This window comes from Rhodococcus sp. BP-316 (assembly GCF_019836105.1).
GTDB lineage: Bacteria > Actinomycetota > Actinomycetes > Mycobacteriales > Mycobacteriaceae > Rhodococcoides.
On record NZ_JABUEE010000003.1, the window covers coordinates 169,826 to 398,039 of the forward strand.

Annotated in this window: 215 protein-coding genes, 3 tRNA genes and 1 riboswitch (1 of these 219 only partly in view); of the genes, 107 read left to right on the forward strand and 111 right to left on the reverse strand. The window is 69.2% G+C overall.

What is annotated here, in order from left to right; translation table 11 throughout:
• Together HQ312_RS07030 and HQ312_RS07035 are read right to left on the reverse strand one after the other, a co-directional pair.
• On the reverse strand, positions 1-285 hold the beginning of the coding sequence (locus tag HQ312_RS07030) for an acyl-ACP desaturase (protein WP_222638194.1). 582 nt of this gene lie to the left of the window's left edge; only the first 285 of its 867 coding nucleotides appear in the window; its start codon is at positions 283-285; its stop codon lies off the left edge, out of view.
• A gap of 146 nt (positions 286-431) precedes the next feature.
• Entirely contained in the window at positions 432-1,748 is a 1,317-nt protein-coding gene (locus tag HQ312_RS07035; protein ID WP_027503928.1) for a PhoH family protein, read from the reverse strand.
• Between the two features lie 304 nt (positions 1,749-2,052).
• Between HQ312_RS07035 and HQ312_RS07040 the strand changes: the two genes are divergently transcribed.
• A complete protein-coding gene (locus tag HQ312_RS07040; RefSeq protein ID WP_027503929.1) occupies positions 2,053-2,877 on the forward strand; it encodes an alpha/beta hydrolase in 825 nt (274 codons plus the stop codon).
• Here the strand turns inward: HQ312_RS07040 and HQ312_RS07045 are convergent.
• Genes HQ312_RS07045 through HQ312_RS07055 form a run of 3 tightly spaced genes read right to left on the reverse strand, consistent with a single transcriptional unit; the run spans position 2,864 to position 6,195 of the window.
• Entirely contained in the window at positions 2,864-3,667 is an 804-nt protein-coding gene (locus tag HQ312_RS07045; protein WP_056447370.1) for a carbon-nitrogen hydrolase family protein, read from the reverse strand. The two genes, HQ312_RS07040 and HQ312_RS07045, sit on opposite strands and share 14 nt — an antisense overlap.
• Positions 3,668-3,673: 6 nt before the next feature.
• Positions 3,674-4,978 (reverse strand): serine hydroxymethyltransferase, encoded by a 1,305-nt coding sequence (gene glyA, locus HQ312_RS07050; protein ID WP_027503931.1) that lies wholly within the window; start codon positions 4,976-4,978, stop codon positions 3,674-3,676.
• Positions 4,979-5,001: 23 nt separating this feature from the next.
• Positions 5,002-6,195, reverse strand: a complete 1,194-nt coding sequence (locus HQ312_RS07055; RefSeq protein ID WP_222638195.1) for a DUF885 domain-containing protein — start codon at positions 6,193-6,195, stop codon at positions 5,002-5,004.
• A gap of 78 nt (positions 6,196-6,273) precedes the next feature.
• On the opposite strand from HQ312_RS07055, the gene coaA reads away from it, so the two are divergent.
• Positions 6,274-7,206, forward strand: coding sequence for a type I pantothenate kinase (gene coaA, locus HQ312_RS07060; RefSeq protein ID WP_027503933.1), 933 nt, complete (start codon positions 6,274-6,276; stop codon positions 7,204-7,206).
• 30 nt (positions 7,207-7,236) lie between these two features.
• On the opposite strand, the gene HQ312_RS07065 is transcribed toward coaA, so the two are convergent.
• Positions 7,237-8,004 carry an isoprenyl transferase gene (locus tag HQ312_RS07065; protein ID WP_027503934.1) on the reverse strand — a complete coding sequence of 256 codons (768 nt, stop codon included), beginning with the start codon at positions 8,002-8,004 and terminating at the stop codon, positions 7,237-7,239.
• 156 nt (positions 8,005-8,160) lie between these two features.
• Between HQ312_RS07065 and HQ312_RS07070 the strand changes: the two genes are divergently transcribed.
• Genes HQ312_RS07070 through HQ312_RS07080 form a run of 3 tightly spaced genes read left to right on the forward strand, consistent with a single transcriptional unit; the run spans position 8,161 to position 10,910 of the window.
• The gene (locus HQ312_RS07070; protein ID WP_222638196.1) at positions 8,161-8,601 is read left to right on the forward strand and encodes an SRPBCC family protein; all 441 of its coding nucleotides are present in this window, start codon (positions 8,161-8,163) and stop codon (positions 8,599-8,601) included.
• A complete protein-coding gene (locus HQ312_RS07075) occupies positions 8,598-10,199 on the forward strand; it encodes an NAD(P)/FAD-dependent oxidoreductase (RefSeq protein WP_222638197.1) in 1,602 nt (533 codons plus the stop codon). Before HQ312_RS07070 ends, HQ312_RS07075 begins: the two co-directional genes overlap by 4 nt.
• A 42-nt stretch (positions 10,200-10,241) precedes the next feature.
• Complete coding sequence (locus HQ312_RS07080) at positions 10,242-10,910, forward strand: hemolysin III family protein (RefSeq protein WP_056447363.1); 669 nt, start codon at positions 10,242-10,244, stop codon at positions 10,908-10,910.
• A gap of 7 nt (positions 10,911-10,917) precedes the next feature.
• Here the strand turns inward: HQ312_RS07080 and HQ312_RS07085 are convergent, their stop codons facing one another.
• Genes HQ312_RS07085 through mca form a run of 3 tightly spaced genes read right to left on the reverse strand, consistent with a single transcriptional unit; the run spans position 10,918 to position 14,071 of the window.
• The gene (locus tag HQ312_RS07085; RefSeq protein WP_222638198.1) at positions 10,918-12,927 is read right to left on the reverse strand and encodes a thioredoxin domain-containing protein; all 2,010 of its coding nucleotides are present in this window, start codon (positions 12,925-12,927) and stop codon (positions 10,918-10,920) included.
• A 55-nt stretch (positions 12,928-12,982) separates the two neighbouring features.
• The gene (locus HQ312_RS07090) at positions 12,983-13,222 is read right to left on the reverse strand and encodes a hypothetical protein (protein WP_027503939.1); all 240 of its coding nucleotides are present in this window, start codon (positions 13,220-13,222) and stop codon (positions 12,983-12,985) included.
• Complete coding sequence (mca, locus tag HQ312_RS07095; RefSeq protein ID WP_037184227.1) at positions 13,223-14,071, reverse strand: mycothiol conjugate amidase Mca; 849 nt, start codon at positions 14,069-14,071, stop codon at positions 13,223-13,225. It abuts the gene before it with no gap.
• 136 nt (positions 14,072-14,207) lie between these two features.
• Here mca and HQ312_RS07100 point away from each other — a divergent pair, with 136 nt between their 5' ends.
• From HQ312_RS07100 to HQ312_RS07110, 3 genes are all read left to right on the forward strand, one after another.
• The gene (locus tag HQ312_RS07100) at positions 14,208-14,639 is read left to right on the forward strand and encodes a DUF4307 domain-containing protein (RefSeq protein WP_222627459.1); all 432 of its coding nucleotides are present in this window, start codon (positions 14,208-14,210) and stop codon (positions 14,637-14,639) included.
• Positions 14,640-14,927: 288 nt separating this feature from the next.
• A complete protein-coding gene (gene greA, locus HQ312_RS07105) occupies positions 14,928-15,422 on the forward strand; it encodes a transcription elongation factor GreA (RefSeq protein WP_027503942.1) in 495 nt (164 codons plus the stop codon).
• A 144-nt stretch (positions 15,423-15,566) separates the two neighbouring features.
• On the forward strand, positions 15,567-16,289 hold the full coding sequence (locus HQ312_RS07110; protein ID WP_222638199.1) for an FAD:protein FMN transferase: 723 nt from the start codon (positions 15,567-15,569) through the stop codon (positions 16,287-16,289).
• 19 nt (positions 16,290-16,308) lie between these two features.
• Here HQ312_RS07110 and ilvA read toward each other — a convergent pair whose 3' ends face one another.
• From ilvA to HQ312_RS07125, 3 genes are all read right to left on the reverse strand, one after another.
• Positions 16,309-17,526: a threonine ammonia-lyase gene (gene ilvA, locus HQ312_RS07115; RefSeq protein ID WP_027503943.1), complete on the reverse strand. Its 1,218-nt coding sequence runs from the start codon at positions 17,524-17,526 to the stop codon at positions 16,309-16,311.
• A 26-nt stretch (positions 17,527-17,552) separates the two neighbouring features.
• Positions 17,553-18,725, reverse strand: coding sequence for a cystathionine gamma-synthase (locus HQ312_RS07120; RefSeq protein ID WP_056447615.1), 1,173 nt, complete (start codon positions 18,723-18,725; stop codon positions 17,553-17,555).
• Positions 18,726-18,788: 63 nt separating this feature from the next.
• Complete coding sequence (locus HQ312_RS07125) at positions 18,789-20,174, reverse strand: cystathionine beta-synthase (RefSeq protein WP_027503945.1); 1,386 nt, start codon at positions 20,172-20,174, stop codon at positions 18,789-18,791.
• A gap of 118 nt (positions 20,175-20,292) precedes the next feature.
• On the opposite strand from HQ312_RS07125, the gene HQ312_RS07130 reads away from it, so the two are divergent.
• Together HQ312_RS07130 and HQ312_RS07135 are read left to right on the forward strand one after the other, a co-directional pair.
• Positions 20,293-21,267, forward strand: a complete 975-nt coding sequence (locus HQ312_RS07130; protein WP_051613045.1) for an SGNH/GDSL hydrolase family protein — start codon at positions 20,293-20,295, stop codon at positions 21,265-21,267.
• 64 nt (positions 21,268-21,331) lie between these two features.
• The gene (locus HQ312_RS07135) at positions 21,332-22,549 is read left to right on the forward strand and encodes an acetyl-CoA C-acetyltransferase (RefSeq protein WP_222638200.1); all 1,218 of its coding nucleotides are present in this window, start codon (positions 21,332-21,334) and stop codon (positions 22,547-22,549) included.
• A 78-nt stretch (positions 22,550-22,627) separates the two neighbouring features.
• Here HQ312_RS07135 and HQ312_RS07140 read toward each other — a convergent pair whose 3' ends face one another.
• The gene (locus HQ312_RS07140; protein WP_027503947.1) at positions 22,628-23,476 is read right to left on the reverse strand and encodes a Bax inhibitor-1/YccA family protein; all 849 of its coding nucleotides are present in this window, start codon (positions 23,474-23,476) and stop codon (positions 22,628-22,630) included.
• A gap of 200 nt (positions 23,477-23,676) precedes the next feature.
• Here HQ312_RS07140 and HQ312_RS07145 point away from each other — a divergent pair, with 200 nt between their 5' ends.
• Positions 23,677-24,132 carry a hypothetical protein gene (locus HQ312_RS07145; protein ID WP_222638201.1) on the forward strand — a complete coding sequence of 152 codons (456 nt, stop codon included), beginning with the start codon at positions 23,677-23,679 and terminating at the stop codon, positions 24,130-24,132.
• A 39-nt stretch (positions 24,133-24,171) separates the two neighbouring features.
• Here HQ312_RS07145 and HQ312_RS07150 read toward each other — a convergent pair whose 3' ends face one another.
• A complete protein-coding gene (locus HQ312_RS07150; RefSeq protein WP_222638202.1) occupies positions 24,172-25,293 on the reverse strand; it encodes a class I SAM-dependent methyltransferase in 1,122 nt (373 codons plus the stop codon).
• A gap of 65 nt (positions 25,294-25,358) precedes the next feature.
• Here HQ312_RS07150 and HQ312_RS07155 point away from each other — a divergent pair, with 65 nt between their 5' ends.
• From HQ312_RS07155 to HQ312_RS07185, 7 genes are all read left to right on the forward strand, one after another.
• Positions 25,359-26,342, forward strand: a complete 984-nt coding sequence (locus HQ312_RS07155; RefSeq protein WP_222638203.1) for an NAD-dependent epimerase/dehydratase family protein — start codon at positions 25,359-25,361, stop codon at positions 26,340-26,342.
• Positions 26,343-26,448: 106 nt separating this feature from the next.
• Entirely contained in the window at positions 26,449-27,036 is a 588-nt protein-coding gene (locus HQ312_RS07160; RefSeq protein ID WP_222638204.1) for a biotin transporter BioY, read from the forward strand.
• A 1-nt stretch (position 27,037) separates the two neighbouring features.
• A complete protein-coding gene (locus HQ312_RS07165) occupies positions 27,038-28,168 on the forward strand; it encodes a thiolase family protein (protein ID WP_222638205.1) in 1,131 nt (376 codons plus the stop codon).
• Positions 28,165-28,845 (forward strand): energy-coupling factor ABC transporter ATP-binding protein, encoded by a 681-nt coding sequence (locus HQ312_RS07170; RefSeq protein ID WP_027503952.1) that lies wholly within the window; start codon positions 28,165-28,167, stop codon positions 28,843-28,845. Before HQ312_RS07165 ends, HQ312_RS07170 begins: the two co-directional genes overlap by 4 nt.
• On the forward strand, positions 28,842-29,459 hold the full coding sequence (locus HQ312_RS07175) for an energy-coupling factor transporter transmembrane protein EcfT (protein WP_222638206.1): 618 nt from the start codon (positions 28,842-28,844) through the stop codon (positions 29,457-29,459). Before HQ312_RS07170 ends, HQ312_RS07175 begins: the two co-directional genes overlap by 4 nt.
• Positions 29,456-30,865: an AMP-binding protein gene (locus tag HQ312_RS07180; RefSeq protein WP_308119384.1), complete on the forward strand. Its 1,410-nt coding sequence runs from the start codon at positions 29,456-29,458 to the stop codon at positions 30,863-30,865. The genes HQ312_RS07175 and HQ312_RS07180 overlap by 4 nt, the downstream gene beginning before the upstream one ends.
• A gap of 170 nt (positions 30,866-31,035) precedes the next feature.
• A complete protein-coding gene (locus HQ312_RS07185; protein WP_027503955.1) occupies positions 31,036-32,043 on the forward strand; it encodes a substrate-binding domain-containing protein in 1,008 nt (335 codons plus the stop codon).
• Positions 32,044-32,118: 75 nt separating this feature from the next.
• Here HQ312_RS07185 and HQ312_RS07190 read toward each other — a convergent pair whose 3' ends face one another.
• Positions 32,119-33,471 (reverse strand): MFS transporter, encoded by a 1,353-nt coding sequence (locus tag HQ312_RS07190; protein ID WP_222638207.1) that lies wholly within the window; start codon positions 33,469-33,471, stop codon positions 32,119-32,121.
• A 138-nt stretch (positions 33,472-33,609) separates the two neighbouring features.
• Between HQ312_RS07190 and HQ312_RS07195 the strand changes: the two genes are divergently transcribed.
• Positions 33,610-34,995 carry an FAD-binding oxidoreductase gene (locus HQ312_RS07195; protein WP_222638208.1) on the forward strand — a complete coding sequence of 462 codons (1,386 nt, stop codon included), beginning with the start codon at positions 33,610-33,612 and terminating at the stop codon, positions 34,993-34,995.
• A gap of 23 nt (positions 34,996-35,018) precedes the next feature.
• Entirely contained in the window at positions 35,019-35,663 is a 645-nt protein-coding gene (locus HQ312_RS07200) for a class I SAM-dependent methyltransferase (RefSeq protein ID WP_222628841.1), read from the forward strand.
• Here HQ312_RS07200 and HQ312_RS07205 read toward each other — a convergent pair.
• The 3 genes from HQ312_RS07205 to HQ312_RS07215 are packed head-to-tail and all read right to left on the reverse strand — an operon-like array spanning position 35,639 to position 38,716.
• Entirely contained in the window at positions 35,639-36,736 is a 1,098-nt protein-coding gene (locus tag HQ312_RS07205; protein ID WP_308123836.1) for a prenyltransferase, read from the reverse strand. The two genes, HQ312_RS07200 and HQ312_RS07205, sit on opposite strands and share 25 nt — an antisense overlap.
• Entirely contained in the window at positions 36,723-37,475 is a 753-nt protein-coding gene (locus tag HQ312_RS07210) for a class I SAM-dependent methyltransferase (RefSeq protein ID WP_027503960.1), read from the reverse strand. Before HQ312_RS07210 ends, HQ312_RS07205 begins: the two co-directional genes overlap by 14 nt.
• The gene (locus HQ312_RS07215) at positions 37,469-38,716 is read right to left on the reverse strand and encodes a glycosyltransferase family 4 protein (RefSeq protein WP_056447340.1); all 1,248 of its coding nucleotides are present in this window, start codon (positions 38,714-38,716) and stop codon (positions 37,469-37,471) included. The genes HQ312_RS07210 and HQ312_RS07215 overlap by 7 nt, the downstream gene beginning before the upstream one ends.
• 173 nt (positions 38,717-38,889) lie before the next feature.
• Here HQ312_RS07215 and HQ312_RS07220 point away from each other — a divergent pair, with 173 nt between their 5' ends.
• Positions 38,890-39,369 carry an SRPBCC family protein gene (locus HQ312_RS07220; protein WP_027503962.1) on the forward strand — a complete coding sequence of 160 codons (480 nt, stop codon included), beginning with the start codon at positions 38,890-38,892 and terminating at the stop codon, positions 39,367-39,369.
• Between the two features lie 8 nt (positions 39,370-39,377).
• Here the strand turns inward: HQ312_RS07220 and HQ312_RS07225 are convergent, their stop codons facing one another.
• The 5 genes from HQ312_RS07225 to HQ312_RS07245 are packed head-to-tail and all read right to left on the reverse strand — an operon-like array spanning position 39,378 to position 45,044.
• On the reverse strand, positions 39,378-41,471 hold the full coding sequence (locus HQ312_RS07225) for a xanthine dehydrogenase family protein molybdopterin-binding subunit (RefSeq protein ID WP_222638209.1): 2,094 nt from the start codon (positions 41,469-41,471) through the stop codon (positions 39,378-39,380).
• Positions 41,468-42,487 carry a xanthine dehydrogenase family protein subunit M gene (locus HQ312_RS07230; RefSeq protein WP_222638210.1) on the reverse strand — a complete coding sequence of 340 codons (1,020 nt, stop codon included), beginning with the start codon at positions 42,485-42,487 and terminating at the stop codon, positions 41,468-41,470. Before HQ312_RS07230 ends, HQ312_RS07225 begins: the two co-directional genes overlap by 4 nt.
• On the reverse strand, positions 42,484-43,041 hold the full coding sequence (locus HQ312_RS07235) for a 2Fe-2S iron-sulfur cluster-binding protein (protein ID WP_222638211.1): 558 nt from the start codon (positions 43,039-43,041) through the stop codon (positions 42,484-42,486). The genes HQ312_RS07230 and HQ312_RS07235 overlap by 4 nt, the downstream gene beginning before the upstream one ends.
• Positions 43,042-43,091: 50 nt before the next feature.
• Positions 43,092-43,889 (reverse strand): PIG-L family deacetylase, encoded by a 798-nt coding sequence (locus HQ312_RS07240; protein WP_222638212.1) that lies wholly within the window; start codon positions 43,887-43,889, stop codon positions 43,092-43,094.
• A gap of 57 nt (positions 43,890-43,946) precedes the next feature.
• On the reverse strand, positions 43,947-45,044 hold the full coding sequence (locus tag HQ312_RS07245) for a hypothetical protein (RefSeq protein ID WP_222638213.1): 1,098 nt from the start codon (positions 45,042-45,044) through the stop codon (positions 43,947-43,949).
• A 119-nt stretch (positions 45,045-45,163) separates the two neighbouring features.
• On the opposite strand from HQ312_RS07245, the gene HQ312_RS07250 reads away from it, so the two are divergent.
• The 3 genes from HQ312_RS07250 to HQ312_RS07260 all read left to right on the forward strand — a co-directional run bounded on the left by HQ312_RS07250 (position 45,164) and on the right by HQ312_RS07260 (position 47,892).
• Positions 45,164-45,499: a DUF3140 domain-containing protein gene (locus tag HQ312_RS07250; RefSeq protein WP_222627801.1), complete on the forward strand. Its 336-nt coding sequence runs from the start codon at positions 45,164-45,166 to the stop codon at positions 45,497-45,499.
• Positions 45,500-45,583: 84 nt separating this feature from the next.
• Complete coding sequence (locus HQ312_RS07255) at positions 45,584-46,546, forward strand: glycosyltransferase (RefSeq protein ID WP_222638214.1); 963 nt, start codon at positions 45,584-45,586, stop codon at positions 46,544-46,546.
• A 107-nt stretch (positions 46,547-46,653) separates the two neighbouring features.
• A complete protein-coding gene (locus tag HQ312_RS07260; RefSeq protein ID WP_222638215.1) occupies positions 46,654-47,892 on the forward strand; it encodes a glycosyltransferase in 1,239 nt (412 codons plus the stop codon).
• A 37-nt stretch (positions 47,893-47,929) separates the two neighbouring features.
• Here the strand turns inward: HQ312_RS07260 and HQ312_RS07265 are convergent, their stop codons facing one another.
• Complete coding sequence (locus tag HQ312_RS07265; protein WP_222638216.1) at positions 47,930-48,832, reverse strand: glycosyltransferase family 2 protein; 903 nt, start codon at positions 48,830-48,832, stop codon at positions 47,930-47,932.
• Positions 48,829-49,779, reverse strand: coding sequence for a glycosyltransferase family 2 protein (locus HQ312_RS07270; protein ID WP_222638217.1), 951 nt, complete (start codon positions 49,777-49,779; stop codon positions 48,829-48,831). The genes HQ312_RS07265 and HQ312_RS07270 overlap by 4 nt, the downstream gene beginning before the upstream one ends.
• Before the next feature lie 71 nt (positions 49,780-49,850).
• Here HQ312_RS07270 and HQ312_RS07275 point away from each other — a divergent pair, with 71 nt between their 5' ends.
• Genes HQ312_RS07275 through HQ312_RS07310 form a run of 8 tightly spaced genes read left to right on the forward strand, consistent with a single transcriptional unit; the run spans position 49,851 to position 58,786 of the window.
• On the forward strand, positions 49,851-50,882 hold the full coding sequence (locus tag HQ312_RS07275) for a GDP-mannose 4,6-dehydratase (protein WP_222638218.1): 1,032 nt from the start codon (positions 49,851-49,853) through the stop codon (positions 50,880-50,882).
• A 54-nt stretch (positions 50,883-50,936) separates the two neighbouring features.
• Positions 50,937-52,583 carry a carbamoyltransferase C-terminal domain-containing protein gene (locus HQ312_RS07280; RefSeq protein ID WP_222638219.1) on the forward strand — a complete coding sequence of 549 codons (1,647 nt, stop codon included), beginning with the start codon at positions 50,937-50,939 and terminating at the stop codon, positions 52,581-52,583.
• The gene (locus HQ312_RS07285) at positions 52,580-54,109 is read left to right on the forward strand and encodes an HAD-IIIA family hydrolase (RefSeq protein ID WP_222638220.1); all 1,530 of its coding nucleotides are present in this window, start codon (positions 52,580-52,582) and stop codon (positions 54,107-54,109) included. The genes HQ312_RS07280 and HQ312_RS07285 overlap by 4 nt, the downstream gene beginning before the upstream one ends.
• 32 nt (positions 54,110-54,141) lie before the next feature.
• On the forward strand, positions 54,142-55,182 hold the full coding sequence (locus tag HQ312_RS07290; protein ID WP_308123838.1) for a glycosyltransferase family 9 protein: 1,041 nt from the start codon (positions 54,142-54,144) through the stop codon (positions 55,180-55,182).
• Entirely contained in the window at positions 55,179-55,742 is a 564-nt protein-coding gene (locus tag HQ312_RS07295; protein WP_222638221.1) for an SIS domain-containing protein, read from the forward strand. Before HQ312_RS07290 ends, HQ312_RS07295 begins: the two co-directional genes overlap by 4 nt.
• Positions 55,739-57,133 carry a PfkB family carbohydrate kinase gene (locus tag HQ312_RS07300; protein WP_308123839.1) on the forward strand — a complete coding sequence of 465 codons (1,395 nt, stop codon included), beginning with the start codon at positions 55,739-55,741 and terminating at the stop codon, positions 57,131-57,133. The genes HQ312_RS07295 and HQ312_RS07300 overlap by 4 nt, the downstream gene beginning before the upstream one ends.
• Positions 57,134-57,167: 34 nt before the next feature.
• Positions 57,168-57,857, forward strand: coding sequence for an SDR family oxidoreductase (locus HQ312_RS07305; protein WP_222638222.1), 690 nt, complete (start codon positions 57,168-57,170; stop codon positions 57,855-57,857).
• Between the two features lie 56 nt (positions 57,858-57,913).
• Positions 57,914-58,786 (forward strand): glycosyltransferase family 9 protein, encoded by an 873-nt coding sequence (locus HQ312_RS07310; protein ID WP_308123840.1) that lies wholly within the window; start codon positions 57,914-57,916, stop codon positions 58,784-58,786.
• A gap of 12 nt (positions 58,787-58,798) precedes the next feature.
• Here the strand turns inward: HQ312_RS07310 and HQ312_RS07315 are convergent, their stop codons facing one another.
• Positions 58,799-59,617 carry an SDR family oxidoreductase gene (locus HQ312_RS07315; protein ID WP_222638223.1) on the reverse strand — a complete coding sequence of 273 codons (819 nt, stop codon included), beginning with the start codon at positions 59,615-59,617 and terminating at the stop codon, positions 58,799-58,801.
• Positions 59,618-59,645: 28 nt separating this feature from the next.
• Complete coding sequence (locus HQ312_RS07320; RefSeq protein WP_222638224.1) at positions 59,646-60,611, reverse strand: polysaccharide pyruvyl transferase family protein; 966 nt, start codon at positions 60,609-60,611, stop codon at positions 59,646-59,648.
• A gap of 127 nt (positions 60,612-60,738) precedes the next feature.
• On the opposite strand from HQ312_RS07320, the gene HQ312_RS07325 reads away from it, so the two are divergent.
• From HQ312_RS07325 to HQ312_RS07335, 3 genes are all read left to right on the forward strand, one after another.
• Positions 60,739-61,131, forward strand: coding sequence for an STAS domain-containing protein (locus tag HQ312_RS07325; RefSeq protein WP_222638225.1), 393 nt, complete (start codon positions 60,739-60,741; stop codon positions 61,129-61,131).
• Complete coding sequence (locus HQ312_RS07330) at positions 61,128-61,637, forward strand: ATP-binding protein (RefSeq protein ID WP_222638226.1); 510 nt, start codon at positions 61,128-61,130, stop codon at positions 61,635-61,637. Before HQ312_RS07325 ends, HQ312_RS07330 begins: the two co-directional genes overlap by 4 nt.
• 89 nt (positions 61,638-61,726) lie before the next feature.
• Entirely contained in the window at positions 61,727-63,076 is a 1,350-nt protein-coding gene (locus tag HQ312_RS07335; RefSeq protein WP_307109085.1) for a PP2C family protein-serine/threonine phosphatase, read from the forward strand.
• Here HQ312_RS07335 and HQ312_RS07340 read toward each other — a convergent pair.
• Entirely contained in the window at positions 63,056-63,607 is a 552-nt protein-coding gene (locus HQ312_RS07340; RefSeq protein WP_222638227.1) for a CinA family protein, read from the reverse strand. The two genes, HQ312_RS07335 and HQ312_RS07340, sit on opposite strands and share 21 nt — an antisense overlap.
• Positions 63,608-63,715: 108 nt before the next feature.
• Between HQ312_RS07340 and nadE the strand changes: the two genes are divergently transcribed.
• Positions 63,716-64,540, forward strand: a complete 825-nt coding sequence (nadE, locus tag HQ312_RS07345; protein WP_027503969.1) for an ammonia-dependent NAD(+) synthetase — start codon at positions 63,716-63,718, stop codon at positions 64,538-64,540.
• 342 nt (positions 64,541-64,882) lie between these two features.
• On the opposite strand, the gene HQ312_RS07350 is transcribed toward nadE, so the two are convergent.
• Entirely contained in the window at positions 64,883-65,857 is a 975-nt protein-coding gene (locus tag HQ312_RS07350) for a hypothetical protein (protein ID WP_027503970.1), read from the reverse strand.
• Between the two features lie 154 nt (positions 65,858-66,011).
• Between HQ312_RS07350 and HQ312_RS07355 the strand changes: the two genes are divergently transcribed.
• Complete coding sequence (locus tag HQ312_RS07355) at positions 66,012-66,266, forward strand: hypothetical protein (protein ID WP_027503971.1); 255 nt, start codon at positions 66,012-66,014, stop codon at positions 66,264-66,266.
• A 130-nt stretch (positions 66,267-66,396) separates the two neighbouring features.
• Here HQ312_RS07355 and HQ312_RS07360 read toward each other — a convergent pair whose 3' ends face one another.
• On the reverse strand, positions 66,397-66,864 hold the full coding sequence (locus HQ312_RS07360) for an NUDIX domain-containing protein (protein ID WP_222627489.1): 468 nt from the start codon (positions 66,862-66,864) through the stop codon (positions 66,397-66,399).
• 98 nt (positions 66,865-66,962) lie between these two features.
• Here HQ312_RS07360 and HQ312_RS07365 point away from each other — a divergent pair, with 98 nt between their 5' ends.
• Positions 66,963-68,621 (forward strand): catalase, encoded by a 1,659-nt coding sequence (locus HQ312_RS07365; protein WP_222638228.1) that lies wholly within the window; start codon positions 66,963-66,965, stop codon positions 68,619-68,621.
• A gap of 253 nt (positions 68,622-68,874) precedes the next feature.
• On the opposite strand, the gene HQ312_RS07370 is transcribed toward HQ312_RS07365, so the two are convergent.
• A complete protein-coding gene (locus HQ312_RS07370; protein WP_222627491.1) occupies positions 68,875-69,786 on the reverse strand; it encodes a manganese catalase family protein in 912 nt (303 codons plus the stop codon).
• A 131-nt stretch (positions 69,787-69,917) separates the two neighbouring features.
• Here HQ312_RS07370 and HQ312_RS07375 point away from each other — a divergent pair, with 131 nt between their 5' ends.
• The 10 genes from HQ312_RS07375 to HQ312_RS07420 all read left to right on the forward strand — a co-directional run bounded on the left by HQ312_RS07375 (position 69,918) and on the right by HQ312_RS07420 (position 80,325).
• Positions 69,918-71,264 carry an APC family permease gene (locus tag HQ312_RS07375; RefSeq protein ID WP_222638229.1) on the forward strand — a complete coding sequence of 449 codons (1,347 nt, stop codon included), beginning with the start codon at positions 69,918-69,920 and terminating at the stop codon, positions 71,262-71,264.
• An 84-nt stretch (positions 71,265-71,348) separates the two neighbouring features.
• The gene (locus HQ312_RS07380; RefSeq protein ID WP_027503975.1) at positions 71,349-71,606 is read left to right on the forward strand and encodes a hypothetical protein; all 258 of its coding nucleotides are present in this window, start codon (positions 71,349-71,351) and stop codon (positions 71,604-71,606) included.
• The gene (locus tag HQ312_RS07385; protein ID WP_222638230.1) at positions 71,603-72,862 is read left to right on the forward strand and encodes a cupin domain-containing protein; all 1,260 of its coding nucleotides are present in this window, start codon (positions 71,603-71,605) and stop codon (positions 72,860-72,862) included. The genes HQ312_RS07380 and HQ312_RS07385 overlap by 4 nt, the downstream gene beginning before the upstream one ends.
• A gap of 8 nt (positions 72,863-72,870) precedes the next feature.
• Positions 72,871-73,773: a sucrase ferredoxin gene (locus HQ312_RS07390; RefSeq protein WP_222638231.1), complete on the forward strand. Its 903-nt coding sequence runs from the start codon at positions 72,871-72,873 to the stop codon at positions 73,771-73,773.
• Between the two features lie 51 nt (positions 73,774-73,824).
• Positions 73,825-74,406, forward strand: a complete 582-nt coding sequence (gene idi, locus HQ312_RS07395) for an isopentenyl-diphosphate Delta-isomerase (protein ID WP_027503978.1) — start codon at positions 73,825-73,827, stop codon at positions 74,404-74,406.
• A 59-nt stretch (positions 74,407-74,465) separates the two neighbouring features.
• The gene (locus HQ312_RS07400) at positions 74,466-76,124 is read left to right on the forward strand and encodes a phospholipase D family protein (RefSeq protein WP_222638232.1); all 1,659 of its coding nucleotides are present in this window, start codon (positions 74,466-74,468) and stop codon (positions 76,122-76,124) included.
• Positions 76,125-76,175: 51 nt separating this feature from the next.
• The gene (locus HQ312_RS22170) at positions 76,176-77,867 is read left to right on the forward strand and encodes a RecQ family ATP-dependent DNA helicase (protein ID WP_222638233.1); all 1,692 of its coding nucleotides are present in this window, start codon (positions 76,176-76,178) and stop codon (positions 77,865-77,867) included.
• A gap of 221 nt (positions 77,868-78,088) precedes the next feature.
• On the forward strand, positions 78,089-78,949 hold the full coding sequence (locus tag HQ312_RS07410) for a cyclopropane mycolic acid synthase family methyltransferase (RefSeq protein WP_027503980.1): 861 nt from the start codon (positions 78,089-78,091) through the stop codon (positions 78,947-78,949).
• A gap of 42 nt (positions 78,950-78,991) precedes the next feature.
• Positions 78,992-79,819, forward strand: a complete 828-nt coding sequence (locus HQ312_RS07415; RefSeq protein WP_222638234.1) for an MBL fold metallo-hydrolase — start codon at positions 78,992-78,994, stop codon at positions 79,817-79,819.
• 86 nt (positions 79,820-79,905) lie between these two features.
• Positions 79,906-80,325 carry a ChaB family protein gene (locus HQ312_RS07420; protein WP_222638235.1) on the forward strand — a complete coding sequence of 140 codons (420 nt, stop codon included), beginning with the start codon at positions 79,906-79,908 and terminating at the stop codon, positions 80,323-80,325.
• 4 nt (positions 80,326-80,329) lie between these two features.
• On the opposite strand, the gene HQ312_RS07425 is transcribed toward HQ312_RS07420, so the two are convergent.
• From HQ312_RS07425 to HQ312_RS07435, 3 genes are all read right to left on the reverse strand, one after another.
• Positions 80,330-81,523 (reverse strand): acyl-CoA dehydrogenase family protein, encoded by a 1,194-nt coding sequence (locus tag HQ312_RS07425; RefSeq protein ID WP_027503983.1) that lies wholly within the window; start codon positions 81,521-81,523, stop codon positions 80,330-80,332.
• A gap of 10 nt (positions 81,524-81,533) precedes the next feature.
• On the reverse strand, positions 81,534-83,648 hold the full coding sequence (locus HQ312_RS07430) for a cation-translocating P-type ATPase (RefSeq protein WP_222638341.1): 2,115 nt from the start codon (positions 83,646-83,648) through the stop codon (positions 81,534-81,536).
• Between the two features lie 101 nt (positions 83,649-83,749).
• A complete protein-coding gene (locus tag HQ312_RS07435; protein ID WP_056447595.1) occupies positions 83,750-84,031 on the reverse strand; it encodes a DUF1490 family protein in 282 nt (93 codons plus the stop codon).
• A gap of 210 nt (positions 84,032-84,241) precedes the next feature.
• Here HQ312_RS07435 and HQ312_RS07440 point away from each other — a divergent pair, with 210 nt between their 5' ends.
• The 5 genes from HQ312_RS07440 to HQ312_RS07460 are packed head-to-tail and all read left to right on the forward strand — an operon-like array spanning position 84,242 to position 90,417.
• On the forward strand, positions 84,242-85,027 hold the full coding sequence (locus HQ312_RS07440) for an ABC transporter ATP-binding protein (protein ID WP_222638236.1): 786 nt from the start codon (positions 84,242-84,244) through the stop codon (positions 85,025-85,027).
• Positions 85,024-85,800, forward strand: a complete 777-nt coding sequence (locus tag HQ312_RS07445) for an ABC transporter ATP-binding protein (RefSeq protein ID WP_307095153.1) — start codon at positions 85,024-85,026, stop codon at positions 85,798-85,800. The genes HQ312_RS07440 and HQ312_RS07445 overlap by 4 nt, the downstream gene beginning before the upstream one ends.
• Positions 85,801-85,835: 35 nt before the next feature.
• Positions 85,836-87,329 (forward strand): ABC transporter substrate-binding protein, encoded by a 1,494-nt coding sequence (locus HQ312_RS07450; protein WP_261782118.1) that lies wholly within the window; start codon positions 85,836-85,838, stop codon positions 87,327-87,329.
• Positions 87,326-89,104, forward strand: a complete 1,779-nt coding sequence (locus HQ312_RS07455) for an ABC transporter permease subunit (RefSeq protein WP_222638237.1) — start codon at positions 87,326-87,328, stop codon at positions 89,102-89,104. The genes HQ312_RS07450 and HQ312_RS07455 overlap by 4 nt, the downstream gene beginning before the upstream one ends.
• Positions 89,098-90,417: an MFS transporter gene (locus HQ312_RS07460; protein ID WP_308123842.1), complete on the forward strand. Its 1,320-nt coding sequence runs from the start codon at positions 89,098-89,100 to the stop codon at positions 90,415-90,417. Before HQ312_RS07455 ends, HQ312_RS07460 begins: the two co-directional genes overlap by 7 nt.
• On the opposite strand, the gene HQ312_RS07465 is transcribed toward HQ312_RS07460, so the two are convergent.
• The 9 genes from HQ312_RS07465 to HQ312_RS07505 form a co-directional block, all read right to left on the reverse strand.
• Positions 90,365-90,994 carry a hypothetical protein gene (locus tag HQ312_RS07465; protein ID WP_037183902.1) on the reverse strand — a complete coding sequence of 210 codons (630 nt, stop codon included), beginning with the start codon at positions 90,992-90,994 and terminating at the stop codon, positions 90,365-90,367. The two genes, HQ312_RS07460 and HQ312_RS07465, sit on opposite strands and share 53 nt — an antisense overlap.
• A 556-nt stretch (positions 90,995-91,550) precedes the next feature.
• On the reverse strand, positions 91,551-93,035 hold the full coding sequence (locus tag HQ312_RS07470; RefSeq protein ID WP_222638238.1) for a 4Fe-4S binding protein: 1,485 nt from the start codon (positions 93,033-93,035) through the stop codon (positions 91,551-91,553).
• 7 nt (positions 93,036-93,042) lie between these two features.
• Positions 93,043-93,951 carry a diiron oxygenase gene (locus tag HQ312_RS07475; RefSeq protein ID WP_027503990.1) on the reverse strand — a complete coding sequence of 303 codons (909 nt, stop codon included), beginning with the start codon at positions 93,949-93,951 and terminating at the stop codon, positions 93,043-93,045.
• 109 nt (positions 93,952-94,060) lie between these two features.
• Positions 94,061-94,693 (reverse strand): TetR/AcrR family transcriptional regulator, encoded by a 633-nt coding sequence (locus HQ312_RS07480; RefSeq protein ID WP_056447278.1) that lies wholly within the window; start codon positions 94,691-94,693, stop codon positions 94,061-94,063.
• A gap of 68 nt (positions 94,694-94,761) precedes the next feature.
• On the reverse strand, positions 94,762-95,415 hold the full coding sequence (locus tag HQ312_RS07485; RefSeq protein ID WP_222638239.1) for a TetR/AcrR family transcriptional regulator: 654 nt from the start codon (positions 95,413-95,415) through the stop codon (positions 94,762-94,764).
• Positions 95,412-96,887, reverse strand: coding sequence for an MFS transporter (locus HQ312_RS07490; RefSeq protein WP_222638240.1), 1,476 nt, complete (start codon positions 96,885-96,887; stop codon positions 95,412-95,414). The genes HQ312_RS07485 and HQ312_RS07490 overlap by 4 nt, the downstream gene beginning before the upstream one ends.
• Before the next feature lie 104 nt (positions 96,888-96,991).
• The gene (locus HQ312_RS07495) at positions 96,992-98,719 is read right to left on the reverse strand and encodes a cholesterol oxidase substrate-binding domain-containing protein (RefSeq protein WP_222638241.1); all 1,728 of its coding nucleotides are present in this window, start codon (positions 98,717-98,719) and stop codon (positions 96,992-96,994) included.
• Between the two features lie 152 nt (positions 98,720-98,871).
• On the reverse strand, positions 98,872-99,441 hold the full coding sequence (locus tag HQ312_RS07500; RefSeq protein WP_056447269.1) for a TetR/AcrR family transcriptional regulator: 570 nt from the start codon (positions 99,439-99,441) through the stop codon (positions 98,872-98,874).
• Positions 99,420-100,796 carry an AarF/ABC1/UbiB kinase family protein gene (locus HQ312_RS07505; protein ID WP_027503994.1) on the reverse strand — a complete coding sequence of 459 codons (1,377 nt, stop codon included), beginning with the start codon at positions 100,794-100,796 and terminating at the stop codon, positions 99,420-99,422. The genes HQ312_RS07500 and HQ312_RS07505 overlap by 22 nt, the downstream gene beginning before the upstream one ends.
• A gap of 200 nt (positions 100,797-100,996) precedes the next feature.
• Between HQ312_RS07505 and car the strand changes: the two genes are divergently transcribed.
• Positions 100,997-104,548 (forward strand): carboxylic acid reductase, encoded by a 3,552-nt coding sequence (car, locus tag HQ312_RS07510; protein WP_222638242.1) that lies wholly within the window; start codon positions 100,997-100,999, stop codon positions 104,546-104,548.
• A 7-nt stretch (positions 104,549-104,555) separates the two neighbouring features.
• On the opposite strand, the gene HQ312_RS07515 is transcribed toward car, so the two are convergent.
• Positions 104,556-105,911, reverse strand: coding sequence for an NADH:flavin oxidoreductase/NADH oxidase family protein (locus HQ312_RS07515; protein WP_222638243.1), 1,356 nt, complete (start codon positions 105,909-105,911; stop codon positions 104,556-104,558).
• Positions 105,912-106,037: 126 nt separating this feature from the next.
• On the opposite strand from HQ312_RS07515, the gene HQ312_RS07520 reads away from it, so the two are divergent.
• From HQ312_RS07520 to HQ312_RS07540, 5 genes are all read left to right on the forward strand, one after another.
• Positions 106,038-107,522: an NAD(P)/FAD-dependent oxidoreductase gene (locus HQ312_RS07520; protein WP_222638244.1), complete on the forward strand. Its 1,485-nt coding sequence runs from the start codon at positions 106,038-106,040 to the stop codon at positions 107,520-107,522.
• Entirely contained in the window at positions 107,519-108,397 is an 879-nt protein-coding gene (locus HQ312_RS07525; RefSeq protein WP_261782119.1) for an SDR family NAD(P)-dependent oxidoreductase, read from the forward strand. Before HQ312_RS07520 ends, HQ312_RS07525 begins: the two co-directional genes overlap by 4 nt.
• A gap of 81 nt (positions 108,398-108,478) precedes the next feature.
• On the forward strand, positions 108,479-109,630 hold the full coding sequence (locus HQ312_RS07530; RefSeq protein WP_222638245.1) for a diguanylate cyclase: 1,152 nt from the start codon (positions 108,479-108,481) through the stop codon (positions 109,628-109,630).
• Between the two features lie 8 nt (positions 109,631-109,638).
• The gene (locus tag HQ312_RS07535; RefSeq protein ID WP_051612942.1) at positions 109,639-110,277 is read left to right on the forward strand and encodes a TetR/AcrR family transcriptional regulator; all 639 of its coding nucleotides are present in this window, start codon (positions 109,639-109,641) and stop codon (positions 110,275-110,277) included.
• A 68-nt stretch (positions 110,278-110,345) separates the two neighbouring features.
• Positions 110,346-110,564 (forward strand): hypothetical protein, encoded by a 219-nt coding sequence (locus HQ312_RS07540; RefSeq protein WP_222638246.1) that lies wholly within the window; start codon positions 110,346-110,348, stop codon positions 110,562-110,564.
• Position 110,565: 1 nt separating this feature from the next.
• On the opposite strand, the gene HQ312_RS07545 is transcribed toward HQ312_RS07540, so the two are convergent.
• Positions 110,566-111,192, reverse strand: a complete 627-nt coding sequence (locus HQ312_RS07545; RefSeq protein WP_261782156.1) for a TetR/AcrR family transcriptional regulator — start codon at positions 111,190-111,192, stop codon at positions 110,566-110,568.
• Positions 111,193-111,431: 239 nt separating this feature from the next.
• Here HQ312_RS07545 and HQ312_RS07550 point away from each other — a divergent pair, with 239 nt between their 5' ends.
• The 6 genes from HQ312_RS07550 (at position 111,432) to HQ312_RS07575 (ending at position 117,381) form a co-directional block, all read left to right on the forward strand.
• Complete coding sequence (locus HQ312_RS07550) at positions 111,432-112,103, forward strand: HAD-IA family hydrolase (protein WP_027504000.1); 672 nt, start codon at positions 111,432-111,434, stop codon at positions 112,101-112,103.
• Between the two features lie 103 nt (positions 112,104-112,206).
• A complete protein-coding gene (locus HQ312_RS07555; RefSeq protein WP_027504001.1) occupies positions 112,207-113,448 on the forward strand; it encodes a sedoheptulose 7-phosphate cyclase in 1,242 nt (413 codons plus the stop codon).
• Positions 113,441-114,235 (forward strand): O-methyltransferase, encoded by a 795-nt coding sequence (locus tag HQ312_RS07560; protein ID WP_222638248.1) that lies wholly within the window; start codon positions 113,441-113,443, stop codon positions 114,233-114,235. Before HQ312_RS07555 ends, HQ312_RS07560 begins: the two co-directional genes overlap by 8 nt.
• Complete coding sequence (locus HQ312_RS07565) at positions 114,232-115,524, forward strand: ATP-grasp enzyme (protein ID WP_056447245.1); 1,293 nt, start codon at positions 114,232-114,234, stop codon at positions 115,522-115,524. The genes HQ312_RS07560 and HQ312_RS07565 overlap by 4 nt, the downstream gene beginning before the upstream one ends.
• On the forward strand, positions 115,517-116,602 hold the full coding sequence (locus tag HQ312_RS07570; protein ID WP_308123844.1) for a D-alanine--D-alanine ligase: 1,086 nt from the start codon (positions 115,517-115,519) through the stop codon (positions 116,600-116,602). Before HQ312_RS07565 ends, HQ312_RS07570 begins: the two co-directional genes overlap by 8 nt.
• The gene (locus HQ312_RS07575) at positions 116,599-117,381 is read left to right on the forward strand and encodes a TauD/TfdA family dioxygenase (protein WP_261769685.1); all 783 of its coding nucleotides are present in this window, start codon (positions 116,599-116,601) and stop codon (positions 117,379-117,381) included. The genes HQ312_RS07570 and HQ312_RS07575 overlap by 4 nt, the downstream gene beginning before the upstream one ends.
• Positions 117,382-117,390: 9 nt before the next feature.
• On the opposite strand, the gene HQ312_RS07580 is transcribed toward HQ312_RS07575, so the two are convergent.
• A complete protein-coding gene (locus HQ312_RS07580) occupies positions 117,391-118,299 on the reverse strand; it encodes a LysR family transcriptional regulator (protein WP_222638249.1) in 909 nt (302 codons plus the stop codon).
• 85 nt (positions 118,300-118,384) lie between these two features.
• Between HQ312_RS07580 and HQ312_RS07585 the strand changes: the two genes are divergently transcribed.
• Positions 118,385-119,611, forward strand: coding sequence for an MFS transporter (locus HQ312_RS07585; RefSeq protein ID WP_222638250.1), 1,227 nt, complete (start codon positions 118,385-118,387; stop codon positions 119,609-119,611).
• On the opposite strand, the gene HQ312_RS07590 is transcribed toward HQ312_RS07585, so the two are convergent.
• Positions 119,599-120,426: an SDR family oxidoreductase gene (locus HQ312_RS07590; RefSeq protein WP_222638251.1), complete on the reverse strand. Its 828-nt coding sequence runs from the start codon at positions 120,424-120,426 to the stop codon at positions 119,599-119,601. The two genes, HQ312_RS07585 and HQ312_RS07590, sit on opposite strands and share 13 nt — an antisense overlap.
• A 64-nt stretch (positions 120,427-120,490) precedes the next feature.
• Here HQ312_RS07590 and HQ312_RS07595 point away from each other — a divergent pair, with 64 nt between their 5' ends.
• Positions 120,491-121,219 carry a pirin family protein gene (locus HQ312_RS07595; protein WP_027504008.1) on the forward strand — a complete coding sequence of 243 codons (729 nt, stop codon included), beginning with the start codon at positions 120,491-120,493 and terminating at the stop codon, positions 121,217-121,219.
• A gap of 220 nt (positions 121,220-121,439) precedes the next feature.
• Complete coding sequence (locus HQ312_RS07600) at positions 121,440-122,240, forward strand: HugZ family protein (RefSeq protein WP_222638252.1); 801 nt, start codon at positions 121,440-121,442, stop codon at positions 122,238-122,240.
• Positions 122,241-122,270: 30 nt separating this feature from the next.
• On the opposite strand, the gene msrA is transcribed toward HQ312_RS07600, so the two are convergent.
• The 3 genes from msrA to HQ312_RS07615 form a co-directional block, all read right to left on the reverse strand.
• The gene (msrA, locus tag HQ312_RS07605; RefSeq protein WP_027504010.1) at positions 122,271-122,807 is read right to left on the reverse strand and encodes a peptide-methionine (S)-S-oxide reductase MsrA; all 537 of its coding nucleotides are present in this window, start codon (positions 122,805-122,807) and stop codon (positions 122,271-122,273) included.
• 85 nt (positions 122,808-122,892) lie between these two features.
• Complete coding sequence (locus HQ312_RS07610; protein ID WP_261782120.1) at positions 122,893-123,693, reverse strand: GAF and ANTAR domain-containing protein; 801 nt, start codon at positions 123,691-123,693, stop codon at positions 122,893-122,895.
• 109 nt (positions 123,694-123,802) lie between these two features.
• Entirely contained in the window at positions 123,803-124,318 is a 516-nt protein-coding gene (locus HQ312_RS07615) for a helix-turn-helix domain-containing protein (RefSeq protein ID WP_056447228.1), read from the reverse strand.
• A gap of 80 nt (positions 124,319-124,398) precedes the next feature.
• Here HQ312_RS07615 and HQ312_RS07620 point away from each other — a divergent pair, with 80 nt between their 5' ends.
• The gene (locus HQ312_RS07620; RefSeq protein ID WP_222638253.1) at positions 124,399-125,772 is read left to right on the forward strand and encodes an MFS transporter; all 1,374 of its coding nucleotides are present in this window, start codon (positions 124,399-124,401) and stop codon (positions 125,770-125,772) included.
• A gap of 185 nt (positions 125,773-125,957) precedes the next feature.
• Here the strand turns inward: HQ312_RS07620 and HQ312_RS07625 are convergent, their stop codons facing one another.
• Genes HQ312_RS07625 through HQ312_RS07660 form a run of 8 tightly spaced genes read right to left on the reverse strand, consistent with a single transcriptional unit; the run spans position 125,958 to position 134,374 of the window.
• Positions 125,958-127,586, reverse strand: a complete 1,629-nt coding sequence (locus tag HQ312_RS07625; protein WP_222638254.1) for an ABC transporter ATP-binding protein — start codon at positions 127,584-127,586, stop codon at positions 125,958-125,960.
• Positions 127,583-128,467 (reverse strand): ABC transporter permease, encoded by an 885-nt coding sequence (locus HQ312_RS07630; RefSeq protein ID WP_027504014.1) that lies wholly within the window; start codon positions 128,465-128,467, stop codon positions 127,583-127,585. The genes HQ312_RS07625 and HQ312_RS07630 overlap by 4 nt, the downstream gene beginning before the upstream one ends.
• Positions 128,460-129,431, reverse strand: a complete 972-nt coding sequence (locus tag HQ312_RS07635; protein ID WP_222638255.1) for an ABC transporter permease — start codon at positions 129,429-129,431, stop codon at positions 128,460-128,462. Before HQ312_RS07635 ends, HQ312_RS07630 begins: the two co-directional genes overlap by 8 nt.
• Position 129,432: 1 nt before the next feature.
• Positions 129,433-131,061, reverse strand: a complete 1,629-nt coding sequence (locus tag HQ312_RS07640) for an ABC transporter substrate-binding protein (RefSeq protein WP_082544610.1) — start codon at positions 131,059-131,061, stop codon at positions 129,433-129,435.
• A gap of 45 nt (positions 131,062-131,106) precedes the next feature.
• On the reverse strand, positions 131,107-131,610 hold the full coding sequence (locus HQ312_RS07645; protein WP_222638256.1) for a GNAT family N-acetyltransferase: 504 nt from the start codon (positions 131,608-131,610) through the stop codon (positions 131,107-131,109).
• A gap of 23 nt (positions 131,611-131,633) precedes the next feature.
• Entirely contained in the window at positions 131,634-132,602 is a 969-nt protein-coding gene (locus tag HQ312_RS07650; RefSeq protein WP_027504017.1) for an ABC transporter substrate-binding protein, read from the reverse strand.
• A 36-nt stretch (positions 132,603-132,638) separates the two neighbouring features.
• Positions 132,639-133,421 carry an amino acid ABC transporter ATP-binding protein gene (locus HQ312_RS07655; protein WP_222638257.1) on the reverse strand — a complete coding sequence of 261 codons (783 nt, stop codon included), beginning with the start codon at positions 133,419-133,421 and terminating at the stop codon, positions 132,639-132,641.
• On the reverse strand, positions 133,418-134,374 hold the full coding sequence (locus HQ312_RS07660) for an amino acid ABC transporter permease (protein WP_231476123.1): 957 nt from the start codon (positions 134,372-134,374) through the stop codon (positions 133,418-133,420). The genes HQ312_RS07655 and HQ312_RS07660 overlap by 4 nt, the downstream gene beginning before the upstream one ends.
• Positions 134,375-134,543: 169 nt before the next feature.
• Positions 134,544-134,640: riboswitch (SAM riboswitch) on the reverse strand.
• 254 nt (positions 134,641-134,894) lie between these two features.
• On the opposite strand from HQ312_RS07660, the gene HQ312_RS22175 reads away from it, so the two are divergent.
• Together HQ312_RS22175 and HQ312_RS07670 are read left to right on the forward strand one after the other, a co-directional pair.
• Complete coding sequence (locus HQ312_RS22175) at positions 134,895-136,448, forward strand: GGDEF domain-containing protein (protein ID WP_222638258.1); 1,554 nt, start codon at positions 134,895-134,897, stop codon at positions 136,446-136,448.
• A gap of 38 nt (positions 136,449-136,486) precedes the next feature.
• Positions 136,487-136,557: transfer RNA gene (locus HQ312_RS07670), tRNA-Cys, on the forward strand.
• Between the two features lie 8 nt (positions 136,558-136,565).
• Here HQ312_RS07670 and HQ312_RS07675 read toward each other — a convergent pair.
• Entirely contained in the window at positions 136,566-138,188 is a 1,623-nt protein-coding gene (locus HQ312_RS07675; RefSeq protein WP_222638259.1) for a GMC oxidoreductase, read from the reverse strand.
• A gap of 350 nt (positions 138,189-138,538) precedes the next feature.
• Here HQ312_RS07675 and HQ312_RS07680 point away from each other — a divergent pair, with 350 nt between their 5' ends.
• A complete protein-coding gene (locus HQ312_RS07680) occupies positions 138,539-139,618 on the forward strand; it encodes an SDR family oxidoreductase (protein WP_222638260.1) in 1,080 nt (359 codons plus the stop codon).
• Positions 139,619-139,928: 310 nt separating this feature from the next.
• Here the strand turns inward: HQ312_RS07680 and HQ312_RS07685 are convergent, their stop codons facing one another.
• Positions 139,929-141,011, reverse strand: a complete 1,083-nt coding sequence (locus tag HQ312_RS07685; protein WP_056447200.1) for a tartrate dehydrogenase — start codon at positions 141,009-141,011, stop codon at positions 139,929-139,931.
• A 142-nt stretch (positions 141,012-141,153) separates the two neighbouring features.
• Here HQ312_RS07685 and HQ312_RS07690 point away from each other — a divergent pair, with 142 nt between their 5' ends.
• Positions 141,154-142,752, forward strand: coding sequence for a GMC oxidoreductase (locus tag HQ312_RS07690; protein ID WP_222638261.1), 1,599 nt, complete (start codon positions 141,154-141,156; stop codon positions 142,750-142,752).
• An 18-nt stretch (positions 142,753-142,770) separates the two neighbouring features.
• Here the strand turns inward: HQ312_RS07690 and HQ312_RS07695 are convergent, their stop codons facing one another.
• Together HQ312_RS07695 and HQ312_RS07700 are read right to left on the reverse strand one after the other, a co-directional pair.
• On the reverse strand, positions 142,771-143,409 hold the full coding sequence (locus HQ312_RS07695) for an ANTAR domain-containing protein (protein ID WP_222638262.1): 639 nt from the start codon (positions 143,407-143,409) through the stop codon (positions 142,771-142,773).
• 45 nt (positions 143,410-143,454) lie between these two features.
• Positions 143,455-144,432 (reverse strand): Gfo/Idh/MocA family oxidoreductase, encoded by a 978-nt coding sequence (locus HQ312_RS07700; protein WP_222638263.1) that lies wholly within the window; start codon positions 144,430-144,432, stop codon positions 143,455-143,457.
• Between the two features lie 62 nt (positions 144,433-144,494).
• Here HQ312_RS07700 and HQ312_RS07705 point away from each other — a divergent pair, with 62 nt between their 5' ends.
• Positions 144,495-145,505 carry a Gfo/Idh/MocA family protein gene (locus tag HQ312_RS07705; protein ID WP_222638264.1) on the forward strand — a complete coding sequence of 337 codons (1,011 nt, stop codon included), beginning with the start codon at positions 144,495-144,497 and terminating at the stop codon, positions 145,503-145,505.
• Here HQ312_RS07705 and HQ312_RS07710 read toward each other — a convergent pair.
• The 3 genes from HQ312_RS07710 to HQ312_RS07720 form a co-directional block, all read right to left on the reverse strand.
• The gene (locus tag HQ312_RS07710; RefSeq protein WP_222638265.1) at positions 145,498-146,127 is read right to left on the reverse strand and encodes a class F sortase; all 630 of its coding nucleotides are present in this window, start codon (positions 146,125-146,127) and stop codon (positions 145,498-145,500) included. The genes HQ312_RS07705 and HQ312_RS07710 overlap by 8 nt on opposite strands.
• Position 146,128: 1 nt before the next feature.
• Complete coding sequence (locus HQ312_RS07715; RefSeq protein ID WP_261782121.1) at positions 146,129-147,367, reverse strand: ice-binding family protein; 1,239 nt, start codon at positions 147,365-147,367, stop codon at positions 146,129-146,131.
• Positions 147,368-147,812: 445 nt separating this feature from the next.
• Positions 147,813-148,565, reverse strand: a complete 753-nt coding sequence (locus HQ312_RS07720) for an IclR family transcriptional regulator (RefSeq protein ID WP_222638266.1) — start codon at positions 148,563-148,565, stop codon at positions 147,813-147,815.
• A 193-nt stretch (positions 148,566-148,758) separates the two neighbouring features.
• On the opposite strand from HQ312_RS07720, the gene HQ312_RS07725 reads away from it, so the two are divergent.
• Both HQ312_RS07725 and HQ312_RS07730 read left to right on the forward strand, forming a co-directional pair.
• Positions 148,759-149,523: a CoA transferase subunit A gene (locus HQ312_RS07725; RefSeq protein ID WP_056447180.1), complete on the forward strand. Its 765-nt coding sequence runs from the start codon at positions 148,759-148,761 to the stop codon at positions 149,521-149,523.
• The gene (locus HQ312_RS07730; protein WP_222638267.1) at positions 149,520-150,185 is read left to right on the forward strand and encodes a 3-oxoacid CoA-transferase subunit B; all 666 of its coding nucleotides are present in this window, start codon (positions 149,520-149,522) and stop codon (positions 150,183-150,185) included. The genes HQ312_RS07725 and HQ312_RS07730 overlap by 4 nt, the downstream gene beginning before the upstream one ends.
• Before the next feature lie 17 nt (positions 150,186-150,202).
• Here the strand turns inward: HQ312_RS07730 and HQ312_RS07735 are convergent, their stop codons facing one another.
• From HQ312_RS07735 to HQ312_RS07745, 3 genes are read right to left on the reverse strand one after another with little or no spacing between them, the layout of a single operon-like run.
• Positions 150,203-151,228: an NAD(P)-dependent alcohol dehydrogenase gene (locus tag HQ312_RS07735; protein WP_056447576.1), complete on the reverse strand. Its 1,026-nt coding sequence runs from the start codon at positions 151,226-151,228 to the stop codon at positions 150,203-150,205.
• Positions 151,229-151,265: 37 nt separating this feature from the next.
• A complete protein-coding gene (locus HQ312_RS07740; protein WP_222638268.1) occupies positions 151,266-151,970 on the reverse strand; it encodes an iron-sulfur cluster assembly protein in 705 nt (234 codons plus the stop codon).
• 1 nt (position 151,971) lies between these two features.
• Positions 151,972-153,024 carry an amidohydrolase family protein gene (locus tag HQ312_RS07745; RefSeq protein ID WP_056447174.1) on the reverse strand — a complete coding sequence of 351 codons (1,053 nt, stop codon included), beginning with the start codon at positions 153,022-153,024 and terminating at the stop codon, positions 151,972-151,974.
• A 168-nt stretch (positions 153,025-153,192) separates the two neighbouring features.
• On the opposite strand from HQ312_RS07745, the gene HQ312_RS22180 reads away from it, so the two are divergent.
• Together HQ312_RS22180 and HQ312_RS07755 are read left to right on the forward strand one after the other, a co-directional pair.
• Complete coding sequence (locus HQ312_RS22180) at positions 153,193-154,656, forward strand: helix-turn-helix domain-containing protein (protein ID WP_308123845.1); 1,464 nt, start codon at positions 153,193-153,195, stop codon at positions 154,654-154,656.
• Between the two features lie 59 nt (positions 154,657-154,715).
• A complete protein-coding gene (locus tag HQ312_RS07755) occupies positions 154,716-155,483 on the forward strand; it encodes an ANTAR domain-containing protein (RefSeq protein ID WP_222638269.1) in 768 nt (255 codons plus the stop codon).
• A 7-nt stretch (positions 155,484-155,490) separates the two neighbouring features.
• On the opposite strand, the gene HQ312_RS07760 is transcribed toward HQ312_RS07755, so the two are convergent.
• Both HQ312_RS07760 and HQ312_RS07765 read right to left on the reverse strand, forming a co-directional pair.
• A complete protein-coding gene (locus tag HQ312_RS07760; RefSeq protein ID WP_222638270.1) occupies positions 155,491-156,270 on the reverse strand; it encodes a TIM barrel protein in 780 nt (259 codons plus the stop codon).
• Positions 156,267-157,313 carry a Gfo/Idh/MocA family oxidoreductase gene (locus tag HQ312_RS07765; protein ID WP_222638271.1) on the reverse strand — a complete coding sequence of 349 codons (1,047 nt, stop codon included), beginning with the start codon at positions 157,311-157,313 and terminating at the stop codon, positions 156,267-156,269. The genes HQ312_RS07760 and HQ312_RS07765 overlap by 4 nt, the downstream gene beginning before the upstream one ends.
• Before the next feature lie 126 nt (positions 157,314-157,439).
• Between HQ312_RS07765 and HQ312_RS07770 the strand changes: the two genes are divergently transcribed.
• Positions 157,440-158,417 (forward strand): LacI family DNA-binding transcriptional regulator, encoded by a 978-nt coding sequence (locus HQ312_RS07770; RefSeq protein ID WP_056447165.1) that lies wholly within the window; start codon positions 157,440-157,442, stop codon positions 158,415-158,417.
• Here HQ312_RS07770 and HQ312_RS07775 read toward each other — a convergent pair.
• The gene (locus tag HQ312_RS07775; RefSeq protein WP_308123846.1) at positions 158,407-159,063 is read right to left on the reverse strand and encodes a helix-turn-helix domain-containing protein; all 657 of its coding nucleotides are present in this window, start codon (positions 159,061-159,063) and stop codon (positions 158,407-158,409) included. The genes HQ312_RS07770 and HQ312_RS07775 overlap by 11 nt on opposite strands.
• Before the next feature lie 112 nt (positions 159,064-159,175).
• Here HQ312_RS07775 and HQ312_RS07780 point away from each other — a divergent pair, with 112 nt between their 5' ends.
• Both HQ312_RS07780 and HQ312_RS07785 read left to right on the forward strand, forming a co-directional pair.
• Positions 159,176-160,630: an MDR family MFS transporter gene (locus HQ312_RS07780; protein WP_222638272.1), complete on the forward strand. Its 1,455-nt coding sequence runs from the start codon at positions 159,176-159,178 to the stop codon at positions 160,628-160,630.
• A gap of 48 nt (positions 160,631-160,678) precedes the next feature.
• Positions 160,679-161,431: a GAF and ANTAR domain-containing protein gene (locus HQ312_RS07785; protein WP_222638273.1), complete on the forward strand. Its 753-nt coding sequence runs from the start codon at positions 160,679-160,681 to the stop codon at positions 161,429-161,431.
• A 16-nt stretch (positions 161,432-161,447) separates the two neighbouring features.
• Here HQ312_RS07785 and HQ312_RS07790 read toward each other — a convergent pair whose 3' ends face one another.
• The 7 genes from HQ312_RS07790 to HQ312_RS07820 all read right to left on the reverse strand — a co-directional run bounded on the left by HQ312_RS07790 (position 161,448) and on the right by HQ312_RS07820 (position 166,783).
• Positions 161,448-162,077, reverse strand: a complete 630-nt coding sequence (locus HQ312_RS07790) for a pentapeptide repeat-containing protein (RefSeq protein WP_308123847.1) — start codon at positions 162,075-162,077, stop codon at positions 161,448-161,450.
• Between the two features lie 390 nt (positions 162,078-162,467).
• Entirely contained in the window at positions 162,468-163,079 is a 612-nt protein-coding gene (locus HQ312_RS07795; protein ID WP_082544607.1) for a vitamin K epoxide reductase family protein, read from the reverse strand.
• An 81-nt stretch (positions 163,080-163,160) separates the two neighbouring features.
• Positions 163,161-164,702, reverse strand: coding sequence for an AMP-binding protein (locus HQ312_RS07800; protein WP_027504041.1), 1,542 nt, complete (start codon positions 164,700-164,702; stop codon positions 163,161-163,163).
• 40 nt (positions 164,703-164,742) lie between these two features.
• Positions 164,743-165,327 carry a TetR/AcrR family transcriptional regulator gene (locus HQ312_RS07805; RefSeq protein ID WP_027504042.1) on the reverse strand — a complete coding sequence of 195 codons (585 nt, stop codon included), beginning with the start codon at positions 165,325-165,327 and terminating at the stop codon, positions 164,743-164,745.
• Positions 165,328-165,375: 48 nt separating this feature from the next.
• Positions 165,376-166,224 (reverse strand): SDR family oxidoreductase, encoded by an 849-nt coding sequence (locus HQ312_RS07810; RefSeq protein ID WP_222638274.1) that lies wholly within the window; start codon positions 166,222-166,224, stop codon positions 165,376-165,378.
• 35 nt (positions 166,225-166,259) lie between these two features.
• On the reverse strand, positions 166,260-166,526 hold the full coding sequence (locus HQ312_RS07815) for a hypothetical protein (RefSeq protein WP_222638275.1): 267 nt from the start codon (positions 166,524-166,526) through the stop codon (positions 166,260-166,262).
• A 23-nt stretch (positions 166,527-166,549) separates the two neighbouring features.
• Positions 166,550-166,783 (reverse strand): hypothetical protein, encoded by a 234-nt coding sequence (locus HQ312_RS07820; RefSeq protein WP_155956902.1) that lies wholly within the window; start codon positions 166,781-166,783, stop codon positions 166,550-166,552.
• A 154-nt stretch (positions 166,784-166,937) separates the two neighbouring features.
• Here HQ312_RS07820 and HQ312_RS07825 point away from each other — a divergent pair, with 154 nt between their 5' ends.
• From HQ312_RS07825 to HQ312_RS07835, 3 genes are read left to right on the forward strand one after another with little or no spacing between them, the layout of a single operon-like run.
• Positions 166,938-167,651, forward strand: coding sequence for an SDR family oxidoreductase (locus tag HQ312_RS07825; RefSeq protein WP_222638276.1), 714 nt, complete (start codon positions 166,938-166,940; stop codon positions 167,649-167,651).
• Between the two features lie 34 nt (positions 167,652-167,685).
• On the forward strand, positions 167,686-168,684 hold the full coding sequence (locus tag HQ312_RS07830; protein WP_222638277.1) for an NADP-dependent oxidoreductase: 999 nt from the start codon (positions 167,686-167,688) through the stop codon (positions 168,682-168,684).
• Between the two features lie 30 nt (positions 168,685-168,714).
• The gene (locus HQ312_RS07835; RefSeq protein ID WP_261782122.1) at positions 168,715-170,307 is read left to right on the forward strand and encodes an ABC-F family ATP-binding cassette domain-containing protein; all 1,593 of its coding nucleotides are present in this window, start codon (positions 168,715-168,717) and stop codon (positions 170,305-170,307) included.
• A 12-nt stretch (positions 170,308-170,319) separates the two neighbouring features.
• Here the strand turns inward: HQ312_RS07835 and HQ312_RS07840 are convergent, their stop codons facing one another.
• Positions 170,320-171,534: an EAL domain-containing protein gene (locus HQ312_RS07840; RefSeq protein ID WP_308123848.1), complete on the reverse strand. Its 1,215-nt coding sequence runs from the start codon at positions 171,532-171,534 to the stop codon at positions 170,320-170,322.
• A gap of 158 nt (positions 171,535-171,692) precedes the next feature.
• Between HQ312_RS07840 and HQ312_RS07845 the strand changes: the two genes are divergently transcribed.
• Positions 171,693-172,937, forward strand: a complete 1,245-nt coding sequence (locus tag HQ312_RS07845) for a serine/threonine-protein kinase (RefSeq protein ID WP_222638279.1) — start codon at positions 171,693-171,695, stop codon at positions 172,935-172,937.
• A gap of 46 nt (positions 172,938-172,983) precedes the next feature.
• The gene (locus tag HQ312_RS07850) at positions 172,984-173,322 is read left to right on the forward strand and encodes a hypothetical protein (protein ID WP_027504050.1); all 339 of its coding nucleotides are present in this window, start codon (positions 172,984-172,986) and stop codon (positions 173,320-173,322) included.
• Positions 173,323-173,344: 22 nt separating this feature from the next.
• Here HQ312_RS07850 and HQ312_RS07855 read toward each other — a convergent pair whose 3' ends face one another.
• The gene (locus tag HQ312_RS07855; RefSeq protein WP_222638280.1) at positions 173,345-173,761 is read right to left on the reverse strand and encodes a hypothetical protein; all 417 of its coding nucleotides are present in this window, start codon (positions 173,759-173,761) and stop codon (positions 173,345-173,347) included.
• 24 nt (positions 173,762-173,785) lie between these two features.
• Entirely contained in the window at positions 173,786-174,715 is a 930-nt protein-coding gene (locus tag HQ312_RS07860) for a glycoside hydrolase family 43 protein (protein WP_222628944.1), read from the reverse strand.
• A gap of 176 nt (positions 174,716-174,891) precedes the next feature.
• On the opposite strand from HQ312_RS07860, the gene HQ312_RS07865 reads away from it, so the two are divergent.
• The 3 genes from HQ312_RS07865 to HQ312_RS21845 all read left to right on the forward strand — a co-directional run bounded on the left by HQ312_RS07865 (position 174,892) and on the right by HQ312_RS21845 (position 177,865).
• The gene (locus HQ312_RS07865) at positions 174,892-176,121 is read left to right on the forward strand and encodes a DUF3500 domain-containing protein (protein ID WP_374198280.1); all 1,230 of its coding nucleotides are present in this window, start codon (positions 174,892-174,894) and stop codon (positions 176,119-176,121) included.
• A gap of 48 nt (positions 176,122-176,169) precedes the next feature.
• The gene (locus tag HQ312_RS07870; RefSeq protein WP_222638281.1) at positions 176,170-177,096 is read left to right on the forward strand and encodes an aldo/keto reductase family oxidoreductase; all 927 of its coding nucleotides are present in this window, start codon (positions 176,170-176,172) and stop codon (positions 177,094-177,096) included.
• Between the two features lie 100 nt (positions 177,097-177,196).
• Positions 177,197-177,865, forward strand: coding sequence for a VOC family protein (locus tag HQ312_RS21845; RefSeq protein WP_261782123.1), 669 nt, complete (start codon positions 177,197-177,199; stop codon positions 177,863-177,865).
• Between the two features lie 138 nt (positions 177,866-178,003).
• On the opposite strand, the gene HQ312_RS07885 is transcribed toward HQ312_RS21845, so the two are convergent.
• The 7 genes from HQ312_RS07885 to HQ312_RS07915 form a co-directional block, all read right to left on the reverse strand.
• Positions 178,004-178,684, reverse strand: coding sequence for a haloacid dehalogenase type II (locus tag HQ312_RS07885; protein WP_222638282.1), 681 nt, complete (start codon positions 178,682-178,684; stop codon positions 178,004-178,006).
• Positions 178,685-178,744: 60 nt separating this feature from the next.
• On the reverse strand, positions 178,745-179,575 hold the full coding sequence (locus HQ312_RS07890; RefSeq protein ID WP_222638283.1) for a GAF and ANTAR domain-containing protein: 831 nt from the start codon (positions 179,573-179,575) through the stop codon (positions 178,745-178,747).
• A 17-nt stretch (positions 179,576-179,592) separates the two neighbouring features.
• Entirely contained in the window at positions 179,593-179,844 is a 252-nt protein-coding gene (locus HQ312_RS07895; RefSeq protein WP_222627592.1) for a hypothetical protein, read from the reverse strand.
• A complete protein-coding gene (locus HQ312_RS07900; RefSeq protein WP_222627594.1) occupies positions 179,841-180,038 on the reverse strand; it encodes a hypothetical protein in 198 nt (65 codons plus the stop codon). The genes HQ312_RS07895 and HQ312_RS07900 overlap by 4 nt, the downstream gene beginning before the upstream one ends.
• Before the next feature lie 199 nt (positions 180,039-180,237).
• Positions 180,238-180,311, reverse strand: a tRNA-Leu gene (locus tag HQ312_RS07905).
• A 29-nt stretch (positions 180,312-180,340) separates the two neighbouring features.
• Entirely contained in the window at positions 180,341-181,180 is an 840-nt protein-coding gene (locus HQ312_RS07910) for a sulfurtransferase (RefSeq protein ID WP_261782124.1), read from the reverse strand.
• 42 nt (positions 181,181-181,222) lie between these two features.
• Positions 181,223-182,656 carry a short-chain fatty acid transporter gene (locus tag HQ312_RS07915; protein ID WP_056447560.1) on the reverse strand — a complete coding sequence of 478 codons (1,434 nt, stop codon included), beginning with the start codon at positions 182,654-182,656 and terminating at the stop codon, positions 181,223-181,225.
• A gap of 146 nt (positions 182,657-182,802) precedes the next feature.
• Here HQ312_RS07915 and HQ312_RS07920 point away from each other — a divergent pair, with 146 nt between their 5' ends.
• Positions 182,803-183,147, forward strand: coding sequence for an MmcQ/YjbR family DNA-binding protein (locus tag HQ312_RS07920; RefSeq protein ID WP_222638284.1), 345 nt, complete (start codon positions 182,803-182,805; stop codon positions 183,145-183,147).
• Here HQ312_RS07920 and HQ312_RS07925 read toward each other — a convergent pair whose 3' ends face one another.
• The 5 genes from HQ312_RS07925 to HQ312_RS07945 all read right to left on the reverse strand — a co-directional run bounded on the left by HQ312_RS07925 (position 183,148) and on the right by HQ312_RS07945 (position 187,599).
• Complete coding sequence (locus HQ312_RS07925; protein WP_222638285.1) at positions 183,148-184,095, reverse strand: Ppx/GppA phosphatase family protein; 948 nt, start codon at positions 184,093-184,095, stop codon at positions 183,148-183,150.
• The gene (locus HQ312_RS07930; RefSeq protein ID WP_027504060.1) at positions 184,092-184,607 is read right to left on the reverse strand and encodes a DUF501 domain-containing protein; all 516 of its coding nucleotides are present in this window, start codon (positions 184,605-184,607) and stop codon (positions 184,092-184,094) included. The genes HQ312_RS07925 and HQ312_RS07930 overlap by 4 nt, the downstream gene beginning before the upstream one ends.
• 48 nt (positions 184,608-184,655) lie before the next feature.
• Positions 184,656-185,237 carry a septum formation initiator family protein gene (locus tag HQ312_RS07935; RefSeq protein ID WP_204866522.1) on the reverse strand — a complete coding sequence of 194 codons (582 nt, stop codon included), beginning with the start codon at positions 185,235-185,237 and terminating at the stop codon, positions 184,656-184,658.
• Positions 185,238-185,245: 8 nt separating this feature from the next.
• Complete coding sequence (gene eno, locus HQ312_RS07940) at positions 185,246-186,541, reverse strand: phosphopyruvate hydratase (RefSeq protein WP_027504061.1); 1,296 nt, start codon at positions 186,539-186,541, stop codon at positions 185,246-185,248.
• 302 nt (positions 186,542-186,843) lie between these two features.
• On the reverse strand, positions 186,844-187,599 hold the full coding sequence (locus tag HQ312_RS07945; RefSeq protein WP_056447111.1) for a lytic transglycosylase domain-containing protein: 756 nt from the start codon (positions 187,597-187,599) through the stop codon (positions 186,844-186,846).
• Positions 187,600-187,806: 207 nt separating this feature from the next.
• Between HQ312_RS07945 and efeU the strand changes: the two genes are divergently transcribed.
• From efeU to efeB, 3 genes are all read left to right on the forward strand, one after another.
• Positions 187,807-188,649 (forward strand): iron uptake transporter permease EfeU, encoded by an 843-nt coding sequence (gene efeU, locus HQ312_RS07950; RefSeq protein WP_222638355.1) that lies wholly within the window; start codon positions 187,807-187,809, stop codon positions 188,647-188,649.
• Positions 188,650-188,744: 95 nt separating this feature from the next.
• A complete protein-coding gene (gene efeO / locus HQ312_RS07955; protein WP_222638286.1) occupies positions 188,745-189,884 on the forward strand; it encodes an iron uptake system protein EfeO in 1,140 nt (379 codons plus the stop codon).
• Positions 189,865-191,148: an iron uptake transporter deferrochelatase/peroxidase subunit gene (efeB, locus tag HQ312_RS07960; RefSeq protein ID WP_222638287.1), complete on the forward strand. Its 1,284-nt coding sequence runs from the start codon at positions 189,865-189,867 to the stop codon at positions 191,146-191,148. Before efeO ends, efeB begins: the two co-directional genes overlap by 20 nt.
• Before the next feature lie 4 nt (positions 191,149-191,152).
• On the opposite strand, the gene HQ312_RS07965 is transcribed toward efeB, so the two are convergent.
• The 4 genes from HQ312_RS07965 to HQ312_RS07980 form a co-directional block, all read right to left on the reverse strand.
• Positions 191,153-192,160, reverse strand: a complete 1,008-nt coding sequence (locus tag HQ312_RS07965) for a MazG family protein (protein ID WP_081821037.1) — start codon at positions 192,158-192,160, stop codon at positions 191,153-191,155.
• A 7-nt stretch (positions 192,161-192,167) separates the two neighbouring features.
• Positions 192,168-195,857 carry a transcription-repair coupling factor gene (gene mfd / locus HQ312_RS07970; protein ID WP_374198281.1) on the reverse strand — a complete coding sequence of 1,230 codons (3,690 nt, stop codon included), beginning with the start codon at positions 195,855-195,857 and terminating at the stop codon, positions 192,168-192,170.
• Positions 195,858-196,022: 165 nt separating this feature from the next.
• Positions 196,023-196,667, reverse strand: a complete 645-nt coding sequence (locus HQ312_RS07975) for a ScbR family autoregulator-binding transcription factor (protein WP_027504067.1) — start codon at positions 196,665-196,667, stop codon at positions 196,023-196,025.
• Positions 196,668-196,829: 162 nt separating this feature from the next.
• The gene (locus HQ312_RS07980) at positions 196,830-197,420 is read right to left on the reverse strand and encodes a TetR/AcrR family transcriptional regulator (RefSeq protein WP_027504068.1); all 591 of its coding nucleotides are present in this window, start codon (positions 197,418-197,420) and stop codon (positions 196,830-196,832) included.
• Positions 197,421-197,626: 206 nt separating this feature from the next.
• On the opposite strand from HQ312_RS07980, the gene HQ312_RS07985 reads away from it, so the two are divergent.
• The 3 genes from HQ312_RS07985 (at position 197,627) to HQ312_RS07995 (ending at position 200,271) form a co-directional block, all read left to right on the forward strand.
• Positions 197,627-197,697 (forward strand) — tRNA-Gln (locus tag HQ312_RS07985).
• Positions 197,698-197,804: 107 nt separating this feature from the next.
• Positions 197,805-199,283 carry a bifunctional UDP-N-acetylglucosamine diphosphorylase/glucosamine-1-phosphate N-acetyltransferase GlmU gene (glmU, locus tag HQ312_RS07990; RefSeq protein ID WP_027504069.1) on the forward strand — a complete coding sequence of 493 codons (1,479 nt, stop codon included), beginning with the start codon at positions 197,805-197,807 and terminating at the stop codon, positions 199,281-199,283.
• 4 nt (positions 199,284-199,287) lie between these two features.
• Positions 199,288-200,271, forward strand: coding sequence for a ribose-phosphate diphosphokinase (locus tag HQ312_RS07995; protein ID WP_027504070.1), 984 nt, complete (start codon positions 199,288-199,290; stop codon positions 200,269-200,271).
• A 66-nt stretch (positions 200,272-200,337) separates the two neighbouring features.
• On the opposite strand, the gene egtD is transcribed toward HQ312_RS07995, so the two are convergent.
• From egtD to egtA, 4 genes are read right to left on the reverse strand one after another with little or no spacing between them, the layout of a single operon-like run.
• Entirely contained in the window at positions 200,338-201,324 is a 987-nt protein-coding gene (egtD, locus tag HQ312_RS08000; protein ID WP_222638288.1) for an L-histidine N(alpha)-methyltransferase, read from the reverse strand.
• Positions 201,325-201,373: 49 nt separating this feature from the next.
• On the reverse strand, positions 201,374-202,105 hold the full coding sequence (gene egtC / locus HQ312_RS08005) for an ergothioneine biosynthesis protein EgtC (protein WP_222638289.1): 732 nt from the start codon (positions 202,103-202,105) through the stop codon (positions 201,374-201,376).
• A 3-nt stretch (positions 202,106-202,108) separates the two neighbouring features.
• Positions 202,109-203,437, reverse strand: a complete 1,329-nt coding sequence (egtB, locus tag HQ312_RS08010; RefSeq protein ID WP_222627609.1) for an ergothioneine biosynthesis protein EgtB — start codon at positions 203,435-203,437, stop codon at positions 202,109-202,111.
• Positions 203,434-204,687, reverse strand: coding sequence for an ergothioneine biosynthesis glutamate--cysteine ligase EgtA (gene egtA, locus HQ312_RS08015; RefSeq protein ID WP_222638290.1), 1,254 nt, complete (start codon positions 204,685-204,687; stop codon positions 203,434-203,436). The genes egtB and egtA overlap by 4 nt, the downstream gene beginning before the upstream one ends.
• Before the next feature lie 152 nt (positions 204,688-204,839).
• On the opposite strand from egtA, the gene HQ312_RS08020 reads away from it, so the two are divergent.
• From HQ312_RS08020 to pth, 3 genes are all read left to right on the forward strand, one after another.
• Positions 204,840-206,045, forward strand: a complete 1,206-nt coding sequence (locus HQ312_RS08020) for an aminotransferase class V-fold PLP-dependent enzyme (RefSeq protein WP_222638291.1) — start codon at positions 204,840-204,842, stop codon at positions 206,043-206,045.
• Between the two features lie 246 nt (positions 206,046-206,291).
• Positions 206,292-206,951 (forward strand): 50S ribosomal protein L25/general stress protein Ctc, encoded by a 660-nt coding sequence (locus tag HQ312_RS08025; protein WP_222638292.1) that lies wholly within the window; start codon positions 206,292-206,294, stop codon positions 206,949-206,951.
• Between the two features lie 106 nt (positions 206,952-207,057).
• Positions 207,058-207,636 (forward strand): aminoacyl-tRNA hydrolase, encoded by a 579-nt coding sequence (pth, locus tag HQ312_RS08030; protein ID WP_222638293.1) that lies wholly within the window; start codon positions 207,058-207,060, stop codon positions 207,634-207,636.
• A 10-nt stretch (positions 207,637-207,646) separates the two neighbouring features.
• Here pth and HQ312_RS08035 read toward each other — a convergent pair whose 3' ends face one another.
• The gene (locus HQ312_RS08035) at positions 207,647-209,281 is read right to left on the reverse strand and encodes a fatty acyl-AMP ligase (RefSeq protein WP_222627617.1); all 1,635 of its coding nucleotides are present in this window, start codon (positions 209,279-209,281) and stop codon (positions 207,647-207,649) included.
• Positions 209,282-209,445: 164 nt separating this feature from the next.
• Between HQ312_RS08035 and HQ312_RS08040 the strand changes: the two genes are divergently transcribed.
• Positions 209,446-211,086, forward strand: a complete 1,641-nt coding sequence (locus HQ312_RS08040) for a peptide chain release factor 3 (RefSeq protein ID WP_222638294.1) — start codon at positions 209,446-209,448, stop codon at positions 211,084-211,086.
• A gap of 290 nt (positions 211,087-211,376) precedes the next feature.
• Complete coding sequence (locus HQ312_RS08045) at positions 211,377-211,721, forward strand: hypothetical protein (RefSeq protein WP_231476131.1); 345 nt, start codon at positions 211,377-211,379, stop codon at positions 211,719-211,721.
• Positions 211,722-211,916: 195 nt separating this feature from the next.
• Here the strand turns inward: HQ312_RS08045 and HQ312_RS08050 are convergent, their stop codons facing one another.
• The 4 genes from HQ312_RS08050 to HQ312_RS08065 form a co-directional block, all read right to left on the reverse strand.
• Entirely contained in the window at positions 211,917-212,597 is a 681-nt protein-coding gene (locus HQ312_RS08050; protein WP_222627570.1) for a fasciclin domain-containing protein, read from the reverse strand.
• A 163-nt stretch (positions 212,598-212,760) separates the two neighbouring features.
• Positions 212,761-213,435: a DUF4166 domain-containing protein gene (locus HQ312_RS08055; protein WP_027504082.1), complete on the reverse strand. Its 675-nt coding sequence runs from the start codon at positions 213,433-213,435 to the stop codon at positions 212,761-212,763.
• Between the two features lie 61 nt (positions 213,436-213,496).
• Entirely contained in the window at positions 213,497-215,281 is a 1,785-nt protein-coding gene (locus HQ312_RS08060) for an ABC-F family ATP-binding cassette domain-containing protein (RefSeq protein WP_027504083.1), read from the reverse strand.
• Entirely contained in the window at positions 215,281-216,231 is a 951-nt protein-coding gene (locus tag HQ312_RS08065) for a 4-(cytidine 5'-diphospho)-2-C-methyl-D-erythritol kinase (RefSeq protein ID WP_027504084.1), read from the reverse strand. The genes HQ312_RS08060 and HQ312_RS08065 overlap by 1 nt, the downstream gene beginning before the upstream one ends.
• An 85-nt stretch (positions 216,232-216,316) precedes the next feature.
• Here HQ312_RS08065 and HQ312_RS08070 point away from each other — a divergent pair, with 85 nt between their 5' ends.
• Positions 216,317-217,315 (forward strand): YafY family protein, encoded by a 999-nt coding sequence (locus HQ312_RS08070; RefSeq protein WP_027504085.1) that lies wholly within the window; start codon positions 216,317-216,319, stop codon positions 217,313-217,315.
• Here the strand turns inward: HQ312_RS08070 and rsmA are convergent.
• Both rsmA and HQ312_RS08080 read right to left on the reverse strand, forming a co-directional pair.
• On the reverse strand, positions 217,303-218,160 hold the full coding sequence (gene rsmA, locus HQ312_RS08075) for a 16S rRNA (adenine(1518)-N(6)/adenine(1519)-N(6))-dimethyltransferase RsmA (RefSeq protein WP_261782163.1): 858 nt from the start codon (positions 218,158-218,160) through the stop codon (positions 217,303-217,305). The genes HQ312_RS08070 and rsmA overlap by 13 nt on opposite strands.
• Before the next feature lie 92 nt (positions 218,161-218,252).
• Positions 218,253-219,380: a resuscitation-promoting factor gene (locus HQ312_RS08080; protein WP_222629006.1), complete on the reverse strand. Its 1,128-nt coding sequence runs from the start codon at positions 219,378-219,380 to the stop codon at positions 218,253-218,255.
• Positions 219,381-219,759: 379 nt separating this feature from the next.
• Between HQ312_RS08080 and HQ312_RS08085 the strand changes: the two genes are divergently transcribed.
• From HQ312_RS08085 to HQ312_RS08100, 4 genes are all read left to right on the forward strand, one after another.
• Positions 219,760-221,148, forward strand: a complete 1,389-nt coding sequence (locus tag HQ312_RS08085; RefSeq protein ID WP_373425295.1) for an amino acid ABC transporter substrate-binding protein/permease — start codon at positions 219,760-219,762, stop codon at positions 221,146-221,148.
• Complete coding sequence (locus HQ312_RS08090) at positions 221,145-221,912, forward strand: amino acid ABC transporter ATP-binding protein (protein ID WP_082544604.1); 768 nt, start codon at positions 221,145-221,147, stop codon at positions 221,910-221,912. Before HQ312_RS08085 ends, HQ312_RS08090 begins: the two co-directional genes overlap by 4 nt.
• A gap of 49 nt (positions 221,913-221,961) precedes the next feature.
• Positions 221,962-222,222 (forward strand): hypothetical protein, encoded by a 261-nt coding sequence (locus HQ312_RS08095; protein WP_027504090.1) that lies wholly within the window; start codon positions 221,962-221,964, stop codon positions 222,220-222,222.
• Positions 222,223-222,335: 113 nt separating this feature from the next.
• On the forward strand, positions 222,336-222,974 hold the full coding sequence (locus HQ312_RS08100) for an LppP/LprE family lipoprotein (RefSeq protein WP_222638296.1): 639 nt from the start codon (positions 222,336-222,338) through the stop codon (positions 222,972-222,974).
• Here the strand turns inward: HQ312_RS08100 and HQ312_RS08105 are convergent.
• Entirely contained in the window at positions 222,971-223,801 is an 831-nt protein-coding gene (locus HQ312_RS08105) for a TatD family hydrolase (protein WP_222638297.1), read from the reverse strand. The genes HQ312_RS08100 and HQ312_RS08105 overlap by 4 nt on opposite strands.
• A gap of 21 nt (positions 223,802-223,822) precedes the next feature.
• On the opposite strand from HQ312_RS08105, the gene metG reads away from it, so the two are divergent.
• Positions 223,823-225,376, forward strand: a complete 1,554-nt coding sequence (gene metG / locus HQ312_RS08110) for a methionine--tRNA ligase (protein WP_222638298.1) — start codon at positions 223,823-223,825, stop codon at positions 225,374-225,376.
• On the opposite strand, the gene HQ312_RS08115 is transcribed toward metG, so the two are convergent.
• Positions 225,355-226,524: a low temperature requirement protein A gene (locus HQ312_RS08115; protein ID WP_308123850.1), complete on the reverse strand. Its 1,170-nt coding sequence runs from the start codon at positions 226,522-226,524 to the stop codon at positions 225,355-225,357. The two genes, metG and HQ312_RS08115, sit on opposite strands and share 22 nt — an antisense overlap.
• Positions 226,521-227,912, reverse strand: a complete 1,392-nt coding sequence (locus HQ312_RS08120) for a wax ester/triacylglycerol synthase family O-acyltransferase (protein WP_056447074.1) — start codon at positions 227,910-227,912, stop codon at positions 226,521-226,523. The genes HQ312_RS08115 and HQ312_RS08120 overlap by 4 nt, the downstream gene beginning before the upstream one ends.
• Between the last annotated feature and the right edge of the window lie 302 nt (positions 227,913-228,214).

Sequence of the window (228,214 nt, forward strand, 5' to 3'; positions counted from 1 at the left end):
CCACCAGACGTCGCTGCTCCGGAGAGCGAACGCCAGGTCGCGGTGGTACTCGGGCAGGTTGTCGGCGACCAGCACGCTGACGGTGGCACCGACGACCTCGGCGTCACCGAGCGTCACCTGCTCCGGAGACCAGTCCTCGCCGCCGAGGAACGCGAAGTTGCGACCCGAGTCCCACGGAACGTAGTCGTGGGGCTGCCAGTCCCGAGCAGCGTCGATGTGCTTCTGCAGCAGGTGCGCGGCATCGGCTTCGAGCTCGCTCAACAGGTCCTGGTCACTCTTCGGCATCACAGCAGCATAACGGCCGTAGGTGTCCACTCCGAACCTTCGGACCGCGCGACGCGGATTCCGGTGATCTCCCTGACAAAGAGGTCGGTGATAGTTCGGCGTCACACCGCGCCGGGCGGTCCGTGCCGCCCGGCGCGAACGGTGACTCAGGCCGGCCCGAACTCCTCGAGCATCTCGGTGACCAGTGCGGCGATGGGCGAGCGCTCCGAACGGGTCAGCGTGATGTGGGCGAAGAGAGGGTGCCCCTTCAACTTCTCGATCACGGCGGCGACACCGTCGTGGCGTCCGACCCGCAGGTTGTCGCGCTGTGCCACGTCGTGCGTGAGCACCACGCGTGATCCCGTGCCGAGCCGCGAGAGCACCGTCAGCAGGACGTTGCGTTCCAGCGACTGCGCCTCGTCCACGATGACGAACGAGTCGTGCAGCGACCGTCCGCGGATGTGCGTGAGCGGCAGCACCTCGAGCATGCCGCGTGCGGTGACCTCCTCGATGACCTCCGGACTCGCGAGACCGTCGAGCGTGTCGAACACCGCTTGCGCCCACGGGCCCATCTTGTCGCTCTCGCTGCCGGGCAGGTAGCCGAGCTCCTGGCCGCCGACCGCGTACAGCGGCCGGAACACGACGACCTTGCGATGGGTCCGTCGTTCGAGCACCGCGTCGAGGCCCGCGGTGAGCGCGAGCGCGGACTTGCCGGTGCCGGCCTTCCCGCCGAGCGAGACGATGCCGATGCTCTCGTCGAGCAGCAGATCCAGGGCGACGCGCTGCTCGGCGGACCGGCCGTGCAAGCCGAACGCCTCACGCTCGCCGCGCACCAGCTGCACCTGCTTGTTCGCCGTCACCCGACCCAACGCGCTGGATGTGCCGCCGAGTAGTCGAACACCGGTGTGGCACGGCAACTCTCGCGCTTCGTCGATGTCGGCGAATCCCTCGGCGAACAGGCCGTCGATGGTCGCGCGCGACGCCTCGATCTCGGCCATGCCCGTCCATCCCGACGGGACGACGTCGTGAGCGTGGTACTCGTCGGCCGGCAGACCCACCGCACCGGCCTTGACGCGCAGCGGGATGTCCTTGCTGACCAGCACCACGTCCTTGCCCTCGGCGGCGAGGTTCAGTGCGCACGCGAGTATCCGCGAGTCGTTGGAGTCGGTCCGGAAGCCGACGGGAAGAACAGCGGGGTCGGTGTGATTGAGCTCGACCTGCAGGGTGCCGTTCTCGGTGCCGATGGGCACGGGCTGATCGAGGCGCCCGTGGCGGATCCGCAGGTCGTCGAGCATCCGCAACGACTCGCGCGCGAACCACCCCAGTTCGTGATGGTGCCGCTTGCCCTCGAGCTCGCTGATGACGACGAGTGGAAGGACGATCGCGTGCTCGGCGAACCGAGTCACGGCCCAGGGGTCCGAGAGCAGAACCGAGGTGTCCAGCACGTAGGTGCGGACGGAAGAACCGGAGCGAGCTGCAGTCACGTGGGGCTCCTAAGGACGCGCGGTCACCGCGCATCCGTCGATCGCTGGACCGGTCGATCCCGACACCGCAGGGACCGGGGCCGGCCCCTCCCGACCGAATGACTCAGTCATGTGTGAGGACCTCCCGTACGGACGGCTTCCCCGCCACCCGCACTGCTGACGCTAGACCGGATCGGGGGCGCAGGCTCGGCGACACGTGGGGACGTGTGGGTGAACTCTGCGTTACACGCCCGTGCGCCTTTCGCGCATCCAGGAGTACGCAAAAGGCGCACGGGGCCGAAGGCCACGGTGTTAACTTCGGCCGATGCAGAACGCGCAGGAAATGCAGCAGCTCAGGGGAACCCACGGCACCGTCGCCTACCGTTCCTGGCCGTCCACCACGCCGGGATTCGTCGCGCTGCTCGCGCACGGATACGGCGAACACTCGGGTCGCTACGGCCACCTGGCGTCGACCCTGACGTCGGCCGGAGCGGCGGTGTACGCACCCGACCATCACGGGCACGGGCGGTCCGACGGGACGCCCGCCGAGATCACGGACGTGGACGGCATCGTCGCCGATCTGCACTCGATCGCGGACATCGCCCGCGGCGAGCACCCCGATCTACCGGTGATGCTGCTGGGCCACTCGATGGGTGGTCTCATCGCCACGCGCTACGCGCAGACCCACCCCGGCGAGCTGGCGGCACTCGTGCTGTCCGGTCCGCTGGTCGGGCAGAACCCGGCCTTCTCGATGCTGCTGTCGATGGACGAGATCCCCGAGATCCCGATCGACCCGTCCGTGCTGTCCCGCGACCCCGAGGTCGGCGCCGCCTACCAGGCGGACCCGCTGGTCTTCCACGGCCCCTTCGCGCGCGTCACCCTCGAGACCTTCACGGCCGCGGTGGAGACGGTGGCGTCCTCCGGCACTCTCGGCGACCAGCCCACGTTGTGGCTGCACGGCGGCGACGATCAGCTGGTGCCGCTGGAGACGACGACCGAGGCGATGCGCTCGCTGCGCGGCCCGTCGTTCGAGGAGAAGGTCTACCCCGGTGCGCGGCACGAGATCCTGAACGAGACCAACCGCAGCGAGGTCGAGTCGGACATCCTCGACTTCCTGGGCCGCGCCGGCCTGCCGCTCACTCGCGACTGAGGTCGCGGACGATCGACGAGTAGAGGCCGGGGCGGCGGTCCACCAGGTAGGGGTTGTCTCGATGGGCCGCCGCCACGACCTCGGTGTCCACCGTGCCGAGAATCAGGCCGGTCTCGTCGTCGAGCCGGTCGACCACCTCGGCGTCGGGGCCGACGATGCTGCTACGGCCGACGTAGGTGGTGGCGCGCTCGGTTCCGACGTGGTTGACGTACGCGACGTAGAGCTGGTTCTCCCATGCGCGGGTGCGGATGACGACGTCGGCCACGAACGTGAACGGCACCATCTGCGCGGTGGGAACGAGCAGGGCGTGCGCGCCCGCGAGGGCCGCGGCTCGGACGTTCTCTGGGAACTCGACGTCGTAACAGATCATCAGACCGAGCCGCACCCCGCGGAAGTCGACGACCGTCACCGAGTCGAGCCCGGGCGAGTACCACTCCCGGTCGAGCTCACCGTAGAGGTGCGACTTGCGGTGCTGCGCGATCACACTGCCGTCCGCATCGACGAGTGCGACCGTGTTGTACACCGCTCCCGCCTCGGTCTCCGGCAGACCCACGAGCAGCGCGATGCCGCGGCGGCGCGCCAGTGCGCACACCTCGGAGAGAAGGTCCCGTGACGTCAGGTCACCGAGGCGATCGCCGATGTCGTACCCGGTCACGAACATCTCCGGCGTGACCAGGAGGTCGGCTCCGCGCGCCAGAGCCGCCCCCGCGGCTCCGTCGAGTTCCGCGAGGTTGGCGTCGACGTCACCGGGTGACCCCGCCGTCTGCAGACCCGCCACGGTGAGCCGCATGTCGGATCAGCCCAGCAGTCCCCAGCCCTCGAGTCCCTCGTACAGCGGGAAGTCGTGGGCGAGCGTGCTGACGCGACCACGCAGGTCGTCGGTGGCCTCGCCGGTGGCGAGCGCCGTCGCGATGATGTCGGCGACCTCGGTGAACTCGGCCTCGCCGAACCCACGGGTCGCGAGCGCCGCGGTACCGATACGCAGACCGGAGGTGACCATCGGCGGGCGCGGATCGAACGGCACCGCGTTGCGGTTCACGGTGATGCCGACCTCGTGCAGCAGATCCTCGGCCTGCTGGCCGTCGAGCTGCGAGTTGCGCAGGTCCACCAGCGCGAGGTGGACGTCGGTTCCGCCCGTCAGCACCGAGACACCCTTGTCGGAGACGTCGGCGCCGGTCAGCCGCTCCGCGAGCAGCGACGCACCGAGCAGGGTGCGTTCCTGACGCTCCCGGAACTCGGGAGTGCCGGCGATCTTGAAGGCGACGGCCTTGGCCGCGATCGCGTGCATGAGCGGACCGCCCTGCTGGCCGGGGAACACCGCGGAGTTGAGCTTCTTCGCCCACTCCTTCTTGGCGAGGATGATGCCCGAGCGGGGCCCACCGAGGGTCTTGTGGACGGTGGAGGACACGACGTCCGCGTAGGGCACCGGCGACGGGTGCACACCGGCGGCGACGAGCCCGGCGAAGTGCGCCATGTCGACCCACAGAAGCGCACCGACCTCGTCGGCGATGGAGCGGAACGCGGCGAAGTCCTGGTGCCGCGGGTAGGCCGACCATCCGGCGATGAGCACCTGTGGGCGTGCGTGCAGCGCCTGCTTGCGCACCTCGTCCATGTCGATGCGGTGGTCTTCCTTGCTCACACCGTAGGACTCGACCTCGTAGAGCTTGCCCGAGAAGTTCAGCTTCATGCCGTGCGTCAGGTGGCCGCCGTGCGCCAGGTCCAGACCCATGATCTTGTCGCCCGGGTTGATCAGAGCCATGAGAACGGCGGCGTTGGCCTGGGCGCCCGCGTGCGGCTGCACGTTGGCGAACTCGGCACCGAACAGCTCCTTCGCCCTGGTCCGAGCCAGATCCTCGACGATGTCGACGTGCTCACACCCGCCGTAGTACCGACGACCGGGGTAACCCTCGGCGTACTTGTTGGTGAGGACGCTGCCCTGCGCCTGGAGCACCGCGCGGGGAACGAAGTTCTCCGACGCGATCATCTCCAGGGTGTCGCGCTGGCGTCCCAGCTCGCCGGCCATCGCCGCGGCGACCTCGGGATCCACCTCGGCGAGGGAGGCGGTGTCGATGTTGGTGGCAGAGACGGGCGCAGCAGTCATGCCGCCGAGTCTAATGCCCGTGATCAGCGCAGTTGAGACGGGATGAGGGGTTCGTCGAGCAGCCGCTCGAAGCGGTCGGCTCGGCCGTCCGCCGAGTCGGCCCGGTGCAGCCACGAGTGCAGCAGGCGATACCCCTCGACATAGGTGCTGGTGTAGGCACGCCAGAGCGGTGAGGACAGGAATCGCAACATCTGACGGGCGCGTTCCGGTGTCGCGAGCGACCACTGCCCCAGGAACGCGGCCACGTCGTCCTGGCTGCGGTGCTCGTCGTGCAGCAGCAGCGCGGCGTCCTGACGCACCCCCAGCAGCTTCGCCGACGCGGTCTGCAGCGCCTCGGCGCGTTCCCCGTCGAATCGCAGGCCGAGGTCGGCGTAGATCTCCTGCGCCCACACTCCCCAGCCCGGCCCGACGATCGACTCGAGCGCCAGGTCCGCGAGGCCCTCGGCCATCAGGCACTGCGGAGTGTTGACGACGAAGAGCGTCTGCTCCGCCTGCCCGGCACCGCGCACGAGCCCGGCCTCCTTGCGGCAGTGCTCGGTGTGGTGGCCCGGGTACGACTCGTGTGCGATGAGATGGGGCAGATGCGCCATGTGCTGCTTGAGGTCCGAGTTGATCGCGACGGTGGACCGGTAGTCGCCCAGGTAGTAGTTGAACCCGGACCACGGCTTGTCACCCACCACCTCGTAGGTGACCTTCTCGGTGTCGGGCAGCGGGTACCGGCCGCGCACCTTGTCGCGCAACGCACTGGAGAACGCCTCGACGCACTCGGCGAGCCGCTCGGGCGGGATCTCGTCGGCCACGCGGTGAGCGCGCACCCGCTCCCCCAGTGGCCCCGCCCCGCCCAGCACCTCGTCCATCAGGCGATGTGCCTCGCGGTAGTCGTCGGTGTCGCCCGGTGCGATCGCGACGTCGAAGTAGTCGTGCACCTCGTCGACGAATCCGATCTCGTCACCGGCCAACTTCCGTGCCGACGTCTCGAGCGCGCGCAGGTGGACGTCGAGGAACGCGGCGCGGTCCTCGGAGAGCCCCGACGAGGGCAGTTCGGTCCGCAGTTCCGCCGCCCGCCGCGCCAGCGCGCGGGGTTCGGGCGGGGGCGCGTTCTCGACCTGGCGTCGCAGAGCGGGGTCGCCGGTGTAGGCATCGACGAACCCCTCCTCGAGGCGATCGAAGGACAACCCCAGCACGAGGTAGTCGTGGACGAGAGTGTCGGCGTGCATGACGCTCGACTCTAGTCACGCACCACCCGGCTGTCGGTTCGCCGGAGCCACCCAGCACAATTCAGTCATGGAGGCAGCGTGTCCCGAGTGAGCGAGTCGAGTCCGTACGTCGAATTCGACCGTCGACAGTGGCGCACTCTCCGGAACGCGACACCCCTGGTCCTGACCGAGGACGAGCTCACCGGCCTGCGCGGTCTGGGCGAACAGATCGACCTCGACGAGGTCGCGGAGGTCTACCTCCCCCTCGCTCGACTCATCCATCTCCAGGTGGCCGCCCGCCAACGCCTGTTCGCGGCGACGGCCACGTTCCTCGGGGAGAAGACGCCGGACCGCCAGGTCCCGTTCGTCATCGGCATCGCCGGCAGCGTCGCCGTCGGCAAGTCCACGACCGCGCGCGTGCTGCAGGCACTGCTGGCGCGATGGGAGCACCACCCGCGCGTGGACCTGGTGACGACGGACGGGTTCCTTTACTCGTCGGCCGAGCTGGTGCGTCGAGGAATCATGCACCGCAAGGGTTTTCCCGAGAGCTACGACCGGCGCAAGCTTCTGCGCTTCGTCACCGAGGTGAAATCCGGCGCCGAATCCGCACGCGCACCCGTGTACTCGCACGTCTCGTACGACATCGTGCCGGGCAAGTACACCGAGGTGCGACAGCCGGACATCCTCGTCATCGAGGGACTCAACGTCCTGCAGACCGGTCCGCGCCTCATGGTCTCGGACCTCTTCGACTTCTCCATCTACGTCGACGCCCGCATCGAGGACATCGAGAAGTGGTACGTCGACCGCTTTCTCGCCCTGCGCTCCACGTCGTTCGCCGACCCGGCCTCGCACTTCCACCACTACTCGGGACTGTCCGACGAGCACGCCAGGATCGCGGCCGCGGACATCTGGCAGTCGATCAACCGGCCCAACCTGGTGGAGAACATCCTGCCGACGCGCCCCCGCGCCACCCTGGTGCTGCGCAAGGACGCCGACCACACCATCAACCGGCTGCGCCTGCGCAAATTGTGACGACCGGCCTCCGGCCTGCCCGGCTCCGGCTCAGGTACCGAATCTCCGGTGCCGCGCGGCGAAGTCGCGCAGCGCGCGCAGGAAGTCGACGCGGCGGAACTCGGGCCAGTAGGCCTCGGTGAACCAGATCTCCGAGTACGCGCTCTGCCACAGCAGGAACCCGGACAACCGCTGCTCCCCCGACGTGCGGATCACCAGATCCGGATCCGGCTGGCCCGACGTGTAGAGGTGCGAGTCGATGCCCTCGACGGTGACCGAGCGGAGCAACTCGTCCCCGTCGGCACCGTCGGACAGCCGTTCCGCGATGAGCGACTGCACGGCGTCGGCGATCTCCTGACGGCCGCCGTACCCGACCGCGACGTTGACGTGCGTTCCCGAGCGGCCGGCCGTGCCGGCGGCGGCCTCCTTGAGGCGGCGGGCGGATTCGGCGGGAAGCAGATCCATCGTGCCGACGATCTTCACGGACCAGTTCTTTCCCGGTCCGCTGATCTCCTCGACGACGTCGGTGATGATCTCGAGCAGCGAGTCGAGCTCGTCCGGTGACCGGCGCAGGTTCTCGGTGGACAACAGGTAGATGGTGGCCATCTCGACGCCGGCCATGTCACACCACGTGAGCAGCTCCGCGATCTTGAGCGCGCCCATCCGGTGCCCGTGGCTGACGTCGGTGAAGCCGTTCTCCCGGGCCCAGCGACGATTGCCGTCGCACATCACGGCTACGTGCCGAGGGTGCTGAGCGCCCTCGAGCTGACGCAGCAGGCGCCTCTCGTAGAGCGTGTACAGCAGACCGCGAGCCTTCACCCAGCTCCCCACTTCGACAGAATTGTTCAGCAGGTGATCACCCTACGCCCGCAGTACGACGCGATCGGCGTGACCGACTCGTCACCGCGCCGCATGATGGTTCCGTGGCGTACGGGGTACCCGGCTCCGACCGCACACGAGAGAACAGGAGCAGTCATGACTGTTGTCCGGGACACCACGGCGAGCGTCGATGCCGTGTGGAACGTGCTCTCCGACGGGTGGAGCTACGCGACGTGGGTGGTGGGCGCCTCGCGCATCCGCGCCGTCGACCCCGAGTTCCCCGCGCCCGGCTCGCGGATCCACCATTCGGTCGGGCTGTGGCCCGCCGTGCTGAACGACGAGACGCGGGTACTGAGCATGACGGAGGGACGCGAGGTGACACTCGAAGCGCGCGGGATGCCGGCAGGCAAGGCGACGATCGTCCTGCGCCTGACGCCGCGAGGCTCGGGGTGCCGGATCGAGATGATCGAGCACGCTCGGACCCTCCCGTTCTCGCTCGTTCCCGAGTCGGTCCAGCACGCACTCGTGTATCCCCGCAACACCGAGACGACACGGCGACTCGCGCTGCTGGCCGAGCGTTCCGCGGTTCCCCGATGACGACCACGACGGTGGACGCCGTCGTGATCGGAGCGGGCCACAACGGACTCGTCGCGGCGTCCGTGCTCGCCGACGCAGGATGGGACGTCGTCGTCCTGGAGTCCGCCCCGGTGCCCGGCGGCGCGGTCCGCAGCGCCGAGCTCACCCCGGGATACGTGAGCGACCTGTTCAGTGCCTTCTATCCCCTCGGTGCGTCGTCCCCGGCGTTCACGGCGCTCGAGCTCGACCGCCACGGACTCCGCTGGACCCACTCACCCGTCGTCTTCGGTCACCCGCGCTCGCCCGACGACGAGGACGCCCCGGTGGTCCACCACGATCCCGAGGACACCGCCGCCATGCTGGCGGAGCACGATCCGCGCGACGGCGAGGCGTGGATGTACGTGGTGGATCAGTGGAACCGGATCCGCGATCCTCTGCTGCACTCGCTGTTCGGCAGCTCCTTCCCGCCTGTCAAGGGTGCCGCGACGCTCTTCCGGCGCCTCGGGACCGCGGAGACACTGCGGTTCCTGCGCTTCGCAGTACTCCCGGCCCGGGCGATGGCGCACGAGTTGTTCCACAGCGAGGCTGCGCGATGCCTGCTGCTCGGCAACGCCATGCATGCCGACGTCCCCACCGACGCACCCGCGAGCGGCATCATGGGCTACCTGCTGACGATGCTCGCGCAGGATGTCGGCTACCCCGTCCCGGTCGGCGGTGCGCAGGAGCTGACCAGCGCGCTCGTGCGCCGTGCCGAGAGCGCCGGGGCGCGGGTCGTCTGCGGAACCGAGGTGACCTCGATCGACGTCTCCGGCGGTGTCGCCCGCGGCGTGCGGACGGCAGGCGGCGACACGTACGTCGCACGGCGAGCCGTCGTCGCAGACGTGTCCGCTCCCGCGCTGTACGGCTCGCTGTTGCCGCGGGACGCGGTTCCCGCCCGGGTGCACAGCGATCTCGAGAAGTTCGAGTGGGACACCCCGGTGGTGAAGATCAACTACGCGCTCGACTCCCCGATCCCGTGGCGCTCGAAGAGTCTGAACGAGGCGGGCACGGTGCACGTCGGCGCAGACGACGACGGTCTGGTGCGGTGGAACGCCGACCTGGTGACAGGCCGCATCCCGGAGCGGCCGTTCATGCTGTTCGGTCAGATGACGACCGCGGACGCCACCCGCTCCCCGGCCGGGACGGAGAGCGCATGGGCGTACACACACCTCCCCCGCGGTGTGACGGACGACGCCTCGGGCGACCTGCTCGCCGAGCGGGTCGACACCGTCCTCGAGGAGTACGCGCCCGGGTTCGCGGCGTCGATCGTCGGCAAGCACGTCCAGCGGCCGGGCGACCTGACAGCGGACGACGCCAACCTGTTCGGTGGCGCGGTGAACGGCGGAACGTCGCAACTGCAGCAGCAGTTGGTGTTCCGGCCCGTTCCCGGACTCGGACGTACGGAGACTCCCGTCGGTCGGTTGTTCCTCGGGAGCGCGTCCGCCCATCCGGGCGGCGGCGTGCACGGGGCACCGGGACTGGCTGCGGCGAGGGCCGCGTTGGCGAGCGACGGTGTGCGCGGATGGGTTCACCGCAAGACGATCAGTGCCCTGATGATTCTGACACTCGGTGACCGCTAGTTCGGCCACGGTCGGAGCGCGAACCTACGGTACCGTAGGTTCGTGACTGTCTTCGGGCTCGACGAACTGCCGGTGAAGCCGCGCATGCGCGGATGGATCCACCTGTACGCCTTCGGGGTGTCGGTGGTCTGCGGGATCGTGCTCGTGGTGCTCGCCTACTCGGCGGTGTCCGTCCGGGCCGGTCTCGCGATCACTGTCTACGCCGTCGCGACGTGCGGTCTCTTCGGAGTGAGCGCGACATACCACCGCGTCCACTGGCAGACCGTGCGCAGCCGGACGTGGATGAAGCGCGCCGATCACTCGATGATCTTCCTGTTCATCGCCGGCAGTTACACGCCGTTCGCAGTGCTCGGGCTGCCGAGCCGCACCGGCACCATCGTGCTGATCGTGGTGTGGGCCGGTGCGCTGGCCGGAGTGACGCTGAAGATGCTGTGGCCCACGGCCCCTCGCTGGCTGGGCGTGCCCCTGTATCTCGTGCTGGGCTGGGCCATCGTGCCGGTCGCGGGCGAACTCACCCATCGTGTGGGCGTCGGACCGATGGCACTGCTGGTGGCGGGCGGCGTGTTCTACAGCATCGGCGCGGTTCTCTACGCAACGAAATGGCCCAACCCGTGGCCCACCACGTTCGGCCATCACGAGTTCTTCCACGCCGCGACGGTCGTCGCCGCGGTGTGCCACTACATCGCCGTGTGGCTGGTGCTCTTCACCTGATCCGGCGTCACCGGACCAGGAGTGCGGTCAGGTCCTCGGGGTCGGTGACCGGTCGGTCGCACACGAAGCCGTGACACACGTACGCGGCCGACTCGCCGCTCACCAGCGGGCGATCCGCGAGCAGCGGGACCGAGTCGGGCGGACCCGCGACCACCACCGTGCCGCCGGCGGCGACGCGGCGGGCGGTGCGTACGAGGTCGTCGTCGACCGACTCCGTGGCGATCGCCACCTGCACCGGTCCCGCCACCGCGGCTTCCGCGACGGTCAACCAGTGGCCGGCCGACCGGGGTGCCCGCTCGAGCAGGATCGACGCTCGCGCCAGCGACCTGTCCGCCGCCGCACCGAAGCGCGAGGAGTTCTCGCTGGACGCGGCCACCGTCAGCAGAGCCTCGGTGATCAGTGCCGCTCCGGACGGGGTCGCGTTGTCGAGTGGATCGCGAGGCCGGGTCACGAGCGTCTCCGCGTCGTCGGCGGTGTCGAACCAGCTGCCCGGCTGCTCAGGATCGGCGAAGTGGTCGAGCGCGACGTCGAGTACCTCCTCCGCCGCCGTCAGCCAGCGTGCCTCCCCGGTCGCCTGGTGCAGCGCGGCGAGAGCGACGGCGAGTGCGCCGTGATCCTCCGCGATAGCCGCCGCATCGCCCACGACACCGCCCAGGGACGCACGCCGTAGTCGGCCGTCGACGCGGTGCAGGTCCAGGATGCGGTCCGCGCAGCGTGCTGCCGCATCGACCCAGTTCCGGTACCCCAGCGCGGCGCCGCCCTCGGCCAGCGCCGTGATCGCGAAGCCGTTCCAGGCGGTCACCACCTTGTCGTCGCGCCCCGGCTGAGGACGCGTGGCACGCGACGCGGCCAGTGCTGCGCGCATGCGTGCGAAACGCTCGGGGTCCGTCGGTTCGGCCCGCAGCTGCAACACGGACGCCCCCTCCTCGAACGTGCCCGTGTCGGTCACCCCGAACACCTGTGCGGCCCGAGCCCCGTCCTCGTCGCCCAGCACCTCGACCAGCTGCGCGGGTGTCCACGCGTAGGTCAGACCCTCCACCCCGTCGGTGTCGGCGTCCAGGGCGGAGGCGAAGCACCCGTCGTCCGTGCCGAGATCGCGCAGGAGGAAGTCGGCGGTGTCGACGGCCACACGATGAGCGAACGCATCGCCGCGGCGCGCCAGGTGAGCGTAGAAGCGCAGCAGCAACGCGTTGTCGTAGAGCATCTTCTCGAAGTGCGGCACCACCCAGTCCGCATCGACGGAGTACCGAGCGAAACCGCCCCCGAGCTGGTCGTACATCCCGCCGCGGGCCATGGCGTCGGCGGTACGGCCCACCGCAGCGCGGGCAGGCTCCGACCCGGTGCGCTCGACGTGGCGGAGCAGTCCCTCCACGAGAGACGACGGTGGGAACTTCGGTGCTCCGCCGAAGCCGCCGCGCGGCACGTCCTCGTCCGCCAGGACGCGCGCCACCGCCTCGTCGAGCAGGGCGGCGTCGACGACGCGGTCGCCCTCCGGAATGCCCGCGGCGGTCCTGCGCAGTTCCGCGACCACCGAGGCCGACGCCTGCTGCACCTCGTCACGACGGGTGCGCCACGTCTCGGAGATGGCCTCGAGCAGCTGCGTGAACGACGGCATCCCCTGCCGAGGTGTGGGCGGGAAGTAGGTGCCGCAGTAGAACGGTTCCGCGTCGGGGGTGAGGAACGCCGTCATCGGCCAACCGCCCTGACCCGTCATCGCGACCGTCGCGTTCATGTAGACGGCGTCGATGTCGGGACGTTCCTCGCGGTCGACCTTGATGCACACGAAGTTCGCGTTCATGATCTCCGCGATGGCGTCGTTCTCGAACGACTCGTGTGCCATCACGTGACACCAGTGACACGCCGAGTAGCCCACCGACAGCAGGACCGGGACGTCTCGTTCGCGAGCCCACGCCAGGGCGTCGTCACCCCACTGCTGCCAGTGCACGGGATTGTCGGCGTGCTGACGCAGGTAGGGGCTCGTCGAGTCGGACAGGGTGTTGCGCTCACGGGTGGCCACCCCTGCAGTGTCCCCCGTGACACCCGGCGCAATCACCGCTCGGGTCGCAAACCCCTCACCGCTCGGGTCGGAAGCCTCCGCGGTCCGTGCCCTCGTCCGCCGCCTGGTCCGGCGTCGGATCCTCCGGCTCGAAGGACGCCGGAAGCTTCTTGAAGTGCGCGTTCATCGACCGCACCAACAGGGCGGTACCGATGAGCAACAGCACGATGATGACGAGGCCGACGGGTGACGCCTTACCGAACTCGGGCCCGGTGTTGTTCTGCGCCAGTATGATCGACGCGCTGAGCACGGTCATCTAGGACTCGATCCCGGCGAACAGGTCGGTCTCGGGCAGCGACGTGCGCACGCGGGTCCGCGCCAGCTCGTACTCCTCGGTCGGCCACAGCTTCTTCTGCACGTCGACCGGGACCGCGAAGAAGCGGCCGTTCGGATCGATCTGGGTGCGGTGCGCACGCAGTGCGTCGTCGCGCTGCTGGAAGTAGTCCGCGCACTCCACCTGGGTTGTGACGCGCTCCATGATCTCGCCGCGATCCTTCGGCCACTGCGCGAGCCATTCCGTGAACGGCCCCTCCTGACCGGAGGCGATCATCTCGTCGTCGAACAACTGCATGCGCTGGCGGATGAAGCCGTGGGAGTAGTAGAGCTTCGAGACCTCCCACGCCTCGCCCGTTCCGGGGAACTGCTCGGGATCGCCGGCCGCCTCGTACGCGGCGACCGACACCTCGTGGCAGCGGATGTGGTCGGGGTGGGGGTAGCCACCCTTCTCGTCGTAGGTCGTCATGACGTGCGGCTTGAAGTCGCGCACCACGCGCACCAGAGCCTCGGTCGACTCCTCGAGCGGCACCAGCGCGAAGCATCCCTCGGGAAGCGGCGGCAGCGGATCTCCCTCCGGCAGACCGGAGTCCACGAACCCCAGCCACGTCTGCTGCACCCCGAGAATGGCTGCGGCAGCGGCCATCTCCTCCTTGCGCACCTCGGACATGCGCTCGCGCACACCGGGGATGTCCATGGCCGGGTTGAGGATGTCGCCGCGCTCACCGCCGGTGAGCGTGACCACCAGCACCTCGTTGCCCTCGGCCGCGTAACGCGCCATGGTGGCAGCGCCCTTGGAGGACTCGTCGTCGGGATGGGCGTGCACTGCCATCAGTCGCAGTCCGCTCACGTGTGCCTCACTTCAACTATCGGTGGTGCTCCGGTTCCGGTCCGGGCACCTCCAATAGTTCCACTTCGTCCGGTACCCCGCCGAGGCGGTACCGGGTCCGCGGGTAAGTTCGACGGCGATGTCCACCACGCCGCAGAGTCTCCCCGAGGGTCGCTACCCCACCAGTCGGGGAATCGCCCCGTCCCGTGTCCTCGCCGTGGCTCTGACGCTGCTGGTCATCGCGCTGGGCGTGGCCGTCGCCTACCTCGGATACACCAAGTTCACCACCCCCGACGTCGACGGGACCATGGTGTCGTTCGACATCGTCGGCGAGGACCGCGTCGACGTACGCCTGAACGTGACCAGGGACGACCCGTCCCAGCCCGCGGTCTGCATCATCCGATCGCGATCGCGCGACGGAACCGAGACCGGGCGACGCGAAGTACTGATCCCGGCGTCCGATAACGGCACCGAGGACGTCCGCAGCTTCGTGATCACCTCGGCCGCGCCGGGCCTCGCCGACCTCTACGGATGCAGCCTCGACGTGCCGGAACATCTCACACCTCGGTGACCGTCGGGTGCCGACCAAGAAACCACGAAGTTCTTTCGTGGTAAAATCGCTTCGTACACGGCTCACCCAGTGGGGCCGTGTATTGCTGCATTGACGGGCGTAACGCGAGCACTCGAGCCAAGGGCCGTTCGCATCGACCGCGTTCCGCCCCGGCGGAACGCCCTGCTCGTGACGGAGCTCGCGCACCAGCGCGGGCTCTCTTTCACGTGTGGGCTCGGTGACACCACCGCACGCCGCCTACGAATACCGGAGCCGAACGGCTCTGAAGAACACGAGGGAGTGATCGAGATGAGCGAGACCCAGGTGACCTGGCTGACCCAGGAGTCGCACGACAGGCTCAAGGGCGAACTCGACCAGCTCATCGCCAACCGACCCGTCATCGCCGCGGAGATCAACGAGCGACGGGAAGAGGGCGACCTCAAGGAGAACGGTGGATACCACGCCGCCCGCGAGGAGCAGGGCCAGCAGGAGGCGCGTATCCGCCAGCTGCAGGAGCTGCTGAACAACGCCAAGGTCGGCGAGGCTCCCACCCAGTCGGGCGTCGCGCTCCCCGGGTCGGTCGTCAAGGTCTACTACGACGGTGACGAGTCCGATTCCGAGACGTTCCTCATCGCCACGCGTGAGGAGGGCGCACGGGACGGCAAGCTCGAGGTCTACTCCCCCAACTCGCCCCTCGGCGGCGCATTGATCGACGCCAAGGTCGGCGACACGCGCGAGTACTCGCTGCCCAACGGCAAGACCATGAAGGTCACGCTCGCGAGCGCGGAGCCGTACCACAACTGATCTCGCACGACGCATGTCGTTCGGCCCCGCACGTTCGCGTACGGGGCCGAACTGCGTTTCCCATCCGTGTGGCCGCCGGGCTCGAAGCCCTGGTGTAACAGGCACGCGCTCGCCGAGCGATGAACGCCATGGAGGTGCCACCAGATGAGTCTCGCCACGAAGGCATTCGCAGGGTTCGACATCGACGACCGCCACGTGCGGGTGGTCGTCACCGACGCGGCCGTGATCACCGATGCGGCAGCCGCGGCGCGCACCGCCCTGGACACGTGGCTCGACATCGTCTCGCTCACCCGTGCGGACTCCGAACTGCAGCGACTGAACCGCTCCTTCGGCCGGACCGTGCGCGTCTCCCCTGCTCTGGCGGACCAGGTGCGACACGCCCTCGCCGCCGCGGACCTGACGGCCGGCGCCGTCGATCCGCTCCGCAGCTCGGGCACGGACACTCACGAGGCCATCGAGGTCGACGGTCTCGGCGTGCGCCTTCCCGGCTGGGCCACAGTCGATCTGGACGCGACAGCGCTCGCCGTGGTCGTGGAGCGCATCGCCGCGACGATCGCACGCCGCTTCGCCTGCGGGGCACTGGTGTCGGTGTCGGGTGCGAACTCGACCGACACCGACATTGCCGTCGCCGGGCCGGAACCCGTTCGTGGATGGCAGATCTCGGTGATCGACGGCTCGGCGGAACGCCTCGTTCCGATCGCCTCGGGAACCACGATGGTGACCACCACGGGCACCACCACGGCCACGGTGGCCGCGTCCTCCCCCGTGGTGGCAGCCGCGCTGTCGCGCGCCGCGGCAGCGGGCGCCGACGCGCTGGTCGATCGCGCCGCCGACCACGCCTCCGCTGCGGTCTTCATCGCCGCCTGATCACTCCTGAACTGTCCGATCACTCCTGAACTTCGGCCTCGTATCCGGCGGCCGCGAGACCCGACAGCACGGCGGCGCGGTGATCCGGGCCCCGGGTCTCCAGGGTCATCATGATCTCGACCTCGTCCATCGCGAGCCGCCCTGCCGTGCGCGCGTGCACCACGTCGACCACACTCGCGGCCGTGTCGCGTGCCACGCCGAGCACCCCCACCAGGCCACCCGGGCGGTCGGGGATGACGATGCGCACCGTCAGATAGCGACCCGCCGCTCGCAACCCGTGCGCGACGACGTGTGTCAGCAGGAGCGGATCGATGTTGCCGCCGGACAGGACAGCGACGATCGGGCCGTCACCGTGGAACTGTTCGGGATGGTCCATGAGCGCAGCGACGGCTGCCGCTCCGGCGGCTTCGACGATGAGTTTGGCGCGCTCCATACACAGCAGCAGTGCCCGCGACAGCGCATCCTCGCTGACGGTGATCACGCGGTCCACCATTTCGGTGACGTGCGCGAAGGGGACCGCCCCGGGACGCCCCACGGCGATACCGTCGGCCATCGTCGACATCCGTTCGGCAGAGATCGGCATACCGGCCTCGAGCGATCCGGGCCACGCGGCTGCCTGTTCCGCCTGCACCCCGACGATGCGAATGTCCTTGCCGCTCAACGCGACGGCAGCGGCGATGCCGGCGACGAGACCGCCGCCGCCGGTCGGCACCACGATGGTGCCCACATCGGGCATCTGGTCGAGAATCTCGACGCCGACCGTGGCCTGGCCAGCGACCACGTCGATGTGATCGAACGGGTGGATCAGCACGGCGCCGGTCTCGTCGGCGAAGGCCATGGCCGCCAGGAGAGCCTCGTCGATGGTGGTGCCCACCTGGTGAATGGTGGCCCCGTACGCCTTGGTGGCCACCAACTTCGGCAGCGGCGCACCGTTCGGCATGAACACCGTCGACGCGGCCCCGAGTTCCGACGCCGCCCACGCGACGCCCTGCGCGTGATTGCCGGCACTGGCCGCGACCACCCCACGAGCGCGCTCCTCGTCGGTCAGACCCGCGATCCGGTTGTACGCACCCCGCGGCTTGAACGATCCGGTGCGCTGCAGGTTCTCGCACTTGAGCCACACCTGGCGGTCGGTGCGATCGGACAGGACACGGGACGCCACGAGGGGTGTGCGGCGCATGACCGGGGCTAGCAGCGCGGTGGCGCGGTCCAGCCGGTCGGCGGTGAGGAGATCCATGGCTGGAACCCTAAACCCGAATGCTCCTAGGCGAGCGCCTGTTCGATGTCGCCCACCAGGTCGGCGGCGTCCTCGATGCCGACGGACAGGCGCACCAGGTCGTCCGGCACCTCGAGCAGCGAGCCGGCGGTGGAGGCGTGGGTCATGGCGCCGGGATGCTCGATCAACGACTCGACGCCGCCCAACGACTCGGCGAGAGTGAAGATCTCGGTGCGCGCGCAGAGGTCCAGCGCCGCCTGGCGGCCACCCTTCAGACGGACCGACACCATGCCGCCGAACCGACGCATCTGCTTGGCGGCGACGGCGTGGGACGGGTGGCTCTCGGATCCCGGGTAGATGACCGAGGAGACGGCGGGGTGACCCGTCAGCAGCTCGACGATCTTCTCGGCGTTGTCGCTGTGCCGCTCCATGCGCAGGGCGAGCGTCTTGATGCCGCGCAGTGTCAGGAACGCGTCGAACGGTCCGGGAACACCGCCGGCGCCGTTCTGCAGGAAGGCGAACGACGCGTCCAGTTCCTCGTCGTTGCACACGAGGGCGCCGCCGACGACGTCGGAGTGTCCACCGATGTACTTGGTCGTCGAGTGCAGCACCACGTCAGCGCCGAGCGTGAGGGGCTGCTGCAGGTACGGCGACGCGAACGTGTTGTCGACGACGATCTTCGCGCCCGCCTCGTGTGCGACGCCCGACAGAGCCTCGATGTCGCCGACGTTGAGCAGCGGATTGGTGGGCGTCTCGACCCAGACCAGCTTCGTGTTGGGGCGAATGGCCTCGCGCACGGCGTCGACGTCCGACACCGCGGCCACCGAGTACTCGATGCCCCACTGGGTGAACACCTTGTCGATGAGCCGGAAGGTGCCGCCGTACGCGTCGTTCGGGATCACGAGGTGGTCGCCCGGGCGCAGCGACGCCCGCAGGAGGGCGTCCGTCGCGGCCATGCCCGAGGAGAACGCGCGACCGTAGTGGCCGTTCTCGAGGGCTGCCAGGTTGGCCTCGAGCGGACGCCGGGTCGGGTTGCCGGTGCGGGCGTACTCGAACCCGCTGCGCATACCACCCACGCCGTCCTGGGCGAAGGTGGAGCTCGCGTAGATCGGGACGTTGACCGCACCGGTCAGCGGGTCGGGCTCGTACCCGGCGTGCACCGCGCGAGTGGAGAACCCCTGCCAGGACGTCGTGTCGGACTTGCTGCGCTGCTCACTCATGCGCACCAGCCTAACGAGCGGGCAGGCCGGAGGCCGGTCGGGATAGGTCAGTAGTTCCGTGTGTCAGGACGCGGTGGTGACGAATCCGAGGAGATCGTGGCGGGTGATGACGCCGACCGGCTTGCCGTCGTCGACGACCATGACGGCGTCGGTGTCGCCGAGCGTCTTCGTCGCGGCCGAGACCGGCTCACCGGCGCCGATGAGCGGGAACGGCGCACTCATGTGCGTCTTCACGGCGTCGGACAGGTTCGCCCGGCCCTCGAACACGGCACTGAGCAGATCGCGCTCGCTGACACTGCCCGCGACCTCGCCCGCCATGACCGGCGGCTCGGCGCCGACGACCGGCATCTGGGAGACGCCGTACTCGCGCAGGATCTCGATGGCGTCGCGCAGCGTCTCGGACGGGTGCGTGTGCACGAGGTCGGGCAGTGCGCCGGACTTGCCGCGCAGCACGTCACCGACGGTGGGCTCGGCGGTGCCGCCGTCGAGCCGGGTGCGCAGGAAGCCGTAGGAGCTCATCCACTTGTCGTTGAAGATCTTGCCGAGGTAGCCGCGACCACCGTCGGGCAGCAGGACGACGACGAGGGCGTCCGGGCCCTCGCGCTCGGCCACCTGCAGCGCGGCGACCATGGCCATACCGCAGGATCCGCCGACCAGCAGGCCCTCCTCGCGGGCCAGGCGACGCGTCATCTCGAACGAGTCGGCGTCGGACACGGCGATGATCTCGTCCGGGATCGACGGGTCGTACGCGCTGGGCCAGAAGTCCTCGCCCACGCCCTCGACGAGGTACGGCCGGCCGGTCCCGCCCGAGTAGACGGAACCCTCGGGATCGGCACCGATGATCTTCACCGCACCGCCCGACATCTCCTTGAGGTAGCGACCGGTTCCGGTGATGGTGCCGCCGGTACCGACGCCGGCGACGAAGTGCGTGATCTTGCCGTCCGTGTCGTTCCAGATCTCGGGTCCGGTGGTCTCGTAGTGGCTCTGCGGACCACCCGGATTGGCGTACTGGTTGGGCTTCCAGGCACCGTCGATCTCGCGCACGAGGCGGTCCGAGACGCTGTAGTAGCTGTCCGGATCCTCGGGGGCGACAGCGGTGGGGCACACGACGACCTGCGCGCCGTAGGCACGTAGGACGTTGCGCTTGTCCTCGCCGACCTTGTCGGGGCACACGAAGACGCACTTGTAGCCGCGCTGCTGTGCGACGAGGGCCAGGCCGACTCCGGTGTTGCCGGAGGTGGGCTCGACGATGGTGCCGCCGGGCTTCAGTTCACCGGACGCCTCGGCCGCCTCGATCATCTTGACGGCGATGCGGTCCTTCGAACTGCCACCGGGATTGAGGTACTCCACCTTGGCGGCGAGGAGTGCGGACCCGGGGGCGACGACGGTGTTCAGCTTCACTAGCGGGGTGTTGCCGATGAGGTCGACGACGCTGTTTGCAATGCGCATGCGTCCATCCTCCCAGATGTCCGGCCGGACACCCACCGAGCCTCGTCGCGCTGCGGCGATCGCACTGCACGGCACCACCGTCGGCGCACCTAGAATCGGACAGGTGAACGGAGGTGCGATGCAGCAGGGCGGCTCGGGTCGCGGTGGGTGGCGACAGGCAGCGGTGGCGGGAGCCGCCACCGTCGTCGCGGGATCCGGCGCGGGAACGCTGTCCTGGGCCGCGTACCGGCACCTGCTGGCGCAGGCGGCCGCTGCCCGGACCGTGATCGGCCGCAGCACGGACCGGCCGCCCGAGGCCGACGGTGTGTACGCCCCGGGTGCGCGCGTCCCGCAGCGGTGGCGCCCCGGCGTGCAGTCCGACCTGCACCTGATGATCTTCGGCGACTCGACGGCGGCCGGCATGGGCTGCGTCGTCGCGGACGAGGTGCCGGGCGTGCTGATCGCGCGGGGGCTCGCCGACGAGAGCGGGAAGCGGATCCGGTTGAGCACCAAGGCCATTCCCGGCGCGACATCCAAGGGACTCGAGGGTCAGGTCGATGCGATGCTGGTCGCCCACCACGACCGGCCCGACGCTGCGGTCGTCTTCATCGGCGCCAACGACGTCACCAAGAAGCATGCGGTGGCGGCCTCGGCCGAGCGCCTGCGTACCGCGGTGCGTCGCCTGCGGGCGGAGGGCACCGTCGTGGTCGTCGGAACGTGCCCGGATCTCGGTGTCGTCACCGCCATCCCGCAGCCGCTCCGCGCTGTCGTGCGGACGTGGGGCCACCGACTCGCGCGGGCTCAGACGTCGGCGACGCTCGCCGCCGGCGGCCACCCCGTCGCGCTGGCGGATCTGCTCGCCCCGGAGTTCCTCGCGGCACCGGAGCGGATGTTCTCGGCCGACCGTTTCCATCCGTCCGCGGCCGGATACGAACTCGCTGCCCAGCAGATCCTGCCCGTGCTGGCGGCCGCGCTGGGCGAATGGGCGGGCGGCCCCCTGCCGACGCTGCCCACGGTGTCGGACGTCGCCGAGCAGCGTCGCCTCGTCTCCCGCCTCACCGCCTCGGCCAACCGCCACGTGTCGCGGCTACGGCCGCGAGACGCCCTGCAGTGACCGGGGGCAGACCGGACGAGAGTTACCCTCCAGTCATATCGTCGCCAACCCCAGGAGTCCTCCCATGCCAGAAGCAGTGATCGTGTCCGTGGCCCGTTCGCCCATCGGGCGCGCGATGAAGGGGTCGCTCGTCAGCATGCGTCCCGACGACCTCGCAGCGCAGATGGTCAAGGCAGCCCTCGACAAGGTGCCCGCCCTCGACCCCACCATGATCGACGACCTCCTCATGGGCTGCGGCCTCCCCGGCGGCGAGCAGGGCTTCAACATCGGCCGCAACGTCGCCATCCAGCTCGGCTACGACTTCCTCCCCGGCACCACCATCACCCGCTACTGCTCCTCCTCGCTGCAGACCACCCGCATGGCCCTGCACGCCATCAAGGCCGGCGAGGGCGACGTGTTCATCTCCGCCGGCGTCGAGACCGTCTCCCGCTTCGTCAAGGGCAACTCCGACTCGTACCCGGACACCCAGAACCCCATCTACGCCGACGCGCAGGCCCGCACCGAGAAGATCGCCGAGGGTGGCCAGACCTGGTCCGACCCCCGCGAGAACGGCAACCTCCCCGACGCGTACATCGCGATGGGCCAGACCGCAGAGAACGTCGCCCAGCTCACCGGCATCAGCCGTGAGGAGCAGGACCACTGGGGCGTCCGCAGCCAGAACCGCGCCGAGGAAGCCATCGCCAAGGGACACTTCGAGAACGAGATCACCCCGGTCACGCTGCCCGACGGCACCGTCGTCAGCACCGACGACGGCCCCCGCGCCGGCACCACCTACGAGAAGATCTCGCAGCTCAAGCCGGTCTTCCGCCCGGACGGCACCATCACCGCCGGCAACGCCTGCCCGCTGAACGACGGCGCCGCGGCACTGGTGATCATGTCCGACACCAAGGCCAAGGAGCTCGGGCTGACCCCGCTCGCCCGCGTCGTGTCCACCGGCGTCTCGGGCCTCTCGCCCGAGATCATGGGCCTCGGCCCCATCGAGGCCTCGAAGAAGGCGCTCGCGCTCGCCGGCAAGACCATCGACGACATCGACCTGGTCGAGATCAACGAAGCCTTCGCCGTCCAGGTGATCGGCTCCGCACGGGAATTGAAGATCGACGAGGACAAGCTCAACGTCTCCGGCGGCGCCATCGCCCTCGGACACCCCTTCGGCATGACCGGTGCCCGCATCACCGCGACCCTGCTCAACAACCTGCGCGCCCACGACAAGCAGTTCGGTCTCGAGACCATGTGCGTCGGCGGCGGACAGGGCATGGCCATGGTGCTCGAGCGCCTCAGCTGAGTCGGTCTCGTACAGCAGACAGCCCCCGCCCTCCGAGAGGAGGACGGGGGCTGTCGGCTGTGACGACTACCGCTGGAACTAGTCGTTGTTGAAGTAGCTCAGCAGTCGCAGGATCTCGACGTACAGCCAGACCAGGGTGATGGTCAGACCGAGCGCGACGCCCCAGGCAGCCTTCTCCGGTGCCTGGGCACGGATCAGCTGGTCGGCCTGGTCGAAGTCCAGCAGGAAGCTGAACGCTGCGAGGCCGATGCAGACGAGGCTGAAGATGATGGCGATCGGTCCGCCGTCGCGCAGACCGAAACCGCCGTCCATGAAGAAGCTGGCGATCAGGTTGCCGAGCATCAGTACGACCACGCCGATGAGGGCGCCGACGATCATGCGGGTCAAGCGAGGAGTCACGCGGATCGCGCCGGTCTTGTAGACGATCAGCATGCCGAAGAACACGCCGAACGTACCGAGCACAGCCTGCACGATGAGCGAGCTGCCGTTGCTCACGCCGAACATCGGACCGGTGAAGAGGAGCGACAGGGCACCGAGGAACACGCCCTCGAAGGCCGCGTACGCGAGCACCAGGGGCGCGCTGTCCATCTTGCGGCCGAACGTCGCCACGAGGACGAGGACGAAGCCGATGAGTCCGCCGCCGATGACGAACATCGGGGCCAGGCCGGGGTTGTTGCTCGCGAGCACGTAGGACGCGATGGCGAACACCGTCAGGACACCGAGGGTGGTGGCCGTCTTGGTGACGACGTCGTCGATCGTCATCGCACGCTGCTGCGGACCGGTCTGGTACGGCTGCGGCTGTCCCTGCGGGGAGCCGTACTGCTGGGTGACCGCACCGGCACCGGCGGCGGCCGAACCGAAGGAGGCATATCCGCCTCCCGCCTGCTTGGGCAGATTGCGGAACACCGGGTTGCTGGAAGTGCGCACCGTGTCTCATCCCTTTCGTGTGGTGGAGCCTGTGTATCTCTCAACGTTCGGATGCGACGGAAAAGTTCCCATCGGACAAAACGGACTGTACTGGGCGGACGTCGCCGTTCCCCCAGCGCAGTACCGCATCAGTACACACGGTCGGCGCACGTTTGTCCGCTCACGTTTGTCGCTCGGGCGATCCGGGCACCTTCTCCCTCATGAGCATCGAAGACGGACCCGGAGACACGCTGGACCAGAGTGAGAGTCTCGACTCGGACGAGATCCGAGGCACGGACGACGTCGACGACGTGGTCACCCCGCCGGACTCGTGGACCGAGGCCGACAAGTTCGGCACCACCGAGCGCGAGGCACGGGAGGGTGAGAGCCTCGACCAGAAGCTGGCCGAGGAAGTCCCCGACGTCCCGCTCGAGGAGGAGCTCGACGTTCCGGTCGCGGCGACACCCGACGACGATCTGACCGAGGAGCTCGTCGACCGCATCATCGACAGCGACGACGAGAACGACTACATCGCGGACGCCACGGAGGACGACGGCACCGACGGCGCCGCCGTGAAGGACGCGGACGTGGTGGACGGAGTCGTGGTGGAGAACTCCGCGACGCACCGCGGCCAGATCGACGGTACCCCCGAGGACGCGGGCTCCTACTTCGACTGAGTCACGTCCGCCTGACTTGTGCGGCCGACACATTCACCGTCACCTGATCGACCGGGTGACGGTGAATTTGTCGTTGCGGCCCATCACCTCCGTCGGCCCGACCATGCGCGCGAGCATGGAGCGGAACCGCAGGTGTGAGTTGTGCACCGCCCACAGTTCGCCGCCGGGGCGCAGGACGGTCCGCGCGGCCGCGAACAGTTTCTCCGCTCCCCCGGTGTGCACGGCCGCGTTCTCGTGGAACGGTGGATTGCACAGGATCAGGTCGGCGCTCGCGGGCGCCTCCGACGCCATGGCGTCGTCCCGACGCGCCGTGACCCGCACGCCGGACGCCTCCGCCGTGGCCGCCGCCGAGGCCACCGCCGCGGCCGAGCGGTCTGTGGCGACCACCTCCGCGTCCGGCCGCAGGCGCGCGGCGAGGACCGCGAGAATGCCGGTCCCGCACCCCAGATCGACGATGCGGCGCGCGTCGGGCGACATCCGGTCGAGGAACGTGCACAGGTACCGGGTGCCGATGTCCAGCCGGTCCCCGGAGAAGACGGCACCGTGGGCGACCACGGTGAGGTCCAGATCGGCGAGGACGGTCGACACGGGGTACGTCGCGCTCTCGCGAGGCAGCGGCCCGGTCGCCACCAACCCGCGGGACTTCTGCGCCGCGCGGGTGGCCGCCACGTCGGTGAAGTTCGCGGCGAGCACGTCGTTCATCGACCGACTCATGTGTTTGAGTCGACCCGCCGAGATGACGCGGACCGACGGATCCGCCCAGCGGGCAACGGCTTCGGCGATCTCGGTGAGCTCGGCGAGGGCGCGGGGAAGCTGCAGCAGCACCACGGTCGCACCGTCGAGCAACTCTCGATCCAACGCGTGGTTCGTGTAGACGTCGCCGAGGCCGAGCGCGCCGGCGTTGCGGGCCAGCGCGAGCTCGGAGGTGAGGGGATCCTGGTGCACGCGAATGCCGGTGAGGCCGTGCGCGGCGGCGGTCCCGAGGGTCAGCGCGCCGTACCGGTCGCCGATCACCGCGACCGACCCGGGCTCGGCGGTGGAGGTCGACTCCGCGGCCTCGGCCAGGATCAACCGGTCGGAGGCGTCGACGGCGTGGAGATTGGGCGCCTCGACATCGGGTGAGCGACGGAGCGCGCCGAGAACATGGTCCGGATCCTGCATCGTCGCAGTCTCTCACTCCCACCGAACCTTGCTTGAATCCCGACGTCAGCGGGCATCATCGACCCATGGGACTCACAGTGGCAGTGACCGGTCCGACCGGCGAGATCGGCATGTCGGCGGTGGACGCGCTCGAGCGCGATCCGGCCGTGGACCGCATCCTCGGCATGGCGCGACGACCGTTCGACGTGGACGAGCACGGCTGGACCAAGACGGAGTACCGGCAGGGCGACATACTCGATCGTGAGGCGGTGGACGCCTTCGTCGCCGAGGCGGATGTCGTGGTGCACCTCGCCTTCCTCATCATGGGATCGCGTGCCGAGAGTTCACGGATCAACCTGGCCGGGACTCGCACCGTCTTCGAGGCGACGGTGGCCGCCGCGCGGCCGACACGGCTCGTCTACACCTCGTCCGTCGCCGCGTACGGCTATCACTCGGACAACCGGGTGCCGCTGACCGAGGACACGCCGACGCGCGGATCGAAGGAGCACTACTACTCCGAGCAGAAGGCCGAACTCGAGGAGGTCCTCGACGAGGTCACCACGGGATCGGACCTCGAGGTGTACGTCCTGCGGCCCTGCATCGTCGCCGGCCCGAAAGCGCCCGCCCTGGCCGACTCCATGCCGTGGCGCTCGATCGCGGCCCAACTCCCCGCACCACTGGGGGCCGTGGTCGGCGCAGTGCGTCCGGTGTTCCCCGACCCGGGACACCCGCTGCAACTGGTGCACCACGACGACGTGGCGACGGCCATCGCGCTCGCCGCGACCACGGACGCACCTCCCGGCCCGTACAACATCGCGGGCGACGGGGTGGTGTCCCTGTCGCAGGTGGCGGCCGCGCTGGGCGCCTTCCCGGTGCGGGTGCCGTCCCTCCTCGGGTCTGCGGCGTCGGCGGTGATCCGCACCCTCCCGTTCGTCCCGTCGATGGTGGAGTGGGTGCACGTGGGACGGACGTCCGTCGTCATGGACACCTCGAAGGCCAAGCGCGACCTCGGGTGGCATCCCGCGCACAGCAGCTCCGCCACCCTGAACGCCCTCGTCGCGTCGCTGTGACACGACGGGGAGTTGCACCGGGTACGAGCACCCCACTAGCGTGACTCCGCGCACTTGAACACCGTTCAAGTGGTCCTCGCTCACGCCACGCACAGGAGTCCCGACCGTGTCCCCTCGTTTCTCGGCTCGTGACCTCGCTCAGGTCGCCGTCTTCGCGGCACTGATCGCGGCACTCGGCCTTCCCGGCTCCATCACGGTCGGCATCAGCGGTGTGCCCATCACCCTGCAGACCCTCGGCGTCATCGCCGCGGGCGCGGTTCTCGGCGCCCGCAAGGGTGCGGCCGCGGTACTAATCCTGCTCGCACTCGTCGCGATCGGCCTCCCGTTGCTCGCCGGCGGACGCGGCGGTCTCGGCGTCTTCGCGGCCCCCAGCGTCGGGTACCTCGTCGGATGGGTCGTGGGCGCCTTCGTCATCGGCGCGCTCACGCGGCTGATCGTCCCGTCCTACCCGCTGTGGGCCGGTCTGCTCGTCAACGCCGTGGGCGGCATCGCCGTCATCTACGTCTTCGGCGTCCTCGGCCTCCTGGTGCGCACCGACCTCGGCGTAGGGGCGGCCATCGCGTCCACGGGCGCCTACGTTCCCGGCGACGCGGTCAAGGTCGTCGTCGCGACCGTCGTCGCGAAGGGCGTGCACCGCGCCTACCCCGGTCTCGTCGCGCCGCGGCGTCGCGCGACCGTCGGGTCCGCCGCCTGACATGGTGCGCTCGTCCCCGCGCGACCCGATCCTGCTGGCGGGGCGGCGGACGGCGATCGGCACGGCGGGGCATGCGTTCGCCGACCTGACGGCCGCCGACCTCGCGGCACCCGTCCTCGCCGACGTCGCTCGCCAGGTGCACCATCTCGGCCGCATCGACGACGTGGTTCTGGGCAACTGCCTCGGTCCCGGCGGCGACCTCGCTCGGGTCGCCGCGCTGCAGGCCGGTCTCGGTCACCACGTTCCCGGCGTGACGGTCGACCGCCAGTGCGGCTCGGGTCTCGACGCCGTGGCCCTGGCCTCGTCCCGTGTCCGCGCGGGTGACGACGCCCTGATTCTCGCGGGGGGAGTCGAATCGGCGAGCACGGCGCCGTGGCGTTTCCACGCCCCGGTCGGCGACGGGGGTCCGCAGCGGTACACGCGCGCACCGTTCACCCCGCGCGGTCACCCCGACCCCGACATGGGCACGGCCGCGGACGATCTCGCCCGCACGCTCGGCATCGACCGGGAGCGACAGGACGCGTACGCCGAACGCTCGCACCGGCTCGCCTCGCAGACGGACTTCTCGGCGGAGATCGTGGCCGTCGCCGGGATCGATCGGGACGAGCGGGTGCGCAGCGGACTCACCACGGCGCGTCTGAGCAGGCTGCGTCCGGCGTTCTCCCCCGACGGCACCGCCACCGCGGGCAACTCGTGCGGCATCTCCGACGGCGCGGCCGTGCTCGCCGTGACGACCGCGGACCGGGCCGACGGCCCTGCCCTGCGGGTACTCGGCTGGGCCGTCGCCGGGACGGATCCCGCGCTCCCCGGACTGTCCCCCGTGCCCGCGGTCCGCGCCGTCCTCGACCGCTGCGGAGTGGACCTGTCCGACGTCGGGATCGTCGAGATCACCGAGGCCTTCGCCTCGGTGGCCCTGGCGGCCGTCGACCGGCTGGGCATCGATCCGGACATCGTGTGCCCGCACGGAGGGGCCATCGCGCTCGGACACCCGTGGGGCGCCTCCGGAGCGATTCTCCTCGTCCGGTTGGCTGAGCAGATGGCCACGACCGACTCCCCCGCTCTCGGTCTTGCGGTGTGCGCCATCGGCGGTGGTCAGGGCATCGCCATGCTCGTGGAACGAGTCGGAGCATGAGCGTGATCCGGTTCGATCACGTCTCGCACGGATACGGCGATCGGCCCGTGCTGCGCGACATCGATCTCGAGATCACCGAACACCGCGTCGGCATCGTCGGATCCAACGGCTCCGGGAAGTCGACCCTGGCCCGCATGATCAACGGTCTGGTGTCGCCGAGTTCCGGCACCGTCACCGTCGACGGTCTGAACGTCGCGCGCAAGGGTGGCCAGGTGCGACGGAAGGTCGGGTTCGTGTTCACGGACCCGGACAACCAGATCGTGATGCCGACCGTCGCCGAAGATCTGGCGTTCTCGCTGCGCCGCACCGGAGCGTCGAAGGACGAGGTGGCGGACCGCGTCGCCGACATGCTCGACCGTTTCGGGCTGGCCGGTCACGCCGATCATCCCGCGCACCTGTTGTCCGGCGGACAGAAACAGATGCTGGCGATCGGCGCAGTGCTGATCCGCCGACCCGAGGTCCTGGTGGCCGACGAACCCACCACGCTTCTCGATCTCCGCAACTCCCGCAAGGTCGGCGCGGTGTTCGACACTCTCGAGCAGCAGGTCGTCGTGGTGACACATCACCTCGATCTCCTGACGAACTTCGATCGCGTCATCGTGATCCACGACGCTCGGGTCGCCCACGACGGACGGCCCGCCGACGCCCTGCCCGCGTACGAGGCGCTGCTCGAATGATCGGCCTCTACCGACCCGGTCACTCGCTCCTGCACCGGCTTCCGGCCGGGTGGAAGCTTCTGCTGCTCATGGTCGGCGTCATCGCGGTCATCGCCCTCGTTCGCCGACCGGTCGACGTCGCGGTCGCTGCCGGCGTGGTCGCCGTTCTCTTCGGGGTCGGGGGCATCGGCCCGCGGACCGCACTCGCGCAGATCCGGCCGCTCTTCTGGATGATCGCGATCATCGCGGTGTTCCAGGTGATCATCACGACCCCGGCCCGCGCCGTGGTCGTGTGCGGGATTCTCGTCGTCACGGTGGCCGCGGCGAGTCTGGTCACCCTCACCACCCGGGTGACCGCGATGCTCGACGTGTGCGGCAAGGTCCTGGAACCGTTGCGGCGCTTCGGCGTCGACCCCGACCGCATCGGACTGCTGCTGGCACTGACGATCCGGCTCGTCCCCGTCCTCACCGGCATCGTGCACGAGGTCTCCGACGCACGGAAGGCCCGCGGACTGCAGTGGTCGATGACCGCGCTGGCGACACCCGTGGTGGTCCGCGCGCTGCGGACCGCGGATGCGCTGGGAGACAGTCTCGTCGCCCGCGGCGTGGACGACGACCGGGACGATGACGCGTGATCGCGGACTCGATCGACGAGCGCATCGGTCGTCGCGCCCGGGACCGTCCGGACTCGCTCGCGGTCGTCGCCGCGGACGGCAGTCTCACCTATCGTGAGATGTGGGATCGGTCGGGACGCGTCGCCGCACGCCTGCTCGGTGCGAAGCGAGTGGCCGTACTCCCGGCGTCCGATCTCGGTTCCGTCGTCACGGTTCTCGGCGCGATCCGTGCAGGTTGCTCGCTCGTCCTCCTGCACCGCCACCTGCTTCCCGACCACCTCGCATCGGTTCTCGAGATCGGTCGCCCCGCTGCGGTGATCGCCACGGAGCGCGGGCGGACCCGGCTGCGTCGACTCGGCGTCACCGGCACGCTCACCTCGCCCGACGACCTCGCCGCCGCGCCCGCGGTCCCCCTCCCGGCACCGGACGAGGCCGGAGAACTGCTGGCGGGGTTGACTTCCGGCACGTCGGGCACCCCCAAGCTCTTCGTCCGCTCGCGGCGGTCGTGGTCGCGCACGCTCGATCGGTCCGACGAGGAGTTCACCGTGGACCGGCACTCCCGGGTGGCCGCACCGGGCGTCCTGGACCACACCCACTTCCTCTACGGACTGGTGCACGCGCTCACGCGAGGTGCTGCCGTGGACCTACGACCCCTCGAGTCGTGGTCCTCCGCGGGAGATGTCGACCCGACGCACGTCTACACCGTGCCCACCCTCGCACACGACATCGCCGTGTCCACCCGACCCCGGCTGGCGCAGGTCCGAGAAGTGTTGTCCTCGGGTGCTTTCTGGCCGCGCTCCGGTCGCGACGCCCTGTCCGCTCGCGTTCCCGGCGCTCGGCTCGTGCACTTCTACGGCGCCTCGGAACTGTCGTTGGTGGCCGTGGACTCCTCCACCGAACCGGTTCCCGACGGCTCCGCCGGGCGGCTCGTCTCGGGTGTCCGCACGAGAACCGTGGACGGCGTCGTCAGCGTGCACAGCGACATGCTGTTCGACGGATACCTGACCCACCCCGATCACGCGGAACCGTCCGACGGGCCCGTGAACGGGTGGACGAGCGTGGGCGATCGGGGCGAGATCCGCGGCGGGTGGCTGTTTCTCGCGGGCCGCAGTTCCGACACCATCGTGCGCGGCGGCCTCAAGGTGGAGCCACTCGATGTGGAGACCGCCCTGCGGGGGTTTCCCGGCGTGCTCGACGCGGCGTGTGTGGGCGAGCCGGATCCGAGGATGGGGCACGTCCCGGTCGCGGCGATCACGGTCTCGGAGCCGGTCGACCGCACCGCTCTGCGGCGTCATCTGCGGGCGCACCTCGAGGCACCGGCGATGCCCACTCGCGTGGTCACGGTGCCCGCGCTCCCCCGCACGGCCCGCGGCAAGCTCGACCGCCCTGCCGTCCTGGCGATGATCGCGACCGGGCCTGGATCCTGACGGCTCGCTGTGCTGCGGACGTATTGTCCGAACAAACTATTGACTTCCCTTGTGATGTGGATTACACATATGTCGGGCCGCGACCGAACAGGTCACCGGCTCGATCCATTCCAGTCGTACCCAGTATGTCGCCGCGTTGTTCTCTCGTCGGCGTTCGAGAAAGAGACCGAATGACACGTCATTTCACCCGTCGGGGCACTGCTGTCGCTCTCGGCGTGGCACTGAGCGTCAGCCTGGCAGCGGGCTGCTCCAGTTCGGGCGGCGCACCGGAGTCCTCCGGTGACGGCGGCGGCAACGCCGGCACGGCCGACACCCCGCGCGCCACGATCGCGATGATCACGCACGAGGTTCCCGGTGACACGTTCTGGGACCTCATCCGCAAGGGCGCCGAGGCGGCTGCGGCCAAGGACAACATCGAGCTGCGCTACTCGGCCGATCCCGAGGCACCGAACCAGGCCAACCTGGTGCAGAGCGCCATCGACTCCGACGTCGACGGCATCGCGGTCACACTGGCCAAGCCCGACGCCATGGCACCCGCCGTCGAGGCCGCCACGGCCGCCGGCATCCCGGTCGTCGCCTTCAACTCCGGTTACGACGCGTGGAAGGACCAGGGCGTCCAGCAGTACTTCGGCCAGGACGAGACCATCGCCGGCCAGGCCGTCGGTGCGCGTCTGACCACCGAGGGTGCGAAGAAGACCCTCTGCATCATCCAGGAGCAGGGCCAGGTCGCCCTCGAATCCCGTTGCGCGGGTGTGACACAGGGCTTCACCGGCGGTTCCACCGAGATCCTGAACGTCAACAGCAAGGACATGCCGTCCGTCGAGGCCACCATCACGGCCAAGCTGCAGCAGGATCCGACCATCGACCACATCGTCGCCCTGGGCGCCCCCATCGCGCTGACCGCGGTGCAGTCCAAGGCGAACGCCAACTCCGAGGCCACGGTGGTCACCTTCGACACCAACGCCGCACTCGTCGAGGCCATCCAGAGCGGCGACGTCGCGTGGGCCGTCGATCAGCAGCCGTACCTCCAGGGCTACCTGGCCGTCGACTCGCTGTGGCTGTACCTGAACAACGGCAACACCATCGGTGGCGGCACGCCCGTTCTGACCGGCCCGGCCTTCATCGACTCGACGAACATCGACGCGATCGCCGAGTACGCCAAGGGCGGCACTCGCTAGCCTCCACGCACACGAGATCCGGTGCAGAGATCCGCGTTCACCGCGGATCTCTGCACCGGATTCGTCGTCGTGGGGTCAGGTCAGGTCATTGTTCTTCGTCTCCACCAGTGCTCGCGTGCAGATCAGACTGAGCACCGACAGGAGCGCCAGCGTGACGCCCACGGCGATGCTGCCGAACTGCGCCGTCAACGGAGCCGCCAGCAGCGGCGGGATCGCACCGCCGAGCACGCCCGCCAGGTTGTAGCCGAGACCGGCACCGGTGTAGCGGAACCGGGTCCGGAACAGCTCCGGGAGCAGCGCACCGGTGGGGCCGTAGGCGATACCGAAGATGGACAGGGTCACGCACATCGCGATCACGTACGCCGTACTCGATCCCGTGTCGAGGATCGGGAACAGGGCGAGCGACCAGGGAACGGCCGCCGCGCAGGACACCATGATGACGCGGCGCCGACCCACCCGATCCGAGAACGTTGCCGACAGCGCGATGGTGATGCCGAAGATCACCGCACCGACGATGCCGGTCCACAGCACGAACGGCCGGTCGAAGCCGAGGGTCTTCGTGCCGTAGCTCGTGAGATACGCGGTGCCCATGTAGAACAGCGAGAACAGCGACGCCAGCGCACCGGCCGCGAGCAGCACCTCGCGCTTCTGCACGTGCCACGCCTCGAGCACCGGGAGCCGGGTGGGAGCGGACGGCGTGGTCGCGGCGGCGGCCTGATCGGCCTTGAACACCGGCGTCTCCTCGATCGCGAGGCGCATGTAGAGACCGATCAGCACCAGCACGGCGCTGAAGAGGAACGGGATGCGCCACCCGTAGTTCAGGAACGTGTCGTTGGTGTCGCCGAACACGGCGCCGGTCACCAGGAACGTCGCGCTGGAGAGGATGAAGGCGGCGGCCGGACCGAGCTGCGGGAACATGCCGTAGAAGCCGCGCCGCTTCGCCGGTGCGTACTCGGCGGTCAGCAGCGTCGCTCCCGCCCATTCGCCGCCGACGGCGAACCCCTGCCCGAACCGCAGCACCACCAGGATGATCGGTGCGGCGACGCCGATGGTCGCGGCACCGGGGAGCAGCCCGATGACGAAGGTGGAGACACCCATCAACAGCAGCGTCGAGATCAGCGTCTTCTTGCGGCCGATGCGGTCGCCGAAGTGACCGAACAACACAGCTCCCGCGGGACGCGCGACGAAGGCGACAGCGAAGGTGGCGAACGAGGCGACGGTGCCGGCCGTCGATCCCAGTGCCGGGAAGAACACCGTCGGGAAGACCAGCGCGGCCGCGGTGCCGTAGATGAAGAAGTCGTAGAACTCGATGGTCGTTCCGATGCCGCTGGCGACGGCCACCTTGCGGACGCTCGTGGCGGGCGGTGCCGCGACGGGTGGTGCCGAGGTGGCGCGCGCCGTCGCGTCGTCCGGCGAAACTGTGGTCATGGTTCTCCATCCGAGGTGAGGATCGTCCGAATCGTCGGACTCGGGAGGAACGTATGTGACCTGAACCACTCCCACCACCCTCCGAAGAGGGGGGCGGGATCCGGCGGGCGGGCGGTCGCCCGGCGCTACGCTCGACCGATGATCGTCGATGCCCTGCTCGCCGTACTCCCCGCCGATCGGGTGGTGGTCGATCCCGACGTCATGGCGTCCTACCAGCACGACGAGGCCGAGTGGGCGCCGTCCGCGACCCCTCTCGCGGTGGTGCGTCCGGCCACGGCCGACGAGGTCCAGGCGACGGTACGGGCATGCCTCGACCACGGCACCGCCGTGGTGACCCGCGGCGCCGGGACAGGGCTCTCCGGCGGCGCGAACGCCACCGCGGGGTGCATCGTCCTCGCGCTCGACCGCATGACCGCGATCACCGAGATCGATCACCTCGAGCGGTACGCCGTCGTGCAACCGGGCGTGATCAACGACGATCTGCGCGCTGCCGTCGCGGAGGTCGGCCTCTGGTACCCACCGGATCCGGCGAGTTCGCCGTGGTCGACCATCGGCGGCAACGTCGCCACCAACGCCGGCGGCCTGTGCTGCGTGAAGTACGGCGTGACCCGCGACTACGTCATGGGCATGGAGGTGGTCACGGGCACCGGTGAGAAGGTCCGACTCGGCCGACGCACCGCGAAGGGCGTCGCGGGGTACGACCTCGCCGGACTGATGGTCGGCTCGGAAGGAACACTCGGCGTCATCACCGAGATCACCGTCAAACTGCGCCCCCTCCAGGACCCGCAACGCACCGTCGCCGGCTACTTCGACTCGATCGTCGACGCGGGCCGAGCGGTCGCCGCCGTCGCCGCCGCCGGGCTCACCCCCTCCGCTCTGGAACTGGTGGACAAGCAGTGCCTCCTCGCGGTGGACGCGTGGAAGAACATGGGACTGTCCGTCGACGCCGAAGTGGTGCTGCTCGGCCGCGTGGACACCCCCGGGCAGATCGGTGACCAGGAGGCGGAGAAAATGCTCGCCTGCTTCGACGAGGGCGGCGCCACCTGGTCGGCGGTGTCCACCGATCAGGAGGAGGCGGACGCGCTCTTCGCGGCGCGGCGCCTGGCCTACCCGGCCATGGAACGATTGGGCCCGGTGCTCACCGAGGACGTGTGCGTCCCCAAACGGCATGTGCCGGAAATGCTGTCGCGGATCGAGAAGATCGGCATCGCCCACGACGTCGTCATCGCCAACATCGCCCACGCCGGCGACGGCAACCTGCACCCACTGCTCATCATACCCCCGGGAGACGACGCCGCCCGAGCACGCTCGCAGGCGGCGTTCGACGAGATCATCGACGCCGCACTCGCCCTCGGCGGCACGGTCACCGGCGAGCACGGCGTCGGCCTGCTCAAGATGCACGGACTCGTCCAGGAACTCGATCCGGTGGTCCTCGCGATGCACCGCGCGGTCAAGGACGCACTCGATCCGCAGGGCATCCTCAACCCGGGCAAGGTGTTCGACCAGCTAGGCTCGCCCGTGTGACCGACACCCCCGCACGTCCCGTCATGCCCGACGACCTGCGCGAGTTCGCGGAGGCGGCAACAGGATTCATGCCCGCCGACGAGGGACTCGCGCTCTTCGACGCCACCGCCGAGTTCCTGGGCGACGGCGTGGTGGTGGAGATCGGCACCTACTGCGGCAAGTCGACCGTGTACCTCGGCGCCGCGGCGCGCGCCACGGGCGGCCGTGTGGTCACCGTCGACCACCACCACGGATCCGAGGAGCACCAGGTCGGCTGGGAGTACCACGACACCACGCTCGTCGACCCGGCCACCGGTGCGCTGGACACTCTCGGACGATTCCGCCGCACCCTGGCGGGGGCGGGCCTCGAGGACGTCGTCGTCGCCGTCGTCGGCCGTTCCGGCGACGTCGCCGCGCTGTGGAAGCATCCCGTCGACGTGCTGTTCATCGACGGCGGCCACACCGACGAGGCGGCCACGGTCGATTTCCAGGGGTGGGCGCCGTGGGTCGCGGTCGGAGGCGCCCTGCTCATCCACGACGTGTTCCCGGATCCGGCGGACGGCGGGCAGGCCCCGTACCGCATCTACCGGCGCGCCCTCGACAGCGGCATGTTCACCGAGAACCGCGTGGTCGGCTCACTGCGAGTGCTGGTGCGGACCTCGGGTCAGCCGGGCACGCTCGCCGGGTAGAACTCCCCGGCGCAACCGCAGCTGCGATGCGCACCGGAGAGCCCGACGGGCAGTTCGTCCCCCCGGAAGATGCCGGATCCGGCACTGGACCGGGACAGGGCGTCGGCCGCCAGAATCATGGCTCCGGTGGTCCACGTCGTCCTCTCGACGGGCCACCGCTTGCCGTCCGCGTAGACCAGCCCGGTCCAGTACGACCCGTCGTCCTCCCGCAGGTGCTGCATGCTTCCGAGCAGGTCCGTCGCCACGTCGACCCGGTCCATCGCGTCGAGAGTCAGAACCAGCTCACACGTTTCGGCACCGGTGACCCACGGTCGGTCGTCGACACAGCGGATGCCGAGCCCCTCCACGACGAAGTCCGACCACCGGTCGTCGATGCGCCGCCCGGCCGCCGGTCCGCGCACGGCGCCGCCCAGGATCGGGTAGTACCAGTCCATGGAGTACGACGGCTTCGGCGTGAAAGCCGAGAGGTGATGCCGCAGAACGTGACCCAACCGGCCGACGGCGACCTCCCAGTCCGGCTGCGGGTCGCCGATGTACGCCGCGAGGGCCAGCGCGCACCGCAGACTGTGGTGGATGCTGGCGTTCCCGGTGAGCAGGGCCTCGGCACGCGATCCGTTCGGCCCTGCGGCCCAGGCGATCTCGCCGCGGTCGGTCTGCAGACCGAGGACGAAGTCGACGGCGCGGCGCACGGTGGGCCACAGGGCCAGGGCGAAGTTGTCGTCGCCGGTGACGAGGAAGTGGTGCCACACTCCCACCGCGATGTACGCGCAGAAGTTGGTGTCGGCGCCGGCGTCCTCCACGACGTCGCCGCGCAGCCGGATCGGCCAGGTGCCGTCGCTGCGCTGCGTGCGCCGCGACCACTCGTAGGCGGCGTCGGCCTCCTCGACGAGGCCCGCGGCGCTGAGCGCCATGGCCGATTCGACGTGGTCCCACGGGTCGAGGTGCCCGCCCTCGGACCACGGAATCGCCCCGGACCGGACCTGGACGGCGGCGATGCTGCGCGCACTGGCGAGACACTGCTCGGCGGACAGGATTCCGGGAACCGACGGCGTCACGTGATCAGTGAGCGCCACGTCCGGCCCCCGGTCCGCCGATCCCGGTCTCCGGCTTGCGCAGGTAGATCACCACGGACTTGCCGATGACGGGATTCAGGACCTGCTCGAGCACTCGGGTGGTGCGCGGGGCCTTCATCATGTCCCACACCAGCATCGAGTGATAGCCGCGCACCAGCGGGTGATCGTCGTTCCGCACCCCGACCGCGCACTTGAGCCACCAGTACGGAGCGTGCAGTGCGTGCGCGTGGTGGGTGTGCGTGACCTCGAGGCCGGCCGCGGTGAGCGACGCCGCCAACTCACTCGCACGGTAGATCCGGACGTGGCCACCCTCGTTCGCGTGGTACTCGTCGGAGAGGGACCAGCAGACCCGCTCGGGCAACCAGCGCGGGACACTCACCGCCACCGTGCCGCCGGGGCGCACCACGCGCGCGATCTCGGCGATGGCCGACGCGTCGTCCGGCACGTGCTCGAGCATCTCGGACACGATCACCCCGTCGAACCACTCGTCCGGGAACGGCAGGGACAACGCGTCGCCGACGACCGTCTCCGCCGTGGCGGACTCCGGTACCTGCTTCTCCTCGGCCATCGCGCCGAACATGACCTTGACCTCGTCGAGTTCGTCCGCGTTCTGGTCGAAGGCGGTGACATGGGCCCCGCGGCGGTACAACTCGTAGGAGTGGCGCCCCTGGCCGCACCCGATGTCGATGACGCGATCGCCCGCACCGAAGCCGAGCCGGTCGAAGTCCATCGTCAGCATGTCGTCTCTCGATTCCCTCGTCCACGGCGATCGGCGATCGCCTTCTCGTACTCCGCGACGGTCGCGGCGGCCACCGCCGGCCAGCCGTAGGTCTGCGTGGCCCGTTCCCGCCCGCGCTCGCCCATGGCGCGTCGGCGGGGCTCGTCGTCCAGCGCGCGCATCAGGGCCCGCGCCAGGGCGTCGCTGTCACCGGGAGGCACCAGATCGGCGCAGAGCCCGTCGGGCCCCACGACCTCGGGGATCGCCCCGGTGCGGCTCACCACGAGGGGGGTCGCGCAGGCCATGGCCTCGATGGTCGGGAGCGAGAAGCCCTCGTACAGCGACGGCACGCAGGCCACGTCGGCCGACGCCAGCACGCGCGCCAGTTCGGCGTCGTCGAGACCGCTCCGCGTCCGCACGATGTCGTCGATACCGAGATCGTCGATCAACGTCCGGGTCGGCCCTGCGGGGTCCACCTTCGACACCAGTTCGAGTTCGACATCCCGCTCGGTGCGCATCTTCGCGACCGCCTCGAGAAGGTGCCGCACACCCTTGAGGGCGACGTCGGCACTCGCGACGGCGACGATGCGGCCGGGAACTCGCGGCGCCGCGCCGGGGGTGAACACGGTGGTGTCGACCCCGAGCGGGACCACCGTCACCGCACCCGGAGCGACCCCGAACGCGTCCACGATGTCCACCGCGGACGAGCGGGACACGGTCAGCAACCGCGGGATCCGGCGCGCCACCCGCCGCTGCATGGTGAGGAAGCCGTACCAGCGCCGCACGGTGATCCGTCGTCGCCACGGCGCCGCCGCGAGGTCGAGGGCACGGTCGCGGGTGATGGGGTGATGAATGGTGGCCACGAGCGGCAACGGGATGCGCAGCAATCCGTAGCTCAGCGACTGGTTGTCGTGCACCACGTCGAACTCGTCGGCTCGCGCGCGCAGTAGACGAGCGGCGCGCGCCCCGAACGTGCGGGGCTCCGGGAACCCGGCCGTCCACATGGTCAGCACCTCGGACACGTCGACCAGGTCTCGGATCTCGGAGGGCCGCGGGGTGCGGAACGGATCGTCGTCTCGATAGAGGTCGAGGCTCGGTACTCGCGTGAGCCGCACCCGCGGGTCGAGATCGGGATAGGGCTGACCCGAGAACACCTCGACCTCGTGCCCCTCGTCCACCAGCGCTCGACTCAGACGCGCGACGTAGACACCCTGACCGCCGACGTGGGGCTTGCTCCGGTAGGACAGCAGAGCGATACGCACGTGGGTCCCCCGAGCTGTCGCGGCAGTGTGATGGCAGACACCCTCGCCGCGGTGGAACCGGCGATCATGTCCCGATGTGTCTACCACCTTCCGTTCTTCTCGAATCCACACGACCGACGACCAGCACTGATTCACACTGGACCTCCCCGCCACCCGAGATCGAGGAGACGACGATGACCGGAACCGGCGACAGGGCGCTGCACATCCACTCACCGGCGGGTCTGCCGTTCATCGATGTCCGGCGCGAGTTCGACGCACCCGTGTCCGCGGTCTTCCGGGCGCACGCGGAGCCCGAACTGGTGTCCCGCTGGCTCGGTCCCGCCGGCTACGAGATGTCGGTCGAGGAGTACGACTTCCGCGGCGGTGGCCGGTACCGCTACGTCCACCGTGATCCCGGCGGTGCGGAGTACGCGTTCCACGGCGTGTTCCACACGGTGCGGACCAACGAGTTCGCCGTGCAGACCTTCGAGTACGAGGGCTTCCCCGACGTGGTGAGCATCGAGTTCCTCACGTTCGTCGACCTGGGTGACCGCTGCCGGCTGGAGGGCCACTCGGTGTACCCGACACTGGAGGCGCGGGACTCGATGGCAGCGAGCGGCATGGAGAAGGGCATGCGGGAGGGCTACGAGCGCCTGGACGATCTGCTGGGCTGACCGGGTGGTCACAGGCGCAGCGCGGGGTCCATCCGCTCGATCAGGGTGTCGAGAGTGATGGGCAGGTCTCGCACCCGGACACCGCACGCGTGGAACACCGCGTTGGCGATGGCAGCAGGCGACCCCACGATGCCGATCTCGCCGATCCCCTTGCTGCCCATCGGGTTCAGATCGTCGTCGTGCTCCTCGACCCAGATCGCCTCGATGTCGGCGACGTCGGCGTCCACCGGGACGTGGTACTCCGCGAGGTCGGCGTTGAGGAAGCCGCCGTGTCGTCGATCCACGATGCCCTCCTCCATGAGTGCCATGCCGATACCGAACACCATGCCGCCCAAGAGCTGTGACCGAGCCAACCGAGGGTTCAGCACACGGCCCACGGAGAAGACGCCCAGCATCCGCGTCACGCGGACCTCCCCCGTGTCGACGTCGACGTGCACCTCGGCGAAATGGGCGCCGAACGCCTGCCGCGCCAGCGCCGCACGCTCCTCGAGGTCGTCGGTGGTGTCCGCGGTGGCCGTCGCACCCGGTGCGAGGTCTCCGTCCGCGCGCAGCGCACGACAGGCCTTGGTCACCGCCCAGCCCCACGACGAGGTACCCGAGGACCCGCCTGCGCCGGGCGCCGTGGGCAGCGCACTGTCCCCGACGTGGATGTGGACCCGGTCCAGCGCGACCTCGAGCGCGTCGGCGGCGATCTGGGCGAGCACCGTTCGTGCGCCGGTACCGATGTCCGACGCGGCGACGGACACGTCGACCGTCCCGTCGTCACGGACGGTCGCCCGCGCCGTGCTCGGCGACGTCATCGCGGGGTAGGTCGCCATCGCGACACCGGTCCCGACGAGGGTGCGTCCTTCTCGGCGTATCGCGGGCCGCGGGTCACGACCGGCCCAACCGAAGCGCCGCGCGCCCTCCTCGAAGACGGCGCGGACGGTACGTGAGCTGTAGGTCTGCCCGTCCGCGGGATCGACCGACGGCTCGTTCCGCAGCCGCAACTCGACGGGGTCCGTTCCGAGCGCGTGGGCCAGTTCGTCCACCGCGCACTCCAGAGCGAACATGCCGGGCGCCTCACCGGGAGCGCGCATCCAGCGCGGTGTCCCGACGTCCAGCGCGACCGCGCGATGCGTGGTCGAGACGTCGTCGATGTCGTACACGTGGCGACTGCCCTCGGACGTCTGCTCCACGAACTCCATCACGGTGGAGGTCTGCTGGAGCGAGTCGTGCAGCAACGCCGTCATCGAGCCGTCCGCGTCCGCCGACAGTCGGACCCGCTGGATCGTCGGCGTCCGGTAGCCGACGAAGTCGAAGGTCGACCGGCGTGGAACCGGAAACGAGACCGGTCGACCCACGACGGACGACGCCATGGCCGCGACGACCGCGTTCGGTCGCGTGCTCCCTTTCGATCCGAAGCCGCCGCCCACGTGCCGGGCGATGACGCGCACGGCGTCCGAGTCGACGCCGAAGAGCTCGGCGAGATCTCCGGCCACGCCGGACGGCGCCTGCGTAGAGTCCCAGACCGTGAGGGTCGACCGGTCCTCGCTCCACGCGGCGATCGACGCGTGCGGCTCCATGGGCGCATTGTGTTCGGGCGGCGTCGTGTAGCGGACGTCGACGCGCACCGCGGACTCCTCGAAGCGCCGCTCCGGTTCCCCGGTGACGACATCGGTGTCGAAGCCCGCGTTCACCTGCTCGGGTGCGTAGATGCCCGGGTGATGCTCCCGTAATTCGTTGTCGCACTGGCGACTCTCGTACGTGACGTCCAGAACGGAGGCCGCACACGTCGCCTGCTCCGACGTCTCCGCCACGACCACGGCGACGATCTGCCCGCGGTAGGCGACGACATCGGACTGGAGCACCTGCAACTCGCCGTCCCCGGCGGACCCGAGCGTCGGAGCGTTACCGTGCCACAGCACGGCGAGGACACCCGGAAGCGTCAGCGCCGAAGCACGATCCACGTCCAGCACACGCCCCGCCGGAACAGCGGCGCCGACGATCGCCGCGTGCGCTGGTTCTCCACCGACGTCCCGGTACTCCGCCGCGTACCGGGCGGCTCCGGTGACCTTGTCGCGGCCCTCGAGCCGCTCGACCGGTGTTCCCGTGACGGTCATCGGGTGGCCGCCTCGTCCGCGGCCGCGTCGGCGAGGGACATCACGGTGGAGGCCACCGTCGACGCGAGGAGTGACAACTTGTAGTCGTTGTCGGGGAACGTGTGTGCCGCGGCGAGCTCGCGCTCCATCGCAGCGATCACGCCGCTCCGGGACGGGATCGCCCCGAGCAGCTCGGACTCGGCGACCGTGGCCCGCCACGGCTTGTGAGCGGCTCCGCCCAGCGCGATGCGCGCCGTGGTGAACACCCCGTTCTCCACGACCACGACGGCGGCGACGGACACCCTCGCGAAGGCGTAGGACGCACGGTCCCGCACCTTCCGATAGGTCGAGCGCGCACCGGGTGGAAGCGGCGGTATGTCGAGGTGCGTCACCCACTCGTCCTGCCGCAGAGTCGAATCGCGTTCGGGTGCGGACTCGGGAAGCCGATGCAGATCGGCGAACCGGATCTCGCGTACTCCGTCGGTGCCGACGACGGTGACAGTGGGATCGAGCACCGCGAGGCCCACGGCCATGTCCGAGGGGTGGGTGGCGATGCAGTGCTGCGATGCGCCCAGCACCGCGGCGTTGCGCCGATCGCCGTCCAGGGCCGAACAGCCCGAGCCCGGTTCACGCTTGTTGCACGCTGTGTCGACGTTCATGAAGTACGGACAGCGGGTGCGCTGGAACAGGTTCCCGCCCGTGGTCGCCATGTTCCGCAGTTGACCGGACGCACCCGAGAGCACAGCGCGCGACAGGACGGGAAACCGCGAACGCACGACGGGGTCGGCGGCCAGATCGCTGTTGCGGACCAGGGCCCCGACACGAAGACCCGGCACCCCGCCGCCACTGCCGTCGTTCCACTCGATGTCCGCCAGGGCCAGACCCGTGATGTCGACGAGCCGGTCCGGGGTCTCGATTCCCAGCTTCATCAGATCCACGAGGTTGGTTCCGCCGGCCAGCACGCGGGTGGACCCCTCGGCGAGTGCGGACGCTATGGTCGACGCGTCGGCGGCACGGTCGTACGCGAATGTTCTCACCGGTCCGCGCCCGTCTCCGTCGTCGTTGCAGATATGCCGTCGATGTTCTCTCGCACGGCATCGACGATGTTGGGGTAGGCGCCGCACCGACAGATGTTGCCGCTCATCCGTTCTCGGATGTCCGCGTCCGAGGCCGTCGGCACGCCGTCGAGGTCCTCGGTGACGGCGCTGGGCCATCCGTTCTTCACCTCGTCGAGCACGGCGACGGCAGAGCAGATCTGACCGGGGGTGCAGTAGCCGCACTGGAATGCGTCGTGCGCGAGGAACGACGCCTGCACGGGATGCAGGTCCTCGCCGTCGGCGAGCCCCTCGACGGTGGTGATGTCGTCGTCCTGTGCCGCGACGGCCAGCGTCAGGCAGCTGACCACGCGCCGACCACCGGACAGCACCGTGCACGATCCGCACTGACCGCGGTCGCACCCCTTCTTGGACCCGGTCAGCCCGAGCCTCTCACGCAGCGCGTCGAGGAGCGTCGTCCGGACGTCGCACTCGATCCGGTGCTCCTCGCCGTTGACCGTGAGGCGTACTCCGACATCTCCTGCGACGAGGCTCATGCTCCGGGCTACCCTGCGCTCCCGCCACCAAACCGCCCCCGGTGCCGGACTTACAGAGGCAGTGCGGTCTCCCGCACGGCGCCGGGCGCGTCGACCGGGGGCACGATGCGTCGGAACCACTCGGTGCCGAACGCGGACGCGAGATCCTCGTCCGACATGGGGATGAACGGGCCGAAGTCACCGATCTGCGACTCGTGCACCACCATCGCCGCACGCTTGGCGGCCAGGACACCGGACACGTCCACCGCGGTGGTGAGTTCCGACTCGGGCAGGCCGAACGCCTCGATGTCGAGCTGCGAGGCGTCCTCGTTCTCGCCCGGATCCCAGTTGGGGTTCGCCGTCATCATCTCGCGCATGCGGTCACGGTTCATCGTCGCCTCGTAGACGAACGGCACCTCGGCGATGACCGCGGCGCGCACCCCCACGTGGTGCACCTGCACGTGGTCGGGATGGCCGTAACCACCGTGCGAGTCGTAGACCGTCAGGACACGGGCCTGCTCCTCGACGAGAACGTCCGCGAGCCGCCGAGCGGCCTCCTCGACATCCACGTTGGCGAAGGCGTGCGGGTTCGTGTTGCCCTCGGTCCCGGCCATCCCCGAGTCCGCGTATCCCAGCACGACCACGCGCTGTGCCCCCAGCACCTCGGCCGAGCGCTCCAGTTCACGTTGCCGCCGATCGTGCAGCGACTCGCCCTCGGTCAACAGGCCGTCGGGCACCTCACCGAGCGCACCGTCGGTCGCCGTCACCAGCACCACTCGGTGGCCGGCGTCGGCTGCCGACCGCATGATCCCGCCGGTGCCGAACACCTCGTCGTCGGGATGGGCATGGAAGCACACCAACACACTCATCGGCAGATGGTCGCACGGGCGCGGTGCGCGGGCTCGATCACGTCCGGTGTCGACCCCTCACGTCGCGTACCTGCGCAGCGCGGCGATGCCGTCGCGGGGATCGATCCGCTCGTCGACGCGCAGCACCTCGGCGTCGAGGTGGAGCGCACCGAACGGGACGGCCTCGTCGGCCCGCAGCGTGCGGGCGGGAGAGACACCGAACACCGAGAGCGCGTCGGGGTCCGGCGCGATCATGGTGGGCGACGAGTCCGCGACCACGGTGACCTCCGGGAGATCCCCGACGAGCAGCGTCTCCAGGCTGCCGTCGCGCACCGCTGCGCAGACGTCGTCGAGACCGTCGATCGCGAGCCCGGACCCCCGGCCCGTCTCGGCCGACCACCTCCGGGCGGCGTCGTCCATCGCGGCGAGTCGTCGACGCTCGACCTCCTCCTCGATCGCGTGCGCCAGTTCCTCGTCGTGGTCCCCACTTCCGCGTGCCCCGATGTCGAGCTCGACCACGACGTCCGCCGTGCGTTCCGGGAGCGCGCCGCGCAGATCGGTTCGCGAGCGCACCTCCCCGGCGACGAACGCGACGTCGAGCCGTCGCTCGTCGATCAGGTGCGTCACCCGGTCGGCCACGGCGCTCACGTTGCGGCGCGCGGCGTCGTCCGTACGGCGCTGCGGGGTGCCGTAGCCGGCTGACTCCGCCCCGGCTGCCTGGTGAACGGGTCCGGACACGGCGTCGACGGTCTCCTCGTGCACTCCGCCGGGTCCGTGCACGGTGATGTCGGCTCCCGCGTGATCGACCCACGCCACCAGGTAGGTCAGGTCCACGGGGCCGTGGTCGACGAGGGGAACGAGGTAGGGCAACTCCGACACCCGCACCTCCGTCCGGACGGGCGGGCCGAGGAGGCGCTCGTCGACGAGCACCGTCGCCCCGGCAGCGATGAGAGCGCGCCCGCTGCGACCGACGGCGGGCGGTGCGTCCAGCACCGCGGACCGGAGGGCCTCCACGGCCTCGTCCGGTGCGGACCGCTCCCGCAACTCCTCCTCGATCCCGCGCCAGCTGAGCTCGAGGCGCGTTCGCGCGTCCTCGGTGTCGTGCGAATCCTCGAAGTACACGGACACGAAAGGTCCGGTGGACTCGGTCAACGCACGGAGTGAGTTCGGATGCATCGGTTCCTCCCACGGTGTGTCCGACGGGTGTTCGGTCGTCTCGTCCGGAGGTCTGCCCGTCAGGACGGACGTCAAACGACCGGGATTGCCGCCCTCGCTTCCGGGGAACGCGATGCGTCATGACGGAGAAGAACGAGACGGTGGACGACGTGTGGGACGACTGGAAGGACGCGGTCAACATGACCAGGAAGGAGCTCGAGGACTGGCTGACGACCGACGAGTCCCGCTCCGTCGGTGACTCGAAGGACGGTGAGTCGACGGGGCACGAGATGGGGCGGCGCATCACCTCGATCCTGGACACGAAGAAATCCGATCTCACGGACGACGACGTCGCCGCGATGCGCAAGGTCGTCGGATACGTGCACCGACATCGCGCCCAGGGCCCCTCGAAGGACGTGGAGCACTCGCGGTGGCGCTACTCGCTGATGAACTGGGGAAACGATCCGATGAAGTGACCTCGGCGTGAGATGTGGGAGAAGTATTCGGAGCTGAACGCCGTCCGGATGTTTTTTTCCTTCGATCCGGGTTATCCGAGCGGTATGTCCCAGTCCTGTTCGGTGTTGCTGTGGCACGTGCACGGATCGTGGACGTCCGCCTTCGTCGCGGGTCGACACCGGTACCTGCTCCCGGTGAACGACACCGGTGACGAGTGGGGGCGCGGACGGTGTGGGCGACCCTGGTCGGATTCCGTGATCGACGTACCGGTCGATCGTGCGCCCGCGCAGGATGTCGACGTCGTCGTGCTGCAACGCCCGCAGGAGCTCGAGCTGGCGGAAGCGATTCTGGGTCGACGACCCGGCCGCGACGTCCCGGCGATCTACGTCGAGCACAACGCGCCACGACCGAGTCCCGTGCACTCCGTCCACCCGCTGGCGGATCGGAGCGACATCCCTGTCGTGCACGTGACCGAGTTCAATCGCCTCATGTGGGACACCGGCGTCGCGCCGACGACGGTGATCCCGCACGGCATCGCCGACCCCGGTCCGCTCTACACGGGCTCGCTGCCCCGAGCCGTCACCATGATCAACGACCCGGTCCGACGCGGACGCGTGGTGGGAACCGACCTCCTCGGCCCGCTGGCCGGCGCCGCACCGCTCGACGTGTTCGGGATGAGAACCCGCGAACTGGACGAGCCGACCGCGAACGTCCGCGGCCTCGGCGACGTGCAGGGCCACGAGCTGCACCGCGAGATCGCTCGACGCCGCGTCTACGTGCACACCGCACGATGGACGTCGCTGGGACTGTCACTGCTCGAGGCGATGTACCTGGGCATGCCCGTCGTGGCGGTGGCGACGACCGAGGTCGCGGCCACCGTGCCGCCCGAGGTCGGCGTCCTCTCCAACGACGTCGACGTCCTCCGCGCCGGAATCAGCGAACTCGTCCACGAGCCGATCGCAGCCGAGCTCGCCGGCAAGGCGGCACGCAGCTTCGTCTCCGCACGACACGACCTCCCGACCTTCCTCGACCGATGGGACAGCGCGCTCGCCGCCGTCCTCCCCTGAAGCCGCTCACCCGACCAGACCATCTCCACCCGCTCCACCGACCGAGAGGGACGTCGTTCAGTCACCAGCGACGTCTCGGAACGCACGATCCGAGGGACGGATTCCTCATGCGCATCGCCATGGTGTCAGAACACGCAAGCCCGCTCGCCGCGCTCGGCGGAATCGACGCGGGGGGCCAGAACGTCCACGTCGCGGCGCTGGCCGCGGCCCTGGTCGACCGCGGCCACGAGGTGTCGGTCTTCACCCGGCGCGACTCCCGCGACCTCCCCGACGAGGTCACCGTCGATCACGGCTACCGCGTCGTGCACGTTCCGGCAGGTCCGCCCGAGCCGGTACCGAAGGACGAACTACTGCCCCACATGGGCGACTTCGCCTCGCACCTGGCCGAGCACTGGACGCGAGACCGACCCGACGTGGTCCACGCCCACTTCTGGATGTCGGGGCTCGCGACCCAGCTCGCGGCGCGTCCGCTCGCGATTCCCACGGTCGTGACCTTCCACGCACTCGGTGTGGTCAAGCGTCGGCACCAGGGCACTCGCGACACGTCGCCGCCGAGCCGACCGAAGATCGAGCGGCTCATCGCACGCGGAGCCGATCACGTCGTCGCGACGTGCTCGGACGAGGTCACCGAACTGGTCCGGATGGGCATACCGCGCCGGCGGGTGTCGGTGGTGCCGTGCGGCGTGGACCTCGAGAAGTTCCAGCCGGCGCCGGTCAGCTCTCCCGACCCCGCGCGTCGGCGGCGGCTGGTCGCCGTCGGCCGACTGGTGCCTCGCAAAGGTTTCGACCTGGCGATCGCGGCCCTTGCGTCGATTCCGGACACCGACCTCATCATCGCCGGCGGCGAGCGCAGCGACGTCTCGGACGACGACGAGGCTCGACGCCTGAAGCAGATCGCCGTCGCCCACGGTGTGGCCGACCGCGTCCGCCTGGTCGGACAGGTCTCCCACGAGACGATGCCCGACCTTCTCCGCTCCGCCGACATCGTGGTCTGCACTCCCACGTACGAGCCGTTCGGGATCGTGCCGCTCGAAGCGATGGCGTGCGGGATCCCGGTGGTGGCCACCGCGGTCGGTGGCTTCCTCGACACCGTGATCGACGGTGTCACCGGAGTTCTCGTCCACCGACGCACGCCTGCCGCCGTCGCCGACGCCGTCCGTCGCCTGCTGAACGACGAGGGTCGGCGGACCGGCTACGGCATGTCGGCCGCCGATCGCGCTCGTGCGCGGTACTCGTGGGAGCAGATCGCCGTCGACACCGATCGGGTCTACCGATCACTGCTTCCGGAGCCGGCCGCCGCCGACACCGCGGACGGATCGGGGGACGACCAGCTGGACCGGGTGTGAGGCCGGTCGACCCCGGTCTCGTCGCCCCCCGACCTTGTCACCCCACGTAGCGCCGCGCCACCGACCGCGACTGCGGCTCCTCAAGGAGTACGAGGCCCCGTTCGACGGACGGCGGCAACACTGTCCGCTCGCGTGCCACCCATCCGGCGGACCGCATCGCCTCCCACACCGCCGACGCCGTCGTGCGGTCCCGGGGGGCGGACCGCACCACCGCGACGGTACGGCGGAGTGCGCTGCGCACCGGCCGGCGTAACCACAGCGTCCACAGAGTGTTCCGGATCCCGAGCTGACGACGGCGGGTGGAGTCGCGGCTCACCGACGGTTCGTGTTCGATGACCATGCCCTCCTCCCAGACCATCCACCAGCCGACCGCGGCGAGGTCGAGGGCCAACAGTTCCTCCTCGCCGCCGAGCCACATCTTCTCGCAGAATCCGCCCACTCTCCGGAACGCCGACACGCGAATCATCGTCAGCCCCGCCATGATCCCGAGAAGAGCAGGACCGGGAAGCCAGGCGGGACCCTCGATCGGGCTCTCCCGGAACTCGGGAGTGATCGGATCCTCGACCAGCGACGGCGCGACCAGACAGCGGCCCGTGACCGTCGCCAGGGCCGGATAGGCGTCGAGTCGCACCGCCCCCAGTGTCAGTGCGCCCTCCTGCCAGCGCGTGTCGTCGTCGCAGAAGGCGACGTACGGCGTCGTCACGAGATCCACCGCACGGTTCCGGGCCACCCCGCCCAGGTTCTCCGACAGGGCGAGAAGCCGTACCTCGGGGAACAGTTCCCGCACCATGTCCGCCGTACCGTCCGTGGAGGCGTTGTCCACCAGGATGATCGGGGCCGCGTCCGAGATCGACGTCATGTGTTTCAGCGTGCGGTGAAGCTCGTCCCGTCGGTCGTGAGTGATCATCACGACGGTGACACGATCGGCTGTCTCGGTCATGCTCGAACCTCCTCGTCGGGGTGCCCGGACGCCGCCGGTGTGGTCTCGAGAGCGCGAGCGGCCCGCTCGACGTCCGGGGGCAGGGTCTGTCGGTGCCACAGTGCGGTCGGGGCACGGAGCGCCGCGCCCACGAGAGCCGGCGTCACGCGAGGATCGACGAGTGCGCGCGCCACCAGCGTCGTCACCGACCGGACGCACTCCCCCACCGGTCGGCGCATCAGTGCCGTGAGAACTGCATTGCGCGACTCCAGGTTCCGTCGGGCGATCGTCGCCATGCGTCGGGTCGACGGGTGGTGGTGTGCGATCACGTCGCACACGTGCACCACCCGATGACCCGCCGCCACCAGATCGAAGGCGAGCAGGGTCTCCTCACCGCCGAACTGCAGGACCGGAGAGAAGCCGCCGACGGCCAGGAAGGCTCTGCGCCGCACGATCGCAGCGCACGCGAGAAATCCCAGCACCGGCGGACCGGGGTCGTCGACGTCGGCACTGCCGGACGCCAGAGGGCTGACGTGCAGGGCCGCGTTGACGGGGTCGTCCCGACACTCGGGGCCGACCACCGTCCGCGCTGCGACGAGGGCGATGTCCGGATGGACGTCGAAAATTCGTTCCGCGGTCGTCAGCGCCGCACGCTCCCACCACGAGTCGTCGTCCGCGAAGGCGACGAACTCGGTCTCGGCGGCCCAGACGCCCCGATTGCGGGCCGCGGCACCCTCGTTGCGCGACAGTGGAATCGAGCGCACGTCCGCACCCTCTTCGGCTGCCCGCCGTACCACGTCCGCGGTGCCGTCCGAGGAGGCGTTGTCCACGACGATCACCGGCGGTCGCGGCCGCAGCCGCGTCAGGTGGTGCAGCGTGGTGGCCAGTTCGTCCGCACGGTTGCGTGTCGCCACCACCACCGTGGTGCGCGACCTCTCCCCGGAACCGCTCGTCTCACTGCCCGACACGCGCCCGGTCTACCCGGAACGGGTCCGGACAAACGCGTTTGCCGGGTGCACTCACGGGTATCTGTCGCGCCATGTCCAAGGGAGCTGGATCGAATCGAACTGGCAGGTCGTCGAGAAGCGCGGTCGTGTTCGGCGGCGCGGGATTCGTGGGATCACATCTCTGCGAGGCTCTTCTCGCCGACGGCACCGCGGTGGTCTGTGTGGACAACCTCGTCACGGGGTCGCTCGACAACATCGAGCACCTCCACCGCGAGGCGCGGTTCCGTGTCGTCGAGCACGACATCACGGAACCGCTGCCCCGGTCGATCACCCGTGCCGACCCGGGACAGGTCTTCCATCTCGCGTCCGCGGCCTCCCCCGACGACTATCACCGGCTGCCTCTCGAGACGTTGCACGCGGGTGCCGTCGGAACCGAGCGGGCTCTCGAGCTCGCCCGCGAGCACCGTGCCCGGTTCCTGCTGGCGTCGACGAGTGAGGTGTACGGCGATCCGCTGGTCAGCCCGCAGTCCGAGTCGTACCACGGGAACGTCAACCCCACCGGTCCGCGCAGCGTCTACGACGAGGCGAAGCGCTACGCCGAGGCGCTCACCGCGGCCTACCGGCGCACGCACGGCGTCGACACGGCGATCGCCCGCATCTTCAACACGTACGGCCCGCGCATGCGCCGCGACGACGGGCGGATGATTCCGAACTTCGTGTGCCAGGCCCTGGAGGGCCGCTCGCTGACCGTCACCGGCTCCGGTCTGCAGACCCGGTCGGTCTGCCACGTGGACGACACCGTTGCCGGGCTGCTCGCACTGGTCCGGTCGGCGCATCCCGGGCCCGTCAACATCGGCAACCCGGACGAACGGACGGTGCTCGAGATCGCGCGCGCCGTGGCCGAGGTCGTGGGGTGCGACCTCACCGTGGCACCGTGCCCGCCGGTCGAGGACGACCCCCAGCGCCGCTGCCCCGACATCACCGTCGCGCGCACTGCTCTCGGATGGAGCCCGACCGTCGACCTGGCGGACGGTCTCACCCGCACGGTCCGGTGGTTCGCCGACACCGCTCCGTCATCACGACCGAATCCGAACACGGTGTTTACCGGCGCGGCCGGCGGGTAGATCGGGCCTCACCGGCGCGGCCGGAGGATCGATCGGACGAAGAGGAGGTGAGTCATGCGCGTGCTCGGGATCAACGCGGTGTTCCACGATTCGGCCGCCGTGGTCATGGTCGACGGCCGCACGGTGGCCGCGGCGGAGGAGGAGCGCTTCTCCCGACGCAAGCACGGGAAGCGGCCGGTTCCGTTCTCCGCGTGGGAGCTTCCCGAGGCGGCGATTCGCTGGTGCCTCGATCACGCCGGCCTCGACGCGTCGGACATCGATGCCGTCGCGTACTCGTACGACCCCGCCCTGGTGGACCACGACGCCGTGCACGGAGATCGCCACGGTGGCCTCGATCCACGGTGGGAGGAGCTGCGTACGACCTATGCCGAGCGCGCTCCGCACTTCCTGTCCACCGTTCTCGGCGGGGCACCCGTGGGGTCGTTCCACCATGTGCGGCACCACGTCGCGCACGCCGCGTCGGCGGGGCTGCTGGCTCCGTTCGGCGGCTCCTGCGCGGTACTGGTGTCCGACGGCCGGGGCGAGAGCACCTCGATGCTGTCCGGCCGCTACCTCGACTCCAAGCTCGAAGTGCATGCCACGCAGAGCCTTCCGCACTCCCTCGGACTGCTGTACGAGGACCTCACCGAACACCTGGGGTTCGCTCGCTCGAGTGACGAGTACAAGGTGATGGCACTGGCCTCGTACGGACGGCCCCGGCACCTCCCTCTGCTGCGTCGGTTCGTCCACGTCACCGACGACGGCGGCTTCCGCACCGAGTGGATCGACTGGGAGCAGCTGGTGCCCCGCCGTGCCCCCGACGCGCGGTTCGACGAGCGCCACGCGGACCTGGCCTGCAGTGTGCAGGCCGTCCTGGAGGAGGTGCTGCTCGCCCTGACCCGCGAACTCGCCGACAGGACCGGCGAACACCGGTTGGCCATGGCCGGCGGAACCGCACTCAACTGTGTGGCCAACACCCGTGTGCTCGCCGAGGGTCCGTTCGACGACATCTGGGTCCAGCCGGCCGCCGGTGACAGCGGAACCGCTTGGGGCGCAGCAGCGACGGTGGCCGCCGAGGCCGGTGACACCATCGCGCCCATGACGACGGCGGCTCTCGGTCGCCGATGGAGCGACGACGAGATAGCCGCCCAGCTCACCGTGGCCAAGGTGCCGTTCGAGCGGCCCGTCGACATCGCCTCCGCCGCGGCGGAGGTGTTGGCGGACAACGGAATCGTCGCGTGGTTCCAGGGCCCGTCCGAATTCGGTCCCCGCGCGCTCGGCCACCGCTCGCTGCTGGCCCATCCCGGTCATGCCGGAAACGTCGAGCGCCTCAACGACGTGAAGGGGCGCGAGCAGTTCCGGCCCGTGGCACCCATGGTGCTCGCGCATCGCGCTCCCGAACTGTTCTCCCGCGGTCCGATTCCCAGCCCCTACATGCTGTTCGTGCACGACGTCGACCCGGCGTGGCGCGATCGGCTCCCGGCCGTGACCCACGTCGACGGCACCGCGCGCATCCAGACCGTGGAGGACGGTTCGGGGCCGACCGCGGCGATGCTGCGCGAGTTCGATCGCCGGACCGGCATCCCGGTCGTCGTCAACACGAGCCTCAACACCGCGGGCCGACCCATGGTGGACAGCCCGCACGACGCCCTCGAGCTGTTCGGATCCTCTCCCGTCGACGCGTTGGCCATCGGACCGTTCCTCGTCCGGCGAAGCCGATGAGCGCGCCGGCCCACAGCGAGCCGACGTGGTCCGTCGTGATCCCGACGATCGGTCGGCCCGGCCTGGCCACACTGCTGCGTGCGCTCGACTCGGGAACGGGTCCGACACCGGACGTCGTGGTGGTGGTCGACGACAGGCCGCGCAGTGCGACCGAGCCCCTAGACCTCCCCGCACTCGATCTCACCGTCCGACCGGTCCGCTGCGGTGGGCGTGGACCAGCCGCTGCACGCAACGTCGGCTGGCGCCACACGAGCAGCGAGTGGGTCGCGTTCCTCGACGACGACGTGACGGTCGCGTCGACGTGGCGGGACCACCTCGTGCGCGACCTGCGCGGACTGCCGTCGTCCGTGGGGGCGTCGCAGGCCGTGATCGACGTGCCACTGCCGACGGACCGTCGGCCCACCGACGACGAACGCCGCACCGCGGCGCTGTCCACGGCGCGGTGGATCACTGCCGACATGGCGTATCGACGCACGGCGTTGCGCACGGTGGACGGCTTCGACGAGCGGTTCCCACGGGCGTACCGCGAGGACTCGGACCTGGCGGTCCGCGTTCGCCGCGCCGGGTACGAGATCGTCACCGGCACCAGGATCACCACACACCCGCCCGCCGTGAGCACGGACCCGTGGGCGAGTCTGCGCGCGCAACGTGGCAACGAGGACAACGCGCTGATGCGCCTGAAGTACGGCCGCGACTGGCGCTCCGAGATCGGTGAGGGTCCGAGCATGATGCCCCGCCACGTCGTCACGACGCTGACTGCCGCCGTCGCCGTGCGATCCGTGTCGAGGGGCCGGCGAAGGATCGCCGCCGCCGCCGCGTCGGCCTGGGCGACACTCACCGCGGAGTTCGCGGCGCGCCGCATCGCCGCGGGACCTCGCTCGTCACGGGAGTGCGTCTCGATGGCCGTCACGTCGGCGCTGATCCCGCCACTCGCCGTGGCGTACCGGGCACGCGGGGAGCTGCGTCATCGTCTCGCCCGGTCCGACGCGTCCACGGGTCCGGCGCGGGCCGTGCTGTTCGACCGCGACGACACCATCATCGTGGACGTCCCCTATCTGGCCGATCCCGACGCGGTGACACCCGTCGACGGGGCTCGCGAGGCCCTGGACCTGTTGCGCGACAACGGTATCAAGGTCGGCGTGGTGAGCAATCAGTCCGGCGTGGCCCGCGGTCTGGTGGCACCCGAGCAACTGGACGCGGTGAATGCACGCGTCGAGACGTTGCTGGGTCCGTTCGACACGTGGCAGGTGTGTCCCCACGGCGAGGCCGACGGGTGCGGGTGCCGCAAGCCCCGGCCCGGCATGGTCGATGCCGCCGCACGGGAACTGGGCCTGTCCCCAGCCGACTGCGTCCTCATCGGGGACATCGGCGCGGACATCGGCGCAGCACAGGCTGCGGGTGCACGCGCGATCCTCGTGCCCACGCCCCGCACCCGTGCGGACGAGGTGGACCATGCTCGCCGTCACGCCGCGGTGGCGCCCACCGTGGCGGCCGCCGTGTCGGCCGTGATCGCAGGTGCCGTGTGAGTGGGCGACGTTCGGAAGGCAGACGGGTGCTCGTGGCTCGCCTGGACAGCATGGGCGACGTCCTGCTGACCGGCCCCGCGGTGCGTGCGATCGCGCGGGAGGACTCGGTGACCATGCTCGTGGGTCCCGGCGGGCGCGCTGCGGCGGAACTCCTTCCGGGCGTGCAGGAGGTGATCGCGTTCACCGCACCGTGGATCGTTCTCGATCCGCCGGCCGTCGACCGCGCCGAGATCGATGCGCTGGTCTCGAGACTCGCCGACGGAGCGTTCGACCGGCTGCTCGTCTTCGGCTCGTTCCACCAGTCGCCGCTCCCGCTCGCGCTGCTCGGCCGACTCGCCGGGATCCCGTGGATCGGCGCGCACTGCGAGGACTACCCCGGCTCGTTGCTCGATCTGCGTCACCGAGCACCCGACGAGGACGTTCCGGAAGCGGAGCGTGCCATGTCCCTGGTGCGCGCGGCCGGGTACGAGTCCGGTGGCAGCGCCCTGTCCGTGCGGCGCCCACTGCCGGACACCTCGCACCTGACCGGTCCCGAGAGCTACGTCGTCGTGCATCCCGGCGCCGCCGTGGCGGCCCGTCGGCCGGGACCGGACCACAGCCGGGCCATCGTGTCCGCGCTCGTCGCGGAGGGTCATCGCGTGGTGGTGACGGGAGCCGCGGAGGAGGCCCGGCTCGCAGCCCACGTGGCCGACGAGGACGCGGCGAATCTGGCCGGACGCGTCGACCTCGCCGAACTCGCGGACGTCCTCGATCGCGCCGACGTCGTGGTCGCCCCCAACACCGGGCCGGCCCATCTCGCGGCGGCCGTCGGCACCCCGGTGGTCTCTCTCTTCGCGCCCGTGGTGTCGTCCGTCCGGTGGGCGCCCCACGGGGTGCCTCGCGTCGTTCTCGGCGATCAGACTGCGGCGTGCCGGGGTACGCGAGCGCGGCGCTGTCCGGTGCCGGGGCACCCCTGCCTGGACGGCATCGACCCTGGCAACGTGGTCGAGGCCGTGCATCGCTTCACCACCCGGCGCACAGCCGTTCCCGCACCAGATCCCACACCCATTCCCACACCCGGAGGCGGACGATGATCGAGGAACACTTCGCAGCCCTGCAGACCGCGGCCCGGCAGGCGTCGGGCGCGGCCCCGGTCCTGTCCCGGTGGGCGGCCCACCTCACCACCGTGTTCGACGGCGGTGGTCGGCTCCTCGCGTGCGGCAACGGCGGGAGCGCCGCGGAGGCGCAGCACCTCACGGGCGAACTCGTCGGCCGCTTCCGGCACGATCGACACCCGCTGTCCGCCATCGCCCTGCACGCCGACACCTCGGCCACCACCGCCATCGTCAACGACTACGGCGAGGAGGAGGTCTTCGCGCGCCAGGTCCGTGCCCACGGCCGCCCGCGGGACGTCCTCGTCGCGCTGTCCACCAGTGGCTCGAGCCGGAACGTGCTCGCAGCGGCGAAGGCTGCGCAGGAGATCGGCGTCACCGTGTGGGCTCTGACGGGCCCTCCTCCCAACGAACTCGCCGCCACGGCGGACGACGCGATCGCCGTCGAGGCACCCACCGTCGCGACGGTCCAGGAGATCCACCTGGCACTGGTGCACGGGCTGTGTCTGGCGCTCGACACGGCACTGGGAGTGCGGACGTGAGTGCGGCGCCTGATCCCGGTCCGCTGGTGATCGTGGGCGACACGTTGCTCGACGTCGACGTCGAGGGTGTCGCGGAGCGGCTCAGCCCCGAGGCGCCCGTTCCCGTCGTCGACGTCGCCCGGAGCTGGTGTCGCCCGGGTGGTGCCGGGCTCGCCGCGCTGATCTCGGCCCGCCACGGCGTGCCTGCGGTGCTCGTCACCGCGGTGGGAGTCGACGCCGGTGCGGACACCGTGCTGGACCTGCTGGAGCGCGACGTCGAGGTGGTGACGATGCCGCTCGACGGCACGACGGTGCGCAAGACCCGTGTGCAGGCGTTCGGACAGCCCCTGCTGCGCCTGGATTCCGGCGACGGGCGGGCGTCCCGCGCCGACGTGCCGACCCGGGTGTCCGACGCGATCGCCTCCGCGGGAGCCGTTCTCGTGTCCGATTACGGCCGCGGCGTGGCGGCCAACCCGTCACTACGGGCATGTCTGGACGCAGCGGCCGAGCGCGTTCCCGTGGTGTGGGACCCCCATCCTCGAGGGCCCGCGCCGGTGCGCGGCACCATGCTCGCGACCCCCAACCTGGACGAGGCTCGGCGAGTCACGGGCGCGCAGGACCAGGAGGCGGTGCTGGACCGGGTGGCCGCGGCTCTGCACGCCGCCGGTGTCGCCGTCACCACCGGTTCACGTGGCGCAGTCCTCGTGGAGGGCGACGATCGCACCGAGGTACCCATCGGCGCGGACGTCGGCACCGCAGGGCGGGGCGCCGACACGTGCGGCGCCGGTGACCGGTTCGCGACCGCGGCCGCAGCCGCGCTGCTGGGCGGTGCCACCCTGCTCGCCGCCACCCGGGCGGCCGTCGACGCGGCGGCCCGCTTCGTCGTGTCCGGCGGCGCCGTCGGCTTCTCCCGATGCGAGGGCGAGATCCCCGCTGCCGCGCTCACGACCGTTCCCGAGGACGCCGAGACGACGATCGACCGCGTCCGACGTGCCGGCGGTCGGATCGTCGCGACCGGCGGGTGCTTCGACCTCCTGCACACCGGCCACGTCTCGTTGCTGCGTCAGGCCCGACTGATGGGCGACGCCCTGGTGGTGTGCCTGAACTCCGATGCCTCCGTCGCCCGCGCCAAGGGACCTGCGAGACCGGTGGTCTCGCAACGAGATCGAGCGCGCGTGCTGCTCGAACTCGGCAGCGTCGACGCCGTGGTGGTGTTCGACGAGGACACCCCCACCGCCGTCCTCGACCGCCTACGACCCGACGTCTGGGTCAAGGGATCCGACTACGCGGAGGCGACGTTGCCGGAGGCGGAGACCGTCCGTCGTCACGGCGGCGACATCGTGCTCGTCCCCGTGGTCGGCGGGTACTCGACCACTCGGCTCGTCGACGCCGCACGCGCACGCCCTGCCTGACCCGTCCACACGATCGACCACGGAAGGAACTCTCATGACCCCCACTCTCGGGACCGTTCTCGTCACCGGTGGTGCATCCGGCCTCGGCGCCGCCGTCGTCGACGCCGTCCTCGACGCCGGTGGCACACCGCTGGTCATCGACCGCGTCGCACCGGAATCGGGTGTCGAGCACGTGGTCGCCGACCTCGCCGACTCAGCGGCCGCGGAAGCCGCCACCCTGGAGCTCGTCTCCCGCGCCGGCCGTCTCGACGGGGTGTTCACCGCCGCCGGCGTCGATTCGTGCGGCCCCCTGGGCTCGGTGTCCACGAAGGACTGGGAACGGGTGGTGCACGTCAATCTGCTCGGCACCGTCGCCGTCGTGCGCGCCGCCCTCCCCGCGCTGACCGAGTCGCACGGACGCGTCGTCACGTGCGCGTCCACGCTCGGCATCAAGGCCGTGGGTGACGCCACCGCCTACTGCGCCTCCAAGTTCGGCGTCGTGGGCTTCACCCGAGCCCTCGCCGCCGAGACAGCCGGCGAGATCGGCGTGACGCTGCTGATCCCCGGCGGGATGCACACCGCATTCTTCGACGGCCGCACCGAGCAGTACAAGCCGCCGGCCGACGCCAAGTTGAACCGGCCGGAGGACACCGCCGCGTCGGTGATCTTCGCTCTCTCACAGCCGGCGGGCTGCGAGATCCGCGAGCTGGTGGTCACCTGCTCCACCGAATCGTCCTGGCCCTGAACCTCTCCCGCATCCTCGTCCTGCGCGCGCTCGGTCTCGGCGATCTGCTCACCGCGGTGCCGGCGCTCCGAGCCGTGCGCGCGCAGTACCCGGACGCGCACCTCGCCCTGGCGATGCCGGACCGGTATGCCGACCTCGTCGCTCTGGCGCACGGCGCGGACGGTACCGCGTGCGTGGACGAGGTGATCGACACCCGCGGCCTCACCGGACCGCCTCCGGGTCCGACCCCGGACCTCGCGATCAACCTCCACGGGCGAGGACCGCAGAGCATCGACGTGTGCGTCGCCACCGGCGCACCGTCGATCCTGACCCACGCCCACCCCGATCGGGGACTCGCGGGCCCACCGTGGATGCAGGAGCTCCACGAGGTCGACCGATGGTGCCGCCTGACGGAGTACGGCGGCGCGTCGGCGGACCGGCGGGATCGCCTGATCGCTCGGCCCGCCGACGTGCCCGTGACGCGGTCCGTGGTCGTGCACCCCGGCGCGGCGTCGCTCTCACGCCGATGGCCTCCCGACCGGTTCGCCCGTGTGGCAGCACGACTCGACCGACAGGGCCACCGGGTGGTGCTCACCGGAGTGGCCGAGGAGAGGGGTCTCTGTCGGGCGATCGCGGACCAGGCGGGACTGGGCGCGGACGCGGTCCTGGCCGGAGAGCTGGACCTCGTGCACCTGGCAGCGCTGGTGTGCGATGCCGACCTGGTGGTGTGCGGAGACACCGGTGTGGCGCATCTCGCGAGCGCCTACCGGACGCCGTCCGTCGTACTGTTCGGTCCCACCCCGCCGCGCTGGTGGGGTCCGCCGTCGGACGGGCCGCACACGGTGCTGTGGAGCGGACGCACCGGCGATCCGCACGCGGACACGGCGGATCCCGGCCTGCTCGACATCTCGGTGTCCGACGTGCTCACCGCCGTGCGCGACCGACTCTGACGGCTCGAAGCATCACCGGCGCAGGACTTCTCGCGGCTTGGCCAGTACCTTGTGGCCGGTCGCCTTGACCACGTCGGGCAGGACCGCGTCGACCGCGGCCATCGCCTTCGACATCACCGACGCCGCCACCACCCTGCGCGAGCCGGCCTGCATGGCGTCGTATCCCGCACGCGCGACGTCCGCCGGGTCGTCCTTCCTCGACCGGCCCATGGCGGTGTCGTCCATGCGCGCGCGGTGGAAGAAGTTGGTCTCGACGGGTCCGGGCATCAGCGACGTGACGGTCACGGGTGACTCACTGAGTTCGCCCTGGATCCCCTCCGCGAACGACTGCAGGAACGACTTGGACGCGTTGTAGACGGCCTGGTACGGGCCGGGCATGGTCGAGGCCACCGACGAGGTGATGAGCACACGGCCCTCACCGGCGCGAATCATGCCGTCCAGCACCACCTTCGCGAGATGCACCGTCGAACGGACGTTCAGGTCGACGACGGCGAGACTGTCGTCGAGCGGCACCTCGGTGAACGCGCCGCCGCGACCGATACCGGCGTTGAGAGCCGCGGCCACGAGGGGGCGGCCCTGCGCCCGCAGCGCGTCGGCGACGCGCGCCACACCGTCCGGCGTCGCCAGGTCCGCGGTCACGGGGGTCACCGACACGCCGGTCGCGCTCAGTTCGGTCGCGACCACGTCGAGGCCGTCGGATTCCGCCACGACGACGAGGTCGTGACCGTCGCGCGCGAAGAGTCGGGCCAGCTCGCGCCCGATGCCGCTGGAGGCACCGGTCACGAGCGCCAGAGGTCGGGTGTCGCCGGGGGTGGACGAGGTATCGGTCATGTCGGTCGACTACCCACCGACCACGCGACTATGCGAGTGCCCGCACGACATCGACGAGCAGATCCGCCACCACCGGGCGCACCCGCGCAGCCGCCTGCGCCGCCTCCGTGCGACCGGAGTCGGACAGACACCACGCCGTCCATCGGGACAGCGACGCTGCGTCCACGTCGTCGGCGGCGAGCACCGCCGGCCACCCCCACGCCGTGGCCTGCGCGGTCACCTTCGCTCCCCCGGCCACCGGGTCGATCGCGAGAGCGGGAATGCCGTCGGACAGCGCGAGCACCAGTCCGTGCAGGCGCATCGTGACGACGACGTCGAGGCGGCGCACCACCGACTCGACCGCAGCCGACGTCGACGGTGATCGCCACGACCGCGGATCGAGCCGGGTGTCGAGATCCAGCACCGCCAGATCGTGCCGGGAGGCGAGCCAGTCGTCGAGAACGGCAGCGACCGCCCCGTGCCGGCGACGCGTCCCGTACTCGCGCTGACCGGACGTCGTGAACACCCCGACGACGGGCACGGCTCCGGGTGCCGCCGCGGCAGCCAGGTCCGGAACGGGTGGGGCGGGGCACCTCGCCCCACCCGAGTCGCCGGCCGGGACGTCGATGTCTCGGGGAAAGACCTCGTCGAACCCCGTGTACGCCGCACCGGCGACGTCGACGACACTGACTCCCACCGCGTAACGGCGGCAGTGCGCGAATCTGCGGTGCAGCGCCTCGATCTCGCTCCCGCTCACCGGCCCGCACACCCACAGCAGATGGGAGTACTCGCTCGGGTCGACGTCGGCGAGAGGGACGTCACGGCCGGCTCGGGAGCCGAGCGGGGCGCGGCTCATGACCGTGCTCCAGGCGATGTCCACCCGGTGCCCGGCCGCGGCCACCGCGTCCGCGACAGCCCACATGGCCTTCTGGTCCCCGGCCGTGCACTCGCCGTTCTCGACACTCGACCAGCCCACGACGAGAACGCGTCGGCCGTCCGTACCGATGCTGCTCATCGGGGCTCGATACCCTGGAGAAACCCCGTCAAACTCCCCACCCGGCGCTCGGAGCCGGTGTGGCATCGGTCGGACTCGGCTGCTTGAATGGCCTTTCTGGACCGAACACCGAAAGGCAGGACATCCGATGTCGATCGCCGAGAACACCACGGACGCATTCCGTGTCGACACCGAATGGCACGACGACGCAGCGATCCTGACAGTCGTGGGCGAACTCGATCTGGCCACCGCGCCGATTCTTCAGGACGCGGTGGACGCCGTACGGACCACGGCGTCGAGCGCGCTGATCATCGATCTGACGGGTGTCGATTTTCTCGCGTCGGCCGGTATGACCGTGCTGGTGACCTCGCATCAGGCGGTGGGCGACGACGTCGCCTTCGCCGTCGTCGCCCGCGGTGCGGCCACCGCTCGCCCCCTGCAGTTGGTCGGTCTCGACGAGACGTTCCCCGTGCTCGACACCCGCGAGGCGGCGCTCGCGGCCGTCACCGCGTCCGGTTCGCCCGTCGACGACCTCGCATGAGCAGCGCTCCCGGTGTGAGGACCGGGCACGCGTGGGGTACTCCTCCCCTCGTGATCGACGACGCGACGACTGAGCACGACCAGCCCCCCACCCAGTTGTCCCTCACCGATCTCGACGCCGAACCGCAGCGCATCACCGACGCTCGCGTCCGCTTCGGTGCGTGGTTGACGCACACGCCCTTCGACACGGCGCGGACGTACGACATCGTGCTCGCCGTCTACGAGGCGATGGCCAACGTCGTCGAGCACGCCTATGCCGCCACCACCGGTCGACGCGTCTTCGACCTCCAGGCCACCTACGACTCCGCGCGGCTCGAGGTCGCCGTCCGTGATCACGGGACGTGGTCCGACTCGTCGCCGGGGCCCCTCCGTGGCCGCGGTCTGCCGCTGATCGAGACCCTGTCGGACGACGTCACGCTGTCGTCCGCCGACTCGGGCACCACCGTGACCATGGCATGGGACGTGGCACCGACATCCGGCATCGACACCGACGATCAGGTCTCGTAGACTCGTACGCGATTGCTGAGGCTCCCCGTGAGTCTCTCCTCCTCCAGCCCCGGGGAGAGCATTACCGCTCTCGTCTCACCGGAGGCTTCGTGACTGCACTCTCGTCCCACGCGTTCGACTCCCCGCGCCGTGCCACGTCGAGAACGGCGATCGATGCCCTCGATCTCGGTCCCGACCTCGCGCAGGCCGCCGAGGCGGCACGCCTGGCCGCGTTGGCCCGGTACGACGTCGAGCACACCGCCGCCGACGGCGCCTTCGACCGCATCGCCCGCCTCGCGGCCCGCTGGTTCGACGCGCCGTACGCGTCCGTGTCCATCATCGATGCCGACCTGGTGCGGTTCACCGCCACCTACGGCGACGGGCTCCCGGACCACACCGAACGTCACGACGCCCTGTGCACGATGGCGATGACGCACGACGGGCCGTTCGTCGCGTCGGACACCCTGGCGAACCCGGCCACCGCCGGTAGTGCCTTCGTCCGCGGCGATCTCGGCATCCGCTTCTACGCCGGCGCCCCCATCGTGACCGCCGACGGCTTTCGGCTCGGCACGGTCAACGTCTACGACGTGGTGCCGCGCACGGTGTCCGACGATCGCGCGGACATCCTGATGGAACTGGCCGACATCGCGATGGACGAGTTCGAGTTGCGACTGTCGGCCGCGACCACCGTGCGCGCCGAGCGGGAACTCCGCACGCGCGCCGAGGCGGACTCCGCGATCATCGGTGACTACGCCGCCGTGCTGCAGCGCACGCTGCTCCCACCCTCCCTTCCCACCATCGAGGGTCTGACGCTTGCGTCGCACTACCACGCCTCGTCACCCCTGCAGGTCGGCGGCGACTTCTACGACGTCTTCGCGCTGGGCAAGGACCGGTGGGCGTTCTTCCTCGGCGACGTCCAGGGCCACGGCGCCGGCGCCGCGGCCGTCACCTCGCTGGTCCGCTACACCCTGCGGGCCGCGGCGCTGCACCACGACGATCCGACGGAGGGGCTCGCCGAGCTCAATCGACTGTTGTTGATGGACACCTCGCATCAGCGTTTCTGCACCGTGCTGTTCGGTGTGATCACCCCGGATCCTCGCGGCGGTTTCCGCGTCACACTGGCGACGGGCGGGCACCCGCCCGCCTTGCTCCTCGATCCCGCTCGCGGCGAGGTGCACGAGATCCGTTCCAGTACAGGCATGTTCGTCGGCGCTCTGCCGAACGCGACCTTCAGTGCGTGCAGTTTCCGGTTGCAGGAGGGGCAGACACTGCTGCTCTACACGGACGGCATCACCGAGGCACGTCCCGACGGGCGCACCATGTTCGGCGAGGACGGTCTCGCGCAGTTCACGCAGGCCCGCCTCGGACTGTCCACGACGAAGATGGTCGAGGATCTGGTCGCCCTCATCCCCGACCTCTCTCCGATCGACGACATCGCCCTACTCGCGCTGGGCGCCTGACCGGGCGTGGTCGCGCAGCAGGCGTAGCGCGCGTTCGATGGTCGCGGCCAGGACGTCCTTCGGGTCGCCCTCGAAGACCACGCGCTCCGCGCTGGTCGTCCCGTGGTCGGCGATGCCGAACCAGACCGTTCCGGGTTCCACGTCCTCGTTCGTCTCCGGTCCCGCCTCACCGGTGACGGCCACGGCGAGATCCGCGCCGAGCGCCGACGCCGCTCCGCTCGCCATGGCCGTGGCGGCCTCCTCGCTCACCACGGGGCCGCGGGGTACCTGCAACAGCGAGTACTTCACCTCGCTGGCGTAGGCGACGATCGACCCGCGGAACCACGTTCCGGACGACGACGCGCGGCCCAGATTGGCAGCGATGTTCCCGGCGGTGAGCGACTCGGCGGTGGCGATACGGAGGTCGCGTTCGAGTGCGACTTCCGCGATCTCCGAACAGAGCTCGGCGAGATCCTCGTCGGTGTCGACGCGCTGCTCCGGTTCGGCCGCCTCGCCCTCGATGAGTTCCTCGGTCTCGACGTGGTGAGACATGTGTCTTCCGTTTCCTCTCTCAGTGCTGCACGGACCGGTAGTCCTTCCCGCTCCGTCCGGTGACAAACATCCCCGGCACGCGCGGAGGATCGGCGCTAGCGTTGAGTCATGCCAAGCCTTCGCGACACCATTCGAACCGAACTCGAGGTCCGTCCGACCATCGATCCCGCAGCGGAGATCGACACGCGGGTGGGCTTTCTCGCCGACTACGCCGTCGCCACCCGAACTGCCGGCTTCGTACTCGGCATCAGTGGCGGACAGGACAGCACACTCGTGGGACGCCTGTGCCAGCTCGCCGCGGAACGCGTTCGCGCCGGCGGCGGCGACGCGACGTTCATGGCCGTACGACTCCCCTACGGTGAGCAGGCGGACGAGGCCGACGCGGCGATCGCGCTCGATTTCATCCGCCCCGACACCACGGTGACGGTGGACATCAAGCCGTCCGCGGACGGCGCAGGCGTGGCAGCTGCCACGGCCCTCGGAGTCGATCGACTGCGCGACTTCGTTCGCGGCAACATCAAGGCACGCGAGCGGATGGTCGCCCAGTACGCGCTCGCGGGCGAGCGGAACCTGCTCGTCGTCGGTACCGATCACGCTGCCGAGGCCGTGACGGGGTTCTTCACCAAGTACGGCGACGGCGGTGTGGACCTCACACCGCTGACCGGCCTGACCAAGCGCCAGGGTGCGGCCCTGCTGCGCGAGCTCGGTGCCCCGGAGAGCACGTGGAAGAAGGTACCCACGGCCGACCTCGAGGACGACCGGCCGGCGCTGCCCGACGAGGAGGCACTGGGTGTGACGTACGCCCAGATCGACGCCTACCTCGAAGGCGAGGACGTGCCCGACGAGGCCGCCGCCACCATCGAGAACTGGTTCGTCAAGACCCGGCACAAGCGCACCACTCCGGTCACCCCCAGTGAGACGTGGTGGCGCTGACCGTCTCGGTCGGTCGGTGTGATCCTGCTCCGAACGGGTAATCCCCCTCACAGCGCTCGAGAAGTGAGGCGTCGACGCATTCCGGTGTTTCGACAGGAGATGAACAGATGGACATCGACACGGTGGTCTGGACCGAGACCGGTCCGCGGCAGGAATGGTGGGAGGCCGTGATGGCACGGTGCGGAGCGGAGACTGCTCGACCGGTTCCCCTCGACTCGGCACCCTCCCGCCGAGAACGACCGGACCATGCCGACACCCCGACCAGGCGTGCGGGCTGACCGGACCGACGAACGACGAAGCCCCCGAGGATCGATGATCCTCGGGGGCTTCCGTGTGAGTGGATCAGGAGATGCCGACGATGTCCTTCGCCAGCGCTGCCAGACGAGTCTGCGCGGCGGAGACCACCGAGTGGCGGTTCTTGTTGCGCTCCTCGTAGGCGACCACGGTGCGCAGATCTGCCGGATCGGTCAGTTCCTTGATCTCGGCGACTGCTGCGGCGACGTTCAGACCGTCGTAGTCGGCGATGGGAAGTTCGTGCTCCTCGAGCGTCCCGCCGGCCGCACGGGTGCGGTGGATCGCGTCGGCGACACCGGTCGCGCCGCCGTCACGAGTGACCTCCTCGGCCGTCTCGAGTGCCGCGTCGCGGCTCGCGGTGACGGTGTCGACGGCCAGTTCGGTCGCGCGCTGGCCGCGGCCGATGAGGGTGGACACCTTCGCGGGAACGTCCTTCGCCGTGCCGACGACGCGGTCGACACCTCGCGACGACCAGGTGACCGGCGTGTTGATGAGACGCACGGCAGCACCGGTGGCGGCCTGGATCGGCGTGCGACGCAGTGCGGCCGGTCCACCGAGGGCGTCCTCGGCGAGGACGGTGGTGAGCCACTCGACGGTCGCGGTGTGGGCGGTCACGAGATCGTCTGCGAGCGACACGACGCCCGGCGTGGACGCGGTCGTGGCGAGAGCCTTGACGTAACGGGCGCGGTCGAGCAGCTGGTGCTCCAACGCGAGATCGCCGAGAAGGGCCTCGTCGAACGGCTGCGCCTGCTCGCCGATGGCCTTGAGCAGCGCGGTGAGGCGCCCGACGACGGGTGCGACGACGCCGGGGAAGCCGCCGAGTTCACGAATGGCGGCATCGATGCGAGCAGCGCGATCGCGTCCGTTCGACGCGTTCTGCAGCAGTTCCTCGCGGACAGCTTCCGTCCGAGCCTGTGCGACGCGGGTCTCGGCCACCTGAACCTCGGTGTTGGTGAGCGCGAGCAGAGCGCGAAGCTGGGCGACGAGCGTCGCCCGTTCGGTGTGTGCGGTGGTGCTGACCATGTGATGTGCCCCCTGTGATGGAAGTTGAGTCTCGGTGCAAGAGCAGCCGGAACGACCGCCCCGTGTCATTTGGTGACAGATCGTGGTTACCCGCCGGTACAACGGGGAAAACGCAGTGTGACGAGGCACATTCCCCGCGATCGAAGGAGTTCTCATGGCCGACGAACTGGACGAGACGATGCTCGACTCCGTGCAGGAGAAGATCGACGAGGCCAAGCAGGCGGCGGGAGACATCCCCGAGCGACGTGAGGGCGGGCCGGATCAGGACGATCTCCACGATTCGTCCGACGGTGCCGCCGAACAGACCGGCGACGCGGCGGAGGCGACACTCGACGAGTTCCGCAACGCCGACGGTGACCGTGACGAGGGCATGACCGAGGGCGGCGGCGGAGGTCAGGGCGCCGCCTGAGTGGGCTGAGCGATCCGTCTCATCACGTCGGCGACCAGTCCGCTCCGCGATGCGTCGACGGTCTGTGTGCAGAGATCCGCGTTCACCGCGGATCTCTGCACACAGGTTCTCCGCCCGCGCGACGTGCGCCTCAGAGCTGCTCGAGGTGGCGGTCGAGGGCGTCGAGTAGCGGAACCTGCCCGCTCAGCAGCCGACGCCGCGCGGACTTCCGATCACACCACTCCACGCGGTCGACCTCGGGAAACACCAGCCGCCGCCCCGATCTGGGTGGCCACTCCATCTCCACACTGTTGCTCACGGCGGTCGAGGGGTCGAGTTCGCCGCGCACGGCGAACGCACGAACCGATTTGGCTCCGGACTGCGCGACCGTGCCGAGATCGATCCAGTCCCCGTCGGGCACCGGGGACCCGAGCTCCTCCGCGAACTCTCTGGCCGCCGCTGTGCGCGCATCCTCGGTGTCGGCGTCGTACTCGCCCTTCGGTATGGACCAGGCGCCGGCGTCCTTGCGCGCCCAGAAGGGTCCGCCGGGATGAGCCAGCAGCACCTCCAGCTCGCCCCCACCCCCGCGGAACAGCAGCACACCGGCACTCGTCCTCATTCCGGGATTCTGTCCGATCACGTTTTCTCGCGATCGTGTCGGGTACGCGGTCCGCTGCACGAAGCCTCCGTTCCACAGAGCAGTCAAGGAGCCGACACATGACAGACGTCGCGTCGCAAGGGTCGACACCGGCAGACGACCGGGACATCCTCACCAATCGTCAAGGGCATCCCGTCTACGACAACCAGAACCAGCGCACCGTGGGCTCACGCGGTCCGGCCACCCTCGAGAACTACCAGTTCCTCGAGAAGGTCAGCCATTTCGATCGCGAGCGCATCCCGGAGCGCGTCGTCCACGCCCGCGGAGCCGTCGCCTACGGCTATTTCGAGGCCACCGGGAAGTGGGGCGACGAACCCATCGAGCGGTACACCCGCGCGAAGCTGTTCGCCGAGGCCGGCAAGCGCACGGACCTTGCCGTCAGGTTCTCGACGGTGATCGGCGGGCGCGATTCGTCCGAGGCCGCGCGTGACCCCCGCGGCTTCGCGATCAAGTTCTACACCGAGGACGGCAACTGGGACCTCGTCGGAAACAACCTGGGCGTCTTCTTCATCCGTGACGCCATCAAGTTCCCCGACGTCATCCACTCGCTCAAGCCGGATCCGGTGACGTTCCGGCAGGAGCCCGCGCGCATCTTCGACTTCATGTCGCAGACGCCCGAGGCGACCCACATGCTCGTGAACCTGTTCTCCCCCCGCGGGATTCCGGCCAACTACCGGACGCAGCAGGGTTTCGGAGTGAACACCTACAAGTGGGTCGACGCCGAGGGCGAGACTCACCTGGTGAAGTACCACTGGATCCCGAAGGCGGGAGTCGCGTCGCTCACCGAGGCGGACGCCGCCGCGATCCAGGCGAACGATCTGGGCCATGCGAGCAAGGATCTGTACGAGCACATCGAGCGCGGCGACTTCCCCGAATGGGAACTGCGCGTGCAGGTGATGAGCGACGACGAGCATCCCGAGCTGAACTTCGACCCGCTCGACGACACGAAGGTGTGGCCGGAGAACGAGTTCCCGCCGAAGGTGGTGGGCCGCATGGTGCTGGACCGCAACGTCTCGAACCACTTCGCCGAGAACGAGCAGATCTCGTTCGGCACCGGTGTGCTCGTCGACGGCCTGGACTTCTCCGACGACAAGATGCTGGTCGGCCGGACCTTCTCGTACTCGGACACCCAGCGCTACCGCGTGGGGCCGAACTACCTGCAGCTGCCCGTCAACCAGGCGAAGAACGCGCGGGTGTCCACGAACCAGCAGGGCGGCCAGATGCAGTACTCGGTGGACAACACCGGCAGCAATCCGCACGTGAACTACGAGCCCTCCATCACGGGCGGTCTCCGTGAGGCCGAGTACCCGACGCACGACGAGCAGGGTCCGGAGATCCACGGCCGCCTCACCCGCAAGCGGATCGATCGCACCAACGACTACGAGCAGGCCGGTCAGCGGTACCAGCTGATGGACCAGTGGGAGAAGGACGACCTCGTGGCGAATCTCGTCGCGAACATCTCGGAGGCGACGCGCGAGGTGCAGGAGCGGATGGTCTGGCACTTCTTCATGGCCGACGACGAACTCGGCGCCCGCGTGGGAGAGGGGCTGGGCATCTCGGCCGACGACGTCCGCGGACTCGAACCGCTCGCATCGCAGACCCTGTCGGAGGAGGAGGACCGGCGGCGCGCGAATCTCGGGAAGAACGGCCCCCGCGACGTCGCCGACCTGCAGATGACGCACTGCGTCCCGAACGAACGCGCGACGACTGCCGGATGACGTCGCCATGACGCAGGTGTGGACAGCGTCACTCCGCGGGGTTATCGTCGGAGACGCAAGCCGAACAGGTCGTAGGACGAACTCGAGGCAGGTGGTGCGTATCAACACGGTGACGACGAGACACGTGTTCATTCCGACGCGAGGACGATCACGCGGAGCCTGTTCTCCGGATCGACTCGCACCATCCACATCAACCTGACAGAACCCCGGCGCCGTATCGGCGCCGGGGTTCTTCGTCGTTCGGGTCGGCCGATCAGCCGGCGTTGGGGTCCAACGTCTCCTTGATCTTGCCCATGACGCCCTTCTCCGTGCCGAGAGCCGCGTTCGACGGTTCGCCGAGTCCGCCGTCGTAGGTGGCGTAGAGCTTCGGGTCCGGCGGCGGTCCACTCTGCTTGTTGCCCAGCGGCTGCGGATCGGCGAGGAACCTGTTCTCGTGGCGGCCGTCGGGTGCGGTGCCGTGCGCCCACCGGCCCTTGTCGGACTCGGTGCCGTCCGACAGATGCCACAGCGTGCTCGCGTGCTCGTCGTACTCCTCGTCGAACAGGTCGTTCGGCGCCACCACACCCTCCAGACCGTCCGCCTGCAGCTCCTCGATGGCCGCGAGCCACATGTTCTGGTGATACGTGTCGCGGGCGAGGTTGAACTTGAGCATGTTCTTGACACCGGGATCGTCGGTCATGTGCCACAGGCGTGCGGTCTGCACGCGGCCCTGCGCCTCCGCCGCGACGTTGGCGCGGAAGTCCGCCAGCAGGTTGCCGCTGGCGACGATGAAGCGCCCGTTCCACGGGACACCGTTGCTGTCGGCGAGGGTGGGTCCGCCACCGGACACGATGGCCTGCTGCGGATCCATCCCGCCCAGCACCGCGGCGACGACGGGATCGGCGGCAGCGTTCTTGGTGGACTCGGTGGCCGGTGCGCCCTCGAGGAGCCGCGCGACCATGGTCGCGATCATCTCCACGTGACCGATCTCCTCGGTCGCGATGTCCATGATGAGGTCCTTGTACTTGCCTTTCATGCGACAGTTCCATCCCTGGAACAGGTACTGCATCGTGACGGTCATCTCGCCGTACGCGCCGCCGATCAACTCTTGCAGCTTGCGGGCGTAGACGGGATCCGGCTTCTCCGGCTTCACGTCGAACTGGAGGTGGTCGGTATGACGGAACATGAAGGCTCCTGACAGCGCTCGGGGTCGTGCTCTTGTCGCGCCCCGGCTACCCGGAGGCGGACCCGACAAACGACCCGGATCGCCGGGTCGTGCGCGTGGGTAACGGCCCCGCGAACGGGTAACCCGGTGCGATGAGCACTGACCTGAACGACCCTGCGGAGCCGGGCGACTCCCCCGGTCTGCGTCGCGCCGTCACCGGCAAACTCCTGTTCGTCTTCATCCTGGGTGATGTTCTCGGAGCGGGCATCTACGCACTCGTGGGCGAGATCGCCGGCGAGGTCGGCGGTGCCGTGTGGGTGCCGCTGCTGGTGGCACTCGCGATGGCCATGCTCACCGCGGCCTCGTACGCCGAGCTGGTGACCAAGTACCCGCGCGCAGGTGGTGCCGCCGTGTTCGCCGAGCGAGCCTTCGGACGGCCGGTGGTGTCGTTCCTCGTCGGGTTCTCGATGCTGGCGGCGGGTGTGACGAGCGCGGCCGGGCTGTCCGTCGCCTTCGCCGGTGACTATCTGGGCGCCTTCCTCGACGTCCCGACGGTTCCTGCCGCGCTGGTGTTCCTCGCCGTCGTCGCTCTCCTGAACGCGCGTGGCATCAAGGAGTCGATGCGGGCGAACGTGGTCATGACCGTCGTCGAGGTCAGCGGACTCGTCCTCGTCGTCGTCCTCGCCTGCATCGTGCTCGGTCGCGGCGACGGCGATCTCGGCCGCACCCTCGAGTTCACCGATGCCGTGAACCCTGCCGTGGCGGTCCTCGCGGCGGCACTGCTCGCCTTCTACTCGTTCGTCGGGTTCGAGACCTCGGCCAACATGGCGGAGGAGGTCCGGGACGTGCACCGCGTCTACCCTCGCGCGCTCTTCCTCTCGCTGGCGACGGCCGGTGCGGTCTACGTCGCGGTCGGACTCGCGGTGAGCGCGGTGGTGCCCGCGAGCGACCTCGCGGACACCTCGGCGCCCCTGCTCGCCGTCGTCTCGGCGGCCGACGTCGGTGTCCCCGACAGGCTCTTCGGACTCGTGGCGTTGATCGCCGTGGCCAACGGCGCCCTGCTGACCATGATCATGGCCAGCCGACTCACCTACGGGATGGCCGGACAGCGACTACTGCCCGCCGTCGCGGGCCGGGTGTTGCCACGTCGGCAGACTCCCTGGGTGGCCATCGTCGCGACCACGGTGGTGGCGATGATTCTCGCGGCCACCGGGACCGTCGCAGCGCTCGCGGAGACCGTCGTCCTGCTGCTCCTGATCGTGTTCGTCAGCACCAACCTCGCCGTGCTGGTGCTGCGCAAGGACCAGGTGGACCACCCGCACTTCCGCACCCCGGTGATCCTTCCGGTGCTCGCTCTGATCAGCTGCGGCGTGCTCGCGACGCAGCAGACCGCGCAGACATGGCTGCGTGCCGGCGTGCTGCTCCTGGTCGGCGGCGTGCTCTACGCGGCGATGCGGTGGACACGGAGTTTGAGAAGTCCCGAAATCGTCAACACGTGACCTGTCTCCTGTAGAACGGGGACGTTCGATGTGTGTCCGACGCCGGAATTCCGGCGTCCGGTCGTGACGACTGAAAGGTAGACGATGGCTATCAACGACGACGACATCACCACTTCCGGAGCAGCAGGCGGCGAAGGCCCCGCCGACGGCGGCTCCAACCCGAACGGTCACGACGGCGGCGCCGACGGCACCGCGTCCAGCACGGAGGGCCCCGCCGACGGCGGCTCGAACCCGGGTGGACACGACGGCGGCGCGGACGGCTCCGCGGCCAGCGGCGAGGGCCCGGCCGACGGCGGCTCGAACCCCGACGGCCACGACGGCGGTGCGGACGGTACGGCTTGAGCCGACCGACCGATGACGAGCGCGGACCGGGAGACCGGTCCGCGCTGCGTCGTCTTCTGAGCATCGAGCCCCGCGCCTTCGCCGAGGGCCACTGGGGACGCGCGCCGCTCCTGACGCGTGCGGCCGACCTTCCCGCTCCGTTCACCGATCTGCTGTCGACGGACGCCGTCGACGAGCTGGTGTCCGAACGCGGCGTGCGCACACCCTTCGCCCGGATGGCCAGGAACGGCGCGCTGACCGACCGCGGGCAGTTCACCGATTCGGGTGGCTTCGGGGCCGAGGTGACCGATCAGCTCGACTCCGCCGGAATCCTGGCGGCCTTCGCGGACGGCCACACCCTGGTCCTGCAGGGACTCCATCGACTGTGGCCTCCCCTCATCCACTTCACCGGCGACCTGGTTGCCGATCTCGGCCACCCGGTGCAGGTCAACTCGTACATCACCCCCGCGTCGTCGCGCGGATTCGATCCCCACTACGACGTGCACGACGTCTTCGTCCTCCAGATCGCCGGCGAGAAGCGGTGGATCCTGCACCCCCCGGTGCACGAGCACCCGCTGTCGAACCAGCCGTGGTCGGACCGCAGGGACGCCGTCGCCGCCATGGCGCGCACGGACCCTACCCTCGACGTCGTTCTGCGCGAGGGTGATTCGCTGTACGTTCCGAGGGGCTGGATCCATTCCGCCGAGGCCCTGGGTGACACCTCGATCCATCTGACCGTCGGAATGTCGGCCTTCACCCGGTACGACCTCCTGCATCATGTGCTGGGCACCCTCGCGGACGACGCGAGCTTCCGGGCCCCGCTGCCCGTGGGGCTCGATCTGACCGATCCGGACGCCGTCGTACCGCACGTGCGCGCGCTGATCGCAGATCTGACCGCGACCCTCGCCGACACCGACGGCCGCGACGGTCGAGCGCGGACGGCGGCAGAGCGTGTCGGCCGTCGCTTCGTCGAGGTCACGCGGCCGGCCCCGGTGCGTCCTCTCGAGACCGTGCGCACGATGGCCGGCCTGTCCGCGGCCACCGTGGTGACGTGGCGATCCGGGCTCGCCGCGCGGGTGACGCAGTCGCCCGAGTCGGTCGCCGTGACGACGCGGACCAAGACGATCACGCTGCCCTCGATCGCGGCGGACGCCGTTCGGCAGCTGCACAGCGGGAAAGACTGCGCGGTCGGCGACCTCACGGGTCTCGACGATCAGGACGCGATCGTCGTGGTGCGTCGCCTGCTCCGCGAGGGTCTCGTCGTCGCCCGATCGTGACGACGCCGGTGAGCACCACCGCGGCGTGGCGCCCGTGCAGCGACAATGCTCGTGATCGGGGAGACACGTTGGCGGGAAGCGGTTCTCGCGGAGAACGATGGTTCCTCGTCGAGGTCGCGGGAAGTTGGGGCCCGTCGGCGTTCCTCGATTCCCCGTCCGTCCTCGATCCCGTACTGGGTGGAGCGCTCGTGCGCCGCATCGAGAGTGCCGGATTCCGCCCCCTCGCCGTCCGGGAGCCCGGCCGTCGCCGAGGCCGCGGCCGGTGGCGGTGGGCGTCGGTGGACGCACGGCCGGGGCACGAGAGCGTGCACCGGGGCGAGGTGTCCGACGCGGCCGAACTGCTCGACGTCCCGCTCGACGGATCGTCGGGTACCGCGTCGACGGAGACCATCGTGGCCGTGTGCACCCACGGCAGGCACGACCGCTGTTGCGCCGTCCGCGGTCGCACGATCCTCGCCCCGGCCGTGTCGGCGTACCCCGGCGAGGTGTGGGAGTGCTCGCACCTCGGTGGCGACCGGTTCGCCGGCACGATGATCGTCCTGCCGCACGGTCTCTACTACGGCAACGTCGACGACGCGGACGTCGTCCGCATCCTGCGCCGCCACCACGACGGACTCGTCACCCCGGAATTCCTGCGCGGCCGCAGTGCGCTCTCGGGGGCCGTGCAGGTGGCCCAGCACGCCGCACGAACCGTCCTGCAGGACTTCGCCATCGACACCCTGCATCCCCTGTCGGAGGCTCCCGGCCCGGACGGTCGGCGACACGTCCTCCTCGACCACCACGGGGACACCGTTGAGGTGGTCCTCCAGGAGTCTCGGTCGGCGCCGATCCTCACCACGTGCCACGCCCGCGTCGCCGGGCCGGTGCGCACCCACGAGGTGGTGTCCGTCCGCCCGTCTCGGCCCCGCTGAGCGACCACTACTCTGGACCGGAGGCCGGTCGTACATCCGGAAGGGACACGTGTGGAACTCGTAGTACTGCTCGATGAGGACGGCCGTGCCATCGGCACCCACGACAAGGCCACTGTGCATCACGACGCCACACCGCTGCACCTGGCGTTCTCGAGCTACGTGATCAACCGCGAGCGCGAGGTCCTGGTGACACAGCGGGCGCACGACAAGCGCACCTGGCCCGGAATCTGGACCAACACGTGCTGCGGACACCCCGCGCCGGGTGAGCGTCTCGACTCCGCGGTTCTGCGGCGCCTCGATCACGAACTGGGTATCGGTGCGGACAGCGCGGCTCCGGTGCTCCCGTCGTTCCGGTACCGCGCCGTGATGGACAACGGCGTGGTCGAGTACGAGATCTGCCCGGTGTTCCTCGTCCTGCACGACGACAGGACCGTCGATCCGCGACCGGACGAGGTGGCCGACTACCGCTGGGAACCGTGGAACGAGTTCGTCGCGACCGTGTTGGCGGGCGAGAGCGATCTGTCGCCGTGGTGTCAGGACCAGGTCCGTCAGCTGCACGCCCTGGGTTCCGACCCTCTGGCGTGGCCCACCGGCGGCACCGAGTCCCTCCCACCCGCGGCACGCGTCGCGTGACGCACGGGTCGGGACGACGCGCGGTCGAGACGGGTGCACCACCGCGCGGCAACGTGCTGATGACAGCGGTCGACCGCATCTCGAACGCTCTGGGTCGGTCGTCGATCTTCGCCGACATCGACTTCGACGACGAGACGCATCCCTGGTTCCTGTCCGCGGAGGAGCGCGCCAACCCGGACACTCGCATCCGCGCCTGGACGGAGGGCAACCGTTGCGTCGCTCTCGTGCACGGCGACACCTACTTCCGCGTGCTGAACGAGCACCTGGCCGACGCGAAACCGGACGATCTGGTGTTGTTCACCGATTGGCGCGGCGACCCGGAGCAGGTGCTCACCGACCGCGGTCCGACGGTCGAGGACGCGCTGACCGGTGCCGCGACGCGCGGTGTCGTCGTCCGAGGTCTGCTGTGGCGCTCGCACGCGGAGGGCCTCGGATACACCGGCGGCAAGAACAGTGCCCTCGCGACCGCCCTCGAGGACGCGGGCGGTGAGTGCGTTCTCGATCAGCGCGTTCTGACGTTCGGGTCCCATCATCAGAAGCTCGTGGTGATGCGCTCCGCGTCGCGTCCCGACGGCAACGTCGCCTTCGTGGGCGGGATCGATCTGGCCCGGTCGCGACGGGACGATGCGCACCATCACGGCGATGCCCTGAGCCGACCGTTTCCACCGGAGTACGGGGAGACCCCCGCCTGGCACGACCTGCAACTCGAGATGCGCGGTCCGGCCGTGCGCGACGTCGAGGACACCTTCCGGGAGCGCTGGGAGGATCCGGCGGCACTGTCGCGGCTGCCGTGGCACGTGGTGAGCGACGTCGTCCGCCGGCACCGGCGCGAGCCGTCCGAGCTGCCCACTGCCCTCCCCGACCCGGAGGCGACGGGAACGTGCTCGGTGCAGTTGCTCCGCACCTACCCGCGTCGCCGACCGTCCTACCCGTTCGCGCAGGACGGCGAGCGCAGCGCGGCCCGTGCGTACGCCAAAGCCCTCGGTCGCGCCGAGCGCCTGATCTACATCGAGGACCAGTACCTGTGGTCCGTGGACGTCGCGCGGGTCTTCGCACGTGCGCTGCGGCGCTCGCCCCGGCTCCGCATGATCATCGTGGTACCCCGGCACCTCGACGACGACAGCGCGATGACCATCCCGCCGTCGCTCCTGGGTCACGCCGCCGCGTTGGATCTACTACGCGACGCGGGCGCCGACCGGGTGCTCGTCCTCGACGTGGAAAACGACGACAGTGTGCCGGTCTACGTGCACTCCAAGGTCTGCATCGTCGACGACGTGTGGGCGGCCGTCGGTAGCGACAACTTCAATCGCCGCTCCTGGACGCACGATTCGGAACTCACGGCGGCCGTGGTCGACGAGGAGCGGGATGCGCGCGAGCCCGTCGATCCCGGTGGCCTGGGTGACGGTGCGCGGGTGTTCGCCCGAGATCTCCGACTCGAGCTCCTCGCCGAACACCTGTCCCGTGGGAGCGGCGCGGACGCCGACGTCGCCGACCTCCTCGACCCGGACGACTGCTTCGACGCGGTCGCCGAGCAGGTCAGCGAGCTCGACGCGTGGCACGACGGGGGCCGCGACGGTGATCGCCCGCGGGGACGGTTGCGCATGCATGCCATCGAGGTGCCGCCGCTGTGGAAGCAGCGGGTGTTCTCGCTCCTCTACCGGCTGGTGGTCGACCCCGACGGCCGACCACTGCGGCTGCGGTTGACGCGCCGCTTCTGACGGTGCGGCCGCGCAGGATTCGCACGCCCACTCGCGGGTACTTCGGCGTTCGTGAGCCCCGACACCGTCCCACCGCCCGACATCGATGCGGCCGCGCGGGCGCTCGGTCATGCCGAACTGCATCCGAGACAACGTGACTCGATCGATGCCGTCGTGTCCGGACGAGACGTGCTGGCACTGCTGGCGAGCGGTTTCGGCAAGTCGGCCATCTATCAGGTCGCCGCGTCGCTGCTCGACGGGCCGACCGTCGTCCTGAGCCCGCTCATCGCCTTGCAACGCGATCAGGTGGACGGTCTGCGTCGTCGGTCGACACACGTGCGGGCGGTCGCGGTGCACTCCGAGCAGAGCGACACCGAGAACGAGCGTTCGTGGGAGTCCCTCGCTCGCGGTGAGGCGACCATCGTCTACCTGACGCCGGAAGCAGCCTCGCGGAACGAGGTGCAGGATCGGCTGCGCGCACTCGGCGTCGCGTGCGTCGCCGTCGACGAGGCCCACTGCATCGCCGCCTGGGGCCACGATTTCCGTCCGGCCTACCTTCGTCTCGGTCACGTGGCCGAGGCGATCGGGCGCCCGCCGATCATCGCCGTCACCGCGACGGCTCCCCCGCCGATCCGTGACGAGATCACCACGCGCCTCGGCATGCTCGATCCGTTGACGGTGGTCGGCTCCTTCGATCGGCCCGAGATCCGGCTGTCCGTCGTCCGGCACCACGACGCGGACATGGCACTCCGGGCGGCCGTGGACGATGTCGTCCGGCGCTCGGAGTCCGGCGGCCGGTCGGAATCCGGCGGGCAGGCCGGAGGCCGGTCGGAGTCCGGCAGGAAGGCTGGAGCCGGTCTCGTGTACACCGCCACTCGCGCGCAGGCGGAGGAGTTCGCGGCTCTGCTGGCGGAGCGCGGCCTCCGAGCGCTCGCGTACCACGCCGGTCTGCCGCGGTCCGCGCGCGACGAGGCGCACGAGGCGTTCGCGGCCGGGACGGTCGACGTCGTCGCGGCCACGTCGGCGTTCGGGATGGGCATCGACAAGCCCGATGTCCGGTTCGTCGTCCACACTGCACCGCCCGATTCGCTGGAACGGTACTACCAGGAGTTCGGCCGCGCCGGTCGCGACGGTGCGGACGCCGCTGCCGTCCTGCACTTTCGCGCCGAGGACCTGGGGCTGCCGTCGTTCTTCGCCACCCGCCGACCGCGCCGAGATGCGCTCGAGGCGGTGCAGGGGGCGCTGCGGTCCGCCACGGAACCGATGTCGACCGAGTCGCTCACGGGGTTGCCCGGCCTGTCACCGCGCGCTGTGGAGACCGCCCTGGAGCTGCTCGATCACGTCGACGCCGTGCACCACACGGACGCCGGGTGGGTGCCCGGCAGCCTCTCGACGACCGAGGCCGTCGAGCGCGCACTGGAGGCGGCTCGCCGGCAGGAGACGGCGGCGCGATCGCGGGTGGAGATGGTGCGGACCTACGCCGAGACGCGGCGATGCCGACGACAGGTGCTCCTCGAGTACCTCGGCGAGGTGACGGAGCAACTCTGCGGTCGGTGCGACACCTGCGAGTCCGGCACCGCGGCCGAGTCCGACGTGAACGGCGGTGACACGAGCTACCAGCCCGGCGACACGCTGCATCACCGCGACTGGGGCGCGGGGAACGTGGTGTCGGCCGAGGCGGACCGCGTCACCGTGCACTTTCCCGAACACGGTTACCGCACCCTGGCGACCACGATCCTGGAGGAGCGCGACATCGCCGAGTGACAGCCTCGAAACGGACCTTCGACGACCTGCGGGAGCCGAGAACCGGGACCGACCACGACGGACGCGCGAGACTCGGACCGCAGGTTCGTTTAGCGCGTCGACCTGGCGGTTCCGAGCGCGGATCGACTGGGAAGACCGTAGATTCGCGCATGACAGACATCCCCGGGGGAGGGTGTGCCGTCGCTCCTTCCTGCCCGTCGAGTGTGAGGTTGCTAGACCACATGACAGACCTGAAGCCCTTCTTCAAGAACGTTCAGTCGCACTACGACCTGTCCGACGACTTCTTCGCGCTCTTCCTCGACCCCACGTGGACGTACAGCTGTGCGTACTTCGAGCGCGAGGACATGACGCTCGAGGAGGCACAGCTCGCGAAGATCGATCTGGCCCTGGACAAGTTGGGCCTCGAGTCGGGCATGCGCCTGCTCGACGTCGGCTGCGGATGGGGAACCGCGATGATCCGCGCCCGCGAGCGGTTCGATGTGGACGTGGTCGGCCTGACGCTCAGCGAGCACCAGTTCGGACGCGTCCAGTCCCGTCTGGACGACCTCACGGGCGACCGCAAGGCCGAGGTACGCCTGCAGGGCTGGGAGGAGTTCGACGAGCCGGTCGATCGGATCGTCAGCATCGGCGCCTTCGAGCACTTCCGTCGCGCGCGCCACGTCCCGTTCTTCGAGAAGGCGCACTCGCTGCTCCCCTCCGACGGAGTCATGTTGCTGCACACCATCGTCGGCTACGGACTGGACGATCTGGCGGAGAAGGGTGTCGCCGTCGACAAGCGCGACGCCGTCTTCATGCGCTTCATCCTCCGGGAGATCTTCCCCGGCGGGGAGCTCGAGCGCCCGGGCACCATCCAGGAACGCGCGACGTCCGTCGGGTTCTCGGTCGACCGGGTGCACTCGTTGCAGCAGCACTACGCCCGCACGCTGGAGATCTGGACGGAGAACCTCGAGGCCCGCAAGGACGAGGCCATCGCGATCGCCGGCGACGAGGTCTACGAGCGCTACATCAAGTACCTCGGCGGATGTGCGAAGCAGTTCCGCCGCGGAACCATCGACATCATGCAGTTCACGCTGTCCAAGTAGAACCACGTCGTTTGGGACCATGTCGGCAGGGAAGCCGCCGGCATGGTCTCCCACGGCAGCTACACGTTCATCGGTAACGCGACCGGGTTGGTGAGCTACGGCGATATCACGCTGCTCACCGATCCGAACTTCCTGCACGCCGGCGAGCGTGCCTATCTCGGTCACGGTCTGTTCTCCACACGCCGTCTCGATCCGGCCGTCTCGATCGACGAGTTGCCACCGCTGTCCGCGATCGTGTTGTCGCACATGCACGGAGACCACTGGGACCGGCGCGCACAGAGCGGGCTCGACCGGTCGCTGCCGGTGTTCACCACGGGTCACGCTGCCTCGAAACTGACCCGTCGCGGCTTCGAGGCGGCGACCGGACTGTCGACGTGGGAATCACGACGCCTGCGAGTCGGAGAGCAGGTCGTGACGATCACGGCGATGCCCGGTCGGCACGGCCCCGTCTGGGCACAGCGTCTGCGGGTGCTTCCGCCGGTGATGGGCACGATGCTCGAGTTCGGATCCGCGGAGTCCGACACCGTCGACCTGCGCGTGTACGTCTCCGGCGACACCCTGATGGTCGACGAGCTCCGGGAGATCCCCACGCGCTATCCGGACATCGACACCGGTGTCGTGCACCTCGGTGGCACCACCCTGCCGTTCGGGCAGAACCCGCGCTGGGGAGCGATGGTGACGATGGACGGCCGCCAGGGCACCGACGCCGTGCAGCTCGTCGACCCGGCGCAGGTACTGCCCGTGCATGTCGACGACTACGGTGTCTTCGCCTCTCCCCTGTCCGACTTCTCCCGCGAGATGCGCGCGCGAGGTCTCGGTGACCGCATCACCTACGTCGGGCGCGGCGAGACGGTGCCGCTGAGACGGTGACGTCGGCAGGGTTTTCGCGCCTCGGGACGCGGGTAGGCCACCTGGACACGAGACCCGACGTCAGGACCCGAGAGAAGGAGGCAGTCGTGCCCACCACGAACGACGACGGCAAGCCCATCGAGTCGGAGCTGCCCTCCACCCTGCAGAAATCGGACGAGAAGGCGCAGCGCACCTTCGCGAAGACACTCGACTCCGCGGAGGAGGAATACGACGACGAGCAGCGGGCGCACCGAGTCGCCTACTCCTCGCTGAAGCACAGCTACGAGAAGGTGGGCGACCACTGGGAGCCGAAGGACGAGAAAGGCCCCTCCGACGAGCGCGCCGAGAGCGGCGGCCCGAATCCGAAGGGCCGCAGCGCGGGCGGCGTCGACGCGAACGCGTCGAAGAAGCATCTCGAGGAGGTCGCTCGCGACCTCGACGTTCACGGCCGCTCGACGATGACCAAGGACGAGTTGGTCGACGCCATCGACAAGGAGAACAGGAAGCAGACCGCGAAGAAGCGGTGACAGGTCAGCGGAACGCCTGTTGTCCCGTCAGCGCCTTACCGATGGACAGCATGTGCATCTCGCTGGTCCCCTCGTACGTGAGCACGGACTCCAGGTTGTTGGCGTGCCGCAGAGGTGAGTACTCCAGAGTGATGCCGCTACCGCCCAGGATCGTGCGGCACTCGCGGGCTATGGCGATGGCCTCGCGGACGTTGTTGAGCTTGCCCAGACTCACCTGATCCGGCGTGATCTCACCGCGGTCCTTGATCCTGCCGAGGTGGACGGCGAGAAGGAACCCCTTGCCGAGCTCGAGTGTCATGTCGGCCAGCTTCTGTTGCGTCAGCTGGAAACTCGCGAGCGGCCGGTCGAACACCTCGCGAGAATTTGCGTACGCGATGGCGGTCTCGAGGCTGTCCCGCGCTGCGCCGAGAGCGCCGAACACGATGCCGAACCGCGCCTCGTTGAGGCAGGAGAGCGGAGCTCCGAGACTGGTGGCACCGGGCAGCATCGCCGACGACGGGAGCCGGATGTCGTCGAAGACGAGTTCCGCTGTCACCGAGGCGCGCAGCGACAGCTTCTTACCGATGGCGTGCGCGGCGAATCCCGGTGCGTCCGTGGGCACGACGAACCCACGGAAGCCCTCGTCGGTCCGCGCCCACACCGTCGCCACGTCGGCCAGGGTGCCGTTGGTGATCCACATCTTGGAGCCGGAGAGGATCCAGTCGTCGCCGTCCCGTCGCGCACGGGTGCGCATCCCGGACGGGTTGGAACCGAAGTCGGCCTCGGTCAGTCCGAAACACCCGATGGCCTCCCCGGTGGCGAGACGTGGGAGCCATTCCTGCTTCTGCTCCTCCGACCCGTACCGGTGGATCGAGAACATGGACAGCGAGCCCTGCACGGAGACGAAACTCCGGAACCCGCTGTCACCCGCCTCGAGTTCCATGCACGCGAGGCCGTAGCTCACCGCATTGGTCCCGGCGCAGCCGTACCCCTCGAGGTGCATGCCCATCAGACCCATGCCGCCGAACTCGCGAGCGATCTCCCGCGGCAGCGTGCCGGCCTCGAACCAGTCCCCCACCTCGGGCTTGAGCCGCTTGTCGACGAACGCGCGGACCGTGGCCGCGATGTCCCGCTCGTCCTCGTCGAGCAGGGAGTCGGCGGCGAAGAGATCGAGTGGTCCGACGGGTGCTGCGGTGGTGCGCGGTGCGGTGGTCGTCATCCTGTCGAACCTACCCGGATCCGGGCCTGTACTCGATGAGTCTCGCGCTGTTTCCGACGACGATGACGGACGACGCGTTGTGCAGGATCGCCGCGAGTACCGGTGACAGCGCTCCGCCGGCACTCACGGCCAGCCCGATCGCGTTGACCGCGATCGACATGGCGTAGTTCTGGCGGATGACGGCCACCGAGCGCCGCCCCAGCGCGCGCACGTCGAGCAGTCGCGCCAGGTCGTCCCCGGCGAGAGCGACGTCCGCGGTCTCCACCGCCACGTCGGTCCCGGCGGCGCCCATCGCGATGCCGATGTCCGCGGCCGCGAGCGCCGGCGCGTCGTTGGTGCCGTCGCCGACGACCGCGACGATGTGGCCCTCGGCCTGCAGGGCGCGGACGACGTCGAGCTTGTCCTCGGGCATGACCTCGGCGCGCCACTCGTCGATACCGAGCTCGGCCGCGACGGCGGCGGCCGTGGCCGGGTTGTCCCCGGTGAGCATCACGATGCGGTGCACACCGTCGGCCCGCAACGCGCGCAGTACCTCGGCGGCGTTGTGGCGGATCTCGTCGCGCAGACTGACCAGCCCGACCAACACGCCGTCGACCGCGAGGAGCAGAGGCGTCTCGGCACGGTGCTGCAGACGGGACACCCAGTCGGACGCCTCCTCGGAGACCTCGACGTTCTCTCTGCGCAGCAGCGACGCACTGCCCAGCAGCAGCGTCCGCCCGTCCGAGACGGTCCGCATGCCCAACCCGACGAGCACCTCGCACTCCTCGTGCGGTGGAATCTCGATGCGACGTTCCTCGGTACTGCGAATCACGGCTTCCGCCAACGGATGCCGAGAGTGGATCTCGGAGCTGGCCGCATAGGCGAGCACCTGCTCCGGCTCCCACGCGTCGTGGAACGCGATCACGTTGGTCACCACCGGGCGCCCGACCGTCAGCGTTCCCGTCTTGTCGAAGACGACGGCGTCGACACGGCCTGCCTGTTCGAGGTGGGACCCGCCCTTGATGAGGATTCCGCGCCGGGCACCGTTGCCGATGGCAGCGCTGATGGCGGTGGGGGTGGACAGACCGACCGCGCACGGGCACGCGACGAGCAGCATGGTCATGGCCCGGCGGACGTCACGGGTGACGAGCAGCGTGGCGGCCGAGAGCAGGAACGACGCGGGCACGAAGCGACGGGAGAAGTTGTCGCCCACCGTCTGGATGGGCGCGCGATCCTCCTGCGCCTCTTCGACCCGGGCGATGATGCGGCCGATCGCCGTGTCGCGACCCACGGCCGACGCGCGGACGACGACGCGGCCGCGCAACACGACGGATCCGGCCGACAGCCGGGTCCCCACGGTCACGGTGACCGGCAGCGTCTCGCCGGTGATGGCGGACTGGTCGACGACGGCGTCGCCCTCCATCACGGTGCCGTCGACCGGGACTCCGACGTGATCGTGCACCACGACCTCGTCGCCGACCTCGAGCGAGTCGATGTCCACGGAGACCTCGGCACCGTCACCGGTCCGGATCCACGCGGTGTCGTGGGTGCCGCTGAGCAGATCCGAGATGGCACGCCTGGTGCGGCGCAGCGTCAACTCCTGGAGGTACTCGCCGATGTTCAGCAGCCACAGCACGGTGAGGGCGACGACGTTCTCACGCAGGACGAGGCTCGCGACCGTCGCCGCGGACACCAGGGCGTCCGTTCCGGCCGCGCGGCCTCCCGTGAGGGACCGCACGGCGCCCTTCAGGAAGGGATAGCCGGTGAAGACGGTGACCCCGGTGGCGACGAGCCGACTGGTGGGGCCCAGCACGGGAGGTCGGCGCAGCGCGTACCGGCGCAGGCCCAGCAGGACCAGGGCCGCTCCGCCCACCGTCATGCGCAGCAGCTCGCCGGTACCGACGTCTGCCGACCGTGGTGTGCGCACCGCGGCCTGGCCCGGCGTGAGCGCGGTCGCCGCGGGTACGGCCGTCAGCGCGGCCAGCACCGACGCGGCGTCGGTACGGGAGCGGGAGTACCAGACGACGACGGACGCCGTCCGAGGGAACGCGTGCACGGCGCGGACACCGGGAACGGCGTCGAGAAAGTCCTCGACCGCGACCGCGCGGACGTCACTGCCGGCGATCCAGTCGAGTCGGACGCGCATCCTGCCGGCGCCGTGGGACAGGACCTCGGGTGCTGCGGGTGTCGGCGTCCCGGCGGGATCGGTGTCCGTGCGAGCGGCGACCGCGGTGCTCACGTCGGCGCTCAGTGGTCGTGGCCGTGACCGACGTCGGACGCCGCCGGGGGCCGCACCTCCTCACCCATGCGATCCTTCGCCTCGGCGACCACGTCGGAGACCGCGAGACGGGCGGACTCGGCCTTGACCTCCGCCTTGCGCACCCCCCGCAGGCTCACCTCGGTGACCCGGACGGCAGCCTCGCGCAGGGGTGCACGCTCGACGACCTTCTTCACACCGTTGTAGGCCGCGACGCCCACGACCCCGGTCACGACGGTGGACGCCGCCTTGGCGATGACGGGAAACATCATGGTGGGACTCCCTCTGCACCGCGCTGCGAGCAGCTGCGGATCGGTGACGGTGGATCGCCTGCGAGGACGACGTGCAGCGATCATAGCGTTACCGACAACCGTTGTCGGATCGGACGGGCGACGTCGGCCGGTTTGCCCCCATCGTCACGAACCCCTACTGTCTCGACGACAACGATTATCAGTATCGACAGAAGGCGGAGGAACACCACCGTGCTCGAGGTCGAGGACCTGACCGTCCGGGCCGGCGTCACCACGCTCGTGACCGGCGTCACGTTCGATGTCGTTGCGGGACAACGTGTCGCACTGGTCGGCGCGTCCGGCTCCGGGAAATCCGTGATCGCGTCCGCCGTCGTCGGCGTCACCCCTCCCGACCTGGTCGTCGACGGTCACGTGCGCATCGGTGGTCACGACGTGGCGGGCACGCCCGTCCCCCGCCGCCCCCGTGACGCCCGGGCGGCGATGGTCTTCCAGGACGCGTCGTCCGCACTCGCCCCCTTCCTCACAGTCGGACGGCAGCTCGATCTCGCACTGCGCCATCGCGGCGAGGCGAGTCGGCGACGTGCCGACCGAGAGGAACTGTTGCGGGGCATGGCTTTCACCGATCCCGAGCGCATCGCGGCAGCGCGTCCGGCCCAGCTCTCCGGCGGGCAGCGTCAGCGTGTCTGCATCGCGATGGCTCTGGCCTCGAACGCCCCGGTGATCGTGGCCGACGAGCCCACCACGGCACTCGACGTGGTCAGCCAGAGCACCGTCGTCGCGACTCTCGGCGCCGCGACCGGCGGCGATCGAGGACCCGCCCTGCTGTTCGTCACGCACGACCTGGCCGTCGCCGCCTCTCTCTGCGACCGCGTCGTGGTCGCCGACCGGGGAACGATCATCGAGACAGGCACCGTCACAGACATTCTCGCAGCACCGCGCCATCCCGTCACGGCGAGGCTCGTCTCGCGCGCACGGTCCGCCGACGCGGCGCTGCACTCCGCCCCGGTCGCATCGTGACGTCGGGATCTCCCGGTCTGCACGGCCGCGCACTGACGCGCCGGTACGACGGACACACGCTCGCGGTCGACGACGTCACCGTCTCCCTCGCGCCCTCGGAGCGAATCGCACTCGTCGGCGCCTCCGGCTCGGGCAAGTCGACCCTGCTCCGGATGCTGCTGGCGATGGAGACGACCGACTCCGGCGAGGTGACACTCGACGGCGCCGCGATCCGGCCGGGAACGGCCCGCTCGACCCGCTGGTTCCGCCGCGAGGTGCAGTACGTTCCGCAGGATCCCGGTTCCTCACTGGACCCGCGTCGCACCGTGCTCGACTCGGTCGCCGCACCGCTGCGGTGGCTGCGGTGCGAGGGCGATCACCGCGCTCGCGCCCTCGCGGCCCTGGACTCGGTGGAGGTGGCCGCGTCGATGGTCGGCGCCCGCACCGGTGAGCTCTCGGGCGGCCAGAGACAACGGGTGGCCATCGCTCGCGCCCTCGCGTGCCGACCCCGCTACCTCGTCGCCGACGAACCGGTCAGTGGACTCGACCTGCCCCTGCGAGATCTCGTCCTGGATGTCCTCGAGACCGTGTGCGACCGCGACGGCACCGCGTCGCTGCTGGTGACGCACGATCTCGCCGTCGCCGCCCGCACGAGTGACCGTCTTCTGGTCATGGCCGACGGCGTGATCGTCGAGACTGGCTGCACCACCACGGTTCTCGGGTCCCCGCAGCACACCCACACCCGCGCCCTGGTCGATGCGGTACCGCGTCTTCCCGTCCGCGCGCACCTGTAGTTCGTTCCGTCCGACCTTCCCTCGAAAGAATGCCCATGATGCGGTCCCCCCGCCGAATGCTGCCCCTCTCCGCCGTTCTCACCGTGTCGGTGCTCGCGCTGTCCGGCTGTTTCGCGGCATCACCGTCCGCCGACGACGGGGGCGGCCGAGTGCGTGTGGCGATGCTGCAGCCGCCGCGCTCCGGGCTGACCCCGCTGAGCGACGACGCCTTCAAGTTGTCCCGATGGTCGACGGCCGAGACCCTCGTCGTACTGGACGATCTCGGCGAAGCACAGCCTGCCCTCGCCACCGCATGGACTCGCGTGGACGACACGACCTGGAGCATCGACCTGCGGCCCGACGTCCGGTTCCACGACGGGACGCCGCTCGACGCCGCCGCGGTGGTCACCGCACTCACCGCGGCCACCACCGCCTCGCCGAAGCCCCGCATTCTCGACGGTGTCGACATGACCGTCGAGGCGGACGGCACGGACACCGTGACGGTGCGCACCGCGACGGTGGATCCGCTGGTACCGCAACGACTGTCGAGCCCACAGCTGGCCATCCTCTCGCCGGGCGCGTACGCGGGCGGTGGTCCCGTCGATCCCGTCGGACACGGCACCGGTGCGTTCGTGCTCACCGCCGTCGACGGCACGTCCACGGCGACACTCGATCGCAACGACGACTACTGGGGTGGTCCGGCGAAGGCCTCGGGCATCGACGTGAGTTTCGTCCCCGACGGCACGGCCCGGGCCGCGGCGCTGCGGAACGGTACCGCCGACATCGTCGAGGCGGTGCCGGTGTCGCAGGCGGCGCTGGTCGATCCGGCTCTCGTGCACGAGGTGCCCATGCCGCGCACCAACACCCTCTACCTGAACAACAGGACGGGCGCCTTCGCCGACCCGTCGATGCGCGCCGCAGCGCGGGAGGCCGTCGACACCGATCGACTCGTCGACCAGGTCTACGAGAACCGCGCCGACGTGGCCCGCGGACTGCTGGGTCCCGCCCTGTCGTGGACGGCGGACCGGCCCGCACGCACGACGGCCCCGGCCGGCGATCCCGCGGGGCGACGGATCACCCTGGGCACCTTCACCGATCGCGCGGAACTGCCCGAGGTGGCGGTGTTGTTGCAGCAGGAGCTCGAGGCCCGCGGTTTCGTGGTGGAGCAGGTGGTCCGGGAGTACCAGTTCATCGAGGCCGATGCTCTCGCCGGCGCGTTCGACGCGTTCGTCCTGTCGCGGGCGACCGTGCTCGACTCGGGTGACCCCGTCGCCTACATGTACTCCGACTTCGCCTGCGCCGGTTCCTTCACCATCGCGCAGTTCTGCGACCCCGCCGTCGACGCCGCTCTGTCCACCGCCTCGGCGACCGAGCCGGGAGCAGCGCGCCGAGCCGCCGTCCTCGAGGCGGAGCGGCTGATACTCGAGCGCGATGCGGTGGTGCCGATGCTGCACGAGCGCGTCGTGCAGGGTGAGGCCGCGTCGGTGTCGGGTGCAGCGCGCGATCCGCGGGAACGGATGTTGGTCACCACCGAGACCACGGTCGGATGACGTCCGGCCGCGTCCTCGTCTCCGCCTCTCGCCTGCTGTCCGTCGCGGGCGTGATCGTGGTGGTCGCACTGCTGCCGTGGCTGTCGGGCCGCGACCCGGCGTTGTCGATCCTGCGTGCGCGCTCCGCGGACCAGGAGCCGACACCCGCCGCACTCGCCGCGGTCCGCGCCGATCTGGGACTCGATGCGGGTCCGATCACACTGCTGCGCAAGTGGTTCGGCGGAGTTCTGCGGGGCGATCTCGGCACGTCGTGGAACACCGGCAGGCCCGTCCTTCCCGGCGCCCTCGACGCGCTCGCCGTCTCGACGACCCTGATGGGGTTCGCCCTCGCGGTGGCCTGTGCGGTGGCGACGGTGATCGTGGCTCCGGCACTGCGCGCCGGGCTACGGGGGCGGCCCACCCGCTCGTCGGGTGTCGGCGCCTCGGTTCTCACCTCGGTGCCGGAGTTCCTGCTGGCGTCCGTCGCGGTGATCGTCGGCAGTGTGTGGCTGTCGCTCCCGTCCTACGGCTGGACCGGCCCGACCTCGGCGATCCTCCCGGCTCTCGCACTCGGTCTCCCGGCCGGCGGGCTGCTCGGCCGTCTGCTCGCCGATGCCGTGTCGGTGTCGTTCACCGAGGCATGGGTGACCACGTGGACGGTCGCCGACGTGGACCGCGGCACGCTCGCCCGTGCGGTGTTGCGTCGCGCGGCCTCGTCGCTCACGTCCCAGATCGCCCTCGTGATGGTGGGTCTGCTCGGTGGAGCTGTCGCGGTCGAACGCGTCTTCGCCATCCCCGGGATCGGACGATCGATGCTCGGACACGCTCAGTCGCAGGACCTTCCGGCGCTGCAGGCCGACATCCTGCTGCTCATGGGGGTCAGCGTGTTCATCGGTGTGGCCGCGCAGGCCGCCCGCCGGGCACTGCTCGGCCGGTCGGTGCACGATCACGCCGTCCCGGTACCCACCGCTCGAGTCGCCGCGGGTCGGTTCCCGTTCGTCGTGCCCGCCGTCGCCGCGAGTGCGTTGGGCACCATGGTGCTCGTCGGCCTGCCCCGCGACCCGTTCGCCACCACGCGAGGCAAGTTCCTGCCACCGTCCCTCGCGCATCCCTTCGGCACCGACGCGTCGGGACGCGACGTGCTCGCCCGCGTCGCTCACGGTGCGGCGCACACCGTCACCGTGTCCGCGACGGTCGCACTGGGATGTGTGCTGGTGGGTCTGGTTCTCGGTTCGGCGGCGCGGGTGTTCACCGGTCCGATCGAGGTGACCAACGCCGCGCCACCGGTCATCGCCGGCGTGATCGTCGCCTCCGTCGTGGGCCCCGGCGCCGCGGCGGCAGCCGTGGCTGTCCTGCTGGTCTCGTGGGCACCCCTGGCCGCGCACACTGCATCGCTGTCGGCCGAGGTCGCGGCCAGGCCGTACGTCGCCGTCCTGCCCACACTCGGCGCGGGTCGACTGCGCGTGCTGTTCGGGTCGGTGCTGCCGGCGGTCGGTCCCGCCGTTCTGCGTCACGGGGTGGTGCGGCTGCCGGGTATCGCCCTGGCACTCGCCGCCCTGGGCTTCCTGGGGCTCGGACCGCAACCACCCAGTCCCGACTGGGGTCTCGTGCTGGCCGACGGGGTGTCCACGGTGGAGCGGGCGCCCTGGGTGGCCCTCGCGCCCCTGGTGAGCCTCGTGCTGCTGTCGGTCACGGCGGTCTCGCTGTCGAGTGCCGTCCGGTCCCGCCGTGGGCGTCGGTCCACCGACGGTCCCGCCGCGCAGGCCGACCGTCCCACCCCGGTCTCCGCGTGCTGAGGGCGTCTCGCCGCGGTCGAGTGCTCCCCTGGCACGACCTCCGTGCGGCCACGCCCACCGTGAGACTGCTCGTCCTCACGCAGATGGCCTTCAACATCGGCTTCTTCATGGTGCTGCCGTACCTGTCCGTGCACCTGACGTCCGACCTCGGTCTCGGCGCCGCGCTGGTCGGTGTCGTGCTCGGAGTCCGCACGTTCTCGCAGCAGGGACTCTTCGTCGTCGGCGGAACGCTGGCGGACCGCCTCGGCGTCAAACCGGTGGTGCTGACGGGCTGCGTCCTGCGCGTCCTCGGATTCGTGGGACTGGCTCTGGCCCAGAGCCTTCCGGCCGTCCTCGCAGCCACGGCGCTCACCGGCGTGGCCGCGGCGCTGTTCTCGCCGGCCGTCGAGAGCGCGGTGGCGCTGGAAGCGGGCGAGGGTGAACGCGCGGGTGGCCAGTCCCGCCTGGACGCGTTCGCGTTGTTCACCGTGTTCGGCCAGATCGGCGCGTTCACCGGTCCGCTGCTGGGCTCCGCGCTGCTCGCGGTGGACTTCCGACTGACCTGCCTCGTCGCGGCCGGGGTCTTCGTCGTCATCACGCTCGCGCACGTGGTGCTGCTGCCAGCTCGACGCGCCGAGTCGACCACGGACACCTGGCTCGACGACTGGCGGGAGATCGCCCGCAACCGTCTGTTCCTCGTCTTCGCCGCCGCGATGAGCGCGCAGCTCGTCGCGTACAACCAGCTCTATCTCCTGCTGCCGCTGCGGGTCGAGCAGGTGTGGGGATCGCAGGCACCACTGGGATGGTTCTTCGCCGCGGCGTCGGCACTCGTCGTCGCCGGGCAGATGAGCGTGACCCGAGCACTGCGCCGGTTCCCGCTGGTACGTGTGCTCCCACTGGGTTTCGCCGTCATGGCGACCGCGTTCGCCGCGGCGGCCGTGGCCGCACTGCTCGGCACCGAGGGTGCCGCAGGGCTCGTGGGGCCCGCCGCGTTCGTCGTGCTGCTGACGGTAGGTCAGATGATCGCCATGCCGTTCGCGCGCGACCTGGTCCCGCGGATGGCGCGGGAGCGCAGCACGGGCTCGTACTACGGTCTGCTGGCCTCGCTGGGCGGGATCGGGGTGCTCGTGGGGTCGGTCGCGCTCGGCGCGATCATCGACGCGATGCCGGACACGCCTGCAGGCGAGGCGGTTCCGTGGGCGGCCGCGGCGGTCCTGCCGCTCGCGGCGGCAGTGACGTTGCGCTCGGTGGCTCGCCGACTGGTACCGGTGACCCCGGCGATCACGCCGCCAGAACCAGATCGCGGCCCGTCAGCACCTCCGTCTCGCGAGTGATGCGTGCCCACACGTCCTCGGTCACGTCGTCCATGATCGAGAACCGGTCCCACCACATCATGCGGGTCCGGTAGCGCTCGTCGGGGTACGCGGCCGGGGCGATGTTCTCGGCCACGCGGCCGCCGCCGGACTCCCACCGTCGCAGCACGTGATCGGCCGCCGTGGCCATGACGTACCGGGCGCCCGTGAAGACCATGGTGGGCAGCGCCGTACGGGACAGCAGTGCGGAGAGCGCACCGGGATGCTCGGCGTCCGCGGAGACGAACGCGGTCTTCATCTCCACGACACCGGCGGGCAGTCGACCGTGGATGAGTTCCGCGACGTCGGGCCGAGCGGCGTTGCCCTCCCACTCCACCAGAGCGTGCGACTGGTCCACGCTGAGGTACGGGCCCTGGCCGCGGACGCCGGCGACGACCTGCCCCGCACGGTCCACGGCCGCGTAGAACACAGCGGTGTCCGCACCGTCGGCGACGCGCTCGACGTCGAGCGCGACGCCCACTCCGTGGCGCTCGTAGGACCGCGTGGCGCAGGCGAGGTACTCGTCCCAGAGCCCACGATCGGCGGACGGGGAACTCATCACCAGAACGGTCCCACTATCACGATCTGCAAGGCGCGTGCTCCCTTGTGTGATCAGGCGGGTGGGGGCGAGCAGAGTCGTCGACATCGGACACCTCTCGGACAGAGTTGTCGGATCGCCGTCCGGCGCCCCGACCAACAGACCACGGACTCGCCGGACGACGAATCCACACACTTATTGTCCCGCTTCCCGAGCAAAAAGTGGATTCCGCCCCGAAATCGGTGACGTGCGACGGATGTGCCCTTTTCGAGGCCCGAGAACGAACCGCAGGTCATTGACCCGTTACGACAACCTATATCCGAGTTACCCGTTCGTATTCCGGGTCGCTTTGGTGACTCCTCGTAGAACTGCACCGACGAAGCAGACTGAATTTCGTGAAAAGCCACGAACGGCGGGTCGGCGATTCGTGGCGAATTCGCGCTCCACGACGGCCACTCGGGCGCTCTCACAGCGCCACACCGACACCTCGGAACGCAGTCAGCCCCGGACCACACCTCCCGAGAGGTACGGTCCGGGGCTGCTGGAGACCCGGGAGTGGAGCGCGGGAACGGCTCGCCTATCGGCCGGCGCGGCCGAACAATGGTCGTCTGCCGGCCGTCTCGCGACGCGACGACGTGGCTGCGGAGAGGGAGTCCGCGAGCATCAGCTCGACGGTGCGCTCGGCATCGAGCTTGTTGTCGCCGATACCCCCCGTGGCGCCACGCTTGGCCCATCCCACGACGTAGGCCCCGGCCACCGGGCGGTCCTCGGAGTCCACGACGCGACCCTCGACGTTGCGCACGGTTCCGCGGTCCACGTCGAAGGGAAGTCCGGGCAGGGCGGACCCGCGATACCCGGTCGCCTGCAGCACCAGATCGGCGGGAATCGAGCTCGCGATCCCCGCGTCGGACGTGCCGGATCCGCGGACGTCGAGCGCTCCCGGGCGTACCGCCACCGGTGCGCGCCCGAACGAGAAGACGATGCGCGGCGCGCCGTCACCCGTCTCGGCCTCGTCGGCGCGCGGTGCGGCGGCGAGCGGTGCAGCGGACGCGGACAGCGGCAGCGCCGCCAGGACCGAGGAGAGATCGTCGTCGCCCGCGACCAGAACGGGCACCGATGTGCGATCGACGAGCGCCTGGCACTCGGACCGGGTGAAGGCGGCGACCTCGGGACCGCGTCGACCGAGCACGGTGACCTCCCGCACCGCACTGTCCCGTAGCGCCGCGAGCGCGTGGGCCGAGATGTCCGTGCCCACGAGGTCCTCGACGGGAGCTGTCAGAATTCGCGCCGCGTCGAGCGCCACGTTCCCGTTGCCGATCACGACGACGCGCGTCACGCCGCGCAGATCCACGGCGTCGGCGGGGACGTCGGGGTGACCGGTGTACCAGCCGACGAGGGTGCGGGCACTCATCGGGACGACCTCGGACTCGAGGGGAAGCTGCCTGTCCTGATCGGCACCCACCGCGTAGACCACCGCGTCGAAGGTCCGCGAGAGTTCCTCCACCGTGACGTCGACCCCGACCTCGACGCCGAGGCGCATCGTCACGCGCGAGTGCACGAACAGCGACCGAAAGTGTTCACCGATGCGCCGGGTACTCGTATGATCCGGTGCCACACCGTATCTCGCGAGACCACCCGGCACGGGCAGCTTGTCGAAGAAGGTCACCGCGGCATCGGTCTGCCGCAGGAGCGCCGTCGCGGTGTAGCAGGCGGCCGGCCCGGTTCCCACCACGGCGACCCGTTTCAGCGACACGGAGCCGATGTCCGCCGGCGGGAACGTCGGTGCGCCCCATGCATGATCGACCGGCCGGTCCCGGTAGTAGTCGGCGTTCAGTTCCGCGTAGATCGCCTGCGACGGCGACAGCCGCGACACCCGCGTGATCGCGTCCACCGGGCACGCGTCCGCGCAGGCGCCGCAGTCGATGCAGGACCGCGGATCGATGTACAGCAGGTCGGTCTTGCCGAAGTCCGGCTCGTCCGGCGTCGGGTGGATGCAGTTGACCGGACAGACCGACAGACACGATGCGTCGTTGCAACAGTTCTGGGTGATCGCGAAGGCCATGGGAGCGTCAGACCATGTGGATGGTGCGGTAGACGGCCGCAGCGGGCTTGGTCAGCAGTCCACAGTCGCTGAGGAACGCCATCAGGTGCTGGCTGCTCGTGCGCATCATGACGTGGTGGTGCGTGTTGTTCTTCGCCTCGCGCACGGCGCGGTCCCGGTCGAGACCGGCCGCGGCGTAGACGTCCTTGTTCACCATGTTGGACACGATGACTCGGGCGGCGATGGCGATGAGCAGGGCCGCGGACTTACGGCGGGCGGCGGAGATTCCCGCCATGTTCTCGCGCATCTGCTGACGCGCGAACGTCATGTGCCGCGACTCCTCGACGACGTGGATCTTGCTGGTGGTGCGCACCAACGGGAGCACGTTCTCGCCGCGCATCCAGTCGCGCTGCATGACGTCGAGCACCTCCTCGGCGACGAGGATGCCGCCGTAGGCGGCCTCGGACACGGCGAGGGTCTTGAAGCCACGACCGAGCTCGATGCTGAGCCGGCGCGGGACATACGCCTTGATGCCCATGGTGCGGCACGCCTTGGCGAACATCAGGGAGTGGCGGCACTCGTCGGCGATCTCGGTGAGCGCGAACTGGAAGTCCGAGGACGACGAGTCGCTGCAGTACTGATCACGCAGGACCATCTGCTGCAGGATCATCTCGAACCAGATGCCGGTGCTCATGATCGAGCAGACCTCGTGGCGGGTGAGGGTGACGCGCTGTTCGGGCGTCATCTCCTTCCACAGATCGGTGCCGTAGAGGGTGCTCCACTCAGGATTGAGGCCGAACTGCTCCGGGTCGAGGGGAGCCTCCCAGTCTACCTCCTGCATGGGGTCGTACGAGAGCGCTGCGACGGAATCGAGCAGCCGAGCAGACACGTCCTCGGCGTCCGAGACGGTGAGTTCCGGGTCGAGTGTGCTGGTCATGGCGTCGTCCTTCCGTGGGCGTGTACATCTCCGTGACTAACTGTGACAGAGGTTATCAGGTACTCGCCGTCACGGGAAGACGTCGCAGGGTCGGGACGGTCCCGAATCGTCAGGAGATCTGTGGCATCTCCAGGTCCGTGTGCGCCACTGCCCGAGCGGTGTCGGGGTCCGTTCCGAGCATCACCAGCAGCCGCTCCGCTGCGTCGTCGATCCGGCGATCGTCGACGGAGCCCGGGTCCTCGAGCCACCGGTGCACCAGGGCGAACAGCACACCCGCCGTCATTGCCGTCGCGAGAGACAGGTCCTCGATCTCGAGTCGTCCGGCGTCCACCGCCGCCGCGAGATCCCGGCGGGCCCGCGGCCCGAGACCACCGGGCGCGTCGAGCAACGCGAACCCCGACCGGTCGACGATCTCCGCGGCCTGACGATGCGATACGGCGGCACGACCGGTCCGCCTGACGGCGTCGCAGAAGATCTGCACCGGATCGTCCGAGCGCGGCGAGACTCCGTCGAGCGTCTCCCCCATCTGCTCGAGAACCTGCTCCACGGCAGCGGCGAAGAGTGCGGGCTTGTCCTCGAAGTGGTTGTAGAAGCTCCCGAACCCGACGTCGGCGGCGGCCGTGATGTCGGCGATGCTCGCGGTGGAGGAACGCCCGTCGGCGATCATCTCGCGCGCGGCGTCCACGAGAGCCTGGCGCGTGCGCGCCTTCCGTCGCTCGAGCCTGTTCCCGGCAGTCTGCATCCGGAAAGTCTAGGTCGACGGGTGCCCGGTCGTCGGCGCGGCGAGCCCGCTGACGACGCGTCGCGACGTCAGCGGGAGACAGGAGCGGACCAGATCCCCACGATGGCGTCGACGAGGTCGATGCCGCACGCGGTCCAGTACGCCGTCGGATCGGCGCCCGACGCGGCGAACTCCGCCTCTCGTTCGGCCATCACGTGCGTCAGCAGAGTGCGCGCCATGGCCCCTCTGGCCGAGCGGACGTCGGCAGGAATCGGGGGCAGACACGAGATGACGCCGGCCACCGTCTCTCGCAGCGTCGCCGAGGACAGTGCCTCGTCCACCAGGATCGGCCGCAGCACCGGGTCCGTCATGACCTGGGAGGCGAAGCGCGCGTACCAGGTGGGGGCGCCGAGCTCGGCGAAGTACTGCGTCGACGGCAGGACCAGTGCCGACACCCACGCTCGCAGGTCGGCACCCTCTCCGATCGCCGCGACGTGGCCGGAGCGGATCCGTTCGACGTCGCCCGTCCGGCGGACGACGATCGCGCGGACGAGATCCTCCTTGCTGCCGAAGTGGTAACCGACCACGGCGCTGTTGCTCTGCCCCGCCGCGTCGCCGACCTGACGGTTCGACACCGACACGACACCGTTCTCCGCGTACAGCCGCTCGGCGGCACCCAGAATCGCCTCGCGCGTCGCCTCGGAGCGCGCGGACGGGGCTCGCGTCGACCGGGCCTGGCTCATTCCACCGGCTCGGTGGCCCGGTCGGTGACGGCACCTCCGACGACCTCCGACGCCTCGTTCTCGCCGTCCTGGTGACGCGGAAGGAAGGAGGCGAGTACGACCGAGAGGATCGCCGCGCCGGCGGCGATGGCCATGGTGATCCGGAAGGCGGCCTCGGACGGCACCGCGGTGGATCCGAACGACACGGTCATCGACGCGAGAACGACCCCCGCGACCGCACTGGCGAACGACGTTCCGAGGGACCGCATCAGCGTGTTGAAGCTGTTGGCCGCCGCTGTCTCGGAGGCGGGCACCGCCGACATGATCAGGGCGGGCATCGCTCCGTACGCCAGTCCGATGCCCGCACCGATGACGAGCGAGACCACGATCAGCTGCCACACCGCGCCCATCATCACGATGCCCAGCAGGTAGCCGACGGCAACCGTCGCCGCGCCGGCCATGAGCGTGATCTTCGGTCCGCGCGTGGTGGTGATGCGCGAGGACACCGGCGCGACGGCCATCATGATCAGTCCGGACGGCGCCATCACCAGGCCCGCGACGAGGATCGACTGTCCCAGGCCGACGCCGGTCGCGGCGGGCAACTGAAGGATCTGCGGCAGAACGAGACTGAGTGCGAACATCGCGAATCCGAGCATGATCGACGCGGCGTTGGTGAACAGCACCTGCCGCCGCAGCGAGACCCGCAGGTCCACCAGTGGCTGGGGAGTGCGCAGTTCCCACACGATCCACGCCGCGAACGCGAGGACGGACACCAGCAGCAGGCCGAGGATCGACGCGCTGCTCCACCCCCAGTCGGAACCCTTCGAGATCCCGAGCAGCAGGGTCACCAGGGCGACCGACAGCGTGAGCGCTCCACCGATGTCGAACGTGCCGCCGGTGCGCACCGTCGACTCGGGAACGACGACGACCACGGCGACCGCCACCAGTGCGCCGAGCGCAGCCGCCGTCCAGAACAGGAAATGCCAGTCCGCGTACTCGGCGATGATCGCCGCGGCCGGAAGACCCAGGGCGCCGCCCACTCCGAGCGACGCACTCATCAGCGCGATCGAACCGGGAAGCTTGTGGCGAGGCAACACGTCCCGCATCACGCTGATGCCGAGGGGAATCACACCGGCGGCGAGACCCTGCAGTGCCCGCCCCACGACGAGGGGCACGAGGCTGTTCGCGAGGGCACCGACCACCGATCCGGCGACGAGCAGCGCCAGGCTGACCAGCAGCATGCGCCGCTTGCCCACCATGTCGCCGAGTCGGCCGGTCACGGGAACGGCGACCGCACCCGCCAGCAGGGTGGCCGTGATGGCCCACGCGGTGTTCGCGGCCGAGGCGTTCACCAGAGCGGGGAGCTGGGGAACCAGCGGGATGATCAGTGTCTGCATCAGGGCGACCGTGATGCCGGCGAAGGCCAGTACCGCGACGATGCGTCCGGTTCCGGTCTCCTCCGTCTCGGCCGTGGCAGCGATGGGTGAGGACATGGGTCGAGTCTCTTCTCAGCTAGATTGAAACAGCTGTTTTAAATTAGGCACCGATCCTTACCCACGTCAACGTTCTCGCCGCTCCTGTGGCCTGCATCACCACGTCATCGGACGAATCGGTCGAGGAAGGCATTGCCGAACACGCGGTGTGGGTCCAGTCGGTCGACGGTGCCGACGACGGAGTCCCAGTCCCGCTCGCCCGAGTACCCGTCGCGGAACGAGTCGGGGATGGTGGCCGCGAGCGCCTGCACGTCTCGGTAGGGGCGGTCCTCGTCGAACGCCCACCCCTTGGACCACTCCGGCCGGAACACCGCATCGGCACCGTCGAAACGTTCTCGCATCCACTGCTCCATCTCGCGATAGAACGCGAACATCCCGGGCGTTTCCGGAATGCCCAGCACGTTGAGCCACACTGCCGTGTCCCACTCGGGACGATCGGGTATCGGACGCATGGCCGAGATCGTCGGAGGGCCGGCCGAGTCGACGAGGACGTCCGAGCCCTGGTCGAGACCACAGCACCGGATCTCGACTGGGCCGTTGATCGGGAACTGCCCCAGGGACGCGTAGTGCTCGGTGCGCTCTCGGAACCAGCGGGTGAAGTCGTGCAGGACCGCAGCCACGTTCGCGCGAGCCGTGATCACCGCACCGCCGCCCTCCGTCAGGAGCAGTGTGCTCGGACGGATGTAGAACTGCGTGTTCTTCGGCGCTCCCCAGATGTCCGACGACCCCGTGGCCGCGAGCCCCGCCACCGTCGTCGCGAGGAACACCTGACCCAACGCGGGCGTCAGTTCCGTCCGCCCGGACACGACAGCACCGATCGCGTCGGACACCGCTTCCGGGAGGGTGTCGGAGAACGTGTAGTTGTACGGTCCGTCGACCTCGCGGGAGGACGGCGGTCGCACGGGAGTCGGCGTCCACACCTTGAGCCACGGAGTGTCGGTGAACGGGTACCAGATCGCCTCCGCGCGGCCGGACCGGTCCAGGAAATCGACGTACGTACGCCCCGGTGCCCCCGGCGCTCCGAACAACTCCGCCCAGCCGATGTCGGTGATGCTCTCGCATCGCAGAGGAGTCGCCGGATGCGCCTGCATCGTCACCTCGGTGACGAACGCTCGGCCGAGATGGACCGCGAGATCCGGCGCGTCGGCCTCCGACCGGGCGACGGTCCGCAGTGCGTACCCGGTCCCGTTCCACGCGACCACCGTCATCGAGGTCATCAGATTGCTCAAGGATCCCGACGACGAACCGATCGGAACCTGTTCTCCCACTGCGCGTACCACGGCGCCGTGCGCCCCGACAGCCAGAGCGCCCGCGATGGACAGAACCCCCGGCGCGGGCACACTCGACCATCCGAGACCGTGGTCCTCCAGCGCCTGGAGGACGTCGGACAGAGTCGCGCCGGCACCGGCGGTGACGGTGGACGACGCGGTGTCCACGGTGACACCGGTCAGCGCGGTCATGGTGTCCACGAGCACGACCCGGTCCAGGTTCTCGCCGTTCTCGATGGTGAACGGGGTCCACCCGTGCATCGCGCCGCGCGGCCGCAGCCGGTGACCGGAGGCGTGAGCCCAGTTCGCGAGCGTCACCACGTCGTCGGCGGATCGCGGCGAACACGTCCACACCGCGTCGACCACGATCTCCTTCGACCAGTTCTGGTACCGCTGCCGGAACAGCGGGATTCCCGGTGGGAAGTCGGGTGGCGCGGCGACGCCTTCCCCGACACCCGCCGGAACAGCTCCCGCCGGCACGGGCCGGCACACCCCCGCGAGCGTGGCGGCCACGGCCGAGGCGGCGGATGCGGACAGGAAGGATCGACGGTCGAACGATGGCATGAGTCCCCGATGCGCGAGATGCGGATGATGTGAGCCCCACGCCTCGTGAGCGCACTGCTGGGCAGTCCGGATCTGCTTGTCCCCCCGGATGGTTTACACCTTTGACATACCCGTAAAGATTGTCAAGTCCGGGAGGGTCTCGGCCGGGTGGGTCACGCGCCGGGCAGGTCGAGGACCGGCACGAGGCGGCGGCGCAGATAGCCCCGGAGCGCGTCGTCGGAGCGGGTCGCCTCGCTGTCGAACTGCACCACGGACAGGAACATGCGAATGCAGAGGTCGGCGACTTCGTCGAGGTCGCCGCCGGCCTCGGCGGGCGCTCCCACCAGGGGCGTGAGGAAGGACCGGGTCAGGCTCAGCGCGTCGATCCCGAAGGCGGATCCGTCGTAGATCACCGTTCCACGGCCGGGATGCACCAGCGGCGCCAACGCCGGCGACGACCGGAACGCCGCACGCGCGGCGACCATGGCCTCGACGACGAACTCGGACACCGACTCCCGCTCGCCGACCGCGGACACGACGGACCCGATGACACGCGAACTCACGTCCTGCAACGCGTCCGACACCAGGGCGTCGCGGGTACCGAAGTGCGCGTACACCGTCGGGCGGGAGACACCGGCCTCGTCGGCCACGGAACTGATGGTCACGCCGTCGAAACCACCGAGCTCGAGGCGTCGCACCGCCGCCGCGAGGATGCGTTCCCTCACGCGGGCGGTGGCTGCCATGCGGCGATGTCCACACCCATGGCGGTGCTCGGCGGTTCGTCGTACAACCACTCGCGCGCGATCCGCCCCCAGTTCGCGGTGGCACGAAGTTGCCCGAGGATGCCGAACGTCAGGAAGTCCGCGCGACGGGAGAAGACGTGCTCGGGCGGCAACCACTGCTTGGTCATGGTGCCGAAACTGCCCGATCGCGGGTCGACGGCGAGGACGAAACACGCCCCCGCCATCTCTGGCGTCACGGTGACCGACCCGTCGTTCAGACTGAGTTCCGCTGCTGCGCAGACGTAGTCGAGACAATCGCTCGCCGTCACGGCGGCGCCGGGGTCGAGAATCCCCCGCGCGGACATGGCGATGAGCAGATCGTCTCCGCGCCCCTCGATCGCCGCTCGCAGGCACTCTCTCTCGAAACGGACGTCCGCCGGACTCATCCGCAGGTACAAACCGAAGTCGACGAAGGTGACGCGCCCGTCCCGAGCCAGCAGGACATTGCCCGGATGGGGGTCACCGCAGAACTCGCCGAGCGTGTGCAGAGACCCGATGTAGAAGCGGAACACCGTCTCACCCACCCGGTCTCGCACCTCCGCCGACATCGCACGGATCTCGTCGAACGGCACCGCGTCGACGAACTCGGTCGTCAGGACCGCCGCGCCGCACCGCTCCGGCACGGTGTCCGGGATGAAGAAGTGCGGGTGCTCCCGATACAGTGCCGCGACGCGGCGCTGCGTCCGCTCCTCCGCCGGGTAGTCGAGTTCCGCCTCGAGGTTTCGGCGCAACTCGTCGACGACGGCACGGGAAGACAGCATCGGGATCGACGCCGGCAACAGCTTGACGTAGAACGACAGATTCTTCAGGTCGGCCCGCACCGCGTCGTCGATACCGGGGTACTTCACCTTGACGGCCACCTCCCGGCCGTCGTGCAAGCGGGCACGATGCACCTGACCGATCGACGCGGCGGCGAACGGGCTCTCGTCGAACTCGGCGTAGAGCGACTCGATCGACTCGCCCAGATCCGCCTCGATCACAGTGCGCACGTCGTCGAACGAGACGGTGGGTGCGCGGCTCTGCAACTCGGCGAGCTTGCGGTGGAACTCGTCGCGGTGCTCGTCGGGGACGAACGACAGGTCCAGCATCGACAGCATCTGGCCCAGCTTCATCGCCGCTCCGCGGAGACCGCCCAGGACGGTCACCAGCCGTTCGGCCGAGCGGACCGCCTCCTTCGCCGTGAGGGCGGCACGCAGTTCCTCGGTGCGACCCGCCATGCGTACTCGCATGGTGGCGTTACGCGCCGTGCGACCCGCGACGAGGCGACCCACCTCGGCGCCCCGGGCCACCCTGGACGTCGGCATCTTCTCCGGCACTTCCCCAGTATCCCGCACCGTGCCTGCGCTCGATCGATCGCGGCACCGCGGACCCGGAAGTTTCTGGCGCACCGGACATCTCGGGCACGCTATGTCGCACATCACGTTTCCGGAGGTCCGCGAGGGCTTACTCTTACTTCGAGTAACGATATACCGCGCGACGGGGACCGCGCGACGTCGATCAGAGGGGGAAACACAGCATGACCAGCACCATCACATCAGGAGACACACGGACCGACGCTGTCGCCGCCCGCGCGGCACACCTGTTCGACACCGACGCCGAGGTGCGCGCCGCGGCCGCCGATCCCGCGGTGTCGGCACAGGTGGCGGACCTGACGCCCGATCTGCACGCCATGGTCGAGGTGGTCATGGACCGCTACGCAGACCGGCCCGCGCTGGGTCGCCGGGCGTACGACGTCGAGCCCGCGGACGACGGTCGCCGGGTGCGTCGGCTCCAGCAGCGCATGGACACCATCACCTATGGATCGCTGTGGTCCGATGCCCTCGATCTCGCGACCGCACTCGGCGACGTCGCCACTCCGGACACCTTCGTCGCGACCCTGGGATTCGCCGGTGCCGACTACGTCGTCGCCGAACTGGCGACGGTCCGGACCGGTGCCGTTGCCGTTCCCCTCCAGTCCGGCGCGGCTCCCGGACGCCTCGCCGACATCGCCGCCGAGGTAGAGCCTGTCGCACTCGTCGTCGACAACGAACAGTTGTCCACCGCCACGGCTGTGGCCGCCGCGTGCCCGAGCATCCGCCGCATCGTCGTCCTCGACCACGACGACCGTGTGGACGACGACGAGGACCGCCTCGCCGAGGCTCGACGATCCGCACCGGGCACGGTGCTCGCGATCGAGACGCTGCGGGAGGCGATCGCACGCGGTCGCACTCTCCCCCGGCTCGCCGGCCCCGAGGCCGTCGATCCCGACCGGATCGCCACGTTGATCTACACCTCCGGCAGTACCGGGACCCCGAAGGGCGCCATCCACACCCAGCGCATCGTCTCGCGCCTGTGGTCGACGTCCCACTGGTACGACCAGAGCGCGGAGTCCGACGAGGCCGGGCGACCCGGTGCGATCACGCTGGACTACCTGCCCATGAGCCATCTCGCCGGGCGCGCGGTGGTGTTCACGACCCTGGCAGCCGGCGGCATCGTGTACTTCGCGAGTTCGAGCGATCTGTCCACGCTTCTCGACGACTACGCACTCGCCCGGCCGACCGTGGCCATGCTGGTTCCCCGCGTGTGCGATCTACTGCGTCAGACAGCCCTCGGACGCATCGAGACCCGGGCGCACCGCACCGGCGAGAGCGCGGACGCCGTCCGCGCCGAGGTCCTCGAGGACATGCGATCCACCACTCTCGGTGGCCGCATCCTCTCCGCAGTGGTGGGTACCGCGCCGACCTCCCCCGAGGTCATCGACTTCGTCTCCGAACTCCTGGACACGACGGTGCAGAACAATTACGGCTCCACCGAGGCCGGCATGGTGTTGTTCGACGGCGTCGTCCAGCGGCCGCCGGTGCTCGAGTACCGCCTCGACGACGTTCCGGAGCTCGGGTACGCGGTGACCGACCGCCCCTACCCGCGCGGTGAGCTTCTCCTCAAGACCGATTCCCTCGTGCCCGGCTACTACAAGCGGCCGGACGTGACGGCCGAGATGTTCAGTGCGGACGGCTTCTACCGCACCGGGGACGTGGTCGCGGAGACAGAGCCGGACCATCTCGTGTACGTCGATCGCCGCAAGAACGTGCTGAAACTGGCGCAGGGCGAGTTCGTCGCCCTCTCGCGCCTGGAGTCGATCTACGCGTCCGCCGACGCCGTCGACCAGATCCATCTGCACGGCAGCGGCGAGCGGTCCTACCTCCTCGCCGTGGTCGTGCCCGCCGACGGAGCCGACACCGCCACCGTGCTCGACTCCCTGCAGGCCCTCGCGCGCGAGGAGCAGCTCGAGTCCTACGAGGTTCCGCGCGACATCGTCCTGGCCGCGGAGCCCTTCACGCAGGAGAACGGTCTGCTCTCGGGAGCGAACAAGCAGCTGCGTCCCGCTCTGACGGCGCGCTACGGCGAGGCGCTCGAGGACAGGTACCGCGAGATCGACGAGGGCCAGACGGCGAAGATGAGCGAACTACGCCGCCGCGGCGCCGACGCACCCGTCCTGGAGACCGTCGGCGAGGCCGCCGCGGCGTTGCTGGGATGCGCCGGCACGGAGGTCTCACCCGATGCGCACTTCACCGACCTCGGCGGTGACTCGTTGTCCGCGTTGACGTTCGCCACCCTGCTGCAGGACATCTTCGAGGTGGACGTCCCCGTCACGGTCGTCATCGCGCCGTCGTCCGACCTCGCGGCGATCGCGACCCACATCGAGCGGCGACGCGGCGACGCGGATGCCACGGGAGCCGCGACCTTCGCCTCGGTGCACGGAGCGCACGCGACGCAGGCCCGTGCCGATCAGCTGACGCTGAGCGCCGTCCTCGGCGACGAGTTCCTCTCGTCCGCGGCTGACGTGGGACCGGTGCGCACCGACACCCGGACCGTGTTGCTCACGGGCGCCAACGGATACCTCGGGCGCTTCCTGTGCCTGGAGTGGCTCGAACGCCAGGCCGCGGTCGGCGGCACCGTCGTGTGCCTCGTGCGCGGACGCACCGCGGCGGACGCTCGTGCCCGTCTCGACACCGCGTTCGACACCGGCGACCCGGCCCTGTGGTCGCGGTGGACGACGCTGGCCGACACCGCGCTCGAGGTCGTCGTCGGCGACGTGGGCGAGGCGAACCTGGGCGTGAGCGACGAGGAGTACGCGTCGCTGGCCGAGCGGGTCGACCGCATCGTGCATCCCGCGGCGCTCGTCAATCACGCGCTGCCGTACGAGCAGTTGTTCGGCCCCAACGTGATCGGCACCGCCGAGATCGCCCGGCTCGCCCTGACGCATCACCTCAAGCCGGTGACCTACCTGTCCACCGTGGCCGTCGCGGCGGGCGTCGAGGCCTTCTCCGAGGACGGCGACATCCGCGAGATCAGTCCGGTCCGCGCCCTCGACGAGTCGTACGCCAACGGATACGGCACCTCCAAGTGGGCGGGTGAAGTGGTGCTGCGCAACGCCTCCGACGCCTTCGGACTCCCCGTGACCGTCTTCCGTTCGGACATGATCCTGGCGCATCCCCGGTGGACCGGTCAGCTCAACGTCCCGGACATCTTCACCCGCACGGTGCTGTCGCTGATCGCCACCGGAATCGCCCCGGAGACGTTCTACCGGCAGGACACGGGCGCACCCGTCGACGATGCAGGGCGGCCGCGCGCACACTACGACGGACTCCCCGCCGATTTCACCGCAGCGGCGATTACCGAGCTCGGTGGCAGCGCGACGTCGGGACACCGGACTTTCGACGTGCTCAATCCGCACGACGACGGCATCTCTCTCGACACCGTCGTCGACTGGATCATCCAGTCCGGCAGAACGATTCGGCGCATCGCCGACTACGACACGTGGTTCGCCGAGTTCTCCGACGCGCTCGAGTCCCTGCCGTCGGCGCAGCGGTCCGCCTCGGTGCTGCCGCTGCGGCACGCCTACGCGCGGCCGGACCTGCCGACCGCCGGGTCACCCCTGCCGGCCGAGGTGTTCCGTGCCGCGGTCCGCGACACGTCGACACCGGGGTCGGCACTGGCGGACATCGACGACATCCCGCACCTGTCGCGCGATCTCGTCGCGAAGTACGTGCGTGATCTCGAGGCGCTGGGGTTGATCCCGACGGTTTGACAGCCGATCAGCGTCCGGTGCGTGACCGAACGAGCCGGACGGCGGGATCGAGGATCCGATGGCGTGCGAGCGCGAACACTGTCCCCACGGGGGAGCTCGCACCGCCACCGGATCCTCGCCGCGCCGCGGTGAAAGCGTCGATCCCGTTGCGCTGCAACGACGACAGCATCGTCTTCGCCACGGGCCGAGCCGGATCCGGATCCTTGCCGGCACCCATCAGATGCAACTGATCGGTGTGCCACTGCAGATCGAGCAGTCCCCCCAGCGACCGGACCGAGCGGTGGGTCGCGAAGCGGGCCGGCACCGGAACGGAGATGGACGGGCTGGGCAGTGTGCTGACGGTGCCGTCGAGAACGTCCCGTGCCGCTCCGGGCAGGACGGCGGTCGGGCGGCCGAGTCCCACCATCTGACACGCACCGGACCGCACCGCGTCCGACATTCCGTCGCGCGTGCGGAACCCACCGGTCACGGCGAGCGGGATGTGGGGAGCGAGGTCGCGCACCGTGACGGCGTAGTCGAGGAAGTACGCCTCGCGCGACGCCGTACTGGCCGACACCGCGGTGCCCATCATCGCGGGCGACTCGTAGCTGCCGCCGCTGATCTCGATGAGATCGACCGGCAGATCACCGATCATCGAGACCACCTCACGGGACTCGTCCTCGCTGAAACCGCCGCGCTGGAAGTCCGCCGAGTTGAGTTTGATGCCGACGGCGAAGCCCGGGGAGACGGCGGCCCGTACTCGTCGCACCACCTCGAGCAGGAAACGCGCGCGGCCCTCGATGTCGCCGCCCCACTCGTCGGTCCGCAGGTTCGTCAGGGGCGAGAGGAACTGGCTGACGAGATAACCGTGGGCGGCGTGGATCTGCACTCCGTCGAACCCCGCCTCCTCGGCGACCGCGGCCGTCGTCGCGAACCGCGACAGGATGTCCTCGATCTCCGCGCCGCTGGCCGCGCGGGGCGCCGGGATCCCGGGGATGTCCAGGCCCACCGCGGACGGCGCCAGGGTGCCGCCGACCGTCGTCACCGGGTTGCCCTGACGGCCGGGGTGGTTGATCTGCATCCAGATCGGACTGCCACCGTCCTGCGCCGTCTTCGCCCAGCGGGAGAGGGCGTCCAGGTCGCGTCCGTCCGCGACCGCGACGTTGCCGGGCTCGCCCAGATGCCGGTGGTCGACCATGACGTTCCCGGTGACGAGGAGCCCGTAGCCACCATCGCCCCAGCGGCGGTAGAGACGCGACAGTCTCTCGTCCGGGGCGTTGTCACGGGTACCCAGCGCTTCGCTGAGCGCGGACTTCATGATCCGGTTCGGCAGGACCTGTCCGTTGGGCAACGTCAGCGGTGCGGACAGCGACACGTCAGGCATGGAACCCCTCGTCGGGTGAATGGGTGGGTGGATCCGTTCCCCGGAGTACACCAGATGTGGTGTGATGATAGCTGTCATCACTTGCCGCGGTGTCCGTGAACGGGCGCCCCACCACTCGGGAGCGCGATGCGCAGCGTCACGGTCGTCATCATCGGCAGCGGGTTCGGTGGGCAGTGCGCCGCCATCGAACTGCTGCGTCGCGGCATCGACGACATCGTCGTCCTGGAACGACGCGAGTTCGCCGGCGGAACCTGGCGGCAGAACTCCTACCCCGGAGCGGCCGTCGACGTGCAGAGCCCGCTCTACTCGATCGCGTCCGAGCCGTACGACTGGTCGCAGATGTTCGCGGTGCAGAGCGAGCTCGAGGACTACACCCGCCACGTCGTGGACAAGCACGGTCTCGACGATCTCACCGTGCTCGGCGCCGAGGTGCAGCGCATCGAGTGGGTCGACGACTCCTGGCACGTCACGACCACAGCGGGTGACTATCGTGCGCAGTTCGTGGTCAACGCGACCGGGCCGCTCAGCACGCCTGTCGTTCCGCCCTTCCCGGGTCGCGAGAGTTTCGCGGGCGCCCAGTTCCACACCAACGCGTGGGACCACGACGTCCCCCTCGCCGGCGCGCGTGTCGCCATCGTCGGCAGTGGTGCGAGCGCGGCGCAGATCATCCCGGCCGTTCAGCCCGAGGTGGGTGAGCTCCACGTCTTCCAGCGGTCCCCGCACTGGGTGATGCCCCGACCCGATCGGAAGTTTCGACCCTGGGAACGCCGTGCCCTGCGGGTGGGCTTCGTGCGTCGAGCACTGCGCGCGGCCATCTACTGGAAGCTCGAGGCCCGGATCATCGGCTTCAAGTACTCGAAGGTCGGCCTCTGGCTGTTCGCCGAGCGTCACGCACGGAATCTGCTCCGCGACCAGGTGGCGGACCCCGATCTCCGGGCCAGGCTGACACCGGACTACACGATCGGGTGCAAGCGGATCATCCTGTCCAACACGCTGTATCCCGCCATCAGCTCCGCGAACACGACGCTCCACGACCGTGACGACGGCATCGCCGAAGTCACCCCCACCGGCATCACCACCGCGACGGGGCGCGAGATCCCCCTCGACGTGATCGTGTGGTCCACCGGATACGACGCCACCGACGGCGTCATCTCCTACCCGGTCATCGGCCGGGACGGCACCGCGCTCCGCGACGTGTGGTCCGACTACCCGAGGGCCTATCTGGGCACGACCGTCCCCGACTTCCCGAACCTGTTCATCGTCACCGGACCGAACACCGGGATCGGCCACACGAGCGCCATCTTCGTCATCGAGGCCCAGATGCGGTACATCATGTCGGCCATCGAGCACGCTCGGCGGACGTCGTCGCGCACGGTGGAGGTCACCCGCGCCGCCGAGGAGCGCTACACCGCGATGATCCACGACGAGATGACACGCACGGTGTGGCAGAACGGTGGCTGCACGAGCTGGTACAAGTCCGCGTCCGGACGCGTGATCGCCATGTTCCCCGGCTTCAGCTTCACCTACCGCAGACTGGCCGGCTCGTTCCGGGACGACGACCACGTCCTGCGGCCCGCGTCGACCGACACCGAGGCAGTGGCAGCGTCATGATCTCCGGCACCCCGGGCATGTTCCGGAGATCCCCGCGGCTCCGCCTCGACGGGCGCGTGGCCGTCGTGACGGGGGCCGGCGGCGGCATCGGATCCGCCGTCGCGCGCGAACTCGTCTCCCGCGGCGCCGCGGTCGCGCTGCTCGACGTCGCTCCGTCCGTCGACGACGTCGCTCGTGCCCTGGGGGACCGGGCGATCGCCCTCCGCGTGGACGTGACGTCTCCCGACGAACTTCGTGCGGCCGTCGCCACCGTCCACGACCGGTTCGGCGGGATCGACGTGGTGCACGCCAACGCGGGCATCTCGAGCGGCGACACCGCGTACACCGTGGCTACCGTTCCCGACGGTGTCTTCGAGCGTGTCGTCTCGGTCAACCTGAACGGCGTGTGGAACACGATCCGGGCGACACTGCCGGACATCGTCGCCGCCCGCGGCCACGTGCTGATCACGTCGTCGACCTACGCCTATCTCAACGGCCTGGCGAACGCTCCGTACGCCGCGACCAAGGCCGCGGTGGAGCAGATCGGTCGCGCCCTGCGTGCCGAGCTCGCTCACACGGGCGCGACCGCGGGGATCCTGTACCCGGGGTGGGTCGCGACCCCCATCGCGGACGTGGCCTTCGGCGCCGACGACATCGCGACCGCTCTGGTGGCGCGAGCCTTCCCCGCACCCCTTCTCACGCCCATCTCCCCCGAGGCTCTCGCGGCGGGAGCGGTGGACGGTATCGAGCGACGAGCAGCACGGATCCAGCTTCCGGGACGGTGGCGGGCCTATTCGGCGATGCGCGGGACAGCGAACCCGCTGTCCGATCTCGTGCTGGAGAAGGACCGGACGATCCGGACGCTCGTCGCGCGGCTCGAACGTCGAGAGCCCTGATTCGGCTATTTCCCCGTTTGTGACCCCCACACTGGTCATCAGCACCACCAGTGTCCGTTGTCACGGGTATCGTTCCGACGCATGACGCTCGCCGCGCTGCTCCGGGAATGCTGGACCGCCCAGCGTGACACGCAGCAGTTGCGGCTGTTCGTGGAGTCGCGCGGTCTCGCGCGATGGATGCGCGGTCTGATCTCCTGCCTCACCCTCGTCGTCACGGCCATCGCGATCCTGTCGCTCGGATCGCCGTCCGGGGCGCAGGGTCTCGTCGACCGCGCGGTCGTCGTCGTGACCATCGTGGGCGGAATCGGCTGGGCCGTGCGCTGGAACGTCGCGCACTGGCCGTCCTTCCGCGAGTCCGTCGTCTTCTTCGCCTACGCCGACATCGCCATCGCCGTGGTCTGCTTCCTCGACTCGAGTTCGCTCGCGGGTCTGAGCGGCGCCGGACTCCTGGTGCTCCTCGGGACCTACGCGACCTTCCTGCTGGGGCCACGAGTGTTACTCGTGCACGTCCTGTGGTGCGCGTTCTCCATCACGGTCCTCGCCGTGAAGGTCGCGCTCGATCCCGAGTACGACCTCACCATCGCCGTCGCGAAGGCGATCATGCTGACCGTCGTCGGCGTGGTGGTCCCCCTCGTGATCGAGCTGGGTGTCCATCTCATCCGCGTCGACGCGGACAAGTCGTTGACCGATCCGCTCACAGGCCTCAGCAACCGCCGGGGGCTCGAGTCCCGACTGATGCTCCTCGCCGACGACATGCGTTCCACGACCACCCGCGCCGCCGCTGCCCACCCCGTGGCTGCCGTGATCGTGCTCGACCTCGACAAGTTCAAGGCGATCAACGACGAACTCGGACACAACGTCGGCGACGAGGTGCTGGTGCGCGTCGGACACAGCCTGGTACGCGCGGCGGGACCCACCGCCGTGGTCACACGCCACGGCGGCGAGGAGTTCCTCGTCTTCGATCTGTACGACGACGCGCTCGCGGCGTTGCGGGCCGCCCGCGCCGTCCGCGACGCGGTGGCGGAGAGGATCCCGGGGCCGGCGGTCACCGCCAGTGTCGGGCTCGCGATGGCGAGCACGACCGCGTTGCTGCACGATCGCCGGCGCCTGTCGGCCACACTCACCGAGCTCGTCGATCGGGGCGACACCGCGATGTACCGGGCGAAGCGATCGGGTGGGCACTGCGTCGCCGTGGACGGGGGAACGGCGCGCGGTCTCGCGTCGACCGGTTGAATGGTGGCGTGACCGATCCATCGCCCGCACGTACCTACGGCGGGGAGAGCGCCGAGGAGCGCACGGCTCGTCGCCGGCGCCAACTGCTCGACGCGGGGCGCGCGTCCTTCGGATCGGTGGGTTTCCGAGCGTCGACGGTGCGCGGCATCTGTCGTGACGCGCATGTCGCCGATCGCTACTTCTACGAGCTGTTCCCCACTCTCGAGGACCTCCTGGTCGAGGTGTACCGCGAGTGCATCGCCACACTGACGCGATCCACCACGGCGGCGGTCGACGACCTGCCCGCCGGGACGGACCCGCTGACGCTCTCGCGTCACGGCCTCGACGGCTTCTTCCGCGCCGTGGAGGACCGTGAGCTCGCACGGATCGTGTGGCTCGAGGTGCTCGGGGTGAGCCCACGGGTGGACCGCACGTATCTGGACACGATGCACGGATTCGGTGAGCTGATGGTGGGGCTCCTCGGCCGCCACACGCCGGACATTGCCGTCGGTAGTTCCCTCGACAGATTGGCCACCGCCGCTGTCGGCGGCATCAGCCACACCGCCATGACCTGGCTCATGGACGGGTACCGAGCGGACAGAACCGATCTCGTTCACGGGACCGCCCGGTTCCTCGCCGCGGTGGTCGGTGCGGCAGAGCCCGAGTAATTCGGTCGACGCGGTCCCCCCTCGGGTGTTTCAGTGGTGCGAACCGACCACGACTCGAGGACGCACGCATGTATCCCACCGATCCCGACGTGTTCCTGCTCGTCCGACGGCAGGAACACGCGACCTTCACCCGCGACTCCGAGCACCGGCGCGTGGCTCGCGCCCGCGCACGCCTCGCCCACGACGAACTCCGCGTCCAGCGCGCATGGGAGGAACTGACGGCGGCACTGGCCGAGTCCGCGCAGTCGCGGCAGTCCCTGGCCGACCTGGTGCACAGCAGCCGCTGAGTCAGCGTTCGTTGCCCCGAAGTTCGTTGCCCCGAAGTTCGATGCCCCGAAGGAGGATGTCGACGGCGGCCTCGATGGTGGCGTCGTCGGGCAGCGTCCCGTACATCAGCGTCGGGCAGACCACGGAGCCGGACAGCATGGACACCGCCGCCTCGAGCTCCGGGCCCTGGATCACCGCACCGAGCATCTGCCGAGTGTGCTTCTCGCCGTCGTCGACGATGCGGCGGCGCACCCGGCCGATCTCGGCGACGGTGGCCCCCCACTGCGCCATGGCCATGAGCACGCGATCGAGGCGCTGCGTGGCGATGGCGTCGCGGAGCATCCGCAGCTCACCGATCAGGTCCGTGCGGACGTCGCCGACCAGGTCGTGATGCGGCATGTCGCCGATCGCCTCGAGAGCCATGGTGAGCAGGTCGGAACGGGACGGCCAGTGCGTGTACAGCGTGGTCTTGGAGTAACCGGCCACCCGTGCGACGTGCGCGTGGGTCACCGCCTCCCACCCCTCGCCTGTCAGCACCTCGAGCGCGGCGCGCGAGACGTCCGCGCGTGTGCGAGCGACGCGGGCGTCCTCTGCCACGGCGTCGGGCTCTGTTCCGATTCCGTTCTCGTCCGACGGGGTATCACTCATCACGTCACTCACCTCCTCGGTCGCTGTGCTTCGAAATTCGGGCATCGAAGTTCGAGGGTTGAAGTTACGCGAATTTCGGGTGCAGACCTATTGAACTAAATGTTCATTACTGTACTGTTGGACCAGCTTCGTGCACGGCATTTCGACCGCGAACTCCCCCACCATCATTCGCGACGGGTCATCCGTCGCCTCAGGCCTCGGCGCAGCACAGCGTCGGGCCGGTCCACGGAAGGACACCGATGTCTGCCATCCTCTTCGGCTCCATCAGCACTCTCGCCGACACGTCCGAGCTCCAGCGACGCGCCTTCAACGAGGCGTTCTCCTCGCACGGGCTCGACTGGAACTGGTCACGCGACGACTACCGGTCCATGCTCGGGTCCAACGGCGGCGCGAACCGGATCGAGGACTTCGCGGCGTCCGAGGGCGTCGAGGTCGACGCCTCCGCGGTGCACGCGACCAAGTCGGAGATCTTCCGGTCCCTCCTCTCCTCGGCCGGTGTGAGCCCGCGACCCGGCGTCGTGGACACCATCGCCGCGGCGAAGAAGTCGGGCGCCAAGCTCGGCTTCGTCACGACCACGTCGAAGGAGAACGTCGACGCCGTGCTCGAGGCGCTGTCCCCCGAGGTCACTCGCGACTCCTTCGACGTCCTCGTCGACGCGGACGACGTCGAGCAGGGCAAGCCCGACCCCGCGTCCTACGCCTTCGCCCTCGACAAGCTGGGCGAACAGCCCTCCGCTTGCGTCGCGATCGAGGACAACGCCGGTGGTGTGGCCGCCGCAGCCGCAGCCGACATCACCTGCGTCGCGTTCCCGAACGAGAACACGGCCGGCAGCGACTTCTCCTCGGCATCGGAGACGGTCGAATCCCTCGACCCCGCTCGCATCGAATCTCTGGTGACGGCTCGACAGTGACCTTCACCGGTCGACTCCACACCCTGTCGAGTCACATCCACGCCAACCCCGGTTCACCCGTCGAGCGCGATGCTCGCGAACCGTTTTCCTCGGGAGAGAAGTAGTGAGCAACCTCCAGGCACGTGTCACCGCAGACGATCGCACCTTCCACGTCGAGGGATACGAGAAGATCGAGTACGACCTCGTGTACGTCGACGGCGTCTTCGACACCGCGAACACCGAGCTCGCGGACAGCTACCGGCCGTACGGCCGCTGCCTGATGGTGGTGGACGACAGCGTCCTCGCGCTGTACGGCGACGCGATCCACACCTATTTCCGCCATCACGACATCGCGCTGACCATCGTCCCGGTGCAGATCCGCGAGACGGCGAAGTCGATCGAGACCTTCGAGCGGATCGTGGGCGAGTTCGATCGCTTCGGCCTGGTGCGCACCGAGCCCGTCCTGGTCGTCGGCGGCGGACTCACGACGGACGTCGCCGGCTTCGCGTGCGCCAGCTACCGCCGGAACACGCCGTACATCCGCATCCCCACGACGCTGATCGGTCTTATCGACGCCAGCGTCAGCATCAAGGTCGCCGTCAACTACGGCAAGCACAAGAACCGTCTGGGCGCGTACCACGCCTCGCAGAAGGTGTTGCTGGACTTCAGTTTCCTGGGCACCCTGCCGGAGGACCAGGTCCGCAACGGCATGGCGGAACTCATCAAGATCTCCGTCGTGGGCAATCTCGAGATCTTCGAGATGCTCGAGAAGCACGGCCCGGAGCTGCTCGCGACGCGTTTCGGTCACCTCGACGGCACCGCGGAACTGCGCGAGATCGCCGACCGCCTCACCTACAAGGCCATCGCGACCATGCTGGACCTGGAAGCGCCCAACCTCCACGAGATCGACCTCGATCGCGTGATCGCTTTCGGCCACACCTGGAGTCCGACGCTCGAGCTCACCCCGCCCGCGCCGTTCTTCCACGGACACGCCATCAACATCGACATGGCGCTGTCCACCACCCTCGCGGAGCAGCGCGGCCACATCACGGCCGACGACCGCGACCGCGTGCTCGGCGTCATGAGCGGGATCGGGCTCGCGCTCGACAGCTCGTACCTGACGGCCGACCTGCTCGCCGAGGCCACGTCGTCCATCCTCAAGACCCGAGACGGGATTCTCCGCGCGGCGGTGCCGGCGCCCATCGGGTCCTGCGAATTCCTGAACGATGTGACCGTCGACGAGCTGTCGGACACGCTCACCCTGCACAAGAAGATCTGCCTCGAGCACGACCGCGACGGCGACGGCGTGGACATGTTCACCGCGCCGCAACCGGAGGTCGCGGTCGGTTCGTCCCACGATGAGTGATGCACGGCCGGTCACACCGACCACCATCGCCGCGGCCGAGCTGACGGAGCTGTGCCGGGACCTCGACGACCTCGGGGTCCCGGCAGCAGTTCTCGGCCGCGCTCGGCGTGCGCGTGACGTGATCGCGGGCCTCGACCCGTACCTGGACGAGTGCACCACCCCGGAATCACCCGCTCTCGCGGATCTGGCCGCACGCACCCGATCCGCGGAATGGTCCGGCAGCGCGCTCGAGCAGGAGATGCTGTCCGGCCACGTCGAGGGACGTTTCCTCGACTTCCTCGTGCGGATGACCCGCGCCACGTCGGTCCTCGAGATCGGCATGTTCACGGGGTACTCCGCTCTCGCCATGGCCGAGGCACTTCCACCCGGCGGAAGCATCGTCGCCTGTGAACTGGACGAACCCGTCGCGGCGTTCGCCCGACAGTGCTTCGACGCGTCGTCGGCAGGCGACGCGATCGAGATTCTCGTCGGTCCTGCGGCGGAGTCCCTCACCCGTCTCGCCGACGAGGGACGCCGGTTCGACCTGGTGTTCATCGATGCCGACAAGGCCGGGTACCTCGGATACCTGACGGCGCTTCTCGACTCCGAGCTGCTGACGCCGGACGCCGTGGTCGCCGTCGACAACACACTCCTGCAGGCCGAGCCGTACCTCGGTACGGCCATGTCGGACAACGGTTCCGCCATCACGGAGTTCAATCGCGCCGTGGCGGCGGACCCCCGCGTCGAGCAGGTCCTGGTCCCGCTGCGGGACGGACTGACGCTCATCCGTCGATCGAGTGCGTCGTGACGAGCGTCGGCCGGTCCGTGGCGGTCCTCGTCGGCTCGCTCGTCACCGCCCCGCTCGACCTCGTGCCCGTCCTGGCGGCGCTAGCCCGACCGCGCACGGCACCCGGTTCGCCTGCCGCACAACGTAGGACGGTCGTGATCAACGGCGGCAAGATGACCAAGGCGCTACAACTCGCGAGATCGTTCCACGGCGCCGGCCACCGGGTGGTACTGGTCGAATCGGCCAAGTACCGGTACACCGCGCATCGGTTCTCCCGAGCGGTGGACGTGTTCCACACCGTCCCCGAGGCGTCGGAACCCGGATATGCGCGCGCGATCGCCGACATCGTGCTGAGCGAGAGAGCGGACGTGTTCGTGCCGGTGTCGAGTCCGGCGTCCAGCGTGCCGGACGCCGAGGTCGGTCGTCTGCTCGACGGGCGGTGCGACGTCGTCCACGTCGACTCGGCCACCGTGCGCATGCTCGACGACAAGGTGCAGTTCTCGAAGGTCGCGGAGTCGCTCGGTCTGCGCGTGCCGGAATCACACCTCGTCACCGACCGTCGGCAGGTCGAGGACTTCGACTTCCCCGACGGCCGTACCTACATCCTCAAGCGCATCGCGTACAACCCGGTGGGTCGTATGGACCTCACGCCGTTGACGGGACGGGACCGCGCGGCGAATGCCGCGTTCGTCTCCGGGCTCGACATCTCGGACGAGGATCCGTGGATCATGCAGGAGTTCGTCACCGGTCAGGAGTACTGCACCCACTCGACTGTCCGCAACGGGCGCGTGCAGGTGTACGGGTGCTGCGAGTCGTCGGCGTTCCAGATCAACTACGCCATGGTGGACAAGCCCGAGATCCGGTCGTGGGTGGAGCATTTCGTCGGCGAGCTCGGGCTCACGGGCCAGGTGTCCTTCGACTTCATCGAGGCGGCGGACGGCCACGCCTACGCCATCGAGTGCAATCCGCGAACGCATTCGGCCATCACCATGTTCCACGATCACCCGGACGTGGCGGCTGCGTACCTCGACGACGGGCACCCCGTCATCACGCCGCTCCCGTCCGCCCGGCCGACCTACTGGATCTACCACGAGATCTGGCGGCTGCTCACCCAGCCTGGCCGCCTCGCCCGCGCACGCACCATCGCCACCGGGAAGGACGCGGTGTTCACGCGGTGGGATCCGTTGCCCTACTTCATGCTTCACCACCTCCACATGCCGTCGCTGATCTGGGCGAACCTTCGCGCCGGTCGCTCGTGGAGCCGCATCGACTTCAACATCGGCAAACTCGTGGAGGCCGGCGGTGACTGACGACACGGCTTTCGTCCACCCGACCGCACGGGTGACCGTGCTGCACCTCGCGGGGTCCGCCGAGGACGAGTTCCACTCGGACCTGTCGCGGGTGTACGCCTCGGACGCGCTGTCCGCGCTCGCCGATCCCGCACGGTACGAGTTCCACGTCGCACTGGTCTCGCCCGACCGCACGTGGCGCTTCCCGGTCGATCTCACCGACGACGCGGTGGCGGGGGCTCCGCCTCTGTCGCTCGCGGACGCGCTGCGTCACATCGAGGCTCTGGGTGTCGACGTCGTCGTGCCGCAGATGTTCTGCCTGCCCGGCATGACGTCCTACCGGGCGCTGGTCGACGTCGTGGGTCTCGCTCTGCTGGGCAACACCGCCGACGTGATGGCACTCGCGGCGGACAAGGCGCTGACCCGAGCGGTGGTCGCTGCGGCGGGCGTTCCGGTGCCGGAGGGCCACGTCGTCGTCGTGCCCCCGGACGCACCACGGTCAGGCACGCGGTCGCCCGTCCCGTTACCGGTGGTCGTCAAGCCGGTGGACTCCGACAACTCGGTGGGGGTGTCGCTCGCGCGCACTCCTGACGAGTACACCGACGCGCTCGCGGACGCTGCGCGGTTCTCCCGCCGGGTGCTGGTGGAGCGCTACGTCGAGTTGGGACGTGAGGTGCGCTGCGGCATCGTCGTGGTGGACGGTGAACCGGTGTGCCTGCCGCTCGAGGAGTACGCCGTGGACGCGGACGATCGTCCGATCCGCACACGCGAGGACAAGTTGTCCCGCGACGAGGACGGGGCGCTGTACCTGGTGGCCAAGAACGCCACGAAGGCGTGGATCGTCCCCGAGGACGATCCGATCACCGAGCGGATCCACGCGGTGGCCCTCGAGTGCCACCGAGCGCTGGGGTGTCGGCACTACAGCCTCTTCGACTTCCGGGTGGACCCCGACGGTCGACCGTGGTTTCTCGAGGCAGGCCTGTACTGCTCCTACGCGCGGGGCAGCGTGGTCGCGGTGATGGCTGCGGCCGCGGGAATCAGTCTCGAGGACCTGTTCGCCGCAGGACTGCGCGAACTCTCGATCGAAGGAGCACGATGATGCGACACACCACCCTCGAACCCGTCGGCGCACACGTCGAGGACGTCCGGGTGGAGGACCTCGACGCGGCGGGAATCGACGAGACACGCCGCCTCGCAGCAGATCACGGCGTCGTCGTCTTCCGGGGGCAGTCGCTCGACGACGACCGTTTCACCGAGTTCCTCCGTGCGTTCGGCGACCTCGTGTTCACCGAGGGCGAGACACCGGTCCCCGGACACCCGGATCTCAACGTCATCAGCAATGTCGGCCGGACGACGACGCCGCGCTCCACCTTCCACGTGGACACGAGCTATGTGGCACACCCACCGGCGTACACCTCGCTCCGTGCGGTCACCGTGCCGTCGGAGGGAGGACAGACCGTCTTCAGCAACCAGTACCGCGCGTGGGACACACTGCCCGACGACCTTCGCGACGAGCTCGTCGACCGCACGCTCACGCACGTCGTGACCGGTCTCGATCTCGCCGACGATGCCGAGTCGTCCGCAGTGCATCCGCTCGTGGCGACCCATCCGATCAGCGGACGGCGCTCGCTCTACCTGTCGACTCCCGCGCGATGCGCGTCGATCAGCGGGATGTCGCCCGACGAGACCGCCGAGACCGTCCGGTTCCTCTACGACCACTCCACTGCGGAGGACAACGTGCACCGGCACACGTGGCAGCCGGGCGACGTCGTCTTGTGGGACAACCGGTGCGTCATGCACCGGGCCGACCACAGCGGAGTGGTGGGCGACCGGGTGATGCACCGCGGGATGGCAACCGACGGTCGCGCTCGCTCCTGACGCCGATCGTCAGCGCGCCAGGACAGCGGCCCCTCGCCGCACCACCATGTCGCGGAAGGCGAGGGCCTGCGCCGGCAGGGTGCGTGCGGGCCACACCACGCCGATGCGCCGCCGCGCCGCGGGGTCGTTCACCGCGATGTCGACCGTGGGAAGCGGGCCGGCGGGAGCGGTCGTGCGAGGGAGGACGCTGACGCCGAGGCCCGCCCCGACCAGCCCGCGCACGGTGTGGATGTCCTGCCCCTCGAAGGCGATGGTCGGGGCCATTCCCGCAGCGGCCCACAGTGTCTCGCAGAGAGAACGCATGCCGTACCCGTGTTCCATCGCCACGTACGGGTCGTCCGCCGTCTCCACGAGGTCCACCGATCGGCGGCCCGCCAGTCGGTGATCGGACGGGACGACCAACACGAGCCTCTCGTCGTACAGCCCGAAGGACGTGTCGGTGCCGTGTTCGGTGCCGAGCGCCACGAATGCGAGGTCCGCGCTCCCGTCCTCCAGTCTGTCGAGACACCGGGCCCGCGCGCCCTGGCCGAGGGTGAACGTGACGGCGGGATGATCGGCGAGGAAGCGCTTGATGAGCAGCGGGAGCACGCCCTCGCCCACCGTGTTCTGGAAACTGACCGAGATGCGGCCACGAGTGCGGGCGTCCTGCTCGGTCATGGCGTCGAGCCCGGCCTCGAGTTCGCGGACCGCCCGGTCGAGGAAGGGCATCAGTGCACGTCCCGCGGGCGTGAGGGCGATGCCCCGACCACGACGCTCGACGACCGCCACTCCCAACGCGGCCGAGGCGCGGGCGAGCTGCCGGCTCACCGTCGGCTGCGGGAGGCCGAGCACGTGCGCCGCCTCGGTGATGTGTTCGGTCTCCGCCACGGCGAGCAGTGTCGGGATCAGAGGCAGGAGTGCCTCGGCTTCCTCACGCATGAATCGAACGATACGTCACGATCATGATTGTGCGAGATGCAATGCATTGGACGAATAGGTCGCGTCCGGCCTACCGTCGGATCCCGTGACCATCGACGAGGCGACCGACACCGACTGGGACGGACACACCCGCGGGTCCCGCGAGTACCGCAGGCTCGTCGCCGGGCTGCTTCTCGCCGGTGTCGCCACTTTCGCCCAGCTGTACTCCGTCCAGGGCATCCTCCCGCTCATCGCCTCGAACCTCTCGATCACGCCGTCGCAGTCCTCGCTCGCGGTGGGCTGCGCCACGGTCGGCGTCGCGGTCGCCGTACTGCCGTGGTCCGTGGTGGCCGACCGCGTCGGCCGGGTGCGTGCCATGAGCATCTCGATCGTCACGGCCACCGTCCTGGGCCTCGTCGTCCCGCTCTCCACGTCGTTGCCGATGCTGCTGACGGTGCGGTTCGTGGAGGGCGCCGCCCTCGGCGGGCTGCCGGCCATCGCGATCGCCTACCTCAGCGAGGAGGTGCACCGCCGGAACACCGCGGTGGCCGCGGCCACCTACGTCTCGGGCACCACGCTGGGCGGGCTGCTCGGCCGCATCGTCGCCGGACCCGTCGCCGAGTACACGAACTGGCGCATCGGAACACTGACGGTCTCGATCATCGCCGCCGTGGCCGCGATCGCCTTCCTGCGCCTCGCCCCCGCACCGCGGCGCGCGCTCCCTGCGCGGGATGGCGGCCCGGGGCTGGGGAAACGCGTCACCACACACCTCCGGGACCCCGGCATGCGCGCGCTGTTCGGGCAGGCGTTCCTGCTCATGGGCGGCTTCGTCACCGTCTACAACTATCTGGGCTTCCGCCTCGAGGCAGCCCCGTTCGGACTCCCCCAGTCGCTGATCAGCCTCATCTTCATCGCCTATCTCAGCGGAACCGTCTCGTCTCGCGTCGCCGGACAGCTGGCCGGCCGGTTCGGACGCTCCGCGGTGCTCGCCGGGTCGACGGGCGTCATGATCGCCGGGGTCGCCCTGACGATCGCGCACTCGCTGATCGTCGTACTCCTCGGCCTGGTGGTGTTCACGATGGGATTCTTCGCCGCGCACGCCATCGCGTCCGGATGGACCGGGCATCGCGCGACGGACGGTCGCGCTCAGGCGGCGTCGCTCTACAACCTCTTCTACTACGGCGGTTCGAGCATCGTCGGCTGGACGGGCGGCGTCGTGTATCAGGCCTACGGCTGGTCGGCCATGGCCGCGTTCGTCATCGCACTGGCCGTCGTCGCCGCTCTGTGGGCACTGGTCCTGCGGTCGCCCGGCGCCGAGGCTCAGTCGGCGTAGTCGCCGGGGTCCAGGATGTCGTTCATGTCGCGACGGACGAGCCGGACCATGAGCGGGAGCGGCAGGAACCGGGCCCCGAAGGCGACCTGGCGCGACCGGTGTCCGGTGACGATGCGCATCCGTCCGGACTCGACGTCCCGCACCACGCGCTCGGCCACCGCCTCGGGCGAGGTGGCGTAGTACTTCGCTGCGAACTGCTGGGATCCCTCGGCCCGCGAGATGTTGGTCGCCACGCCGCCCGGATGGACCAGGTGGACCGAGACGGTGGACCCGGCGAGTTCGGTCGCGAGGGCCTCGGTGAATCCCCGCACCGCGAACTTGCTGGCGCAGTAGTCGGTGTGGTTCGGCGTCCCCTGCAGTCCGAAGATGGAGGACACGTTCACCAGCGCAGCCGCCGGCCGCGACATCAGCTGCGGCAGGAAGGCGCGCGTCCCGTGCACCACCCCACCGAGATTGACCGCCATCACCCGGTCGTAGGACGCGTCGTCGAGATGCCAGGCGGGCCGGAAACCGCCCTCGATGCCGGCGTTGTTGACGACGACGGTCGCCGGGCCCACCTCCCGTGCGACGCGGGCGGCGAAGGCCGCGACGGCGTCGCGATCGGCCACGTCGTACACCTCGGTGAGCACCGTGCCGCCAGGGGGCAGGCTCGTCACCGTCTCCGCGAGGGCGTTGCCGTCGATGTCGCCGAGCGCGAGGACCGCCCCGCGTGCGGCGTAGGCCGCCGCGTACGCGCGGCCCATGCCGGATCCGGCTCCGGTGATCACCACCACCTTGCCTGCGAGGTCCGCCAACGGTCTCCGTCGTCCCACCATCATCTGATGATAGCTGTCATCACATCGCGTCGCAGTGTCGATGTGCCCGCGTACTGTGCGTGTCATGCCCGACGTCGTCGTACCCGCTGCCGATCGAATCCACTGGCGCAACGAGTGGCTGGACTCCTGGCAGTCCTTCCCCGTGGCGGGCAACTTCGATCTCGCCGCGAATGCGCACGGGTTGCTGCTCGTCCACAACGACGACACCGTCGACGCGGGCGAGGGATTCGACAGCCACCAGCACGCCGACGTCGAGATCGTGACCTGGGTGCTGGACGGATCACTGGTGCACCGTGACTCGCTCGGGAACGAGGGGACCATCACGCCCGGGTTGGCGCAGCGGATGAGTGCGGGCTCCGGCGTCGTCCACTCCGAGCGGAACGGGGCCGGATATTCCGCCGGGACACCGCTGCGGGTCGTCCAGATGTGGCTTCCGCCGGACGAGAACGGGCGGCCGCCCGGGTACGAGGAGTACGCGGCGGCAGGCGAACTGGCCTCCGGCCGCCTGGTCACGGTCGCGTCGGGACTCGACCGTGACCGCGGTGGCACGGCCGTCGGACTGGGCCAGAGCAAGGCGGCGCTCCACGTGGCGCGGCTGCGGCCGGGCACGCCCGTCACCCTCCCCACCGCGCCGTTCCTCCACCTCTTCGTCGCGCGCGGCACCGTCGAGATCGACGGCATCGGAACACTCGGTCCCGGTGACGCGCTCCGCGGTACCGACACCGGCGGACATGTCGTCCACACGACGTCGTCGGCCGAGATCCTGGTGTGGGAGATGCACGCTCATGCGTGAGTGTTTGCGGTCACACGGCCGGGGGTAGAGATCTGTCCACACGGGTCGCGATGTGGACGTACCCGCCCGGAAGACGGAGAACGAGATGGCCAACGTCGTCATGCTGCTGATGTTCATGGTGGTCGGTGTCGGTTCGGGCGCTGCCCTCCTGCTGCGACCGCCCGTCCGCTAGGGCATTCCGGCGCCACCGGTCGGCGCCGGGCGCCGGTAGTGTTCGCCCATGGCCACTCTCGATCACGGCGACCCCGGCGACGCCCCGTCGATGCCGACGCCCACCGCTCCCGTCACCCACCCTCGCCGGCCGTCCGCGGCGGAGGAGGCGCGCACGGTGGCCGCGTCGACCAACACGGCCACGCTCGCGAGCCTCTCGGCCGACGGACATCCGTGGGCGTCGTACGTGACGTACGGCCTCCTGGGCGGGAACCCCGTGCTCTGTGTCTCCCACATGGCGGAGCACGGTCGCAATCTCGCGGCGGATCCACGGGTGAGTCTGTCCGTCGTCGCTCCGGGCGAGAACAGTGATCCGCTCGCGAGCGGACGTATCACGCTGGCGGGCACCGTGCTTCGGCCGTCGGGCTCGGACGTCGAGGCTGCGCGGGAGGCGCACCTGGCGGCCGTACCGGCGGCACGGTACTACATCGACTACAGCGACTTCACCGTCTGGATCCTGTCGGTGAACCGAGTCAGATGGGTGGGCGGCTACGGCCGCATGGACTCGGCCACGGCGGCGGACTACGCAGCCGCCGTACCGGATCCGGTACGGCCGGTGAGCGGGCCTGCGGTGGAGCACCTGAACGCCGACCACGCGGACGCACTCACCGCGATGACCGCGGCATTCGGCGGATTCCCCGATGCGACGTCCGCTGTGTGCACCGGCGCCGACCGCTACGGACTCGACATCACGGTCACCACACCGAGAGGCGTGTCCTACACGCGAGTCGGCTACACGTCGCCGTTGGCGTCACTCGACGATCTCCGTGCCGCGACGATCGAGCTGACGAGAGACGCCCGCCGCCCCTGAGGGGACGACGGGCGTCGATGGTCGAACGGCTCAGCTGACCGCAGCGTTCCGACGCGGCAACTTCCAGTCGGGGCGGACCCAGTGGCAGGTGTATCCGTTGGGGATCCGCTGCAGGTAGTCCTGGTGCTCGGGCTCGGCCTCCCAGAACTCGCTCGCCGCGGTGACCTCGGTGACCACCTTTCCGGGCCAGATACCGGAGGCGTCGACGTCGGCGATCGTGTCCAGCGCGACGTGCTTCTGCTCGTCGGAGGTGTAGAAGATCGCCGAGCGGTAGCTCACTCCGCGGTCGTTGCCCTGACGGTTCTTCGTCGACGGGTCGTGAATCTGGAAGAAGAACTCCAGGATGTCGCGGTAGGTCGTCCGGGTCGGGTCGAACACGATCTCGACCGCCTCGGCGTGCGTGCCGTGGTTCCGGTACGTCGCGTTCGGCACGTCTCCGCCCGAGTACCCGACGCGCGTGGAGAGCACGCCCGGCTGCTTGCGGATCAGTTCCTCGACACCCCAGAAGCATCCACCCGCCAGGATGGCCGTCTCGGTCGTGGAACCTGCCTGTGTGCTGTCCGCCATGGTGTCTCCTCTTGTCGCAGTAACACTCTGTTTCGACAACGTCCGCGCGCACCGCGTTGTTCCGACGGGCAGTTCCGGCGGGCCGTCACGCGACGGGCGGAACCTCGACGGACCTCGTGGGATGCGACTCCTCGATCAGAGACAGCGCGACCTCCCGCAGCGGGCGGTTCTCGGACTGGGAGATGTGGGCGAGCATCGTGAAGGCCTGCACGGCATCGACGTCGAATCGCTCCATGAGGATGCCCTTGGCCTGGCCGATGATGTCGCGACTCGCGAGGCCGTCCCGGAAGTTCTGGTCGTCGCGGGCACTGAGCAGCGCCACCGCGCCGTGGGCGGCGAGCGCGGATCCGACCATCTGAGCATCGGCGTCGAAGGTGTCGGCAGTCCTGCTGAACAGCAGCAACACGCCGAGATCACGTGCCGACGGATCGGTGTAGAGGCGGAAGGCCGCCATCGACTCGATTCCCTTGTCGCGCGCGGCCGCGGCGAAGGAGGGCCACCGCCGCTCGCTGCCGAGATTCTCGGCCACGACGGTGTCGATCTGCCAGATCTCGTTCTCGGTGGGCCCCTCACCCAGTTCGAACTGCACGCGGCAGAGATCGGCGGCGACGTCGTCGGTGCGGGCGTGGATGGTGCGCCGCGCACCGGTCATCACGGTGACGCACGCATGATCGACGCCGGGCATGAGCTGCGTGGCCGACCGCACCAGGGCTGTCAGCGTGTCGTCCACCGATCGACGGGTTCCGCGGAGAGTGCGGGCCATCTCGGCGATGCTGCCGAGCGCCGACGCCTGCTGATCGACGGAGGTGTCCTCGTCGATGGTGCGGACGAGATCGCCGCGATCGCCGTACGGCACCGTCATGTGTTCCCCACTCTCGACGCCCATGACAACCGACCGTGTCGCGGACCTGTGTTTCCGACCCGGTCCAGAATAGAGCGAGGCCCCGGGGGCCGTCGCGCGACCGCCCCCCTTCACCTCGCGCCGGGTGTCGCCGTCACCTGATCGGCTCGAGCAACCGACGAGGTGCGCGGAGCGCGCGGGACACGGTGTTCGGCCGCGGGGTCGCGGTCACACCTGGCCCCGGCGACATGACGACCCGACCGGCAGCGGGCACGGTCCCGCACTGCGGGCAGCTGCCGTGATCGTCGAGCTCACCGCCGCACGGTTCGTGTCGGAACACCCGACGGGGGCCGTCCTGCGCGGGCACTGCTCGTTCACCCCACACCGTCAGCGCGTGCAGCGCGGGCCACAGGTCGACGAGGATCTCGGTGGGACGATATTCCTCTCGCCCACCGACACGTTCCCTGCTCAGCAACCCGTGGTCCACCAGGGCCGACAGGCGCTGCGACAGCACCGCCTTCGACATGCCGAGGTGGTGCTGGAAGTCGGAGAACCGGCGCACACCGAACAGGGAGTCCCGCACGACGAGCAGTGTCCACCGCTCCCCCACGATCTCCAGGGCGCGAGCGAGCGAGCAGTCCTGCGCGGCGTAATCCGTTCCCATCGCCATGACTCGAGCCTACCTCGAACGGTCTGTTGACCGAACCATATCGGCGGGTTACGGTTCGCTCACCGAACCGAAGGACGGGCATGACTCAGCAGCGATCCGCACCACCTCTCGCCCGCCCCCTGCCCGTCGCAGCGTTCGGGACCCTCCTCGCCCTGGCTGCGTTCACGTTTCCCCTGGCGACCATCGGCAGCACCGCCGCGACGCTCGGGAGTGACGCGTCGGGCAGAACCTGGATTCTGAGCTCGATGAGCATCGGCCTCAGTGCCGCGTTGCTGGTGTCCGGCGCACTCGCCGACGACATCGGCCGTCGCCGCACCTTCGTTCTCGGTCTCGTCGTCCTCGCCCTCGCGTCCGCTGTGTGCGCGGCCGCGCCGTTCACGCTCGTGTTCGTCCTCGCCCGCGTGGTCCAGGGCGTCGGCGCGGGCGCGGTGCTGGCGTCGAGTCTCGGCGTCATCGCGCACGCCTTCGAACCCGGGCCGCTGCGCGCCCGTGCCAGCGGCATCTGGGGCGCGGCCGTCGGCGCGGGCATCACCCTCGGGCCCCTGCTGTCCGCGACCTCGGATCGTCTCGCCACGTGGCGCGAGGGGTACTGGTTGCTCACCGCGCTGACACTCGTCGCCGCGGTCGTCGCAGGGCGCCTCCTCGCCGAATCCCGCACGGAGACACCGCGCGGGCTGGACCTGATCGGCGCGGTCGCCCTGTCCGGGGGTCTGTCGGCCCTCCTCGCCGCGCTCGTCGAGGGCCGTGCCGGGTGGACGCGACCCCTACCCCTGGTCCTGCTCGCCGTGGCCGCGCTGTTGCTCGCGGGTTTCGTTCTGCACGAACGCCGGACCGCGTCGCCCATGCTCGATCTCACGCTGCTGCGCCAACCCGCCTTCCTCGCCGCCACCGTCGCCGCACTCGCCACCGGAGCCGGGGTGATCGCGCTGATGTCGTACATGGCCGGATTCGTCGGCGCCGCATTCGGTCTGGACGCACTCCACAGCGCCTTCCTGCTCTTCGGCTGGTCGGCGACGAGCGTGATCACCGCCCTGCTCGCGCGGCGCATACCCGCGTCCGTCTCCGGCCGAACGCAACTGGCCCTGGGCCTCGTCGGTGTCGCCGTCGGGACGGGGCTGTTACTCGGACTGTCCGAGACGTCGTCGCCCCTGCGCCTCGTGCCGGGTCTCGTCCTGGCCGGCGCCGCGACAGGAATAGTCAACGCCGCCCTCGGCCGCGAGGCCGTCGCGAGCGTCCCAGCCGGGCGCGCCGCCATGGGAAGCGGGGCGAACAACACCGCGCGCTACCTCGGCTCGGCGATCGGCGTGACCGTGGTGTCGGTGGTGGTCCTGTCGGCCGGCACCGCGCCGTCCGCGGTGTTCGACGGCTGGAACCACGCCGTGATCGTCGTCATCGCGATCACCGCGCTGGGGGCCGCGGTCGTCGCGGCGACCCGGCCGAGAGCCGCACGCTGACAGCGCCGTCGCGCGCCCTCAGAACGAGGTGCGCACCGCGGCCTCGACGCAGCCGGCGGCAGACTCGTCGCTCCAGTCGGACACCCAGTGACGGATCGAATCGATGATCGAGTTCCAGGTCATGGCCCGACGCTAGAGCCGCGCGGCGCGCGGAGACACAGTTCTGCTCGGCGTGATCGGAAAGGTCACGACGGTCGTGCGTCGACTCCCGTTCCCGGAACGGCGTTGCGCAGTTCCCTGGTGTACTCGTGCTGCGGTCGATCGAACACGTCCTCCGCCGACCCGGACTCGACCACTCGCCCGTTGCGCATCACCAGCACCGTGTCGCTGATCTGCCGCACGACCGCGAGATCGTGGGAGATGAACAGATAGCTCAGATCCAGCTCGTCCTGCAGCCGAGTGAGGAGTTCGAGAATCTGCGCCTGCACCGAGACGTCCAGTGCGGACACCGGTTCGTCGAGCACGAGCAGCTCCGGGTGGAGAGCCAGCGCGCGGGCGATGGCGACCCGCTGGCGCTGCCCACCGGACAGCTCGGCGGGGCGCCTGTCGAGGTACTCCGGCGCCAGGGCGACCTGCTCGAGCAGTTCGGCCACCCGGGCGGGACGCGTGGAGCGTGATCCGAGCCCGAACGCGACGAGCGGTTCCGCCACGATGTCCCGCACGCGCAGTGCGGGATTCAGCGATGCGTACGGGTTCTGATACACGATCTGGAAGCGTCGCCTGAGGGTGCGCAACTCCCTGCCGCGTGCGGACGTGATGTCGTCGCCGTCGAAGACGACCGACCCCGCCGACGGGTTCTCGAGCCGTAGGGCGATGCGAGCGGTGGTGGACTTTCCCGAGCCGCTCTCCCCGACGATCGACACCGTCCGTCCGCGCTCGACGTCGAGCGACACCCCGTCCACCGCCGTCAGGTTCTGCCCACGACCGATGCGGAACGTCTTGGACACCTGTCTCAGCGACAACAGGACCGGCTGCGCCTCGCGCGTCGCACGCGGCACCCGTACCGACGTCAGAGACGGCGCGGACGCGATCAGTCCTCTCGTGTAGTCGGCGGTCGGGTTCTCCAACACCTCTCGCGCGGGCCCGATCTCGACGATCTCACCGTCACGCATGACGGCGATCCGATCGGCGCGGTCGGCCGCGACCCCGAGGTCGTGCGTGATCAGCAGTACCGAGGTGCCGTGCTCGGCGATCCGATCCGCGAGGTGGTCGAGAATGCGGCGCTGCACGGTCACGTCCAGAGCGCTGGTCGGCTCGTCGGCGATCACCAGCTCCGGCTCGCACGCCAGCGCGACACCGATGAGCACGCGCTGACGCTGCCCGCCGGACAGATCTTGCGGATACTGCCGAGCACGGAGCTCCGGATTGTCGATCCCCGCCTCGTCGAGTATCTGCACGGCCGCCGCCGCGGCGCTGCGCCGGTCGGCCCGGCCGTGGATGCGGAGCACCTCTGCGACCTGCTCCCCCACTCGCTTCACAGGATTGAGCGACGTGGTCGGGTCCTGCGGCACCAGACCGATGTGCGCACCGCGAAGCTTCTCCCACCGACGGTGTCCCGCGTCGTCGACACGGTCACCGTCGAACGTGACGGTGCCCCCGGTGACGGTGCCCGATCCGGCGAGGAGACCGATGATCGCCTGGGCCGTGGTCGTCTTGCCGCTGCCGGACTCGCCGACCAGGGCGAGCACCTCACCCCGCGCGATCTCGAAGTCGACACCCCGCACTGCCTCTGTCGCCCCGTACGACACGCGCAGACCGTCGACCCTGAGCAGGCTCGTCCGGGTCGTTCCGCCGGCTCCACTCCTGCTGCTCATGCTCGATCACCCCGATCCAGCGCGTGGCCCACTCTGTGCGCCGACAGCACGACCGCCACGATGACGAGACCGGGCAGCGTGGTGAGCCACCAGGAGGTGGCGAGGAAGTTGCGCCCCTCCGACACGAGCGAACCCCATTCCGGTGTGGGCGGTACCGCTCCGAAACCGAGGAAACTGAGCGACGACACAGCGAGCACGGCCATGCCGAACTGCACTGCCGCCAGGGCGATCACGGGTGGGTACGCGTTCCGGAGAATGTGGGTCCACAGCACGGTGTGCCATCGCGAACCCGACGCGAAGGCGGCCTCCACGTACAGCGACCGCCTTACGCGCAGCACCTCGGACCGCATCACGCGCGCGAAGCTCGCGACGAGGGTGACACCGACCGCGATCGCGACGTTCACGGTTCCGAAACCGAGAGCGGTGACCAGGGCCAGGGCCAGCAGCAGAGTCGGGATGGACAACAGCACGTCGACGAGACGCATGAGCACCGCGTCGACGATTCCGCCGACAGCGCCTCCGATCAGGCCGAGAATCGATCCCGCCACGAGCGCGATGGCCACGGCCATCAGCGTCGCGCTGAGCGACAACCCGGCACCGTGCACGACCCGGGTCCAGACGTCGCGGCCGATGTTGTCGGTGCCGAACCAGTGAGCAGCGCTGGGTCCCTGCAACTTCTCCGCCGGGACGCCGCGCAAGGGATCCCCACTGGCGAAAAGAGACGGGACGACGGCGAACCCGATGGCGACGATCAGGACGGCCACCGACACCGCCACGCCGATCCTGCCGCCGACGGCCCGCGGGGTCACTCGCCGTCGACGGGACGTCGGCTCGGGCGAGACGCTCGCGTGGACCGTCTCTCGTACCAGGACGTCAGACATGGGCCGGCTCCTTCGTGGGTCGGGTGGTGCGCTGGACGATCCGGGGATCGATCAGGGGGTACACGATGTCCACGGCCAGCGTGACGACCACGAACACCAGCGAAGTGAGGACCACGATTCCCTGCACCACCGGGATGTCCTGCGCGAGAACCGATGTCTGCGTCAGTCGGCCCACGCCGGCCCGGGAGAACACGGTCTCGACGACCACCGAACCGGCCAACAGTTCGCCGACGAGGACGCCGGCGATGGTGAACGCCGGCACGCTGGCCAGGCGCAGCACGTGGCGAGTCTGGATCCGCCACCGGGACGCACCCTTCGCCTCGGCCGCGGTGGTGAACGGTTGCCGCCACGTCGTGGTCAGGCTGGTCGCGAGCACCTGCGCGATGACGGCCCCGGTCGGTACCGCCAGCGTGATCGCCGGCAGCACCAGCGATCCGAACCCGCGGTCGCCGAACGCCGGGAAGATCGGCAGCCCGAACGAGAACACCTGCAGGAGCAGGAGTCCCACCCAGAACGTCGGCACCGCGACGCCCAGCGGAGGGAGGGAGAGCAGCGCGGTACGCAACCATCGTGCGCGGGTGTAGGTAGCGAGAAAGGCGAGCCCCCCACCGACACCGACGGCGAGCATCAGCGCGAGACCGGCCAGGGCGAGGGTGCTCGGAACGGCGCCCAGGATCGCGGTGGTCACCGGCTGACCCGTGGAGATGGACGTGCCGAAGTCACCGCGGATCGCGCTGGTGAGCGATGTCCAGTACTGCTCGAGGACAGGCTTGTCCAGTCCGTACCGGGCCTGCAGCTCGGCGACCGCGGCCGCGTCCACCGGGGTGCCACTGCCGCCGCCGGAATCGACCGCGATGCTCACCGGATCGGAGGGCAGCAGGAACAGCACCACGAAGGAGATGGTGAACGCGGCCCACAGGACACCGATCGCCTGCAGGACGCGCAGGCCGAGGTAGCGAAGCATGTCAGCTCCTGCTCAACCAGGTGTCGAAGAACTGCAGCCGAGCAGACGCGTCGAACCTCTGGTCCTGCACCGCCGAGCTCGCGCCGACCGCCTGCGACAGTTCGACGGTCGGGATCCACAGTCCGTTGTCGAGCACCTGCTGCTGTGCGTTCGCCAGGTACTCGCCGCGCTGCGTCGTGTCCGTCGTGCGCAGCTGATCGGTCAACGAGGCATCCAGATCGGCGATCGGGCCACGCTGGTTGAGATTTCGGCCGTCCGCCGCGAACGACGTCCGCAGGATGTCGCCGTCGGCACGCGTGCTGTTGTAGTACGTCGCGTCGAAGTCACCGGCGTTCTGTCGTGCGATCGACTCGGGCACGGACGTCAGCTCGAGCCGGGCATCGACACCGACGTCCCGCAACTGCTGCTGCAGCAACTCGAGAATTGCCTGGTTGCCCGCGAACACGGCGCTGAACAGGATCGAGAAGCTGAGCCGCTGACCGTCCTTCTCGCGGATCCCGTCCGCGGCCGGTACCCAACCCGCACGGTCGAGCACGGTCCGCGCCGCGTCGGCGTCGAAGGTCACGTCGGGCAACGACACGTAGCCGGGCGTCCTGCTCGCGAGAGTGCTGGTCGCCGGCAGGAAGTTCGGGCCGAGGACGGTGTCGACCAACTGCTGACGGTCGATCGCGGGGACGAGTGCGCGGCGCACGTCCGGGTCGGCCAGTACGCCTCGCGAGACATTGGGCGCGATACCGAAGGGTGTTCCGGGATTCGACGTCGTCAGCACTCGACCGCCGGTCGCCTCGATGGTCGGTGCGTCCTGCGGGAGCGCGTCGCTGACGGCGTCGAGCTGACCCGACGACAGGCTTCCGGTCCGGACGCCCGATTCCGGCACCACCGTGAACTCGATGCCGTCCAGGTAGGCCTCACCGGTGTGACCGAACGCCGGCGAACCCCAGGAGTAGCCGGCTCGCCTGGCCACACTCACCGATCGATCCTGCTGGTAGTCGGTGTACGTGAACGGGCCACTGCCGATGTTTCCGCCCTGGCAGCGCTCCTCGGCGGACAGCGACGTGGTGGCATCGGCCTGCAGTCCCAGCTGTGAGGTCGCCGATGCCTGCAGGAACTGCGCATTGGGCGACGAGAAGGTCACCTGCGCGGTCCGCGGGTCGACCACGGTCGTCCCGACGTATCCCGCGAGATAGCTGGCGGCGAGCGGCGCCTTCGCCGCCCCGAGCGTGCCCACGATGGCGTCGAAGTTGTTCTTGACCGACTGCGCGGTGACCGGTGTGCCGTCGCTGAACGACACCCCGTCCTTCAGTGTGAACGTGAACGACGTCGCATCCGCGTCGGTCTCCCACTTCTCGGCGAGCCACGGCACGATCTCGCCAGTGTCGGGATCCTGATCGGTGAGTGAGTCGACCACGGCGCGCGTGACGTAGATCGTCTGGTTGGTCCCTGCCTGCGCGGGATCCGAGCACGTCGGCGCTGTGGAGAGTCCGTAGTTCAGGGTGCCTCCCGGCTGAGCGGGGCCGGCGTCGGCGCCCGCCGAACCAGCAGCGCCGCCGCAGGCGGTGAGGGCCGTGGTCAGGGCGACGAGGCCGATCGCGGCACTGACGGCGGGTGTCCGTTGATGGCGGTCGATCACTGGGTCAACTCCAAGAGGTGTGTGTGCAGGAACGAAGAACGGGGGTCAGTTGGTGGGTCGAGTCGTCTTCCGGAACGCACGGGGCACGCCCTCGGCCGGCGGGGCCACCGGGTCGAACAGCGGTGTGTACCCCGCCGCCAGATACAGGCCGACAGCCTCCGGTTGGCGCCACCCGGTGGTGAGGTGGATGCTCTCGTAATTTCGGACAGCGATCTCCGATTCGAGTTCGGTGAGAACGCGCCGAGCGAGTCCTCGTCGGCGGTGCGATGCGGACGTCCAGATGCGCTTCAGTTCGGCGGCCTGCTCGTCGTGACGCCGAAACGCCCCGCCGGCAACAGGTTCACCGTTCTCGAGGAGCACGATCAGCCCGCCGTGCGGCGGCGCGAAGTCCTCTGCCGGATGGGTGGACAGAGCCGAGTACATCTGGTCGGCGGTCCCGCCGTAGCGGGTGCTGTACTCGATCGCCAGCTCCGCGAGCAGGGGTCGTGCCAGCGGATCGCCCTGGTCGACTCGCGCGACCTCGAGCTGCGGGCGATCGCTGCCGGCCACGGGGGCTCCTTGTCGGACCGAGGTCACTTCTTCGGGAGCCCGGGTGGATTGATCTCCGAGGCCGACACGGCCTCGCCGCCGAGCCCCCACTTGTCCAGCACCTGCTGGTAGGTCCCGTTCTCGATGGTGTGATCGATGGCGTCCGCGAACGCCTCGGCGAGCCCGCTGTCCTTCTTCACCAGGACGGCGATCTCACCCTGGAGCGCCTCGCCCGCACCGGAGAAGGTGCCGATGATCTTCGACTCCCCTGTGCTCGACGAGTGGTACTGCGCGGACGGATTGGGTCCGAGGTACCCGTCGATGCGCTTCGAGGACAGGGCGAGGTAGTAGTCGGCGGCGTTCTGGTAGTAGACGATCTCGGCGGGCGCGATGCCCTCCGCCCCGTTCTGCGTGTTCCAGTCGACGAGCAGTTGTTCCTGGTTGGTACCGGACGAGACACCGATCTTCTTGCCGGCGATGTCCTTGCGGTCGGTGAACGTCCAGTCGGAGTCTGTCGGAACCTCGAGGGCGACGTTGTCGAGGCGGTAGGTGGCGAAGTCGTACTTCTCCTTGCGCTCCTCCGTGACCGTCACGTTCGAGATGAAGGCGTCGTTCTCGCCCGAATCGATCTTCACGAAGTTCTGGGCCCAGTCCGCGGTGCGGCGGTCGACAGAGAGACCGAGGACGTCGGCGAAGAGGCTCGCGAGATCGATCTCGGATCCGACGACGGTGGTGTCGTCGGTGGCATAGAAGCCGAGAGGCGGAGTCGCACCCGCTGTTCCGGTGACGACGAGGGTTCCGCGATCACGGATTGCCTGCGGCACCTTCGCCGCGATGTCGTCCACCTTCTCGGTGTGGATGCGCCCGGACTGCTCGGGCGAGAGATCATAGGAGACACCGGCTTCGGACACCACGGTGTTCTCGGCTGCGGGTTCGCCGCACGCGGACGCGACGAGCGCGAGGACGGCGACGGAGGACAGGACCGACGCGAGGCGACGGGACGATCGAGACATGGGAGAGGTCACTTTCGGGAGAGGTGTGCGTGGGAATCAGAGAACCCGGGAGAGGAACTCTCGAGTGCGACTGTGGGTCGGGGTGTCGAACACCTCTGCAGGAGAACCCTGTTCGAGGACGACGCCGCCGTCCATGAACACCACGGTGTCGGCGACCTCGCGTGCGAAGCCGACCTCGTGCGTGACGATGACGAGCGTCGCGCCGTCTGCGGCGAGACCGCGGATGACATCGAGCACCTCGCCCACCAGCTCGGGATCGAGTGCCGACGTGGGTTCGTCGAACAGGATCACCTTCGGGCGCAGCGCCAGCGCCCGGGCGATCGCGACGCGTTGCTGTTGTCCGCCGGACAACCGCCGCGGGTAGTCGTGCGCCTTGTCACCGACACCGACCCGCGACAGGAGTGCGAGAGCCTCGGGTTCCACCTCCGACCGCGGACGTCGCTGTGCGGACACGGGTGCCTCGACCACGTTCTCGAGCACCGTGAGATGCGGGAACAGGGTGAAGTTCTGGAAGACGAAGCCGATCTGCGAGCGCTGGCGCCGAATCTCCTTCGGCGTCAGTTCGTGCAGTTTCCGCCCTCTGCGGCGGTATCCCACGAGGGCACCGTCCACTCGGACGGATCCGGCGTCGACCTTCTCGAGGTGGTTCACCGTGCGCAGCAGAGTGGACTTGCCCGACCCGGAGGGTCCGAGAACGGCCGCGACCTCCCCCGGCCGCACGGTCAGGTCCACGCCTTTCAGGACCTCGAGAGCACCGTAGGACTTGTGCACTCCCCGTACCTCGACCGCATACCGCGCAGTCTCGATCTCGGCGGTCATCGAGTTGCCCCCCTCGGTGACAGCGGCAGCGCAGCGATGCGCGAACGCAACTTCTGGATCGGCGTGAGCGGCACCGTGCGCAGTGCGCCCTTGGAGTAGTGCCGCTCGACGTAGAACTGCACCACGGACAGGACGGACGTCAGAATCACGTACCAGACCGTCGCGACCATGAGCATCGGGACGACGCGGCCGGTCCGTCCGTAGATCACCTGGACCTGATAGAACAGCTCGGCGATGGCCATGACCGAGACGATCGAGGTGCCCTTGAAGAGACTGATCACCTCGTTGGCCGCGTTGGGGAGGATTCCCCTCATGGCCTGCGGCAGCACGATCGCGAAGAATTCGCGTCGCTTCGGGATCCCCAGCGCCGCAGCGGCTTCGAGCTGCCCCTGATCGACCGAGATGATGCCGGCGCGCACGATCTCCGCCGAGTACGCCGCCTGATGCAGGGCCAGACCGATGATCGCCGCCGTGGACCCGCTGATGACACTGTTGACGTCGAACTCGACGAAGCTCGGTCCGAACGGAATGCCCAGGGACAACCGCTGATACAGGTAGGCGATGTTGAACCAGAACAGCAGTTGCACGATCAGCGGGATCGACCGGAACGCCCAGATGTAGAACCAGGAGATGATCTGCAGGACCGGGTTCTGCGACAACCGCGCCGCCGCGAGAGCGATGCCGAGTGCGAACCCGATGAGGGTGCCCCAGAAGGTCAGCTGGATCGTGAGCCACAGAGCAGTGACGACGGACCGCGCCGTGAAGTACTGAGCGAAGGTGCCCCAGTCCCAGCCGGCGTTGGTCACCAGCCCGTGGACGAACTGTGCGAGAAGGACCAGGGTCGCGACGGCGATGATCCACCGCCACGGGTGCACCGTGCGTGCGACGACGAGGTCGTGATCCGAGACGTCACCGGCGTCGGTGGCGACCGGTCGATCGTGGAGTTGAGTCACCGGCTGCACCGGTGCGTGAGGGCAGCGAACATCGCTGTGCCTTTCGAGAGGACGAAGTGAGGGACCCGGTCAGCGCCGCGTACAGGCGCAGCAGCAAACTCGACACCACTCGAGGTGCAGGCGCAGGACGTGCGGGCGTCGGGTCGTCACAGTGTTCATCGGCGGATCTCCTCCATCGGTCCTGGCGGTAGCACCCACACACTCGAACTCGAGGCGGGTTGCTGCGACGTCGACGAGCCAGGTCTCTCGGTCGCTCTGGATGGTGAGGAAAATGTAGCGCCGACGTCTCGAGACGTCAAATCGCACAACACTTTTCGGCTCCGTCGAGTTCGAATCACGATGACCGGAAAGGGTGACAACCGCACCGACCACGTGTTCGCGGTGGTCACGCGCCCGAGGTCTCACGGCCAGACGTGCGCCGGATCGCCGCGACGGAACCGTCCCGGTCGGTACATTCACGGGGTACACGGTGGAGGTCAGCCGACGACGGATCACCGGTGACGGGGACCGGGGTGCTCGCGTGACGCCACACATCGACAGAGCGCACCGCGGCGCGCGGACGTCGCCCACCGAGTCGCCTCTCGAGACACCCGCACGGCAGGTGCTCGACATCCGGTCGATCGCGATGGGAACGGCGATCACCGGTTCCGCCCTGTCACTGGGAGCGGGCTGGGTGGTGCCCGGTCTGTTCTTCCCCGGCATCGCCCCGATGCTCGCCACCGCTCTCGCCGTCGCTGCGGCCGTGGTGGGAGCCGGCATCATCTGGCGCTCGGGGCGGCTGACCGAACGCCAGTTCGTCGCCATGGGCATGGTGATGCTGTGCGGTACGACGTTCTCCGCGGTGGCGGTGACCGATCGGGCGGGTTCCCTCGCGATCGCCGCGCTGCTCACCATCGTCCCGGTGCTCTCCGCGGCCGCGTCGCCGCCCGCGATCGCGTGGTCGTTCACCGTGGCTGCCGGTGGAGCCGCCGTCGTGGTGTCGTTCGCCTCGGCAGGATCTGCGGCCATCGCGTTCATCAGTGCCGGCGCGTCCCTGACCATCGTCGTCGTCCCCGTCGTGTTGGTGTGGGGCCTGCGGCGGTCGATGGTGCGGGTGAGTCACCGATTCGACGTGCTCGCACGCACGGACGTCCTGACCGGCCTGTTGAACCGCCGGGGCGTACTCCCCCGTCTGACGGAACTGCTGGGTGCCGCGGCGTCGCGGCACGAATCGGTCACCACCCTCGTCATCGACATCGACAACTTCAAGGCCGTCAACGACACCCACGGACACACCCACGGTGATCGGACGCTGCAGTCCGTCGCGCGAGCGGTGGTGCTGGCGACTCCGGCGGGCGCCGTCGTCGCTCGTCTCGGCGGTGAGGAGTTCCTGGTCGTCGCCCGCGGTGCGCGTACGGCCGATCTCGCGGACCGTGTCCTGCGATCGGTGCGCACACGGTGCTCGGTGACGGTGAGCATCGGCACCACGACGGCCGTGGCCACGGCTCCCGACAGCGCCGCGCTCGCCCTCGGCGACGTGGAGTCGACGCTCGACTCCTTCATCTCCTGCGCGGACGATGCGATGTACCGGGCGAAGCGTCTCGGTCGTGACCGCGTCGAGCACGGCGACACGACTCGGTTCCACCCGCCGTCACTGCTGCGAGCACGGTCGTCTGAGCACCTCCGGTCCCGTCGACGGCAGGCTGTGCAGAGACGCGCGCGCACCGAGGCCGCCGCGGCGGTCGCTGCCACCCTCGTCGCGCTCCAGACCCGCGGACACGGGCCGGAACACACGGCCGTCCGACTCGCGATGCTGTCTCGGCGCCTCGAGACGGAGATCGACGTGGCGACGACGTCCCGTTCGGATCGATACTCCGCGGCACTGCGCTCCGCGGCCGCGCTCGATCAGAGCATCGGCATGGCGATGGAACACCTCGCGGTGGACCGGGACACCGCGGCGGCACTCCTGCAGTCGGCCGCGCACGCCGAGGGAACCTCACTCGGCGCACTGTGTCGAGCGCTGGCGTCACTGGCGGACGAGAACCCGGCGGCGGCCGCGAGGTATCTCACCGCGACAGCCCGAGAATCACCGTGAGCGCAACCCTGTCCCGACAGGTCCGGGTTTCCTGACGTGGGATGGCCGAGTGGTGAGGCAACGGCCTGCACAGCCGTGCACACGGGTTCGATTCCCGTCATTCGCTCCACGGGGCGCTCAGCGATCGGCGATCACCGTCGCGATGTTGCGTTCGGCGAGCGCCGCGATGGTGAGCGACGGATTGACTCTGCCGGTGCTGCCCGGGATCAGCGCTCCGTCGACGACGTGCAACCGGTCGTGGCCGAGGACGCGGCCGTGCGCGTCCGTGGCTCGGCCCAGCACCACCCCTCCCAACGGGTGCGCCGTGAACGAGGTGTTCACGTCCGGAACCCGCAGGGGCGGATACCCCACACCGATTCCGGAGCGCTCCGCGATGCGGTCGTGCACCGGTCGCAGGGCGTCCGAGACGGCGATGTTGCCGGCCTCCGGCCAGTCGAGCCGTACCGACCGCGTCGACTCGTCCCACACGAACCGCCCTCTCGTCGGGTCCATGACCATGCCCAACGAGCCGATCAGCGTCAGATCGACGGGCGATCCGGGGACGAACCAGTTCTCGAGGGTGAGCGGGGCGCCCGAGTCGTCGGAGATCCTCGACGCCGAGGGCGACGCCTGCACGATGCCGTTGCCCTCCGGGCTCATGCCGCGGACGAGTGCCGCGTCACCGTTGGTGCCCCATCCCTCACCGACGTGTTCGTTCAGGTCGGGGAGCAGTCCGGTGTCGCGGGCATGCACGAGAAGCCGCGACGTTCCCATCGACCCGGCGCCCAGGAACAGGTCGTCGCAGGTCACCGTGCGGGTGGAGAGGACCTCGGCGGACGGGTCGAGCAGATCCACGGTCAACGCGTAGCGACCGTCCGCCTCCCTGGTCACGGCGGTGACCTCGTGACGCGCATGGATCGTGCACCGGCCAGTGGCGCGAGCAGCGGCCAGATAGTTGCGGTTGAGGTCGAACTCGGCGCCGTTGGAGTTGCCGAGATTCGACTCCCCGATGATCGCGGACGGACGGGACCGACCGGCCATCTCTCCGCGCACCACGTCCCAGTCCCAGATACCGTCGATACGCTGTGGTGTGTACCCGGCGCGGCGGACCTGGTGATCCCACACCCGTGAATGCGTGAACGGCAGCGACTGATAGACGTCCTCCGGCATCGGTGAGAGCCGCAGCTCGGAACGGACGAGCGGGTAGTGCAGAGCCTGCATCTCGTCGTACGAGACGAGCCCGGTGAAGAGCTGGTCGAAGAACCGTCGTTCGGGGGCGATCATCACGCCGGTGAACACCAACGAACCACCGCCGACCGCGGCTCCGGACCACACGTCGATGGTGCCGTGTTCGCTCACGTCGAAGATGCCGCCGAAGCGGTCGGTGGGAACCGTGGGCAGTCCGGTCAGCGGAGCAGTGCCACCGCGACGCCAGAACGCGCGCCCGTCCGGCAGGAAGTCGTTGGCGAAGATCTGTCGACGCGGATCCGTGGGCCACTGCGACCCGCGCTCCAGGACGGTGACGCGAACGCCGGCCTCGGCGAGGCGCCGCGCGGTGACCGCGGCACCGAAGCCCGATCCGACCACCACGGCCTCCGAATGCGCCGGCGCCGGATCGATCGGTGCGTAGAGCTCGGGCACCGCCGACCGGTACAGACCGTCGAGTATCGGAGCCGCGCGGGACACCGCTCCCGGTCCCGTCGACCCGATCAGGCCCGCGACGCCCATCGCGCCCAGGAACTGTCTCCTCGACCACTGCATGTCGACGCTTCTCTCCACCCGGTGCAGGTGATCGCGGGTGTCGCGGACGGGCAGCGGATGCGCTGAAGCTTCCTTACTCGCCGGTAAGTTGTCCACTTCGCCCGGCTCGATGAGAGGCGATCGGCCGTGACGTCGGCGAGTGCGCCGCACCACTCGAGCTGTTCCGGCGCCCGCGCGCTGCGCACGGCGTTCCGCGCACGGTGCAGCGCGCGCTCGGCACCGGGCGGTGCGCTCGGCGCCACGTAGCGGACCAGTGCGCCGCGCCACTCGGCCCCACTGGTTGCTCCGTTGCCCCCACGGGTAGCCCATGCAGGATCGAGACACGATCACCGATCGGAGGCATCACACACATGGCAGCACGAAGTCCGGGCACGGCGCTCGTCGTCGGAGCCACCGGCATCTCGGGGCAGACCATCTGTCGACGACTCGTCGACGCGGGGTGGCGCACCTACGGGTTGTCGCGCAAGACCGAGTTGCCGGTCGACGGCGTGACACCCGTGACGGCCGACCTTCTCGACGCCGATGCGCTGCGTGAGGCACTGCGCGGAACGGCGCCCGACCTCGTGTTCTTCACGGCGTGGATGATGCAGGACTCGGAGGCGGAGAACATCGAGGTGAACACCGCCACCCTCCGGAACACGTTCGACGCGCTGGCACCGGAGAACTCGGTGGAGCACGTCGCTCTCATGACGGGTCTGAAGCACTACCTCGGCCCGTTCGACGCCTACGGCGCCGCGGTGACGGCGGAGACCCCGTTCCACGAGAGCGAGGAGCGCCTCGACACACCGAACTTCTACTACGCCCAGGAGGACGAGTTGTTCTCGGGCGCAGAGCGACTGGGCTTCACCTGGAGCGTGCACCGGGCACACACCATCTTCGGGTTCGCCGTGGGCAACGCCATGAACATGGCACTCACCCTGTCGGTGTACGCCACTCTCTGCAAGGAGACCGGCGAGCCGTTCGTCTTCCCCGGTTCGGAGACCCAGTGGAACGGTCTGACCGATGTCACCGATGCCGATCTGCTCGCCGAGCAGATGATCTGGGCCGCCACGAACGAGAACGGCGCCGACGAGCCATTCAATGTCGCGAACGGCGACGTGTTCCGTTGGCGATGGCTGTGGCCGCGCATCGCCGACCATTTCGGTGTCGAACCCGTCGGCTTCGACACCGAACCGCGACCGTTGGCGACGCGAATGGACGATGCACCCGACGCGTGGCGGCGCATCGCCGAGAAGTACGACCTCGTCGAGTCGGACGTGACTCGACTCGCATCGTGGTGGCACACCGACGGCGACCTCGGCCGCGACATGGAGTGCCTGACCGACATGACGAAGAGCCGCAAGGCGGGGTTCCCCGGATTCCGGTCGACCAGTGAGAGTTTCGCGGAGAACCTCGCTCGGTACCGGGACGCGCGGATCATTCCTCGCTGACGTCGGACGCAACGGCCGGGCGGGTGGACCCGCCCGGCCGTCGGCGTCAGGACGCGATCGAGAGGCTCTTCAGAATGTTCAGGAAATCGGTCAGAGGCAGCAGATCTCCGAACGAGAAATTGAGGAAGCTGAGGCCGTTGAGAATGCTGAGCATGATGTCTCCCGAGTGAGTGATGTCGCGATTGTTTCGCGCACACAGATCATGAAGGACCCGTCGTCACGGACGACGATGAACGGTGTGGTGACCTGTCACTGACTTGGTCGTGCTCACAGACAACGCCCCAAAACGGTGTCAATTTCGAGAACATCATCAGCGAGCGAGAGCGGTCACCTCGTCCGCGATGATGCGCCCCAACTCGTCGGTCCCCGACGTTCCGCCCATGTCCGCGGTGAGCGCGGCGCCGCCCCGTGCCAACACGTTCTCGACCGCAGTCAGGACCGTGCGCGCGGCATCGGGTTCGCCGAGGTGATCGAGCATCATGCTGCCGCTCCAGATCTGTCCGATCGGATTGGCGACGTTCTTGCCCGCGATACCCGGTGCCGATCCGTGCACCGGCTCGAACAGACTGGGAAAGAGCCCCTCCGGGTTGATGTTTCCACTCGGGGCAATGCCGATGGTGCCCGCGATCGCCGGTCCGAGATCGGACAGGATGTCCCCGAACAGATTGCTCGCGACGACCACGTCGAACCAGTCCGGGTGCAGCACGAAGTTCGCCGTGAGGATGTCGATGTGATAGCTGTCGACGTCCACCGTGGGGTGATGCGACGCCATGGCGGCGACCCGCTCGTCCCAGTACGGCATCGAGATGGAGATGCCGTTGCTCTTTGTCGCGGACGTCAGGTGGCGTTTCGGCCTGGTCTCGGCGAGTTCGAAGGCGTACTTCAGGATTCGGTCGACGCCGATGCGCGACATGACCGTCTCCTGGATCACCGTCTCACGCTCGGTCCCCGCGAACATCCGGCCGCCGAGATCGGTGTACTCCCCCTCGGTGTTCTCCCGCACCACGTAGAAGTCGATGTCGCCGACCTCGCGTCCCGCGAGCGGGCTGGTGACGCCCGGCATGAGCCGGATGGGCCGCAGATTCACGTACTGGTCGAAGTGACGTCGGAACTGGAGCAGACTGCCCCACAACGAGATGTGGTCCGGCACCACCTCCGGCCAGCCCACCGCTCCGAAGAAGATCGCGTCGAACGGTCGGAGCTCCTCGAACCAGCCGTCGGGAAGCATCTTTCCGTGCTCGACGTAGTAGTCGGCGCTGGCGTAGTCGAAGTACTCGTACTCGAGGTCGAGGTCGAACGCCGCCGCCGCGGCGTCCAGTACTTCGATACCGGCGGGAACCACCTCCTTGCCGATGCCGTCACCCGGGATCACTGCGATGCGTCTGGTAGCCATCGTTCGAGCCTAGTCGGGGCGAAACCTTGACACTCGCTGACAGAACTGTCTAGGTTCTGAGCACCCGGCATCGAGATCGGGTGTTCGCCGGGGGGTGCCCACAGGTATCGGCGGACTCCACGAACGATCCGGGGGAAGCCGCATGTCACCGTTCACTCGCCGCACGTTCCTCTCCGGCGCCGCCGCGGCCGGCGGTGCGCTGATCGCCGGCAACCATGCCGCCCGCGCCTCTGCTCACGGCATCGCCGCACGCACACAACGAGTTCCGCTCTCCCGCGAGGATCACCGCGTGGTGATCGTCGGCTCCGGGTTCGGCGGCGGCGTCGCCGCACTGCGCCTCGCACAGGCAGGCGTTCCGGTGACCGTGCTCGAGCGCGGTCTGCGATGGCCGACCGGTCCGAACGCCGAGACCTTTCCGCACGCTCGCTCACCCGACGGTCGTTTCCTCTGGTACGGATCCGCGAAGAACGTGTTCGGACGTCCGATCGACGTCCCGGCGTACACCGGCCTCGTCGAGGCGGTTCCCGGCGAGAACATGACCGCGCTGTGTGCGGCCGGGGTCGGCGGCGGGTCCCTCGTCTATCAGGGGATGACGCTGCAGCCGGCCGAGGCGGTGTTCGCGTCGCAGTTCCCCGGCGCACTGGACTGGGGCCTGCTCGATCGCGTCCATTACCCGCGGGTCGCCCGGATGCTGCACCTCGCGGTCGCGCCCGACGAGTTGGTCGACAGCCCCAATTACGCTGCACCACGAGCATTCCGGGACAGTGCACGACGACTCGGACTCCCCGTGTCGAAGATCCCGATGCCCATCGACTGGAACTTCGCGCTCGACGAACTTCGTGGCGAAATGGCCCCGTCCTACACCAACGGCGACGGCGCCATCGGCGTCAACAACGGCGGCAAGTTCTCCGTGGACGTCACGTACATCGCCGAGGCGGAGGCGACCGGGCTGGCGACGGTACAGACCCTGCACCAGGTCACCGACGTCGAACGGGCGTCCGACGGCCGGTGGACGGTCTACGTCGACCGCATCGACACCTCGGGGGCGGTCGTGGAGAACAAGATCCTCACCACGCCGACCCTGATCATGGCTGCGGGCAGCATGAACACCACGCGACTGCTGATGCGGGCGGCAGCGTCCGGCCGGATCCCGGACATGCCGGACGCGCTCGGCGACGGCTGGGGCACCAACGCGGACAGGATCTACTCGTGGACGACGTTCGACCAGGACTTCGGACCCGCACAGGGCGGCCCGGTGGTCTTCGGCAGTCTCGACTGGGCGGACCCGTCCCGCGCGATGACGGTCATCCAGGCGTCGTTCCCCCCTCTCGGGGTGGATGCCCGAACCACCGTTCTGGTCGGCTACGGCGTCAGCGACGCCCGTGGGCGTTTCGTCTACGACGGTGCGCGGGACGATGCGATCCTGCGGTGGCCGCACGAGGGGGATGCGGCCATCCAGAGTCACATCGACCCGCGCGTGCGCGCGATCGCCGGACCGAACAGCCTCGTCGTGGACACCAACGCGGTGTTCCCGTCCACCTGGCACCCGCTCGGCGGGGCCAACATGGGAACGGTTTGTGATCTGGAGGGTCGAGTCCAGGGACAGCGCGGCCTCTACGTTCTCGACGGCGCCCTGATCCCGGGCAACTGCGCCGCCTGCAATCCGTCGATGACCATCGCCGCAGTCGCGGAGCACGCTCTCGACAGCATCGTGGCCTCCGACGTCGGCACCGTCATCTGAGTCGCTCCGCGGCCGGCGTCAGTCCAGCAGGGCATCGGTCAGCTCGACCCGCCGCGCGACGATGTCGTCCGCGAGCTGGGTGACGCGTATCCCGTCTGCGTAGGCGAGGGACCGGAGCCGAACCACGGCCTCGTCGGCGGTGATCCGGAACCGTGCTGCCATCATGCCGGCAGCCACGTGCACGGAGGCGCGGGACAGCGGATCGTCCGCGCCGTCCCCCACTCCGGCGACGTCGCGGCGCACCGCGGACGCGAGTTCCCCGGCGCACCGCGCGGCACGCGCCGCGGTCACCGGCGACCACGGATGCGCGTCGCGGCGGTAGAGCTCGAGCACGCCCACCGTCGGCTCCGTGCCCACCGGAAGCGCGAACACGGCACCCACGTCGAGAGCTCGAACGGCGTCGTCGAACAGCGGCCACGGCGAGCCCTCGTCGGTACCGACCATGCTGATCATCGTCTGTTCACTCCGGAAGGCATCGAGGCACGGCCCGGTTCCCAGCGTGAACTGCAGTTCGTCGATGCGGGTCGCGACGTCGTCGCTGCTGTAGACGAGGTCGCGGATCGCCGCGGTCACGATGACTGCCACCGCGATCCCGTCCACACCCAGCGACGGCGCGTACCGCTCCACCACGGCGCGGGTGGCGTCGAAGGAATCCATGAATTCTGGTGCCCGAGTCGGACATGGATAAACGTACCGCCGAGATCACTCCACGACGACAGTTCGGCCGCCCTCGTTCATCGAAGCGACGAGAGCGTCGGCGACGAGACCTGCACGCAGCCCCGCGTCCGCGTCGGCGAGCTCCGAGACCCGGCCGGCCTCGAGGGAATCGACCCACTCCTGGAGTTGCAGGCGATACGCGTCCGCATAGCGGGGAACCCAGTCGGCCGGGTAGGCCACGGACCGCCGGCGGTCGCGGTCGGTGACCACGTGAGTGGGCAGCACGAGCGCAGACGCTCCGATATCGCCCACCACCTCGCACCTCGTGTCGTATCCGTAGCGGGCGTTGAGGAAGATCTCGACCGTCACCAGAACGTCGGACTCGGTCCGCAACAGCATGATCTGCGGATCCTGGCGCGTTCCGGAGTGCGCGGACGTACGACCCGCGTGCCAACTCACCTCCGTGATCGGCGACGACAGCAACCACGGCACGATGTCGAGTTCGTGAATCGCGGAGTTGGTGATGGTCGACGCGGACGTGCCGCCGGGGTAGGCCTCGACGGTGCGACTCACGCAGTGGGCGACGAGTGGTTCACCCAGTTCACCGGACGACACCACACGCTTCAGTTCCACGTAGGCCGGGTCGAACCGACGCATGAAGCCGACCGTGATCAAGGTGCGTTCGCCCTGCGCGGCGATGATCTCGCGGCACTCCGCCGCCGTGGGCGCGAGCGGCTTCTCGCACAGCACCGGCTTGCCCGCGGCCAGCGCCAGGTGCACCAGTTCGGCGTGGGTCGAATCGTGCGAGGCGATGACGACGGCGTCGACGTCGTCGCGCTCGATCAGCGCCGGGCCGTCCGCCGCGACGGTGGCGCTGCGCAGGGTGGAGGCGACTGCACTCGCCCGTGCTGCGTCGAAGTCGGCGACAGCGGTCACCGCCGCGCCCGACACCCGCCGATCGAGGGACAGGGCATGGTCCGCTCCCATGACGCCGACACCGATGATTCCAACCCGCACAGTCATGATCGAAAGTATTACATCTTAATGTCCTGACAAATGTGCTTTCGTCTGATTGGCTCTGCCGCATGACGCAGAGCGCCTCCCTCCCCCTGTCACGAGTTCCCGATCCCCGTGACGCGCCCGTGCTCCGGTGGGCAGTCCTCGGGCCGGGCTGGATCGCGCACCGGTTCGTCGAGTCACTGCACCGGCACACGACCCAGACCGTCGTCGCGGTGGGATCGCGCTCACCGGAGCGCGCACGCGCCTTCGCCGACGAGCACGGCGTCGACCGCGCGCACGGCACCTACGAGGCCGTCTTCGCCGACGACGACGTCGACATCGTGTACATCGCCACGCCGCACACCGAGCACCTCGCGAACGCCCTCGACGCCATCGCCGCGGGCAAGCACGTGCTCGTCGAGAAGCCGCTCGCCGTCGACGCGGTCGGCGCGGCCCGTATCGCGGAGGCCGCACGGTCGGCAGGAGTGTTCGCGGGAGAAGCGATGTGGACGAGATTCCTGCCGAAGTTCGACGTGATAGAGCAGGTGCTCCGCAGCGGCGTCCTCGGACCGATCCACACGGTGCTCGCGGATCACGGCGAGTTCTTCACCACCGATCACCGCATCTACGATCCGGCGCTGGCCGGTGGCCCGCTCCTGGATCTGGGAACGTACGTCGCGTCCTTCGCCTACTCGGTTCTCGGTGCACCGGAGACGGTGGATGCTCGGAGTCGACCTGCCAATGACGAGATCGACGGTCAGATCTCGGCCCTTCTCACCGGCGAGTCCGGACATGCGGTGCTCAACACCACGATCCTGACGAACACGCCGACGACGGCGGTCGTGTGCGGCCGGGACGGCACGCTCACCATCGCCGGGCCCTTCTTCATGCCGGGGCCGTTCACCGTCGCACTCCGCGACGGCATCACCCTTGCCTACGACGAGACCCCCGGCCTCCAGGTCGACGGACTGCATCTCGCCGCGGTGGAGGCTGCGAGGAGGATTTCCGTCGGCGAGGTCGAGTCCGCCGTCCATCCCCTCGCCGACGCGGTCGCGACCCTGGAGATCATCGACCGGATCCGCGACCGGATCAGCTGATCAGATCGGCGTAGACCACGATGTTGTCGTCGTAACTGGCTGCGTCGCTGTCGAATCGACCGCCACACGTGATCAGCCGGAGTCCCGGGTGGTCGATGTCGCCGTACACCGTGGTCGTCGGGAACTCGGCCTTCGGGTACTGATCGACCTCCGTGACCCGGAAGCGCGACGTGGTGCCGTCCTGCAGAGTGACGATCACGTCGTCGTCCGGGACGAGGTCACCGAGCCGGGAGAACACACCCGGCGCACCGTCCCAGTCCACGTGACCGGCGATCACGGACGGCCCCATCGCGCCGGGAATCGGTGAACCCGTGTACCACCCGGCCGGAAACGCGCCGGGTGGTACCTCCATCGTCCCGTCCTGCTGCAGACCCAGGCCCATGAGGTCGGAACTCACGGAGATCGCGGGAACGTCGATGCGGACCGGCGGCGACGAGAGGGCCACGGCATCAGGGACACCGGCGGTGCCCTCGTCGACCACGCCGACGTCCGCCGACTCGGTCGCGGCCGGCGCCGGCGGGGCGGTGCCGGCAGCAGTGGAGCATCCGGAGATCAGCGCCAGCGCGAGCAGCACCGCAGCGCACAGTGAGCGCGCCGCGGTGGTGACGGAACGTGATGCCATGTCAGCTCTTTCGACGACGCAGCACCAGGGCCGACCCGATGATCGCCGCGGCCGCGAGGCCGATCGACGCGGGCCGCCAGTGGTCGGCCGACCGGACGGTGCTGCCGTCACCCGTGTCGACGCCACCACCCGGGACCTGAGTGATCTGGCTGCCCGGCGAGTACCGGCCCGGCGCGTCCGGACCCGTGGGGACACCGGGGGTTCCGGGCGTGTTCGGGGTTCCGGGCGTGTTCGGGGTTCCCGGCGTGTTCGGGGTTCCCGGCGTACCGGGAGTGTTCGGGGTTCCCGGCGTACCGGGAGTGTCCGAGGTGGGCGGGACCGCCGGTGCGGTGGGCACCGACGAGGTGGGCGGTGTACCCGGCAACCCCGGAAGACCCGGGATGGTGATCACGGGCGGGACACCGGGGATCGACGGCAGTCCCGGGATCGACGGGATCGGAATCACGATGGGAGGCACCACGACTCCCCCGTCGCCGACCGGGGTGGTGGTCGTCCGCGGGGAGCAGTCGTTCGCCGTGATCACGTTGTCGTCCAGGGTCACCGCGCCGTTGCGCGCCAACACACGTCCGGAGACGGTCGCACCGTTCTGGACGCTGATCGAGGTGAGCGCCAGTACCGTTCCGACGAACGTCGTGGAGGTACCGATGGTCGCCGAGCTGCCCACCTGCCAGAAGACGTTGCAGGGATTCACGTTGATCAGTGCCACTCTGCTGCCGGACCCCGTGATCAATGTGGACGGTGCCTGAAAGACGAAGACGGCGTCGGGATCCGATCCACCGTCCAACGTGACGGTGCCGTTCAGGGCCAGTGCGCTGGAAGCCTTGTAGACCCCCGGGGCGAGGGTGCTGCCGGTGATGTCGGCAGCGACGTTCGCCGAGATCGGCTCCGCACTCGCCTGGTCGTATGCCGTGGTGAGGTCCGACTGCGCCTGCAGCGCAACCGCGTCGGCGGCATGGATCGTGCCGTTGTTCACGAGACCGGGAGGGAACCCCGTGACGGCCGCGGTCGGACTGGTTCCGAGGTCACCCGAGATGACCGACGGTCCGGTGTTGGTCACGCCCGCACCGGCCAGGACCGCGTAACTGGCAGCGGTGCCGAGTCCCACCGGAGTGGCGGCGTCGGCGGTGCTCGCGCCGACGATCATCAGAGCCGCCGTGGCGACGGCGACGGTACCCAGTGCGGGGAGGCGGCCTCGCTTCGCGGCGTCGAAGGGAGAGCGGTCGAGGTGTGTCCTGATCATGCGGTTCCTTGCGCGATGTGGTGAATGTGCCGCATCCGAGATGCAGCACATGTGGTGCGCAGACTCTGTCCCCAACGACGCAGAGCGGTGCGATGACGCCCCCGCGACGTCGGCGCGTCGATGACCGTCCGAGAAGACGACCGCGGCGCCGAGATGTGGCGGGGGCAGGTGTGAGATCGAGCCGACTCCGTCGAATGCGACGTAGATTTACGGCATAAATGAGAGTGAACAGGACGATAACGGTAATGTCAATGAATGCCGGAATTGCGACATTCTGTCGAGTCCGGACAATCACGTGATGGACGACTGACATCTCTGTGCGACAACGATTCTCGGACTCTGATGTCGACATCGATACGATATCGGGCATGCATTCACGATATAACGGGTGAATAACTTGGATGTACCGCCTCAGTTCTGTCCGACCGGCCGCATCGACCTCCGATCACCGCAGACGCGAGGTCAACGCGTGTGCGGCCCGCAGCAGCTGTTCGCCGAGAACAGGGCGCCGGACATCGTCGAAACGGCCGGCGACGCCCGTCAGACTCAGCGCCCACGCCGGGGCGTCGCGGCGATCGAACACCGCGGCCCCGAGACCCCAGCTACCTTCCACCAACAACCCGGGATTCACCGAGTATCCCTGCACCAGAACTTGTTCCACCCGTTCGGCGATCTCGCGCGGCGCGTGACGTTCTCCCCAGCCGCCGAGCTCTGCACGGTCGAGGTACTCCACCCGCTCACGTTCGGGCAGGTGCGCGAGGATGACCAACCCGGCGGACGCGACTCCGAGGGGCATGCGCAGGCCGACGTGCAGGACGTGCGAGCGCAGCGGGAAACTGCCCTCCTCGCTCGCGATGCAGACCGTCTCGTCGCCCCGACGTGCCGACAGGAAGGCGCTCTCCCCCGTCGTTCGGGCCAGATCGCGCAGGATGTCTCCCGCGCTCGACGTGATGTCGTACCGCTCCGCTGCCATCGATCCGAGAAGGAAGGTCTCGGGCCCCAGCGCCCACCGGCCCGACTCGTGCCGATCGACGAAGCCCTCCGCCGCCAACGCGGTGACCATCCGGTGCACGGTGGGCCGCGCCAACCCGGCGGTCCTGGCGATGTCGGTGGTCGACGCGCCGTCCGGCTCGTGATCACCGATGGCACGCATCACGGCCGCGACTCGCGCGATGACCGACCTCGCTGCCTCCGCCATCACCACAGTCTAGGGCTCGCGGGGTGTCCACTCAGTGAACACCGTGCCGCCGATCGTTCCACGAGTCGAGCAGTTCGCCGTCCGGACCCCGTATCGCCTGCGAAGACGCTGCGGTCCTGATCGAATGCAGAGAGTGCGCACGTCCACTCACCGGACCGTACATCTGATCAGTACTCGATCTCAGGAGGAACTCGTGGCCACCGAAGTCCTGTCCACCCCCGCCGACGCGATACGCGGCGTCACGGACGGCGCCACCCTGGCCGTCGGCGGCTTCGGACTCTGCGGCATCCCGGACGCACTGATCGACGCCCTCGCCGCCACCGACGTCACCGATCTGGAGGTCTTCTCCAACAACTGCGGAGTGGACGACCACGGCCTCGGCATCCTGCTCGCAGCGCACCGGATCCGTCGCGTCACCGCGTCCTACGTCGGCGAGAACAAGGAATTCGCCCGGCAGTACCTCTCCGGCGAGCTCGAGGTCGAGCTCACTCCCCAGGGCACTCTCGCCGAACGACTACGCGCCGGGGGCGCGGGCATCCCGGCGTTCTTCACCCCGGCCGGTGTCGGCAGCCCCATCGCCGACGGCGGGCTCCCGTGGCGCTACGCCGCCGACGGATCCGTCGCACTCGCATCCCCCCCGAAGGAGACCCGCGTCTTCGGCGACAAGCGGTACGTCCTCGAGGAGGGCATCCGCGCCGACTTCGCGCTCGTGCACGCGCACCTGGGTGACACCGACGGAAACCTCGTCTTCGACAAGGCAGCCATGAACTTCAACCCGCTCGCCGCCATGGCCGGCCGCATCACCGTCGCTCAGGTCGAGCATCTCGTGCAGCCGGGCGAGATCGACCCGGCGCACGTGCACCTGCCCGGCGTGTTCGTCCAGCGCATCGTGGAGACCGGCCCACAGACACCCCGCATCGAGAAGCGCACCACCCGACCCGCAGGAGACGCACGATGAGCACCGACACCGGATGGACCCGCGAGAACATGGCTCGGCGCGCGGCGGCCGAACTGCGCGACGGTGATTACGTGAACCTCGGCATCGGGCTGCCCACACTGATTCCCGGCTTCCTCGATCCCGCGATCCGCGTCACGCTGCACTCCGAGAACGGCATCCTCGGTACCGGCCCCTACCCCACCGAGGACGAGGTCGACGCGAATCTCATCAACGCCGGCAAGGAAACCGTCACCACCCTGCCCGGCGCGGCGTTCTTCGACTCCGCGCTGTCCTTCGGCATGATCCGCGGCAGCCACATCGACACCGCCGTCCTCGGCGGCATGCAGGTCTCGGCGACCGGCGACCTCGCCAACTGGATGGTCCCGGGAAAGATGGTCAAGGGCATGGGCGGCGCCATGGACCTCGTCCACGGCGCCGCGCGCGTCATCGTCATCATGGAGCACACCGATCGGGACGGCAACCCCAAGATCGTCGACGCGTGCACGCTCCCCCTCACCGGTCAGGCCGTCGTCGACCGTGTCATCACCGACTACGCCGTCATCGACGTCGTCGGCGACGGCACCCTGGTCCTGCGGGAGACCGCGCCCGGTGTCACGGCGGCGCAGGTACACGACGCCACCGGCGCCACCCTCACCGACGCCGACGACCTCGTCACGCACTGACCGGCGGCGGGCCGTTTTCACGGCGTGAGGATGGCCCGCCCTCGCACCGTGCCCGCGTCCAGATCGTCGATGGCGCTCTGGAAGTCGTCGAGTGCGTACTTCGCGGTGTGCAGAACGACGGACCCGCGTGCCGCGAGAGCCATGAGGTCGCACAGGTCGTTGTAGGACCCGACCAGGTTGCCGATGACGTTGATCTCCGACGACACGATGTCGATGGTCGGCACGTCGATGTTCTCGCCGTATCCGACGACGTGGTAATTGCCCGCCTGCCGCAACATCGCGATGCCCTCCGCCGTCGCGCCGCCTTCACCGACGAAATCGATGACCGCTTCGCCGCCCTGCCCGCCGGTGAGCTCGAGCACCTGCTCGATGTGGGTGCCGTCGGCGACGACGCCGTGATCCGCCCCGATGGACAGGGCCAGCTTCACCGCGTCGGCGTTACGGTCGACGACCACGATCTCGGCCGCGGTCAGCGCCTTCAGCACCTGAATCCCGATGTGCCCCAGCCCGCCTGCGCCGATCACCACGACGCGGTCGCGGGGAGTCAGATGCCGGGAAGCCTTCGACGCGGCGTGATAGGCCGTCAGTCCGGCATCGGCCAGGGCAGCCACGTCCGCCGGCTCCAGCGAGTCGTCCAGCTTCACCACACTGCGTGCCGACGTCTTCAGATACTCCGCGTAGCCACCGTTCGTGTCGATGCCGGGGAACTGGTTGATCTCGCAGTGCACGTCGTCGCCGGATCGGCAGGCGCGGCAGAGCCCGCACGTGATGAGCGGGTGGACGATGACCTTGTCACCCTCCTGCACGTTCGTCACGGCGGAACCGACGGCGTGGACCCAGCCGGCGTTCTCGTGACCGATCGTGTACGGCAGGGTCACGTTCGACTTCTCGGCCCACTGCCCCTCGAGGATGTGCAGATCGGTACGGCACACCCCCGCTCCACCGATCCGGACGACCACGTCGAACGGCCCCGTGGGAGTGGGAACGGGCACCTCGGTCATTCGGAGTTTCTCGTGGTACCCCACGACCTGGACTGCGCGCATGGTGCTCATGATGTGTCTCCTCGGCTTCTCGGGAAGGTCAGGCGTCGACCGTCGTGCGGTCCGGGTCGTCGTAGCGGGTACGGAGCAGTCCCCGGCAGAAGTGGGCGTTGCCGTCGATCGAGATGCGGGTCGATCGAGCCCGACGCAGTGCGAGCGGCACGTCGAGCTGCGTGTAGCCGGCTCCGGTGTGATCGACCATGACGATGCTGTCGGGCACGTCGTCCAGGCCGAGGGACCGTCGCCGCGACCGCAGTGCCCTGGTGGTGTCGTCGTCCGGGAGATCGCCCAGCACAACAGTTCCCATGTCCTCCATGCGCCGGGACGGATCCCGCTTCAGCAGCGCGGTCAGGCACCGCTCCATCGCCGCGACGTGAGCCTTGCGCTGGAACGTCGTCCGGAGCTCCTCCAGATCGTTCTCCGCCTCGTGCGCGAAGGTGCCCCGGTACCCCACGTCCGCGGCGAGTCCCGCGTTGATGATCGGTGAATCGTGGTGGTCGTCGAGTTCCACCGTCACGTTCCGCGTCCAGGGCAGGCCGGTGAGCACGTCCTTCGCGTCGGAGGCCATGAGGTAGGCGAAGTTCGGCGCGCAGAAGGACGTCGGCAAGCGCAGGTGCACCACGACGTCACGGTCCTCGGAGACGGTGAGCGACTGCACGAAGTCGAGGTCGGTGATCGGCTCGTCGAGCTCGGGATCGATCACCACGTCCAGAGCCCGCATCGCCGAGTCGGCACGGGTGGTCATCTCACGCTCCCACGAGAACGTCGTCGGCCGCCCGGTCGGCGCCGCGCGGGCCGGTGGCCGTCTCGTCGGCATCGGCGATCTGCAGCTCCGCCGGAACCGGGATGTCGTACATCTTCGCGGCGTTCAGGCCCAGCACCTTGCGCTTCTGGTCCATCGTGATCTCCGGGTACTCGCTCAGCTCCGCCGGGATCTGGAAGTCGACGAACGACTCGATCAGCCAGCGCGGTGTCCAGAGGGCGTAGTCGGACGAGAACTGGATCCGGTCCTCACCGAGCCAGTAGAGCAACTCGCCCATGATCTGGCCGAAGTACTTCGGCCGGGAGTGGATGAACGGCATCGCGACGGCGAGCCCGGCATGCACGTTCGGCTCCTGGGTGGCGATCCAGCAGAAGTCCTCGAGCCGCGGGAGACCGCAGTGCTCGACGACGAAGTTCAGATCGGTGAAGTCGGTGGCGACATGATCGACGTCCGCCACGTCGAAGGCATCGCGATCGAGCGGCCTGATGGTCGGTCCCTTGTGGACGTGGATGTTGGTGATCCCGAGCTCGCGGCAGACCTCGAGGTAACGCCGGGTCCAGTCGTCGTCGAGCTTGTAGCCGCGAGAGTCTCCGTGCCACTCCGCCGTGTAGAGCTTGACGCCCTTCAGTCCGAACCGTTCGGCATCGGCGCGGAGCTGATCGAGCCCACGCTCGCCGTTGCGCGGATCGAAGTGGTGGTTGTAGGTGAGCTTGTCGGGATTCTGCGCCGTGAGGGCCCATGCCTCCTCCGTCTGCCCGAACCCGTTCACGTAGAACTCCCCGAGGTGGGCCGGTTGAAAGATCGCATGATCGACGTACCCGTCCTCGAAGAGGTCCTTCATCAGGCGGTCGCCGCCCTGGTAGAGGTACTCGTCGTACGGCCACAGCTCGCTCTCGGGCGACAGGTTGCGGTGGTAGTCGTAGAAGCAGTCGATGAACTGCTTGCCGTGGATGTTGCGCTGGTTCTCGGGCCGCGCGTCCCACAGCGCGACGTGCGCGTCGACGATGAAGAAGCTGTTGTCGCCCTTGGTGTACATCGAGGTCCCTTCGTCGTGTGACTGGCGTCACCTTCACTGGCTCGACGCTAGGGCGCGACGGACGGGAAGCGGGCGTCCCCGGCGTCTCAATCTGAGACGGTCGACCACCCCTCGGGCGCTGTAACCTGGATCACAACCCGACCCGCTTCGACCCACCAGGACGCCCGCGTGCCAGCACAGCTCCCCGAACACCGGACCGGCTCCGGCCGCGAGGTGGACGCGGTCGCCGGTGCGGTACCCCCTCGGCTCCGCGCCTCCTGGCTTCGGAGTCGGCGCTACGGCATCCCGGTCGATCATGTCGAGCCGGTCTTCGCCGGGACGGAACGGCAGGAGTCGCTCTTTCGGCAGTGCGGTGACGAAGTGCTCGCCGACCTGCAGCGGACGCTCACCGCCGAGCCGGTGGGCCTCATGCTCACCGACGCCGACGGCCTCGTTCTGTCCCGCCTGAGCGGGGACCACACGTTGCTCCGCGCGCTCGACGACGTCCACCTCGCGCCCGGTTTCGGCTACTCGGAACGGGAAGTGGGGACCAACGGTCTGGGTCTCGCGCTGGCAGACCTGGCACCCACCCTGGTCCGAGCGGAACAGCACTACTCCCACAGCCTCACCGGCTTCACCTGCGCAGCCGCCCCGGTGCTGGATCCCGCGACGGGTCGTCTGCAGGGTGCCGTCAATCTCACCACCTGGTCCCGGACGTCGAGCGACCTCCTACTCACACTCGCACGGTCGGCCGCGAGCACCATCTCGCTGTCGATGTCGTCCCGATCGACCGGTCGACGAGAGCGACCGACGGTGCGTCGCAGCCTCTTCCGTATCGAGCACGGGTCCACCGGCACAGGCGTTCGACTCGGCACGGAGTGGTCACGACTGGAGGCGGACGCCCACTCCGCGATGGCCGCGGGATCGACCGTCGCGGTGATCGGCCGCCCCGGCTCCGGCCGCTCGTCGCTGGTGACGCACGCTGCGCGGCGCGCCTTCCCGCGCCACCGCATTCTCTCGGCAGCGGCCCCCGCACCCGACGACGTCGACACGTGGCTCGACCTGTGGACGTACGAGGCGGATCGCACCGACACGGTCGTCGTCCTGCGCGACGTCGACACGCTCCCCGACTTCGCCGCGCAGTCACTCGTCGACCTGCTGCGGTCCGCCGAGACCCGGATGCCCTTCGCGGTCACCGCCGAACGACTGCACGACATCCCGGCCGCACTCGCCTCCGCGGTCGCATCGGTCGTGTCGCTGCCCCCACTGTCGGACCGACCGGACGACGTCGTGCCGTTGGCTCACGAGTTCGCGCGCGCGGTGCGCGGACGCGACGTGCACATCACCCCCGCGGCGGAACGCGCTCTGCAGCACCACGACTGGCCGCAGGGCGCGGCGGAGCTCCGCGAACTCGTCACGCGAGTCGCGTCGCGTGCGGACGTCGTCGACGTCGCGATGCTCCCCGCCGAACTGCTGGCGGGCCGGACGCGCCGGTTGTCGAGCATCGAGGCGTTCGAGCACGGGGAGATAGTGCGGGTCCTCGCGTCGGGCAAGGTCACGATGAGCCAGGCGGCCCGTCAGCTGGGGATGAGCCGCGCCACGCTCTACCGCAAGACGGCCTACTACAAGATCGATCCGCGGAACCCCGGCTGACGCACGTCGGCCGCGTAGTCTCGTCCCGGACGACTCGATCTCACGGGAGGGGCGCGGACATGGACGACGAACTCACGCGACGTCTGTTCGCACTGCGCGACCTCCCCCACTTCCGTCGGGCCCGCGAACGGGACTCGACGGCGACGACCACGGTCTCCGATTTTCTGACCGGCTCGGTGGACGACGATGCCGCTCTGCTCGTCGTGCTCGAGCAGGGCGCGGCGGCGGCGGTCCGATCACTCGACGGCGTGGCGCACGCCGGCATCACCGCCACCGTGGACGGCCACCCCTTCACCGTGTCCCCCACCGACGCCGTCGTGTTCGCGCTCGACGCCCAGCAGTACGACCTCGACGACGGACCCTGCCTGCGCGCGCTGCGGACACACTCGTCGCTGCACTTCTCCCACGACGAGGTGGCCCGACTCTGGCCGCCCCTGGCCGCCCTCGCGGCGAGGGCCGGCGTGGACCGGGTGCACGCGTGCGCGCTGACCGTCGACGGGGCGGCCGCCGGATCGGTCAACCTGTACGCCGCGGGGCCTCCCCTGTCCTCCGCGCAGGTCGAGGCCGAGGACGATCTGGTGTGCGTCCTCGTGGACCACCTCGACACCGCCCTGTGGTCCTACGGCCGCGGGCGCGACCTCGACGCCGGAGTCCGACGGATCGGTGCGGCCATGGCGGACCGCCGGGTCGTCGGCATCGCGGTCGGCATCCTCATGGTGCGGGACGATCTCGACATGGGCGAGGCCCGAGCACTACTCGAGAAAGCCGCTGCCGCAGCAGAACTACCACTCGTCGACGTGGCCCGCCGGATCACCGAGGACAGCTGACCGACGATCACCGCGCCGTGAACGCCGCCTCGAAAGCGTCGAGTGCCTCGTCGGCATCGGCGCGTGCCCACCCCTCGAGACCGACGACACCGTCGTACCCCATCTCGCGCAGTGCGGCGGCGACGACCGGGTAGGCGATCTCCCCGGTGCCCGGTTCGCAGCGCCCCGGAACGTCGGCCACCTGGATCTCGCCGATCCAGGGAAGCGAGCGCCGCACCGTCTCGATGAGGTTCCCCTCGCCGATCTGAGCGTGGTACAGGTCCAGATTCAGGCGCAGCGCCGCACTGTCCACCGCGGACACGAGTGCGAGCGTGTCCGCCGCGGTGGCGAACGGTGTACCGGGGTGATCGACCGCGGTGTTGAGGTTCTCGAGGGTGAACACGCGACCGGCACGCTCGCCCAGCTCCGCGACCCGGCGCAGTGTGTCGGCCGCCCGGAGCCACATGTCGGGGGTCACCGTGTGCTCGGGGTGGACCGGCAACCCCTCGGAATCGAGACCTGTGCCGTGCAGATTCAGGCGCGGGCAGTCGAGCCGATCGGCCACGCGCAGCGACTCCGCGGCGGTGCGGAGCAACTCGTCGATGCCGTCCGGGTCGATGAGGCTTCCGCTCAGGTACCCGGTCATCGAGGAGAACCGGGCACCCGTGGCCCGCAGATCGTCGATGTTCTTCGTCGACCAGTTCCAGATCTCGACCTGCAGGCCGCGGTCCGCGATCCGTCGGACCCGATCGACGAACGGCAGATCGAGGTGGAGCATCTCGGCGCTGGCCGCCAGCGTGTACGTCATCGGACACCGTCCGAGTCGAGATCCGCGACGGTGACCGCGGCGCCGGACCGCACGCTCTCGATCGCGGCGAGCGCGATCGACAGGGCTACCCGTGCGTCGGCTCCACCGACGACCGCGGGCGTCGAGTCGCGGACCGAGGACACGAACGCGGTGAATTCTCCGATGTAGGCCTCGCGCAGCAGATCGGTGTCGCGACGGGCGGTGTCCACGGTGATCCCGCGAGCGTCGTACAGGGTCATGTCGCTCGACGCCGCGGTGCCGGCAGTGATCATGCCGCCGGATCCGAACACCTCTCCGCGGACGTCGTAGCCGTACAGCGCGGAGAAGTTGGCCTCGGCCGTCGCGAGGGCGCCGTTGTCGAACGCGATGGTGACGACGGCGGTGTCGAGGAAGCCGTCGTCCCTGGCCTCGGGCCGGATCAACGCGTCGGCCATGGCGTGCACGCGCACCGGAGCGGCTCCCGGGTTGAGGAAACACAGCGTGTCGAAGTCGTGGATCAGCGTCTCCAGGAAGATGGTCCACGCTGGAACGCGGCTCGGATCTCCACCCCACGGGCCGGGATCACGGGTGAGCGACCGCAGCAGCTGGGGCGTACCGATCCTGCCCTCGTCGACGGCCCGACGTGCCGCCGCGAATCCCGGTGCGAAGCGTCGGTTGAAGCCCACCTGGAGTGTCACTCCCGCGGCCCGTGCGGCGGCGATGGCACGGTCCGCGTCCTCGAGGGTCACGGCCATCGGCTTCTCGACGAACACGTGCTTCCCGGCCTCCGCGGCCGCGACGACGAGTTCGGTGTGACTCCGCGCGGGGGCGGAGATCACGACCGCGTCGACGTCGTCACGCCGCAGGGTCTCGTGGATGTCGGTGGACGCCGTCGGTGCACCGAGTTCCCCGGCGAGCCTGTCGGCGGCGCCGGGCACCGGATCCGCCACTGCTCGCAGTGCGGCACCCGGTACCCGGCGCGCGACGATCTCGGCGTGGTTGGCGCCGATCCTGCCCGCACCGAGCACCGCGATGCCCACCACCTCCGAACGATCGACTGCCATGACGCCTCCTACTAGTACGTTCTAGTTTGCCTGTTCGCAGAGGCTAGAACGTACTAGACGCCGGCGTCAACACCCCCGTACGATCGGTGCGTGACCACCAGGAGACGAACCGAGCGTCCCGTCACGATGACCGACGTGGCACGGGCGGCGGGAGTCTCGACCGCCCTGGTGTCCATCGTCTTCCGCGACTCCCCCGGTGCCAGCGACGCGACCCGCGCACGGGTACGCGAGATCGCCGACGAACTGGGATACGTCCGCGATCGACGGGCGAGCAGTCTGCGGCAGTCGCACTCCCGGCTTCTCGGGGTCGTCTTCGAGCTGCAACAACCGTTCCACGGGGATCTGGTCGAACACGTCTATTCCGCCGCGGCTCGACGGGGCTACGAGGTGGCTCTCAGCGCCGTCGCACCCAGCAGAGGTGAGACAGCGGCCATCGACTCCCTTCGTCACGATCGCTGCGAGGCAACGATCCTCCTCGGCAGCCGACTGCCGGAGGACGAGCTGGCCGCGCTCGCCCGCACCGTTCCCACCGTCGTCGTCGCTCGCCGTGTCGACACCCCGGACACGGTGACGGTGCGCAGCGACGACGTCGCCGGCATCACGCTGGCGGTACGGCATCTCGAGGAGCTCGGCCATCGGCGCATCGCCTTCGTCGACGGCGACGGCGCACCGGGCAGCGAGGACCGATCCGCCGGTTTCCTGGACGCACTGTCCCACATCGACGACGCCCGAGCCGAGGTGGTGCGGGGCGGCCTCACGGAGGACGACGGAGCGCGAGCAGTCGAGGGACTCCTCGACACAGAGCACCCTCCCACCGCCGTGATCGCCTTCAACGACCGGTGCGCCACAGGCGTTCTCGCCGCACTGGTCGCTCGCGGACTCGCCGTGCCGCGGGACATGTCGGTGATCGGGTACGACGACTCGCGCGTCGCCGGACTGGACCACGTCGCACTCACCACGGTGTCCCAGGACGCCGAGAGCCTGGCCGACGCGGCGGTGGACGCCGCACTCACCCTCACCGTCGACGACAGTGCGCCGAGCATCGTGCTGACGCCCAGCCTGGTGTCACGGTCGACCACCGGCGCACCAAGGGCTACGTCGTGACGTCCGGGGCGGCACCGGTCACGACGGTCCGCAGATCACGGCACGCGACGCGATAGATCTCCGCCAGGTCGGCGTCCTGATCCCCGTCGTCCACGCGCGCCGCCCACGAGTCGAACGCAACCCGGACGGTCATGATCGCCGTCTCGGCGGTCAGGCGGGAGGGCGATCGCGGAACTCGCGCCGCCAGCGCGTCGGCCAGGCGAGCGATGACCACTTCGTCGAGGGCGATCGCCGCGGACCGTAGTTGCGCATCCGACACGATCAGCCGACGGATGCGCATCACGCGGTCGGACGACGCCGTGTTCGCCGCACTCATGCGCCGGAGGAACCGCTCCACGATGTCCTCGATGCCGGCCAGACCGACACCCGCGAGGTCGGCCTCGGTCACCCACGCCAGGATCTCGCGCTCGAGCCCGGCATCGAAGCCGACGACGGACTGCTCCTTCGTGGGGAAGTGACGGAAGTACGTGCTCTGCGAGATGCCCGCGTCGCGAGCGATGTCGCCGACGGTGGTGGACGCGAATCCCTGACGCTCGAAGAGTTCCAGCGCCGCCAGTGAGATCTCGGAACACATGTCGCGACGCCGACGTTCCCGCAGATCGGGCACCGGTGTCGCCGCCACCTCGGTCGAGCCGTCTCCACTCACGACATCACTCCTCTCCGAATGGCCGTCACCCTACATCAACAACCAGTTTGACAGTGACTGTCATGCAGGAAGACACTGTTACCACACCGAACGACAGAGAGGCCCCACGACGATGCAGGTTCAGCAGACAGAGGTGGACGCGCCGCGCGTCACGGACGGGCCTCTGCCACGGAGCAGTCGGCTGTTGATCGCGGTGCTCGTGGTGTCGGCATTCGTCATGATCCTCAACGAGACGATCATGAGCGTCGCGCTGCCCACCCTGATGGTCGATCTCGCCATCGACGCCGGCACCGCGCAGTGGCTCACCACCGGCTTCCTCCTGACCATGGCCATCGTCATCCCGACCACGGGCTTCCTCTTCCAGCGCTTCACTCTCCGCCAGGTCTTCTTCGCGGCGATGTCGCTGTTCTCCGTGGGCACCGTTCTCGCCGCGTCGGCGCCCGGCTTCCCGCTGCTGCTCACCGGTCGAGTCGTCCAGGCAGGCGGCACGGCGATCATGCTTCCCCTGCTGATGACGACCGTGCTGCGACTGGTTCCCGCCGATCGGCGCGGCCGCATGATGGGCGTCATCTCCATCGTCATCGCCGTGGCTCCGGCCGTGGGGCCGACCATCTCGGGTGTCATCCTCAGTGCGCTCGACTGGCGGTGGATGTTCTGGCTCGTGCTCCCGATCGCGTTGTTGGCCTTCGCGATCGGATCCCGCCTGGTGGAGAACGCCACCGCGGCGAGCACGGTGGCCCCGTTCGACGCCGTCTCGGTGGTGCTGTCCGCGCTGGCGTTCGGCGGCATCGTGTATGGACTCGGCAGCCTGGGTCACGCCGCCGAGGGCACCGCGGTCCCCGTGTGGATCCCGTTGGGTGTCGGCGTCGTCGCACTGGTCGTGTTCGTCCTCCGGCAGATCGCTCGTCAGGACTCGGGCCGGGCCCTGCTCGACCTGCGTCCGCTGCGCACCCCCACGTTCAGCATCGGCCTGGGCATGCTCTCCATCAGCATGATGGCGCTGTTCGGTGCCCTCATCCTGCTGCCGATGTATCTGCAGAACGTCCGCGGGCTGGACACGTTGACCACGGGCCTGATGCTCCTTCCCGGCGGTCTGATCATGGGCGGCCTCGCTCCCGTCGTCGGACGGGTCTTCGACCGGGTCGGCCCCCGCCCACTGGTGGTCCCGGGCGCCGTCGTCGTCAGCGCCGCACTGTGGTCGATGACGATCCTCACGGCCGACACCGCCCTCCCCGTGGTCGTCGCGATCCACTCGCTGCTCAGCGTCGGACTCGCTCTGATCATGACTCCGCTGATGACCTCCTCACTGGGTTCGGTTCCGCCGCAGTTGTACTCGCACGGCAGCGCGATCTTCAACACCGTGCAGCAGTTGGCGGGAGCGGCCGGCACCGCGCTGTTCGTGACCGTGATGTCCACCGCTGCGGCCTCCCGACTGGCCGGTGGCGTGGGCGACGTGGCGGCGCAGCAGTCGGGGATCCACACCGCGTTCCTGTGCGGCGGTGCCGTGTCCCTGCTGGCAGTGGCCGCCTCGTTCTTCATCCGTACGCCTGCGGCCGACCGGGGGTGACCTGGTCGTTGCCGGAAGGTTGTCGCCCCGTCGTGGTGCAATGGTGCCGTGAACTCCTCTGACTCCTTGCCGCTCGCGGTCGTGATCGGTAACGCCGTCCGCTCGTTGAGCGCGGCGGGCACCGACGACGACCATGCTGCGGAGTTGATGCACCGGCTGGTCGACGCCGCCTGCGCGTGCATCCCCGACACGGACATGTGCGGAGTCACCGTCGAGCTGAACGGCGCACCCTTCGCGGCCGCGACGTCGTCGGCCACCGTCTCCGCCATCGACCTCGAGCAGTACGACTCGGACAGCGGTCCGTGCCTGCACGCCGCTCGCGAGGGCGAGACGGTGCTGGTCGACTGCGAGGCGGGAGACGCCCGGTGGCCGGAATTCGGCACCACTGCGCGCGCCGCGGGGATCGCCGCGATGATGTGCACCCCGGTGCGGGTGGGTGACCGCACCATCGGTTCGCTCACCCTCTTCGCCCACACCCCGCACTCGTTCGACGACCTGGACCGTCAGGTTCTCAGCACGCTGGTCGGCGCCGTCTCGGACGCGCTGGAGCGCGATGACCAGCACCGCGACCTCTCGACCACCGTCGACGGCCTCCGCGATGCCATGGCCCACCGCGCACCCATCGAGCAGGCCAAGGGCATCCTCATGGCCCTGCGCGGCATCGACGACGCCGCGGCGTTCGAGGTGCTCTCGACCGAGTCGCAGCGCACCAACCGCCGACTGCGGGACATCGCCCGCGAATTCGTGTCGTCGGTGACGGACGTCGCGCCGGCCGAGATGACCGGCGCGCGCCCCACCTGACGCACAGTTCGACCGGTCACCACCCGGGCGGAACCTCCAGGTCGACCGGAACTCGGGTGTTCCGGTCCCCGCTCGCGGACGCCAGTTGCGTCCGGGTGAGAAACAGCGCGTCACGCAGGTCCGCACCCCGGACGTCCGCGCCGCGCAGATCGACCCCGAGAAGGTCGCATCCGGTGAGGTCGGAACGGCGCAGATCCGCCCCCACCAATGACGCCCCGCGCAGGTCGGCACCGACGAGCCACACGTCACGCAGGTCCGCGCCCGCCAGGTCCGCTTGCGGGACGAGCCGTGCGTCCGTCGCCGCCCCGTCCGCGAAGTAGGCCGCGCGCACCTCGGCGCTCACGGTGTCGAGCACCTGCCTTACGCGCCCTCGAACGAACGTCACGTCCACCGCGAGAACCGAGGTGGCGCCAGCGTCGACGGCGGCAGAGATCTCCGCGCACAGCAGATCGACCTCGTCGGTCAGGTCGCTGTCGTGGGAACGCGTGCGCACCCGCGTCAGATGCCACAGCATCTCGTGCAGGTCCATCACGACCTCGAAGGCCGAGAAGACGGTGCGCACGGTCGCGTCACCGTCGCGCCACGACGCGGCAGGGAACATCGTCGTGCTGACGCGTTGGCCGGCTCCGAAACAATCGAAGGACACGCAACCGCGGTACCCGCGTCGAGGCAGAGCGGAGTGGATCGAACACCGGAAAGTCGTGTCCAGATGGGCACACGGGACGCCCGGTGGTTTGTCGGTCGCGAACTCCACCGATCGCGAGAATCCGAGGGCGGTGCAGCACAGGCCGGTGCACCGCGCGCAGTCGGCGCGCAGTGTGGACGGATGCGGGACAGGGGCCGAGAACGGCTCGTTCATGAGGTACTCCGGAGAGAAGTGACAGGGGCCGGAGGCGGCGGAGCCCTCGGAAGGGTCCGCCGACACCGGCGCACGCAGTCACCACCGAACGCACGGAGTGCGCTCGGTCGGAGCCACAGGGCCTGGTCAGGACATCATGAAGAGATCACTGCGCGCAGAGTAGCGCACCGACCCCGGTCAGCCGAGCACGAACCTCTGCACGACGAGTCCTGCCAGCACGAGATACCAGAGGACGAGGGGGACGGCGTGGTACCGCGTCAGCAGGTCTCTCGTCCGGCCCGGTCCCGCCAGAGCCGACACGTTCACCACCGTCACGTACCAGAAGACGGGCACCGTGACGGCCCACACCACCATGCAGTACGGGCAGAGCGCACCGATCTCGTACAGGCTCTGCACGATGAGCCAGTGCACGAAGGCGACGGCCGCGGTGACCCCCACCTGCAGCCCTGCCCAGAACCACCGATCGAGACGCGTGCGCATCAGCAGGGCGACGCCCACCATGGCGACGATGGCGAAGCCGCCCACCCCCATGAAGGAGTTGGGGAATCCGAGGACGGCCGCCTGGCGTGATGCCATGACCGAGCCGCAGTTGACCACGGCGTTGAGGTTGCACGTCGGCGCGTACGACGGGTCCGCCGTCAGTCGTATCTTCTCGTACGTCAGCACACAGGCGGCCGCGAATCCGACGACCCCGCCGATCAGCAGGACCCACGGCAGCACGCGCGCCGGGGTTCCGCGAGACGGACGGTCCACGTCGACGTCGTCGTCGGACAGCGAGGACATCGTCATCGGTGGGATCCCGTCGGAGAGTCGGAGAGTGGTCGAGTCCCCGAGTGTAAACAGCCTCCCTGAGAGATCGGCTCCGGCGAGTCAGTTGACCTCGCGGTCCATCCCGTCCCAGTAGGGCGTGCGTAACTTGAACTTCTGCAGCTTGCCGGTGGCCGTGCGCGCCAACTCGTCCCGGAACTCCACGGTGGTCGGCGCCTTGTACCCGGCCAGTCGCTGCTTGCACCACGCGATGAGGTCGACCTCCGTCTCCGGGCCGGCGTCCACGTCCGGCGCGAGCACCACCAGGGCCTTGATCGTCTCGCCCCACTTCTCGCTCGGCACCCCGATGACGGCGACCTCGCTCACCGAGGGATGGGAGAAGAGGCAGTCCTCGACCTCGATGGACGAGACGTTCTCGCCGCCGGTGATGATCACGTCCTTCTTGCGGTCGGCGATGGTGAGATAGCCGTCGTCGCCGATGAGGCCGCCGTCACCGGTGTGGAACCAGCCGCCGTCCAGCGTTCTGGCGCTCTCCTCGGGCCGCCCCCAGTAGCCCTCCATGACGACGTTGGATCGCGCCAACACCTCGCCGGTCGGGTCGACGTCGAGTCGGACACCCAGTGCGGGGGCGCCGGCCCGAGTGAGCTTCGCGGCACGCTCCTCGGGTTCCAGATCGTCCCACTCCTGGCGAGTGCGGTTGACGGTCAGCAGAGGGGACGTCTCGGTGAGCCCGTAGATCTGGATGAACTCCCACCCCAGTTCACGCTCCACGCGCGCAACGGTCTTCGTCGGTGGCGGCGCACCGGCCATGATGATGCGCACCCGATCCCGGCCGGGGATCTCGCCCTCCCACGACTGCGCGGCATCGAGCACGGCTGCCGCGACGGCGGGGGCCGCACACATCACCGTCACGCCGTGATCGCGCACGCGGCGCAGGATCTCGGCGCCGTCGACCTTGCGCAGGACGATGTGCTGCGCACCGACTCCCGTCATCGCGAACGGCTGTCCCCAGCCGTTCGCGTGGAACATGGGCAGGGTGTGGAGGTAGACGTCGCGATCGCTGACGCCGACGTGCATGCCGAAGGTGACCGCGTTGACCCAGATGTTGCGGTGCGTGATCTGGACACCCTTGGGGCGAGCCGTGGTCCCCGACGTGTAATTGATGGCAGCGGTTGCGTTCTCGTCCGGATCCCACGGTGCCGGAGTGGATCCCGGCGGAGCGTACAGATTCTGGTCGTCACCGAGAACGACGACGTGTTCGCACTCGACGTCGCCGAGCGAGTCCTTCAGCTCCGGATCGATGTAGAGCACGCGCGCACCGGAGTCCTCGATGATGTACCGCACCTCGTCCGGCCGGAGTCTAAAATTGACGGGAACGATGACGCGGCCCCAGCCACTGATTCCGTAGAACGACGTGAGCAGACGGCCCGCGTTGTGGCTGACGATCGCCACTCGATCGCCACGCTCGATACCCAGATCGTCGAGTTTCGCGGCCTGCCGCCGGGCGAGGTCCGCCATCTCGGCATAGGTCGGCGATCCGAGGCTCGGAGCGGGCTGATCGGGCTCGTCGACGAACCCGACCCGGTCTCCGTACACGGCGGCGGCGCGGTCGAGGAAGTCGGTGACACTGAACGGGACGAACATTCGACCGACACTAACAAGGCTCCGCGCCGTGCGGCGCAGTTCACCGAGAGGCGGTGCCCAGCAGGTCGGCCATCATGCCGACGAGCCACTCCTCGACGACGTCGAGCGGCCGCGTGCTCCGTTGCGCCTTGCACATGAGGAGGGCGCCCTCGATGGCCGACAGGGCAAGGGTCGCACCGCGTTCCGCGTCGTCACGAGCGACACCGCGCTCGCACAGAGAGTCCGCGATGATCTTCTCCCACGACGTGAAGGCGGCACCTGCCGCGTCACGGGCACCCGGGGTGTTGGGCCCCTCGACGGCCGCCGCACCGACGGGACACCCCGCGACGTGATCCGTCGCGACGAGTTGGTCACGGAACGACCCGACGATGGAGGCCATGGTGTGCTCGGGTCCCCGCGACGCGAGACCCGCCGAGATCATCGATCCCATGAAGTCACCCGCGCCCCGTGTCGCTTCCTCGACGAGCTGCGGGCGCCCTCCGGGAAAGTGGTGGTAGATCGACCCGCGCGGCGCATGGGCATGCTCGATGACGTCGGCCACCGAGGTGGCCTCGACACCCTTCTCCCGGAACAGCAGCGCCGCGCTGCGCAACATGTCGGTACGGGCGGTGCTCTGCCTGGGCATGGGATTCCTCTCGTTCTATGCAGTGCACTATACCGACCGTGCTCGTGCTCAGCCGACGGTGAGAAACTCCCGGAACGAGAGCGGTCGGCGTCCGGTGATCTCCTCCACGTCACCCGAGACGTCGGCGAGAGCTCCCGAGGCGATGGCCGTGTACGTCGACACCCACGCGTCGTTCTGCCAGGCGGGTGCCGCCCATCGTGCCCTCGACTCGTAGGCCTCCGCCACCGTCTCGTCGTGAAACCGCACGTCGACTCCCCGGACGTCGGACAGTGTGGCGGCCACCTCCGTCATCGACAGCGCCTCGGGCCCGGTCAGATCGTAGGTCCGGCCGATGTGACGGGCAGGGTCGCTCAGCACCGCCGCAGCGGTGCGCGCTACGTCGACGCGGGCGACGAGCGCGGCACGCCCCTCCCCCGCCGGTCCGCGCAGAACACCGTCCTCCCCCACGAAGTGCTCCATGACGTCGAGGTAGAAGTTGTCCCGGAGGAACGTGAACCCGATACCCGTGGACCGGATGTGACTCTCCGTGGCGTGGTGATCTCGGGCCAGGGTGAAGACGGCGTCCGGCGCGGCGCCGACGAACGACGTGTAGACGATGTGGCGCACGCCGGCGGCGACCGCCGAGTCGACGAACGTCCTCTGCTGGTCGACACGATCGGCGCTCTCGGAGGCCGAGACCATGAACAGGACCTCGATCCCGGCGAGTGCCTGCACCGCGGCGGTCGCGTCCGAGTAGGAACACTGCGCGACGTCGGCACCCGGGTGTGACGGCGCGCGACCGGCGTTCCGCACCAGCAGACGCTGCGACGCGCCCGCGGCGGCGAGCGACGCGGCGACGGCGCCGCCGAGTGCGCCGGTCGATCCGGTGACCGCGACGGGAGTTCGGATGACGTTCATGGGCTTCCTCTCGTGACACGATGGCCGCCGGACGATCACCGACCAGGAGACTTTTTCATGGCGCCGTGGCAGATGCGCGCGGTGGCGCTGTAACTGCGGGCGACGGCGAAGCGGACGATGGCGTCCGAGGCTCGGGCCGACCGCCGGATGCGGCGGCCGAAGGACTCTCCGACTCCGCCGGCGCGCATGGCGGGACGGCACGACATCGAGCGGTTCGAGGTCGCGGGACGGCCCGTCGACGTGGTGCGTCCGCGCGACCGACCTTGCGTCAGCATCGTCGACGCCCTGATACGCGATCTCACGACCGCGCCCTGACGTCGCTGCGTCAGGTGTCGCTCACCGCATCACGACGCGCGCGGAGACGCCGGAGACGAACGACGACGACCACGGCGAGCAACAACCACCCGGCGCCGATCACACTGCAGCCGACCACGACCATGGTGCGCAACGGATGATCCTGGTCGAGGCGTGCACCGACGAGCGCCCAGAACAGGCCCAGCACCGCGAACAAGGCCATCGCCTGCGCGACGGATCGCTTGAACGTCACTCGTCTCGTCACCAGCGGGGTGTACCCCGCACCGGGCGCGGACTACCCCCGAGGGGGGTGCGAGTCTTGTCACGCGGGAACGACGACGGTGCCGCAGCGCGGAACAAAACATGACCATGCTCGGTTCTGAGTACAGTCATATAAACCTCACAGAATCGAGCTCGTCATGACCGCTCTCGCCGGATCCGTCGTCCTCGTCACCGGAGCCAACGGTGGCATCGGTACGCAGTTCGTCCACGATGCCCTCGCCCGCGGCGCCGCCAAGGTGTACGCCAGCGCCCGGACGCCGCGCGACTGGGACGACGACCGCATCGTTCCCGTCACCCTGGACGTGACCGACCCCGCGTCCGTCGAGGCCGCCGCCGCACAGGCCGCGGACGTCACGGTGCTGATCAACAACGCGGGCGCACTTCCGCCCGGCGCCAGCCTGCTCGACGTCGAGGTCGCCGACATCCGCGCCACCATGGAGGTGAACTTCTTCGGTCCCCTGCTCGTGGCGCGAGCTTTCGCGCCGGCACTGATCGCTCACGGCGCGGGCGTGCTGATCGACGTGCACTCGGTCGCCAGCTGGTACCACTTCGGTGGCGCGTACAGCGCGTCCAAGGCGGCCCTCTGGGCGGCCACCAATTCCCTGCGTCTCGAACTGGCGCCCCGGGGCGTGCTCGTCACCGGTGTGCACATGGGGTACGTCGACACCGCGATGGCGGCGGGCGCCGACGGGCCGAAGTTGACGACCGAGCAGCTCGTCGCGGCCGTTCTGGACGGAGTCGAGGCGGGTGAGACGGAGGTGCTCGCCGACGAGCTGACCGTCGGCACCAAGGCCGCACTGGCCGGACCACTCGACGCCCTCTACCCCGGATCCCGCCCCACCACAGTCTGATTCGACCGGCCGAAGAGAAATCAGGAGACTCACGATGCGCGCACTCGTCCTCACCCGCTACAAGCACCCTCTCGTCGAACGGGATGTTCCGGAGCCGACCGTCGGTGATCACGACGTCCTGATCCGAGTGGAGGCGGCCGGTCTCAACGTGCTCGACGAGAAGATCCGTCTCGGCGAGTTCACACAGATACTTCCGTACACCCTTCCCCGCACACTCGGTCACGACGTCGCCGGCACCGTTCTCGCAGTCGGCTCGGCGGTGCGGTCCTTCGCACCGGGGGACGAGGTCTGGTCGCGGCCACCGACCGATCACATCGGCACCTTCGCCGAGCGCATCGCCGTTCCCGAGTCCGACGTGGCACCGAAACCGGCCGGCATCAGCATGGCCGAGGCCGGGTCGCTGCCCCTCGTCGCGCTCACCGCGTGGCAGGCGTTGGTCGAGCGAGGCGGTCTGCAGGCAGGTCAGACGGTGCTGATCCATGCGGGGGCCGGTGGTGTGGGCACCATCGCCGTCCAGCTCGCGAAACATCTGGGAGCGACCGTGGTGACCACGGCCAGTGCGCGCAACGCCGACTTCCTGCGGGAACTGGGCGCCGACGTCGTGATCGATTACCACACCGACGATCTCGACACCCTGTCCGGCGTCGACCTCGTGCTCGACAGCGTCGGCGGTGAGACACTCGAGACGTCGCTCCGCGTGTTGAAGCGAGGCGGCAAGGCCATCGGGATCACCGGCCCGCCGGACCCCGCCTTCGCCTCCGACGCAGGCCTGAACATCGTCGTCCGCACGGCCATCGCGGTGATCAGCCGGAAGATTCGTCGACAGGCGGCGAAAGCCGATGTGTCGTACGAATTCCTGTTCATGCACGCGGACGGCCGTCAGCTACGGGAGATCGCCGCCCTGATCGAGAACGGGGCGATCCGTCCCGTCGTCGGCCGCACCATCACCTTCGACGAGATCCCCGAGGCGCTGTCGACGATGTCCGCCGGCGGCAACCGCGGAAAGATCGTGGTCACCCTTCCCGTCACCTGACCGACGGCGGCTCCCGGTAGCGTCGTCGCGATGAGCTGGATTCGCATGAACGACGTCACCGCCGGGTACGAGCAGAAAGTCGTTCTCCGCGAGGTGTTCTTCCGCCTCTCCGACGGAGACAGGGTGGGCCTCACCGGCCGTAACGGGTCGGGCAAGACCACGCTCCTGCAGCTGCTCCTGGGTCGCGTCGCGCCGGACTCCGGCACGGTGGACGTCACCGAGGGTGCTCGGATCGGCTACTTCTCCCAGTTCTCCGAGCTCGACGGCGATCGCAGCATCACCGCCGAACTCGAGTCGCTCTTCGGGGACATCAGGGCGGTGGAGACCGAACTGGCCGAGGTCGAGACGGCGCTCGGAGGCGACATCGACGAGAAGGAGATGTACCGCCTCGTCGACCGCCAGGCCGAGCTGCTCGAGCAGATGGAGGTCGGCGGTGGATGGACGTACCACCAGCAGATCGACACCGCCCTGTCGATGCTGGGTTTCGACGCCGAGCGTCGAGAACTGCCGGTGGACAAGCTGTCCGGTGGATGGCGCAACCGAGCCGCGCTGGCCCGCATCGTCCTGGAATCGCCCGACGTCCTCCTTCTGGACGAGCCCACAAACTTCCTCGACGTAGCCGGGATCACGTGGCTCGAGCGGTGGCTCCGTGACTTCCGCGGCGCACTGCTCCTCGTCTCCCACGATCGCCATTTTCTCGAGCAGGTGGTGACCACCATCGTCGAGATCGAGAACAACCGGTTGCACACCTACGACGGGAGCTACTCGGAGTACGTGCAGCAGAAGCAGTTCCGACTGAAGAACCTCGAGAAGGAGTTCAGCACCGAGCAGCAACTCCTGGCCTACGAGCAGGACGCGATCACCGACCGGAAGGAAGCCGCGAAGAATCCGAGCGGCGTGCTGAAGCGGCGACTGGCGTCGATCAAGAAGAGCAAGACCCCTCGACCGGTCGATCAGATCATCACGTCGATCTACGGCGGACTGCACGTGCACGACGACCTCTGCGTCGTCGACGGCGTCACGAAGGGGCACGGCGGCGATCCACTGTTCGCGGATCTCTCCTTCGAGATCCATCGGGGCGACCGCATCGCGATCACCGGCCCCAACGGCTGCGGGAAGTCCACGCTCCTCGACGTGCTGACCGGGCTCGCACCCGCCGACTCCGGAACGGTGAAGTGGAAGGTCAAGGCGCCCGCCTTCATTCACTACAACACGGTGCTCGCGAACCTCGATCCGGGCGACACCGTCACGCACGCGGTCAACGCGATGCCGGACAGTCTGGCACTGACCGCGACCCGGAAGGACGTGGCGCGCTTCCTCGCTCTGCTGCAGTTCTCCGAGGCCGAACAGAAGCAGCGCATCGGAACGCTGTCCGGAGGTCAACAGGCACGCGTCGCGTTGGCCCAGTGTCTCCTGTTCGGAGCCGGCGTCATCGTGCTGGACGAGCCGACCAACCATCTCGACCTCCCGAGCGCGCAAGTCCTCGAGCGAGCGCTGACGGCGTTCCCCGGGGCCGTCGTGGTGGTGAGCCACGACCGCTTCTTCATCGAGAAGGTGGCCTTCCGCCAACTCGCCTTCGACGGCCGGGGCGGAGTGCAGAAGATCGCCGGCGTGCAGATGTAGCCCGGGGTTCGCTCAGCGCGGCGGCACCCGGTGCAGAAGCAGCGTGGCCGCGTCGAGCACCTGATCACGGTCGCGGGTGAGTCGATACTCCACACACGGCTCCCCGTCCGCGGTGCACGGCACCGCGGTCAGCGCCGCGGCGAATTCCGGGTCCACCACCACGATCGAGTGTTCTCTCGCCAGCGGCTCGCTCTGTCCGATCAGGACGACGCGATGGTGGCCGGCCAGCGATCGCGCGTCTCCCGCGGTGAACAGCACGGTCAGAGCACTTCGCTCGGACAGCTGATCGAGCAGCTGCCGCCGAGTCCCGATCATCGCTTCCGGCTCCGGGACCGTGACGAGCACCAACGACGTCGGCCCACACTCCAGGGCACGACGGAGCAGATCCGCCTCCAGGTCGGCCAGCGCGGCCGGGGTGGTCCGCACCGCGGGCCCACGGCCGTGAGTGAGCCCGAAGGGTGTCACGGCCACCGGGGCACGCACCGTCACAGCGGGGCCGGCCAGCCCTGGATGCGGTCGACGCGGCACGGCGTCGAAACGCGGTAGCGGGCCGGGCGCGCCGAAGTACCAGCCCTGCCCCCACGAGGCACCGAGCTCGAGGGCGCGGGCCTCGTGCGCAGCATTCTCGATTCCCTCGGCGACGACGACGGAGCCCGTTCGCGCGGTCTCCGCGGCCACCGCGGCGAGGAGCGCGATCGTCTCCGGCGTGGACGGTTGCTGGACCAGGCGCATCTCCAGCTTGACGACGTCCGGTCGCAGCAACGCCAGCAGCGCGAGGCTCGACGAGTCCGCCCCCACGTCGTCGACGGCGATACGCCACCCCAGGTCTCGGGCGTGCGCGACCGCACGCAGTATTCCGGCCGGATCCGCCATCAGGTCACGCTCGGTGATCTCCACGACGATGGACTGGTCGGCGGCGTCCACGAGCGCACCGCGTGCGAAGTCCGGCGGTGGGGCGTCCAGGGCGGCGGGTTCGGAGTTCACGAACAACGCCAGTTCACTCGGGAGTCCCGCTTCCGCTGCGCCGCGCACTGCGGACACGCGGCAGAGCCAATCGAACTCGGCGGTCACACCCCGGCGCTCGGCCTCGGCGAACAAGTCCTCGGGTGAGCCGCCGGACGCCGGCCTGGTCAAAGCCTCGTAGCCGACGATCGAGCGATTCCTCAGATCGACGATGGGCTGATAGACGGTGTCGATCGGTCCGGGAAGAAGAGGGGGTGCGTCCACCACATGCCCTTTCCGATCCACAACTGCTCCGACGTCCCCACCCGGCCACACAGTGTGCCTCGAGTTCCGTTCGAGTCGGACATCGCGGCTCTGCGTGACCAATGGCCGACCCGCCCTAGGATCAATGCCCATGGTGAACCGGTCGACAGGTGCGATGAATGGCTGAGCAGGTGGCCGCACCCCGCATCGTCGCCGGTCGCTACCTCCTCGGACCTGTCCTGGGTCGCGGTGGCGTCTCGGACGTGTTCCGGGCGACCGATCGGACGCTGGGCCGGGCCGTGGCGGTGAAGTTGTTCCGCAGCGACGACCACACGCCGCACGACCGTCGACGCATCGACAGCGAGATGCGCACCCTCGCGTCGCTGACCCACCCCGGCCTGGTCACGCTCCACGACGCCGGCTCCGAGTCCGACGTCGCCGGCTACGACGGGCCCTACCTGGTGATGGAGTTCGTGGACGGCACCACGCTGTCCACATTCCGCGCGTGCGGCGCCCTGCCGCCCGAGGTGGTCCGGCAGATCGGCCACCAGGTGGCGCAGGCACTGGCACACATCCACGCGTCGGGCATCGTCCACCGCGACGTCAAGCCTGCCAACATCCTGATCACCCGCGACGACGACGCGGGACTGCGAGCGAAGCTCACCGACTTCGGTATCGCTCGCATCGTCGACTCCGACCCGATGACCGAGCACGGCACCGCCGTCGGGACGGCGCACTACCTCAGCCCGGAGCAGGCGACCGGCGAGGCGACGGGGCCGGCCTCCGACGTCTACTCGCTGGGCCTGGTCCTGACCGAGTGCCTCACGGGACGAATGGTGTTCGAGGGCAGCGCGATCGCCGCCGCGATAGCCCGTCTGCATCGCGAACCGGTGATCCCCGTCGAACTCGGGCCTACGTGGGTGTCGCTGCTGACCGACATGACCTCCCGGACGCCGACGGCGCGCCCGACCGCCGCCGACGTGGCTCACCGGCTGCACACCCTCACCGAGGACACCGACACCGCGGTCCTCGCGACCCCGGTGGCGACGCCGGCCGCCGTCGTGTCGGGCCGTCGATCCGCCGTGCCGTGGGTACTCGCCGCGCTGGGAATCTGCGCGGCGCTCGTCACGGTGCTCGCGATCCGCGGAGCGGGGTCGGACGGTGAACCGACGACGGAGCCGCCGCTGCCGAGCACGTCCGTGGTGGTCGAGACGACGTCGGAGCCGACGGCCACCCCTGTCCCGGTTCCCGAGACGGTCCCGGAGGTCGCGCCACCAGTCGTCGAGACGACGACGGTCGCTCCCGCACCCGTCGTTCCGCAACCCGCAGCACCCGGCAACGGCAATTCCGGGAACGGCAACTCGGGCAACGGCAATCCCGGGAACGGCAACGGTAACTCCGGGAACGGTAATGGCAATCGCTGACTGATCACCCTCGTTTGTGGCGTGACAGCTCGGGTAGGCCGCACCCATGACTGCAGACGACGCGACCACACCACTACCCGACTACGACCAGCTCACGGTGGGGACCATTCAGCACCGTTGCCGATCGCTCGATCAGGATCAGATGGAGCGGCTGATCGCTCACGAGCGCGATGCGGCGAATCGCCCTCAGGTGCTTCAGATTCTCACTGCTCGTCTCGGCGAACTGCGCGCCGGAGCCGAACCCTCCGGAGGGGACCCGTCCGCCGCTCCCGAGGTGTCGGACACCCCGCGGCAGTCGAACGTCGGTCCGGAGCACTCCCCCACCGACCACACGCCGCTCCGGCACGGCGTTGCGTACCAGACCCCGGCACGCGGCAAGCCCTGACGACGCTGGGTCCGCGCGGCGTTCACCGGTCGGTGTGCGCCCAGCGTCGTGCGCCGGCGAAGGTGCTCGCGAGGACGAGCACGACGACGATCGTCAGGGCGGACCACATGGTCACGGACGCGTCGAAGGAGAACAGCAGGCCTGCTCCCAGTGCGGCCGCCGTCGCGACCACCGCGCCGAGGGGAAGCGCCACTGCCACCGCCGTCGTCGTGCGCCGGACCAGAGGATCGGAGGTCAGCCTCAGCGTCTGGAACACGGCGAGGAGTGCGAGAACGTATGCCGCCGCGACGCTCCCCCCGTAGAGGACGAGCAACCCGTCCACGGGGAACGCCACGGACGCGTCGGGCGGCAGACCGACGAAGGCGGACACGATCCACAGCACTCCGGGCAGCAGACCGAGCAGGACACCGGTGAGTCCCGCGGTGACGACCCGTCCCACGTCGTCAGCGACGAGCGGCCGACATCACGCCGGCTCTCGCATCACACCGAAGTGCCGCGCGGTTCCGGACACCCCGGGCAGCTCCTGCACCGGGGACCACGTGGCGAGACCGTCCGTGCTGTCGGAGTACAGGTACTTGCCGTCGATGTAGGCATCGAGGTAGATGCGCCACACGTCGTTCGGCAGCTGGACCAGGGCCGGACCCTCGACCATGGAACCCCACGCGCCGGGGGCGACGAAGCGGTAGGGCCCGAGCACGGTCGGCGCGACGGCATGCTCGACGAACTTCTTCGTCTCGTTCTTGGTGAACGCGTGGTACGTGGATCCGACCTTCACGATCGTCGTGTCGATGTGGTCGGCTCCGATCCCGTCGAGTGGCACCGGAATGCTCCACGAACTCAGAGAGTCGTCGAGTGCCGTCATCAGGTACGGCACGAAGCCGCCTCCGGTCGACAACGACAGGACGACGTGCACCTTGTCGCCGTCGACGAACCATTCCGGAGCCCAGGCCTTGGTGACGAACGGCGACAGCGACGGGCCGTCGGCGAAGCCTGCCGACTCGGAGAGGAACGGGATGCGTGGGCCCTTGCCGTCTCCTGTGCCGGGCATGAACGCGCAACAGAACGGCACCGGCTGGGTACCTGTGAACGTCCAGTTCACCCGGTCCGGGCTGCGAGCGAAGCCGATGTTCGCACCGTCGGCCGTCGTGTAGGTGAGGCGGTACGACCCGTCGGTGTGGCGAAAGATGCTGGGGTCCCGCATCAGTCCCGACGGCGGTCGGAACGCGGACGTACGCTCCGGCGTGAACGTGGTCCCGTCCGACGACCGATACACGTCGAGGTCACGGTCGCTTGCATTGCTGAACGCGACCATCGTGTAGGTCCATTCCGCTGGAGCGGCAGCACTGCTCGCCGGGGCGGCGACGAGCAGGCTCGCCACGGCGAGAAGCACCATCGGTGGGCCGGACAGTCGCCTGCGTCGGAGGGTCGTCACCGATGCAGTCTCCCAGTCCCATCCGTCTCATCTGCACCAGGAGTCACATCGGTGCGGGATCGTTACGCAGGTCGTTCACAGGAGACGTCCAGCGTCCTCGCACCGCGGGTGCAGGAAGCATTCGTAACGTCCGACCCATGATGTTCTACAGAACCCCCACACCCGCCGGCTTCCCGCGAGGCGGCCGCACGGCCTTCGCCTCTGTTCTCGTGGCCGGCAGTCTGCTGCTCGGCGGCTGCAGCGCCGCCACCGAGAACGCGGCGACACCGGCCTCCGCCACCACGAGCCAGGAGGCCGCCGTGTCCACCGTCTCCGTCACCGAGGGCGCGACCACCACCGCGGCCACGATCAGCGACAGCGCCACGGCCGCCGAGGCCTTCCTGGCGACGCTCACCGACGCGCAGCGCGAGCAGGTCACCTATGCCTACGACGACGAGACCAAGACGACGTCCTGGTCCAACTTCCCCGTCACGTTCGTCGACCGCGCCGGCCTGAACCTCGCCGACCTCACCGACGAGCAGCGCGGCGCCGCCATGACCGTGCTCGAGTCGTTGCTCAGCGACGACGCCTACTCGACCGTCACCGGCATCATGGGCGGCGACGAGTACCTCCACGAGAACAGCACCTCCACCGAGGACTCACTCGGCCAGTACTACATCGCCTTCTTCGGCGACCCGTCCGACACCAGCGCCTGGGAGATCCAGTTCGGCGGACACCACCTCGGCATCAACGCCACCCTCGACGGCGCCGCCGACGCCGTCACCTTCGCCCCCACCCATCTCGGCGTCCAACCCGCCGAGTACACCACTGCCGACGGCACCGACGTGCAGCCGTTCGACGGCATCTACACCGACGCCTTCGCCTTCTACGACAGCCTCACCGACGAGCAGAAGACCACCCTGTACCAGGGATCGGACGTCGCGGCCATGGTGTGCGCGCCCGGCAGCACCTGCGACTTCCCCACCGGCACCGGACTTTCCGGCGCCGACCTCACCGACGAGCAGAAGCAACTGCTCCTGCAGGTCATCGCGAACTGGGCCGGCATGGCCGACGAGGAGACCACCGCCGACGCGCTCGCGACCATCGAGGCGACGCTCGACACGACCTACGTGAACTGGTCCGGCGCGACCACCTACGACATGAGCCAGGGCGACGGAATCCACTTCCAGATCAGCGGACCGGACGTCTACGTCGAGTTCGCAGCACAGCAGGGCTCGGCCGGGGCGGACGTCGCGGGCGTCACCACCTCGGGGTGGGGCCACGTCCACACCATCTACCGCGACCCGAGCAACGACTACGCGAACAGTGTCACGCAACAGGAGTCGACCGGAATGGGCGGCGGCGCGATGCCGGGTGGGGGCTTCTGACGATTCCACGGTTGCGCCGGGCGGTTCGCGGCGGGTAGTCAGGTGCAGATGAAGACCTACGAGCTACCCGGCACCGATCTCCGCGCGTCCAGCGTCGTGCTCGGCCTCATGCGCATCGAGACGCTGAGCGACGAGGAGATTCGAACACTCGTCGGGACCGCGCGTGATGCGGGAGTGTCGGTCTTCGACCACGCGGACATCTACGGCAGCGATCGTCACGCCTGCGAGCGCAGGTTCGGCGACGCCGTGTCGTTCGCATCGGATCGAGACGACGTCATCGTCCAGAGCAAGGTGGGCATCCGAGAAGGGTTCTACGACTTCTCGTCCGACCACATCCTGACCACCGTCGACGAGTCTCTCGCCGCCTTGCGTACCGATCACCTCGACGTCCTGTTGCTGCACCGGCCGGACACCCTCGTGGAGCCGGCCGAAGTCGCGGCGGCCTTCGACACGCTGCACACGGCGGGCAAGGTGCGGCATTTCGGAGTCTCGAACCACACTCCCGGACAGATCGAGGTGCTGAAGACCGAGGTGCGACAGCCCCTGATCGTGAACCAGGTCCAGCTGAGCATCACGCATGCACCGCTCGTGGCGGCCGGTCTCGCGGCGAACATCGCCGGGCTCGAGCAGTCGGTCGACCGCGACAACGGTCTGCTCGATCACGCGCGACTGAACGGCGTCACTCTGCAGGCGTGGTCACCGTTCCAGAAGGGGACGTCGGACGGCGTGTTCCTCGGTGATCGCGAGAACTACCCCGAACTGGACGACGCGCTCCGCGAGCTCGCCTCCCAGTTCGGAACCACGCCCACCGCGATCGCCACCGCGTGGATCACCCGGCACCCGGCGAACATTCAAGTGGTGCTCGGAACCACCGACCCCGGCCGCGTGCGGGAAGCTGCCGCCGGTTCGGACGTGGTTCTGAGCCGGGAGCAGTGGTACCGCCTCTTCCGCGCTGCAGGGCACACGTTGCCGTGATGCCGGTGAACCATGCACTCCCGAACACCGGGATTCCCGCGCCCGCAGGAGAGAATCGTCGTCGAACACCCCTCAGCAGCACATCGACGAGGAGCAGCGCATGCGCCCGCACGTCCACCTCAGCGGTCAGCTGATCTGTCGGGACGATGCCGAGTCGGCCGTCGTGTCGGAGTGTCTGCCCCGCCATGTCGAGCTGACGCGGGCCGAGCCCGGTTGCGTGTCCTTCGACGTCCAGCAGAGCGACGACCCCCTCGTGTGGCAGGTGGACGAGTACTTCACCGACGACGCCGCCTTCGCACGACATCAGGAGCGAGTCTCGTCGAGTGAGTGGGGCAGACGGACGGCGGGCATCGAACGGCGGTACGTCGTGGAGCGCGAGCGCGACGTCGCCCCGACGACGAGGGGGCCGTCACGCACCGCAGGCATCTCTCTGGATTGTGCCGATCCGGAGGAACTCGTTCGGTTCTATCTGGCCCTCCTCGGTGGTCGTCGACTCTGGGGTGACGACCAGGCGTCCGGGATGCGCACCGTTGAGGGGCTCGTCCTGGTGGCGCAGAAGGTCGAGGAGTACACACCTCCCGAGTGGCCCGGAACCGCCGTGGTGCATCTGGACATCGACGCGGGCAACGACCTGGCCGGTGCAGTCCGGTACGCAGAAACCTGTGGCGCGCGACAGTCCGAGTCACAGGTCGATTCTCGGTGGGCTGTTCTCCTCGATCCGGCCGGACATCCGTTCTGCATCACGACGATGGTGTGGTCCGACCGATGACGAGTCCGGCGCGGTGGCCCAGCGCTCGATCGGGCGGTGGGATCCGGTGCAGCAGTCCGCGCTGTACGCGGTTCAGTGCACCGGATTCGCTCTGCGCGGCCGGCGTGCCGTTGTTCGTCGTCGATTGGCAGTGGCTGTTCACTCGTCGGTCGAGTCGAACAGTGCACGCACCACACCGTCGAGCGTCTGCGACGAGACGTCGGCCTCGCCGAAGGCGGCACTGGGCACCTTCTCCTCGCGGCGGCACCATCCGGTGCGCATTCCCGCGCGTCCTGCGCCCTGGAGATCCCAGGAGTGCACCGCCACCATCGCGCACCGGTCCGCGGTGACTCCGGCGCTCGACACCGCCAGCTCGTACGGCGCCGCTGCCGGCTTCCACGCGCGGACGTCGTCGATGCTGAGCACTCGTTCGACCCGATCGGACACACCCGCCCGGTCGAGGAACCCTGCTGTCGAGTCCGCGCTTCCGTTGGACAGGGTGAACACTCGCGCACCACTGGCGACAGCGGCGTCGAGTGCCGCGACGACGTCCGGGTGCGGTGTCGTCTCGGCGAACCCTCCGACGACGTGCTCGATGTCGGCGTCGGAGACGAACCCACGGGTGTACGCCCGCAGAGCGGACGATGCCACGACGGCGAACGGCTCGTACGCACCGGACAGGGTCAGCGCCATGCCGTCACGCAACAGGTGCGCGAACCATCCGTCGAACGACGACGACGGCGGCGCCACCGAGATGAACCTGTCGCGGACGATGTCGAGATCGGCGAGTGTGCCGACCACATCGAACACGACGACATCAGGAGCAACGGGTTCTGCCATGCCACCGGCGTACCCGACGCGGGGAGACGCCAACCCCGAGCCCATCCGTGTCGCCGACTGTCACCCGCCCGCCGCCACCCGGGTGTGCGCGGTCATGAGGACGGTTCCCACAGTGGACTCGAGTCCCTCGCCCAGTGGTTCAGCACTGAGATCGGCGAGGATCTGTCTGCACAACAGCCGAACTGAAGTATTCGTCTCCTGCGACCGCCACCTGATCAGTGCGAAAGCCTGATCGTCCGTGATGTCGAGGACAACCATGACGATGCCCTTGCACTGATCGATGACCGCGCGTGACTCGAGCGCCGCTCGAAGACCGTCCACCTGACGTTGGGCGTCGTCGGCTCGCCGGGCGATCGCGAGCAACGACTCCACCACGGTGACACAGATCGTCGACGTGTCCGCGTCCGCGTGCTCGAACCCGTGATCGCTCCGGCTGTAGAGGTTGAGAGCCCCGTAGCGCTCATCGCCCACCGACACCGGTGTGGACAGGAAGCTCCGCATTCCCGTGTCCGCGTTCCGTGTCCAGAACTCGGGATACCTCTGCGCGGCAACCCCGCTCGTCACACGGACCGGCGTCCGGGTCGCCGCGGCCTCCAGGCACGGGCCCTCGTCGGCGTCGTACTGAGCACGGTCGACAGCTCGGACGCACCCGTCGGTGACCACGATCGTCACCGGTCTTCCCCGTCGAATGACTGTCACGCCTGCCGCGTCGGCTCCGGGTACGGCGTCGACGAGGTTGTCGCACATCTGCTCCAGCGTCGCGTCCACGTCTCCGATGGATTCGAGGAACGAGGTCATCTTCCCGACCACCTCGGCGACGGAGGTCAGAGCCGCATCCGAGGGGCTCCGAGCCATGTGCCGTGCGTCGTCCTCACAGTGCTTCTCGAGCATGAGATCACCGAGTCCTTTCAGGGCTCGTCGGTTGCCGCGTCTCCGGTGTCCGATCGGGCCACGCCCACGGTGAAGGCATTCGCCAACTCGTCCAGCACTCGCTCCGCTCGCGCGGCGCGCCAGGTGTCACCGCACTCGAGCAACCTGTCGCGGTGCGATGCGAAGTGGGCGCTGAGCAACGGGATGAGGTCGACCGGGATGTACATCGATCCCCGTGACGGCCGGGCCTCGAACACCTGGTCCACCTCGACGCCGATGTCCCCGGTCATGACGCATCGCTCAGCGTCGCGGGCAGCCCGCCGCCCGTTCGACGACGCTCGGCGAGCAGTCGCTCGAGTGCCATCAATCTGAACACCTCTTCTGCGGGGGCGTTCTCTCGTACGGCAGCGCGTCGTCTCTGCACGATCGCCACCACGTCGTCGACGTCGGCCGTCCGGTCCATGTCGTCTGCTCTCGACACCATGGCGTTCTCCCTTTCCGACACCGGACGAGTCGTGGAACAGTCGGGCCGATGCCTGGTCTCCGGCCGTCGCCCGGCCGGGAACGAGCGCGCGGCTCGGAGCGTCGACCGCGCTGGGTCAGGTCGATACCCGTAGGGAGTTCCTGTAAACACCACGAACGTATCGACGTGGCGTGCCGAGAGGACGGAAGGACGGTGTCGGTGCCCCCACCGGGACTCGAACCCGGAACACAAGGATTTTAAGTCCTCTGCCTCTGCCAATTGGGCTATAGGGGCCTGCTCGAGGCCAGCCTATCGTGGGCCGTTCAGGAGACGCCTGGTCCCGTCTCGACCGGTCGCGCGGGATCCGACGACCACGCGGACCAGGATCCCGGGAACAAGGCCGCATCGATACCGGCGAGTGCGAGCGCTGCGATCTCGTGCGCCGCGGTCACACCGGAACCGCAGTAGACGGCCACCTCGTCACCGGGTCGAATACCCATGGTCGTGAACCGATCTCGCAGGACAGCAGGCGCAGCGAAGGTCCCGTCGACGGTCACGTTGTCCGACGTCGGCGCGCTGAGAGCGCCGGGAATGTGGCCGGCACGGGAATCGACGGGCTCGACCTCCCCGCGGTACCGCTCCCCCGCACGTGCGTCGAGAAGACGACCGGGGAATGTGGCGGCAGCGTCTGCCGTGACCGTCGGCAGATGGCCCTCGGACAGCGTCACGTCTCCAGCCCGCGGCGCGGTCTCCTCGCCCGACCGCGTGGGTAGTTCGGCCGCCTGCCACGCGCCGAGTCCACCGTCGAGCATGCGCACAGTCTCGACGCCCGCCCAGCGCAGCAGCCACCACGCCCGAGCCGCAGCCATGTTGCCGGTGGCGTCGTAGACGACGACGGACGAGTCGGCGTCGATGCCCCATCGCCGCGCATACATCTGCAGATCGTCGAGTCGGGGCAAGGGGTGCCGCCCTTCGGTGGGCTCCCCGTGACCGGCGAGTTCCGAGCCCAGGTCGACGAAAACGGCGCCGGGGATGTGCGCGTCGAGGTAGTGCTGGTGGTTGTCGGGATCACCCAGTGCCCACCTGACGTCGAGCAGCACGGGCGGACGCGGCGACGTCAGCGCTGCGGACAACTCCGACACGGTCACCAGGATCTCCGACATGGCGATCAGAGTACGACTCGGTGTGCCGCGCGCACCGCTCGGTCAGGCAGGGATCACGGGCGGCTCGAAGGTGAACGTCGTCCCGAGCAGCCAGACGAGCAGCAGCACCACCGGGAAGTGGAAGAGGAACTGCAGGAACGTGAATCCGATGAGATCGCGCGCCCGCAGACCCAGGACGGCGAGCAACGGCAGCATGAAGAACGGGTTGATCAGGTTGGGTAGCGCCTCGGCCACGTTGTAGATCTGCACGGTCCAGCCGAGGTTCATCTGCACGTCGGTGGCGGACTGCATGACGTACGGCGCCTCGACCAACCACTTGCCTCCGCCCGACGGGACGAAGAGTCCCAGGATCACGGTGTAGACGGCGATGACCACAGCGAAGGCTCCGCCACCGCCGACCTCGGTGAAGAACGTGGCCAGGTGCTCGGACACCGTGACTCCACCCCGCCCTTCGGATGTGGTCAGAATCGCGGCCATCGCGGCGTACAGCGGGAACTGCACCAGGATCCCCGCTGTGGCGGGTACGGCCTTGGCGACGGCATCGAGGAACCGTCGCGGTGTGCCGTGCAGCACGAGTCCCAGCATCAGGAACACCAGCAGGTAGCCGTTGAGGCTGCTCACCACCGACAGCACGGGCTTCGAGAGCAGTTGCGACACCAGCCATCCCAGCGTCATCGCCCCGGCGAGGATCGGGAGGATGCGGCTGTACTCGAGCCACTCGCCCGGACGGGTGCGCGTCGGCGGCTCGGCGATGGTGTCGTCGAGATTCACGTCCATGGCCTCGGCGGTCTTGATCGCCGCACCGGTGGGAGCGGAGAGGTGCGCGATGATCACCGTCAGCACTATGATGATCACGCACATGACCAGTGACTGCCACGTGAAGATAGTGGTGCCGAAGTCCAGGACTCCGGTGATGCGGAGCAGGGCCGGCGGGAGCGAGCTCGCGGTGGCCTGGAGCTGCGCCGCGGACGACGACATGCCCAGTGCCCACACCGCGCCCAGGCCCATGAACGCCGCGGCGCCGAGCGCGCGGTAGTCGACGCTCAGATCGCGTCGCCGGGCGATGGCACGAGCGAGCAGTCCACCGAAGACGAGGCTGAGACCCCAGTTCAGAAACGACACCGAGCACGACATGAGCGCGACGAAGCTGACCGCCGTGCGTGGATTGTTCGGCAGCGCGGCCAGTCTCGTGATCAGCCGCGCCACGGGTGGCGACGTGGCCACGACGTACCCGGTGAGCACGACCATGGCCATCTGCAGAGTGAAGGCCGTCAGGTCCCAGAATCCGTTGCCGAACGCGTCGACCACGTTCTGCGGCGACGATCCGTTCGCGAACGCGGCGATCGCCACCACGAGCACGCCGACCAGCGCGAAGATGTAGGCGTCGGGGAACCACTTCTCGGTGCCGCGGGCCAGTGCCTGGGCTGTTCGCGCCAGACCCTTCTCCGCGGGTGCGTCGGTGTCGCGGACTGCCATGGTGACCTCCTGGTCGTCGAGCGATCGGTGTGTCGGGGACCACAACGGCCTCGATCGACCCTTCCCGTGCGTCCGCCCGAAGGCAAGAGGCATCACTGCACCCTCGATCTGCGGCGATGCAGGACTGCAGGTGGCACACTGCGTCCATGGCGACAGAGGACGACGTCCGACGTATCGCACTCGCGCTGCGCGAGGTGACGGAGAAGCCGTCGTACGGCACTCCCGGCTTCCGCGTGAAGGACCGACTGTTCGCGCGGGTTCACGAGATGCCCGACGTTCTGCTGCTCCGCAGACCGAGCGTCGAGGACCGCGAGGCCCTCATCAGCTCGAACCCGGCAGCGTTCTTCACCACCGATCACTACGAGGGTCACGCGTCGGTGCTCGTGCGACTACCCGAGGTGGACGTCGACGAGCTTCGTGAACTGATCGAGGAAGCGTGGGAGTGCCGCGCTCCGGTGACCGTCAGGAAGCTCGGGCCGAGACCGGAGTGATCATCGCCCGGCGACGCTGAGAGCGATCCCGTCGAGGATGTCGTGCTCGCTCACGACCAGGCTGTCGATTCCGGCTTCGGCACCGATGTGTTCGGCGAGTGTGGCCGCGACGAGGGATCCTCCGCCGATGACGTCGACGCGACCGGGATGCATCGGGCCGAGCACGGCACGGTCCGCCCTCGTCATGCCGAGCAGACGATCACAGACGTCGCGCAGATCGGTGAACGGGATGCGCGACAAGTGGATCGCGTGCGGATCGTAGGCGGGAAGATTCTGTGCCACGGCCGAGAGGGTGGTCATGGTCCCGGCAACCCCGACCCAGGTGCGGGCATCTTTCACGGGTACCGCGTCGAACGCCGGCTGGAGGCGCTCCGAGGTGAAGGCCTGCCCTGCCCTGCGCTCGGACTCGGTGGGTGGATCGGTGCGCAGGCACCGCTCGGTGAGCCGAACACATCCGATGTCGGCGGAGAAGGCGGCGCGCACACCGTCGGCATCTCCGAGCACCAGCTCGGTGGAGCCGCCGCCGAGATCGACCACCAAGAACGGCCCCTCGTCCGGATCCAGGTCGCCGACCGCCCCGGCGAAGGACAGACGAGCCTCCTCGTCGCCCGAGATGACCTCGGCCACTGCACCGTCCGCGACGGAGGCGAGGGTCCGGCGCGTCATGTCGAAGAACAGATCACGATTGTCGGCGTCGCGCGTGGCCGACGTCGCGACCATGCGCACCGCGTCGACACCGCCCAGCTCGGTGATGATGTCGACGTACTCGAGCAGCGCTGCCTCGGTGCGGTCGATCGCCTCGGGTGCGAACGACCCGGTCGCGTCGACACCCTGCCCCAGCCGGACCACACGCATCTCACGCGCGAGGTCGCGGAGACCGTCGTCGTCCACGTCGGCCACGAGCAGACGGATGGAGTTGGTTCCGCAGTCGATCGCAGCGACCCTCATGCTCGGAGCTCCTCGATGGTGGGCCAGTCCGCGGGCAGGGCCGTGCCGCGCAGGGGCCCCTCGGCGGCCAGCGCCACCGACTCGTCGCCCAGCGGATTGGCACCCGGCCCCTTGGCCAGCGAGTGCGCCATCAACACGTGCAGACACTTGACCCGGTCCGGCATCCCGCCGCCGGTGAAATCGGTTCCGAGCGACTCGATCTCGTTGCGCTCGGCCAGATACGCCTCGTGGGCACGCAGGTAGGCCGCGGCGAGCTCCTCGTCCTGCTGCAGCCGCTCGGTCATCTCGCGCATGACACCGGCGGATTCCTGGCGGCTCGCCTCGGCCGTCAGACGCGGATCCGTGAGGTAGAAGAGGGTGGGGAACGGCGTTCCGTCGGGCAGCTTCGGCGCCGTCCTGACGACGGCGGGACGGCCGTCCGGGGTGCGGTAGGCGATCTCGAGCACGCCGCGCGGCTCTCGTCCGAGCTGGGCGGACACGGCGTCGAGGTCTTCGCGCGACACGTCGCTCACTGGGTCTGACTCATTTCCGGATCGGGTGGATCGGCGTGCACCGAGGCGTCACCGTGGGGTGGTCGCCGTGGACCACAGGTCGCTGTACCAGGGTCCGGGCGGGGGCGGCGGCGGATCGTTCTCGATGTCCGATCGTGCACGCGCGCCGGGCAACTGGACTTGATAGGGGGTCTCGCCGGGCATGACGTAACCGAGGCGCTCGCGTGCCTGTGCGGTGATGTAGGCCGGATCGTCGGTCTGGTCCTTGCGGATCTGGAGCTCGGCCACGCGCTGTTCGAGCGCCACTCGCTCGGCGGCCACCTGGGCGGCGTCCCCGCGCTGGGAGATGTACGTCCGCAACGGAACTGCGAGAGTCAGGGCGAGAGCGCAGATCACCACGGCGAGAACGACGGCCTTGCCCGTCGACAGGCCGAGGAACGTGCGCTCCTTCTTCTCGCCGCCGCGGCGGCGTCCGCGCCGACCGACCAGTGCGGCACCCTCGGTGACGACGTCGTTGACCGCGCCGGCGACGGTCCGGGGCTGCGAGGCCCCGGACCCGTCGCGGCGCGTGGATCGACCGGGACGCGCGTCACGGCGCGGCGAACGGCCACCCGGCCGTGCCGCACTGCGTCGAGAGTCCCGGTCCGCCATCGGTGAGCTCAGCTGTCCTTCGAGGTGAAGTCGAGCCGCGGGAACGCCAGCTCGCCCGAGTAGCGCGCGGCGTCGCCGAGTGCCTCCTCGATGCGCAGCAGCTGGTTGTACTTGGCGACGCGCTCGCTGCGAGCCGGGGCACCGGTCTTGATCTGTCCGCTGCCCACGGCGACGGCGAGATCGGCGATGGTGGTGTCCTCGGTCTCGCCGCTGCGGTGGCTCATCATCGTGCGGTAGCCACTGCGGTGCGCGAGATCGACGGCGTCGAGGGTCTCGGTCAGCGTGCCGATCTGGTTGACCTTCACCAGGAGAGCGTTGGCGGCTCCCTTGACGATGCCCTCCTCGAGGCGCTCCGGGTTGGTGACGAACAGATCGTCGCCGACGATCTGGACCCGGTCACCGATGCTGTCGGTGAGGGCGACCCAGCCGTCCCAGTCGTTCTCGTCGAGCGGATCCTCGATGGAGACGAGCGGGTACTGGTTCAGCAGGTCCGCGTAGAACGCCGACATCTCCTCCGCGGTGCGGGTGTTGCCCTCAAAGGCGTATCCCGTTCCGGCGGTGAAGAACTCGGTGGCGGCGACATCGAGCGCGAGAGCGATGTCGGAACCCAGCGTGAGGCCGGTCTTGCCGACGGCCTCCGAGATGAGGTCGAGTGCGGCCTTGGTGCCCGCGAGGTCGGGGGCGAAACCGCCCTCGTCGCCGAGCCCGGTCGACAGGCCCTTGGCCTTGAGGACCGACTTCAGTGCGTGGTAGACCTCGGCGCCCCAGCGCAGGGCCTCCTTGAAGGTCGGCGCACCGATGGGGGCGATCATGAATTCCTGCACGTCGACGCCGCTGTCGGCGTGGGCGCCACCGTTGATGATGTTCATCATCGGCACCGGCAGGATGTGGGCGTTGGGTCCACCCAGGTAACGGAAGAGCTCCAGTCCGGCGGACTCCGCGGCACCCTTGGCCACGGCGAGCGAAACGCCGAGCAGGGCGTTCGCGCCGAGGCGCGACTTGTCGGCGGTGCCGTCGAGGTCGAGCAGTGCCTGGTCGACCGTGCGCTGCTCGATGGCGTCGAGGCCGATGACGGCCGGCGCGATCTCGTCGAGCACGGCGTTGACGGCCTTCTCGACACCCTTGCCGCCGTAGCGATCGCCGCCGTCGCGGAGCTCGACGGCCTCGTGCTCACCGGTGGAGGCGCCCGAGGGCACCGCTGCACGGGTCAGCGTGCCGTCGTCGAGCGCGACCTCGACCTCGACCGTGGGGTTGCCACGTGAGTCGAGGATCTCGCGAGCTCCGACCTGTTCGATGATGGCCACGAATGAACTCCTAGTCAGGCGTTGAACACACAGCTTCGGGCGCGAACCGGTCACCCGTGGTCGGGCGCGGCTCGAAGACAGACTAGCCGTCGCAGCCGCCGCGCTCGATATTCGACGCGCAGGCGGGCAGGCCGGAGGCCGGTCGGTGATCAGGCGGGCAGGCCGGAGGCCGGTCGGTGATCAGGCGGGCAGGCCGGAGGCCGGTCGGTAGTCAGGCGGGCAGGCCGGAGGCCGGTCGGTGATCAGGCGGGCAGGCCGGAGGCCGGTCGGTAGTCAGGCGGGCAGGCCGGAGGAGGTCGACGTCAGGACGGCCGGGCACCGACGGAGTAGGCGGAGGCCGCGTCGCGGACGTCCCTCAGGTAGACCCCCGACAGGTTGTAGGCCATGAGGGCGGCCTGCCACCCCTCCGCGGTGGTGAGGTCTCCCCCACGGGCGCAGAGGTAACGCCCCGCGGTGAGCGCGGCGTCGTCGAGGTTGTCGGGGTCGGCGCGGCCGTCCCCGTTGGCGTCCACGCCCCACTTGCGCCAGGTCTCGGGGATGAACTGCATGGGTCCCATGGCGCGGTCGAAGACGGTGTCGCCGTCCAGTTCTCCGCCGTCGGTGTCGGCGATCTCCGCGTTGCCGGCGGTGCCGTCGAGGGGCACTCCGCGGATGGGCGGGGTCGCGGTGCCGTCGGGACCGACGGACGATCCACCGAAGGTGCCGTGACGACTCTCGATACGGCCGATCCCGGCGAGAGTGGTCCAGGCCAGACCGCACCCTGGTGACGAGCGGGCCATGACCGCGGCCGCGTGGCCGTAGGCCTCGAGCGCGGTGCGGCCGATTCCGGTGGGGTCGACCAGCGGTTCCGCCCAGCCGGCGAGCAGGTCGGCCGAGCGACCGGGCGCGTCCACGTCGATCGGCGGCACGGGCGCTCCGGGCCCCGGCGGGATTCCCTCGGGGATCTCCACCGCGGGTCTGCCCGGATCCAGATCGAGGGCGCCACAGCCGGAGACGACGGCGGCCGTGGCGAGCGCAGCCGCGACGACGCGGAGGCGCCGGGAGCGCGGTGGGAGCATGCCTCCATCATCCCGAGTCAAAGTAATAGAAGGGTAAAGGTCTTCAAAAGTCCTGGTCGGCGGCTGTTTCGCACCCCGAAGCCGGTGTATGTTCACCTTTCGTATGAGGGTCGCCTTGCCTAAGACGCCCCACTCCACTCGAACCCGGGAGATCCCGCCGTGTCCACAGTCGCCGTCGTCGCGTCCGCGCCGTCCGTCGTGACGCAGATGGTCGGCAGCGGACTGATCGGGGTGCGGGAGGGACTCGAGACCGGCATCGTCGTGATGATCCTGGTCGCGTTCCTCGTGAAGTCCGACCGCCGCGACGCGCTGAAGTGGGTGTGGACGGGTGTCTCGGCCGCCGTGGGCATGGTCGCCGTCGTGTTCGCCGTCATCCACCTCGGCACCTCGACGGTCACGGGCCTCACCGCCGAGATCATCGCCGGCATCGCCTCGCTGATCGCCGTCGCGATCGTCACCGGCATGGTGTTGTGGATGCGGTCGGCCGCCGCCTCCATCTCCGGCACGTTGAAGGCCGGCATGGCCCGCGCGCTCGACGTCGGGCCGGTGGCCGTCACATCGCTCGCCTTCCTGGCGGTCGGGCGCGAAGGAATCGAGACGGCGCTCCTCATGGTCGGCTACGCGGAGAACACCAACGGCAGTTTCTGGCCGCTGCTGGGTCTGCTGGCCGGAATCGCCGTCGCTGCATTCCTCACCGTCCTCCTGTACTTCGGAGCAGTACGCATCGACTTCGCCCGGTTCTTCCGCTGGACGGGCGTCTTCCTCGTGTTCGTCGCCGCCGGAATCCTGGCGTACGGACTGCGGGCTCTGCAGATCGGTGGAATTCTCCCCGGTGGCAGCGCGACCGCGTTCGACATCAGCGACACCTGGGACGCGGGCAGTTGGTACGGCACCGTCGTCGCCGGCATCTTCAACTTCCGCCCCGAGCCGACCGTTCTGCAGGTCGCGGCCTGGGTGCTCTACCTCGTCGTCGTCCTGCCCCTGTTCCTCCGGCGGCCGAAGGCCGTGCCACGAGTCACCGCACCGCAGCCACAACCCGCCGCGTCCTGACCTACACACAACTCCCTGCTCCAAGAACCTCCGGCCTTCCCGCTCCACTACCGACCGGCCTCCGGCCTTCCCGCTCCCGAAAGGGCACCACTGAAATGCGCACCACCACCCGCCTCCTCTTCTGCGCCGCCGCGCTGCCGCTGGCACTCACGGCCTGCACCGAGAAGGAGGCCACGACCTCGGCCGAGGGCGGCGACATCGTGGTCGACGCGACCGACAGCTCGTGCGACGTCGGTACGACGAGTGCACAGACGGGCAGCTCCACCTTCCAGGTGACCAACAACGGCTCCAAGGTCACCGAGTTCTACGTCTACGGCGAGGGCGACCGCGTCATGGGTGAGATCGAGAACATCGGGCCCGGCGTCTCCCGCCAGCTCATCGTCGCGCTACCCGAGCCCGCCACGTACCAGACCGCGTGCAAGCCGGGCATGGTCGGCGACGGCCTCCGCGGCGACTTCGTCGTCACGGGTGACGCCAAGGAGTCCGACGCCGACGGGACGCTCGCCGAGGCGGCCGACGGCTACAAGCGCTACGTCGTCAGCCAGGTAACGGCGTTGCAGGAGACGACGGGATCGTTCGTCACCGCGGTCACGTCCGGCGACGTCGAGGGCGCCAAGGCCCAGTTCCCGCTCGTCCGCACCTACTACGAGCGCATCGAACCCGTCGCGGAGAGCTTCCCCGACGATCTCGACCCCCGCATCGACCTGCGCGAGCCGGACGTCGAGCCGGGTGCCGAGTGGACCGGGTTCCACCGCCTGGAGAAGGACCTGTGGGCACAGGGGCTCCAGCCGGACACGAACGCGATCGCCGAGCAGTTGAAGGCGGACGTCGACGAACTGGTCGCGGGCGTGCAGTCCCCCGACTTCGTGATCGACCCGATCACGGTGGCGGGCGGCGCACAGGGCCTCCTCGACGAGGTCGCCCAGACGAAGATCACCGGTGAGGAGGACTTCTTCTCCCACACCGACCTGTACGACTTCCAGGCGAACGTCGACGGATCGCAGGCAGCGGTGGCGGCGCTCGCTCCGGTGCTGTCCGAGCGAGACCCGGAACTCGCGGCCACCATCGAGCAGCGCTTCGCGGAACTCGACACCGAGCTCGCGAAGTACCGCCAGGGTGACGGCTTCGTCTCCTACGACACGGTCACCGAGCCGCAGCGCCAGGACCTGTCGAAGAAGATCGACGCCCTGTCCGCGTCGGTGAGCCAGGTCCAGGGTGTCGTCGCAGGCGCCTGAGCGGACGTCCGACACGGACGCCGCCGCCACCACCCCGCCGAGTCGACGCCTCTCGCGCCGCGCGCTCTTCGGTGGCGTGGGAGCCGGCGCACTCGCGGTCGGCGCCGGTGCCGCGCTGGGCCGGTCGACCGCACCCGAACCCGTGGTCGCCGACGCGGCCGAGGCCGTGGTGCCGTTCCGCGGCGTCCACCAGGCGGGCATCGTCACGCCCGCACAGGACCGTATGCACTTCGTCACCTTCGACGTGACGACCACCTCGCGCGACGAGATCGTCGCGATGCTCACGAAGTGGACGGCGATGGCCGAACGTCTCACCGTCGGCGCCGAGTCGGTGCCCGGTGGCGTGGTCGGCGGCGGACAGTACGAGCCGCCCGGTGACACCGGCGAGGCCTACGGCCTGATGCCGTCCAACCTCACGCTGACCATCGGCTTCGGCCCGTCGTTCTTCGACAGGTTCGACTTGGGTGACCGCAGACCGGCTGCACTGCAGGATCTTCCGCGATTCCCCGGCGACGACCTCGACCCGGCGCGGAGCGGTGGCGACATCGCGGTGCAGGCCTGCGCCGACGATCCGCAGGTGGCGGTGCACGCCATCCGCAATCTCGCGCGCATCGCGTTCGGCACCGCGTCGGTGCGGTGGTCGCAGCTCGGCTTCGGTCGCACCGCGTCGACGTCGACCGCCCAGGCGACACCGCGCAACCTCTTCGGCTTCAAGGACGGCACGAACAACATCAAGGCCGAGGAAGCGGCGACCGTCGACGAGCACGTGTGGGTGAACGGCGGCGAGTCCGACTGGATGACGGGCGGCACCTACCTCGTGGCGCGGCGCATCCGGATGAAGATCGAACCGTGGGACCGCGCGGTGCTCGGCGAACAGGAACGCGTCATCGGTCGGTCCAAGGCCACCGGCGCGCCACTGGGCGGTACGGCCGAGTTCGACACCGTCGACCTCGGCTCCTCGACCATCGCGAAGGACGCCCACGTACGACTGGCGTCGTCGGAGTCGTTGGGCGGAATCAAGATTCTTCGCCGCGGGTACAACTTCACCGACGGCTCCGACGGCTTCGGCCACCTCGACGCGGGGCTCTTCTTCGTCGCTTTCTGCAGCGATCCGCAGACCCAGTTCGTACCGATGCAGCAAGCTCTCGCGCGACGAGATGCCCTGAACGAGTACATCTCCCACGTCGGCTCGGCGGTCTTCGCCTGCCCACCGGGAGTTCCGGAAGGCACCGAGGACTACTGGGGCTCGACGCTCTTCGGCTAGACGGTCAGCGGTTCTTCTCGTCCGCCTGCGGCCGATGGTGGGACGCGGCGACGCGTGCGTCGTCCGTCCCCGTCGCCGCGAGCGGTCGGCCGAACATGTCGGTTCCCGGCCAGTACTTGGACCACGCTCGTGCGTCCATCTCGGCCGATCGGACTCCGTCCATGGCGGCGCCGCGCTCCGCGGCCCGTACGTCGGCCACGAACTCGTTGACGGTGCGGCGCAACGAGTCCTCGGCGCTGGTGGCGCCGTGATCACCCGAGATGTCGATGCGCACCGAGAGCATGGACTCCGGGACGAAGTCCTGAGGGAGCCCGGCCTTGACCGCTCGGGTGATGACCTGCTGGGCGAGCGCGAGCGACGGCTGCGCCATGGCGATGCCGTCGAGACACGACGCGCGTACCTTCTCCGCGGCCTTGCGCTCCTCCCAGGCCTTCTCCTGCGCACCGATGTCGATCGGGGCGCCGGACGTGTCGGCCAGGTGCGGGCTGCGGTGGGTCAACTTGGCCACCAGGGTGGACGCCACGTCGTCGATGTCGAACGCCTCGGCGCCCGCGTCCTTGGCGATGCGCGCGTGGAAGATGACCTGCAGCAGCAGATCGCCGAGCTCCTCCCGGATGGAGTCCGCATCGCCGGTCTCGATGGCATCGAGCAGTTCGTAGGTCTCCTCGAGGAGGTACCCGCGCAGCGACTCGTGCGTCTGCTGCGCCTCCCATCCGCCGAGTGAGCGCAGTTTGTCGATGACGAAGACGGCCTCGGCGAGGTTGCCGCCGCGGGGTACCGGCACCTCGATGACGTCCTCGCCGCGCGTGATGCGTTCCTGGACGTCGGGGTTGTCGCGGCTGGTGCTGATGAGCACCTCGGGCTCGTCGTCGCCCGCGGAGGTGAACCCCGTGAGGCGCCAGCGGATGGAGACCGGCACCTCTTCGGTGAAGCCCACGGGCTTGTCCAGCAACGTCACGGCCTGCACCGGCACCATGGTGGGCCGCAGGGGATCCAGCAGCAGAATCGTCATCGCGCGCTCACACCCCGATCGGTTGCTCGACTCGTACGGAGCCCGCGGGCTGCCCGTCCATCGCGAGCAGCACGTCGGCGACGAACTGCAGAAGTTCCTCGTCGCGGACACGGGCCGAACCGACTCCACCACCTGCCACACGCGGAATCGGGATCTGCACCGTGCCGGTGGTCGCCCGATACTGTGCGCTGGGGTAGAGCCGCTTCAACCGTATCTGCTTGGAGTCGGGTAGGTCCATCGGCGCCAACTTCACCATGGTCCCCGCCATCTGCACGTCCACGATGCCGTAGGAACGGCACAGGATGCGCAGGACGGCCACGGCCACGAGCCGGGCGACCTCGGCCGGCACCGGCCCGTAGCGGTCGGTCAGCTCGTCGATGACCGCACCGATCTCGGCGTCGTTCTGCGCCGCGGCCAGCTTGCGGTACGCCTCGAGTCGGAGCCTGTCGCTGGTGACGTAGTCCGGCGGGATGTGGGCATCGACGGGGAGGTCGATGCGCACCTCCTTGGGCGCCTCGTCGGTGGTGACGGGGCGGCCGTCGGCCACGGCGCGGTAGGCCTCCACCGCCTCGCCGACCAGTCGGACGTACAGGTCGAATCCCACACCGGCGACGTGGCCGGACTGCTCCGCGCCCAGCACGTTGCCCGCGCCGCGAATCTCGAGATCCTTCATCGCCACGGCCATACCGGCACCGAGGTCGGAGTTCTGCGAGATGGTGGCCAACCGGTCGTACGCCGTCTCGGTGAGCGGCTTCTCCGGCGGGTAGAGGAAGTACGCGTAGCCACGGTCCCGGCTGCGACCCACACGCCCCCGCAACTGGTGGAGCTGGGACAGACCCAACGAATCGGCTCGCTCGACGATCAGCGTGTTCGCATTGGAGATGTCGAGGCCCGTCTCGATGATGGTGGTGCAGACCAGGATGTCGAACTCACGCTCCCAGAACCCCTGCACCGTCTTCTCGAGCGCGTCCTCGTTCATCTGACCGTGTGCGACCACGACGCGCGCTTCCGGCACCAGCCGTCGGATGTTCGCGGCGGCCTTGTCGATGCTGCTCACGCGGTTGTGAACGTAGAAGACCTGGCCGTCACGGAGCAGCTCACGGCGGATCGCCGCCGCCACCTGCTTCTCCTGATAGGCACCGACGTAGGTCAGGACGGGGTGACGCTCCTCGGGCGGCGTCAGGATGGTCGACATCTCGCGGATGCCCGCCATGCTCATCTCGAGCGTGCGCGGAATCGGTGTCGCCGACATCGTCAGGACGTCGACGTGCGTGCGCAGCGCCTTGATGTGCTCCTTGTGCTCGACGCCGAAGCGCTGCTCCTCGTCGACGATGACCAGCCCGAGGTCCTTCCACTGCACACCGGTCTGCAGCAATCGGTGCGTGCCCACGACGATGTCCACCGTGCCGTCCGCGAGGCCGGCGAACGTCTCCCGCGACTCGGCGGCGTCGGAGAACCGGGACAGCCCCTTGACCGTCACCGGGAAGTTGGCCATCCGCTCGGTGAAGGTCTGCAGATGCTGCTGGGCCAGCAGGGTGGTGGGAACGAGCACCGCCACCTGCTTGCCGTCCTGGACGGCCTTGAACGCCGCCCGGACGCCGACCTCGGTCTTGCCGTAACCGACGTCGCCGATGACCACTCGGTCCATCGGGACGGGCTTCTCCATGTCCGCCTTGACCTCGTCGATGACGGTCATCTGGTCGACGGTCTCGGTGAACGCGAAGGCGTCCTCCATCTCCTTCTGCCACGGGGTGTCCGGCCCGTACGCGTGACCGGGCGCCGCCTGCCGCGCCGCGTAGAGCTGGACGAGCTCCCCTGCGATCTCGCGGACGGCCTTGCGGGCCTTGCGCTTGGTGTTGGTCCAGTCGGATCCGCCCAGCTTGCTCAGGCTCGGCATCTCCCCGCCGACGTAGCGGGACAACTGGTCGAGCGACTCCATGGGAACGAAGAGGCGGTCGCCCGGGTGGCCACGCTTGCTGGGCGCGTACTCGACGACGAGGTACTCACGGCGTGCCCCGCCGATGGTCCGCTCGACCATCTCGACGAAGCGGCCGATGCCGTGCTGGTCGTGGACCACCATGTCGCCGGCCGTCAACGCGAGCGGATCGACCTGATTGCGACGCTTCGCGGGCAACCGTTTGCCGTCGCCGGCCGCCGCGACCCGGTTGCCGGTGAGATCGGCCTCCGTCACCACCACCAGGCCGGCATCACGCAGGACGAGACCCGAGTGCAACGACCCGCACATCACGCCGACGACGTCGGGGCCGGGCTCGGAACCGGCATCGAGAGGGAGCGCCGGCACACCGGCCTCCCGCAGGCGTTCGACCGTGCGCTGCGCCGTTCCCGCGCCCGCGACGACGACGGCCACGCGGCCGCCGGACGCGAGGTGCGCCGTGAACATCTGGAAGAGCGTCGCGAGTGCCTCCTCGGAGCCGCGCACGTCCGGCGCCGCGTCGACGTCGAGCACGATCTCCTCGTCACTGCCCGAGGCGAGCGGGCCCACGGTCCACCACGGCCGACCGGCCGCCTCCGCAGACTCTCGGACCTGCCGCAGCGACCGGTACGCGGACGCGCTGAGATCGAGGTCGAGGACGGCGCTCTCGTCCGTCACGCTGCTGGTGTCCAGCGCTGCGGTGTCGAGCGGTGCGGCCGCACCGATGCTCGCGGCCGTCCACGACGCCTCGAGGAACTCCTTGCCGGTCCGCACCAGATCCGTCGCGCGCGTACGCACCTTCTCCGGATCGCAGACCAGCACGTGCGCGCCGTCGGGCAGCGCGTCGGTCAGCAGTTCGAGGCCGCCGGCCTTCAGCACCGGCAGCAACGCCTCCATGCCCTCGACCGGAACGCCGGCGGAGATCTTCTCGAGCATCTCCACCAGGATCGGGTCGCCGGTGTTGTCGGCGGCGAGACGCGCCGCACGCTCCCGTACGGCCTCGTCGAGAATCATCTCCCGGCACGGCGGCGCGATGACCGTGTCGACCTCCACGTCGGGGATGGAGCGCTGGTCCGCGACCGAGAAGGCGCGCAGGTCGGTGACCTCGTCACCCCAGAACTCGACACGGACGGGGTGATCCGCCGTCGGCGAGAACAGGTCGAGGATGCCGCCGCGCACCGCGAACTCACCGCGTTTGCCGACCATGTCGACACGCGTGTAGGCCAGTTCGACCAGTCGCTTCTGCAACTCCTCGAAGTCGAACTCCGCCCCCACGCGCAGGCCGACGGGCTCGATCTCGCCCAGTCCACGCGCCATCGGCTGGAGCACCGAGCGCACCGTGGTGACGATGATCTTCAGCGGGACGCCGTAGTCGGCGTCCTCCGGCCGGGCGAGGCGCCGCAGCACCTCGATACGACGACCGACGGTGTCCGCTCCGGGAGACAGACGCTCGTGCGGCAGCGTCTCCCAGGACGGGAACTGCGCCACGGCGCCGCCCACCATCTCCGTGAGCTCGGCCGTCAGATCGTCGGCCTCGCGGCCCGTCGCGGTGACGAGCAGGACCGGTGTGGTGCGGGACATGGCCGCAGCGATGAACGCCCGTGCCGGAGTGGGTGCCACCAGGGTGGCCTCGCGGCGGCCGGCCAGATCGACGATCTGCGCCAGCGACGCGTCACGCAGTGCGAATTCCAGCAGGCCCGACATCCGGCCCGCACCGTCGTCCGGGGTCTGCGCGGGGGAAACATGGACGGACGGCGAGGACACCAGCAGAACTCCTGACGGAAAGACGACACGATCGTGCACCCGCAACGCTCGACACCCCTCACGGAGATCGATCGGTCGGTGACGACTCGGTATCGATTCTAGGAGCAGTCGCCGACAGAAACGACCGTGGGCCGACCGAGGCGACCGCGACGCGGCCGCTCGTCGTCAGGCGCCGTAGCGCAGGACCCGGCGGGCGGCGAACTCACGGAAGTAGTCGAGCTTGCGACCGGGGACCAGCGACGGGAGCAGGTAGTGCCACAGCCGCTCCATGCGCGCCGACAACTCCTTGGTGCTGTCGGTGGCCACCGCAACCATGTGGGCGCCGACGATGACCTCCAGGAACAGCATTCCGGTGGTCACGGGGTCGAGGTCGGCCTCGAGGTCGCCCTCGTCGATCGCCCGACGCGCCAGGCCGGTGTGGTACTCGGCCCAGCCCTCCATGACGTTCTCACCGGTACCGCGGTAGTCGCCGATCTGATGCTTGAGCCGGAACATCGCGGCGACCATCGGATCCGTGATCGCCAGATCGACCGTGATGTACGAGACACCGATCTCGGCCTCGAGAGCGGGGATCCGGCCGTCGTCCAGGGCGCGGCACGCCGTGGTGAGCCGCCGCACGCCCTCGTCGATGACGGCGCGAGCCAGCTCCTCCTTCGACCCGAAGTGGAAGTAGAGAGCTCCCTTGGTGACCTGCGACTGCGAAATGATCTCGCTGAGGCTGGCATTGGCGTACCCGAGCCGTAGAAAGACATGGGCGGCCCCCGCGAGCACCGTGTCTCTGGTGATCTCGGCGCGTGCCTGTCTGACCATGCGATCCGCCTCGAAAGTTTGGGGCATTCAATCCGTGAACAACGCGAGAACGGTACCACTGGACCACTACACAGCACGAGCACTCGTCCCGGAGTCCGAGCGTCGTGTCGTCACGACCGACGAGGTGGTCCACCGTGACCACCTCCGGTGACACTCGCGCTTTCAGCTCCCCAACCGGGGATCGGGCTCCAGATTCGTGAGCCCGTTCCAGCACAGGTTCACGATGTGCGCGGCCACCACCTCTTTCGAGGGAGACCGTTCGTCCAGCCACCATTGCGCCGTCATCGACACCATTCCGACCAATGCCTGGGCGTACAGCTGGGCATTGGCCGGGTCGATGTCGCGGCGGGAGAAGTCGCCCGCCAGGATGTGCCCCACCTGGCCGACGGCGTCGTTCAGCAGGCTCGAGTACGTTCCCTCGGCCGCGGCGACCGGGGAGTCGCGCACGAGGATGCGGAACCCGTCGCTGCGCTCCTCGACGTACGTCAGCAGGGCCAGCGCCACCCGTTCGACCCGGATCCGGGACCGGTTCTCTGTCAGCGACGACGTGATCATGGACAGCAGCGTGGACATCTCGCGGTCCACCACCACGGCATAGAGACCCTCCTTGCCGCCGAAGTGCTCGTACACGACCGGCTTGCTCACCTGCGCGCGTTGCGCGATCTCCTCGATGGACGTGGCCTCGTAGCCACGCTCGGCGAACAGCGTGCGGCCGATCTCGATCAACTGGGCCCGGCGCGCGGTCCCCGTCATCCGGACGCGGGGCGCACGTTCCGGTAGGGCGGCGTCACCGGGTGCACGCGGCTGATCGGGCTCGCGGGGCGCGTCGGGCGTCGAGGTCATGGAATCACTGTGACACGCGAGCACTGCGCGGCGAGTGAGGCCTGCGGAGCGTTTTACGGAGCGGGTGCACTCGTGCGAGGATCGACGCGCTCGGCGCACGCCAGCCGAGGCTGTGATCCGCCGTGGTGTAATGGCAGCACCTCTGATTTTGGTTCAGATAGTTCAGGTTCGAATCCTGGCGGCGGAGCCGTGACGCCACAGCGGCGGAGCTGCTGTCGTAGGGCGGCGGAGCCGTGGCGACGAGTGTGGCGGGTCCCCCGCCCGGGGCACATCCGAAGTCGGTCGAGGAGATTCATGACGTCGAAGGTCGCTGTAGTCGTGCTCGCCGCGGGGGCGGGAACCCGAATGCGATCGAAGACTCCGAAGGTTCTGCACGAACTGGCCGGTCGGTCCATGCTCGCGCACGCTCTGCACGCGGCCGACGGGGTGGACCCCGATCACCTCGTCACCGTCGTGGGGCACGACCGCGAGAAGGTCTCGGCCGCCGTCGCCGATCTGGCCGAGACGTTGGGTCGCACCATCGACATCGCGGTGCAGGCCGAACAGCACGGCACCGGTCACGCGGTGCAGTGCGGCCTCGCGTCGCTGCCCGCCGACTTCGACGGCACCGTGGTGGTCACCGCGGGGGACGTGCCACTGCTCGACGCCCACACTCTGCAGGCGCTGCTGCACGATCACCACTCCTCCGCGGAGCCCGTCGCGGTGTCGGTGCTCACCTTCGTCCCCGACGACGCGAACGGCTACGGCCGCATAGTCCGCGACGGGTCCGGCCAGGTCCAGGAGATCGTCGAGCACGCCGACGCGACTCCCGATCAGCTGACCATCACCGAGGTCAACTCTGGTGTCTACGCCTTCGACGCGCAGTCGCTGCGGGTGGCTCTCGACTCGCTCGGCACCGACAACGCGCAGCACGAGTTGTACCTGACCGACGTCCTGAAGATCTCGCGCCGACGCGGCCTGCCGGTGTTCAGCACCCAGCTCACCGACCCGTCGCTGGTGCGCGGCGTGAACGACCGAGTGCAGCTGTCCGAGGTCACCCGCATCCTCAACGAGCACATCCTCGCCCGCCACATGCGCGCCGGCGTGACCGTGATCGACCCGTCGTCGACGTGGGTGGACATCGAGGTCGCCGTCGGACGCGACGCCGTGCTGCACCCCGGCACGCAGTTGCACGGACGCACCGTCATCGGTGAGGACGCGATCATCGGGCCCGACACGACACTCACCGACGTGTCGGTCGGCGAGGGCGCGACGGTGGTCCGCTCGCACGGATCCGACTCGGTGATCGGTGCCGGAGCGACGGTCGGGCCCTTCACCTACCTGCGGCCGAACAGCGACCTCGGCGACCACGGCAAGCTCGGCGCCTTCGTGGAGACCAAGAACGCGACCATCGGAGCGCACTCCAAGGTGCCGCACCTGACCTACGTCGGCGACGCCAGCATCGGCGAGCACTCCAACATCGGTGCGTCCAGCGTCTTCGTCAACTACGACGGCGTCGGCAAGAGCCGGACCGAGATCGGTTCGCACGTGCGCACCGGTTCCGACACCATGTTCATCGCGCCGGTGCGCGTGGGCGACGGGGCCTACACGGGCGCCGGAACCGTCCTACGCCATGATGTACCGGCGGGAGCGCTCGCCGTCTCCGGTGGTCCGCAACGGATCATCGAGGGCTGGGTGCAGAAGAAGCGTCCGGGAACGCCGGCGGCAGAGGCCGCCGAACGCGCCCGTTCGACCGAGGAATCACACGTGCACGAACCGAAGGACGGCGAGTAGAGCAGTGACCACAGCCAACTGGATCGACAACCAGAAGAACTTGATGCTCTTCTCCGGTCGCGCTCATCCCGAGCTCGCCGAGCAGGTGGCGAAGGAACTCGGGATCGAGGTCACCCCGCAGACCGCCCGCGACTTCGCGAACGGCGAGATCTTCGTCCGCTTCGAGGAGTCCGTCCGCGGCTCCGACGCCTTCGTGCTCCAGAGCCACCCGTTCCCGTTGAACACGTGGCTCATGGAACAGCTCATCATGATCGACGCGCTCAAGCGCGGATCCGCGAAGCGCATCACCGCGATCCTGCCGTTCTACCCCTACGCCCGCCAGGACAAGAAGCACCGCGGCCGCGAGCCGATCTCCGCACGCCTGGTCGCCGATCTGCTCAAGACGGCCGGTGCCGACCGCATCATCACGGTCGATCTCCACACCGACCAGATCCAGGGCTTCTTCGACGGCCCGGTCGACCACATGCACGCGCACAGCCAGCTCGCCGACCACATCCGTGAGGGCTACAACCTCGAGCACATCACCGTGGTCTCCCCCGACTCCGGCCGTGTGCGCGTCGCGGAGAAGTGGGCCGACTCGCTCGGTGGGGCGCCGCTGGCGTTCATTCACAAGACACGAGATCCGTTGGTGCCCAACCAGGTCAAGTCGAACCGAGTCGTCGGTGACGTCGAAGGACGCACCTGCATCCTGATCGACGACATGATCGACACCGGTGGCACCATCGCCGGCGCGGTGAAGGTGCTCGAGGAAGCCGGCGCGGGCGACGTCGTCATCGCCGCCACGCACGGCGTGCTGAGCCACCCGGCCGCCGAGCGCCTCGCGTCGTGCGGCGCCAAGGAGGTCGTCGTGACCAACACGCTGCCCATCAGTGACGACAAGCTGTTCCCGTCGCTGACCGTGCTCTCCATCGCACCCCTGCTCGGCAAGACCATCCGTGAGGTCTTCGAGAACGGGTCCGTCACCAGCCTGTTCAACGGTAACGCCTGAGAAACGACGTCACCGACCGACACTCCCCGCGGACCTCGTCCGCGGGGAGTGTCGTCGTCGGGCGCCCTACTTCCGGGCCAGCACCAGGGCGAAGCGCTCGTCGGAATCGGTCCAGAACTCGTCGACCGTCAGCCCCGCCGCGGCCAGTTCGCCGGTGATCGACTCGCGCCGGAACTTGGCGGAGATCTCGGTCCGCATCTCCTCGCCCGCCGCGAACTGCACGTCCAGGTCGAGGTCCGCGACGCGCACCGTGTGGTCGCGACGTGCGCGCAGCCGCATCTCGATCCACTCGTTGCGCTCGTCCCACACGGCGACGTGCTCGAAGTCGTCCACGTCGAAGTCGGCGTTCAGCTGCCCGTTCAACACGGAGAGCACGTTCAGGTCGAACTGCGCCGTCACTCCCTGCGCGTCGTCGTACGCGGGCACCAGAACCGCGGGGTCGATGACCAGCCCGACCCCGAGCAACAGGAACTCCCCCGTGTCGAGGGTGTTCGAGATGGCGGAGAGGAACTCGGCGCGCTCCTGCGGCACGAGGTTCCCCAGCGTGCCGCCCAGGAACGCCAACGTCCTGCGCCCGCCGGTGGGGACCCAGAACAGACCACTGTCCGGGCCGCCGGTGCTCGTGAAATCGCTCACCACACCGTGGATCTCGAGATCCGGGTACTGGCGCGACAACTCCTCCATCGCACCGGTCAACGCCGACGGCGACACGTCCTGCGGGACGTACCGACGCAGGGTGCCGTGTTCCAGACCCGCGGACAGCAGCACCCGGGTCTTGTCCGACGATCCGGAGCCCAACTCGACCAGCACCTCCACTCCCGTCACGCGAGCGATCTCCGCGGCCCGTTCGGTCAGCAGGGCGCGCTCGGTGCGCGTCGGGTAGTACTCGTCCAACTCGGTGATGCGCTCGAACAGTTCGCTGCCCACGGCATCGTAGAAGTACTTCGGCGGCAACCATTTCGGCGTCGCGGTGAGCCCGCGGCGGGCATCTTCCCGTAGCGATTGCTGTAGATCACCCTCGGTGATGTGGATGTCCAGTGACGGCGCTGTCATGACGAACTCCTCGGTGCTGACGAGCATGGAAGGTGCAGGGGTGGAGCGGTCAGAAGGTGGTGATGTCCACGGATCCCGGTCGGGCGGAAACGAGGCACCGATCGGGCACCTGCTGCCATCCGGGCAGATCGTCGAGCGGTTCGGACGCGAGGACGACGCTGTCCTCGTCGTACCGGACGGAGAGCGAGTGGTGGAGCGTCGTCGCCCAGAGCGACTCGCCATCGCCGAGCAGCAGGTTGACGCGCGAGTCCGGGGCGGCGGCGTCGACGTCCGCCAACAGACCGGCGAGTGCGTCCGCCGGATCGCGGTCCAGTAGCCGCTGCTGCAGAATCGCCCACAGCACAGCGGAATCCGTGGGTGCCGCCAACCGCAGCAGCGACTCGACGGGCACCTTCTCGGCGAGCGCGGAGACCGACTGCGGCCATCCGCGCACGACACCGTTGTGGCTGAACGCCCATCGACCCTCGACGAAGGGCGCGCACGCCGACCGCTCGACGGGCATGCCGACGGTGGCGGACCGCACGGCCCCCATCACCGCCACCGAGCGGATGTGGGTGAGCGTGTCGGTGACGGCCGGGTCACCCCACATCGGCATCGCACTCCGATACGACGACGCGGTGCCGTTCGACCACCAGGCCGCACCGAAGCCGTCCGCGTTGATCGTGCCGCCGCCGCGCATCTCGCGGGGTGCGTACGACTGGGTGAGCAGCGATGTCGAGCCCGCGGTGAGCACGTCTCCGACGGTGCGCGCGGGTCCGAGATAGCCGACGTGTCGGCACATCCGCTACCGGTGTCCCACGTCGCGGGCGCACCGGAAGCCGGCGAAGATCTGGCGCCGGATCGGGTGGTCCCAGTTGCGGAACGTCGCGCGGACCGCGGTCTGGTCGGTGCCGAACGAACCGCCACGCAACACCTTGTAGTCGCCGCCGAAGAACACCTCGGAGTACTCCGGGTAGGGGAACATCTCGAACCCGGGGTACGGCTCGAAGTCGGACGACGTCCACTCCCAGACGTCGCCCATCAGCTGTTCGACGCCGAGCGGCGAGGCTCCCTCGGGATACGCGCCGACGTCGGCGGGTTCGAGGTGGCGTTGACCGAGATTCGCGTGCCGGTCGTCGGCGTCGTCGTCGCCCCAGGGGTTGCGCCGGGAGAGCCCGGACGCGGGGTCGAAGCGTGCCGCCTTCTCCCATTCCGCCTCGGTCGGCAGGCGCTTGCCGGCCCAGCGGGCGTAGGCGTCGGCTTCGAACCAGCTGACGTGAACTACGGGCTGCGCTGCTCGAATCTGCTTCGCACGTCCGAAGACTCGACGCCACCACACACCGTCGTCGTCCTGCGACCAGAACTGCGGCGCGGTGAGACCGGCCTCGGTGCGGTGTGCCCAGCCGCGTTCGGTCCACAGCTCCTCGCGGTCGTAGCCACCGTCGGCGATGAACTGGAGGTACTCGCCGTTGGTCACCGGAGCCGCGTCGATCGCGAAGGTGGGCACCTCGACGGTGTGCGCGGGCCGCTCGTTGTCGAGGGCCCACGGATCGTCGCCGGTGCCCATCTCGAACGCGCCACCGGGGACGATGACCTCGACGTCGTGGGCGGGCGGCAGCTGGGCGCGGGGAGCGTCGGGTGCGTCCAGCACGGCGTCGCCGGTGCGCAGCTGATGTGTCGCCAGCATCGTCTCGTCGTGCTGCTGTTCGTGCTGCGCGACCATCGCGAAGACGAAGCCGTTCTCCACCAGCCGACTCTCGTCGAAGGTGCAGCGCTGCAACGCATCCAGTGACAGGGCGCGCACGGTGTCGACGTAGGCACGCGCCTCGTCGGGCGACAGCAGATCCAGCCCCGGCCGGACGGACCGTGCGTGGCGGAACGCGTCGTAGAGGTCGTCGATCTCCGGGTGCACCGCGTCGCGGCCGCCCACGTCGCGGACCAGCCACAGCTCTTCCTGGTTGCCGATGTGGGCGAGATCCCAGACCAGTGGGCTCATCAACGGCGACACCTGCTCGCGCAGCCCGTCCTCGTCGAGGCACCGGGTGAGCGCCAGGGTCCGGGCGCGGCTACGCACCAGCATCGATTCGAGCCGGCCGCGCAGCGCCACCGCGTCGACCGTCGTGTTCGCCGTCATCGTGAGAACTCCTTCCGAGCATCGCCTCGTGGTGGTGTCGCCGCTGTCCCTGGTGCCGTCGGCGGCTGGGCGGCGGAGCAGCGCGTCGCCGCGCGGCCCAGGGCTTCACGCGCCTCGCCGTGGCTGGAGTCGGCCGCGAGTGTCAGCAGCTCCACCGCAGCTCGCCGCAGCGCCTGGTCGGCAAGTCCGTCCCGCGCCGCGTCCTCCCACCTGTTCAGGGTGGGTTCCGCCAGGTCCAGCGCCTGATCGGCCACCGAGTCGGAGGACAGCAGGGCGTCCACCGCGTACATCGGCACCTCCCACGCCCCGTCGGGTTGGCCGTCGAGGTACCGGATCTCGAGGTGGCCGCTCGCACGCACGAGGGGAAACACCGTCGTCAGGTGGTAGTCCAGGTCGGCCGTCGTGGGGCGCCGACCCATGTCGTCGTCCAGGTCACCCTCGAGCCACTGGGCGAACGTGGCCTCGCGCGGCGGCGCGGCGAGGCGCCCGTCGCGTCGCACACACAGGAGCGGGACGTCCATGACCCAGCGTGCGTAGTCGCGGACGGGATCGACCCCGAGCGGAACACGCGTGCGGGTGCGGTCCAGTTCGAACCAGGTGCGCATGCGCTGCGAGGCCCACCGACCGTCGGGAACGCCGTACAGAGCGGGCGTGGTCGCGAACGCCGCCAGTAACGCCGGACCCACGGCATGCACTGTGGCCCAGCGCCGTCGGATCTGCTCGTCGTCGCCGCCGGCGTCCACACTGACCTGGACCGCGGCCGTGTTGCACATCATGAGCTTGCCGTACGGGCCGTACTGCTCGAAGCGCTGCTCCATCGCGCAGTAGCGCGGCAGCGTGAGCAGCCGGTCGGGAGGTCGCAGCGTGTCCGCGCCGCCTCCGGCGAGGGAGATCCCGTGCGAGTCGAGCAGGCGGGTCAACGTCTGCTCGTCGTCGCGCAACGCCTCGACGACGGAGGCGAGGGACGTGGCGGGCGAGGACGACAATTCGATCTGACCACCGGGCTCGACGGAGACGACACTTCCGGAGCGGAGGGCGAGTGCGGGGGACTCGGGCCGAAGAGACTGCGGGGTGTGGGCACCCAGTGCCTCGGCGAGCGAGTCGAGAGTGGGACGTGCACCGGACGGGGTCCGGGTGAACCATTCGAGTTCTGCGCCGATCAGAGTCGGCGGCCCCACCTTGAAACAGACCCGGGCGAGGTATGCCTCGGCGGCGGGCCGCGAACTGAGAGTGCCGGAAACGGCCGTCATGGATGCCTCCGCGGGGTGACGGTGGAGCGTGAAGTGGAACGGGCACTGCGTACGGGAAGAAGAACGGACACTGCGTGTCCGGATGACGTCTACCCCCGCCCTTCACAGACTAATCGCTCCCGCGCGCGGTCGCCGGTAGTGTCGGCGTCACTGTGAACGCCACCCCCGAGACGGACACCGTCGACGTGCTCGCCGCCCGCGCCGACACCCCTGCCGCCGAGCACGGGGTGTTCCTCGACAGCGCCGGGTCGTCGCTGCCGCCACAGCGCGTCGTCGAGACGGTCGTCGAGCACCTGCGCCGTGAGGCCGAGGTGGGCGGATACCGCGCAGCGCGTGAACGCTCGGAGGATCTCGCCGCGGTGCGCACGTCCGTGGAGATGCTGATCGGAGCCCCGACCGGCACCGTGGCACTGTCCGACAGCGCCACGCGGGCCTGGTGCGACTTCTTCTACGCGGTACCGCTCTCCCCCGGTGACCGCATCCTGGTCTCCACCGTCGAGTACGCCACCAACGCGATCGCCGCACTGCAGCGGGCGCGGGCTACCGGCGCGGTGGTCGACACCATTCCCGTGGACCCGTCCGGACGCATCGATCTCGAGGCTCTCGAGCGGATGATGGACGACCGCGTCGCGCTGGTCTCGCTCGTGCACGCGCCGACCAACGGCGGCCTGCTGAACCCGGTCCGGGAGATCGTCGACCTGGCCCACCGTCACGGGGCCCTCGTGCTGCTGGACGCCTGTCAGTCGGTGGGCCAGATCGCCCTCGACGTGGTGGAGCTCGGTGTGGACGCTCTCTCCGCGACGGGACGCAAGTGGCTGCGAGGACCGCGCGGCACCGGTTTCCTTCACGTCGCCCCGTCGGTGCTCGACACCCTGGAGCCGCGATCCCTGGATCTGCACAGTGCGTCCTGGACCGGCCCCGACTCCTACACCGTCGCCGACGACGCGCGCCGGTTCGAGACGTGGGAACACGACGTCGCGGCCCGGCTCGGTCTCGGCGCCGCCGTCGATCTCCTGCTCGAACTCGGGCCGAGCGCGGTGGAGGCCGCGGTGCGTGTGCGGGCCGAGCGGCTGCGGAACGCCCTCGCCGAGGTGCACGGCATCGCGGTGCACGACCTGGGCGACCACCACACCGGCATCGTGACCTTCACCGTCGAGGGCGTCGCGCCCGCCGCGGTGAAGGACGCACTGGCGGAGCGCGACATCACCGTCTCCGTCAGCCCGGCGTCGTCGACTCTGCTCGACATGACGGCCCGCGGACTGGACTCCGTCGTCCGGGCATCTCCCCACTACTTCCTGACCCTTGATCAGATCGATCACGCCGTGGACGAGTGCCGGGCTCTGACGTCGGAGCGGTGACCCGCCGCCAACGGTGACGAGCAGGGGCGATTCGCGGCCGATCGGCGCGTTCGGGTAGTGTTCACGCCGTTGTCTCGGCGAGGGTGACGAGTGCGCAGTGCGTACGTCACCGTGATCGACGCAGGCGCGGTCTCGCAGCCGTCCTCGTTCGTGTCCACGCCGAGCGAGTAGTACCCGCAGCAGTCACACCGGACCGCAGCCGTTTCAGACCGCAGTCACACCAGATCTTCCGAGGAGCCCCGTCCCATGGCCAACGTTCTCAACGCCACCGTCCGCACCGAGTTCGGCAAGGGCGCAGCCCGCCGCACCCGCCGCGACGGTCTCGTCCCCGCCGTCCTGTACGGACACGCCACCGAGCCCAAGCACCTCTCGCTCCCGTCCCGCGAGTTCGCCGCCGTGCTCCGCGCCGACGGCACCAACGCCGTCATCGAGCTCCAGGTCGATGGCGAGAAGCACCTCGCCCTCACCAAGTCGGTCGTGGTCCACCCGATCCGTAACTACATCGAGCACGCCGACCTCCTCGTCATCCGTCGCGGCGAGAAGGTCACCGTCGAGATCAACGTCGTCGTCACCGGCGACGCGGCGCCCGGCGCCCTCGTCACCACCGATGCCAACGTCATCGAGATCGAGGTCGACGCGACCCAGATCCCCGAGCAGTTCGAGGTCTCCGTCGAGGACGCCGAGATCGGCACCCAGATCCTCGCCTCGTCGATCGAGCTGCCGTCCGGCGCGACGCTGATCTCCGATCCCGAGCTCCTCCTCGTCAACGTCGTCGAGGCGCCCAGCGAGGCTGCACTCGAGGCCGAGGGCGCGGGCGATCTCGCCAGCAACGTCGCCGCCGAGGAAGAGGAGGCTGTCGAGGACAGCTCCGCCGCCGACGAGGCCGCAGCAGCAGACCAGAACTGATCCACCGAGCACCACCGCGGCGCGCCTCCCTCACCGGAGGCGCGCCGTTTCTCGTTCCCCACTCCGCACGACCCCGCACGCCACGAGCTGAAAGCGACTGCCGCACATGACCGATCGCACTGCTCTCGTCATCGGCCTGGGCAATCCCGGGCCGCAGTACGAGCGCACCCGACACAACGTCGGCGCCGTCGTCGTCGACACCCTGGCGGAGCGGATGCGAGGGTCGTTCTCGTCGCACAAGCGCAGCAACTCCGACGTGCTCCAGGCACGGCTCGGGACTCGCCCGGTCGTGCTGGGGAAGCCGCGGTCGTACATGAACGAGTCCGGCGGCCCGGTCGCCAACCTGGCCCGGTTCTTCTCCGTGGCGCCGGCGGACATCATCGTCGTGCACGACGAACTCGACGTCGATCTGGGTCAGGTGCGGCTCAAGGTCGGCGGCGGGGAGGGCGGGCACAACGGGCTGCGCTCGATCTCGAAGTCGTTGTCCACCAAGGACTACCTCCGTGTCCGGGTCGGGGTGGGGCGGCCGCCCGGCCGGATGGATCCGGCGTCGTACGTGCTCAAGCCGTTCGCCGCGTCCGAGCGCGACGAGGTGGCGGTCGTGCTGGAGGAGGCCGCGGACGCAGTGGAGCTGCTCCTGAAGGGCAGCCTCGAGGACGCGCAGAACCGCATCCACCGACCCTGATGCGCTGAGCTCAGCCGAGGAGCGACGCCGAGTTCGCGCGGCGGAGCTTGCCCGAGGACGTCTTCGGAATGGTGCCGGGACCGAGCACCGCGACCGTGCGAGGACGAACCCCCACTTCCGAGAACACCGCGTGCACGATGTCGTGCTCGATGCGCTTGACCGCATCCGGGTCGGCGATCTCGTTGGTCTCCGCCGCGACCGCGAAGCTCTCCCGCTTCTGCCCCGCGTCGAGACGGATCGCGACGGCATTGCCCGGCCGGACGCCCGCGACGGTGCCCACGGCACGTTCGATGTCGGTCGGATAGATGTTGCGGCCGCCCATGATGATGACGTCCTTGATGCGCCCGCAGACGACGACCAGCCCTTCCTCCGTGAAGTACCCGATGTCTCCGGTGTCGAGCCACCCGTCGTCGTCCTGCGCGGACACCGAGCCCTCCACCGTGATGTATCCGGGCGTCACCGCCGGCCCCCGCACGTGGATGACACCGACGCCGCGACTCGGGAGCACCTGGCCCTCGGCGTCGACGACGCGCCCCTCGAGATTCGGCACCATCCGCCCGAGCGTCGCGAGACGACGGACGTTGCCCTTGGTCGACGGAACGGCGCGGCCCATCACCTCGAGCAGGTCCGCGTCGACCACGTCGAGCACCTGGCCCTGATCACGGACCGGGATCGACACCGCGAGCGTGGTCTCCGCCATCCCGTAGACGGGTGCGAGAGCGGTCGGGGCGAGCCCGAACCGGGCGCCCGCCTCCGCGAGGGCGAGCATCGTGTCGGGATCCACCGGCTCGGCACCGTTCCACGCGTAGCGCAACGACGACAGATCGAGGGCCGTGTCGGCGGACGCCTGCTTCAGCCTGCGCGCCAGCAACGAGTACGCGAAATTGGGAGCGGCGGTGACGGTGCCGCGGTACTTGTCGATCAGCTGGGCCCACAGCAGCGGAGAGCGCAGGAAGTCGATCGGCGTGATGCTGACGACCTCGGCTCCGACCTGCATCGGCACCGACAGGAACCCGACCATCCCCATGTCGTGGAACAGCGGGAGCCAGCTGACCATCACGTCGTCCTCGAGCGAGTACTCGATCCGATCGATCATCGCGTAGGCGTTGACGTAGAAGTTCTCGTGGGTGATGCGCACGGCCTTGGGAGATCCGGTGGACCCGGACGTGAGCTGCTGCAGCGCGATGTCGGACTCGTCGGTGGGCACGGGATCGGTGTCCTCACCGCCGCGCAGGTCGTCGATCGTCAGCACGGTGATCCCGCGTTCCTCCAGGATGGGCGCCGCGGCGTCGAACGGTGCACCGAGCACCACCGCGGCGGCGTCGATCATCCGGATGACGGTCTCGGTGTCGGCACCCCACACGGCGAGATCGGTGCGCGGCGTCGGCTGATGCAGCATGGTCACGGACGCGCCGCGCATCCACGCCGCCTGACACGACGGCGCGATGTCCACCGGCTGACCGGCCAGGATGCCGATCGCGTCCCCGCGGGAGACCCCTGCCGCGGCGAGCCCGCCGGCCATCCGGCGCGCGACCGCATGGATGTCGCCCCACGTCTGCCGCAACGGTGCGTCGGGCTCACCGGTGACGAGACCCCGCTCGGTCGTGGCCGCGGTCGCGTACATCTCCTCGGTGAACCTGCTCAACGTCACTCCCTCGTCAGTGGTGCGTGCCGGGTGCGCGCACCACTGTTACATCCGGACGACGGTGACCGCTGTTACGGACGGACGGGCTCGGCGTGTCGGCCGAGTACCCTGGGTATGTTCCGACCAGTGATCCGCACAGCTGCGGTCACCGAAGAAAGGCCTTCGTGAGCACCCCGTCCGTCGACACCGACACCACCACCGCGGTCACCGCCGCCGGCACCACCCCGCCGAAGAACCTCCGGCGCGAGGTGGAGCGTCGTCGCACCTTCGCGGTGATCTCGCACCCCGACGCGGGCAAGTCGACGCTCACCGAGGCCCTGGCTCTGCACGCGCGGAAGATCTCCGAGGCCGGTGCGATCCACGGGAAGTCGGGTCGCCGCTCCACCGTCTCCGACTGGATGGAGATGGAGAAGGCGCGCGGTATCTCCGTGAGCTCGACGGCGCTGCAGTTCGACTACGCCGATCACACCATCAACCTGGTGGACACCCCCGGTCACGCCGACTTCTCCGAGGACACCTACCGCGTGCTGACCGCGGTGGACGCCGCCGTGATGCTGATCGACGCGGCGAAGGGTCTGGAACCGCAGACGCTGAAGCTGTTCCAGGTGTGTCGGCACCGCGGCATCCCGGTCATCACCGTGGTCAACAAGTGGGACCGGCCGGGCCGCTCCCCCCTCGAGCTGCTCGACGAGATCGAGGAGCGCATCGGTCTGACGCCGACCCCGCTGTACTGGCCCGTCGGTATCGCGGGTGACTTCCGCGGACTGCTCGACGTGTCGGAGCACCAGTACATCCACTTCACCCGCACGGCCGGTGGCGCGACCATCGCACCCGAGGAGTTCATGGACTCCGAGGCGGCGCAGTCCCGTGAGGGCGACGACTGGACCACCGCCGTCGAGGAGAGCGAGTTGCTCGTCGAGAGCGGGCAGCGCCACGACGAGGACGAGTTCCTCGCGGGCCGGACGTCTCCGGTGATCTTCGCGTCGGCGATGCTGAACTTCGGCGTGCACCAGATCCTCGACACCCTCGTCTCGTTCGCTCCGGCCCCGGGCCCCCGTCCCGATGTGGCCGGTGGTGAGCGCGAGGTCACCGACCCCTTCAGCGCGGTCGTGTTCAAGGTGCAGGCCGGCATGGACACCGCACACCGCGACCGCCTCGCCTTCATGCGCGTGGTCTCCGGAGTCTTCGAGCGCGGCATGGTGGTCACCCATGCCCAGACGGGCAAACCGTTCACGACGAAGTACGCGCTGACGGTGTTCGGCCGCGAGCGCACCACGGTGGAGAACGCCTACCCCGGCGACGTCGTCGGGCTGGTCAACGCCACCGCACTCGCTCCCGGCCACACGTTGTACGCGGTTCGCAAGGTCGAGTTCCCGCCGATCCCGTCCTTCGCTCCCGAGCACTTCGCCGTCCTCCGTGCGGAGAGCGCGAGCAAGTACAAGCAGTTCCGTCGCGCCGTGGATCAGATGGATCAGGAGGGTGTCGTCCAGATCCTCCGCAACGACATCCGCGGAGACGCGTCACCCGTCCTCGCCGCCGTGGGTCCGATGCAGTTCGAGGTGGTGTCCGCGCGCATGAAGTCGGAGTTCGGCGTCGAGGCGCGCATGGAGCCCCTGGGCTACTCGATCGCCCGACGCACCGACGCGGCGTCCGCCGGGGAGCTCGGTCGCCAGCGCGGCGTCGAGGTGTTCACCCGCACGGACGGCGTGATGTTGGCGCTGGTCAGTGACAAGTGGCGGCTGCAGTACATCCAGAAGGAGCTGCCGGACCTGCTGCTCGAGCCGCTGGTCGCCGCAGCCGACTGATCCTCTGGGACATCTCCACACCACCTCACCCCAAGATTGGTGTCATCTCCAATCCATAGGGTCAAAACTGTTCGCTGTTTTGTTCCCGTGGTACTTTTTCTCTGTTCGAACGTACTTCTGGTTTGTTCTTCGGAAGTACTCGAGTCACGTACCGAGACGATCGAGGAGCAGTCCGAGTAATGAGCGATGGATCAAGTGGGCCCCTCACAGGGATCAAGATCGGCAAGGCACCAGCCCACCGATCCAACGGGACACCTTCGAGCGTCACTCCGAGCAAAAGTGAGGTCGACATGACAACCAGTGATCAGATTTCCGAACACGCGTTGCCTGGCGGCAGCACGTCCACCAACGGATCGTCGAACGGCAGCAGCTTCGCCTCGGGTCGTCACCCGAGCCCCGATCGCCGCACGGCCATGGGCATCGCGTCCATCCGCATCGCGGGACGGCTGACCCAGAACGAGATCACCAGCCGCGACACGCGCCCGATGGATTCCTCCACCGGACCCGACGAGCTGCTGCAGCTCCTCGGTGAGTACCTCACCTCCGGTGGGCTCGCGAGCCCCGAGCTGCATGTGCGTTCCAACGGCACGACGGTGGTGCTCGATCTGCAGAACCCCGCCAAGGGCTTCCGCTGATCCTCCCCTGACACACGAGAAAGGCCCCCGGCATCGCCGGGGGCCTTTCTCGTGCTGTCGTCATCCGTCCCCGTGACGCACGAAGGCGACCCGAGAAGAAATCTCGGGTCGCCTCGTACTACTTCACGACGGACACAGTCGGGGGACGACCGCCGCGAAGAGAGTGTTCGTCCTCATGATCCCTGTGGAAAAGGATCAGGCGGGGGGCATCATGACCGAGTCGACCATGTAGACGGTCGCGTTGGCGGTCGTGACGCCACCGCACACCAGGTTGGAGTCGTTGAACTTCAGCGAATCGCCCTCGCCGGTGATGTTGACGGCCTGGCCCTCGACGGAGGTCTGCTCGCCGGCGATCGCGTCGGGCGCGAGCTGGCCGGGGATCACGTGGTACGTGAGGATCTTGGTGAGCAGCGCGGAATCGGTCTTCAGCGTCTCGATGGTGGCCGGATCGATCTTCGCGAACGCGTCGTCGGTCGGGGCGATGACGGTGAACTCGGAGCCGTTCAGCGTGTCGACCAGGTTGACGTCCGGGTTCAGTCCACCGGAGACCGCTGCGGTCAGGGTGGTGAGGATCGGGTTGTTGGAGGCGGCGACGGCGACCGGATCGGCAGCCATTCCGCTCACGGAGCCGGCGCCGTCCGGGACCTGCTCGGCGTAGGCTGCGCAGCCGGAGCCGATGAGGTTGGAGGCCGGGTCGGCACTCGAGTTCATCGCGGTGGAGGAGGACATGGCCGACGAGGTCATCGACTCCATGCTGCTGCTCGCGGTGGTCTCGGTGGTGCTGCTGCTGTCGTCGGACGAACATGCGGACAGTCCGAGGAGTGCAACTGCTGCGAAGCCGACTGCTACTGCACTCTTGCTCTTGGTGACGCTCATGGCGAGAACCCTTCTTGTACGGATCTGATAGCCGCTCACCGCCGGTGATGATCACCGGCCGCTGTCGGTTGTGTCATCCACCATTCGGATCCGGGTCCCATGGGGGATTGGTGACGGTTGTGAGAAAAATTCCGCACCAGTCACTTCGGGGTCCGACCAGCGATCACTCCCTCGGATCGGTACGCCCCGGCCCCAATTCGGCGGGCAGATCGGTCGGAAGGCAGGTTTCCTGTGTGGCCGTGAACCATCCGGTGTAGCGGAACAACCGCCCGAGCGTGCGGCCACGCACCTCGATGTCGATGCGGTGGCGCTGCTGCTCCTCGTCCCACCACTCGCGGCCGATGGTCTCCGCCGACAGAAGACCTGGCGGCTTGATCGACCCACGCGGAGCGAGGAACCGGGGCAGACCGCTGTCGAGCCGCAGACCACCGTCGGCGTCCGCGGAGCACTGGGTGTGCACCACCATGTCGGGTCCGGCACCGATGTAGTCGAGTGCGCCGCGCGATCCCACGACCATCACCGAGTCGAGTGCCACCTCGTGGCCGGGGAACTGGAACCGCCGGACGAACGCCAGCGTGGGCCTGCCCAGCTCGTCCGTGTACGCGTAGTTGGCGATGGTGAAGGGGATGTTCTCGCCCGAGTCGGAGGGGACCATCCGCCGCTTGCCACCGAGCCACAGGGCCGGCGGCGGCAGCAGCGGAGAGTGCGTGATGGTCTCCATGACACCGGTGCCGAACTGCGCCACATGATCGTCCGCACCGAAACCGAAGCGCCACTGCACCTTCGGGTGAAGCTTCTCGAACTCCGAGCCCATGACCTCGGACACGACGGATGTCATCGTCACTCCTCGCGCAGAACGCGGTCGCCGATCGACCGCCTGAACGCGAGGGTAGACCGTGTCAGCCCAGTTCCTCGGCCAGCTCCATCCAGCGCTCCTCGACGGAGTCCTTCTCCGCGACGACGGTGAGCAACTCGGCGTTCAGCGACTGCAACGTCGCCGGGTCCGTCGCCGCCTCGGCCAGCGAGACGTGCAGTGCGCGCACCCGATCGTCGAGCTTGACCAGAGAGCGCTCGAGCTTCGAGAGTTCCTTGCGAGCGGCGCGCTCGTCGGCACCGCCCTTGGCCGCGGCCGGCTTCGCTCCCCCGCCCGACGTCATTCCCGGAGCCGCGTCGTCGGCTGCGGCGATTCGCGCGCGACGCCGCAGGTACTCCTCGATGCCACCCGGCAGGTTGGTGAGCTTGCCGTCGCCGAACAGAGCCCACGTCGAGTCGCAGACGCGCTCGATGAGGTACCGGTCGTGACTGATGACGATCATGGTGCCGGCCCAGCCGTCGAGCAGATCCTCGAGCTGCTGCAGCGTGTCGATGTCGAGGTCGTTGGTCGGCTCGTCGAGGAGCAGGACGTTCGGCTCGGACATCAGCACGCGTGTCAGCTGCAGTCGACGGCGCTCGCCACCGGACAGGTCACCGACGGGCGTGCGCTGCCGTGCAGGCGTGAAGCCCAGCCGCTCGGCGAGCTGTCCGGCAGAGATCTCCCTGTCGCCCAACTGGATTCGTTCCGCGACGTCCTGGACCGCCTCGAGCACGCGCATCCCGACGGGCAGGTCGTCGAGCTCCTGGCGGAGCCAGCCGATGCGCACCGTCTTGCCCTCGATGCGGCGGCCCTTCGCGGGTTCGAGCTCGCCGGCGATGGTGCGGAGCAACGTCGTCTTGCCGGAGCCGTTGACGCCGACGAGACCGATGCGCTCCCCCGGCGCGAGGCGCCACGTGAAGTCCTCCACCAGTACGCGGCCGTCCGGGGTCGCCAGCGTGGCGTCCTCGAGCTCGATGACGATGCGGCCCAGCCGGGTCTGCGCGAACTTCGACAACGCGACCGAGTCGCGCGGCGGCGGCACGTCCGAGATGAGGGCCTCGGCGGCCTCGATGCGGTAGCGCGGCTTCGAGGTACGAGCGGGCGGGCCGCGGCGCAGCCAGGCCAGCTCCTTGCGGGCGAGGTTGCGGCGACGATCCTCCGCGGCATCTGCCTGGCGAGAGCGCTCCGCGCGAGCGAAGATCCAGTCGGCGTAGCCGCCCTCGTACGTCTCGACCTGACCGTTCACCACTTCCCAGGTGCGGGTGGCGACGGTGTCGAGGAACCACCGATCGTGGGTGACGACGACCAGTGCGGACCGCCGGTTCACCAGATGCTCCGCGAGCCACTGGACGCCCTCGACGTCGAGATGGTTGGTCGGCTCGTCGAGCACGAGCAGGTCGAGGTCCTGCACCAGCGCGGCGGCGAGCGCCGTGCGTCGGCGCTCACCGCCCGACAACTGCTCGACCGGTGCGTCGAGCCCGAGACCGGTGATGCCGATGCCGTCCAGAACGCTGCGGATCCGGGCGTCACCGGCCCACTCGTGCTCGGCGACACCGAGCGGTGCGAGGACGATGTCCCCGATGGTGGACCCGGGCGGCAGGACACCACGCTGCGTCACGACGGCCATCCGGAGTCCGCCCACGCGACTCACCCGGCCCGAGTCGGGCTGCTCGACGCCCGCGAGCACCTCGAGCATGGTGGTCTTGCCGTTGCCGTTCAGGCCCACGACGCCGATGCGCTCGTTCTCCTGGACACCGAGCGAGACTCCGTCGAGGAGCGGCTTCACGCCGAAGGATTTGGAGACCTGCTCCAGGTTGATCAGGTTGGCCATCAGTGTTGTCCCCGGTTCGTGTCGTTCTGGTCGCGTTCGGTGCGCACTCGCGCTCCACTCACCGGTCCACGTGCCACGCGTACCGTGCGGCAGACGCCGGCGCCGGACAGTTCCGCGCCGACCTCGACCGCATGGTCGGCAGAGGCGCAGAGGAAGGCGCAGGTGGGGCCGGACCCGGAGACGATGCCGGCGATGGCACCCGCCTCGGTGCCGGCGCGCAGGGTGCGGCGAAGGCCTGGTTCGAGGGACAGCGCCGCGGCCTGGAGGTCGTTGCCCAGGAGCGGCCCGACCCGCGCCGGATCGCCCGACGCCAGGGCCTGCATCAGCTCGTCGGGTGCGCCGAGGCGCGGCGGCGCTCCCCGTTCGCGCAGCCGGTCGAGTTCGCGGTAGACCGCGGGAGTCGAGAGGCCGCCCTTCGCGAGAGCGAGCACCCAGTGGAAGGAGTTGCGTGAGAGCACCGGCAGCAGCTTCTCGCCGCGACCCGTGCCGACGGCCGTGCCACCGGCGACGGAGAACGGGACGTCGCTGCCGAGCTGCGCCGCGAAGTCCATGATCTTCTCGCGGGACAGGCCGAGGTTCCAGAGCGCGTCCAGCGCGACGACGGTCGCGGCCGCGTCGGCGCTGCCCCCGGCCATGCCCCCCGCGACGGGAATGCCCTTGTCGATGCTGATGGCGACGGCCGGCCGACGACCGGCATGGGCGGCGACGAGTTCGGCCGCCTTCCACGCCAGGTTGGTGTGGTCGGTGGGAACGATGCCCGCATCGTCCCCGTACACGCTGACGGACAGTGTCTCCGCGGCCACGACGGAGACGTCGTCGACGAGGGAGAGCGCGTGGAAGACGGTAGTGAGTTCGTGGTAGCCGTCGGGGCGCAGGTCACCCACGGCAAGGTGCAGATTGACCTTGGCGGGAGCGCGGACCGAGACCGGCCGCGGAACGACTGTGAGCACGTCTCACCACTGTAGTCGGCGTGCGCCCGAGTACCGAACCGGATCGAGGACCCGAACTGTCCGCTGCCGGGTGCATCATGACGACATGCGCGAGACGTCCGCTCGACTGCTGGCTCTGCTGTCGTTGCTGCAGACCCGGCGCGACTGGTCCGGGGCCGATCTGGCCGAACGGCTGCAGATCACCCCGCGCACCGTGCGCCGTGACGTCGACCGGCTGCGGTCGCTGGGCTATCCGGTGGACGGAACGGTCGGCGTCGGCGGCGGGTATCGGCTGGGTGCCGGCGCGGAGATGCCACCCCTGCTGCTGACGGACGACGAGGTGATCGCCGTGGCGCTCGGGCTGCAGAGCGGCGCGTCCGCGTCCGTCACCGGCACCGCGGAGTCGTCGATCGGTGCCCTCACCAAGCTGCGGCAGGTGATGCCGTCACGGTTGCGTCACCGACTCGACGCACTGCAGATCGACGTCGTGCAGTCACGTCCGGTGCAGTCGAGCGTCGACGCGTCGGTACTGACGGCACTGGCGACCGTGTGTCAGAACCACGAACGCCTGCGGTTCGACTACCGCACCCACGGCGGGGACACCATGCGACGTGAGGTGGAGCCGTACCGGCTCGTACGGTCGGGGTTGCGGTGGTACCTCGTGGGCTGGGACCTCGCCCGTGAGGACTGGCGGTCGTTCCGCGTCGACCGCCTCGATCCGAAGGTGCCGACGGGGCCTCGCTTCACTCCTCGGGCCCTGCCCGAGGGCGGCGCCGCGGAGTTCGTGTCGAGGGGCATCGATCAGGCGTTCTCGGCCGCCCGCGGACGGGTCGTGCTGCACGTGCCGTTCGAACGGATCGAGGACCGCGTCGATCCGCAGTGGGGCACCCTCGCCCGGCTCGACGACGAGCGGTGCGAGGTCTCGATCACCGCGGACACCTACCCGTCGATGGCGCGGTGGCTCGCCGCCTTCGACGTGGACTTCACCGTGTGTGGTCCGCAGGAGTTGATCGACGCCTGCGAGGTCGAGTCACGGCGACTCGACCGTGTCGCCGCCCGATACGCCCGTGCCCGCGACGAGCACCGCCCGCGTCAGGACTCGTGACCACCGGTGGTCTGCGCCAGTCGGACGAACGCGGCGGCGTCGAGCGTCTCCCCGCGCGCCGACGGGTCGATCCCCGCCTCGACGAGCCGCGTCTCCGCCATGGCCGCCGATCCGGCCCACCCCGCCAGAGCCGCACGTAACGTCTTGCGCCGCTGCGCGAATGCCGCGTCCACGACGGCGAACAGAGTGCGGCGGAACGTCTCCTCCATCGGCCACTGCGGATTCTCGTGCCGATCGACGCGCACCAGACCCGACTCCACCTGCGGCACCGGCCAGAACACCGAACGGCCCACGGCGCCCGCGCGGCGGACGTCGCCGAAGTACGCGGCCTTCACACTCGGCACCCCGTAGGTCTTGCTGCCGGGAGGAGCCGCCAGCCGGTCCGCCACCTCCGACTGCACCATCACCAGCGCGGTGCGCAGGGTGGGGATCAAGGCGAGCAGGTGCAGCAGCACCGGCACCGCCACGTTGTACGGGAGGTTGGCGACCAGTGCGGTCGGCGCGCCGGGAATCTCGTCGCGGCGCACGCGCAGGGCGTCGGCACCGACCACCGCCAACCGGTCGACTCGCGACTCGGCGCGCTCGGCGACGGTCTGCGGAAGACGCTGCGCCAGTACGGGGTCGATCTCGACGGCGACCACGTCGTGCACGACGTCGAGCAACGCCAGGGTCAGCGATCCGAGTCCCGGCCCCACCTCGAGCACCGTGTCGTCCGGACCGACTCCGGCCGCGGTCACGATGCGTCGCACCGTGTTCGCGTCGTGGACGAAGTTCTGGCCGAGGGTCTTGGTGGGCCGGACGCCCAGCTCGGCCGCGAGGGTGCGCACCTCCGCGGGCCCCAGCAGGCGGACGCGTGCCGGACCGGCTGCGGAATCGGACGCCGGCGAATCGGACGTCGGCGGGGAGACGGGAGGTTCGGACACGGGTGGAGCGTATGTCAGCGCAGCCCGAGCCTGCTGGTGCAGGAGGGCCAGGCGCCCCAGCCCTGGGTGCGCTGGGTCTGCGACGCGATCGCGATCTGCTCCTCGCGGGTGGCCAGGTCGGCGCGCGCCGCGTACTTGAGCCCGCCCTGCCGCTCCCAGGTGTTCTGGTCGAACTGCACGCCGCCGAAGAAGCCGTTGCCCGTGTTGATGGCCCAGTTCCCGGTGGCCTCGCACTGCGCGAGGGCGTCCCAGACGGCGCCGTTCTCGACCGGCGGCACCTCGGTGCCGGGCTTGGCACCGACGCGCACGGTCTTGGCGACCGGCGGTGTCGTGACGTCGGCCTTCACGAGCGTGCGGGAGACCTCGACACCGTTGACCTTGTTCACCGAGTAGGTCGCGTTCTGCTCGCCCGGAGCGCCGGCGGACTCCTCGATCGTCTTGCTCATGTTCATCGTCGGGTCCTCGATGCGCTGATCCGGCGCGACGACGGGTTCGGTGACGCTGACGGTCTCCGTCCGATCGCGGGTCACCGTGACCACGGCGCCCTCGACGAGCGGCTCGTCCGCCGCGGGGGCGACCGTGTCGTTCTGTTCGAGAGGCGCACCGGCCGCGGCGAGGAACTCGCCGACGGTGGGTGCGGCGAGCCGCATCGGTGCGGGCGACGCGGCCCCGTCGGCGAGGGTCACGGACTTCGGCAGCACGACGTTGACGGAGGCACCGTCGAGCGGCAGCGGGTCGGACTCCGACTCGTCGATGTGGACGTCGGGAGCGATGCCCAACTGATCCTTGGCCTCGGCGACGGTGGAGGCGGTGGTCCACACCGTCGTCGGCGCACCGTCCACGGTGAGAGTCACCTCGCGGGCCCGCTTGAGTGTGACGGTCTCTCCGTCGGCGAGGGTCGCGTCCGCGGCGGGCGCGACCTCGTCCCGCTCGGTGGGCTGATAGCCGGCGGCCTCGAGGGCGCTGCGCACGTCGGTGGTCATCGTGGAGAGCTGGACCTGCTGCCCGTCGACGTCGATCGTGACGGTCTTGTGGCGGGCCACGGCGACGCTCGCTCCCACGACGAGTGTGGCGAGAAGCGCGGCCACCACGACGTACAGCAGGCGGGACCGGGCGGAGTTGAGTCTGGCGACGTGCGACATCGTCACCGCGCTCCCGCCCCGGTGGACACGACTGGTCGAACGGACATCACGGACGAATAACGCAACTTCGATTTCCTTGCCGGGTCGAGACGATTACGAGGCCGAGAGGCTCGCATCGGGGTCATACGATCACGATACGGTAACGAGCGGGCACAGGTTCGGCAACTTCGCGGCCTCGAGCAGCCCGTCGACCGTTCCTACCTTCCGGTAAGGGTCGTCGCGAGCCCCCCGGCCGATAGGGTCCGAGCCGACTGTTCACCTGCACCAGAACGGAAGGCTCTTCGTGAATCCGACCTCCCCACCGCGATCCGAACGCGGACGGTGGCCCCGACTGCGCCGCCTCCCGGCGATCACCGCCGTCGTGGCACTCGTCGCGTTGGTGCTCGCACCCGCAGCGCAGGCCCAGCCGGCGCCCCCGAGCCCGGTGGAGGGTCGCACGTTCGCCATCGCCACCGACGTGACCTTCGCACCGTTCGAGTTCCAGAACTCCGACGGCCAGTTCGTCGGCATCGACATGGACCTGATCCGAGCGATCGCGGAGGACCAGGGTTTCCAGGTCGACATCCGGCCCCTCGGGTTCGACGCGGCGTTGCAGGCAGTGCAGGCGAACCAGGCCGACGGCGTCATCGCCGGCATGACGATCACGCCGGCACGCGAGGCGGTGTTCGACTTCTCCGAGCCCTACTTCGAGTCCGGTGTGCAGATGGCCGTGCTCGAGAACTCGTCGATCACCTCGTACGACGATCTCTCCGGGCAGCAGGTCGCGGTCAAGAACGGCACCGAGGGCGCCGACTTCGCGGAGAGCATCAAAGCGCAGTACGGCTTCACGACGCGGTACTTCGCCGACTCCGCGAGCATGTACGACGAGGTGCGCACCGGGAACTCGGTCGCCGTGTTCGACGACTACCCGGTGCTGCAGTACGGCATCACCCAGGGGAACGGTCTGAAGACGGTCACAGAGAAGGAGTCCCCGAGCAACTACGGCTTCGCCGTGAACAAGGGCGCGAACCCCGAGCTGCTCGCCGCGTTCGACACCGGACTGGCCAACCTGCGGTCGTCCGGCCAGTACGACGAGATCCTCGGTACCTACATCGGCGCCGCGGCGGACGAGACGGACAACTCGATCCCCGGACTGATCAAGAGCGAGTACAAGGAACTGCTGAAGGGCCTCTGGCTCACCATCGTCCTGACGGTCATCTCCATCGTGCTGGCCCTGATCCTCGGCGCCGTCTTCGGACTCTTCCGGGTGTCGACGAAGGCGTGGCTGCGCGGGATCGGCGCCACCTATGTGGCCATCTTCCGCGGCACGCCACTGCTGGTGCAGGCCTTCTTCATCTACTTCGGCATTCCCGCCGCGCTCAGCTTCCAGATGTCGGCGTTCACCGCCGGCATCATCACGCTGTCGCTCAACGCCGGTGCGTACATGGCGGAGATCGTCCGTGGCGGCATCCTGTCGGTGGACAAGGGCCAGATGGAGGCCTCGCGCAGTCTCGGCATCAGCTACCTGACGTCCATGCGCAAGGTCGTGATGCCACAGGCGATCCGGACGATGATCCCGTCGTACATCAATCAGTTCGTCATCACGCTGAAGGACACCTCGATCCTGTCGGTGATCGGCCTCGCCGAACTCACCCAGTCGGGGCGGATCATCATCGCCCGCAACTTCCAGTCGTTCAACATGTGGCTGATCATCGGCGTCATGTACTTCGTCATCATCATGGCGTTGACGATGCTGTCGAACCGTCTCGAGAAGAGGATCAACAAGTGAGCACCGAGACCACCGCGCCCGACGCCGCTGCGGCCGAGGTCAAGATCCGCGCCATCGGACTGAAGAAGTCGTTCGGCGATCTCGAGGTGCTCAAGGGCCTCGACGTCGACGTCCACTCGGGCGAGGTGGTGTGTGTCATCGGCCCGTCCGGTTCCGGCAAGAGCACCTTCCTCCGGTGCCTCAACAAGCTCGAGGACATCACGGGCGGCACGGTCGTGGTCGACGGTTTCGACCTGACCGATCCGAAGGTGGACCTCGACTCCGTGCGCCAGCACATCGGCATGGTGTTCCAGCACTTCAACCTCTTCCCCCACATGAGCGTCATCGAGAACGTGATGCTCGCGCCCGTGGAGACGAAGAAGTCGGACAAGTCGAAGGCGCGCGAGAACGCCGTTCGTCTGCTGGCCCAGGTGGGCCTCGCCGACAAGGAGAACGCGAAGCCGGCGCAGTTGTCCGGTGGGCAGAAGCAGCGCGTCGCCATCGCACGTGCACTGGCGATGGACCCGGACATCATGCTGTTCGACGAGGCCACGAGTGCGCTGGACCCCGAGATGGTCGGCGAGGTCCTGCAGGTCCTCCGCGATCTGGCGAAGGGCGGCATGACGATGGTCGTCGTCACGCACGAGATGGGCTTCGCCCGCGAGGTGTCCGACCGTGTGATCTTCATGGCGGAGGGGTACATCGTCGAGGAGGGTTCGCCGGACGACCTGTTCGGCAACCCGCAGCACGAGCGAACGAAGGACTTCCTCGACAAGGTCCTGTGAGACGCGGGCCCCGCACCGAGAAGCCGCTACACCGACGAGAGGCACGACAGTGAGCGACGACCAAGAGATCATGCAGAAGATCACGGCGAAGATCGACGCTCGGTTGGGTGCGCAGACGAACGGTCTGCAGAACGAGGTGCCGCCCGGAGCGAGCACGCAGGACGACGACGAGGACGGTGAGCGCGGTCCCCTGGGCCGCGACTACCACCTCGCGGGCAAGTACGCGCAGGCTCTGGCCATCAACGAGCCCAGCGTGATCGACCGTGCCGAGTTCGATCGACTGGTGGAGACGTACGGAGACGACGACTGATCCGACGCCGCGACCCGATCGTGACCTGAGCATCGGTAACGATCGGGTGGTGGTCGCCGACACACCCTTCGACCGCCGAGCAGAACGCTCGGTACGGACACCCTGGAGGCCCGGTGACCACTCTCCCGCGTTCGATGGCCGTTCTCGCCGTGGCGGCCTGCGCCGCCGCCGCAGTGTCGTGCGGTTCCGCCGGTACGACCGGGACGGCGCTCCCTGCCGACGACCCGGCACCCTCGTCTTCCGCTCCGGCCCCCGCACCGGCACCCGCGCCGGAGACGAGGGTGGAGACGCAGACCGAGACGGTCACCGTGCCCGCACCCGCACCGGCGCAGCCGGCGCAGGTGGTGCCGTGCGTCGATCCAAGTTCGCTGAACGTGCGCACTGCCGTGGCGAATCTGGGTACCGACTCCCAGGGCGGGGTGTTCGTCATCGACGACCACACTCCCGGCACCAGCGCCGACGGGTGCCCGACGCTGGAGTGGGCGCGGGCGACGGGCACCGGCATCCGGAACGGGACGGTGCAGTCGCACGTCCTGTTCTTCACCAACTCGGGTGACTACCTCGGGACCGCCACGTCGGATGCGTACAGCTACACCTCGGTGGTCGGTGCGACCGACAGCACCGTCACGGTGCGCTACCGGTGGTTGAACCCCGACGACGCGTTCTGCTGCCCGTCGAACACCTCGTTCGTCGAGTTCGACCTCACGGGGAACACCATCACCCCGTACGGCGAGTTCCCGCCCCCTAACTAGACCAGCCGGTAGACCCGTTCCGCCGTGGCGGTCGCCGACGCCGCGACCTCGTCGGCAGTTCGGCCGGTCGCCTCGGCCAGCGCACGGGCCGTGTAGGGCAGGCAGTACGGCTCGTTCGGAGCACCTCGGAACGGATGCGGTGTCAGGAACGGCGCGTCGGTCTCGAGCAGGTACTGCCCGTCCGGGACCAGCTGCGCCGCCTCCCGCAGGTCGTGCGAGTTCTTGAAGCTCACGGTGCCGGAGAAGCTGAGCACGTACCCCGCGTCGACACACACCTGCGCCATCTCGGGACCCGACGAGAAGCAGTGGAAGATCACCGTCTCCGGCGCGCCCTCGTCGAGGAGCACCGCGAGAACGTCGTGGTCCGCGTCGCGGTTGTGGATCATCAACGGCTTGCCGACGCGCTTCGCCAGATCGATGTGCCAGCGGAAGCCCTCGACCTGCTCCTCCACCGCGGCGCAGCCGTCGAGCTTCCCCGGCCAGTAGTAGTCGAGACCGGTCTCCCCCACCGCCACCGTGCGCGGGTCGCGGGCGAGACGGTCGATCTCCGCGCGGACCTCGTCGGTGAGTACGTTCGCCCGCGTCGGGTGGATCGCGGTGGCGGCGTACACCCGGGAATCCCAGTGCGCCGCAGCGACAGCGAAACGGGCCGCGTCCAGGTCGTCCGCGACGGTGACGACGCGTCCGACGCCCACCGATGCGGAGCGATCGAGGATCGCCGCGACCGACGCTGCATCGGTGGCCCCGCACGCGTCGAGGTGCGTGTGCGCGTCCACGAGCGGTGCGAGCGGAGTGGGCAAGTCGGGGGCGGGACGGTCTCTCGGCACGAAAGATAGAGTAGGCGCACCATGACTGAGACCGGTTCGACCAAGCCTGCGTTCTACATCACGACCGCTATCGCCTACCCGAACGGTGATCCCCACATCGGCCACGCGTACGAGTACATCTCCACCGATGTCCTCGCTCGGTTCAAGCGGCTCGACGGGTTCGACGTGCGGTTCCTGACGGGAACGGACGAGCACGGTCTGAAAATGGCGCAGACGGCGTCGAAGGAGGGCATCTCCACCGCCGATCTGGCGCGCCGTAACTCGGACGCGTTCCAGGCCATGCAGGAGTCGCTGAAGATCACGTTCGACCGGTTCATCCGCACCACGGACGCCGACCACCTCGAGGCCAGCCGCGACCTGTGGCAGAAGATGACCGACAACGGCGACATCTACCTCGACTCGTACAGCGGGTGGTACTCGGTGCGGGACGAGGCGTACTACGCCGAGGGCGAGACCACGCTGCAGGACGACGGTTCCCGCATCGCGACCGAGTCGGGCACCCCGGTGGAATGGACGGAGGAGTCGACGTACTTCTTCCGGCTGTCCGCGTACCAGGACAAGCTGCTCGCACTGTACGAGGAGCGTCCCGACTTCATCCTCCCGGCGGGTCGCCGCAACGAGGTGGCGAGCTTCGTGAAGTCCGGTCTCAAGGACCTGTCGATCTCTCGGTCCACCTTCGACTGGGGTGTACAGGTTCCCGGCGATCCCGACCACGTCATGTACGTGTGGGTCGACGCGTTGACGAACTACCTCACCGGCGTCGGCTACCCCGACACCGACAGTGAGTCGTTCCGGAAGTTCTGGCCGGCCGACGTCCACATGATCGGCAAGGACATCGTGCGATTCCACGCCGTGTTCTGGCCGGCGTTCCTGATGTCGGCAGGTGTCGAGTTGCCGAAACGCGTTTTCGCGCACGGCTTCCTGACCAACAAGGGCGAGAAGATGTCCAAGTCGGTGGGCAACGTCGTCAGTCCGGCGGCCTTGATCGAGGAGTACGGCCTGGACTCGCTGCGCTTCTTCCTCCTGCGCGAGGTGTCGTTCGGACAGGACGGCAGCTACAGCCACGAGGCGATCGTCACCAGGATCAACGCCGACCTGGCCAACGAACTGGGGAACCTGGCTCAGCGGTCCCTGTCCATGGTGGCCAAGAACTGCGATGCGCAGGTGCCGACACCCGGCGAGTTCACCGCCGACGACGAGGCGATGCTCACTCGCGTCGATGCCCTTCACGCCGTGGTGCGCGGCCACATGGACGCCGTCGAGATGCACCTGGCGCTCGACGCGATCTGGTCGGTACTCGCGGAGACCAACCGCTACTTCTCGTCGCAGGAACCGTGGGTTCTGCGCAAGACGGATCCGGCCCGCATGGCGACGGTGCTGTACGTGACCCTCGAGGTGCTCCGCGTGACCGTCCTGCTGACCCAGCCGTTCATGCCCGACAGCACAGCGAAGCTGCTCGATCTGCTCGGTGTGACGGAACGCGAGTTCGACTCGCTGACAACGCGTCTCACGCCCGGCATCGCGCTGCCCAAGCCTACCGGCGTCTTCCCCCGCTACGTCGAACCGGAGGAGTGAGCGGACCGATCGGCGACCGTCGTACCGACCACGGCGAGCAGGATCACGGCCGTCACGGCCCCACTGACGACGGCCGACCCGGGTACCGCCGTGGCCGCGAGCACGGCGACACCGCCGACCGGCGTCACGACGTTCACCAGCCGTGACGACCGGCGGCGCATCGCCACCATCCAGAACCCCAGCACGAAGACCGCGACCGGAATCGTGATCGCGGCGGAGGACTGACGGTCCGACAGCACTCCGTCACCCTCGATGTGCGCGACGGCCACCTCGATACCCGCGGACACCGCGCCCGCCGCCGCGAACACGAAGTAGTGCGTGTAGCCGAAACTCAAGGAGCGGCCGAGTCTCGCCCCGACCGAATCCTCCTGCGACACCGAGAAGTACAGCCACCACATGCCGGCGACGACGACGAGCGTGGCCATCGCGAGGCCGACGAGTTCGACCGTGTGATCGTGTTCGTTGATGCCGCCGACAATGGCCGTCGCCGAGGCCAGCAACGACTCACCGAGCAGGATGAGGGTGAAGAGACCGTAGCGCTCGGCGATGTGCTCGCCGTGCAGCGGCGTCCGTCCCGCGCGCTCCGCCAGCACCGGGACGGCGAGCTCCGCGGCCACCAGCGCGACGAACCCGAGCACGGCGACGCTGTCGGGAAGCGCGAGCCGGGCGACCCACAACACCTGCACGACGGTGATGCCCACCGCGTATCGCATCGCAGTACCGCGGAACTCGTTGTTGCGCAGCCCCGCCCGTATCCACTGACTCACCATCGCCAGTCGCATCACGACATAGCCGATGGTCACCAGCGTGAAATCGTAGTCGATCATCGCGTCGGAGACACCGCTGGCCAGGATCAGTACGCCGGCCATCTGCACGATGGTGGTCACGCGGTACAGCCAGTCGTCGGTGTCGAACGACGTGGCGAACCATGTGAAGTTCATCCACGCCCACCAGATGGCGAAGAACACCATCGCGTAGGCACCGATGCCCGACGCGATGTGGTCCTCCTCCAGCAGATGGGCGAGTTCCACGGAGGCGAACGACACCGCGACGACGAAGACCAGGTCGAAGAACAGTTCCAGCGAACTCGCCGCTCGATGTTCCTCGTTCGGGTCCCGCGGAACCATCGGCCGCAGCGCGAGACTCACCCGTCGGCCAGCTTCTCGAGTTCCTCGAGCGCGGTGTCGAGATGCGTGAGCATGCGCTGCAGCGACGGCACGCTACGCCGATCTCCGACGAGCCCGAAGTTGACGTTGTCGGCGTTGGTCGCGAGCGTGATGTTGAGCGCCTGCCCGTCCAGCACGATCGACGCCGGGTAGACACCGTCGAGTTTCGCACCGTTCCAGTACATCTCGGTCTTCGGACCGGGCACGTTCGAGATGATCACGTTGAACGGAGGCGGTGTGTTGCGCACGAAGCCCGGCACCGGTGTGAGCAGCAGCGGGGCCATCACGGCCGCGCCGTAGCTGAGCGCCTGCAGTGGAGACAGGGTGCGCATCATCGCCTTCGACTCGTTCATCGACGAGACGACGGCGGCGAGTCGGCGTTCCGGATCGGGTTGATCGGTACCGAGGTTGCAGAGCACCGTGGTGACGGCGTTACCGCCGTCCGCGTCCGCGCCGGCCTCCCGCATGGACACCGGCACCATCGCGATCAGCGGCTGGTCGGGCAGTGCGTTGCGGTCGATGAGATAGGACCGCAGCGCCCCGGAGCACATCGTCAGCACCACGTCGTTCAACGTGACCCCCAGCGCTGCCGCGATGTCCTTCATCCTCGACTTGGACCACTGCTGCGAGGCGAAGCGGCGTGCCCCGCCGATCGGCACGTTGAGCATCGTCCGCGGCGCGGTCAGAGGCAGCACCATCTCGTTGCCGCGCAGCTTGTTCAGACCGATCCGGGCCGCGGCGGGTCCGACCCCGGCGAGCTCACCGGCCGCCTTGACGCCCGTGGACAGCAGCGACAGGACGCCACCGTCGTCGACCTTCGCCACCTCGGTGCTCTTCTTCTTCGGCCGCTCGAACAGCGCCGGGTCCCAGATCGGGCCGCAGTCACGGGCCTCGGGATCGGTGGTCAGGGTGCGCTCGAACAACTTGAGCGCTGAGACACCGTCGACCAGCGAGTGGTGGATCTTGCTGTAGAGCGCGACGCGGCCGTCGGCCAGGCCCTCGATGATGTGCAGCTCCCACATCGGGCGATGCCGATCGAGCGGCGCACTGTGCTCGGCGGAGATGTAGCGCAGCAGCTCGCGGATGCGGCCCGGCCGCGGCAGCATGATGCGCCGGACGTGATGCTCGAAGTCGAGCTCCTCGTCGTAGATCCAGCGCACGGTGCCCATGAAGTTCACCGGCGGCGCCGGCCGCTTGCGGAACAGTTTGTAGACGTCGGTGGCGGCCTGGAACGTCTCGTAGAGCTGCATCCCGAAGTCGTCGCCGGCGTCCTCCGGGGGCACGAACAGCTGCAGTCCCCCGACGTGCATGGGGTGCTCGCGCGTCTCGGCCAGTAGGAACATCGACTCTGTGACCGGCATGAAGGGCATGGGGGCGGACCTCTCTCGAACTGCGGAACCGCGTGGTCACGGTGCGGCTCACCTGCAGGTTCACTGTGCTACCCGGAAGTAACGAACCCACAACTATTGCGACAACGTGGGGTCACGGTGTGACCCCGGCAACAACTATTCCTCGAGAAGTGTTTCGTTTCGGCCCTATCGTGCGATTCCCAGTACGAGCAAGGAAGTGGAGGGCCACCCATGAGCATCGCCTCGGCCGAGATGACCGCACCGTCGTCGCTGACACGCACGTCCGCCAGTCGCCGGGTGCGACGCGCCCTCGGCGTCGGCAC

What these genes read in the sequence shown, in the direction of transcription:
- HQ312_RS07040 (WP_027503929.1), top strand. Translation starts at nt 2,053, where the DNA reads ATGCAGAACGCGCAGGAAATGCAGCAGCTCAGGGGAACCCACGGCACC.
- HQ312_RS07045 (WP_056447370.1), bottom strand. Translation starts at nt 3,667, where the DNA reads ATGCGGCTCACCGTGGCGGGTCTGCAGACGGCGGGGTCACCCGGTGAC.
- glyA (WP_027503931.1), bottom strand. Translation starts at nt 4,978, where the DNA reads ATGACTGCTGCGCCCGTCTCTGCCACCAACATCGACACCGCCTCCCTC.
- HQ312_RS07055 (WP_222638195.1), bottom strand. Translation starts at nt 6,195, where the DNA reads ATGCACGCCGACACTCTCGTCCACGACTACCTCGTGCTGGGGTTGTCC.
- HQ312_RS07070 (WP_222638196.1), top strand. Translation starts at nt 8,161, where the DNA reads ATGACTGTTGTCCGGGACACCACGGCGAGCGTCGATGCCGTGTGGAAC.
- HQ312_RS07075 (WP_222638197.1), top strand. Translation starts at nt 8,598, where the DNA reads ATGACGACCACGACGGTGGACGCCGTCGTGATCGGAGCGGGCCACAAC.
- HQ312_RS07090 (WP_027503939.1), bottom strand. Translation starts at nt 13,222, where the DNA reads ATGACCGTGCTCAGCGCGTCGATCATACTGGCGCAGAACAACACCGGG.
- mca (WP_037184227.1), bottom strand. Translation starts at nt 14,071, where the DNA reads ATGGCAGTGCACGCCCATCCCGACGACGAGTCCTCCAAGGGCGCTGCC.
- HQ312_RS07100 (WP_222627459.1), top strand. Translation starts at nt 14,208, where the DNA reads ATGTCCACCACGCCGCAGAGTCTCCCCGAGGGTCGCTACCCCACCAGT.
- greA (WP_027503942.1), top strand. Translation starts at nt 14,928, where the DNA reads ATGAGCGAGACCCAGGTGACCTGGCTGACCCAGGAGTCGCACGACAGG.
- HQ312_RS07110 (WP_222638199.1), top strand. Translation starts at nt 15,567, where the DNA reads ATGAGTCTCGCCACGAAGGCATTCGCAGGGTTCGACATCGACGACCGC.
- ilvA (WP_027503943.1), bottom strand. Translation starts at nt 17,526, where the DNA reads ATGGATCTCCTCACCGCCGACCGGCTGGACCGCGCCACCGCGCTGCTA.
- HQ312_RS07120 (WP_056447615.1), bottom strand. Translation starts at nt 18,725, where the DNA reads ATGAGTGAGCAGCGCAGCAAGTCCGACACGACGTCCTGGCAGGGGTTC.
- HQ312_RS07125 (WP_027503945.1), bottom strand. Translation starts at nt 20,174, where the DNA reads ATGCGCATTGCAAACAGCGTCGTCGACCTCATCGGCAACACCCCGCTA.
- HQ312_RS07130 (WP_051613045.1), top strand. Translation starts at nt 20,293, where the DNA reads ATGCAGCAGGGCGGCTCGGGTCGCGGTGGGTGGCGACAGGCAGCGGTG.
- HQ312_RS07135 (WP_222638200.1), top strand. Translation starts at nt 21,332, where the DNA reads ATGCCAGAAGCAGTGATCGTGTCCGTGGCCCGTTCGCCCATCGGGCGC.
- HQ312_RS07145 (WP_222638201.1), top strand. Translation starts at nt 23,677, where the DNA reads ATGAGCATCGAAGACGGACCCGGAGACACGCTGGACCAGAGTGAGAGT.
- HQ312_RS07150 (WP_222638202.1), bottom strand. Translation starts at nt 25,293, where the DNA reads ATGCAGGATCCGGACCATGTTCTCGGCGCGCTCCGTCGCTCACCCGAT.
- HQ312_RS07155 (WP_222638203.1), top strand. Translation starts at nt 25,359, where the DNA reads ATGGGACTCACAGTGGCAGTGACCGGTCCGACCGGCGAGATCGGCATG.
- HQ312_RS07165 (WP_222638205.1), top strand. Translation starts at nt 27,038, where the DNA reads ATGGTGCGCTCGTCCCCGCGCGACCCGATCCTGCTGGCGGGGCGGCGG.
- HQ312_RS07170 (WP_027503952.1), top strand. Translation starts at nt 28,165, where the DNA reads ATGAGCGTGATCCGGTTCGATCACGTCTCGCACGGATACGGCGATCGG.
- HQ312_RS07175 (WP_222638206.1), top strand. Translation starts at nt 28,842, where the DNA reads ATGATCGGCCTCTACCGACCCGGTCACTCGCTCCTGCACCGGCTTCCG.
- HQ312_RS07185 (WP_027503955.1), top strand. Translation starts at nt 31,036, where the DNA reads ATGACACGTCATTTCACCCGTCGGGGCACTGCTGTCGCTCTCGGCGTG.
- HQ312_RS07190 (WP_222638207.1), bottom strand. Translation starts at nt 33,471, where the DNA reads ATGACCACAGTTTCGCCGGACGACGCGACGGCGCGCGCCACCTCGGCA.
- HQ312_RS07195 (WP_222638208.1), top strand. Translation starts at nt 33,610, where the DNA reads ATGATCGTCGATGCCCTGCTCGCCGTACTCCCCGCCGATCGGGTGGTG.
- HQ312_RS07200 (WP_222628841.1), top strand. Translation starts at nt 35,019, where the DNA reads ATGCCCGACGACCTGCGCGAGTTCGCGGAGGCGGCAACAGGATTCATG.
- HQ312_RS07210 (WP_027503960.1), bottom strand. Translation starts at nt 37,475, where the DNA reads ATGCTGACGATGGACTTCGACCGGCTCGGCTTCGGTGCGGGCGATCGC.
- HQ312_RS07220 (WP_027503962.1), top strand. Translation starts at nt 38,890, where the DNA reads ATGACCGGAACCGGCGACAGGGCGCTGCACATCCACTCACCGGCGGGT.
- HQ312_RS07225 (WP_222638209.1), bottom strand. Translation starts at nt 41,471, where the DNA reads ATGACCGTCACGGGAACACCGGTCGAGCGGCTCGAGGGCCGCGACAAG.
- HQ312_RS07235 (WP_222638211.1), bottom strand. Translation starts at nt 43,041, where the DNA reads ATGAGCCTCGTCGCAGGAGATGTCGGAGTACGCCTCACGGTCAACGGC.
- HQ312_RS07240 (WP_222638212.1), bottom strand. Translation starts at nt 43,889, where the DNA reads ATGAGTGTGTTGGTGTGCTTCCATGCCCATCCCGACGACGAGGTGTTC.
- HQ312_RS07245 (WP_222638213.1), bottom strand. Translation starts at nt 45,044, where the DNA reads ATGCATCCGAACTCACTCCGTGCGTTGACCGAGTCCACCGGACCTTTC.
- HQ312_RS07250 (WP_222627801.1), top strand. Translation starts at nt 45,164, where the DNA reads ATGACGGAGAAGAACGAGACGGTGGACGACGTGTGGGACGACTGGAAG.
- HQ312_RS07255 (WP_222638214.1), top strand. Translation starts at nt 45,584, where the DNA reads ATGTCCCAGTCCTGTTCGGTGTTGCTGTGGCACGTGCACGGATCGTGG.
- HQ312_RS07260 (WP_222638215.1), top strand. Translation starts at nt 46,654, where the DNA reads ATGCGCATCGCCATGGTGTCAGAACACGCAAGCCCGCTCGCCGCGCTC.
- HQ312_RS07265 (WP_222638216.1), bottom strand. Translation starts at nt 48,832, where the DNA reads ATGACCGAGACAGCCGATCGTGTCACCGTCGTGATGATCACTCACGAC.
- HQ312_RS07275 (WP_222638218.1), top strand. Translation starts at nt 49,851, where the DNA reads ATGTCCAAGGGAGCTGGATCGAATCGAACTGGCAGGTCGTCGAGAAGC.
- HQ312_RS07280 (WP_222638219.1), top strand. Translation starts at nt 50,937, where the DNA reads ATGCGCGTGCTCGGGATCAACGCGGTGTTCCACGATTCGGCCGCCGTG.
- HQ312_RS07285 (WP_222638220.1), top strand. Translation starts at nt 52,580, where the DNA reads ATGAGCGCGCCGGCCCACAGCGAGCCGACGTGGTCCGTCGTGATCCCG.
- HQ312_RS07295 (WP_222638221.1), top strand. Translation starts at nt 55,179, where the DNA reads ATGATCGAGGAACACTTCGCAGCCCTGCAGACCGCGGCCCGGCAGGCG.
- HQ312_RS07305 (WP_222638222.1), top strand. Translation starts at nt 57,168, where the DNA reads ATGACCCCCACTCTCGGGACCGTTCTCGTCACCGGTGGTGCATCCGGC.
- HQ312_RS07315 (WP_222638223.1), bottom strand. Translation starts at nt 59,617, where the DNA reads ATGACCGATACCTCGTCCACCCCCGGCGACACCCGACCTCTGGCGCTC.
- HQ312_RS07320 (WP_222638224.1), bottom strand. Translation starts at nt 60,611, where the DNA reads ATGAGCAGCATCGGTACGGACGGCCGACGCGTTCTCGTCGTGGGCTGG.
- HQ312_RS07325 (WP_222638225.1), top strand. Translation starts at nt 60,739, where the DNA reads ATGTCGATCGCCGAGAACACCACGGACGCATTCCGTGTCGACACCGAA.
- HQ312_RS07330 (WP_222638226.1), top strand. Translation starts at nt 61,128, where the DNA reads ATGAGCAGCGCTCCCGGTGTGAGGACCGGGCACGCGTGGGGTACTCCT.
- HQ312_RS07340 (WP_222638227.1), bottom strand. Translation starts at nt 63,607, where the DNA reads ATGTCTCACCACGTCGAGACCGAGGAACTCATCGAGGGCGAGGCGGCC.
- nadE (WP_027503969.1), top strand. Translation starts at nt 63,716, where the DNA reads ATGCCAAGCCTTCGCGACACCATTCGAACCGAACTCGAGGTCCGTCCG.
- HQ312_RS07350 (WP_027503970.1), bottom strand. Translation starts at nt 65,857, where the DNA reads ATGGTCAGCACCACCGCACACACCGAACGGGCGACGCTCGTCGCCCAG.
- HQ312_RS07355 (WP_027503971.1), top strand. Translation starts at nt 66,012, where the DNA reads ATGGCCGACGAACTGGACGAGACGATGCTCGACTCCGTGCAGGAGAAG.
- HQ312_RS07360 (WP_222627489.1), bottom strand. Translation starts at nt 66,864, where the DNA reads ATGAGGACGAGTGCCGGTGTGCTGCTGTTCCGCGGGGGTGGGGGCGAG.
- HQ312_RS07365 (WP_222638228.1), top strand. Translation starts at nt 66,963, where the DNA reads ATGACAGACGTCGCGTCGCAAGGGTCGACACCGGCAGACGACCGGGAC.
- HQ312_RS07370 (WP_222627491.1), bottom strand. Translation starts at nt 69,786, where the DNA reads ATGTTCCGTCATACCGACCACCTCCAGTTCGACGTGAAGCCGGAGAAG.
- HQ312_RS07375 (WP_222638229.1), top strand. Translation starts at nt 69,918, where the DNA reads ATGAGCACTGACCTGAACGACCCTGCGGAGCCGGGCGACTCCCCCGGT.
- HQ312_RS07380 (WP_027503975.1), top strand. Translation starts at nt 71,349, where the DNA reads ATGGCTATCAACGACGACGACATCACCACTTCCGGAGCAGCAGGCGGC.
- HQ312_RS07400 (WP_222638232.1), top strand. Translation starts at nt 74,466, where the DNA reads ATGACAGCGGTCGACCGCATCTCGAACGCTCTGGGTCGGTCGTCGATC.
- HQ312_RS07410 (WP_027503980.1), top strand. Translation starts at nt 78,089, where the DNA reads ATGACAGACCTGAAGCCCTTCTTCAAGAACGTTCAGTCGCACTACGAC.
- HQ312_RS07415 (WP_222638234.1), top strand. Translation starts at nt 78,992, where the DNA reads ATGGTCTCCCACGGCAGCTACACGTTCATCGGTAACGCGACCGGGTTG.
- HQ312_RS07425 (WP_027503983.1), bottom strand. Translation starts at nt 81,523, where the DNA reads ATGACGACCACCGCACCGCGCACCACCGCAGCACCCGTCGGACCACTC.
- HQ312_RS07430 (WP_222638341.1), bottom strand. Translation starts at nt 83,648, where the DNA reads ATGCGCGTCCGACTCGACTGGATCGCCGGCAGTGACGTCCGCGCGGTC.
- HQ312_RS07435 (WP_056447595.1), bottom strand. Translation starts at nt 84,031, where the DNA reads ATGATGTTTCCCGTCATCGCCAAGGCGGCGTCCACCGTCGTGACCGGG.
- HQ312_RS07450 (WP_261782118.1), top strand. Translation starts at nt 85,836, where the DNA reads ATGATGCGGTCCCCCCGCCGAATGCTGCCCCTCTCCGCCGTTCTCACC.
- HQ312_RS07455 (WP_222638237.1), top strand. Translation starts at nt 87,326, where the DNA reads ATGACGTCCGGCCGCGTCCTCGTCTCCGCCTCTCGCCTGCTGTCCGTC.
- HQ312_RS07465 (WP_037183902.1), bottom strand. Translation starts at nt 90,994, where the DNA reads ATGAGTTCCCCGTCCGCCGATCGTGGGCTCTGGGACGAGTACCTCGCC.
- HQ312_RS07470 (WP_222638238.1), bottom strand. Translation starts at nt 93,035, where the DNA reads ATGGCCTTCGCGATCACCCAGAACTGTTGCAACGACGCATCGTGTCTG.
- HQ312_RS07475 (WP_027503990.1), bottom strand. Translation starts at nt 93,951, where the DNA reads ATGACCAGCACACTCGACCCGGAACTCACCGTCTCGGACGCCGAGGAC.
- HQ312_RS07480 (WP_056447278.1), bottom strand. Translation starts at nt 94,693, where the DNA reads ATGCAGACTGCCGGGAACAGGCTCGAGCGACGGAAGGCGCGCACGCGC.
- HQ312_RS07485 (WP_222638239.1), bottom strand. Translation starts at nt 95,415, where the DNA reads ATGAGCCAGGCCCGGTCGACGCGAGCCCCGTCCGCGCGCTCCGAGGCG.
- HQ312_RS07490 (WP_222638240.1), bottom strand. Translation starts at nt 96,887, where the DNA reads ATGTCCTCACCCATCGCTGCCACGGCCGAGACGGAGGAGACCGGAACC.
- HQ312_RS07495 (WP_222638241.1), bottom strand. Translation starts at nt 98,719, where the DNA reads ATGCCATCGTTCGACCGTCGATCCTTCCTGTCCGCATCCGCCGCCTCG.
- HQ312_RS07500 (WP_056447269.1), bottom strand. Translation starts at nt 99,441, where the DNA reads ATGGCAGCCACCGCCCGCGTGAGGGAACGCATCCTCGCGGCGGCGGTG.
- car (WP_222638242.1), top strand. Translation starts at nt 100,997, where the DNA reads ATGACCAGCACCATCACATCAGGAGACACACGGACCGACGCTGTCGCC.
- HQ312_RS07515 (WP_222638243.1), bottom strand. Translation starts at nt 105,911, where the DNA reads ATGCCTGACGTGTCGCTGTCCGCACCGCTGACGTTGCCCAACGGACAG.
- HQ312_RS07520 (WP_222638244.1), top strand. Translation starts at nt 106,038, where the DNA reads ATGCGCAGCGTCACGGTCGTCATCATCGGCAGCGGGTTCGGTGGGCAG.
- HQ312_RS07525 (WP_261782119.1), top strand. Translation starts at nt 107,519, where the DNA reads ATGATCTCCGGCACCCCGGGCATGTTCCGGAGATCCCCGCGGCTCCGC.
- HQ312_RS07530 (WP_222638245.1), top strand. Translation starts at nt 108,479, where the DNA reads ATGACGCTCGCCGCGCTGCTCCGGGAATGCTGGACCGCCCAGCGTGAC.
- HQ312_RS07540 (WP_222638246.1), top strand. Translation starts at nt 110,346, where the DNA reads ATGTATCCCACCGATCCCGACGTGTTCCTGCTCGTCCGACGGCAGGAA.
- HQ312_RS07545 (WP_261782156.1), bottom strand. Translation starts at nt 111,192, where the DNA reads ATGAGTGATACCCCGTCGGACGAGAACGGAATCGGAACAGAGCCCGAC.
- HQ312_RS07550 (WP_027504000.1), top strand. Translation starts at nt 111,432, where the DNA reads ATGTCTGCCATCCTCTTCGGCTCCATCAGCACTCTCGCCGACACGTCC.
- HQ312_RS07560 (WP_222638248.1), top strand. Translation starts at nt 113,441, where the DNA reads ATGAGTGATGCACGGCCGGTCACACCGACCACCATCGCCGCGGCCGAG.
- HQ312_RS07575 (WP_261769685.1), top strand. Translation starts at nt 116,599, where the DNA reads ATGATGCGACACACCACCCTCGAACCCGTCGGCGCACACGTCGAGGAC.
- HQ312_RS07580 (WP_222638249.1), bottom strand. Translation starts at nt 118,299, where the DNA reads ATGCGTGAGGAAGCCGAGGCACTCCTGCCTCTGATCCCGACACTGCTC.
- HQ312_RS07590 (WP_222638251.1), bottom strand. Translation starts at nt 120,426, where the DNA reads ATGGTGGGACGACGGAGACCGTTGGCGGACCTCGCAGGCAAGGTGGTG.
- HQ312_RS07595 (WP_027504008.1), top strand. Translation starts at nt 120,491, where the DNA reads ATGCCCGACGTCGTCGTACCCGCTGCCGATCGAATCCACTGGCGCAAC.
- HQ312_RS07600 (WP_222638252.1), top strand. Translation starts at nt 121,440, where the DNA reads ATGGCCACTCTCGATCACGGCGACCCCGGCGACGCCCCGTCGATGCCG.
- msrA (WP_027504010.1), bottom strand. Translation starts at nt 122,807, where the DNA reads ATGGCGGACAGCACACAGGCAGGTTCCACGACCGAGACGGCCATCCTG.
- HQ312_RS07610 (WP_261782120.1), bottom strand. Translation starts at nt 123,693, where the DNA reads ATGGGCGTCGAGAGTGGGGAACACATGACGGTGCCGTACGGCGATCGC.
- HQ312_RS07615 (WP_056447228.1), bottom strand. Translation starts at nt 124,318, where the DNA reads ATGGCGATGGGAACGGATTACGCCGCGCAGGACTGCTCGCTCGCTCGC.
- HQ312_RS07620 (WP_222638253.1), top strand. Translation starts at nt 124,399, where the DNA reads ATGACTCAGCAGCGATCCGCACCACCTCTCGCCCGCCCCCTGCCCGTC.
- HQ312_RS07625 (WP_222638254.1), bottom strand. Translation starts at nt 127,586, where the DNA reads ATGAGCAGCAGGAGTGGAGCCGGCGGAACGACCCGGACGAGCCTGCTC.
- HQ312_RS07630 (WP_027504014.1), bottom strand. Translation starts at nt 128,467, where the DNA reads ATGTCTGACGTCCTGGTACGAGAGACGGTCCACGCGAGCGTCTCGCCC.
- HQ312_RS07635 (WP_222638255.1), bottom strand. Translation starts at nt 129,431, where the DNA reads ATGCTTCGCTACCTCGGCCTGCGCGTCCTGCAGGCGATCGGTGTCCTG.
- HQ312_RS07650 (WP_027504017.1), bottom strand. Translation starts at nt 132,602, where the DNA reads ATGTCTCGATCGTCCCGTCGCCTCGCGTCGGTCCTGTCCTCCGTCGCC.
- HQ312_RS07655 (WP_222638257.1), bottom strand. Translation starts at nt 133,421, where the DNA reads ATGACCGCCGAGATCGAGACTGCGCGGTATGCGGTCGAGGTACGGGGA.
- HQ312_RS07675 (WP_222638259.1), bottom strand. Translation starts at nt 138,188, where the DNA reads ATGCAGTGGTCGAGGAGACAGTTCCTGGGCGCGATGGGCGTCGCGGGC.
- HQ312_RS07680 (WP_222638260.1), top strand. Translation starts at nt 138,539, where the DNA reads ATGGCAGCACGAAGTCCGGGCACGGCGCTCGTCGTCGGAGCCACCGGC.
- HQ312_RS07685 (WP_056447200.1), bottom strand. Translation starts at nt 141,011, where the DNA reads ATGGCTACCAGACGCATCGCAGTGATCCCGGGTGACGGCATCGGCAAG.
- HQ312_RS07690 (WP_222638261.1), top strand. Translation starts at nt 141,154, where the DNA reads ATGTCACCGTTCACTCGCCGCACGTTCCTCTCCGGCGCCGCCGCGGCC.
- HQ312_RS07695 (WP_222638262.1), bottom strand. Translation starts at nt 143,409, where the DNA reads ATGGATTCCTTCGACGCCACCCGCGCCGTGGTGGAGCGGTACGCGCCG.
- HQ312_RS07700 (WP_222638263.1), bottom strand. Translation starts at nt 144,432, where the DNA reads ATGACTGTGCGGGTTGGAATCATCGGTGTCGGCGTCATGGGAGCGGAC.
- HQ312_RS07705 (WP_222638264.1), top strand. Translation starts at nt 144,495, where the DNA reads ATGACGCAGAGCGCCTCCCTCCCCCTGTCACGAGTTCCCGATCCCCGT.
- HQ312_RS07710 (WP_222638265.1), bottom strand. Translation starts at nt 146,127, where the DNA reads ATGGCATCACGTTCCGTCACCACCGCGGCGCGCTCACTGTGCGCTGCG.
- HQ312_RS07715 (WP_261782121.1), bottom strand. Translation starts at nt 147,367, where the DNA reads ATGATCAGGACACACCTCGACCGCTCTCCCTTCGACGCCGCGAAGCGA.
- HQ312_RS07720 (WP_222638266.1), bottom strand. Translation starts at nt 148,565, where the DNA reads ATGGCGGAGGCAGCGAGGTCGGTCATCGCGCGAGTCGCGGCCGTGATG.
- HQ312_RS07730 (WP_222638267.1), top strand. Translation starts at nt 149,520, where the DNA reads ATGAGCACCGACACCGGATGGACCCGCGAGAACATGGCTCGGCGCGCG.
- HQ312_RS07735 (WP_056447576.1), bottom strand. Translation starts at nt 151,228, where the DNA reads ATGCGCGCAGTCCAGGTCGTGGGGTACCACGAGAAACTCCGAATGACC.
- HQ312_RS07740 (WP_222638268.1), bottom strand. Translation starts at nt 151,970, where the DNA reads ATGACCACCCGTGCCGACTCGGCGATGCGGGCTCTGGACGTGGTGATC.
- HQ312_RS07745 (WP_056447174.1), bottom strand. Translation starts at nt 153,024, where the DNA reads ATGTACACCAAGGGCGACAACAGCTTCTTCATCGTCGACGCGCACGTC.
- HQ312_RS07755 (WP_222638269.1), top strand. Translation starts at nt 154,716, where the DNA reads ATGGACGACGAACTCACGCGACGTCTGTTCGCACTGCGCGACCTCCCC.
- HQ312_RS07760 (WP_222638270.1), bottom strand. Translation starts at nt 156,270, where the DNA reads ATGACGTACACGCTGGCGGCCAGCGCCGAGATGCTCCACCTCGATCTG.
- HQ312_RS07765 (WP_222638271.1), bottom strand. Translation starts at nt 157,313, where the DNA reads ATGGCAGTCGATCGTTCGGAGGTGGTGGGCATCGCGGTGCTCGGTGCG.
- HQ312_RS07770 (WP_056447165.1), top strand. Translation starts at nt 157,440, where the DNA reads ATGACCGACGTGGCACGGGCGGCGGGAGTCTCGACCGCCCTGGTGTCC.
- HQ312_RS07780 (WP_222638272.1), top strand. Translation starts at nt 159,176, where the DNA reads ATGCAGGTTCAGCAGACAGAGGTGGACGCGCCGCGCGTCACGGACGGG.
- HQ312_RS07795 (WP_082544607.1), bottom strand. Translation starts at nt 163,079, where the DNA reads ATGACGATGTCCTCGCTGTCCGACGACGACGTCGACGTGGACCGTCCG.
- HQ312_RS07800 (WP_027504041.1), bottom strand. Translation starts at nt 164,702, where the DNA reads ATGTTCGTCCCGTTCAGTGTCACCGACTTCCTCGACCGCGCCGCCGCC.
- HQ312_RS07805 (WP_027504042.1), bottom strand. Translation starts at nt 165,327, where the DNA reads ATGCCCAGGCAGAGCACCGCCCGTACCGACATGTTGCGCAGCGCGGCG.
- HQ312_RS07810 (WP_222638274.1), bottom strand. Translation starts at nt 166,224, where the DNA reads ATGAACGTCATCCGAACTCCCGTCGCGGTCACCGGATCGACCGGCGCA.
- HQ312_RS07825 (WP_222638276.1), top strand. Translation starts at nt 166,938, where the DNA reads ATGACCGCTCTCGCCGGATCCGTCGTCCTCGTCACCGGAGCCAACGGT.
- HQ312_RS07830 (WP_222638277.1), top strand. Translation starts at nt 167,686, where the DNA reads ATGCGCGCACTCGTCCTCACCCGCTACAAGCACCCTCTCGTCGAACGG.
- HQ312_RS07835 (WP_261782122.1), top strand. Translation starts at nt 168,715, where the DNA reads ATGAGCTGGATTCGCATGAACGACGTCACCGCCGGGTACGAGCAGAAA.
- HQ312_RS07845 (WP_222638279.1), top strand. Translation starts at nt 171,693, where the DNA reads ATGGCTGAGCAGGTGGCCGCACCCCGCATCGTCGCCGGTCGCTACCTC.
- HQ312_RS07850 (WP_027504050.1), top strand. Translation starts at nt 172,984, where the DNA reads ATGACTGCAGACGACGCGACCACACCACTACCCGACTACGACCAGCTC.
- HQ312_RS07860 (WP_222628944.1), bottom strand. Translation starts at nt 174,715, where the DNA reads ATGGTGCTTCTCGCCGTGGCGAGCCTGCTCGTCGCCGCCCCGGCGAGC.
- HQ312_RS07865 (WP_374198280.1), top strand. Translation starts at nt 174,892, where the DNA reads ATGATGTTCTACAGAACCCCCACACCCGCCGGCTTCCCGCGAGGCGGC.
- HQ312_RS07870 (WP_222638281.1), top strand. Translation starts at nt 176,170, where the DNA reads ATGAAGACCTACGAGCTACCCGGCACCGATCTCCGCGCGTCCAGCGTC.
- HQ312_RS21845 (WP_261782123.1), top strand. Translation starts at nt 177,197, where the DNA reads ATGCGCCCGCACGTCCACCTCAGCGGTCAGCTGATCTGTCGGGACGAT.
- HQ312_RS07885 (WP_222638282.1), bottom strand. Translation starts at nt 178,684, where the DNA reads ATGGCAGAACCCGTTGCTCCTGATGTCGTCGTGTTCGATGTGGTCGGC.
- HQ312_RS07890 (WP_222638283.1), bottom strand. Translation starts at nt 179,575, where the DNA reads ATGCTCGAGAAGCACTGTGAGGACGACGCACGGCACATGGCTCGGAGC.
- HQ312_RS07895 (WP_222627592.1), bottom strand. Translation starts at nt 179,844, where the DNA reads ATGACCGGGGACATCGGCGTCGAGGTGGACCAGGTGTTCGAGGCCCGG.
- HQ312_RS07900 (WP_222627594.1), bottom strand. Translation starts at nt 180,038, where the DNA reads ATGGTGTCGAGAGCAGACGACATGGACCGGACGGCCGACGTCGACGAC.
- HQ312_RS07910 (WP_261782124.1), bottom strand. Translation starts at nt 181,180, where the DNA reads ATGTCGGAGATCCTGGTGACCGTGTCGGAGTTGTCCGCAGCGCTGACG.
- HQ312_RS07915 (WP_056447560.1), bottom strand. Translation starts at nt 182,656, where the DNA reads ATGGCAGTCCGCGACACCGACGCACCCGCGGAGAAGGGTCTGGCGCGA.
- HQ312_RS07920 (WP_222638284.1), top strand. Translation starts at nt 182,803, where the DNA reads ATGGCGACAGAGGACGACGTCCGACGTATCGCACTCGCGCTGCGCGAG.
- HQ312_RS07925 (WP_222638285.1), bottom strand. Translation starts at nt 184,095, where the DNA reads ATGAGGGTCGCTGCGATCGACTGCGGAACCAACTCCATCCGTCTGCTC.
- HQ312_RS07935 (WP_204866522.1), bottom strand. Translation starts at nt 185,237, where the DNA reads ATGGCGGACCGGGACTCTCGACGCAGTGCGGCACGGCCGGGTGGCCGT.
- HQ312_RS07945 (WP_056447111.1), bottom strand. Translation starts at nt 187,599, where the DNA reads ATGCTCCCACCGCGCTCCCGGCGCCTCCGCGTCGTCGCGGCTGCGCTC.
- efeU (WP_222638355.1), top strand. Translation starts at nt 187,807, where the DNA reads ATGGTCGGCAGCGGACTGATCGGGGTGCGGGAGGGACTCGAGACCGGC.
- efeO (WP_222638286.1), top strand. Translation starts at nt 188,745, where the DNA reads ATGCGCACCACCACCCGCCTCCTCTTCTGCGCCGCCGCGCTGCCGCTG.
- HQ312_RS07965 (WP_081821037.1), bottom strand. Translation starts at nt 192,160, where the DNA reads ATGACGATTCTGCTGCTGGATCCCCTGCGGCCCACCATGGTGCCGGTG.
- HQ312_RS07975 (WP_027504067.1), bottom strand. Translation starts at nt 196,667, where the DNA reads ATGGTCAGACAGGCACGCGCCGAGATCACCAGAGACACGGTGCTCGCG.
- HQ312_RS07980 (WP_027504068.1), bottom strand. Translation starts at nt 197,420, where the DNA reads ATGACGGGGACCGCGCGCCGGGCCCAGTTGATCGAGATCGGCCGCACG.
- glmU (WP_027504069.1), top strand. Translation starts at nt 197,805, where the DNA reads ATGACGTCGAAGGTCGCTGTAGTCGTGCTCGCCGCGGGGGCGGGAACC.
- egtD (WP_222638288.1), bottom strand. Translation starts at nt 201,324, where the DNA reads ATGACAGCGCCGTCACTGGACATCCACATCACCGAGGGTGATCTACAG.
- egtC (WP_222638289.1), bottom strand. Translation starts at nt 202,105, where the DNA reads ATGTGCCGACACGTCGGCTATCTCGGACCCGCGCGCACCGTCGGAGAC.
- egtB (WP_222627609.1), bottom strand. Translation starts at nt 203,437, where the DNA reads ATGACGGCGAACACGACGGTCGACGCGGTGGCGCTGCGCGGCCGGCTC.
- egtA (WP_222638290.1), bottom strand. Translation starts at nt 204,687, where the DNA reads ATGACGGCCGTTTCCGGCACTCTCAGTTCGCGGCCCGCCGCCGAGGCA.
- HQ312_RS08025 (WP_222638292.1), top strand. Translation starts at nt 206,292, where the DNA reads ATGGCCAACGTTCTCAACGCCACCGTCCGCACCGAGTTCGGCAAGGGC.
- pth (WP_222638293.1), top strand. Translation starts at nt 207,058, where the DNA reads ATGACCGATCGCACTGCTCTCGTCATCGGCCTGGGCAATCCCGGGCCG.
- HQ312_RS08045 (WP_231476131.1), top strand. Translation starts at nt 211,377, where the DNA reads ATGACAACCAGTGATCAGATTTCCGAACACGCGTTGCCTGGCGGCAGC.
- HQ312_RS08050 (WP_222627570.1), bottom strand. Translation starts at nt 212,597, where the DNA reads ATGAGCGTCACCAAGAGCAAGAGTGCAGTAGCAGTCGGCTTCGCAGCA.
- HQ312_RS08055 (WP_027504082.1), bottom strand. Translation starts at nt 213,435, where the DNA reads ATGACATCCGTCGTGTCCGAGGTCATGGGCTCGGAGTTCGAGAAGCTT.
- HQ312_RS08060 (WP_027504083.1), bottom strand. Translation starts at nt 215,281, where the DNA reads ATGGCCAACCTGATCAACCTGGAGCAGGTCTCCAAATCCTTCGGCGTG.
- HQ312_RS08070 (WP_027504085.1), top strand. Translation starts at nt 216,317, where the DNA reads ATGCGCGAGACGTCCGCTCGACTGCTGGCTCTGCTGTCGTTGCTGCAG.
- HQ312_RS08080 (WP_222629006.1), bottom strand. Translation starts at nt 219,380, where the DNA reads ATGTCGCACGTCGCCAGACTCAACTCCGCCCGGTCCCGCCTGCTGTAC.
- metG (WP_222638298.1), top strand. Translation starts at nt 223,823, where the DNA reads ATGACTGAGACCGGTTCGACCAAGCCTGCGTTCTACATCACGACCGCT.
- HQ312_RS08120 (WP_056447074.1), bottom strand. Translation starts at nt 227,912, where the DNA reads ATGCCCTTCATGCCGGTCACAGAGTCGATGTTCCTACTGGCCGAGACG.